Origin of the sequence: Kutzneria sp. NPDC052558 (genome assembly GCF_044547355.1) — a bacterium.
In the GTDB taxonomy this organism is placed as follows: domain Bacteria; phylum Actinomycetota; class Actinomycetes; order Mycobacteriales; family Pseudonocardiaceae; genus Kutzneria.
Genome location: NZ_JBIUAG010000005.1, coordinates 56,620 through 287,305, shown reverse-complemented (window position 1 = coordinate 287,305; position 230,686 = coordinate 56,620). Strand labels below are relative to the sequence as shown.

Sequence of the window (230,686 nt, the reverse complement as noted above, 5' to 3'; positions counted from 1 at the left end):
CCGGCGCGACGGTGGTGGTCGGCTGCCGCAAGGAGGACGACCGGATCCGGAAGCTGGTCGCCGACCTGCCCGGCCACGGGCACTGGGCGGCGCCGCTGCCGGTGGACGACACCGAGGCGATCGATCACGCCGCCTCCCTTGTTGGGCAACGGCATGGCGCGGTGCACGTGCTGGTCAACGCGGCCGGCACCACCCGCCGCATCGACCATGACGACCTGGACGCGCTGGACGACGACCTGTTCGACGAGATCCTCCGGGTCAACGTGCGCGGGGTCTACAGCACCATCCGGGCCTTCCGGCCGTTGCTGGTGTCCGGTGGGGACTCGGTCGTGGTCAACGTGTCCTCGCTTTCCTCGGAAACCGGTAAGGGAAGCAGCATCGCCTATTGCGCGTCCAAGGCCGCCCTGGACACCATGGGCAAGTCGCTGGCCCGGGTGCTGGCGCCCGAGGTCCGCGTGATCGGCGTGTCGCCGGCGGCGGTGGACACCGGGTTCGTGCCCGGCCGGAGCCGGGAAGCCGTGCTGGCCCAGGCGACCCGTTCGCCGCTGCGCACCGTCGTCGACGCCGACGACGTGGCCGTCTCCATCATGGGCGTGATCACCCAGCTACGGTTGACGACCGGGTCCGTCGTCCTGGTCGACGGCGGTTGGCATCTCTAGGAGGAATCTCCATGCCCGAGTACATGTCGGGATTCGGCAACAGCTTCGAGACCGAGGCGTTGCCCGACACGCTGCCGGTGGGGCGCAACTCGCCCCAGCGCGTGGCCCACGGGCTCTACGCCGAGCAGCTCAGCGGATCCCCGTTCACCGCGCCGCGGGCCAGCAACGAGCGGTCCTGGCTCTACCGGATCCGCCCGTCGGTGCTGCACTCCGGCCGTTTCGAGCGGGTCGACGCCGGCCTGTGGCGCAGCGCCCCGGAATCCGAGACGCACCTGCCGCTCGGCCAGCTGCGCTGGGACCCGGTGCCGCTGCCGGACACGGCACAGTCCTTTCTGGACGGTGTCGTGACCGTCACCACCGCCGGCGACGTGTCCACCCACAACGGCATGGCCAGCCATCTCTACCTGATCACCGAGTCCATGGTCGACGATTACTTCTACAACGCCGACGGCGAGCTGCTTTTTGTGCCGGAACAGGGTAATGTCCGGTTCTGGACGGAGTTCGGCGTCATCGACACGGAGCCGGGCGAGATCGCGGTGATCCCGCGGGGCGTCAAGTTCCGGGTCGAGCTGCTGGGCGGGCCGGCGCGCGGCTATCTCTGCGAGAACTACGGCGGCGCCTTCACCCTGCCCGAGCGGGGACCGATCGGGGCCAACTGCCTGGCCAATCCCCGTGACTTCCTCACCCCCGTCGCCGCCTACGAGGACCGCGACGGCATGGCGTCCCGGCTCACCGTCAAGTGGGGCGGCGCGCTGTGGCGCACCGAGCTGGCCCACTCGCCGCTGGATGTCGTGGCCTGGCACGGGAACTACGCCCCCTACAAGTACGACCTGCGCCGCTACTCCCCCGTCGGCCCGCTGCTGTTCGACCACGCCGACCCGTCGATCTTCACCGTGCTCACCTCGCCATCGGAGACCCCGGGCACGGCCAACGTCGACTTCGTGATCTTCCCCGACCGCTGGCTGGTCGCCGAGGACACGTTCCGGCCGCCCTGGTACCACATGAACGTCATGTCCGAGTTCATGGGCCTGGTCTACGGGGCCTACGACGCGAAGCCGCACGGCTTCGTGCCGGGCGGCTTCAGCCTGCACAACTCGATGACCCCGCACGGTCCCGACCTGGAGGCGTTCGAGGGCGCCAGCGCCGCAGACCTGACGCCGCAACGACTCCAGGGCACCTTGGCCTTCATGTTCGAGACCCGATACCCGCAACGGGTGTCGGCGCACGCCGCCGCCATGCCCGGACTGCAGCAGGACTACGCCGACTGCTGGAGCGGCCTGCGCCGACATTTCCGTTAGACGACAGGAGCGACAGTCCGATGAACAACGATGTTCACCCCGATGTCGAGTCCGTGTTCGCGGACGCCCCGATCCGGCCGTTCCACTTATCCGTGCTGGCGCTGAGCTTTCTCATCGTGCTCATCGACGGCTTCGACACGCAGGCGGTCGCGCTGGTCGCCCCGGACATCGCCCGGCAGTGGCACACGCCGCCGGCCGCCTTCGGCGTGGTGTTCTCCACCGCCCTGATCGGCGCGGTGATCGGGGCGGCGCTGTTCACCATCGCCGCGGACCGGTTCGGCCGCAAGATCCCGTTGATCATCGCGGTCGGGCTGTTCGGCCTGGTGTCGCTGCTGACGCCGCTGACCTGGTCGCTGGAATCGCTGACGGCGGCCCGGTTCGTGACCGGGCTCGGCCTCGGCGGCGCGTGGCCGATCCTGCTGGCCACCGTGTCCGACTACGGGCCCAGTCGCAGCCGGACGCTCACCACCGGCCTGGCCACCTGCGGCTTCCCGGTCGGGGCGACGTGCGCGGGCCTGTTCACCCCGCTGTTGCTCGGTCCCTTGGGCTGGCAGGGTGTTTTTGTCGTCGGCGGCATCCTGCCGCTGGTGCTGATCCCGGTCATCGCCTTGGTGCTGCCGGAGTCCGCGCGGTTCCTGATCGCCCGTGACCGCCGCGCCGCGCTGGACCGGGTCATGCGCCGCGTCGGCCGGGAGGACCTGGTCGGCCAGCCGCTGCGGGCCCGGCCGGTGCCGCGTCGGCTGCCGGTGTCCGGGCTGTTCACCGAGGGCCGCACCGCCGGCACGTTGCTGCTGTGGTTGACGCTGTTCTTCAGCCTGCTGCTGGCCTACTTCCTCAACAGCTGGATCACGACCGTGGCCCGGGCCAACGGTTTTGACGCCGGCACCGCGATTCTCGGCGCGGCCGCGCTCAACCTCGGCGGCGTGCTCGGCGTTGTCCTGTTGGGACCGTGGCTCGGTCGCCGGCGGCGGCCGGCCGCGACCATCGGCGTGTGCTACGTGCTCGGCGCGGTGTTCGTGACGCTGATCGGCCAGGTGCACGCCTCCGGACCGCTGCTGCTGGCCGTCATCCTGGTCGCCGGCGTGTTCACCATCGGGGCCCAGCTGTGCACCATGCCCATGATCGCCTCGTTCTACCGGGTGGAGGAACGGGCCACCGGATTCGGCTGGTCGATGGGCGTCGGCCGGGCGGGCGGCATCATCGGCCCGGCCCTGGGCGGCGTGCTGGTCGCGGCCGGGTTCACCATGTCCTCGCTGTTCTTCGTCGGCGGCCTGTTCGCGCTGGGCGCCTCGGTGGCGATCGTCCTGTTCGGACGGTTCGGCCTCCGCGAGTCGGCCGGTCAGCGCCTGGCCCCGTCCCTGTCCTGACAGGAAGGTGGCCGGGCCCGTCGGGCCCGGCCACCTTCTCGGTTACGCGGAGAACAGACCTGCTGGTGGGGACCAGATGAGCCGCGGGTCGGTCTGGGCGGCGCTGCCGAGCAGGTGCTCCACGCGGGTCAGCACGTCCAGGTCCAGCTTCACGCCGACGGCCTTGACGTTCTCGCTGACCTGGGCCGGCGTGCTGGCCCCGACCACCGCGGTGGCCACGTTGTCGTGTTGCAGCGTCCAGGCGATGGCCAGCTGGGCCAACGACATGCCGACGTCGTCGGCGACCCCGCGCAGCAGCTCCACCCGGTCGAGCAGGCCCGGCACCGTGAGCAGGCCCTGAATGGCCTCGCGCCACGGGCCGGCGGCCCGGGAGCCGGGCGGCACGCTGTCGCGGTACTTGCCGGTGAGAATGCCCTGGGCCAGCGGGACGGAGGCGAACTGGCCGATGCCCAGGCGCTCGCAGGCCGGCATGACCATGGCCTCGGCCACCCGCCACAGCATCGAGTAGTGCGGTTCGTTGACTATCAGCGGGACTGAGTATCGCTCGGCCAGGGCGGCGGCCCGCAGCAGCTGGTCGACCGTCCACTCCGAAGTGCCGACGTAGAGGATCTTGCCCTGGCGGACCAGGTCGGACAGCGCGAGGAAGGTCTCCTCCAGCGGTGTCTGGTAGTCGAACCGCAGCAGCAGGTAGACGTCGACGTAGTCGGTGCCGAGCCGGCGCAGCGACCCGTTGATCGAGCTGACCAGGTGTTTGCGGCTCAGCCCGGCCCGGTTCGCGCCCGCGCCCTCCGCCCAGTAGACCCCCGTGCACAGCACGAGATCCTCGCGCGGCACCCCGGACAGGGCGGCGGCCATGCTCTCCTCGGCCGCTCCCCCGGCCCAGGCCGCGGCGGTGCGGAAGGTGGTGATGCCGGCGTCCAGCGCCGCGGCGACGCAGGCCGCGTCGTCCGGGCCGGCCAGCCAGTTGCCGTAGGCGAGCTCGCTGACCGACAGTCCGCTCGTGCCCACCCTGCGGAATTCCATGCTCAGTGGCCTCCGGCGATCGTGCGGTCGATCCAGGCGTCGACGTCCCGCGCCTTGTCGGCGTGCGTGGCCCGGACCGACTCGTGCGGCAAGATGAGGAACTCTTCCTTGCGCAGGCCCTCGACCGCCGACTCGGCAACCTCTTCCGGCGTCAGCAGCGGGGCCAGCGCGGCGATGGCCAGCGCCGTCGGATGGCCGGCGGCGATCCCGGGTTCGAGCAGCGCCGTGCGCACCCCCAGTGGGCACAGCGCGCTCACCCCGATCCCCCGCCGCCGATAGGTCACGGCCAGCCATTCGGCCAAGCCCACCACCGCGTGCTTGGTGACCGTGTACGGCGCGTCCCCCGGGGCGCCGAGCAGGCCGGCCGCCGACGCGGTGATCAGCAGGTGGCCGCCGCCGGCGCGGACCATGTCCGGCACCACCGACTGCGCGACGTGCACATGCTGCATCACGTTGACCGCCCAGGACGTTTCCCATTGCTGTCCCGAGGCGTGAATACCGCTGCCGAACGCGACCCCGGCATTGGAGCAGAACAGGTCGACCGGGCCGAAATAGGCCCGGGTCGAGGCCACCAACGCCTGGATGTCATCCTTGCGGCTCACGTCGGCGTGCACGGCGATCGCCGCGCCGCCGGCCCCCGTGATTTCGGCGGCGACCACTCTGGCAAGATCCAGGTTCAGGTCGGAAACCACCACTCCGGCGGCTCCCTCGGCGGCGAACCGCCGGGCCAGCGCGGCGCCGATGCCCTGCGCCGCTCCCGTCACCACGACCACACGTCCTAGCAGGTCCACCGCGGCTCCAGTGCCGAGTTCCCGAATGACTGGTCGTTAGGTATACCCCCGTTCGCCGCATGGGGACATCTCCACATGGAGAGGGTGGTTTTTCCCGAGACGATTTGCTCTCCTTACGACCAATCACGCCGTTACTGGTGCACGAGGAGGTACGCCAGTGGGCATTGTCCTAGACTCGAGAACCCGGGTGCTGGCCCTGTGTCCTTCGGGACCGCACATGGTCGCCGCCGTCGCTCGCGGCGGCGGCTTGGGTGTGTTCGACGGTTGTCGGCCGCCCGAGCCGGAAATGGCCCGGGCGCCCTTCGGCATCCGCGTGCCCGCCGGCTCGCATGTCGACACGCGGGGCGCGGCAATTGTGTTGTTCGAGCCCGGCGCCCCGATCGTGCCATCGGGGGCGTTGGCGATCGCGCAGGTCCGGTCGCTGGACGAGGCCACGGCCGCCATCGACGCCGGGGCCGACGGCCTGGTGGCGATGGACGACGGGGACCTGTCCGCCTTCGTTCTCCTGCAACAGCTTCTCCAGGCCTGCGGCGGCGAGGTGCCGGTGTGGGCCTACGCGGTCGGGCCGCGCACGGCCGTCGGCGCGATGGCCGCCGGGGCGAGCGGCGTGTTCCTGGACGAGCAGTTGCGAATGCTGCCGGACGCCGACACTTCGGGGCCGGAGCGGGAACGCCTGCTCCGCGCGGATTCCTCGCTGGCCACGCTGTTCGCCCGCCGCTACCGGGACACCGAGCACGCCGTCCGGTCGCTGGCTGCGGCCGTCCGCGAACGGCCTGTTGTTGCGGGACAAGGGATCCCGCTGTGCCGGACGCTGGGCAGCGCGCTGCCGATCGCCCAGGGGCCGATGACCCGGGTCAGCGACCAGCCGGCGTTCGCCGCGGAAGTCGCCGACCAGGGCGGATTCCCGTTCATCGCGGTCGCGACCGCCAGCGGCGCGGGCACCGCGGACCTGTTGGACCGCACCCGTGACCGGCTCGGCGACCGGCCCTGGGGCGTCGGGTTGCTTGGCTTCATCGACCCCGACCTGCGGGACCAGCAGCTGGCCGCCGTCCGGGCCGCCCGGCCGCACTGCGCCCTGCTGGCCGGCGGAAAGCCGGCGCAGGCCAAGGTGTTGGAGGCCGACGGCATTCCGACCTACGTGCACGTGCCGTCGCCGGTGCTGCTCAAGCAGTTCCTCGACGCCGGCGTGCGCCGGTTCGTCTTCGAGGGCGCGGAATGCGGCGGCCACATCGGGCCGCGGCCGAGCTTTGCCCTGTGGGAACAGCAACTGGACGTGCTGCGCGGCTACGGGCCCGGCATCGAGGTGCTGTTCGCCGGCGGCGTGCACGACGCCCGTTCCGCCGCCGTGGTGGCCGGGGCCGCGGCCGAACTGGCCGCTTCGGGGGCCGGCATCGGCGTGCTGATGGGCACCGCGTACCTGTTCACCCGGGAGGCCGTGGCCACCGGCGCGATCACCGATCTGTTCCAGGATCTGGCGATCGACGCCGGCGAGACGACAATCCTGGAAACCGCGCCGGGACACCGCACCCGCTGCCTGCCGAGTCTCTACACCGCGCATTTCGAGATCGTCAAGAATGATCTGCGGTCGGTGCCGGAGTTGTCGGCGCAGCAGGTCTGGCAGCAGTTGGAGGAACTCAACACCGGCCGGCTGCGCATTGCCAGCAAGGGATTGCAACATTCGGCCGACGGGCCCGTGACCGTCGGTCCGGACACCCAGTTGAGTCAGGGTCTCTACATGGCCGGCCAGGTAGCGGTCTTACGCGACGCGAAGACGACAATCGCCGAATTGCACGATTCCGTGACCGAAGGCGTGCGGCGTCTTCTCGAGTCGTCGCCAGACGGGGAACCGGAGCCGGGCCGCGACATCGCGATTGTCGGCATGGCCTGTTCCTTCCCCGGCGCGCCCGACCTGCCGGCCTACTGGTCGCAGATCCTGCGCGGGACCGACGCGGTCACCGAGGTGCCGGCGGACCGTTGGGACACGAACGTCTACCCCGACCTGCCGGGCTGGGGCGGCTTCCTCCCGCCACTGGACTTCGATCCCCTGACCTACGGCATGCCGCCGTCCTCGATGGGCAGCATCGACCCCGCGCAGCTGGTGTCGCTGGAGCTGGCCCGCCGCGCGCTGGCCGACGCCGGCTACGCCGACCGGGACTTCGACCGCGACCGCACCAGCGTGATCTTCGGCGCGGAGTCCGGCAGCGACCTGGGCAACGCCAAGGTGATGCGGGGCCTGCTGCCGTCCTATGTGGACGAAGCGCCGCCGGAGCTGCTGGACCAGTTGCCGTCGCTGACCGAGGACTCGTTCCCGGGCACCCTGGCCAACGTCATCTCCGGGCGGATCGCCAACCGGCTCGACCTGCGCGGCGCGAACTTCACCGTGGACGCGGCCTGCGGCTCCTCGCTGGCGGCGCTGGACATCGCGGTCAAGGAGCTGCGCAGCGGCACCAGCTCGATGGTGCTGTGCGGGGCGGTGGACCTGCACAACGGCGTCAACGACTACCTGATGTTCACCTCGGCCGGCGCGCTCTCGCCGACCGGCCGCTGCCGCCCGTTCGACTCCGCCGCCGACGGCATCGCCCTCGGCGAGGGCGTGGCCTGCGTGGTGCTCAAGCGCCTTGCCGACGCCGAGCGGGACGGCGACCGGGTGTACGCCGTGGTCAAGGGGGTCGGCGCGGCCAGCGACGGCAAGGCGCTCGGGCTCACCGCGCCCCGCCCCGAGGGCCAGCGGCGCGCCCTGGAACGCGCTTACCAGGACGCCCGGTCCTCCCCCGGCGACGTCCGCCTGGTCGAGGCGCACGGCACCGGGACGGTCGTCGGCGACGCGACGGAACTGCGCACCCTGACCGAGTTCTTCGCCGACGCCGGTGTCGCGCCGGCCTCGATCGCGCTCGGCTCGGTGAAGAGCCAGATCGGGCACACCAAGTGCGCGGCCGGGCTGGCCGGGCTGATCAAGGCGACCCTGGCGCTGTGGCACGAGGTGGTGCCGCCGACGCTGCACCTGAGCAGCCCCAACTCGGCCTGGCAGGCCGACACCAGCCCGTTCACCTTCTCGACCGCGGCGCGGCCGGCGCCGGGCCTGACGGGTCTGGCCGGCGTGAGCGCCTTCGGCTTCGGCGGCACCAATTTCCACGCCGTGCTCGGCCCCGGCCCCGTTCCGCCCGACCGCCGGCACGGCCTGCGCGACTGGTCCCGGGAGCTGGTTCTCGTTCGCGGGTCCGATGTGGACAGTGCCCGGGAGTCGTTGCGGGCCTTGGCCGACGAGCAGCCGAACGCCAGCCTGCGTGAGCTGGCCGAGGACGTCGCCTCGGTCAACGCCGACGCCCCGGTGCGGCTGGCGTTCGTAGCCGCGGACCGGGAGTCGTTGACCGCCGGCGGAATCGCCGCCAAGGAGCCGGCCGGCAAGATCGCGTTCCTGTTCCCCGGCCAGGGCAGCCAGCAGCCCGGCATGCTCGCCGAACTGTTCGTGCACTTCCCGGAGCTCGCCGACGTGCTGCGGCACGCCCCGGCCGTCGTGCCGGCCGTGTACCCGCCGCACGCGTTCGACGAGGAGCGCCTGGCCGCGCAGCTGGCGGCCGTCACCGACACCGCCGTCGCGCAGCCGGCCCTCGGCCTGGTCGAGTCCGCGCTGTGCCGGCTGCTGGCCGAGCTCGGCGTGAAACCGGATTTCCTGGCCGGGCACAGTTACGGCGAACTCGTCGCCCTGTCCGAGGCCGGCGCGTTCACCCTCTCCACCTTGGTCGAACTCAGCGCGGCCCGGGCCCGGGCGATCGCCGACGCGTCGCGGGAGCGTCCGGGGGCGATGGCGGCCGTGCGGGCCACGCGGGAGGTCCTGGCCGCCGAGCTGGCGGGCATGGACATCTCGCTGGCCAACCACAACGCGCCCGAGCAGATCATCGTGTCCGGCAGCGTCGAGGAGATCGAGCGCTGCGTCCGTCACCTGCGGGCCAAGCGCATCGCCACCAAGCGGATCGCGGTCTCGGCCGCGTTCCACAGCCCCCTGGTCGCGCCGGCCGAGGGCGCGTTCGCGGCCTCCCTGGACGTCGCCGCGATCGAGGACCCGGTGCTGCCGGTGTGGTCGAACACCAGCGGCCGCCGCTACGCCCCCGGCGCCGTGCGGCAGGTGCTGGCCGCCCAGATCCCCGCCCCGGTCCGCTTCGTGGACCAGATCGAGGACATGTACGCCGCCGGGGCGCGGACGTTCGTCGAGGTCGGGCCGGGACAGACGCTGACGCGGCTGGTCCGGGAGATCCTCGGCGACCGCCCGCACGCCGCACTGCCCTGCGGGCCCGGGATCCGGGAGTTCCTGGGCGCCGTCGGCCGGCTCGCCGTCGCCGGTGTGCCCGTCGACACCGCCCGGCTGTTCCGCGGCCGGCCCCGACCCACCCCACGACCCGATAACGCCTGGACCGTTACCGGAAACCTTGTCCGCCGTCCCGACGGCCAACTCCCCCCGCACGGCCTCGCGCCCGCCCGTCGCATCCCGAGGATTGCCATGACCGAAGCCACCCCTGTCGGCCGCGACCAGGTAGTCGTCGAATTCCTGCGCAACAGCCGGGAACTGATCACCACCCAGCGGGAGGTGATGCTCGGCTACCTCGGCGCCGTGCCGGCCGTGCGCTACGCCCTGCCCGAGGTGGTCGACGCCGCCCACCTGACCGCCGTCAGCCCGGCCCCGGTCGTGCAGCCGGCGGTCAACGGCAAGGCCGTCGCGCCGGCCGTCATCGCCGCCCCGGCCGCCGAGCCCGCGCCGCCGGCCGACGTCCGGACCGCCGTCCTGGACGTGATCAGCGACCGCACCGGCTTCCCGCCGGACATGATCGAGGGCGACCTGGACCTGGAGGCCGACCTCTCCATCGACTCCATCAAGCGCACCGAGATCGCCGGCACCCTGCTGCGCCGCCTCGGCCTGACCGACGCCGCCGGCGACGACGGCCCCGACCTGTTGGTGCGCCAGCGCACCGCCAACGCCATCACCACCCAGCTCGAACAGTGGCTGACCCCCGCGCACGGCACTGCTGGCGCCCCGAACGACGGCGAACCCCACATCGCCATCCCCACGAGCTCTTCCCCGCTCCGACCGGGCGGGGAAGAGCCGACCATCGCGAGCGCTTCGCCCGCTGGGTCCGCCCCGCGGCGCTACGTGCTGCATCTCGTCGACAATCCGCTGCCGCCGCCCGATCCCGCCCGCCTGTCGGGCAAAACCCTGGCGGTGTTGTCCGCCCCTGGCCAGGACGAGCTCGCGGACTCGGTGCGACGGGCCTTCGGGCTGCCGACCGCCGCGCCGGCCGACGCCGACATCACCGTATCCCTGCACGGCATGGCCGACTCGGTCGAACCAGCCGCGCCGGAGCTGTTCACGCAGCTCAAGGCAGCCAAGGGCACCTTCATCGCGCTGGCCACACGCGACGCCCTTGGCCTGTCGGGGCTGTTCCGGGCGGCGGCGCTGGAGCGGGACGCCACGACCCGACTGGTCGTCGTCGACTCCCCGCGCGCCGACGTCCTGGTCGCCGAGGCCATGGTCGACGACGGGCACGCGGTCGTGCACCACACCGCCGAGGGCCGCATGACCCACACCGTCCGCGAGCAGTCGCTCGGCTCGCTGGCCCACTCCGGCGCCGGACCGGGCGGCGGCGAGCTGGCCGCGCTGGGCCTCGGCCCGGACTCGGTCGTCGCGGTGATCGGCGGGGCGCGCGGGATCACGGCCCGCGCGGCGGTGGCGCTGGCCGCGAGTGGCTGCCGGGTCGAGTTCACCGGCCGCACGCCCTGGCCGGGCGACGACGACCTGCCCGAGGACCCGCGGGCCCTGCGCGAGGCGTTGATCGCCCGTGGCGGCAGCATCGCCGACATCGAGCGGCAGGCGCGGACCGTACTGGCCCAGCGGGAGATCAGCCGCACGCTGGCCGAGGTCGGCAACGCCACGTACCACGTGCTGGACGTGCGTGACGGCGAAGCCGTGCGGCAGTTCGTCAAGCAGCTGGGCGGCCGGCTCGACGGCGTGCTCTACGCGGCCGGCGTCATCGACGACAAACTCATGTCCGACAAGGACGAGACCTCGTTCCGCACGGTCTTCGACACCAAGGTCGCCGGGGCCCGCACGCTCCTGTCGGCGCTGGCCGACGAGGGCCTGAACCCCGGTTTCCTGGCCTTCTTCGGCAGCATCTCGGCGGTGCTGGGCAATCGCGGCCAGACCGACTACGCGGCCGGCAACGACGCGCTGGAAACCCTGGCCGCGCAATGGCCCGGCCGCGCCGTGACCGTCCACTGGGGACCGTGGGCGCCGGCCGACGACCACAGCGGCATGGTCACGCCCGAGCTGGCCCGCGAGTACCAGCGGCGCGAGGTGGCGATGATCGACCCGACCGAGGGCACCGCCGCGCTGCTGCGTGAGCTGGCCTACGGCGACGTCCCGGCCGTCCTGTACACGGCGGCGCTATGGTGACCCAGGAGCCGGTGGCGATCATCGGCATGGGCGTGGTGCTGCCCGGCGCGGCGAACGTCGGGCAGTACTGGCAGAACCTCATGGCCGGGACCGACGCCATCACCGACATCCCGGAGCACCGCCGCGATCCGGAGTTCCACGGCGCGCCGGGCACGACCCCCGATCGGACTCACGGGCGGCGCGGCGGCTTCGTCGCCGACACGGTGGACTTCGATCCGCTGGCGTTCGGGATCCCACCGGCCGACATCGCCGAGATGGAGCCGGACCAGGTCACCGCGCTGGCCGCCGCCGCCGCGGCGATCGACGACGCCGGCGGGTCGGCGGCGCTGGGCGACCGAGCCAAGGTGGGCGTGATTCTCGGCCGTGGCGGCTACTTCTCGCCCGGTCTGGTGCGGTTCGACCAGCGGGTGCGCACCGTCCGGCAGATCACGCGGACCGTCCGCGAGCTGTTGCCGTCGGCCAGCTCGGCGATGCTCGACAAGATCCGTGACGCGCTGCTCGAACCGCTGGGCGAGTTCCACACCGAGTCGGCGACCGGCCTGGTGCCCAACCTTTCCGCCTCGCGGGTGGCCAACCGCCTCGACCTCGGCGGGCCGGCGTACACAGTGGACGCTGCCTGCGCGTCGTCGCTGATCGCGGTGGACCACGCGATCGCCGAGCTGGCGCGGGGCCGGTGCGACGTGGTGTTCGCCGGCGGCGTGCACCACTGCCACGACGACACCCTGTGGTCGATGTTCACGCAGATCGGGGCCCTGTCGCCGAGCCAGCGGATCAGCCCGCTGTCGCGGGACGCCGACGGGCTGCTCATCGGCGAGGGCACCGCGCTGCTGATGCTCAAGCGGCTGGCCGACGCCCGCCGGGACGGCAATCGGGTGTACGCCGTGCTGCGGGGATCGGGGATTTCCAGCGACGGGCGGAGCGGGAGCCTGCTCAGCCCGTCGATCAGCGGCCAGGTCCTGGCGCTGCGCCGGGCCTGGGACGCCGCCGGCATCGATCCGCGGCAGGCCGGCGCGATCGGCCTGCTGGAGGCGCACGGCACCGCGACGCGGGCCGGCGACGCGGCCGAGATCGCCACCATGACCGAGGTGTTCGGCGCGCCCGACGGCCGCACCGGCGTGGTCGGCTCGGTCAAGTCGATGATCGGCCACACCATGCCGGCGGCCGGCGCCGCCGGCCTGGTCAAGGTGGCTTTGGCGCTGTACCACAAGGTTCTGCCGCCGACCCTGCACTGCGACGACCCCAATCCGCTGCTGACCGGGACCCGGTTCCGCGTGATCGGCGAGGCCGAGCCCTGGGAGGGCTGCGACCTGCCGCGGCGGGCCGCCGTCAACGCCTTCGGCTTCGGCGGCGTGAACGCTCACGTGGTGCTGGAAGAGGGCGATGCCGCCGGGAAGCGGCGGGTCGAGGTGCGGGAGCCCGACCGGATCCTTCGGCTGTCGGCGGAATCCCCGGCCGAGTTGGTGACCCTGCTCGACCGTCCACAGCAGACGGATGTGCTCGGATCGGGCCGGGCCCGCATCGGGATCGTGAATCCGACGCCCGACACCCTGGCCGTCGCCCGGCGCGTGGCGGCCAAGGTCGCCAAGGACGGCCAGCCGCAGCGCGGGGTGAAGGGCATCTGGTGCACTGTCGACCCGCTGCTGCCCGATGCCCGCACGGCCTTCCTGTTCCCCGGCCTTGAGGCCGATGTCTCGCCGCGGTGCGACGACGTGGCAAGGCATTTCGGCCTGCCCACGCCGGCGTGGTCGACCGAGACCGTGCTCGACCACGCCGAAAGCGTGACCGCCGTCGGCCGGCTGGTGCACACGGCCCTGGGCCGGCTCGGCATCACTCCGGACGCCCTGGCCGGGCACAGCGTCGGCGAGTGGACCGCGATGCGGATCGCCGGCATGTTCACCCCGATGCCGACCGCCGACAACATCCAGCGCTACTGGCACGGCCACTTCACCGCCCCCGAGCTCGACTACCTCATGCTCGGCTGCTCGGTCGTCGAGGCCTCCGGACTGACGGCGGGCCTGGACGTGGTGATCTCCCACGACAACGCTCCACATCAGACGATCGCCTGCGGGCCGGCCGAGGAAGTCGTTCGCCTGGCTGAGGTCTGCCGCGAGCACGGCGTGATCGCTCGGACGCTGCCGTTCCGCTCCGGCTACCACACCCCTTACCTGCGGCCGTATCTGGCGCCGTACGCGGCGCTGGCCGACGACCTGGAGTTGCACGCGCCGTCGGTTCCGGTGTGGTCGGCCACCTCGGTCGCCCCCTTCCCCACCACGCACGAGGCGGTCCGGCGGCTCTATCTCGACCACCTGCTGCAACGGGTCCGCTTCCGCGAGCTCATCGAGACCATGCACGCCAACAGTTTCCGGGTTTTCCTCCAGCTCGGCGCCGGCCAGCTCGGGTCGTTCGTCACCGACACCCTCGGCGACGCCAACCACCTGGTCATCGGGGCGGCGTCCAACATCCACTCCGGTCTCGACCAGTTGCGTCGGGTCGCCACCGCCCTGTGGGTCGAGGGCGCGAACCCCAAGTTCGAGGCGCTGGCGCCGCGCCAGGTTCGCCTGAACAGCGCACGGCCGCTACTGTCACTGCCGTCCGCCAGCCGGGGAATCCTCGACGTGGCCCCGGAGATCCCCCCTGGGCTGTCGGACGACATCGCCGTCGCGTACCAGGAACTGCTGGACGAGACCCGTCGGAGCGCGGCCGCCGTGGTCGCCGCGCTGACCTCCGACACCGTAGAGTCCACTGTGGACGTCTCGCTCGCCTCGATGCCGTTCCTCCGGGACCACCGGTTCTTCCGGCAGCGTCCCGGCTGGCCCGACGAGGCCGACTTCTGGCCCGTGGTGCCGGCGACCACGCTCATCGACATCGCCTGCCGACAGGTGGAAAACGCTTGGGGCGTCACGGCGACGGGAGTGCGCGACGCCGCGTTCAACCGCTGGCTCATCGCCGAGCCGGCCAAGTCGGTGCCCATCACGATGCGCCGTGCCGGGGACCGGGTCGACGTGGCCATCGGCACGTACGCGAGCATGACCGTCTGCCTCGGCGAACGGCCGCCCGGCGCGCACATGCCGATACCGCACCAGGAACGGCCGATGCCGTTCACCGCCGCCGAGGTCTACTCCCGCCGGAAGATGTTCCACGGCCCCGCGTTCCACGGCGTCACCAAGTTGACCGGCATCGGCGACCACCACCTGCGCGGCGAGATCACCGTCACGACCGCGCCCGGCGCCCTGCTGGACAACGTCGGGCAGCTGCTCGGCTGCTGGCTCCAGGCCACCTACCAGGACTCCCTGGTGGCCTTTCCCCGCTCCATCGCCGAGGTCACCTGGCACGCCCCGGAGCCCGGGCCGGGCGCGGTCGTCGACTGCCAGATCGAGGTCACCACGCCCCAGCCCGACATCCTCCACATGGACGCGACCCTGTCGCTGGGCGGCCGGCCGCTGGCGACCATCGTGGGCTGGCAGGACATCCGTTTCCCCTGCGACAGCGCCATGCACGACGCGTACACCCACCCCGAATCCCACTATTTGTCCACAGTGGACCCCAATGGCCGGGCGATGGTCCGGGACCGTTGGCGAAGCGTTGCCGCGCGGGAGTTCTTCGCCGGCCTCTACCTCAACGGCGCCGAACGGGCCGCCTTCGCCTCCTGCCCGCCGCGGGAGCAGCGCGGCTGGCTGCTGCGGCGCATCGCCATCAAGGACGCGGTGCGGGCCCGGCTGGCCGCCGACGGCGTGACCGGGGTGTACCCCGCCGAGATCTTCGTGCACGAGGACGAGACCACGGTTTCCGGCGTGCACGGCCGGATCCTGCCCGAGCTCGCCGTCGGCGCGGCTCTCGACGGCGATGTGGCCGTCGGACTGATCCACCCTCTCCCCGCTGTGACCAGGAGTGCGACATGACCTTGCAGCCGTATCCCACGACGACAGTGTTCGACACCGTCAGCGAGCTGCTCGCGCCGCTCGTCGGCGACCTGGACCTGCTCGGCATCCGGATCACGCCGGACACCCGGTTCCATGACGACCTGGTGCTGGAGAGCATCGACCTAGTGACCTTCTCGGGCATTCTCGCCGAGCACTTCGGGCCCGACGTCAACCTGGCCGACTACCTGACCCAGAAGGACCTCGACGAGGTCATCGAGCTGCGGATCGGCGAGATCGCCGACTACGTGGCCGACCGCCTGGCCCGGCGGGGGTGACGCGATGCCGACCATGACCGTCAACGGGCTGAGCACCAACGTGCAGCTGGTGCCGGCCACCGGCGCCGGGCAGGAGACCGTGGTCTTCCTGCACGGCATGGGCACCGACAGCCTGGCCAGCTTCTACCTGACCATGGCCCCGCCGGTCGCCGCCGCCGGCATCAACGTGATCAGCTACGACCTGCGCGGGCACGGCAAGACCGACCGCCCGGCCCGGGGCTACACCATCGCCGACTTCGTGGCCGACCTGGAGGACCTGCTCGACCAGCTCGACGTGGACACCCCGGTGCACCTGGTGGGCAACAGCTTCGGCGGCACGCTGGCGTTCAGCTACGCCGCCAAGCATCCCGAGCGGGTGCGCAGCATCGTGTGCATCGAGTCCGAGCCAGCCACCGAGGCCTGGGCCAGCAAGATGACCGAGATCCTCGACCACACCGTGCGTTTCCTGGCCGTGGAGGAGAGTTACGACTGGATCGAGGCCAACTTCAGCGCCCACCACCGGCGGCTGGCCCGGATGGCCGCCGACCGGATCCTCACCACCAGCATCGCCGAGGAGGTGCCGCTGGGGCCGCTGCTGACCCTGGAGGACATCGCCGCCATCCGCTGCCCGGTGCTGTCCATTCTCGGCAGCAACGGCTACCAGGCCGACGACCTCACCGCGCTGACCTCCCTGCTGCCCAACGGCGAGGTGCACGTGTTCGACGGCCAGGGCCACTCGGTGCTGGTGGAGCAGCACAAAAACGTCCGCGAGCTGGTGCTGCGCTGGGTCGAGCGGCAGGCGGCATGAGGGTTCTGCTCGTCGTCCCGCCGCTGACCGGCCACGTCACCCCGCTCCGGGCGGTGGCGGTGTCGCTGACGGCCGCCGGCCACACGATCGCCTGGTGCGGTCCGCAGCCGGCGCTGTCCAAGCTGACCGGGGTGAGCCTTTTCCCGAGCCCGCACTCGGCGCCCATCCCGGTTTTCCCGGCCGGCTCATCGGATCCGTTCGACGTCGAGCAGCGCCCGTCCGAACTGCGTGGCTTCGCAGCGCTGCGATTCCTGTGGCAGAGCTACCTCATCCCGCTGGCCGACTCGATGGCCCCGGGCGTGCGGGCCGCCGTCGAGCGGTTCGCGCCGGATGTCATCCTCACCGATCAGCAGGCGCTGGCCGGGGCGTTGGCGGCGAAGGCGCTCGGCGTGCCGTGGGCGACATCCGCGACCACGCCCAGCGAGCTGACGGATCCGTTGCGGGGCTTGCCCAAGGTCGCCGACTGGGTTCTCCAGCTCCAGCACGATCTGTGCGACCGGCACGGGGTCGCCCCGAGCGACCTGCGTTTCTCGCCGCACCTGATCCTGGCCTTCACCACCCGCGAGCTCTCCGGGCCGCCGGCCGCCGATCTTCCCGTGCGCTATGTCGGCGCCACCACCTCCGCCGCGTCCACTGTGGACTTCGACGGCCGGCTCCTGGACGGGCGGCCGCTGGTGATCGTCACGCTCGGCACCTCCAACGCCCAGGCCGGCATTCGCTTCCTGTCCGAGTGCAACGACGCCCTGGCGGCGATGCCCGCGGTCCAGGGCCTGATCGTCGACCCGACCGGTCTGCTGCCCGGCGGCCCGGTGCTGACCGCGGAGCGGATCCCGCAGGTCGACCTGCTGGCCCGGACCTCGGTCCTGGTGTGCCACGGCGGCCACAACACCGTCTGCGAAAGCCTTTCCGCCGGTGTCCCCATGGTGCTGGCCCCGATCCGTGACGACCAGTCGGCGGTGGCCCAATGCGTTGTCGCCGCAGGGGCCGGCGTTCGGCTGCGGTTCGACCGCGCGCTGGCCGAACACGTGCGGCAGGCCGTCGACACCGTGCTGCACACCCCCGGATACACCGCCGCGGCAACCCGCCTCGGTCACGCCCTCGCGTCGGCCGGCGGCGCCGAGGCCGCGGTCCGTCTTCTCGAATCCCTGGCGCCGGCAACGGAAGGAGGACAGCCATGCCCACCGACACAGATCGGGATATGAGTCGCCTGGAACGGCTCATGTGGGAGGTCTACGACCATGTCAGAGTCAACGGCGCGCGGATCTACGAAGGTGGGGCCAGCGTCGCCGAGGCCGACTACCTGCAACGCCTGACCCAGCGGTCCGGGGCCCTGGCCATCGCCGAGGTCGGCTTCAACATCGGCTTCTCGGCCATCGCCTTCCTGGAGGCGGCCCCCGACACCACCGTGCTGTCGTTCGAGCTGGACCGCCGGCACGCCGTCATGATGGCCAAGGAGTTCGTGGACGCCCGCTATCCCGGCCGGCACGAGCTGATCATCGGCGATTCCCGCACGACCATGCCCGCGCACGCCGCCGTCGACGGCGGCCGGTTCGACCTGGTGTTCGTGGACGGCGGGCACGAGTACGAGATCGCCGCCGCCGACATCGCCAACGCCCGCGCCCTGGCCAAACCCGGCGGCCTGGTAGTCGTCGACGATCTCGTGCCGTGGTACCCGTGGGGCGAGGGCCCGCACCAGGCCTGGACGGAAGCCGTCGCCGACGGGCTGATCACCCCGGTCGAGTCCGTTGTGGACGGTGTCGTCGTCGAGGTCATCGCCGAGCCCGGCGACCGCGCTTGGGCCACCGGCCGTTTCGCGTGACCACTCTCCACATGGGGGTGTAGACCCCTTGCTTCGCCCAGCAGAATCTCCGCAGCCCCTGACGAACAAAGGAGTTCGGATGCGGAAACGCAGCTTGCGTCCTTTCGCGACTGTCGTCGCCCTAGTCCTGGTGGCGGCCGCCGCCCCCGCCGCCGCCGCGGTGCAGCCGAACTGGGTTCCCCAGCCTGTGCCCGCCAGCTACGGGTACAGCGCGGACGTCACGTCCACCGTCACCATGGATGACGGGGTGTCCATCGCCGTCCAGGTCTCCTATCCCACGAATCTGGGCACCAGCACCCGGGCCCCCGGCACTTTCCCCGTGCTGCTGACGCAGAATCCGTACGGCACCGCCCTGCTCGACCCCACCAGCTACGGCTCGTACTACGTTCAGCGAGGCTACATCTACGTGGCCGCTTCGGTTCGGGGCACCGGCACCTCGGGTGGGCAGACCGACTGGCTCGGCGCCCGTCAGGGTCAGGACGGGGCCAACCTCGTCAACTGGGCCGCCCACAGCCTGGACGGCTCCAACGGCGCTGTCGGTCTTGACGGCTGTTCCTATCTCGGCGTCGACCAGTGGGCCACCGCTGCCGCCGTCGGTCCGAACTCCGCGCTCAAGGCCATCGCCCCGTTCTGCACCGACTCGGACTCGTACAACGACATCGCCACCTCCGGCGGCGTTCCCGGCCAGTTCATCCCGGCCGTCGCGTCGGTCCTGCCCCGTGGTCCCCAGGACAACGCGCAGACCGATCCCATCTCCATCACGTCGAACGACCTGAAGAACGGCGGGCCTCGGTCGTACAACAGCTCCTACTGGGACGCCCTGAGCGTGCAGTCGGCGCTGATCCCCAAGATCGTCGCCAACGGCATTCCCGCGATCACCGAGGCCGGCTGGAACGACCTGTTCCCCGGCGGCAACCTCGGGGCCTATGTCGCCGCCCAGAACGCCTACTTCAAGCGGCCGCTCAACTCCCCCGTGACCGCCGGGCAGTCCGTGACCGGCCGTTACCAGGCCATCGTCGGTCCGTGGACGCATGGCGCGCACACCAATGAGGATGTGCTCAACAACATCAAGAAGGAGTGGTTCGACACCTGGTTGAAGGGCGCGCCCACGGGCATGGCCAACACCAGCACTCCGCTGCACCTGTTCCAGAACGGCGCCTCCCGCTGGGTCGACAGCGCCGCCTGGCCGCCGTCCCTGGGCACCTCCACCTACTACCTCAACGCCGGCGGCACCCTCACCTCCACGCCGCCCACCGCCGCTGGCACGGACACGATCTACTGGTCCATGCCGTGGTTCCCCGCCACCTACAATTCGCCGCCCGTCTCCCAGGACGCCGTCCTGGACGGCCCCATCAGCGCCAGCATCTACCTCAGCTCCACCACCCCCGAGGCCGAGGTCTCCGCCACCGTCAACCTGGTCGCCCCCACCGGCGTCGTCACCAAGCAGTCCGACGGCATCCTCCTGGGCAGCATGCGCAACCTGGACGCTTCGCACAGCTGGTACGGCTCCAGCGGCGCGCTCATCCAGCCCGCCCACACCTTCACCCAGGCCACCCAGCAGTTCCTCACCGCCAACTCCACCGTGAAGTTGGACATCGCCCTGATGCCCAACTTCTCCGTCATCCCCGCCGGCTACCGCATCCAGCTGGTGCTCACCACCCAGCCCCCCTCCTACCACGTTCCGCTCACCCTCACCCAGACCCAGACCAACAACCTCAACTTCGGCGTCTACACCATCAGCCGGGCTCCCCAGGCCGCCTCCTCGGTCACCCTGCCGCTGGCTTCCCCGTCGATGTTCACCACCAGCCCCGTCAACTGGGGCCCGTCCTCCTGATCCCTCTGCACGCCCAGCGCCCGGCCCGCCCTCCGCGAGCCGGGCGCTTCGGCGTGCGAGGAAGGGCACAGGAGGAGCTGAAGGCAGGTCTCAGAAGACACGAGCGTGAAAGGCCCCCACGGGAACCTGACTACCTAAGCGAGAAGGCCGACCGGGACGCAAGAAGTCCTTGCAAAACAACGCAACTGAAACCCCTCCCCAGCCACCCCCAAACCACCAAACGCCACCACCCAACCCAGCCACCCACCTAGGGTGACCACGGTCTCGGGTGGCAAGGCTGCGACGGCCCCTGCAATCTCTGACACAGATCCGGCCGTCGTAGCCGCGGCAGCGGCGTCCCCAACCCACCAGTCTTCACGACAACACGCCTGCGCCCCGCCGCCCCCAAACCAACCCCCACCCCACCTCAGAACGGCGGCTCCTCCACCGGCTCCGGCCTCGTCACATACCTCTGCCCCCACCGAGTCTCAATCGTCGTCGTCCCATCATCGGCGATGCCGATCTTCGCGTCAGTGGCGTGCTTATAGCGGTGATGCCGCCGATCCAACGGCCCCAGATTCGTCCCCGTGCTCGTCCCCTCCGGCCACGCCACCGCATGATCGATATCGCACGACCTAGACGGATGCGAACAACACGGCATCACACACGTCCGATGCCGGGCCCGGATGAACCGATCCACCTCCGCCGTCGGCCGATAGACCCCCGGGCTGTACTCCACCAACCGACCAGCAGGATCAGTCAACAACCGGTGAAACACCGTCCCCGGCTCCGCCATCAGATCCCGCACCACCTCCGCCGGAATCACCTGCCCCGTGTCCAACTGCCCCGGCCGCTCATCCACCCCCAACAACGCCGTGATCGGCACCGTCACCTGGATCAACGTCTTCGACCCAGCACTCTGGGGCTCCTGCAACACCAACGACGCCAACACATCCGCCCGCACCGCATCCATCGACCGGCCGTTCTTCGCCTCCCGACGAGCCAAGTGATCGATCTTGGCGTACATCGCCCTGGCAACCTCCACCGGCAGCTCCGACTTCAACACCGCCATGCCGTCCTCAGTGTCATAGACCACGACGTCCCGCCCCCGACGCCGCTGCGCGCACCGCCGGGCAAACCCGTCCGGATCGGCCCGCTGCAACCGCCCCTGCACCGACCGCCGAAGCTGCTGACAACACCGACCCTCCGCAGTCTCCAACGTCCGCGCAACAGCCTTCTGAGCGACCTCAAGACTGTAATGCTCAGTGGGATCGACCAGACCATGAGCCGACCACTCACTGATCACGCCCGCATCCATCGCATCCAGCACCCCAGGGAAGTCCCGAGCCACAAGGGTCGCGAAGTCGACGAGGCTGGAAGCGTTGGTGAACGACAGTTGCAGGGCCATGGCCATGTCATGGACGGCCCACTCGTCGACGTCGAGCTCGGAGATCAACCGCAACCGCTCGGCCTGGAGCCGACGAATGAGCCGCTCAAGTTCGATCAAACGAGCGAGTTTCTCTTCCATACCAGCGATTCTACCCGCCCCACAAGATCGAACTCGAACCACGAAAGAGTGAAAACTGTTGTGGTGCAAGGGAAATGGGGGTGACGAGGAAGGCAATGGAGGTGGGCGGCGGGGCGTGGGGAAGGAGATGAGGGAGGGAGGTGCGGAGCGGAGGACGAGGTGACGGTAGGCGGCAGGAGATGCAGAGACGAGGTGACGGCGGGCAGCAGGCGGGAGTGTAGGGAATGACTGGGAGGAGGGCGATGTGGAGTGAGGGAGGAGGTGAAGAGAAGTGTGAGGGACGGCAAAGGTGGGGTGGGAGCCCGGGCAAAGGAGGGGAGGCGTAGGAGCGGAGACAGACACGCGGAGACACGAAGCGGAGACAGACAGAGGCACAGGGACGGCAAAGAAGTAGGCGGAAGACGCAAAAGCAACAGACGCTAGAGCAGCCCGACCTCGCTCGCCCTACCGATGGCCTCCACGCGGTTGCGGGCCCCCAGCTTGTGGAGGGCGGACTGGAGGTAGGTCTTGACGGTGTTGCGGGTGAGACCCGTGGACTGGGCGATCTCCGGATTTGTCTTGCCCTGGGCGGCGAAGCGCAGGACCTCGTATTCCCGGCGGGTGAGGCCGGAGTGGGCGAGGGCGGTGGAGCGCTGGGACTCGTCGGGCATGATGCGGGGATCGACGACGCGTTCGCCGAGCAGGACACGGCGAAGGGTGGAGGAAAGATCGGTGCCGCCGACGTCCTTGAGCAGACCGCCGTCGGCGCCGGCGTCCATGGCGGCGACGAAGCCACCGTGGTCGGCATGGGCGGTGAAGATGACGATGCGGCCGGCGGGATGCAGCCGGCGGAGCTGGGTGATGACCTCGGGGGCGAGCATGTCGGGCAGCCGGAGGTCGAGCAGCACGATGTCGGGCCGGAGTTCCTGCACACGGGTGAGGGCGGCCCGGCCGGATTCGGCGGAGCCGATGACGCTCAGCGAGGGATCGGAGCGCAGCAGGAGGACCACACCGTCCCGAACAACAGGGTGATCGTCCACCACGAGAACGGTTTTCACGGCAACCACGCCCGTAGGGTGTGCCCGCCGTCGTCGTCGCGGACGAGGCTGACGCGGCCGCCGAGACGGGCGGCACGGTCCACAAGGGAGCGAACACCGACGCAGGTGCCGGGCCCGGCCACGACCTGGCCGGAGCCGTCGTCGGCGACCACCAGCTGCACGCCGCCGTCGCACATGCCAAGACTGACCACAACGGACAGTGGCCGGGCGTGCTTCTCGATGTTGAGCAATCCTTCCCTGGCGACGGCGACGAGCAGGCCGGTGCGTTCTGAGTCCATGGGTGGCACGCGGTCGAGTTGCACGAACCGGGCGGGCACGCCGGTGCGGGCCTCGAAGGAGCGGGTGTGCTCGGCCAGTTCCACCGCCAATGCCCGGTCGGGGTCGGTGTTGTTCAGCGCCAGCAGGGATTCCCGCAGCGCGCTGGAGGCGGCGGAAATGTCGGACCGAAGTTGACTAATCCTCAGATCGAGTTCGGGATTGTCCGTGACCACGTCACTCAGCGACCGAACCTGAGCCCCGATGGAGAACAGCAGGGCGCCGACGGTGTCGTGCAATGCGTTCTGCATACGGTTGCGCTCGGCGCAGACCGCGTCGGTTTTGGCGTCCTCGGCGGCGGCGGCGACCCGGATCGCGGCGGCGGCGTGATCGGCGATCTCCCGCATCCGGTTGACCGCGCAGTCACCGAACTGGGTCACGTTGCGCATGGCCGCATAGGCGATGGCGACCGTCTGCCCCCGGCTGATCACCGGCACGGCGATCATGGACTTGATGCCCTCGCATCGCACCTGGGCGTCGAACTGGTGGGTGATCATCGAGGACGTCAGGTAGTCGTTCACCCGCACCGCGCGGCCGAGGGCCATGGCCCGACCGCCGATGCCCTGGCCGACCGGCACCACAAGATTCTGCATCTGGTCGGTCCGCGTGCCGGCCATGCACCGCACGACGGCCCGGCCGGGCCTCTCCAGGTCGGCCACGAAGCCCGAGTCGACACCGACGGTCACGCGGATCAGCTGGGCCGTCGCCTGGAGGGCGACCACGCGGTCAAGCACGGCGATCAGGTCATCCCGCTCTTGCAGCAGCTGGTCCAGCGCATGGGAACAGTCGTGGACACGGTCGATGTGGACAACGCTCATCCAACCGGCTCCTCGCGGACAGGTGGAGACTCACCGCTGAGTACAGCTTTACGCAGCGTGAAACACAAGGTAAGCGGGCGTAACGGTTCATCACGGCCAGCATCAGCAGACCTGACGCTCATGCCTACGCCGAACGGTCCAGCCCATCCCCTCCCACGGTCACGCCGCCAGCCGAGCCAATCTCACATGAATTTCAGACGCCAGCGCGTCAGAAAGATCACATCAAACCACTCCATAGTGCGGGAAACCTGAAAGAAGGCTGGGAGTCGGGCCACGGCCGTCCGATCCCTCCCATTATCTCCCAGCCAACTTTCAGCGTGCCAACAGCGAACCGCCAGCTTGCCCGGGCTGCGCCTATTCCTGAAGAAACACTGAGAAGGGATTCAGGGTAAGTGTGGACGAGTAATCTTCTCTCGTCCATGGAGGAACAGTGAGCGAGACGCTCTGGGGGGCGAATCGGTCCATCGACACCGTGCATCGAGAAATCGGCGCGGTGTTTCACGGGGGAAGCGCGGCGTCACCAAGAAGGCTGACGGACATTCTCGACGCCACGGCCTCGGCGTGCCCGGACGCGACGGCCATCGACGACGGCTCCGAGGCGCTCACCTATCGGGACCTGCTGTTTCGGGTTGGCGAGTTCGCCGAACGGCTGCGGGCCGAAGGCGTCGACGCCGGTGACCGGGTGGGCGTGCGCATCGCCTCCGGCACCGCCGAGTTGTATATCGCCATCCTCGGGGTGCTGACGGCCGGCGCGGCCTATGTCCCGGTAGACGCCGACGATCCCGACGAGCGGGCCGAAACGGTGTGGGAACAGGCCGAGGTCTGCCTCGTGGCCACCGACAACGGTGTGCTGCGACACCGGGGCAAACCCGGCCGGCTGGGCCGGGAGGACGACGCGTGGATCATCTTCACCTCGGGCTCGACCGGCCTGCCCAAGGGCGTCGCGGTCACGCACCGCAACGCCGCCGCGTTCGTCGACGCCGAGGCCCGGCTGTTCTGCGCCCGCCGGCCCATCGGCCCCGGCGATCGGGTGTTGGCCGGCCTGTCGGTGGCCTTCGACGCCTCCTGCGAGGAGATGTGGCTGGCCTGGCGGCACGGCGCGTGCCTGGTGCCGGCCCCGCGCCAGATCGTCAAAGCGGGGGCCGAGCTGGGTGACTGGTTGACCGAACAGCGGATCACCGTGGTGTCCACGGTGCCGACGCTGGCCGCGATGTGGCCGGCCGAGGCGCTGGACGCGGTGCGGCTGCTGATCCTCGGTGGCGAGGCGTGCTCGCCGGAGCTGGCGGCCCGGCTGGCCGGCGACAACCGCGAGGTGTGGAACACCTACGGCCCCACCGAGGCGACCGTGGTGGCCTGTGCCGCGCCGCTGACCGGTGAGGGACCGGTGCGCATCGGCCTGCCGCTGGACGGCTGGGACCTGGCGGTGGTCGGGCCGGACGGCCGCCCGGTGGACTGGGGCGAGACCGGCGAGCTGGTCATCGGCGGGGTCGGGCTGGCCCGCTACCTCGACCCGGTCAAGGACGCCGAGAAGTACGCGCCGCTGCCGGCGCTGGGCTGGGATCGGGCCTATCGCAGCGGGGACGTGGTCCGGGCCGAGCCGGAGGGGCTGGTGTTCGTCGGGCGCGAGGACGACCAGGTCAAGATCGGCGGCAGGCGGATCGAGCTCGGCGAGGTCGACGCCGCGCTGCTGGCGGTGCCCGGCGTGGCGGCGGCGGTCACCGTGGTGCGCAGGACCGAGACCGGGCGGCCGGTGCTGGTCGGCTACGTGGTGCTGGCCGACGGGGTCACCACGCTGGACCGGGACCTGGTGAAGCGGCGGCTGCCGGCGGCGATGGTGCCGGTGATCGCGATCCTCGACGACTTCCCGACCAAGACCTCCGGCAAGGTCGACCGCACCGCGCTCCCCTGGCCGCTGGCCGACAACACCGACGAACTCGCCGGCACGCAAGGCGAACTGGCCACGTTGTGGACGCGGGTGCTGGGGGTGCCGGCCAAGGCGGACACCGACTTCTTCGACGCCGGCGGCGGCAGCCTGGCCGCCGCCCAGCTGGTCTCGTTGGCCCGTAAGGACTATCCCGACCTGTCGGTGGCCGACGTCTACGCCCACCCGGTGCTGGCCGACCAGGCGAAGCGGCTCGACGAACTCGGCGGACGCCAGGTCGTGCAGCGTACGGTGCGACCGGTGCCGAGGGCCACCGGCCTGGCCCAGCACCTGATTCTCGTGGCGCTGATGATGGTTCGCGGCCTGCGGTGGCTGACCCTGTTGGGGCTGTTCGACAATCTCACCGACCTGGTGTTCGGTGTGGACGCGTGGACGCCGAACGTGTCGTGGGTCGTGGTCATCGTGTGCTGGCTCGTGTTCATCTCCCTGCCGGGCCGGGTCGGCACCGCGGTGGTGGCGATCCGCTTGCTGACCAAGGGAATCAGGCCCGGAGAGTATCCACGCGGCGGCGGAGTCCACTTGCGACTGTGGACGGCCGAGCGGATCGTGCTGCTCAACGGCCTGGCCAGCCTCACCGGCACGCACTGGGCCCCGCGTTATGCCCGGCTGCTGGGCTGCGGGGTCGGCGATAACGTGGAGATGCAGGCGTTGCCGCCGGTCACCGGCCTGGCGACCTTCGGCGACGGGTGCGCCATCGAGTCCGAAGTGGACCTCGCCGGTTGGTGGCTGGACGGCGACGTGCTGCGGGTCGGCACGGTGGAAATCGGCGCCGGGGCAAGGGTTGGCGCGCGCACCACGCTGATGCCCGGCTCGGCCGTGGTGCCCGGGGCCGACGTGCTCGCCGGCAGCTGCGTCACCGGCGCGGACGCCACGCCGGTGCAGGACGAGTGGCCGGCGGCCCGCCCGACGCGGTCGCGCCGAATGCGGTGGGCGTGGTCGCTGGGCCTGCAACTGTTGTCGCTACTGCCAATTGTCGCCGCCCTGCCCGGTGTGCTTTTCACATGGCTGATGGTCGACAGCGAGGGCACGCTGAGCCAGGTCCTGCTGGGCATGCTCGTCACACTCGTGCCGGCCACGCTGCTGAGCCTGTTCTGCTACGCCGGATTGCTGGTGCTGGCGGCGCGGTTGGCCGGCCGGTTCGTGCGCCCGGGCACACATCCTTCCGACGGCGCGGTCGCGTGGTGCGCCTGGTTCACCATGCGGCTCACCGACACCGCCCGCGCCACGCTGTTCCCGATCTACGCCGGCATGCTGACTCCGTTGTGGCTGCGGCTGATGGGCGCGCGCATCGGTCGCAACGTCGAGGCGTCCACCCTGCATGCCCTGCCCAGCCTGCTTCGTGTCGAGGACGGCGCTTTCCTCGCCGACGACACGCTGTTGGCGCCGATCCAGCTGCGCGGCGGCTGGCTCAAGCTGGGCCCGGCGATGGTCGGCCGGCGCGCGTTCGTCGGCAACTCCGGGATCGTCGACGCGGACCGGGAAGTGCCCGACGAGGCGTTGATCGGCGTGCTGTCCACCGCCCCGGCGGGCGCGGCGGCCGGCTCGTCGTGGCTCGGGCGGCCGCAGATCAGCTTGCCCCGCAACGCCGACGGCGGCGATCCCGAGCACACCTTCGCCCCGCCGCGCCGGCTCAGGCTGGCCCGGGCCGCCGTGGAGACCGCTCGGCTGCTGCCCATCCTGGTCGCCGCCCTGCTGGCCGAGGTGGTGGCCGTCGGGCTGGAAGCTGTGTGGCAGCACTGGGGATTCACCGTCGCGGTGCTGATCTCCGGGCCGATCCTGCTGGGTGCGGGCATCGTCGCCTGCCTGATCGCCAGCGCGGTGAAATGGTTGCTGATGGGCCGGTTCCGCACCGCGCAGCACCCGCTGTGGAGCTCTTTCGTGTGGCGCAACGAACTCGCCGACACCTTCGTCGAGGAACTGGCCGTGCCGTGGCTCGGCCGCCTGGCCGAGGGCACTCCGCTGCTGTCCGCGTGGCTGCGCACCCTCGGCGCGAAAATCGGCCGCGGGGCCTGGCTGGAGACGCACTGGCTGCCCGAGGCCGATCTGATCAGCGTGGGCGCCGGCGCGAGCGTGAACCGGGGCTGTGTGTTGCAGACACACCTGTTCCACGACCGGCTGATGCGGCTGGACGAGGTGCGGGTGCTCGACGGTGCCACCCTCGGCCCGCACAGCATCGTGCTCCCCGGCTCGACGCTCGGCACATCGGCCACCGTCGGCGCGGCCTCGCTGGTGATGCGGGACGAGCAGGTGCCGGCCAACACGCGCTGGCTCGGCAACCCGGTCCGCGGCTGGCGGGACTGACCTGGACCGCCGGTGGGCCTCAGCGACGAGGCCCGCCGGCCTCAGTGCCAGTGGAAGTAAGCACCCTTGCCCAGCTTGCAGTCGTACTCGGTGGTGGCCAGGACCTTGTCGGTCCCGTCGAGGACCGTGTCGGTCAGCGTGACCGCCCCGGCCGGGGTCACGCGGTAGCGGAGGTACTCGGTGATGCGCGCGTTCTGCGCGGTCAGCGACTGGTGCACGTCGGAGAACGCGATGTACTTGCCCTGCACCACCTGGTACGTGGCGATGTGCAGGCCGCCCGTGACCGCCGGGCCGGCGACGCCCTCCGGCGTCGCGCACTGGGTGAGCTCCGTGGTGATCTCCACGTCCTTGCCCGCCGTCAGCGAGGCCACGATGTCGTCGTAGCCAAGGGAAGACGCGGTGTTGGCCACCTGGACCTCGGAAGCGGACGTGCCGCAGGCCGTGAGCACCCCGGCCGACAACAGGATCGCCATGACTGTTCGACGCACGCCGGAGATCGTAACCACGCCGGCCGGTCCGGTCGGTGGCCGCCCGGGCATCCCCGCCCGTCAGAAGGGCAATCGTGGTCAGTGCCGGGGAATGCCGGTGACCGGGTGCCGGGCGGCCGATGCCGAGGAGGCGATCAGCGCCCGCAGCGCCCGCTTGGCGCCGTTGTGCAGCGAATGCACCACCGAGGAGTCGAACTGCACGGAATCGCCGGGCTCCAAGGTGATCTCGTGCTCGCCAAGGCGCAGCAGAAGACTGCCGGTGACGGCGTGCAGCCACTCCTCGCCGGTGTGGTGGGCCTCGATGGTGCGCGCGCCGGCGGGCAGTTCGAGGGTGACGACGGAGATCGCGGCGTGGGGACCGCTGAGCACCTCGTAGCGGGCGTCGCCGCTGTCGTGCACGGTGGCCTCGCCAGCCCGGACGAGGTGGTAGTCACGCTCGGGCAGGTCCTCGACCAAGGCGCCGATGGACACGCCGTAGGAGCGGGCCAGCTGGAGCAGGCTTCCGATGGACGGCTGCCGCTCGCCCTTCTCGATCCGCGACAGGTGGGCAACGGAGATCCCGGTCTGCTGGGCGAGCTGGGTGAGCGTCAGACCACGGTCCAGCCGGACCTGCCGCAGCCGTCCGGCCACCAGCCGATCGATGTCTCCGTCACTCATGCCCGAATCCTAGCGGTTTTGCCTAATAGACAAAATCCATGTCTGTGAGGCAACATGACGGCATGCCAACCGAAGGGAGCGGGAGCATGTCGCTCAAGGGCAAGTCGGTCCTGGTCATCGGCCGATCCAGCGGGATCGCCCGGGCCATCGTGGACGCCGCGCTGGCCGAGGGAGCCCGGGTCACGGTGGCCGGCCGCGACGCGGCGAAGCTGCGGGAGGGCTACGGGGACACCACGGCCGCGGAGACGGTCGACGTCACCGACGACGCCAGCATCCAGGCCCTGGCCGAACGGGTGGGTTCGCTCGACCACCTCGTCACCACCGCCTCGGCCCGGGCCCGCGGGCAGCTCAAGGACCTGGACCGCGACTCGCTGCTGAAGTCGTTCGACACCAAGGTGATCGGCCCGGTGATGCTGGCCAAGCACTTCGCGCCGCGGATCAACGAGGGCGGCTCGTTCACGCTGTTCTCCGGCGTCGCCGCGTTCAAGCCGGCCGTCGGCTACCTCGGCGTGGCGATCACCAACGGGGCGGCCGACTTCCTGACCCGCTCGCTGGCCGTGGAGCTGGCCCCGATCCGGGTCAACGCGCTGTCCCCGGGCGTGATCGACACCGGCATCTGGGACGCGCTGGGCGAGCAGGGCAAGGCCGAGTACTTCGAGCACTTCCGCACGCACAACCCGGCGCGGCGGATCGGCGAAGTCGAGGACATCGCGCAGGCGGCGATCTTCGCGATGACCAACCGCTTCCTCACCGGGGTCACGCTCCGAGTGGACGGCGGAGAGCCGCTGACCTGACCATAATCGGGCGGATGAAGCGAGGACGACTCCTGATCGCCGCACTGGCGGCCGTGACCCTGACACCGGGCATTGCCGCCGCCCGGCCGAGCCTGACCTGGACGGACTGCGGAGGCGGGACCCGCTGCGCGACCATGGCCGTGCCGGTCGACTGGCGCCACCCCGACGGCCCCACCACCCGGGCCAACCTGGCGGAGATCCCGGCGAAGGACCCGGTCCGGCGACTGGGCGCGTTGATCGTCAACTGGGGCAGCGGCAGCAGCACCGGCACCACCCACATGCAGCCGCGCCCGCCCGTGTACGACGAGCTGAGCGCCCGCTTCGACGTGGTGGTCATCGATTCGCGGGGGGTGGGCCAGGCCGACAACCACACGCTGGTGCAGTGCCCGCACCAGCAGCCCTCGCCCTTCACTCTCCTGCTGGCCAGGACCGAGGCCGACTGGCAGGCCCAGGCCCGCGAGAACGCCGCCTACGACGCCAGTTGCCGTGCGGCGGCGGGAAGTCTGTTCGACGGCCTCACGTCCTGGCAGACGGCACACGACATCGAGGCGGTGCGGGTGGCGCTGGGCGAGCCGAAGCTGCGCTACATCGGCAATTCCTACGGGGCGACGTACGGCCAGGCCTACGCCGAGCTGTTCCCGGACCGGGTGGAGCGCATGTACCTGGACGGCGTGCCCGACCACACCCGGCCCCGGCTGGAGGACTGGCTGCGGGATCGGGCCGTGACCCAGGAACAGCAGCTGTTCCGGTTCCGTGACTGGTGCCGGACCCGCACCACCTGTGCCCTGCAGGGCCTCGACCCCGTGCAGGTCTGGGACGATCTCCTGGCCCACCCGACCACGGTCAGCCCCGAACAGCTGGAAGTGGGGCTGCTCAACAGCTTGCTCACGCCGCCGACCTGGCCCCGCCTGGCCACGGCGATGGCCAGGGCCCGGGCCGGCGACCCGAGCGACTTCGTCACCACCATCGCTCCCCTGCCGCCGGAGCAGCACGGCTATCTGCTGGGCGTGACTCTTTGCCACGACTACGTGCCCGATGTTCCCAGTTACCAGCAATTCCTCGGCATCGAGCGACGGCTCAAGGCGATCGCCCCGCACATCGGCTGGACCGAGGGCCGGCTGGAACTGGGCCGCTGCGTCGGCATTCCCGGCCAGCCGGCCTATCCCCCGGCCCCGCTGCGGGCAAAAGGCCTGGCCCCGGCCCTGGTGGCGATCGGCGAGCTGGACAGCAACGCGCCGAATCTGGGGGCCGCTCACGTGGTCACGCAGCTGCCCGGGGCGGCCGCGCTGTGGCACGGGGACGGCCACGCCGCCTACTTCCTGCACGGCAACACCTGCCTCAACGGCTACGTGATCCGGTACCTGACCGACGGCACACTGCCGCCGCCCGGCGTCACATGCCCGGCACAGATGACGAGCTAACCGAAAGACTGGTCCCACGCTCGCCCGACCGGTGAATACTCGACGCGCCCCTGTGAGTTGAAACGGTTGGGAGACAACGATGAGCGATGTGACCCGGCGGGAGTTCCTGGCCGGCACGGCGGGTGCGGTCGCCCTGGCGGCGGTCGGCTCCGGCGTGGCCAGGGCGGCGACACTACCCGCGCCCGACCAGTCGGGCATCGACCACATCGTCGTGGTGATGATGGAGAACCGCTCGTTCGACCACTACCTGGGCTGGCTGCCGGGCGCGGACGGCAAACAGGCCGGGTTGACGTTCACCGACAAAAACGGCGTCGCCCAGCAGACGCACCACCTGACCGCGCCGCACGGTTGCGGCTTCAGCGATCCCGACCACTCCTATGAGGGCGGCCGGACCGAGCTCAACAACGGCGCCTGTGACGGCTGGCTGCGGGCCGGCGACAACGACCTGCTGTCCATCGGCTACTTCGAGGCCGACGACCTCGGTTTCTACGGCAGCGCGGCCCGGGACTGGACGGTCTGCGACCGCTACTTCGCGGCGATGATGGCCCCCACCTTCCCCAACCGTTTCTTCCTGCACTCCGGCCAGACCGACCGCACCACCACCTCGGTGGACAAGCTGGCGACCATGCCGGCGATCTGGGACCGGCTCCAGGCCGCCGGCGTCAAGGGCCGCTACTACTTCACCGACGTGCCGTACACGGCGTTGTGGGGCACGCGGCACCTGGGGATCAGCCGTCTGATCGGGGAGTTCTACGCCGACGCCGCGGCCGGCACGCTGCCGGCGGTGTCGTTCGTGGAGCCGGGATTCCTCGGCGAGGCGATTCCCGGGCTGTCGCAGGACGAGCATCCGCTGGCCGACATCCGCATCGGCCAGCACTTCCTGGCCTCGGTCTACAACGCCGTGGTGTCCAGCCCGAACTGGGCCCGGACCGCGCTCGTCATCACCTACGACGAGTGGGGCGGCTTCTTCGACCACGTCGTGCCGCCGGTGGGCGAGGATCCCAATCCCGACCTGGGGGCCGGGCTGCGCGGCTTCCGCGTGCCGTGCCTGGTGATCTCGCCGCGGTCGCCGCGCGCCACCGTGGCCCACGGCCTGTACGACCACACCTCCATCCTGAAGATGATCGAGTGGCGGTTCGGGCTGGCCCCGCTGACCGTGCGGGACGCCGCCGCCAACAACCTGGCCGAGGTCCTCGACTTCGCCAACCCGCCGCAGCTGGCCGCGCCCCGGTATCACGTGCCGCTGCCGATCACCCTCGGCTGCCTGCTCCCCCATTCCGAGGAGCACGCCCACCACGGCGAGGACTGGACCGAGCTGGCGGCCAAGGCCCTGTCGCTGGGCTTCCCCCACTAAGCGGGGTATAGTCCGCTTAAGCGCACACGGATCGAGCGATGGGGACGACAGACATGCCTCTCACCGGTGAGTACGAGCCGAGCACGTTCGACTTCAGCCGCGACCAGGTCGAGCTCTACGAGCGCTCCGGCGGCACCGAGGGCACCGACAACCAGGGCCACCCGGTGATCGTCCTGACCTCGGTCGGGGCCAAGTCCGGCAAGATCCGCAAGACTCCGCTGATGCGGGTCGAGCACGACGGGCAGTACGCGGTCGTCGCCTCGCTGGGCGGCGCGCCCAAGCACCCGGTCTGGTACCACAACCTGGTCGCCAACCCGCACGTCGAACTCCAGGACGGCCCGGTCAAGAAGGACTACACCGCGGTCGAGGTGACCGACGGCGACGAGTACAAGGCCTGGTTCGAGCGGGCCGTGGCGGCGTGGCCGGACTACGCCGAGTACCAGAAGAAGACCACGCGGGTCATGCCGATCTTCGTGCTCACGCCGATCGAGGCGTGACGACCGCCCGATCGGCGGCGTCGCGAGGCGTCGCCGACCGGGTCGCGTAGCGTGCCGTCCGTGGAACCGATCTCCCTGGGCCCGCCGCGCGAGGAGCGGGCCGACGCCGCCCGCAACCGCGCCCACCTGCTCCAGGTGGCCCGCGCCATGGTCGACGAGCTCGGCGTCGACAAGGTGACCATGGACGGGCTGGCCGCGCGGGCCGGGCTGGGCAAGGGAACCGTGTTCCGGCGCTTCGGCACCCGCGCCGGCATCTTCTACGGGCTGCTGGACGAGGAGGAAACCCAGTTCCAGCAACGCCTCCTGACCGGGCCGCCGCCGCTGGGCCCGGGCGCGCCGCCGGCCAGGCGGCTGGTCGCCTTCGGCCGGGCCCGGCTGGAGTTCCTGGTCGCCAACAGCGCCCTGTGCCGGGCCGCCATCGACCCCGGGCAGCCCATCCCGATGGGACAGAGCCCGTCCCGGCTGCACGTGCACACCATGCTGCGCGAGGCCTGTCCGGACATCGCCGACCACCGCACGCTGACCCTCCAGCTGCTGGCCGCGCTGGAGGGGCCGATCCTGCTGTACGTCCACGCGCCGGACAAGATCGATCCCGGGCCGCTGGTGGACAGCCTCGCCACGGGCTGGCAGATCCTGATCGAACGGGTGTGCGGCTGCCCTTCGGGGCACTGACCCGGCGTCGACTCCGCTAGGGTCTCGGCTCATGGGGGACTTCGCGGACGCCACCGAACTCTCGCCCCGCGCCGACGGCGGCTTCGACGTCGACCTGCACCCGAAGTGGGCGTTGGAGGACAAGCCGAACGGCGGCTACCTGCTGGCGGTTCTGGCCCGCGCCGCCGGAACCCTGTCGTCGCATCCCCATCTGACCGCGCTGAGCGGCTCCTTCGTGCAGTCGCCGAAACCCGGGCCCGCGGTCGTGACCGCCGAGGTGCTGCGGGCCGGTCGCGGCGCGACCCAACTGCGGGCCCGGCTGAGCCAGGGCGACCGGCCGTGCGTCGAGGCGCTGGCCACCTTCGGGCAGCTCGACGAAGCCGAGCCGTGGTGGTCCGGGACCGTGCCGGTGGCGCTGCCGCCGATCGAGGACTGCCCACGTTCTGGTGTCGTCGGCCCCGGCGGGGCGTTCCGGATCCACATCCTCGACGTCGTCGAGCAGCGCCTCGACCCGTCGACCAGCGGATTCCTCCGTGGCGAGCCCACCGGCCGTGGCCTGATCGCCGGCTGGCTGCGGCTGGCCGACGGCACCGACTGGGATCCGGTCAGCCTGATGGTCGCCGTGGACGCGATGCCGCCGATCGGCTACGACCTGAGCGCCCCCGGCTGGACCCCGACCGTGCAGCTCAGCGCGTACGTGCGGCGGCTGCCGGCGGCCGGGCCGGTGCGGATCCGGGTCACCTGCACCGATGTCGGCGCCGGCCAGATCGACCACGCCGTGCACGTCTGGGACAGCAAGGACCGGCTCGTCGCCCAGGCCACCCAGATCTGCGCCCTCCGGCTGCCCTAGGCTCGCCGCCATGATTACCGCCGTGCACACGCTGGTGTACGCCGAGGACGCAGAGGCGGCCCGGGCCTTCTTCCGCGACGTGCTGGAGTGGCCGCACGTGGACGCCCACGACGGCTGGCTGATCTTCAAAACCGGGCCATCGGAGCTGGGCGTGCACCCGACCGACGGCCGGCCCAGCCACGAGATCTCCCTGCTGTGCGACGACATCGAGGCGACGATGGCGGAGCTGGCCGGCCGGGGCGCGGAGTTCGCCGGAGAGGTACAGACCCGAAGCTTCGGCCGGACCGCGCAGCTGAAGGTGCCCGGCGCCGGCGAGATCATGCTTTACCAGCCCCGGCATCCGCTCGCCCACGATCTGTAGTCCGGCGGAAGAACGTCTCGCCGAGGCGATCACGCAGCGGCCGCCGGTGCCGGTGAGCTGCGCGGTGGATGAGGTACGCCCCATCTTGCCCATCACCGATTTCATCCTTTGCCGCCTTCCGGCCACCAACTTCGCTCCTGCCGCGCCCTTCTCCTCCGCCCGACCATCAGCTCCATCTCCGCCGCGCCCTACTCCTCCGCTCGACCATCAGCTCCATCTCTGCCGCGTCCTACTCCTCCGCTCGACCAACAGCTCCATCTCCGCCGCGCCCTACTCCGCCACACCCCCTGCTTGGGCCAGCTGCCGCGAGTTAAGCGGGTGGATGGGGTCCGTCAGGCGGGTTGTCGCGGGTCGGGTGGTTGCTTGGGTGGCGGGCCGGCGGTTGCTCCTCACCGCATTCCTCCTCCCCTTCACCAACCCGCCCGTAGCCGCACTCTTCCCTTCCACACCATCACCAAGCCCTCACCTGGGTCGATTGTCGCGAGTCGGGTGGGTGGGTGCGGTTCGTAGCGCGGCGTGAGGTGGGTGGGTGGTGCGGTTTACAGAGGGCTTGGGACGTGGGAGGGGTCTGGCTTTTGTGGTGTGGTTGCCGTTTGAGGGGGTGGGCGAGCTTTCGGGGATGGAAAGCGCTTTCCTGAAGGGTTCTTCAGGTGGGGAACGAAGAGATAACCGTTTCCTGGCAACAGAAATCCGTACACATACTGTGCTAAGATGAGGGTATGTCAGTGAACCTGGATATGCCGGTCGACGCCGAATGGTGGCGACTGGGTGACGGGGCGCTGGGCGAGATCGGTGTGCTGATCGAGCAGCGACGCAAGAACGACTACCTGCGCGAGATCGCGGTGGTGCGAGAGCAATGGAACCGCACCAGCCGGACCAAGGACGACCGCAAGGCACTGGTCGCGTCGCTGACCGTCGCGTGGAAGATCACCCGGGGCGAGGCCCGGGACCTGGTGCGGTTCGCGGAGCTGTTCGGGCGCGACGCGGTTCGGGACGTGGCCAATGCGGCGGTGCTGAGCAAGCAGCACCTGAACATCATCGACACCACCCTGAGCGCGGCGCCGGAGGCGGATCGCGACGATGTCGAGGCGGCGCTGGTGGAGAACGCGCCACAGTTCGACACCGTCGACTTCAGCGACATCGCCAAGCGGATCCTGCTGCTGCTCGACCAAGACGGCACAGCCCCCGACGACCCAGAGTTGGCCCGGCCCACGCGGGAGCTCTACATCACCCGCCGACCCGACGGGTCCTTCGACATCCGAGGCCACCTGGACCTGGAGACCGGGGCCATGCTGGAAGCGGCCATCGCCGCCAAGTCCAAGCCCACCTCGGCCAACGACACCCGCACCACCCCTCAGCGCCAAGGCGACGCCTTCGCCGAGATCGTCGAGATCGCCCTGGGCAGCGACGCCCTGCCCGAGGAAGGCGGGGAGAAGCCGCACCTCGCCCTCACCATGTCGTGGAAGGACTTTCAGGAGCAGCGCGGCACCGCCGACCTGGAGGGCATGGGGCCGCTCAACGCCGCCTCAGTGCGCAGGATCGCCTGTGACAGCACGATCCTGCGGGTGGTGCTGGGGGCCAAGTCCGAAGTCCTCGACATCGGACGGGCCAGCCGGACAATCCCCAACGCGATACGCAGAGCACTGATCATCCGAGACAAGGGGTGCGCGTTTCCGGGATGTGGAAGGAAACCCCGGCAATGCCACGCGCATCACGTGGTGGAATGGGCTGACGGGGGGCCGACCAGTCTGGACAATCTGGTGTTGTTGTGCAGTTCCTGTCACAGGCTGATTCATCACAGCGACTGGAAGGTGAAGATCAACGAGGGGCTGCCGGAGTTCAGGGACGGGCGTGAGCAGCGCTAGCACCGGACCTGGAGCTTGCCGCAACGGCCGCTGTCCCGGTACAGGCCGGCGATGACGGCTGGGAGGTGCTCGAAACCGTCCACTGTGGTCCGAACCTTGGGCCAGCAAGCGGTTCAGGGACGGCCTGCCTGGCACCCGCCCGACGCGCCAGGCGGGGCTAGGCGTTGGCGCGGCGCAGGCGTTCGGGTGCCTGGTCACGGAGGGCGTTGCCGGACAAGGGTTTGTCGCCGTGCAGGGCCTCCCAGCGGGCGTTGTGGGCCGGGGTCCAGAGGCTGGCGGCCCAGGCGACCTCCAGCTCGGTGGCGGTGAAGGCGCGGCCGCGAAAGTCCTGGTAGGTGGCGAGAAACGCCTCGGAGGCGGCGATCGGGGCCAGGGTCGGCTGCCCGGAGTTGGCGAAGGCCCCGCTGGCCGCGCCGACCAGGGCGGCCTCGGGTTGCCAGGCGAGGCTGTCCCAGTCGTGCACAATCCACACGTCCCGGCCGCGCCAGCGGAGGTTCTGGGCCTCGTAGTCGCCGTGCCCCAGCACACACGGCAGGTCGGCGGCCAGCAGCCGGCGGCGGACCCGTCGGGCGGTGTCGACGACGAAGTCGGGGACGGCGCTCTGATCACGCCGGTCGAGGAAGTCGATCGCCGGCCACAGCCCGAGACCCATGTGGTCCCAACAGATCCAGCGCGGATTGGGCAGCGGCGGCGGGATGTCGGCGCAGGCCAGCTCGGCCATCAGGCGGGCGAACACCTCGGCGTAGCGCACGGCCACGTCCGGGGAATCGCCGGCCAGCACGTCGCCGCCGGGCCAGAACTGCTCGGCGTGCACGGCCAGCCCGTCAACGGCGATCACCGGAGTGATCGGCCGGGCGCAAGGGAATCCCCGCTGCGCCAACAGCTCCTGGGCGGCCACACACGACCCGGCCCGGCCGTCGTCGGGACGGGCCTTGACCACGACCTCGGCGCCATCGGCCAGCCGCAGGCCGAACACCGTCGAGATCGATTCCCGCTCGAACAGCACCTCGACCGGCCCGGCGCCCAGGTGCTCCCGACACCAGGCCGAAATCAGCTCACCAGGGCGTGCCACGAGGACAAGATACAGGTGCCGGCCCGAGCGCCGGCGACGCGCTCAACGCCCGATCACCGATGGCACCAGTCAGCCACGGGCGGGCGGACCGATGCATCACCGAAACACGTGATCCCCACGCGGCAGCGTGACCGTGACGGTCAGGCCGCCGGCCGGGTTGGCGGTGATCGACAGCCGGCCGCCGTGCCCGTCGGCGATGGTGGCGGCCAGCGCCAGCCCCAGGCCGTGACCACCGGCGGTACGGCCGTTGGCCCGGTAGAACGGCTCGGTCAGCATCGGCACGGTCTCGGCCGGCACGACCGGCCCGGTGTTGGTGATCTGCAACGACACCGCCGGGCCGTCCAGGGCGGCGGTCAGGCGGACCGAGCCGCCGGAGTGGTTGTGCCGCAAGGCGTTCTGCACGAGGTTGGTCAGCAGCTGCCGCAACAGGACCGGGTCGCCGGCCAGCTGAACGTCCACAAGGGACACACTCACCCCGATGCCCTCGGCCTCCGGGGCGACCGCGGTCAGCACCTGGCCGACCAGTTCCCGCAGGTCCACGGGCTCCCGGCGGGGCTCGGTCTCGGCCGCGTCGGCCAGGTCGAACAGCGCGTCGACGGTCTCGATGTTGCGGGAGTTGATGGTGCGAAGCCGGGTGGCCAGCGCGCGCACGTCCTGCTCCGGCGGCCCGGTGATGGCCAGGTCGAGCAGCGCCTGCGTGGTGGCCAGCGGGGTCCGCAGCTCGTGCGAGGCGTTGGCGGCGAACCGGCGGTAGGTGTGCATCGACACCTCCAGCCGGGCCAGCATCACGTCGAAGGTGTCGGCGAGCTCCTTGAGCTCGTCGGGCGGCCCCGGCCGGTCGATCCGGTGGTCCAGGTGGCCGGCCCCGGCCCGCCGGGCGGCGTCGGCGATCTCGTGCAGCGGCCGCAGCAGCCGGCCGGTGACCAGCCAGCCGAACCCGGCGGCCAGGCCCGAGATCAGCACCAGCGCCCCCGCCGAGGCGATCAGCAGCGTGGTCAGGATGTCCTGTTTGGACCGCACCGGGAACAGGCTGGTCACCGGGGTGGCCGTCCCTTCGGTCACGCTCGACGTCGTCGGGTGCGGATTGCCGGGCACCGGGGTGACGGTGGTGGGGATGTCGTACGCGGGCACGTAGGTCATGAACAGGAACACCCCCAGCGCGAGCAGGGCGGCGACCACGATCATGAGCACGGTGTAGGTCAGGGTGAGGCGGGCCCGGATGGTCACGCCGCCGCCATCCGGTAGCCGACGCCGGTGACGGTGTGGATCACCGGCGGCGGGCCGAGCTTGGCCCGCAGCGTGGAGATGGTGATCCGCACGGCGTTGGTGAACGGATCGGCGTTGACGTCCCAGGCCTTCTCCAGCAGCTCCTCGGCGCTGACCACCCCGCCGCCGGCCCGCATCAGCAGCTCCAGCACCGCGAACTCCTTACGGGTCAACAACAACGGCCGGCCATCGCGGACGATCTCGCGGCGGAACGGGTCGAGCGTCACGCCGGCCAGCTCCAGCACCGGCGGCAGCGCGGCCGGACTGCGCCGGCCCACCGCCCGGATCCGGGCCACCAACTCGGGGAACTCGAAGGGCTTGGTCAGGTAGTCGTCGGCCCCCAGACCCAGGCCTGCGACCTTGTCGTCCAACCGGCGGGCGGCGGTCAGCATGAGCACGCGGCACTGCGGGTGCTGGGCGATGATCGCCCGGCACAGGTCGTCGCCGTGCATGCCGGGCAGGTCCCGGTCCAGCACCGCCACGTCGTAGCCGTTGACCGCCAGCTGGTCGAGCGCGCTCAGGCCGTCGTGAACGACGTCCACGGCCATCGCCTCCCGGCGCAGCCCGCTCTGCACGGCCTCGGCCAGCAACACCTCGTCCTCGACCACCAACACCCGCATGCCGTTGTCTGCCTTCCCGATGTGATTCCCCCGGGGCCGGCGGCCCCGGGGGAACGAGCTCACTTGGCCTGCGTGACCTGGTCGGGGGCGCCCCCGACGACGCCCCCGATCGGGCCGACCGGGACCGCCACGCCCTCCTTGACCTTGGACACGTCCGGCTTGCCGGCCACCGGCGTCAGCGTCACCGGGGTCGCCCCGGTGTCGGCGGCCAGCGCGAAGCCGGCGCCGCCGAGGCCGATGGCCAGCACAGCCACCCCGACCAGCAGAACCTTGCGCCTCATGAGGTACTCCTTCCGCTCGCCCCGCCCGGTTCGGCGGAGCTGCGGACAGCAAATCAACCGGGACTTATCGCCATCGTATTGGCTCGCCGTGAAGTGCGGACCTGGTAGCGGCGCCACCCTGCGGGCGCGGTTCGGCGACGTCGTCGGCACCACCCCGACCGCCTACCGGCGCGCGTTCACCCGTTGATGCGCTGGAAGGTGCCGTCGTTGAGGGCGATATTGAGCCACTGGTCCACCCACTGCTGGAACACCACGTCGCCGCGCGGGGTCAGATAAGCCTTCTGCGCGAAGGTGAACGGCTGGTCCGGGTGCACCGCGCACAGCTGCCCGGGATGCTGCCCGGCCTGGTAGCGGGTCTCGGTCGCGTCGGTGATCATCAGGTCGGCCTGGCCGGCCAGCAGCGCGTCGAAGATGGTGTTGTTGTCCGGATACCGCACGATGGTGGCCTGGTGCAGGGTGGCCGTGTCGAACTGCTCGTTGGTGCCGCCCGGGTTGACGATCACCCGCACGCCGGGGTGGTCGATCTGCTCCAGCGTCTGGTACTTGTCGACGTTCTCGCAGCGGGTGATCGGCGTCTTGCCGTCCCGCAGGTACGGCTGGCTGTAGAACGCCGTTCTCGCACGGGCCAACGTGATCGAGACGCCGCCCATGCCGATGTCGCACCGGGGCCCGACATCCGTGCCGATCGTGGCCCAAGTGGAGTGGTAGAACCGGAGTTTCACGCCCAACTGGCGGGCCAACTCCCCCGCCATGTCGATGTCGACACCGCTCCAGTTGCCGCTGGAATCCCGGTAGGTGAACGGTTTGTAGTCCCCGGTGCTGCACACCGTCAGCACCCCGTGCGCCGCGATCGCGTCCAGCCGGCTGTCGAACCTGTCTCCGGCGGCGGCATCGGTCGCGGTCACCGTCGCGACCACCGCCAGCACCGCCGCCACCCAGCCGGCCCTGCGACTCCCCAGCCAATCAAAACCCATGCCCGCCAGCTTGTCACGCCAGCGTCGCGTGCATCTCCCAGACCAGCACCTCGGCCGGCTCGATCGCCGTGACCCGGTGCCCGGAGATCCCGGTCAGCCGCACCGCGTCGCCGGTGCCGACCGTGCCCACGCCCTCGAAGTCGACGGCCCCGCGCGCGGCGAAGACGTGCAGGAACGGCGCGTCCATGAGCTCCACCTGCTGGCCCGGTTCGAGCCGGGCCACGTGCAGCGCCGCGTACTTGTTGGCGATGCGGATCGCCGCGTTGTCCCGGTGCCGGGGCATTCCCGAGGCCACGGTGGCGAACCGGCCGGCCAGCTCCGCCTCGGGCAGGTCCAGCTGCTGGTAGCCCGGCGTCAGGCCGGGCTCGTCCGGCACCACCCACATCTGCACGAAGTGCACGGTCTCGTCCCGGCCGGCGTCGTTCTTCTCCGAGTGCAGGATGCCGGTGCCGGCGGTCATCCGCTGGGCCAGGTTCGGGTAGACGATTCCCGAGTGCCCCTCGGAATCCTGGTGGACCAGCGCCCCGGACAGCACCCAGGTGACGATCTCCATGTCCTGATGGGGATGCGTGTCGAAGCCGGTGCCCGGACGCACCGAGTCCTCGTTGTTGACGATCAGCACCCCGTGATGCGTGTCCGCGCCGAAGGGGTCGACTCCGGTGTCGAAGGACTGCCGTCCGTGCAGCCAGTCGATCCGCGTCTCGTGCCGCTGCCCCGCCCGGCGCAGCTGCACCGCCTGTCCAGCCATGGCCAACTCCTCCGTCGTCATCGGGAAATCTGCACGTACGTCTTGGCTTCGCCGAACGCCGCGGTGGCCAGCGGGCCGCGCAGCCGGCCGATGCCGCTGCTCTTGAAGCCGCCCTCGGCGAACCCGTCGTCGAGCACGAACCAGGTGTTGGTCCAGACCGTCCCGGCCCGCAGCGCCCGGCCGACCCGGCGGGCCCGGTCCACGTCCCGGGTGAACACCGCCGCGGCCAGGCCGAACTCCGTGGCGTTGGCCCGGCGCACCGCGTCGTCCTCGTCGTCGAAGACCTCGAAGGTCGCCACCGGGGCGAACAGTTCCTCCTGCACCAGCGGGGAGTTCACGTCCTCGACGGCCAGCAGCGACGGCCGATAGAACGCGCCCGCGGCGAACGGCGCCGTGGTGATCGGCCCGCCGCGCACGATCGGCTTGGCGTAGGCCAGGGAGCGTTCGACGGCCTCGTCCACGCGGCGCACGGCCGCCTTGTCGATCAGCGGGCCCATCTGGGTCGTGGCCAGCCGGCCCGGCCCGACGACTATCGACTCCAGCGCATCGCGCAGGCCGTCGCGGACCGCGTCGGCGACCGCACGGTGCACGAGGAACCTGGTGCCGGCCATGCAGAACTGGCCCGCGAAGGCGGTCATGCTGGCCGCCAGCACCGGGATCGCCGCCGCCACGTCGGCGTCGTCGAAGACGATCAGCGGCGTCTTGCCGCCGAGTTCGAGGTTGATCCGCTTGAGGGTGGCCGCGCCGGCGGCCGCGACCGCCTTGCCCACCGCGACGCTGCCGGTGAAGCTGACCACGTCCACGTCCGGCGACTCGACCAGGAACGGCGCCCCGGTGTTGCCCGACTCGGTGAAGATGTTGACCACGCCGCGGGGCAGGTCCTGCACCTCCGAGATGATCTCCGCCATGAGGGCGTTGGTCAGCGCGGTCTGGCCGGGCAGCTTCGCCACGACGGTGTTGCCGGCCGCCAGCGCCGGGGCCAGGGCCCGGACGAACAGGGCGACCGGCGCGTTCCAGGGGATGATCAGCGCGGCGACGCCGGCCGGCTCGGTCAGGGTGCTGAAGTAGACGCCGTTCGCGACCTCGGCCGCGATGCCGGTCTCGGTGAGCGCCTGCGCGGCCGTGTGTCTGAAGGCCGGGCCGGCGCTGGCCACCTCCATCCCGGACTCGACCAGCGTCTTGCCGTTCTCCGTGGTCAGCGTGAGCGCCAGTTCCCCGGCACGGGCCCCGAAGGCGTCGGCCATCGCCGACAGCACCTTGTGGCGCAGCGCCCGGTCCCGTGACCACTCCGTCTGCTCGAACGCCCGGCGGGCCGCCCGCACCGACTGCTCGGCCTCCGCCCGGCCGCCGTCCGCGTACCGGCCCACCACCTCGCCCGTCGCCGGATCGGTCGACTCCGCGACCCGGTCCGATTCCCGCCACTGCCCGTCGATCCAGTGCCGCGCGATGAAGGTCATGACTGCCCTCTCCATTTGGTTGAGGGTTAAAGTAAAGCTCGCCCGGGGTTGAACCGTCAAGTTCTCTTGTACGATCACCGCATGACCAGCGCCGAGTCCGACGACGCCCCCTGGCTCACCCCCGGCGAGCTGCGGGCCTGGCTGTCCGTGGTGGATCTGTTGGTCCGACTGCCCGGCGCCATCGACGCCCAGTTGCAGCGGGATTCCCAGCTCAGCATGGCCGAGTACATGTCGCTGGCCATGCTGTCGCACAGCCCCCAGCGGACCCTGCGGATGAGCGAGCTGGCCAAGCACGTCAACGCCTCCCTGTCCCGGCTGTCCCATCTGGTCAAGCGGCTGGAGCAGCGGGGCTGGATCCGCCGGGAGACCGATTCCGTCGACGCCCGCGTCACCAACGCCGTGCTCACCGACGCCGGCATGGACGCCCTCGCCGCCGCCGCCCCCGGCCATGTCCGCACCGTGCGGCGGCTCGTGCTCGACGCCCTGCCCGCCGGCCACCTGCGCCGGATGGGCCAGGACGCCTCGGCCATCGTCGCCGCCATCGACGCCACGCCTAAAGCCGCAGGCTGAGCACACCCTCCTTCGGCCGGATTCTGGACCGACGCCCCCTACGTTCTCCCCTAGCCCTTGACTTGAACGCTCAACCAATCCACCATGGTTTACGGTTCACGTTTTTTCGAGTCGAGGGAGCGTCATGGCCATCAGGCAACTGCCCGTCGTCGGGGGTCCGACCGAGGCGCCGGTCCGGCAACGCAAGATCGCCATCGAGGAGCACTTCGTGGACCCGCAGCAGGTCCGGCCGAACTTCGGGGACAGCTTCGGCGGCGAGTTCGCGCAGGACGGGTCCAGCTACGCGGGCTTCAACCCGGAGTTCGCGGAGGTGGTCGAGGCCCGCATGCGGGACCTGCGCGAGGGCCGCATCGAGGAGATGGACGCGGCGGGGATCGACGTGGCGATCCTGTCGCACACCATCGGCGGCGTGGAGGGCATCGCGGATCCGGCCGCCGCGGTGAGCGCGGCCCGGCGGGTCAACACCTTCCTGGCCGAGGAGGTGGCCGGCAGCGGCGGCCGGTTCGAGGGCCTCGCGTCGATGCCGTTGCAGGACCCGGACGAGGCGACGCGGGAGCTCAAGCGCGCGATCACCGAACTGGGCCTGCGGGGCGTGATGGTCAACGGGTACAGCAACCTCGGCGACGACAAGGTGTACCTCGACGACGAGCGGTTCGAGCCGTTCTGGACGACGTTGGAGGAACTCCAGGTTCCGCTGTACCTGCACCCGAGGCTCCCGGCGCGGGCGGTGCAGGACGCGATCTACCACGGCCATCCGGAACTCGTCGGGGCGGCGTGGGGATTCGCGCCGGAGACCGCGACCCACGTGCTGCGCATGGTGTACGGCGGGGTGTTCGACCGCCACCCCGGCGCGAACCTGATCATCGGCCATCTCGGGGAGACGCTGCCGTTCTTCGCCGGGCGCATCCAGCGGGCCTTCGAGTACAACCCGTACTCGCGACGCACCCGCAAGCGCCTACAGGACTACCTCTCGGACAACATCTGGCTCACCACCAGCGGCAACTTCAACGACCAGGCCCTGATCACGGCCTTGCTCACGGTCGGCGCGGACCACATCATGTTCGCCAGCGACTACCCGTACGACATGGCCACCGACGCCGCCCGCTGGATCGAGGCCGCGCCGATCAGCGAGAACGACCGCCGCAAGATCTGCTACGGCAACGCGGCGGCGCTGTTCGGGTTGGCCGGAAAGTGACGAAGCCTCGCGGCTGAGCTGCGCCACGGGCAGGACCTGACGTCACAAGCCGGGTGGGGTGGGGTCGCCGCGGAGGGCGCCGGCCAGGACGGGCAGCAGTTGCCGTTCGATCTGCTCGGCCGACCGGCCGGCGAGTTCGGCGCCGATGGGGGCCAGGGCCAGCCAGTTGATCATGCCGGCGGCGCAGCGCAGGCGGAAGACCAGGTCCGGCTCCTCGATCCCGGGCAGGTGCCTCGCCAGCACCCGCATGGCGTCCGCGCGGGTCTCGTCGAACTTGTCGTCCAGACGGTTCCAGCCCTCCGGCGGGTCGGCCCCGAACCGCGCCACGGTCCGCATGACGGCCAGGTCGTGGCCGCCCGCCGACAGCGCGTCCACCATCGGCCGGGCGAACGCCGCGGCCAGTTCCAGCAGCGTCGAGCCGGGGGCCAGGGCGCTCATCGCCTGCTGCTGGGCGTCCAGGTACCGCTCCAGCGCGTGTTCGGCGGCCGTCTCGCACAGGACCTTGAGCGAGCCGAAGTGGTAGCTCACCGCGGCCACGTTGGCCCCGGCCGCCTCGGTGATCTCGCGCAGCGTGACGCCCTCCGGCCCCCGCTCCGCCAGCAGGTCCATGGCGACCGTCAGCAGCTGGTCCCGGGTTCGCCGGCCGGCTTCCCGGCGCAGGTCCACATTCTTCGCCGCCACGAATAAAACTGAAGCATTTGCTTGAATTCTTGTCAAGCCCGACGCCCGGCCCGCGAGATCGAATTCGACGCCCACCACTGGTCGCTGGCACCGAATCAGCACAATCGTGCCGTTCACACCAGGCGCAGCAGCAGCTGGATCGCCGCGCCGAGCTCCCGCTGCTCCTTGACGCTCAACCGCTCCCCCAGCACGCCGACCAGCCAGCTCTGCTTGACCGCCCGGGCCGCACCCAGGGCCGAAACCCCTTGCCCGGTCAGCGAAACGATGGACTGCCGGCCGTCGCGAGGATCCGGCTCCCGGCCCACCAGGCCCAGTTCCTCCAGGCTGGCCACCGTCGCTCCCATGGACTGCGAGCGCACGCCCTCGATGCGCGCCAGCTCGGTGACGGTGGTCGGACCCAGGCGGTCCAGCAGCGACACCACGCTCTCCTGCGACCACGACAGCTCCCCGGGCCGCGCCTCGGCGCGCAGGCGCTGGGCCAGCAGCTTCACCGCCAGCCGCAGGTCGGCCGCGGTGGCGGACAGATCGGCCTCCACCCCCGTGACCCTAGCAGGTGCTAAGGTCACCTACGAAGTTTACCTTCGTACTTCGGGAGCCACGATGTCCCCAGAGGAAGCAACCGACCGGCTGGCCATCCGGGAACTGGTCGACGCCTACGCGCACTGCGCGGACCGCCGTGACGCCCAGGGCCAGATGGCGCTGTTCACCAAGGACACCCGGTTCCTGGTCTACATGGACCGCACCTCCGAGCAGCCCAGCCAGGAGCTGCACGGCCGCGAGTCGCTGGCCCCGGTGTTCGACAACCTCAACACCTACGACGTGACCACGCATTTCAACGGCCAGAGCACGATCACGCTGGACGGCGACCGGGCCACCGGCGAGTCCTACTGCATCGCCCACCACCTCTACGACGTGGACGGGCAGCGGACGCTGATGAAGGCGGCCATCCGCTATCTGGACGAGTTCGCCAGGCAGCCGGACGGCTCGTGGCTGTTCGCCGAGCGCCGGCTGATGGTCGACTGGACCGAGACCCGCCCGTCACACCCGTAGTTCCTGCTGCCGCTGGGCGAGGAAATCCGACAGCGCGCTGGTGATGAGCGCAGTGGCGGCAATGGCGTGGCCGCCCGGATGCGTGACGATCACCGGTGAGGTGAATTCCGCCGCGAGGCGACGGGAATCCTCGGGATTCACCACCGTGTCGGTTTCCCCGATCATGTGGAACGAGGGAATGTCGTACGCCTCGCGGCGGGCATACAGTTCCCGGTGTTCCGGGGCCTCGCTGCGGAAACCGCCGACCATGATGGCGAACCGCAGGTCGATCGCCGGCTCGTCGGCGAACAGGCCGGGCAGCAGGCCGGCCAGGGCCGCTCCCTGGCTGAAGCCCAGCACCCCGTCGAACGGGCCGTTCATCTGGAGCGTCCAGGACAGCGAATCCCTGGTGCGCGGCCAGCCCTGGAACTCCTCGCGATATCCGGGAATATCCCCGTGCCACCAGCCGAAATCGCCCTCGGCCAGCGACGGAGCGTCCACGGTGACGAAGTCGACCAGCACGGAAAGGCCGAACTTCAGCGGCATCAGCTGCTTGCGGAGAATGGTCGAGTTGCCGTGATAGCCGTGCAGACAGAGCACGCGTAATGCCTTGACCGACATGAGGCTCTCCATGCGTTTGCGGGATGCCCCCATCTTCGGGTCCGACCCGATCCCTGTCCAACAAGTAGTCATTCTGGCGCTGATAGAATCTGTTCATGGCAGTGTCGCTGCGCCAGCTGGAGTACTTCGTCGCCGTGGTCGACCAGGGCTCCTTCACGCGCGCCGCCGAGGTTCTCCATGTCACGCAGCCGGGTTTGTCGCACCAGATCCAGGCGCTGGAACGGGAACTGGGCGGCCCGCTGCTGGAACGCCTGCCCCGCAAGGTGCGCCTCACGCCGGCCGGCCGCACCGTCCTGCCGCACGCGCGGGCCAGCCTCGCCCACGCCGAGCGGGTCAGCAGCACCGCCCGGCGGGCCTCCGGCATGAACGCCGTGGAGCTGCACATCGGGACCCTGTTCTCGCTCAGCATCGGCGTCATGCCGGCCGCGTTCCGGGCCTGGCGCCGGGACTATCCCGATGTGCAGGCCCACCTGGTCGAGTTCCGGCACGCCGACGACCTGGCCGCCGCCATGGACGCCGGCCGCGCCGACCTCGCCGTCGGGCCCGTCCCCGCCGACTGGACCGGGCCGTCCCGCCCGCTCGGGGCCGAGGAGTTCGTCATCGTCGGCCACCCCGACGCCGGCCTGCCGGCCGAGCCAGGGCCGGTGCGCCTCGCCGATCTCGCCGAGCACCACTGGGTGCACTTCACCCACCACAGTGGACTGTCCGAGTACGTCGACCGCGCCTGCGCCGACGCCGGTTTCCGGCCCCGCGTGGCCATCCGCACCGAACAGGGACCGGCCGCCCTGGCCATGGTCCAGGCCGGCCTGGGCATCTCCCTCGTGCCGTGCAACATCATCCCGCCCGCCTTCGACGGTGTGGTGCTCCGCCCCGAGCGGTCCGTCAACCGCTTGCTCAGCGTCTACGCCCGCGACCGCCCCGACCCCATCACCGAGGCCTTCGTCACGGCCATCGCCGACGCCCCCGTGACACCCCCGCACATCGCGAAACGCTTGGGCTAGAGCAGTTCCAGCTGGCGGGCGCGGGCGACGGCCTCGGTGCGGTTGCGGGCCTGGAGGCGGCCGAAGATCTGGTTGAGGTGCCATTTGGTGGTGCCGACGGTGATGAACAGCTTGTCGGCGACCTGCTGGTTGGACATGCCGGTGGCGATGAGGCCGAGGATGCGGCGCTGGGTCTCGGTGAGGGGCTCGATGACGCCGATGCCGTCGACGGTGCGGAGATCGGCGACGGGTTTGGGGGTGGTGCGGGTGCGGGACAGGAGTTCGGCGACGAAGGCGGGGGCGACGGGGCGAACCTCCTTGAGCAGCGGGAAGATCGCGGCGCCTTCGTCGAGGAAGGTGCGGCGGTAGCCGTCGGGCGCGGCGAGTTCGACGGCGCGGGCCAAGGGGTCGAAGGCGGGCTCGCCGGCGGCCTGACGGGCGAGGGCGGTGACGGCGAGGATGGCGACGAGGCTGCCGTCCCGGCCCTCCTCGACGGCCCGGGCTTCGATGGCGGCCAGGGCGTCCAGGGCCCGGCGGGGTTCGCCGCGAGCGAGCCAGAGGCGGGCCCGGGTCAGCTGCTCATAGTCCGAAGAGGACGGTCGGTCGTCGCCGATCTCCCGCATGGCCTGCTCGGCGGCGGCCGGGCTGCCGGAGCGCAGGTGCAGTTCGGCGATGGTGGCCAGCACCAGCCGGGCCCGGCGGTAGTCCTCGGCGGCGTCGGCCTGCCGGCGGGCGGCCAGCAACGCCCGGAAGCCGTCGTCGACGCGGCCGGCGGCGTGCTGGAGACGGGCCAGCGTGCGCAGGCCGAGCAGGGTGTACGAGGTCGTGCCGAGCTGCTCGCAGCGGGCGATGCCGTCGACCAGATGCCGCTCCGCGTCCACAAGCTCGTCCCGCTCGTACAGCAAAGTGCCCAGCGGCACCTCGACCAGCCCGGCCATCGGCAGCCCGGCGTGGCTGCGCAGCGCGTCCTGGCACAGCAGCACCGCCTCCCGCAGCCGACCTTGCACGTACAGCAGCGGCGCGAGATAACCACTGGCCTCCAAGGTGCTCAGCGCATTGTCGCTGCGCTCCCCCAGCGCCACGGCCTCGCGCAGCACGTCGATGGCCCCGCGCCGGTCGCCGGTCAGCCGCCGGGCCTGGCCCAGCACGCCCATCGCGGCGGCGCGGAAGAAGGAAGTGCTGTCCCGCAACAACTCCAGCGCCTCGGTGGCCAGCAGGGCGGCGTCGGCCGGATTGCCGTGGGTCAGCGCGAGGTACGCCTGGAACGTGCGGAGCATCGCCCGGTCGACGATCGGTGCGTCCGGGGTCATCCGTCGGTCGGCCAACGCGGCGTACGACTCGGCCTCGTCGACCCGCCCGCCGAGATAGAGCAGCCAGCCCTTGAACCCGGCGAGGTCGGCCTGCGCCCGCACTTCCTCGTCCGGCAACCGGTTCAGCCACGACAGCAGGGTCGCCAGCTCGCCCCGCCGCACCTGCTCGTCGGCCTGCCCGCGCACGGTGTCCACCGCCAGCCCGATCTCCCGCCCGGCGACCGCGTGCCGGATCGTCTCGGCCGGCATGCCGTGCGCCGCATACCAGCGAGCCGCCCGGCGGTGGCACTCCAGGGCGAGCGTGGGATCCAGCTCCGTGCGCAGGTAGTCGGCGAACAGGCCGTGATAGCGGTGCCATTGGCCGCGATCGTCCAGCGGCGACAGGAACAGGTTGGCCCGTTCGAGCTCCCGGATCACCCGTTCGCTGTCGGCACGCCCGGTCACGGCGTCGCACAGCGATGACGACAGGGCGTCCAGGACGCAGGTGCGGAGCATGAATTCCCGCAGCTCGGCCGGCTGCCCGCGCAGGACCTCCTCGGCCAGGTAGTCGAGCACGTAGCGGTTGCCGGGCGCGTGCCGGACCGCCCCCGACCCGGTCGACGTGCCGTCCCGCAGCCCGATCCCCAGCATCTGCAACGCCGCCGCCCAGCCCTCGGACCGCTCGGTCAGCGCCCCCACGGTCTCGGCATCGACGGCCCGCCCGGTGACGGCCGCGAGCAGCTCGCCGGCCTCGGCCGGGGAGAACCGCAGCTGCGCCGCCCCGATCTCCACCAGCAGCCCCCGGCCCCGCCAGCGAGCCAGCGGCAGCTCAGGCTCGGTCCGTCCGAGCAGCACGAGGTGCAGGCGCGGCGGGCAGTGCTCGACCAGGAACGCCAGCGCGTCGATGATCTCCGGCTCGGCCAGCACCTCGATGTCGTCCAGCACCAGCACCCGGTCGGCGTCGGCCCCGGCCAACTCGTTGACCAGCGCCGTCATCACGGCCGGCGTGGACGCGGCGCCGGAGTCGAGCAGGGTCCGGTCCGCCGCCAGGGCCGTGACCAGGTAGTCGAGGAACCGGCCCGGGGTGTCGTCGTCCTCGTCCAGCGTCAGCCAGGCCGACCGGCCCCGGAAGGCGGCCAGCCAGGTCGCGACCAGGGTGGTCTTGCCGAAGCCGGCCGGCGCGGTGATCAGCGTCAGCGGATGGGTGGCGGCCCCGTCGAGCAGGCGCAGCAGCCGGGGCCGCGCCACCGCGCCCGGGCGGGCCGGTGGGGCCAGCAGCTTCGTCGCCACCACCTGCATAACCACCGACCCTAACTTTGGCCCATAACTTTGGATAGGGCCGCCGACCAGCGCGCGAACCTAGCGTCATCCACATGGACTTCTACCGACTGGCCGACGACCTCCCCGAACCCGACCTGGAACTGCTGGACCGGCTGCGGACCTTTCTCGACGCCGAGGTGGCCCCGGTGGCCAACTGGCACTGGGCCCGCGAGCGCTTCCCGCACCACCTGATCGAACCGCTGGGCAAGCTCGACCTCGGCGGGCTGTCCTACTCCGGGCACGGGCTGCCCGGCCGCACCAGCCTGCTGGACGGCTTCGTCACGCTGGAGCTGGCCAGCACCGACCCGTCCTTCGCCACCTTCTTCGGCGTGCACACCGGCCTGGCGATGGGGTCGATCCACCTGTGCGGCTCCGAGGAGCAGAAGGCCGAGTGGCTGCCGCCGATGCACCGGTTCGAGAAGATCGGCGCGTTCGGGCTGACCGAGCCGAACGTCGGCTCCGCCGCCGCCCGGGGCCTGACCACCACGGCTCGCCGCGAGGGCGACGAGTGGGTGCTCAACGGCGAGAAGAAGTGGATCGGCAACGCCACCTTCGCCGACGTGACCGTGATCTGGGCCAAGGACGAGGCCGACGGCCAGGTCAAGGGCTTCCTGGTGGAGAAGGGCACGCCCGGCTTCACCGCCACCAAGATCGAGGGCAAGATCGCCCTGCGCACGGTGCAGAACGCCCACATCGAGCTGGTCGACTGCCGGGTTTCCGAGGCCAGCCGCCTCCAGCGCGCCCGGACCTTCGCCGACACCGCCGCCGTGCTGCGGATGACCCGCACCTCGGTCGCCTGGCAGGCCGTCGGCTGCTCCATCGGCGCCTACCGCCGGGCCCTGGCCTACGCCAAGGAGCGCGAGCAGTTCGGCCGGCCCATCGGCGGCTTCCAGCTCGTGCAGGACCTGCTGGTCCGGATGCTCGGCAACATCACCTCGTCGCTGTGCCTGGTCGCGCAGCTGTCCCGCCTCCAGGACGCCGGCAGGATGACCGAGGAGCAGGCCTCGCTGGCCAAGGCGTTCTGCACCACCAAGATGCGCGAGACCGTCGGCATGGCCCGGGAACTCATGGGCGGCAACGGGATTCTGCTGGAGCACGAGGTCGGGCGGTTCGTCGCCGACGCCGAGGCCATCCACTCCTACGAGGGCACTCGCGAGATGAACACCCTGATCGTCGGCCGCGCCCTGACCGGCCAGTCCGCCTTCGTCTAGAACGTAGAGGAGAGAAGCGATGTCCACCCCCGAGATCGCCGCCGACGCGATCGGCGGCCCCAATCCGATCATCGGCTTCCGGCGCAAGGATCTGCTCGATTCGCTGCGCACGGTGGTGGTGGAGGCGGTCCGCAATCCCGGTCACACCGCGGGCAGCCTGCGCCATCTGGCCCGGACCGCGGTCGACGCCGCCCGCGGTCGCGGCGAGCTGGCGCCCGGCCCGAAGGACCGGCGCTTCGCCGACACGGCGTGGAGCACGAACTTCCTGTACCGGCGGCTGCTCGGCGTGTACCTGGCGGCGGACGCCGAGCTGGACAGCTGGCTGGAGGGTTCCGGCATGTCCACTGTGGACAAGGAACGGGCGCGGTTCGTGCTGACGCTGGGCCTGGACGCGCTGGCCCCGAGCAACCTGCCGTTGAATCCGGCGGCGGTCAAGCAGTTCCTCGACACCGGCGGCGAGAGCGCGGTCGAGGGCGTGCGCCACCTGCTCGGCGACGTCCGCCGCAACGGGGCGTTCCCGAGCCAGGTCGACGGCGAGAAGTTCAGCGTGGGCGGCAATCTGGCCACCACCGAGGGATCGGTGGTGTTCCGCAACGAGGTCCTGGAGCTGATCCAGTACGCGCCGAGCACCGACGAGGTCCGCGAGCGGCCGCTGGTCATCGCGCCGCCGCAGATCAACAAGTACTACGTGTTCGACCTGTCGCCGGAGAAGAGCATCGTCCGGCACGCCCGGGACAACGGCTTCCAGGTGTTCGTGGTGAGCTGGCGCAACCCGACGGCCGAGCAGCGCGAGTGGGATCTGGCCACTTACCTGACGGCGATGGAGGAGGCGCTGGAAGCGGTCTGCGCCATCACCGGCAGCCCCGACGTCAACCTGACCGGCGCGTGTTCGGGTGGCATCACCTCGGTGGCGCTGGCCGCCTACCTGGCCGCCCGGGGCAAGCCGCTGATCAACGCCCTGACCCTGTTCGTGAGCGTGTTCGACATGGCCGAGGACAAGACCCTGCTCGGCGTGTTCGCCAGCGACGAGACCCTGGCCGCGGCCAAGCGGCACTCGCACGTCAAGGGCGTGCTGGACGGCCGCGAGCTGGCCAAGGTGTTCAACCTGTTGCGCCCCAACGACCTGATCTGGACCTACTGGGTGAACAACTACCTGCTGGGCAAGCGGCCGCCGGCCTTCGACGTGCTGTACTGGAACAACGACACCACCCGGCTGCCGGCCGCCTTCCACGGCCAGCTGATCGACATCTACCGGGACAACCTGCTGGCCGAGCCCGGCCAGGTGGTGGTCAACGGCACGCCGCTGGACCTGGGCAGGATCACCGCGGACGCGTTCGTGATGGCCGGCGCCACCGACCACATCACGCCGTGGGACGCCTGCTACCGGTCGGCCCGGCGGCTGGGCGGCAAGGTCGAGTTCACGCTGAGCAGCTCCGGCCACATCCAGAGCATTCTCAACCCGCCCGGCAACCCGAAGTCCAAGTACTACAGCAATCCCGAGCTGCCGGACTCGGCCGAGGACTGGAAGGCCGGCGCGACAGCGGTTGCCGGCAGCTGGTGGCCGCGCTGGATGGAGTGGCTGGGCCAGCGGTCGGGCGAACTCGTGACCGCGCCCAAGGATCTGGGCGACGACCAGCACGCGCCGATCGAGGCCGCGCCCGGCAGCTACGTGCTCGCGTGAACACCGAACGTCGGGTGCGCGGGGTCCGGCTGCACGTGGACGTGCAGCCCGGCGAGGGCACGCCGCTGTTGCTGTGCAACGGGATCGGGGCCAACCTGGAGCTGTTGCAGCCGCTGGTCGACGCACTGGCCGCGCAGCCGGGCCGGCGGATGCCGGTGATCCGGTTCGACATGCCGGGCGCCGGCGGCTCGCCGACCACCAAGCTGCCGCGGTGGATGCCGCAGGTGGCCGGTCTGGTGGCCGACCTCGTCACCGATCTCGGCTACGACCGGGTGGACGTGCTGGGCATCTCCTGGGGCGGCGCGCTGGCCCAGGAGATGGCCCACCGGCGGCCTCGGCTGGTGCGCCGGGTCGTGCTCTGCGCCACCAGCATGGGCATGGTGATGGTGCCGGCGAAGCCGTCGGTGCTGCTCACCCTGACCAGCCCGCTGCGCTACTTCGGGGCCAACCGGATGCGGGCCACCGGGGCCCGCATCTACGGCGGCGGCTTCGGCGAAAACCCCGAGGTGGCACGGCATTACGCCGCCGCCACCCGGGCCCCGGACCCGGTCGGCTACCTCTGGCAGATCCTGGCCGGGGCCGGCTGGACCAGCGCCCACTACCTGCCGCTGCTGCCCCAGCCCGTGCTGGTGGTGGCCGGCGACGACGACCCGATCATCCCCACCGTCAACGCCCGCGTGATGGCCATGCTGCTGCGGCACGGCCGCCTGCACATCGTGCCCGGTGGCGGCCATCTCGCCCTGCTCACCCATGCCGACGACATCGTCCCGCTCGTGCACGCCTTTCTCACCGAAGGAGAAGACCATGCTGAACCTGGCCATGCTGCTCGACCACAGCGCGGCGTCCCTGCCCGAGCGCGACGCGCTCGTCGCCGGTGACACCCGGCTGACCTACCGGCAGGTCGACGAGGCCGCCAACCGGGTGGCCAACCTGTTGGCCGGCAACGGGATCGGCCGTGGCGACACCGTCGCGCTGGCCTCGGTCAACATCCCCCAGTTCCCGATCGTCTACTATGGAATCCTCAAGGCCGGCGCGGCCGTGGTGCCGTTCAACGTGCTGCTCAAGGGCCGGGAGATCGCCTACCACCTGGCCGACTCCGGGGCCAAGGCCTTCTTCTGCTTCGCCGGCGGCCCCGGCCTGCCGCTGGCCGAGGAGGGCCGGGCCGGCTTCGACGCGACCCCGGGCTGCGAGCACTTCTTCCTCATCGACGAGTCGTTCGAGCAGCTGCTGGCCGAGCAGCCGACCACGTTCGAGACCGTCGACACCGAGCCGACCGACACCGCCGTCGTGCTCTACACCAGCGGCACCACCGGGCGGCCCAAGGGCGCGGAGCTCACCCACGCCAACATGGTGATGAACGCCCTGACGTGCCACCGGGTCTTCGGCGCCGCCGAGCACGACGTGCACCTGGTGACGCTGCCGCTGTTCCACTCGTTCGGGCAGAGCGTGCAGCTGAACTCCGGCTTCGCCGCCGGGGCGACGCTGGTGCTGATGCCGCGGTTCGAGCCCGACCGGGCGCTGGCCCTGATGCAGCGCGAGGGCGTCACCTTCTTCGCCGGCGTGCCCACGATGTACTGGGGCCTGCTCGGCGCCGACTTCGGCCAGCACGACATCGAGACGATCGCCGGCACGCTGCGGGTGGCCGTCTCGGGCGGGGCCGCGCTGCCGGTGGAGATCCTGGAGCAGGTGGACAAGGTGTACGGCGTGCAGATCCGGGAGGGCTACGGGCTGTCCGAGACCAGCCCGGTCGCCACCTTCAACCACCCGGGCCGGGTGGCCAAGCCCGGCTCGATCGGGACGCCGGTGTGGGGCGTGCAGGTCAAGCTGGTCGACGCCGACTGGCGGGAGGTGCCCGACGGCGAGGCCGGCGAGATCGCCATCCGCGGCCACAACGTGATGAAGGGCTACCTGGGCCGGCCCGAGGCGACCGCCGCCGCCGTCCGCGACGGCTGGTTCCGCACCGGCGACATCGGCACCCGCGACGCCGACGGCTACTACTTCATCGTCGACCGGGCCAAGGACATGATCGTGCGCGGCGGGTTCAACGTCTACCCGCGCGAGCTGGAAGAAGTGATCATGGCCCACCCCGATGTCAGCCTGGTGGCCGTGGTCGGGGTGCCGCACCCCAGCCACGGCGAGGAGGTCAAGGCGTTTGTCATCCGCAAGCCCGACGCCACCGTCTCCGAGGCCGAGCTCATCGCCTGGTGCAAGCAGAACATGGCCGGCTACAAGTACCCCCGGCAGGTCGAGTTCCGGGAGTCGTTCCCGATGACCGCCACCGGCAAGGTCCTCAAGCGCGAGCTGAAGGGAATCACGTCATGAACTTCACTTCTCCCCAGGACCTGCTCGACCACGTCGGCGAGACCCTCGGCACGACGCAGTGGCACGAGATCGACCAGCCCCAGGTCAACCAGTTCGCCGACGCCACCCGGGACCACCAGTGGATCCACACCGATCCCGAGCGGGCCCGCACCGGCCCCTTCGGCGGCGCCATCGCCCACGGCTACCTGACTTTGGCGCTGGCCCCGATGTTCCTGTACGAGACCGTGACCATCGACAACCTCACCGCCGGCGTCAACTACGGCCTCAACAAGGTCCGCTTCCCCGCCCCGGTCCCGGTCGGAAGTTCCGTGCGGGCAACGGTTGTGCTGGCCGGGGCCAAGCCGCGGGGCGAGGGGGTCGAGGCCACCTTCGGCATCACCGTCGAGGTGACCGGCGCGGACCGGCCGGCCTGCGTGGCCGAGGCGATCGTGCTCTATCAGTGAGCGGCGGCCACGTTCTCCAGGAGGTGCTCGACGCTGCCGGTGCCGGGGATCGGCACCACGACCGGCGACTGGTCGAGCAGCCAGGAGATCATCACCTGGGCCGGCGTGACGCCGCGGCGCCGGGCCTCGACCAGCAGGGGCTCGGTGTCGACCGGGCCGCCGAAGTCCAGCGGCCCGTACGGCAGGAACGCAATCCCTTTGGCAGTGCAGAAATCCAGCACATCCTGGTCCCGCCGATTGTTGTAACTGTACACATTGGACACGCTGGCGACCGGGTGCCGGGCGTGGGTGCGGCGGAGCTGGTCGAGGGTGATGTTGGACAGGCCGAGGTGCTCGATCCGGCCCTCGTCGCGCAGGGCGATCATGGTGTCGAACGCCTCGTCGAAGCCGACACCGTCGACGGTTTCGCCGCCGGGCCAGCGGAGATGGGTCAGCGGCACGGTGTCCAGCCCGAGAACGCTGCGGTCCCGGTCGTTGCCGGCGCGCAGCTGCTCGGGGCGGACGGCGGCCTCGGGCCGGTTGCCGGTGGTCAGCTGCGCGCCGAGCTTGGTCGCCAGCACCAGATCGTCCGGATAGGGTCGCAGCGCCTCGGCGATGAGGCGGTTGGACACGTCATGGCCGTAGTACCAGGCGGTGTCGATGATCCGGATGCCCAGCTCGACGGCCCGCCGCAGCACCAGGTGCGCGGTGGCGCGGTCGGTCGGCTCGGTCAGCCCCGGGCCGACCAGCCGCATGGCCCCGAAGCCCATCCGCGGCACGGCGCGACCGGCGTAGGTGATCATGGCATTTCCTTCTGGAGTCGGGGAAGCAGGGCCAGCGCGGTGGCCCCCAACACGGTCTGGTCCAGGACGGCCGAGACCCGGCGCACCGAGTCGACGGCCAGATCCCGGCGCAGGTAGGGATAGTCCGAGCCGTAGACGACACGGTCGGGGCCGGCGACCTTGAGCAGCGTGGTCAGCACCGGCTCGGCCCAGGACAGCGCGGTGTCCCAGTGCAGGCGGCGGAACAGGTCGGCCGCGGCGCCGCGGACCTCGATCCCGTCGACCACGCCCATCTCGTCCACGATCGCGAACCGGTTGGCCAGATAGGGAATCGTGCCGCCGGCGTGGGAGATCACGTAGTCCACGTCGGGCGTCCGGGCGAACGTGCCGGCGTAGTGCATCCGCGTGATCGCCCGGGAGGTGTCGGTGACGAAGTCGAGCAGCGTGTCCGGCACACCCGGCATGTGCGCGCTCGGATCCGGCGACACGGTCGGATGCACGAACACCAGGCTCCGACGCCGTTGCAGCTCGGCGAAGACCGGCTCGAACCGGTCATCGCCGAGATAGACACCGCGGGCGTTGGACAGCAGCACCACGCCGTCCATGCCCAGCGTGTCCAGGGCGAAGGCCAACTCGTCGAGCGCACCGTCGACATCGGGCAGCGGCAGCACCGCGAGCGCGGCGAACCGGTCCGGGCGATCCCGAACCATGTCCGCCGCCAACTCGTTGCTGCGCCGGGCGAGTTCACGCGCCCGGGCATCGTCGCCGAAGTGCACACCGGGGGCGCTGATCGACGTCACCGCGACGTCGATGCCGGCGTCGTCGAGGAAACCCAGCGCAGCGGCCGGGCTCCACCGAGCCGGCAGCACTCCCCCGACCGACACACCGCCGATCTCACTGGCCCTGCGGTAGAAATCCGGCAGGACGTGATGATGGAAGTCCACTGTGGGGGACATGGCTCAGAACGGGAACTGCGGGATGTCGGTGCGGGAGTTGATCCAGATCACGTCGCTGAAGTCATTGAGGCTGTCCGGGCCGGTGCGCCCCCAGCCGCTGTCGCGCACCCCGCCCATCGGCGCGTGGATCTCGTCGTTGACCGTGGGCGAGTTGACGTTCACGATGCCGGCCTGCACGCGCGGCGCCAGCTCGAACGCCCGGTAGGTGTCGCCGGCCAGGATCGAGGAGGTCAGCCCGTACTGCACGCGGTTGACCACCGCGATCGCCTCGTCGTCGGTGTCCACCGGCTCGACGATCACCACCGGGCCGAAGGTCTCCTCGTTGGACATCGTCGCGTCGTAGGGAACATCGGTGAGGATGGTGGGCAGGTAGGTCTGTCCCTCGTAGGCGCCGCCGATATGCACGGTGGCCCCCTTGGCCACGGCCTCGCGCACCCGCTCGTCGACCGCGCGCACGGCCTGCGGGGTGATCAGCGGGCCGATGACCGTGGCCGGGTCCTGCGGGTCGCCGACGGTCAGAGTCTTGGTGCGGGCCACGAACTTGGCCAGGAACTCGTCGTAGATCTCGCGCCGCACCACGATCTTGCGGGTGTTCATGCAGATCTGGCCCTGGTGGAAGAAGGAGCCGAAGGTCGCGGCGCGCACGGCCTCGTCCACGTCCACGTCGTCCAGCACGATCATCGGGTTGTAGCCGCCCAGCTCCAGCACCGTGCGCTTGAGCGTGCGGCCGGCCCGCTCGGCCAACGCCCGGGCCGTCTTCACGCCGCCGATCAGGTTGACGCAGCGGACATCGTTGCTGGCGAAGAACTCGTCGGCGATGGCCGGCGCCGCCCCGGGCGCGTGCGTGACGACGTTGATCACGCCCGGCGGGAAGCCGGCCTCCTCGGCGATCTCCGCCACCATCAGCCCGGCCGACACCGGCGCGAACTCCGACGGCTTGACCACCACGGTGTTGCCGGCGGCCAGCGGCGACAGCACCGCCCGCCAGGACAGGATGTTCGCCCCGTTCCACGGCGTGAAGCACGCGACCACGCCCAGCGGCCGGCGCACGCCGATCGAGTGCGTGCCGGGGATGTTGCTCTGCAGCACCTCGCCCTTGGGCAGGTACACCCAGCCCGCCGCCTGCCGCAGCGTCTGGATCACCAGGTCCTGCTGGAAAGTGGCGAACAGCCGGGTGCTGCCGGTCTCGCGGGCCAGCATGTCGGCGATCTCCGCCTTGCGCCGCTCGACGATGTCGGCGGCCCGGAAGAACAGGCGGGCCTTCTCCGCCGGCGGCGTCTGCGACCAGGACTCGAAGGCCCGCGCCGCCGCCCGCACCGCCCGCTTGGCCTCGGCCGGGCCGGTGGCCGCGACGTCGGCCAGCACCTTGCCGGTGTACGGCTCGATGTCCTCGAACACCTCGCCGCTGTCGGCGCTCACCCATTCGCCGTCGATGTAGGACCGATACGTGGTCACGGTCGTCAGCCCCGGGCCTGCTGCGTCGCCGTGGTGCGTCCGGTGTCGCGGTCCGAGGCCACGGCCGTGATGTCGAAGACCAGGGCCAACCGGCGGCCGGCCATGCCCTTCATGGCGGTCACGCCGTGGGCGTACCGGTCGATCGTCGCCGTCGCCCTGGCGGTCAGCTCGCCGTCGCGCTCGTCGACCTCGTGCACCAGGAACTCCGCCCGGTTGCCCTGGCCGCGCACGGTCAGCACGCCGCCGACCAGCCAGCCGTCCTCCGTCCGGCGGACGCTGTCGGACACGAAGTCCATGGTCGGGTGCTCCTCGGTGTGCAGGAACGCCTTGCTGCGGACGTGGTCGTCCCGGCGCTGCTGGTCGGTCTTGACGCTGGCGGCGTCGATCACCGCCTCCACCGTGGCGTCCTCCCCCGCCACGGTGATCAGCGCCGTGTGCACCGCGAAGGCGCCGACCACAGTGCCCAGGCCGAACATGTGCTTGGTGGTGAAGGTGATCGTCGACCGGCTCGGGTCGACCGTGTAGACCCCGGACGCTGGCGTGCCCATCTCTGCTCCTCGGTGAGATTTACTTGCTTAGGTCAGCAAGTGTCGACTGAGACAACGGACTTGTCAAGCAATTGATTGAGTGATCTCGAGGCCGCGGGGTCACCCGGGCGATGTCAGCTCTGTGCTGGCGCGCCAGGAGACCGCGGCCGTCATCGTGGTGCGGACGCGGCGGGGCTGGTCAGCCGCGCGTGACGTCCGGGTCGAGCTGCTCGGCCACCTTGACCAGCACGTCGGCCAGCCGCTTGGTCGTGCGCGGGTCGAGGTGGCCGATCACGTGCCGGCGCGCGCTGGCGAGGTGGCTGGGATAGGCGGCCTCGAGCCGGCGGAAGCCCTCGTCGGTGAGGCTGGCGATGTTGCTGCGCCCGTCGTCCTCGCACTTGCGCTTGCGCACCAGGCCCCGGGACTGCAACTGGTCGACAACCCGGGTGATGCGGCTGGCCGACAGCGCGGTGGCCGAAGCCAGCTCGGCCATCCGCAGCTCACGGTCGGTCGCCTCGGAGAGGTTCATCAGCACGGCGTACTCGGTCAGCGAAAGCCCCGTGCCGCGCAGCAGATCGTCCTCGAGCACCCGCGGCAGGGCGATCGTCACCCGTTGCAGGGCGCGCCAGAGGCGCTCCTCTTCAGCGTCCAAGGGCTTCTCCACTCCGTGATGGTAGCTTGCTTGACGAAGCAACGCCAAGCTCAGAGCGCGGCCACGGCGGGAATCACGTGCCGCCCCAACAGTTCCAGCGGAGTGATCTCGTGCGCGGCCGGGACCGGACCGTGGACGGTGTCCACGCCCAGACCGGCCAGCCAGGTCAGATCGGCCAGCAGGCGCGGGATGTTGCGGCCCTCCGCGCCCGGGTCGAGCGGGTACAGCACGGTCTTGGCGATCTCGTCGTAGTCCCGGCCGACCTGGTCGCAGTGCCGGCGCAGCGTGTTCAGCTTGCGTTCCAGATCGGGCCCGACGAACAGGTTGCAGGCGTCGCCGTACTCCGCGACCAGGCGCAGCGTCCGCTCCCCCGACCCGCCGATCAGGATCGGCGGCCGGCGGACCGGCTGCGGCGAGTTCAGGGTCCGGCCGAGCGTGTAGTGCTTGCCGTGGAAGGGTTCCTCGTTCTCGCTCCACATGCGACGGCAGATCTCCAGCGTCTCGGCCAGCCGCTCGAACCGCTCCCCCAGCTCCGGGAACGGCAGCCCCAGGCCAGCGGCCTCGGCCGCGTTGATCGGCGAGCCGACCCCGATGCCCAGCCAGGACCGGCCGCCGGAGAGCACGTCCACTGTGGTCAGCGCCTTGGCCAGCAGGGCCGGCGCACGGTAGATCGCCGCCGTCACCAGCGTCAGCAGCTCGATCCGGGACGTGCACGCGGCCAGAAAGCCCAGCGTGGCATAGGCTTCCAGCATCTCCTGCTCCGGCCGGCCCACCACCGGGATCTGCCACAGGTGGTCCATCACGGCGATCGACGCGAACCCGCCGTCCTCCGCGGCCGCCGCCACCTCGCGCAGCGTGTCCGCCGTCCCGCCAGGCCAGGCGTAGTCGGCCACGGCCAGCCCGATTCTCACGCCTGATCCACCTTCCCGGCCAGGTGCTCGGCCACGCCGATCACCGTGAGATTCGGGGCGGCGGAAGGAACCCGCGGCAGGATGGAGGCGTCGATCACCCGCAGGTTGGCGACCCCCAGCACCGCGCCGGACGGGTCGACGACCGGGCCCATCGGGGCCGTGGCCACCGGGTGCCCGTAGGAGTTGATGGTGGTGTCGATGGCGTCGAGCAACTCGTCGTTCTCGACGCGATCGCGGCCGGGCGCGATCTCCCCGGCCAGCAACGGCTTGAGCACCGCGCCGTCGGCCAGCTCCCGGCTGAGCCGGAACACCTCCAGCATGCGGCTCCGATCGCGCGGCTCGGTCAGGAAGGCGCAGTCGATGATCGGCGGGTCGAGCGGGTCACGGCTGCGGAGTCGCAGCGTGCCACGGGAATCCGGCCGCGTGACCGACATCGCCAGCACCAGCGCCCCGCCCTCGCCGTCCACCACCTGCGTCGCGGTGAGGTGCAGATCGAGCTCGCCCTCCACCGCCTCGCTGGACGCCGTCCACAGCAGCGCGCCGGCGGCCGGCGACTTCTCGTCCGCGTGCGGGGCCAGGGCGTGCACGCTGTAGTAGAAGGGGTGGTCCTGCAAGGACTGTCCCACCGGCAGGTCCGCGACCACGTCGATGCCCAGCCGCTGGAGATCCTCGGCCGGGCCGATGCCCGACCGCAGCAGGATCGCCGGGCTGCCGTAGGCCCCGGCCGACAGAATCACCTGCCGGGCAAGGTATTCGACGCCGTCCGCCGCGAGCACGCCCGTGGCCGTCGCCCCGTCCATCAACACCCGGTCCACCGTCACCCCGCCGACGATCCGCAGGTTCGGCCGGGCCCGCACCTCGTCGGTCAGATAGACCATGCCGGTGTTCTGCCGGACCCCGTCGACGATGTTCACCGGCACGCTGCCGACCCCGGCGCGGTCGGCGACACCGAGGTCCACTTCCGGGTACCCCAACTGCTTCACCCCGTCGACGAAGGCCTGCATCAACGGCGTCAGCTCCACCTCGGCGACGGGGAACTCCTTGCCCACGGCCAGATCCTCGACCGTCCACCCGGGCCAGTCGACAAGGTCGGCCGCCCGGGCCCTGATCGCGATGCCCGCGTTCACGGCCGAGGTGCCGCCCAGCACCTTGCCCCGGAAACTGACGATCTCCGGCGCCTTCGCCCCGCCCCGGACCTTGTAGCCCCAGTCGTGCGCCGCGTCGCCGCCCAGCCGGTTCGGGTCGCGCAGCGCCTCCGGGTACTCGCCGGCCCGGTAGGCCGGCCCCGCCTCCAGCAGCAGCACCTGCCGGTCCGGGTCCTCGCTCAACCGCGCCGCCAGCACCGCCCCCGCCGACCCGCCGCCCACGATCACGACATCCGCCCGACCCCGCCCGTCCACCACGCCTCCCGATTTACTTGCCTGCTTCAGCAAATGAAACCTAGGAGCCCACCCCCAACTTGTCAAGCAACTGTTTGACAACCCCCTCTTGCCAGGAAAGGCTCGATCCTGGCGCTGGGCGCAGTGAAAGGCCCGTTACTGGCGTCTGGTGCAGTGAACGGGCCTTTCCTGGCGTTTCGAAGGCGGCGAAGGGACTCTTTCGGGCGTTGGATGGCAGGAAGGGCCCCTTCATGACACCGAACGTTGTGAAGGGGCCCTTCCTGGCGTTGGGCGAGAGGAATGGAGCGTTGATCTTGGAGGGGCGGGTCGCTAGGCGCGGGCGTCCAGGCGGTCCAGACCGCGCTCCCGGGCGTAGGCGATGAGCTGGCAGGGGGCGCGTTCGATGTGCTGGACCAGGACCTCGACGGCGGCGTCGGCGTCCCGGGCCAGGGCGAGGTCCTTGAGCCGGCGGTGCTCGGCGGCGATGTCGCGACGATGGTCGTCGGTCAGCACCCAGTACCAGCGGCGATAGAGCTCGGAGCTGTCCCGCAGCGAGGCGGCGACGGCCTCCAGGCGCGGATTGGCGCAGCCGGCGAGCAGGGCGGCGTGGAACTCGGCGTGCCGGACGGCCCAGTCCTCGTTGACGGACTCGTCGGCCAGGAACGAGGGGGTCTTCTCCATCAGGTGATGGGCGGCGAGCACGGCGGTCTCCCACGACAGGTCGCCACGGGCGATGGACCAGCGCAGGGCCTGGGACTCGACGAGCACCCGGGTCTCGGTGAGCGCGGCGACGTCGTCGATGGACAGGTCCCGCACGCGCACGCCCCGCTGCGGCTCGGCCACCGCGAGTCCCTGCTCGGTCAGCCGGAGCAGGGCCTCGCGGATCACCGACTGGCTGGCCCCGAACCGCTCCCCCAGCTCGACGACCCGCAGCTTCTGCCCCGGGGCGAACGCGCCCTTGAGCAGCTCGGCCCGCAGGACGGCGTAGACCTCTTCGGTACGGGAAGTTGCCATCGCACAAGCATATCGATATCCCAAGGTCAACGGCCTACATTGAGAAAATATCGATATTTAGTTGAACTCTCGACATCCTCGGTGCATGCTGGGGGCCATGCGAGTACTGGTCACCGGGGGTGGAATCGGGGGTCTGGCGACGGCGGTCGCGCTCCGGCAAGCCGGAGCAGACGTGCATGTCGTCGAGAAGGCCAAGGCGTTCGGGGAGGTCGGCGCGGGGGTGCAGCTCGGGCCGAACGCGACCGGCGTGCTGCGCCGGCTGGGGCTCGGCGACGAGTTGGACGAGGTGGGGTTCGCCCCCGAGCACCTGTACCTGCTGCGCTGGCAGGACGGCGCGCACCTGGCCGAGTTCGAGCTGGCGAACCGCATGCTGGCCGAGTACGGCTCCCCGTACTACACGCTCTACCGTCCGGACCTTATCGACATCCTGTCCTCCGCGCTGCCGGACGAGGTCACCAGCTTCGGCGTCCCGGTGACGGGCGTGCACCCGGACAAGCCGGCGATCACCCTGGCCGACGGCCGGACCCTGGACGCCGACCTGGTGGTCGGCGCGGACGGCACGCACTCGATCGTGCGCGGCGCGACCGTCGGCGACGCGCCGGCCCGGTTCTCCGGCATGTGCGGCTACCGGGCGATGATGCCGATCGAGCCGGGCGAGGACCTGAACGTCCAGCTCTGGCTGGGCCCGGACCGGCACGTGGTGGCCTACCCGGTCGGCCGCGGCCCGAACTGGATCAACATGCTCTGCGTGGTGCCGGAACCGGACTGGCACGAGGAAAGCTGGACCGCCCCCGGCACCGCCGAGGACCTGCGCGCGCATTTCGACGGCTGGTCCTCGAAGCTCACCGGACTGCTGGACCGGGTAACGGAGCCCGTGTACCGGTGGGCCCTGTACGACCGTGAGCCGCTGACCCACTGGTCCACCGCGACCACGACGCTGCTCGGCGACGCCGCGCACCCGATGCTGCCGTTCCTGGCCCAGGGCGCCGCTCAGTCCATTGAGGACGCGGCCGCGCTGGCCAGCGTCCTGGACGACGATCTGCCGGCGATGCTCAAGGCGTACGAGGACAAGCGCCGGGTGCACACCGCCCGGGTGCAGCGGATGTCGTGGGACAACAACGTCGTCTATCACTTGGCCGACGGTGCGGAGCAGCGCAAGCGGGACGCCGATCTCGCCGCCGGCGACGGCTTCCACCCGTACCGGATGACTTGGCTCTACGGCAGCAACCCGTTCTAGCACTCAACGTCGAGGGCTTGGAGGTCCCATGTCCACCACCGAGCTGACCGTGCCGGTGCTCGTCGTCGGCGCCGGCCCCGCCGGGCTGACCGCGTCCCTGGCCCTGCGCCGCTACGGGATCGAGCACCTGCTGGTCGAGCAGTACCCGGGCACGGCGCACACTCCCCGCGCGCACATCGTCAACCAGCGCACGGTGGAGATCCTGCGGCACCTGGGCATCGAGGACCGGTTCCACGCGGTTGCGACCCCGCAACACCTGATGGCCAACAACCTCTGGGTCACCAGCCTGGCCGGCCGCGAGGTCGCCCGATCGGAGACGTGGGGCACCTCCCGCGAGCGGGCCGGCGAATACGCGGCGACCAGCCCGGCGCCGATGGCCAACTGCCCGCAGACGGTCTTCGAGCCGATGCTGGTGCAGGCGGCCAGGGACGCCGGCGCGGACATCCGCTTCGACCACGCCTTCGAGTCCGCGGAGTCCGATGAGGACGGTGTCACCAGCACGATCCTCAACCGTGTCACCGGTGATCGGCTCGTCGTCCGCTCGCAGTACGTGCTCGGCGCGGACGGGGCCCGCAGCAAGGTGCTGGCCAACGCCGGACTTGCCGTCGAGGGGCCGGCGGGTCTGGCCCAGGCCGCCAACATCTGGTTCCGCGCCGACCTGACCAGGTATCTGGCCCACCGGCCCGGGGTGCTGACGTGGAACGTGATGCCGGGCCCGCTGCCGCCGCTGCGCCTGGGCACCCTGATCTGCCACAAGCCGTTCACGGAGTTCGTGCTGGCCATCATGTACGACCCGGCCACCCAGAAGCTGACCGACCTGACCGAGGCCGACCAGATCGCCCGGGTCCGCGCGGCCGTCGGCGACGACCAGCTGGAGGTGGAGCTCAAGGGCCTGGCCGGCTGGCAGGTCAACGCCCAGGTCGCGCCCCGGTACTCGGCCGGCCGGTTCTTCTGCCTCGGCGACGCCGTGCACCGGCATCCGCCGACCAACGGCCTCGGGCTCAACATGTCCGTCGCCGACGCCTTCAACCTGTCCTGGAAGCTGGCCCTGGTGCTGGCCGGCCGGGCCGATCCGACGCTGCTGGACACCTACTCGGCCGAACGCCAACCCGTTGGCGCGCAAGGCGTCGAGCGGGCGATCACCAGCCTCGGCGAGATGGCCGCCGTCGAGCAGGCGCTCGGCTTCGAGCCTGGACAGTCCACTGAGGACGGTTGGGCGGCGTTGCGGGGGCTGGACGAGCCGGGCCCGGCCGGCGAGGCCCGTCGCGCGGCCCTGCGCGACGCCGTCGCGCTGACCGACTACCAGTTCAACGCGCACGGGGTCGAACTGGGCTATCGCTATCACAGCACGGCTATCGTCGAGGACGACTCCCCGGAGCCGCCGAGCGAGCGCGACGCCCAGCTGTACCACACGCCGACCACCCGCCCCGGCGCCCGGCTCCCCCACGCCCGGCTGGAACGCGACGGCGTGCCACTGTCCACATTGGACCTAGTCGACGGTCTCGACTTCGCGCTGATCACCGGCCCCGGCGGCCAAGCCTGGGCCGAGGCCGCGCGGCGGGCCGGCGCCGCCGCCGGCGTGACCGTCGCCGTGCACGTCATCGGGCCGGACGGCCTGCTCGATCCCTACGGGGAGTGGGCCGCCGTGCGCGAGATCGACACGACCGGCTGCGTGCTGGTCCGCCCCGACCGCCACATCGCCTGGCGGGCAAAGACTCTCGAACCGGACTCACTGACCGACGTGGTCCAGCAAGTCCTCGGCCGACGCGCCTTGGCCGCGACAACCGCACAGTAGGAGCAGAGAACATGGGCTTGCACCGCCTGACCTCGATCACTCTCGGCGTGCCGAACGTCAAGGAGACCGCCGAGTACTACACCAGCTTCGGCCTGACGCCGGTCGGCGACGGGACCCGGTTCGCCACCCAGGACGGCGGCGAGCAGCTCAAGATCGTGCACTCCCCGCTGCGCCGGCTGGTGGAGCTGGGCGTGGGCGTGGACGACCCGGACGACCTCGACCGCGTGACCGCCGCCCTGGCCCGGCTGGACGTCACCGGCAAGCGGGACGACACCTCGCTGCGCGTGCTGGACCCCAACTCCAACATCGAGGTGGTCCTGGAGATCGCCGGCCACGTGGAGCAGACGCCGGCCGCGCAGGAGCCCTACAACGGGCCGGGCCGCGCGTCCCGCCCCAACGGCCGCGCGCCGGGCGTGGAGCGGGAGAACAAGGTGCGGCCGCGCAAGCTCGGCCACGTGGTGATCGGCTCCCGGGACCAGGAGGCCAGCCAGAAGTTCTTCACCGAGGGCCTCGGCTTCAAGACCAGCGACCACGTGCCCAGCCTGGCCAGCTTCCTGCGCTGCTCCACCGACCACCACAACATCCTCATCCAGCGGGCCCCGGTGGACTTCCTGCACCACACCGCATGGGAGGTGGACGACGTCGACGAGGTCGGCCGCGGCGCGACCGCGATGCTGGAGGACCACCCGGAGCGGCACGTGTGGGGCCTGGGCCGCCACCACATCGGCTCCAACTTCTTCTGGTACCTCAAGGATCCGGCCGGCAACTTCTCCGAGTACTACAGCGACCTGGACTGCATCGTGGACGACGCGCTGTGGAAGCCGTCCGTCGTGGAGGGCGCCCGCGGCATCTACAACTGGGGACCGCCGCTGCCGCCCTCGTTCATCACCCCCGAGGATCTCGCCGCCCTCATGACCGGCTCGCACAGCGCGCGCTGACAAGGAGAAACCATGCGTATCGGCAGGATCGACGGCCGGCTGAAGCTGGTCTCCGGCGAGCTCGCGCTCGACGTCGAGGCGGCCAGCGACGGCCGCTTCGGCGCCGACCCCGACCAGATCTTCCCGCGCTGGGCGGAGTTCGCCGCCTGGGCCGGCCGGCAGTCGCCCGGCGACGGCGAGCCGTTCACCGAGACCCAGGTCGGGCCGCCGGTGCTGGGGCCGGCCCAGGTGTTCGGCATCGGCCTGAACTACCGCGCCCACAGCGAGGAGGCCGGCGTGGCCAAGCCGCCGACCTCGCCCGCGGTGTTCACCAAGTTCGTCAGCAGCATCACCGGGCCGTACGACACGGTCACGCTGCCCAGCGACAAGGTCGACTGGGAGGTGGAGCTGGTCGCGGTGATCGGCGAACCGGCCTACCAGGTGTCCGAAAAGGACGGTTGGCGGCACGTGGCCGGCCTGACCGTCGGGCAGGACCTGTCCGAGCGGGCCGTGCAGCTGTCCGGTCCGGTGCCGCAGTTCTCGCTGGGCAAGTCCTATCCGGGCTTCAGCCCGATCGGCCCGGTCCTGGTCACGCCGGACGAGTTCAGCGACCCGGACGACCTGGCCCTTGGCTGCGCGCTGGACGGCGAGACCCTCCAGGACGGCCGGACCAAGGACCTGATCTTCTCGGTGCCGGAGCTGGTGGCCCGGCTGTCGGCGGTGCTGCCGCTGCGGCCAGGCGACCTGATCTTCACCGGCACCCCGTCCGGGGTCGGCATGGCCCGCGATCCCCAGCGGTACCTGACCCCGGGCTCGACCCTGGTCAGCACCATCGAGGGCATCGGCCACCTGCGCAACCCGCTCGTCGGGCCATGACCGCCATCGCCGCCTTCGCCCGCTGGTGCGCCGACCGCGGCGCGCCGGTGGGCGAGGACTACTGGTCGCTGTGGTCGTGGTCGGTGGCTGACCTGGACGGATTCTGGTCCGCTGTCTGGGACTACTTCGGCGTCGGCGGGGAGCACGGACCGGCGCTGGCCGACGACCGCATGCCCGGGGCCAGCTGGTTCCCGGGCTCCACCGTGAACTACGTCCGGCACATCTGGAAGGCGGCCCGGGCCGACCGCCCGGCGGTGATCGACGTCGACGAGACCGGCGCGGTCCGCACGGTGTCGTGGGACGAGCTGCGCCGCCAGGTCGAGGGCCTGGCCGGGACCCTGGTCGAACTCGGGGTGCAGCCGGGCGACCGGGTGGTCGGCTACCTGCCCAACACCGTCGAGTCGGTCGTCGGGCTGCTGGCCACGGCCAGCATCGGCGCGGTGTGGTCGTGCTGCGGCCCGGACTACGCCGCCACGGCCGCGGCCGACCGCTTCGGCCAGCTCGAACCGGTCGTGCTCATCACGGCCGACGGGTACCGCTTCGGCGGCAAGGCCCATGACCGGCGCGAAGCCGTGTCCCAACTCCGGCAGCTCCTGCCCGGGCTGCGCGCCACCATCGCCTACCACCGCATCGGCCGGCCCATGGACGACGTGCTGCCTTGGGACGAGGCGGTCGCCGGAAAGCCGACGGAGGCGGTCGACCTGCCGTTCGACCATCCACTGTGGATCCTGTTCTCCTCGGGAACCACCGGCGTGCCCAAGGGAATCGTGCACGGGCACGGCGGCGTGCTGCTGGAACACCTCAAGGCCCTGAACCTGCACCTGGAACTCGGGCCGTCGCAAACCTACCTGTGGTACACCTCGCCGAGCTGGATGGTGTGGAACTACCAGGTCTCCGGGCTGCTCACCGGGACGGCGATCGTCTGCTACGACGGCAGCCCGTCGCCGGCGACGCTGTGGCGGATCGCCGCCGAACAGCGGGTCACGCTGCTCGGGGTGAGCCCGGGATTCCTGTTGGCCAGCGCCAAATCCGGCCTCGAACCGGCGGCTGAGCACGACCTGTCCGCCCTGACCGCGGTCGGCTCCTCCGGCTCCGCCCTGCCGGCCGAGGCGTATCACTGGGTGGCCGAGCACGTCGGCCCGGACGTCCGGGTGGTGTCGACCTCCGGCGGCACCGACATCGTGAGCGCCTTCGTCGGCGTCGCGGCGAACGTGCCGATCGTGCCGGGCGAGCTTTCCGTGCCCTGCCTCGGAGTTGCTTTGGACGCGTGGGACGAGCAGGGCCGCAGCGTCCGCGACACCGTGGGCGAACTCGTTGTCACCAAACCGATGCCGTCCATGCCGCTGCGCTTCTGGCGCGATCCCGGCGATGTGCGCTACCGGGAGTCCTATTTCTCCACCTATCCCGGGGTGTGGCGGCACGGCGACTGGATCACCATCACCGGGCGGGGCTCGGTGATCGTGCACGGCCGGTCCGACTCCACGCTCAACCGCAACGGCGTCCGCATGGGCAGCGCCGACATCTACCGGGCCGTCGAGCAGCTGCCGGAGATCACCGAGGCACTGGTGATCGGGGCCGAGCAACCGGACGGCGACTACTGGATGCCGCTGTTCGTCGTGTTGGCGGACAACGTGATCCTCGGCGACGAGCTGGTCGGGCGGATCAAGGCCGCCATCCGGGACGAGGCCTCGCCTCGGCACGTGCCGGACGAGATCCTTGCCGTGGCGGCCATTCCGCACACCCGAACCGGGAAGAAGCTGGAGGTCCCGGTCAAGCGGATCCTCCAGGGCGCCCGGCCCGAGACCGTCGCCGACCACCGGGCCGTGGACGTTCCCGCGGCGCTGGCCTGGTTCGTCGACTACCACGCCCGAAGGAGCGCCTCGCATGCTGCTCAGCTGTCAGATCCCCACCACCGTGCCGTTTCCGGAGATGGCCGCGCTGGCACGGCTGGCCGATGAGCTCGGCTACGACACCGTCACCTGCTCCCACATCGCCGCCCGGGACTCGTTCACCGCGCTGTCCGGCCTGGCGATGGTGACCGAACGCGTGCACCTGGCCACCGCCGTCGCCCCGATCTACCACCGCTCCCCCGCCTCCATGGCCCAGACCGCGGCCACCGTGGACGATCTGTCCGGCGGGCGGTTCCGGCTCGGGCTCGGCGTCGGGCACCGGGTCACCATGGGCGGCTGGCACGGCCAGGAGATCGGCCGCCCGGTGCCGGAGATGCGCGAATACGTCGAGCTGGTGCGGGCTCTGCTCACCGGATCCCCGGCGCCGCAAGGGAAACGCTGGAACTCCACGTTCCGCTTCACCGCATTCGAGCCCCGCCCCGACATTCCCGTGCTGCTGGCCGGGCTGTCCCCGGCGATGCTCCGGCTGGCCGGCGAGATCGCCGACGGCGTCGTGCTCTGGGCCTGCCCGTCGGACTACGTGCGCGACGTCATCGTGCCCGAGGTGGCCAAGGGCCGGGCCGCCGTCGGCAAGACCCTGGACGGTTTCGCCATCATGCCGGCGATCCCCGTCGCCGTCGGCCCCGACCACGCCGCGGCACTGGCCGGCATCCGCGCCGAGCTGCACCGCTACTTCGGGCTTCCCTTCTACCGCAGCATGTTCGCCGCCGCCGGCTACGCAGAGGACCTGCGGGCCTACGACGACGCGGCCGGCGACCAGGCCCGGCAGGAACAGACGATCAGCGAGGGCCTCATCGACGCCCTGTGCGCCATCGGCGACGACGCCCAGGTCCGGGCCGGCATCGCCCGCTTCCGCGCCGCCGGCGCCACGAACCCGATCCTCACCGGAATCCGTGGCGCCGACTTCGCGGCCTCGCTGCGGGCGGCTACTCCCAGCCCAGCACCGTGAAGTCACTGCTGACGAAGACGTGGTGCGGCCAGTTGGTGCCGATGTTGTGCACCTCGTACTCGCCGTCGCTCAGCAGCACCACCCGGTCGGCGATGCCGCCGGGCACGACCTTCTGGGCGGCTTCCGTGGCCTTGTAGGCGGTTGTGCCGCTGACGATCGTGCCGTCGCCCTCGGTGTAGTCCGAGGGCACGTCGCCGACCGACTTCGGCGGCGAGGGCTGGCCCTGCTGGAACGGGATCACCCCGGCCGCGGCGGCGGCCGCCGCGCCGCCGTCGCCGTTGGGCTGCACGGTCACCTGGGTCGCGGCGATGTCGTCGCTGGTGACCAGGCCGACCACGAACACGCTCTCGCCGGTCTTGACCGCCTTGGCCGAGGCCGGGCGCTGGCCCACCTCGTACCTGGTCGACGACTGCTCGGTCACCGTCACCTCGACACCCGCCGCCGTCGTGAAGGTGAAGCCGGTCGCGGAGGTGGAGTCGACGATGCCGGTCGCGCCGCCGTCGGCCGGGTCGGCCACCGGGCCGCCGCCGGCCGGCGGGGTCGGCGTGGTGTCGGCGACCGCTGTGCCGGCGCCGAGTAGGCCGACGGTCGCGACCGCCGCGACCAGGACACCGCTCTTCTTGGTCAGGTTCACAACATCCTCCAGTGTGGGTGGCCGCTCGTCATCGAGCCGCTATCCCGAGTCTGCACTACCTACTTAGTAGGCGGCTGAGGTGAACCTGTGAGGAGTATGTGGGCTCGCGGTCAGCCGCCCACGCCGACGTTGCCGGCCAGCCACGCCGCCAGCGCGGTGGTCAGGTTCGGGTCGCTGTCCCGCCGCTGCTGGGCCCCGGGCGAGGACTGGATGCGCTTCATCGCCTTGCGGTGGTAGTCGCGCACGAGCGCGGCCGCCGTGGCCGCGTCCCGGCCGGCGATGGCGTCCACGATCTCCAGGCGCGCCTTGGCCAGCGAGCGCGGGACCCGGCCCCACTCCTGGTCCGAGCTCTTGGACAGCTCCAGCGCCAACCCGATCTGGACCTGCGAGATGAACCGGCACAGCGCGAACAGCAGCGGGTTGCCGGAGATCTCGGCCAGCGTCGCGAAGTAGCCCAGCAGCGCCGCCGCCGAGGTCTCGGCGTCCCCCGGCTCGGCCGCGGCCTGCGCCGCCGCCCGCAGCCGCTCGACGTCCTCGTCCGACGCGCGCTCGGCCGCCAGCTCGGCGGCGTGCGAGAACAGCACGCTCAGCAGTCCGAACACGTCGCCGGCGGTGGCCTTCTCGAACTGCACGACCGAGGCGATGGACATGGCCAGCAGCGTGTCGCTGCGCGCGGTGACCGTGGTCCGGCTGCCGTTGCGGGTGCTGAGCAGGCCCATCGCCGTCAGCACCCGGACCGCCTCGCGGACGGTCGGCGCGCTCACGTCGTACTGCGCGGCCAGCTCCCGCTCGGACGGCAGCCGCGCGCCGTCGGCCAGCTCACCACTGAGGATCTGCCGGCGCAGGTCCTCCACGATCTGATCGGCGACACGGCCCCGGTACAGCCGCGCGGACGGTTGGGTCATCGTGAGCTCCTCCCTGGCTAACAGACATCTTACCTACCAGGTACACACCCCGCTCACAGCCACTTCCCAGCCTCCGCCCGACCGAACCGTCTTGCCGCACAACCTACCAAGTAGGTAGCGTGGAGAGGACACCGAGACGAGGAGGACGCCCGATGAAGATCGAGCCCTACGACGAGAACGCGTACAAGATGGACCACCCGCGGGGCACCGTGGCCTTCAACTACCTGCTGATGGGCGGCGAGCCCGAGAAGCTGGAGAACTTCCGCTACATCCTGGGCCGCCAGGAGGGCGACTTCCACATGCCCCGCCACCGCCACACCTTCGAGCAGATCCGACTCCCGCTGGTCGGCGACATGAACCTCGGCGAGCAGGGCATCCTGCGCGAAGGGGAGATCGGCTACTTCCCCGAGGGCCAGACCTACGGCCCCCAGGACGACCCGCTCACCGACCCCAAGCAACTCCAGCTGGTGCTCCAGTTCGGCGGCGCGTCGGGCCTGGGCATGCGCGCCGGCCGAGGTCGCGGGCCCGAGGCCAGGCGCGACGGCGTGGCGGTGAAGCAGCCGGCGCGCGACGTGATCTTCCCCCGGCCCCGCTACCAGAGCGTGCTGATCATGGATCCGGAGCGCTTCAACTACCTGCCGCTGCCCGGGGCGCCCGGCGTGCAGCGCAAGTACTTCGGCTCCTTCACCGAGCGCGCCTTCTGGATCGAGTTCATCAAGGTCGACGCCGGCGTCTGCTGGACGTCCACGGTGCACGAGGGCCGGCGGCTGATGGTCGTGCTGTCGGGCGGGGGCTCGGTCGGCGAGACGAAGATCGGCCCGCTGGCCGCGCTGCAGGTGGAGCCGGGCGAGACCCTGCACCTGGCCGCCACCGAGGAAACCGTGCTGTACGACGTCGGCCTGCCGCCCGTGCTGCTGCCGGACGTGCCCTCGGACCAGTTCGACACCGTCACCAGCGACGGCGCGATCGAGTTCGAACGCCCCCGCCGGGCGGGAGCGTCCCGGTGAGCCAGCCCCGTCTCCAGATCATCGTCGGCAGCACGCGGCCCGGCCGCCGGGGCTCGCCGGTCGGCCGCTGGTTCCACGACCTGGCCGTCCGGCACGACCGCTTCGACGTGGAGCTGATCGAGCTGGCCGAGGTCGGCCTCCCGCTGCTGGACGAGCCGCACCCGGCCAGCAGCGGGCAGTACGTCCACGAGCACACCCGGCGGTGGAGCGAGACGATCGCCGCCGGGGACGCCTACGTGTTCGTCGTGCCCGAGCACAACCACAGCTACAACGCGGCCACCAAGAACGCGCTGGACTTCCTCAGCGCGGAATGGCAGCGCAAGCCCATCGGCTTTGTCAGCTACGGCGCGGTCTCCGGCGGCGCCCGCGCCACCCAGGCGCTCACGCCAGTGGTCGTCGCCCTCGGCCTGCGGCCGCTGTCCCGGGCCGTGCACATCCCGCTGGTCAACCGTTTGGTGGCCGAGGACGGCACGCTGCGCGCGGACCAGCGGCTCACCGGCGGCGCGCTCACCCTGCTCGACGACCTGGTCCAGGTGACCAGCAGCCCGGCGGTGGTCTGAGACGCAGCCGACCAACGGAAGGACCGTCATGACCCAGATGCTTTCCCGCCGCGGCGTGCTCCAGGGCGCCGCGGCGCTGTTCGGCCTGGCGGCGGTGGGTTCCGCCGCCCCCGCCCAGGCCGCCGGGACCACGCTCAAGGTGCTGGTCAACACGCCGCACCTGCCGGCGTTCACCACCGTGCTGGCCCCGGCCTGGGCGCAGCTGACCGGCGGCACGCTGGAGGCGACCGCCACCGACTACACCCAGCTGACCGACGCGATGATCGACGACGTGCGCGGCGACGGCGAGTACGACCTGTTCGACTACTTCTACTACGGGCTGGGCGAACTGGTGCAAGCCGGGGCGCTGGTCGACCTGACCGACTGGATCGGCGGTCAGCCCGACCTCGACACCCATGACTTCCTGCCGTCCATCTACGACGCCTACACCCTCTACAATGGACGGCGCTACGGCCTGCCCTACGACGGCGACCAGCATCTCGTCTTCTACAACACGAAGATCCTCGACGCCTACGGCCTACGCCCGCCGACCACGTGGGACGAGTACGACGCCGCCGCCAGGACGATCGCCGCCGGCGGCGTCTACTACGGCGCGATCGTGCAGGGCCAGCCCGATCCGCTGGTGCTGGGCCCGGCCTTCGTCAACCGGCTCGTCGGCTACGGCGGCACGCTCGTGGACGGCGCCGGCCGGCCGACGCTGACCAGCGACGCGGCGATCGCCGCGGCCCAGCACCTCGTCGACATCGCCCCGTACGCGATGCCCACGCCCACCCAGGTCGGTTTCGACACCGGGACCGCCGCGTTCCTGAGCGGCCAAGGGGCGCTGATCGAGACCTGGACCGGCATGGCCCAGCGGGCCGCCGACCCGACGCTGTCGAAGATCGTCGGCAACTGGGGCGCCGCCGCGCTGCCGCTGGGCGGCGGCAACCGGGTCCGCCGCACCCCGCTCAACTCCGGCTACGGACTGGGCGTGTCGACGGCGTCCAAGAACAAGGCGGCCGCGCTGTCGTTCGTCAAGTGGGCCACCAGTTCCGCCGAAATGCTGGTGGAGACGACCTCGCCGGACAGCGCCATCGACCCGAACCGGTCGAGCGTGCTGCATTCCGCCGCCTACGCCGCCGCGACGCCGGCGGCGGTCGACCTGATCCGGGCCGGTCTCGACGGCACTCCCCTGGTCTGGCCCAAGGGCCCCGACACGACCAGCAACCTCCAAGCCCTGGTCGACCAGCTCGCCCTGGCCATCGAGGGCCAGCAGGACGTCCGGACGGCGTTGCGCAACGCCCAGGCCGCCTGGCGGCCGTAGCCGGTTGGAGCGCCGGGAAGCGGTTCGCTTCCCGGCGCCCGGCTCAGATCCGGAACTTGCCGCCGACATGGCGGCTGGCGACGGTGATCCACCGGGTGTCGGAAAACGACTCCAGCGACCAGCGACCGCCGAACCGCCCGTAGCCCGAGGCCTTGACGCCGCCGAACGGCGCCTGCGGCTCGTCGCCGAGGGTCTGGTCGTTGACGTGCACGATGCCGGTCCGCAGCCGCTGCGCGATGTGCAGCCCGTGCGTGGCGTTCTCGGTGATGACGCCGGCGGTCAGGCCGTACTCGGTGTCGTTGGCCTTGGCCACGGCCTCGTCGTCGGTGGCGAAGGTGTCGATGGCGCACACCGGCCCGAAGGTCTCGCCGTGGAAGAGCTGGGCCGGCCGGGGCAGGTCGGCGAGCACGGTGACCGGGTGGATGGACCCGTCGGGCTCGCCGCCGCCGGCCAGCACGGTCGCCCCGGCGGCCACGGCGTCGGCGACCAGGCGGGAAACCCGTTGCGCGGCCGCGGGATTCACCATCGGCCCGACCTTGACGCCGGGGTCCTCCGGCGTGCCGGTGGTCAGCGTGGCCACCTTGGCCAGGAACTTCTCGGTGAACTCCCGCGCCCGCGACTCGTGCACCAGGATCCGGTCGCAGGACATGCAGACCTGGCCGGAGTTGGAGAAGGCGGCGAAGGCGGTCGCGGCCACGGCGTAGTCCAGGTCGGCGTCGGCCAGCACGATGACCGAGTTCTTGCCGCCCAGCTCCAGCACCGCCGGCTTCAGGTGGCGCCCGGCCGACGCCGCGATGACCCGGCCGACCTGGGACGAGCCGGTGAAGTTCACCGCCCGCACCCGCTCGTCGGCGATCAGCGACTCGACGATCGCCGGGGCGTCGGCCGGATCGTTGGTGATCACGTTGAGCACGCCGTCGGGCAGGCCGGCGTCGCGCAGCACGTCGGCGACGAACAGCCCCGACATCAGCGGCGCCTCCTCGCTCGGCTTGAGCACCACGGTGTTTCCCGCCGCCAGCGGCGCGGCCGCCGCCCGCACGCCCAGGATCAGCGGCGCGTTCCACGGCGCGAGCGCGGCCACCACGCCCATCGGGGTCCGCACCGCCATGCTGAGCGTCCCGGCCTCCGAGCTGGTCAGCACCTCTCCCCGCGGGGCCGTGACGCCGGCGGCCAGCTCCCGCAGGATGTCCGCCGCCATGGCCACGTTGAACCGCGCATTCGCTTTCAGCGCACCGGTTTCGGCCGCCATCAGGGCCACGGCCTCGTCGCCGCGCCGCTGGAGCTCGTCGGCCGCCGTGGTGAGGATCAGCCGGCGGGCCCGTGGATCCAGCTCGGCCCACGCCTCGAACTGCGCCTGGGCCGCGTCCACCGCCGAGGTCACGTCCCGCACCTCGGCGGCCGCCACGGTGGCGACGACCTCGCCGGTCCAGGGGCTGGTGTCGGGGGTGGTGCGGCCCCCGGCCGCGGGGGTGCTCTTGCCGCCGATCAGCAGTTCCCGAGCGATGGTCATGAGATCTCCTTGTCGGTTGGCCGGCTCACAGGAAGTTGTTCGGCCAGATCATGGTTCGCCACATGTGCGCGACCGGGGAGCCGTCGAAGCCCAGCCCCTCGGGTGGCTGCTTAAAGTTGCGGCCGATGACGTCCTCGAACTCCTCCAGCTCCACGTGGACGTTCGGGTCGAAGGAGTAGACGTCGTTGACCGTGAGCAGCCGGGCGGTCATGTACCAGCGGTGCTTGCGCGCCTGCTCGTGCTCACGCCGGATGTACCCGGGCGGCCGGTAGTCCTCGCCGAAGATCCGGATGTAGGCCTCGGGATAGGTGTAGCCGACCGACTCGTCGGCGTAGAACCGCAGCGCCTCGTGCTTCTCGATCGCCCAGGCCACTTCCTCGCTGACGTAGGGCCGGACCAGCTGCGCGCCCCAGTAGCCGTGGTCGGCGCGGATCAGGCCGCCGACGGCGATGTCGTGCAGCAGCGCCGCCATGATCACGTTCTCGTCCATGCCGTTGAGCCGGGCCAGCCGCGCGCTCTGCAACAGGTGCATGATGTCCTTGCGGTGCAGGCGAAGCCGGAAGAAGTCGGCGAGCGTGGGCTTGTCCGGCATCTTGGGCAGGTCGGGGTTGTCCCCCATCATCGCCAGCGCGCCGGGGGTCCGGGCCAGGTCGGACAGGGCATCGCGCTGGCCGGCCGCCGGCGTGCCCATCAGGGCGATGCTGGGCGGCATCATGATCCGACGCCGCTGGTCGACGGCGTCGTCGAGCGGCTCCCGGATCCAGTTGGTCAGGCCGGCTTCGCGCAGCGCGGAGGGCAGCTCGTGCACGGGCACCTGCTGCGAGGGCGCCTGCGCCGGAACGGATTCTGTCATGGCTCGCCATCCCATCGACGCGTGGTAACACTCCGCCAACCAGGCTACCTACTTGGTAGGTTCTGTCAATCGAGGTCGGCGGCTCACAGCGTCCTCCCAGGCCGCTCCACCTTGTCTCTCAACCTACTAAGTAGGTAACGTGGTGAAGCAGAGCACACCACACAGGGAGGCCGGCGATGACAAACGCGGACACGATGCAGACCCCGCGCCTGAACCCGCGCACGCGGGCCACCGGCTGACCGGCGGTCGCGGTGAAGATCGCCGTGCGGCGGACCTATCTCGGCGACCGGCTGTGCTTTCCCGAGATCGTCCCCGGCCTGCTCGTCGACATCCAGGCCATCCACGCCCACCAGCTGACCGCGGGCGGGGCGCACCGGGAGGACGCGATCGCCCGGTCCCAGCGGGAGATCGCCCCCGACCTGCCCGCCCTGTTGCAGGCCGACCCCGGCCTCACCACGGTCCGCAAGGCGCACGAGCACGCGATGGCCGCCGCCGAGCTCGGCGACCTGCCGGTGGACTGCCTGTGGTCGGCCGAACCCGGCGCGCTGGGCCCGCCGATCGGCCGGCCGGGCACGGTGTGGGGCATGACCGGGAACTACCCCCGCACCCGGTCCGGGCCGGTCGAGAAACCGCCCAACCCCACCGGCTTCCTGAAGGCGGCGGGCTCGCTGGCCGGCCCGCACGACGACGTCCGCTATCCCTCGGTCAGCCGGCGGGTCGACCCGGAGCTGGAGCTGGGCGTGGTGATCGGCCGCCGCGCCCGGCGGCTGAGCCCGGACAGCGCGATGCGCGCGGTGGCCGGCTACGTCGCCTTCGTCGACATCTCCGCCCGGGACATCGCCGAGCTGGACAACCGGAAGATGGACCGGGGCAAGGGATTCGACACCTTCGGCGTGGTCGGCCCCTGGTTCGTCACCGCCGACGAGATCCCCGACCCGCACCGGCTGCGCATCCGGTTCTCGGTCAACGGCGAGCTGCGCCAGGACGGCTCGACGGCCGAGATGTTCCACTCCGTGCCCGCGCAGCTGGCCTGGCTGACCTCCGCGCTCACCCTCGCCCCCGGGGACGTGCTGTCCACCGGCACCCCGCCCGGCGTCAGCAGCATCCGGCCGGGCGACACGCTGCGGGGCGAGATCGAGGGCCTCGGTGTCATCGCCAGTTCCGTGATCGCCGACTGAGTCATCCCACCCAGAAGGGAAACCACCACCATGTTGTCGTTGAACCAGGCCACCGAGATCGTCGACGCCGCGCTGAGCAAGGCGCGGGAGCTCGACCTGCGGCCGCTGACCGTCACCGTGCTCGACCCGGGCGGCCACCCCGTCGTGGTCAAGCGCGAGGACGGCGCCGGGATCCTGCGCCCGCAGATCGCCCACGCCAAGGCCTGGGGCTGCCTCGGCACCGGCCAGGGCGGCGCGGCCGGGGCCCGGCACGCCACCCGCGACCCGGCGTTCTTCGCCGCGCTGGCCGCGATCTCCGAGGGCCGCATCGCCTCGTCCCGCGGCGGCCTGCTGATCCGGGACGCCGACGGGGCCCTGCTGGGCGCGATCGGGGTCAGCGGCGACCGCCCTGAGCACGACGAGACGGTCGCCGTCGCCGGGGTGGAGAAGGCGGGGCTCGTCGCCGACGCGGGCTGACCAGAGGCATTCCGTCACGAATCCGACGCCGCATTCGATGTGAGGAATCCTGTGAGCGACACCGCCCCCGCCCGGCGCCGGCCGTCCCTGGTGATCTGCCTGGCCGCCAGCTTCATGACGCTGTTCGACGTGAGCGCGGTGACCATCGCGCTGCCCTCGATGGAACCCGCCCTCCGGCTCACCCCGGCCGAGGTCACCTGGGCGGTCGCCGGCTACGCGCTGGCCTTCGGCCTGACCCTGGTGCCGGCCGGCCGGCTGGGCGACGAGCACGGCCGCCGCCGGCTGTTCCTGATCGGCCTGGCGCTGTTCGCGGCGACCGGGGTGATCTGTGGCGCGGCGCCGAACGCGCTGGTCCTGATCATCGGCCGGCTGCTGCGTGGCGTCTCGGCCGGCATCCTCGCCCCGCAGGTGATCGGCCTGCTGCAACAGATGTATCCCCGCCGCACGCGGGGCCGGGCGTTCGGCTACTACGGCGCGACGACCGGCCTGTCCACCGCCGCCGGCCCGCTGCTGGGCGGGGTGATCCTCCAGGCCTTCGGACCGGCCGACGGCTGGCGCTGGGTCTTCTACCTCACGATCCCGGTCGTGCTGGCGGCACTGGTGATCGGCCTCAGGGTGCTGCCGGCCGACCGGCCCGGGCGGGCGCACCGACTCGACCTGGTCGGCGTGCTGCTGCTCGGCCTGGGCGTGCTGGCCGTCATGCTGCCGATGTTGCAGGCGACCGGCCCGAACTCCCGGCCGCAGTTCTGGCTGCTCGGCGTGGGGGCCGTGCTGGTGGCGCTGTTCGTGCTCTGGGAACGCAGACTCGGGTCGCGTGACGTGAAACCGTTGGTGCACCTGAAGGTCCTGCGCATCCGCAGCTACGCCGTCGGCACCGCCACCGCCACCGCGTTCTATACCGGCTTCACCAGCATCTTCCTGGTGCTCAGCCTGTTTCTCCAGCAGGGCCTGGAGTACACGCCGCTGCGGGCCGCACTGTCCACAATGGTCTTCACCCTGGTCTCCGCCGTCGCCGCCGTGGTCAGCGGCCGGCTGGTGCACCGGGTCGGCCGGCCGCTGGTGGTGGCGGGTAGCGGGCTGGCGACAGTCGGTCTGGTCTGGACGGCGCTGGTGGCGGACAATTCCACCGCGGCGGACGCCCCGCTGGTCCTGGCCGTGCCGCTGGCCGTCGCCGGCGTGGGCTGCGGCCTGGTCATCTCGGCCAACCAGACGCTCACCCTCGTCGACATCACCCAGGCCACCGCCGGGGTCGCGGCCGGCGTGTACGAGACGGGCGTGCGCATCGGCACCGCGCTAGGCACCGCTATCGCCAGCGCGCTGTTCTTCGGCACCCTGGCCGGCGCGCCCGGCGACTACCACGCCGCGATCGCCGTCGGCCTGACCAGCCCCGCTGTCATGGTCGGCGTCGCTTTCCTGATCGGGCTGGTGGACCTGCTGCGCCCGGCGCCGGCCGCGTCCACTGTGGAGCATGTGGAGGTTGCCGGCTAACGGTGATCACACGAGGACCGGCGCCTGCCGCGTCGAGCGGACGGCCAGGGCGATCATCACGGCCGGGAAGAGCAGGTCGCAGACCAGGACGCCGCCGGTGTTGCCGGGGGCGTGGTCACCGGCGGCGAACCACTGGTAGACGTGGCCGATGAACGCGCCCCACAGGAACATGCCGGCGCCGAGGCCGACGGTGATGCGCTCACGGGCGGTGGCCTTGGCCGAGGCGGCACGGAAGCCCATGACCGCGAGTCCGAGGTTGGCGAAGGCGATCTCGAACTCGAACGGGCTGCGGGTGAAGCCGATGGTCTCGGCCATCACCTCCGGTGCGCCGAGGAAGGCGAAGACCATCCACAGGCTGCCGCAGCCCAGGGCGGCCACGGCCCACCAGCGCTGCCAGGTCTCCAGCGCCGCCGCGCGGGACGGGCTGCGCCGGGTGCGGATGGCGGCGCCGATGACCGCGATCAGGATCCAGACCAGCGGAAAGGAGGTCTCGAGAAGGTACGTCGTCGTGTCCATGGACCGAATCTTGCATGGTTAATATTAACTAGTCAACACTCTGATACGATCGACCCGTGGACGACGGGCTTCCTGACTTGTTGCATCGTGTGGTGTTCCTGCTCGCCGAGGCCGCGCGGCGGCGCGGCGCCGACCCCGGCGGCCTCACCTACAGCCAGATGAGGCTGCTGGGCACGCTGGAGGACATCGAGCCGACGACCCAGCACCGGCTGGCCGAGGCGATGTCGGTGTCCGACCCGGCGATCAGCCGCGCGCTGCGCCCGCTGGAGGCCGAGGGTTTGGTGGAGGTCCGCCAGGATCCCGAGCACGCCCGGCGGCGGCTGGTCACCCTCACCGAGGCCGGACGCAAAGCGTTCCACAGCAACGGGAAACCGCTCTACGAGCAGCTGCGGACCCACCTCGTCGACGCCGGCTTCCCGTACGACCAGTACCTGCGCGACACCGAACGGCTGGCCCAACTCCTGGAACCGTCCTGACGCACGCCGGGGCGGCGCGCGTCAGGACTCGGTGTCACCGCAGGGAATTCGTCTTGCTGATGAAGTCCTGCGCCCGGTCGCGCAGCGCCGACGGGGCGGCCTGCGGGGCGAAGGAGCGGGCGCCGGACGGCGGCGTCTTCACCGGACCCGGGACCGGGAAGACCTGGGACTCGCCGATCAGCGGCACGCCCGGGCAGACACTGCTGCCGGGGCGTGAGTTCTGCAACAGGAAGACGTTCACCATGCCGTCGACGCAGGGGTTGGCCGTGAGGGCGTACTGCCCGTGGTACGGCGAGTCGTCGACGGAGACCAGGCTGACGCCGGGCGCGGCGGCGACGGCCGCGTGGGCCTGGTCGTAGCCGGTCTGCGGGTCGAACTCCCCTTGCACGACAAGGATGTTCTTGGCCACCGAGGCCGGCAGGTTGGGCAGGGTCTGGCGCGGCGCGTCCGACCACGGGCCGCACACCTCGCCGAGGCCGTAGGCCCAGCCGTACAACGGGTTCTTCGGCCCCTGCTGGTCGCTGAGCGACTTGTACCAGGCGACGGACTTGGTCGGCTGGTCGCCGCAGGCCACGGCGAACCGCACGTCCTCCACGGCGGCGTAGTCGGGCGTGACGGCCGCCTTCACGTCGGCCGCGGTCAGCGTGGCCACCGGCTTGCCGAACCGGGTGTCCAATTGGGACTGAAGGTCGGCCGGCGCGGTGGCGTTGCCGCCCAAGGCCTTCACCCCGGCCTCGAAGATCGCGGTGGCGTTGAGCCACCCGAACTTGCTGCCCATGCCGACCCAGACGCCGTTGTAGCGGTCCGGGGCGATGCCCTGCGACTTGTAGTAGTCGCGGACCTGCTCCCACTTCTGCTTGACCGCGGCCGGCGTGGCCCCGAAGACGTCCGGCGCGGTGCGGGTCAGCCACGGCACGTACACGTCGTCGAACTGCCGCTGGTCGATGATCGGGAAGTCCTCGAAGTCGGCTTGCAGCCGGCCCTGCCAGTTCACGCTGGAGTCCAGCACGATCTTGCCGGCGCTGCCCGGGAACAGCGAGGCGTACTTCGCGCCCAGCCACGAGCCGTAGGAGTAGCCGAGGTAGTTCAGCTTGGCCTGCCCCAGCAGCTGCCGGATCAGCTCCATGTCGTGGGCTGTCTGCCAGGTGGTCAGGAACGGCGACTCGGCCACGCTCTGGCACGCCTCGGCGATCGCCCGCGGCGTCTTCTGGTGGTCGGCGATGCTGGCGGCCGAGCGGTCACGGGCGTCCAGCAGGCCCTGCGGGATCCGGCCGAGCGGCACCTGGCACAGCACCGGGTCGCCGCCGTCGGCCGTGCTCACACCCTCGTGGCCGGTGCCGCGAGGGTCCATGCCGACGAAGTCGTAGCGGGCGCTGACGGTCGGCTCCAGCCCGGCCAGCGCGCCGGCGATCGAGGAGCCCTGGCCGCCGGGACCGCCCGGGTTGACCAGGATCGCCCCCAGCGACTGGCCGCCGGCCGGCACCCGGCTGATCGACACCTTCAGGTCCACGCCGCCGTCCGGCGCCGCCCAGTCGCGCGGGACCGTCACCATCGCGCACTGCATCGGGCGCGGCGCGCCGGAGTCGGGGAAGGGGCACGCCCCCCAGGTGAGCTGCTGGTTCTCGTAGCCGGCGAACGGATCCGGGGTCCCGGACGCGGCGGCCGGCAGCCCGATCGCGATCAGCGACGCACAGGTCAGCGACAAGGTCGCGGTTCGTAAGTTCACCGTTTCATGCTGGTTCGCGGCCCTGCCCCGGCACACCAGCCGACCGTCGGTCACCGGCCGGCAATTTGTCCGACCACGGTCTGAGACGCATCAGCCATAAGTAGGACGGCTGGCTCGGGAGCGCGCCCGGGATGGCGCTATCGTCGGCGGGGAAAGATCGGAGGACTGGGGACATGGCCGTGACGCTGAGGGACGTGGCCCGGTTGGCGGGCGTGTCGGTGAAAACGGCGTCCAACGTGGTCAACGGCTATTCGTTCGTGAAGCCGGAGAACCGCAGGCGGGTCGAGGAGGCGCTGGCCGCCACCGGGTACCGGCCGAACATCGGGGCCCGCAACCTGCGCCGGGGCCGCACCGGCTTCATCGCCCTGGTCGTGCCCGAGCTGGGCATCCCGTATTTCGGGGAGCTGGCCGGGCTGGTCATCACCGCCGGCCGCGAGCAGGGCTGGAACGTGCTGATCGAGCAGACCCAGGCCACCCGGGACGGGGAGCGCACGGTGCTGGAGGCGCTCGGCCCGCACCTGATCGACGCGGCGGTGATCAGCCCGGAGGCGCTGCACGCCCAGGACTTCGCCGACCTGGACCCGGGAGTGCCGCTGGTGATGATCGGCGAGCACTCGGTGGACGTGCGCATCGACCACGTGGCCATCGACAACGTGCTGGCGGCCCGGACCGCGGTCGGGCACCTGGTGGAGATCGGCCGTCGGCGCATCGCGGCCATCGGCGCGCACCCCTACCGCGGCACGGCGGCGTTGCGGCTGGCCGGATACCGCGAGGCGCTCGAAGAGGCCGGCTTGCCGGAGCTGGTCCGGCCGGCCCTGCACTACCACCGCCAGGACGGCGCGGCGGCCATGGCCGAGCTGCTGGACCTGCCGGAACCGCCGGACGCGGTGTTCTGCTTCAACGACCTGCTGGCGGTCGGTGCGCTGCGGGCCATCGCCGAGCGCGGCCTGCGGGTGCCGCAGGACATCGCGGTGGTGGGCTTCGACAACACCGAGGAGGGCGCGTACAGCCGGCCCTCGCTGACCAGCGTCGCCCCGGACAAGCTGGCCATCGCCCGGACCGCGATCGACCTGGTCCGGCAGCGGATCACCGAGCCGTCCGACGAGTTCGTGCCGCAGGACATCCAGACGCCGTTCACCCTGGCGATTCGGGAAAGCACCGCGGGCTGAGTTCACCGTCCCCTGTCCTGAACCGGACAGGCGCGTTTACAACGTTGTGCCAACGATGTAAAACCAGAGAGCCACGTGGTGTCCCTTCCCCTGCGAGTACGGGAGACCCCTGTGCCCATCGACCGACGCGACCTGTTCCGCTTCTCCGGCGCCGCCGGCCTCACCATGGCGGCGTCGTCCCTGCTGCCGGCCGCCGCCGAGGCCTCCCCCGCCAACCCTGGATTCCGCCCGCCGGCCACGCCGCTCGCGGTGCGGTCCCCCTATCTGAGCACCTGGCTGACCGGCGACTACCTGGCCGGCGAGTGGGCCGGGTTCTGGACCGGGCGGACGACCGCCATGACCGGCATCGCCCGGATCGACGGCGTGCCGCACCTGTTCCTGGGCGCGCCCGGCCTGTCCCGGGGCATGACCCAGACCGGCCTGACCGTCACGCCGACCCAGTCCCGATTCGTGTTGCGCGGCGGCGGCATCGAGCTCACCGTGATCTTCATGTCCCCCGTCGAGCCCGGCGACCTGCGGCGACAGTCGATGCCACTGTCGTACATCTCGATGCAGGCCCGCAGCCTCGACGGCAATGCGCACAAGGTCAGCCTGTACGTCGACATCAGCGCCGAGTGGGCCCACGGCGACTCCAACGCCATGGTGGGCTGGGACTCGTTGTCGGTCGGCGGCGTGCGGATGTTGTCGTTCACACCGTCGAACCCGGGCGTGCTGGCGGAGAACGGGGACATGGCGTCCTGGGGCACCGTCACCTGGAGCACCGCCGAGCGGCCCGGTCTGACCTGGCAGATCGGCCAGGACACCGCGGTCCGCGCGGCCGCTCCCCTGGCCGGGACCGCCGACACCGCCCAGCCACGGCGGATCAACGACCGGTGGCCGGTGCTGGGCCTCAACCTCGACCTCGGGTCCGTTCGCGGGGCCACGCAACCGTTTGTCGTCTCCGTCGGGCACGTCCGCACGCCGGCGGTGAGCTACCTCGGGACCCCATTGAGTCCATTGTGGACGTCGTACTGGCCGTCCTGGCCGGGCATGGTGGCCGAATTCCACGCCGACGCCGCCAAGGCGTTCACCCGGTCCGAGCGCTTGGACGACAAGGTGCTCGGGGACGCTCGGGCCGCCGGCGGCGAGAAGTACGCGGCCCTGTGCGCCCTGGCGCTGCGCCAGGCCTACGGCGGCACGGAACTGGTGGTCCGCGACGGCAAGCCGTGGGCGTTCCTCAAGGAGATCTCCAGCGACGGCAACGTCTCCACCATCGACGTGCTGTATCCGGCCATGCCGGTGTTCGCCTACCTCGACCCCCAGTACCTGCGGCTGCTGCTGGAACCGGTGCTGGACTACGCCGAGACCGGCGGCTGGCCCAATTCCTTCGCCGAGCACGACCTGGGTTCCAGCTATCCCAACGCCTCCGGGCACAACGACGGCAACGAGGAGGACATGCCGGTCGAGGAGTCGGCCAACATGCTCATCATGGCCGCGGCCGCCGGCGTCACCGGCCACCACGCGATCCTCAAGCAGTGGGCCGACTATCTCGTCGACAACGCCCTGGATCCCGGTTACCAGAACCAGACCGACGACTTCACCGGCTTCATCGCGCACAGCTCCAACCTGGCGCTGAAGGGCATCATCGCCATCGGAGCGATGGCCAGGCTGGCCCCGAACGCCGCCGATGCCGCCCACTACCAGGCCGTGGCTTCCGACTACATAGGACAGTGGCGGGTGAAGGCGACCGACACCACCGGCCAGCTCAAGCTCGCCTACGACCTGCCGGGATCGTGGAGCCTGAAGTACAACGGCTACGCCGACGCGCTGCTGGGCCTGAACCTCGTGCCGGCGGCGGTGACCGCCGAGGAGGGAGCCTGGTATCTGGCCAACCGCAACCAGTTCGGCTCCCCGCTCGACCTGCGGCACTCCTACACCAAGGCCGACTGGGCCCTGTGGACGGCGGCCTGGCAGCACGACCACCCCGCGGTCCGGGACGCGTTCATCAGCGATGTCTACGACTTCGTCACCACCAGCGCCAGTCGGGTCCCGTTCACCGACCTCTACGACACGATCTCCGCCCGACAGTCGGGTTTCCAGGCCCGTCCGGTGGTCGGCGGCATCTTCTCGCTGCTGGCCCTGCGAGCCGGGAGGCACTGACATGCGGCGGAGGTGGTGGGCCGCGGCGATGTCCGCGGCATTGCTGGCCGTCGCCGCGCCGACCGCCTCCGCCGTCGGCGGTCCGGCTGCGGCGACTTCCTTCCTCAACCACAGCGCCCTGCTCGGGCCGGTCGAGGACCCGGGCTGGTACGAGGCCAACATCCCGTTCCTGGACGTGCCCGACCAGCAGATCCAGTCCGTGTACTACTACCGGTGGCAGACCTACAAGGAGCATTTGGTCTACACCGGGCCGGAGTACGGCTGGCTGTCCAACGAGTTCCTCCAGCCGGTCAGCTACGGCGCCCCGTACGGCGGCGTGGTGGCGGCCGCCGGGCACCAGATCACCGAGGGCCGCTGGCTGCGGGACCAACAGTACACAAAGGACGATATCGACTACTGGCTCAACGGCCCGGGGCAGTTCCCCAAGCCCCGCACCGACGCCGTCAACCCGGACACCGGCGACTGGGCCCACGAGTACAGCTTCTGGGCCGCCAGCGCGGTGTGGCAGCAGTACCTCGCCGCCGGGGACGCCGGCTTCACCGCCGCCGAGAAGCAGGCGCTGATCCGGCAGTACGACGGCTGGGCCAACCACTTCGACAGCAGCCTGGGCCTGTACTGGCAGGTGCCGGTGTGGGACGCCACCGAGTTCTCGCCGTCCTCGTACGAGTCCAGCGACCCGTACCACGGCGGGGCCGGGTTCCGGCCGACGATCAACGCCTACCAGTACGGCGACGCCATGGCCATCGCCCAGATCGCCGCCCTGACCGGGGACACCGCCACAGCCTCGGACTTCACCGGCCGAGCCTCGGCGTTGAAGACCGCCATGCAGGCCCACCTGTGGGATCCCGCGCGGCAGTTCTTCTACGACATGCCCCGCGACAACAACCCTTCGCACGCGCTGCTCGACACGCGTGAGGAGATGGGCTTCGTGCCGTGGATGTTCGACATGCCGTCCACTTCGGACGCCTCGGCCTTCGCCCAGCTGAAGGACCCCAACGGTTTCGCGGCGCCCTACGGGCCGACGACCACCGAGCGGCGCAGCCAGTGGTTCATGCACGAGGCCGCCCAGTGCTGCCGCTGGGACGGGCCGCCGTGGCCGTACGAGACGTCGCAGACGCTGACCGGCGTGGCCAATCTGCTCGACGACTACCCGCCGCAGAACGTGCTGTCCGCCGCCGACTACGTGTCGATGCTGCACACCTACGCCGCCACGCAATACCGCAACGGGCAGCCGTACGTCGCCGAGGCCCACGATCCCGACCAGCCGACGTGGATCTACGACTCGTACAACCACAGCGAGGACTACAACCACTCCACCTTCAACGACAACGTGATCTCCGGCCTCATCGGCCTGCGCGGCCAGGCCGGCTCCACGCTGACGGTCAAGCCCCTCACACCGTCCACTTGGGACTACTTCGCGCTGGAGAACACCCCGTACCACGGGCACAACGTCACCGTCCTGTGGGACCGCACCGGTTCCCGCTACGGCCAGGGCGCCGGCCTGCACGTCTACGTCGACGGCCGCCTGACCGCGTCCTCGCCCGTGTTGGCCGCGGTGACCGTGCCGGTCGGGCCGGCGATCACCCAGTCCCCCGGCCCGACCGACCTCACCGCCAACGGCCAGCGCTTCTCCTATGGCCCGCAACCGTTTGCGTCCTACACCTCGCCGTACGACGACCCGTGGCGGGCCATCGACGGCATCGTCTACCGCACCGCCGTTCCCGAGAACAGCCGCTGGACCAGCTACGCCTCCCCCAACGCCAGCGACTACTTCGGCGTCGACTTCCAACGCAAGATATCGGTCAGCGACGTCCGCCTGTACCTCTACGACGACGGCGGCGGGGTCCGACTACCCACTTCCTACGATCTCCAATACGACACCGGCAATGGCTGGGTCACCGTCGCCGGGCAGACCAGGGTCGGCGATGAGATCACCTTTCCTTCGGTGAGCACCACGGGGTTGCGGGTGGTCGCGCCCAACCGGGGCGGCGGGGTCGGTTGGGGCCTCCAGGAGTTCGAGGTGCTGGGCCAACCCGTGTTCCACTTCGAGAACGTCAACAGCGGGCTCCTGATGGGCGTGTCAAGTATGTCCACATCAGACGGTGCCTCGGTGGTTCAGTTCCACGACAACGGCACCCGCGACCACCTCTGGCAACTCGTACCGACCGGCGGCGGCCAGTACAAGATCCAGAACCTCAACAGCGGCCTGCTGCTGGGCGTCGCCGGCATGTCCACGGCGGACAGTGCCCCGATCGTCCAGTTCCACGACAACGGGACCACCGACCACCTGTGGAGCCTGATCGACACCGGCGGCGGCCAGTTCCAGATCCGCAACGCCCACAGCGGCCTGCTGCTCGGCGTCGCGGGAATGTCCACATCAGACAGCGCAGCAGTGGTCCAGTTCCACAACAACGGGGCCGCCGACCATCTCTGGCGGCTGGCGCCGGCGAGCTGAACAGGAGACACCGCCCATGAAACGCTTGCGAACGATTTTCCTGTCCATCGGCGCGGTGCTGGCCGGCCTGTTCGTCGCCGTGGTCCCCGCGCAGGCCGCCACCTCGCAACCGTGCGACATCTACGGCTCGGCCGGCACCCCGTGCGTCGCCGCGCACAGCACCATCCGGGCCCTCTACGCCTCGTACAACGGCCCGCTGTACCAGGTGAAACGGGCCGACGGGGCGCTGCTCGACATCGGGCTGCTCAGCCCCGGCGGTATCGCCAACGCCGCCGCCCAGGATTCCTTCTGCCTCAACTCGACGTGCATCATCAACGAGATCTTCGACCAGTCGCCCCGGCACAACGACCTCACCATCGAAGGCGCGGGCGGGGCCGGCTCCGCCGATGTCGGCGCCCCGGCCAACGCCCTGCCGGTCAGCGTCGGCGGCCACACCGCGTACGGCGTCGAGATCTCCGCCGGCATGGGCTACCGCGACAACACCACCAGCGGCGTCGCCGTCAACGGCCAGCCCGAGGGCATGTACATGGTCGCCTCGGCCACGCACGTCAACGGTGGCTGCTGCTTCGACTACGGCAACGCCGAGACCAACAACCAGGACACCGGCAACGGCCACATGGACGCCGTCTACCTCGGGCTGCGCTGCGAGTTCGGCGGCTGCAACAGCTCCGGCGGGCCGTGGGTCGCCGCCGACCTGGAGAACGGGCTCTACCAGTCCAACACCGGCACCCAGGCCTCCGACCCCGGGCCCGGCATCATTCCCTTCGTCACCGCCATGCTGAACAACAACGGACAGAACCACTTCGCCCTGAAGCGCGGCAACTCCCAGACCGGCGGGCTCACCACCACCTACTCCGGCTCCGAGCCCACCGTGAAGAGCGGCTACTCCCCCATGCACCAGGAGGGCGCCATCGTCCTCGGCACCGGCGGCGATAACAGCAACGCCGACGTCGGCTCCTTCTTCGAGGGCGTCATGACCGCCGGCGTGCCCACCGACGCCGCCGACAACGCCGTGCAGGCCAACATCGTCGCCGCCGGCTACGGCGGCCCCAACGGCGTGCCCGGCGGCACCCTCACCCCCGGCTCCTCGATCTCCCTGCGCGCCACCACCGCCTGCTGCACCACCCGCTACATCCGCCACTCCGCCGGCGACGCCGTCACCTCTGTCATCACATCCACCAGCTCGGCGCTGGACAAGAATGACGCCACCTGGATCATCCGCCCCGGCCTGGCCAACAGCTCCTGCGTCTCCTTCGAGTCCAAGAACTACCCCGGCGACTACCTCCGGCACGCCAACTACCAGCTGCACCGCCAGCCCTTCGACGGCAGCTCCCTGATGGCCCAGGACGCCACCTTCTGCCCCGCCACCGGCAACATCGGCCAGTACACCTCTTTCCAGTCCTACAACTACCCCGGCTACTACCTGCGGCACTACAACGCCATCGTCTACATAGCACACAACGGCGGCAGCAACCCGTGGGACAACCCGGCCTTATGGGCCGACGACACCACCTGGCAGGTCAGCTCCCCCTGGGCATAGGACTCTCTCGGCAGCGGGACCGGCGGCGCGCCGAGCCTCGGTGCGCCGCCGGCGCCGTGCTCACGGGGCCTTGGGACCGACCTCGGCCGGGGTCAGAGGGTGGGCCGGGGTGGCCGAGTTGTACTGGTCCGCGCCGACATCCTTGGCCGACGGCCGGGTCTGCTGGTCGATGTCGAGGGTGACCTGGGGGAAGGAGCCGGTGGCGGCGCCGATGGCGGGGCTGGAAGCGCTGGGGCGCAGGAGGTTGTGGGCGTCGCGGACCAGCTTGGGGTCGGCGGTGCGGTAGGAGCCGGCGGGCAGGGAACCGGCGGCCGAGCCGGAGAGGATGTTGCCGGTGAAGTGCAGGGTCGCGCCGGTGCCCGTCGCCGCCGCGGTGCCGTGGCCGAGCAGGATGTTGTCGGCGAGGGTGTCGTCGGAGGGCGGGAACTTCTTGCTGCTCTCGTACCAGACGAGATTGTCGCTGCCGGACAGGGTGTTGAAGGCGACGACGCAGTGGTCGGACGCCTCGTGGTCGGTGCCGCTGGTGGTGTCGTCCCGGACCTCGCCGCCGCCGAACTCCATGGCCGGGCCGGAGGTGTCCTCGACCAGGTTGTTGACGATGACGTGGTTGTTGCCGAAGAAGCGGATCCCGGTGCTGCCGCCGATGAGGATGTTGCCCTCGACGCGGGTGTTCCAGCCGTGGCGCAGCGAAAGGGTGCCGCGGCTGTTGACGATGGTGTTGTAGCGCACGACGTTGTTGCTGGACTTGATGGAGATGGCCTCGGAGTCGCCGTCGGCCTTGTCGAACAGGTTGTTCTCGATCAGGCCGTCGGCCACGGCGTGCTGACGGCCGGAGAGGCCGAAGCGGATGGACTCGCCGCCGTTCGCCCCCTTGTACTGGTGGTTGTAGAAGTAGTTCTGGTGCACATGGACCCGTTGGGCCATGTCATGCGCGCCGGGACCGACAACCTGGAGGTAGACGCCCTGGGCGGTGCGGTTCTGAAAGGTGTTGTGGTCGACCTCGGTGTCATCGGCCTTCACGGAGAGGTCGGCGCCGCCGGTGTTGCCCTGGAACGTGTTGCGAGTGATCCGGTTGGCCTTGGCGTCGCCGGGCACGGTCAGGCCGCCGCCATCGGCGAAAGTGAAGCCCTGCACCACGATGTGCGAGGCGCCCGAGAGGTCGAAGCCGCCGGAGCCGGTGAAGGTCACGGGTCCGGCGGCGACGATGGTGATCGGGGCGGCCGCGGTGCCGGACCGTCCGATGTGGATGAGGCCGGCGGTGTGGACGCCGGAGGTGACCAGGACCCGGTCGCCGGGGTGAGCCTGGGCAAGGGCGGTGGAAAGCTGGGCTGGCGAAGCCACGAGGGTGCGGGGTGTGGCGGCGTCGGCGGCGACGCCGGGAAGGGCGAGCGCCCCGGCCAGGCCGGTGGCGATCAGTGCGTGAGCAAGCCTCATATCGGCGCTCCTGGTTGGGTTGCAGGGGTCCCAACGCGGCGGCGGATGTCAGACAACCATCGGAGGTCGGAGGAGTCAAGACGCGATCGGCAGCGGCGATCGGGCCATCACTCGTGCTGCTCACGCACCCAGGTCACCAGCGCGGCCCGGGAGGTGATGCCCAGCCGCCGATACCCGTTGCGCAGATGGGTTTCCACGGTCCGCTCGCTCAGGAACAGGCGGGCGGCGATGCCGGCGTTGGACAGGCCCTCGCCGACCAGCAGCGCGATCTCGGCCTCGCGCTTGGTCAGCGCGCCGAGTCCGGTCGAGCGGGCCAGCCGGCGGGCGCGGTCCAGCCACGGCGTGACGCCGGCCTGCTCGAAGACCGGCAGGCAGTCGGCGACGGAACCGCCGTGCCGCTCGGCGTGTTCCAGACGTGCCTGCGCGGCAAGGAGAGGAGCGCCCATGGCGGCCAGCCGGTCGGCGGCGGTGTCGAGTCCGTCGACCCGGTCGGCGCAGGCGTCGACGAGTTGGGCGGTCTGGCCGCCGGCCCGCAGCAGCCAGGTGATCTGCGCGGTCGTCTCGGTGTCGCCGGCGGCCACCGAGGCCAGGCCGGCGAACAGCACGCGGGCGCAGCCCAGCAACGGGTCCTCGAAAGCTCCGAGGTCTTCCAGCGGCGGGGCGTCCTGCGGTCGACCCCGGTGCAGGGCGATGGCCGTCGCCGCGAGGCCGGTCGCCTCGTCGAAGGCGAACTCCGGCTCGGCCAGCTCGGCCCGCGCCTCGCGCAGGGTCTGCTCGGCCTCGTCCAGCCGCCCCAGCTCGGCCAGGAGGAAAGCGGCAAACGTGAGCTGACGGGCAATCAGCCGGTGCAGTTCGACGACCCGGGCGTCGGCGATGGCGGCCCTGATCTCCGCCAGCGCACCCACCGGATCGCCGGCGAAGTACTGGACCATGGCCAGCGCGAACCGGGTCGAGGCCCGGGCCGCCGGGAACCGAGAGTCCTTGGCGGCGGCGAACTTCAGTCCGGCCGGCACGTCGCCGGTGAGCACACAGACCCCGGACAGGATCCGGCGCGCGCCGAAGTCGAGTTCGGGGGCGTCGAGCCCGCACCGCATGGCGTGCTCATGCGCGGCCTCCAACTCCTCGCGGGCCCGCGCGAAGTCCGCGTCCAGCACGGCGAGGTAGCCAAGTGACTGGCGGGCAACGGCCTGCGCCGCGTCGGAGGGATCCCGGCCGCACACGGCGGCCAGCTGCGAGGTGAGCTCCCGCATGTGCGCGAGATCGCGGTGCCGCACCGCCAACGCCCACTGAAGCAGCCCGACATAGTCGCCCTGGGTCGCCGCCAGCCGCATCCCGTCCGCGGCATGGCTTTCCGCCAGCGTGAAGTCGCCACGCTCGGATTCCAACGCCGCTAACAACATCAGGAACCGGGGCCGCCACTCGTCGTCGCCGCGCATGAGTCCCTCCGACCACGCCGCGGCGGCCCGCGCCGGCTGGCCGGCTTGTTGCTGGGCCAGGCCGAGATCACGCAGGATCGGCGGCCGCTGACCATCGTCGGCCCGCCGCAGCGCCACCTCCAGGTACTCCACCGCCTCGGCCGCGGCGAACACGTGCAACGCCCGCCGCCCCGCCGCCGCGAGCGCCTCAACTGCCCGACGGGCCGGGGCATGTTCGCCCGCACGCAGAAAATGCGGCGCTGCCACCAACACGTCATCCGGCGTCGCGAGGGCCACCGTGGCGTGCAGTCGGGCGCGCTCGTTCGCCGTCAGCTCCGCGTAGGCGACCTCGGCGTACAGCGGATGCGCGATCCGGTACCGCACCGAGGTCTCGGTCGCGATCTCCACCACCAGCGCCTGGCCGAGCAGCCGTCGCAGCACCGCGTCGAGATCGGCGTCCTCCCACCACGCCCGGCGCAGCATGCCCAGCCACCCGTCGTCGCCGGCCACCGCGATCAGCTCCAGCAGCCGCCGCTCCGGATCCCCCAGATGCAGCAACCGTTCCAGCACCACGTCCCGCACGATGTGCCACTGCGTCCGGGTTCCGCCCAGCGCGCTGATGAACAGCGGCACGCCCCGGGTCCTGGCCGTCACCTCCCCGACCTGCTCCGACGTGGGCCGCCGGCCCAGCAGATCGCCGAGCATCTCCGCCACCTCGCCGGCCGAGAGCGCCTCCAACGGCAGCTCGAGCCCGCCCGGCTGCCGCCGCACCCCGGCCGTCAGCTCCGCCACCGGGCTCCCCGGAATCGCCGTCCGGTGCGCGCCGAGCACCAGCAGCCGATGCCCCGCGGTGTCCCTACCCAGGTAGTGCAGCAACTCGATCGTGCCGCGATCCGCCCAGTGCAGGTCGTCCACGAACAACAGCGTCGGCGCCAGCCGTTCCATCAACCGGTGCACCGACTCGAACATCCGGGTCCGGGCCAACGCCGGGTCCACCGACGGCGACGGCTCCGGCAGCCCCGGATGCGGCACCAACCGCCCCAGGTCCGGCAATCCCGCCAATTCGGGCTCCGGCAGCGTGTCCAGGTGCCGCCGCAACGCCGACACGATCGGCGCGTACGCCAGCCCCGTCAGCAGCGGATCGGCCTGCCCCGCCAGCACCGTGAAGCCGCGCCCCCGCGCCACCGCCACCGTGTGCTCGCCCAACCGCGACTTCCCGATCCCCGCCTCGCCCGAGATCAGCACCATGCCCCCGCGACCGCGAGCCGCCGCGTCGACCGCGCTGGTCAGCACCGCGATCTCGGGCCGCCGCCCGACCAACGCCCCACCCATCAGCCGTCCCTCCCCGGTCTCCCCACAGACCAGTCTGCCCGAACGGCGCGACCTTTTTGTTCCCTTCGCTCACCCTGTCCGGGGTGTGGACGCCTCTTGTCAGGTGAATGCCGATCCGGTTGTCCGCTAACGGAACAGCCGACGATTCCACGGCCGCTTGTCGCGCGGTTCGTCCACAAAGGACGCATAGACGCCGGCGCCGCGCTTCTTGCCCGTCTCGGACATACTCGAAGGCATGACCGAGACCCCGTATGCCGGTCCGCCCCGCCCGCGGTGGACGCACGTCGCGCTGCCGGCGGCCGATGTCGACGTTTCCCTGGCCTGGTACACCGAGTTCACGCCGCTGGTGAAGGTGGCGGAGTTCGCCGACGACACCGGCCGGTCGCTGTGGCTGTCCAACGACGGCCAGGTGGTGGACCCGTTCGTGCTGGTGCTGGTGACCTTCCACGCCGAGGTGGGCAAGCGGCAGCCGCACCTGGCCCCGTTCGCCCACCTGGGCATCGAGGTGCCGCGGCGGGAGGACGTGGACGCGATCGCGGCCAAGGCGGAGGCGGCCGGCTGCCTGCGCATGCCGCCGGCCGACATCCCGTTTCCGGTCGGCTACGTCTGCATGATCACCGACCCGGACGGCAACAACCTGGAGTTCTCGCACCAGCAACAGGTGTACGACCGGGTGCGCCGCCGCTGGGGCGAATGATCAGCACAGGGCCCGCGGGTCGACCCCGTCCCAGGCAGCGCGGCGCACGGCCGGGATGCGGTCGGCCTTGATGGCCGGGGTGACGTCGAACGACAGCGTGGCCCGGTTCTCGCGGGTGACGGCCGGCCAGTGGGGCAGCGCGGAGGTCGACGGATCGCCGCTGCGGGCGAACGCCCCGAACGCGCCGACCATCTGGTCGGAGATGGCCTGGGCCACGGAATCCGACCGTGGCGAGCCGAAGGTGAAGGCAACGTCGGTGCTGTGCAGGGCGCCGTTGGGGCCGGCCCCGGCGTAGTCGAAGGTGTACTGCCAGACCCGTGATCCCACGCGGAGCAGCGCTTCGGCCAGCCAGATGGACGGCAGCTGCACGAAACCGCCGCCGAGCAGGTCGTACTTCGGGTCGCGGCCGGCGCTGGAAGTGTTGGTGTAGATGGAGAGCAGCCGATCCCAGTCGGCGACCTGCCGGATGTCGTACTCCAGCTGCGAAGGCCACTGCCCGACCCGCAGGTAGTCCCGGTCGCAGGTGCCGATCAGCACGTCCACGCCGTGGTTGAGCCGGTCGAGCGGGTGCCGGTCGAGCACCACGCCGTCGATCACCGGGTGGAACGGCTCCGACTTGACGTCGCTGGGCGCGTTCCCGATCGCGGCGGCGACGGCCAGCAGGTCCTTGGCCGGCACGTCGGTGAGCTGCGCGGAATCGTCGATTCCCAAGGCCTTCATGACCGTCGTGGTGGTGAAGCCGATGCCCTGCGGGCTGGCGGTCGGCCGCGCGCCTCCACTTTGGACAATCGCCCGGCGGAACAGGCCGCGCGCGGCCGGCGTGCCGAGCAGGATGCCGATGGACATGCCGCCGGCCGACTCCCCCATCACCGTGACGTTGCCGGGATCGCCGCCGAAGGCCGTGATGTTGTCCCGGACCCAGCGCAGCGCCTCGATCTGGTCGAGCAGCCCGGCGTTGCCGGAGCCGGGCCGGGCGGCCTGGTGCAGGTAGCCGAAGGCGTTGAGCCGGTAGTTGATCGTGACGAAGACGATGTCCTCGCGCCGCGCGTACACGCTGCCGTCGTACTGGCTGCCCGCGCCGGCGATGAAACCGCCGCCGGTGATCCAGACGATCACCGGCCGCCGGCCGGCCGCCGACGGCGACCAGATGTTCAGGAACAGGCAGTCCTCGTCCTGGACGCCCGTGGCCGACTGGCCCGAGAAGCCGACCTGCAACGGCTCGTCCGCGAAGGCGGTCGCGTCCCTGATGCCGGTCCACGGCCGGACCGGCCGCGGCGGCGCGAACCGGTGCGGGCCGGTCGGGGCCTCGGCGAAGCGGACGCCCTTGAAGATGTCGATGTCGCCGTCGCGGACGCCGCGCAGGCGCCCCTGCCTGGTGCAGACCACGGTCGTCGAGCCCCCCGACGGCTTGACCAGCACCCCGCCGGCCATGGCCACGCTGCCGAGCCGGAGGGCGCGCCTGCGGTTCACCTGCATGAATTCGACCGTAGCACAAAAACCGAGTTTCCACTCGGTTTTGGCGGCGAGGGTAAAATCCGCTGGTCCCGACCGTGAGGAGCCCCGTGGCCGACGATCAGGCGCGGCGCCCCCGGGGCCCGCGCGGCAACTACGCCAAGACCGCCGCCCGGCGACAGGCGATCATCGACGCGGCCACCGAGGTGTTCGGCGAGTCCGGCTACCGGGCCGGTTCGATGCGGGAGATCGCCGACCGCTGCGGGCTGAGCGAGGCCGGCCTGCTGCACCACTTCCCCACCAAGGCGGTGCTGCTGGAGAACGTGCTCAGCCTGGGCGGCGAGCTCGACGCGCACATCCGCGACCACCCGCCGGAGAGCGGCATCTTGCTGCTGCGGGGAATGGTCGCGCTGGCCCGGCGCAACGTCGCCGTGCCGGGCCGGATGGAGATGATCACCACCTTGATCGCGGAGGCGCAGCGCCCGGATCATCCGGCGCACCAGTACTTCCGGGACCGGCTGCGCATGATCGCCGACCACTTCGGCATCGCGTTCGCGCGGATCGCCGCCGACGGCCTGCTGCGTGACGACCTGACGGCCGAGCAGGCGGCCCGCATCGCGATGAGCGCGATGCTCGGCCTGGAACGGCTGGCCACGGCCGAGTGGGCCGACTTCGACCACGCCGACGAGCTGCGCCGGACGTTCGGGCTGTTACTGAAATCCGGCACGCTGCCGGACTGACGGCCTCAGCCGCCGACGCGGCCCCGGGCCCGCTCGATGTCCCAGCGGGCGCCGAAGCTCCCATACACGGCAACGGCATCGTCGAGCGCGGCCCGGGATTCCGTGTGCTGGCCGCGAACGGCGTGCAGCACGGCCAGATCCTCCAGCGCCTGGCCGAGTTCGACGGCGCGGCCGATGAGCCGGTAGTGCTCGACGGCCTCGCGCGCGGGCTCGGGGTCGCCGGTGACCAGGGCCCGGCAGCGCAGCGCGGCGGTGTGGGCGCGGGCCGGGTGCTGTTCGCGACTGGCCTCGTCGCGGCACTGCTCAAGGGCTTCCTCGGCCAACGCGAGGTCGCCGCTCTGCACGGCCAGCCGGGCCAGGTCCGGCAACCACTGGTGGCGCAGGGTCATCTGCGAGTAGTCGGCCTTCAGATTCGGCTTCAGCAGCGAGACGGCCTCGTCGAGCCGACCCTCCCGTTCGGCCGCAACCGCTTGCGCGGCAACGAGGAAGTCGCAGTTCTCCCGCTCGGCCGGGCTGGACACCGGCAGCTCGGCGGCGGCCAGCAGGCGCGCGTCCGCGGCGTCGTCGTCGGCCCGGCGCAGGGCGATGAGCGCGGCCGCGCCGTGCAGCAGTAGCAGGGTGACGGTGCTTTCCCGCAGGCCGTAGAACGTCATCTCGGGGCTGTCCTGCACGGCGCTGTCAAGATCGACCAGGGCCTCGTCCCACCGGCCGGTCCAGTAGTGGTGCACGGCCGCCGGAACGTGCATTTCCGTTGGCACGGCGTACTTCCGGCCGAGTTCCCGGGCGAACCGGATGGCGTCGTCGACCTCGGCCAGCCGGTCCAGGTTCTGCAACGTGAACAGTCGGTTGTCCAACAGGCTCAGCCGCAGGCCGACCAGTTCCGGCACGCCGGCGACGGCGGCGATGGCCTCGTCCACGACCTCGACGGCCGCCGCGTGCTCGCGGCGCACCGAGTGCACCACCCACAGCTCCTGAAGCCCGTGTCCCACCGCGAACTTGTCGCCGCACTCCTGGGCCCGTTTGACCGCGCGCCGGGCGCTGACCTCGTCGGCGGTCAGGTCCTGGTTGCCGGTGCGCTCGCAGATCGCGGTGAGCACCTCGTGCCGCGCCTTCCAGAACTCGGGCACATCCGGGCTTTCCAGGGAATCCCGCAGCATTTCCACCGCCGCCGCGCCCTCGCCGCGCCGGCTGTGGATGTGGGCGAGGATGGACCGCATCTCCGACAGGCGGTTGACGTCCTTGGTGCGGCCGATCACGTACCGCACCTCGGATTCCGGCGCGCCGCCGAGGACGAACGAGAGCAGGGCCAGCTGCGCGGTCAACTCCTCGCGGGCCGGGGCGTCGAGCGACGGCGTGGCCAGCGCCCGGCCGATCAGCTCCATGGTGATCTGCGGCGCCAGCTGGCCGAGCGTGGGTGCGTTGTCCCGCAACCAGTTCACGACCCAACCGTCGACCGCGCCTGGCACGGCCAGCAGTTGCTCGGCGACCTGTTGCAACGGCGCACCGGCCTTGGCCAGGGCCTGGGCCGCGTGGCCGTGCAGGGCGAGGCGGACGGCGCTCGGGGTGCCCTCGTACAGCGCCTGCCGGATCAGGCCGTGCCGGAAGGCGGCATACGGCCCGTTGTCGATCAGCACGGCGGCGGCCACGGCTTCGTCCAGGCGGCCCTGCAGATCGGACCGCCCGGTGATCGCGGCGAGGTCCTGGACGGCGAACTCGGCCCCGAGCAGCGAGGCCCACTGGAGGACCTCCTTCGTCTCCGCCGAAAGGAAACTGAGCCGGCTGGTCAGGGCGGCGACCAGCGAGCCCGGGGCCGTGGCGTCGCGCTCGACCTCGGCGCTGCCGCCGTCGACGGTGATCGCGTTCTCCCGGGCCAGCGCGTCGAGGAGTTCCCTGACATACAACGGGTTTCCGCCGGCGCGGGCGGTCAGGCCGAGCAGCCGCGGGCCGGGCGGAGCGCCGGCCGACAGGCGCACGATGTCGCCGACATCGTTGGCGGACAACGGTTCCAGCGCGACGATGTAGCCGTTCTCGGCCTCGGCCGCGAGCCGCACCTGCTCCACGTGCGGCCGCCTCGGCACCGTGCGCGCGCCGGCGGCCAGCAGCAGCGGCAGCCGGCTGGTGGCGCGGCAAAGCCGGTGCCACACCAGCAAACTCGTCTCATCGGCCCATTGCAGGTCGTCGATCACGAGCAGCAGCGGCCCGTCCTCGCACAGCGTCTCCACGAACGCCAGCAGCCGGTCGACCGCCGACGTCACCGGGTCGACCCCGGGCAGCAGCGCGTTCGACGGGCTGTGCAGGACGTCGGCCAGCTCGGCCCGGCGCGAGTCGGCGGAGCGGCCGTCCACGCCCAGGCAGTCCAGCACCGTCCGCAGCGGAAAGCGCTGTCCGAGCTCGTCGGCCACCGCCCAGCCGAGCTGGCAGCCGGCCGGCTCGGCCCCGGCCAGACCGGCCGCGAGCAGCGCGGACTTGCCGATGCCGGGCTCGCCCTCCAGCCAGACGACGCCGCCCCGACCGGCCACCACCTCGGCCACCATGGCCTGCATCCGGGCCACCTCCATGGCCCGGCTGACGAAGCCCTCCGGAACCCGGCTGCGGTTGCTCACCCGGGCCGGCGGGCGCAGGTTGCCGGCCAGAACCTGGTGGTAGAGCTTGGTCAGCGGCGGACTCGGCTCGATGCCGAGCTCGTCGGACAGCAGCCGCTCCGCGTCCCGGTACACCTCGACGGCCTCGGCCCGCCGGCCGCACCGGTGCAGCGCGGTCATCAGCAGGGCCCGCACCCGCTCGCGCAGCGGGTAGGTCCGGACCAGTTCGGTCAGCTCGTCGAGCACGTTCTCGGCCGAGCCCAGGCTGATCAGCGCCTCGGCCCGCTGTTCCCGGGTGGCCAGCCGGAGCTCGGCCAGGCTGGCGCGGCGGCGTTGCGCGTACGGGCCGGGGATCTCGTCGAACGCCTCGCCGCGCCACAGCGCCAACGCCGCGTCCAGCGCCCGCACCGCCTCGGCCGGCGGCAGCGTGGCGGCCTGCCGGCGCAGGAACTCGAACCGGGTCAGGTCCACGTTCTCGTCCGGCACGCGCAGCACGTAGCCCGCGCCGGAGGACTCCAGCAGCCGGCTCGGCGCCCGGTTCGCCCGGCCCGGCTCCAAGGCGCGGCGCAGCTCGGAGACGTAGGTGTAGAGACTGCCCTCGGCGCTGGCCGGCGGGTCCTCGCCCCAGATGCCGTCGATCAGCTCGCCCCGCGACACCACCGTGTTGACGCTCGCGGCCAGGATCGCGAACAGCGCCCGCTGCCGTGGCGGCCCGAGCGGGATCTCCCCACGGTCCGACCAGGCGCGGAGCGCGCCCAGGAGTTCCACCTTGATCGATGCGGCTGCCGGCACGCGCGGGAGCATACCCAGGCCCGGACTTGAGCTCCGCTCCTTGGACGACTCACACCGCCGTCGGCCGCCGGTCGGCCCATGGCTGGTGCGCCTCCAGTTGGCTCGCGAGGGCCAGCAGGGTCGGCTCGGCGCCCAGGCCGCCGACGAACTGCACGCCGAGCGGCAGGCCCCGCGCGGTCTGGTGCAGCGGCACCGACATGGCCGGGCGGCCGGTGATGTTGGCCAGCTGCGTGTACGGCACCGGCGCGAGGTTGGCGACGACCTGGTCGCGCCACGCCTTCGTGCGACTGAAGACGCCAACCATCTTCAGGCGCAACAGGATCTCGCCGAGGGCGCGCACAGCCGGCGGCGTGTCGAGCTCGCCGACCCGCACCGGCGGCCGGGCGAGCGTGGGCGTGAGCAACAGGTCGTAGCGCTCGTGGAAGGCGGCCAGGGCCCGGGCGTGGACGTGCCACCGGGCGAGGGTCGCGACCTGCTCGGGGGCGCGCCGGCCCCACGCGGCCGCGGCGAGCAGGTGGGTGTCGAGCTCGTAGCCCGACTTCGGGCCGCCGATCTGCGCCATGATGAAGGCGGCGTTGGCGCACCAGGCCGCGAGGAAGTCCTCGGCGAGCTGGTTGCCGTTGATGCCCGGCTCGGCCGGCTCGACCTCGTGGCCCAGCTCGGCCAGCACCTTGGCGGCGTGCTCGACCGCGGCCACCGCCTCGGCGTCCACCGGGCCGTCGATCGGCGACCTGGTGGTGAAGCCGATGCGGAGCTTGCCGGGCTCGCGGGCGGCCAGGTTCAGGTAGGAGTCCTCGGGCCGGGCCGACAGGTAGGGGCCGGCGAGGTCCGGCTTGGCGGTCAGGACGTCCAGCATCGCCGCGCTGTCGCGGACCGTACGGGAGATCACGCCGTCGGTGGCCGCGCCGTGGAAGGACTCCGCGCGCAGCGGGCCGGCCGGCACCACGCCCCGTCCGGGTTTGAGACCGAACAGGCCGCAGCAGGCGGCCGGGATGCGGATCGAGCCGCCGCCGTCGCTGGCCCCCGCGACCGGCACGACGCCGGCCGCCACCGCCGCGGCCGTGCCGCCAGAGGAGCCGCCCGGCGTGTGGTCGAGGTTCCAGGGGTTTCGGGTGGGGCCGGTGGCCAGCGATTCCGTCACCGCCTTGGTGCCGAACTCCGGCGTCGTCGTCTTGCCGAAGATCACCAGCCCGGCGTCCAGCCAGCGCTGCACCACCACCGCGTGCTCGGCCGCCCGGTGCCCGCGCAGCGACCGCGAGCCGCTGCCCGTCGGCAGGCCCTGGTAGTCCTGCCCGAGGTCCTTGATCAGGAACGGCACCCCGGCGAACGGCCCGGACAGCTCGGCCGCCGCCCGCTTCCGGGCGATGTCGTGCATCGGCAGCGCGTACAGGTTGAGCCGGGGGTGGACCGCCTCGGCCCGGGCGATCGCCAGCTCCAGCAGCTCGGACGCCGACACCTCACCCCGGGCCACCAGCTCGGCCAGGCCCACCGCGTCAAAGCGCCGGTACTCCTCGTAGTCCACCGCGCCGCCTTAAACTAGAGGTTATAGTTTCGGGCTACGATAGGGGCCCGGCGGCGACGCCACAAGACAGGAACGAGCCCATGCCACGGCCGAAGAGCCCGCTGCTGACCAGGGACGCGATCATCCGCACCGCGCTGCGCCTCGTCGACGAGCACGGCGCCGAGGCCCTCTCCACCAACCGCATCGCCGCCGCCCTCGGCGTGCGGGGGCCCTCCCTCTACAACCACGTCAGCGGCCGCGCCGAGATCATCGACGGCGTGCGCGAACTCCTCGCCGCCGACATCGACCTCTCCGCCACCGCCGTCCGCCCGTGGACCGAGGCCCTCACCCGCCTGGCCCGCTCCTACCGGGCCGTGTTCCTCGCCCACCCCAACGTCTTCCCGCTCATCTCGGCCCAGCCCATCCACTCCCCGGTCGTCCTCGCCGTGTACGAGCGGATCTTCGCCATCCTCCGGGCCGAGGGCTGCCCCGAGCCCGACCTGCTCCCCATGGTCCGCGCCGTCGAGTACCTCGTCTCCGGCTCCGTCCTCGACCACTCCGTCGGCACCCCCGAGGCCGAACGCGTCTTCGAACTCGGCCTGGCCGCCATCATCGACGGCTACGCCCGCCGCCTCGCCCGCTCCTCTAGCCCTCGGCCCTGAACCGGTCCGCCACCCGCAGCAACAACCCCCGAGCCTCGTCCCCGGTGACCGCGACCGCACGCATCGCGTCCGCCATCTTCACGTACAGCGCCACGTCGCCCGGCTCGGTGCGCGTCAGCTCCGTGTCGACCAGCTCGATCAGGACCTCACCGTCAAGGATCCAGAAGGCACTCATCGGCACCACCGGCAACCTGACGCCGAGCGGGATGATGCCGAGTGTCATCGACGGCAAGCCGAGCACCGCCAGCAGGCGGTCGACCTGCGCGGCCATCACTTCCGGCGGGCACACGGGATACAGCAGCGCCGCCTCCGTCATCACCAACTCGATCGTCTTCGACCGGTCGTACAACACCTGCTGACGCTCCATCCGGGCCCGAACCGACTCGTCGACGTCGGCCGGCGACTGATGGAACGCCGCGTTGGTGGCGAACACGTGCGCCGCGTATTCCGCGGTCTGCACCAAACCCGGCACCACCATGATCTCGAATGCCCGGATGTGCGTGGCCGCCGACTCGATGGAGGCGGCGTGCTCCTGGCGGGGCTTGTTCCCGGCGCGCAACTGCCGTTTCCAACTGGCCGCCGCCAACCGCAACTCCAGCGCCTCTTCCCGGATCTGCGCGGCGACCGGCTCCGGCGCGTCGACCGCGCCGAGCCACACGAGCAGGTCCGAGTCGGTGGCCGGTTGAGCACCGGTCTCGATGCGCGACACGCGCCACTGCTGCCAACCCAGATGCGTGGCAAACGCCGTGCCGGTCGGGAAACCGGCTCGCTCACGGAGTTGACGAAGGCGTTCGCCGAACTGCGCTCGCCGCTTGTCCAGGTCGCTGCTGCTCACGGGCTCCTCGGACCGGGTGTGTCTCGCGGTACTGCCAGTACGGCACCGCGTGCGTCCACGCGATGTCCCGCCAGGCTCGGTGCTGGGCCACCGTACCCGGTTCGGTGATCATCTCGCCGCCGACGAACCCGGACGCGTCGAAGTGCATCCGGACGAGGTGGTCGTCGTCGAACAGCCAGAAATCATGCCCGGGAAGCTCCAGCTCCGCAGCCTGGTCCGCCGTGACGATCCGAATGTCCTCACCGGCCTCGACGTTGGCCGGAGTGATGTTCTCCTGCCAACGCAGATACTCCGTCGGCGGCTCGGTGTAGAGCCGGACCCGCTGGAACAGACGTCCGGCATCGGTCGCGGCGCGGATGCCCCCCAGCCAGTCCGCCATCCACGCCAGGTCGTCGGGTTCGCCGCGCCGCCATCGTTCCAATGGCCCCAGTTCGTACGGTTCGTGGTAGCTGGCCTGGGCTTCCCACCGCCACGCGGTGCGCCGGAACGCGGCGAAGAGCGCGTCGAACTCCTCGCCCGTGATCAAGTCAGTCACTCGGCGGCCTTAGGCGCGAACCGGAACAGGCCGGCCGGGATCTCCACGACGGTCTCGTCGTCGGCAAGGCCGGCGTAGGTCTCACGGATGGCGACCATCGCCTCCGGGTCGCTGACGATCTTGCCCTGGACGAGGTAGGTGCCTCGATCGGTGGCGTACAGGGTGGGGCACTGGCCCTTGCTGGACGTGGTGCCGAGGAACGTGATCTTCACGGTGGCCTCCCGAGTCAATGAACCTCATACGCATGCTCCGCGCATACCCGGCGCATGTCAACCAGACGATCGGGGGTAGAACCAGGGCAAACGGGTATGGTGCGCCAGAACATCCACCCATCCGAGTGGCCATGCGCAAATCATGCTTGTTATGCATCACGAACATCCCCCATGCTGGCTGCACGCGCACCGCTGATGGTTGACGGCGACGCGCCCCCAACCCCACCGCCGCAGAATGGAGGCAACCCGGCATGACAACGCCGGAAAGGATCTTCACGGCCTGGTTGACCAGCGCCGATCGAGTCGACCACGCGGTCACGGACGAGCAGTTCCACGACAACCGCCCGGAGCCGGAGGCGGTGTGCGGCGACGTGATCCTGCTGGCGGCGATGGAGACGCCGCCAGGACCGGTCTGTCCGCGGTGCGCCGCGGTGTTGCAGGCACGCACGCCCACCACCACATGAACGTGCTGGACGTGGCGGTCCTGCGGTGGCCGGAGCTGGCCGAACTGCGACACCTCGACGGCTGGACCTGGCAACGCGGCGGGCAGGGGGACCTCGCCGAGGTCGGACTGTGCGGCTACCAACGGATCGCGCCGTCGTGGATGAACGTGATCTGGATCTTCGGACCGAACGAGGCGCACGCCGTTCGCGCCATGATCGACGGACCGGCGACATGGACGAGGGAGGGAACGGTGGCCGAGGTGCTGGGCGCACTCGCGACGGTCCCCCGACCCGGCCGACCCGGAGCACCGCTGACCGCGATCGACCCATGACAACAGGGACGCGCTTCTCGCCACAATCGCCGTCCGCTGATCGCATCGGACGGCCCGGGTCCAGTATCTTTCTCCCTCGGCCCGGAGTGCTGACTAGAGCGGTCGTGAATCCGGAACCCTGTTGCCCCACCGTCCCGGAGGTTCACATGACCGAAGTCGTCGCGCACGCGGTTCCCCCTTCCACCGAGAGCAAAGGGCTGCGCCGGGGCGCCCTGAGCATGGTGTCCTCGGTGGTGATCGGGACGGCGTCGACGGCCCCGGCCTACTCCATCGCGGCCACACTGGGCCTGCTGGTGATCGCCGGCACGGGCTTCCAGGCGGCCTGGTTCGTGCTGTTCGCCTTCGTGCCGGTGCTGTTCGTGGCGCTGGCCTTCCGCGAGCTGAACTCGGCGGAACCGGACTGCGGCACGAACTTCACCTGGGCGACCCGGGCGTTCGGCAGCAAGGCGGGCTGGATGTCGGGCTGGGTGGTGACCATCGCGCAGCTGCTGGCGATGACGAGCCAGTCGGCCATCTCGGGCAAGTACACGCTGCTGCTGTTCGACCTGGACTCGTTGGCCGACAACAAGTTCGCGGTGATGACGGTCGGCCTGGCCTGGCTGGTGCTGCTGTGCTGGATCTGCTTCCGGGGCATCGAGGTCTCGGCCCGCATGCAGTGGGCGCTGCTGGCGATCGAGCTGGCGGTGCTGGTGATCTTCTCGGTGGTCGCGCTGTGGCGGGTGTTCAACGGCACGGCCGGCCCGCAGGCGTCCACTCCGGACTGGAGCTGGCTGTGGCCGTCGGGCATCGGCCTTGGCGCGTTCGTCGCGGCGACGCTGCCGGCGGTGTTCCTGTACTGGGGCTGGGACAGCTCGGTGTCGGTGAACGAGGAGTCGGCCGATCCGCGGCGCGGCCCGGGCAAGGCGGCGGTGCTGTCCACCGTGTTGCTGGTGCTCAACTACGTCGTCGTCACGATCGCGGCGCTGGCCTTCGCCGGCATCGGCCAGGACGGCATCGGGCTGGGCAATTCCGACAACTCCGACGACGTGCTGGCCGGGCTGGGCGCGGCGGTATTCGGCGACGGGTCGTTCGGCAAGATCATGGGGATTCTGCTGATCGTCTCGGTGCTGACCAGCGCGGCCGCCAGCAGCCAGGCCACGATCATGCCGTGCGCCCGCACCACGCTGTCGATGGCCGTGCACGGCGCGCTGCCCTCGGTGTTCGGCAAGGTGCATCCCCGCTACCTCACGCCGACGGTGTCCACCTGGGCGTTCGGCGTCGTGTCCTTCCTGATCTACGTGGTGCTGTCGCTGGTCAGCGAGGACGTGCTGTCCGACTCGGTGAGCGCGGTCGGGCTGACCATCGGCGTCGAGTACGCCATGACCTCGCTGGCCTGCGTGTGGATCTTCCGCAGGACCCTGCTGTCCAGCGCCCGCAACTTCGTCATGCGTGGCCTGCTGCCCCTGCTCGGCGGCCTGTTCTTCGCCCTGGTCCTGGTGGCCGCGGTGATCTACTACGCGCAGCCGGACAGCGGCGAGACCACCGTGTTCGGCATCGGCGGCGTCGCGGTGATCGGCGTGCTGGCCATCGCCGTCGGCGTGCCGCTGATGGCCCTGGTCTACCGCGGCTGCCGCGCCTTCTTCACCGGCTGCAGCCTGCCCCGCGGCTCGGTCCCGGCCGGCGGCGACTCGATCGTGCCCGACGCGGCAGTGTTGCGCGGTCTCGGCGCACAAGTGGCGGACTGATCACGGCGTCGACCGCTTAGGCTGCGTCGGTGGCTTTCGAACTCGCGTTTCGCGGCAGCGCCGGCGCCGGCCGGCCCGTGGTGCTGGTGCACGGCAACTCGTCGTCGTCGGCGGTCTGGCAGGGCCTGCTCGACGGGCCGTTCGGCGAGCGTTTCCATTGCCTGGCCGTGGATCTGCCCGGCCACGGGGCGTCACCCCGAGCCGCCGACTACTCGCTGCCGGTCTACGCCTCGGCGCTGGCCGACTTCGTTCCGGCCGGCGCCGTGGTGGTCGGCTGGAGCCTCGGCGGGCACGCGGCGCTGCACGCGGCCCGGTCGCTGCCCGACGCCGCCGGGTTCGTGATCTTCGGCACGCCGCCGATCGCCACCGCCGCCTCGCTGGCCGAGGCCTTCCTGCCCAACCCGGCCTTCGCCGTCGGCTTCCAGGGCGAGGTCAGCACCGCCGACGCGATCTCCTACGCCAACGCGATGCTGGCGCCCGAGTCGACGGTGTCGCCCGACCTGTTCGTGCCGGACATCCTCGCCACCGACCCGGCCGCCCGCACCGGGCTGGCGGCCAGCATCGGCGATGGCCGGTTCGTCAACGAGGTCGAGGTGGTGTCCGAGCTGACCAAGCCGCTGCTGGTGTTGCACGGCGGCGAGGACCAGTTGGTGTCGCTGGACTATCTGCGGTCGCTGGGCCGGCCGGTCGAGGTCTTCGAGGGCGTCGGGCACGCCGTCCCGGTCGAGGCCCCTTCGCTGCTGGCCGAGCGACTGACGGAGTTCCTGGCTACGCTGTGAGCTTCAGCTTGGCGAAATCGTCCAATGTGGACAGTGTCTTGTCCCGGGGCCGGGTCGGCAGCATCAGGGTCAGGTGGTCGACCCCGGCCTCGCGGTAGCCGGCGATCGCCTCGGCCGTGGGCGGGGCGCCGAAGAACGCGATCTTGGCGTCGGCCCGCCCCTGATCGGCGAAGTGCCGCTTGGTCCTGGCGACCTGCTCCGGCGGCACGCCGAGCGCCAGCCAGCCGTCGCCGTGCTCGATCACCCGGCGCAGCGCCGCCCTGCTCCCGCCGCCGATGTAGATCGGCGGCCGCCGGACCGGCTTGGGCCAGGCGAACATCGGGTCGAAGTCGACGTGCTCGCCGTGGAACTCGGCCTTCTCCTCGGACCAGATCCGCTTGAGCGCGGCCAGGTTCTCGTCCAGACGACGGCCACGGGTGGCCGGATCCGTGCCGTGGTTCCGCATTTCCTCGAGGTTCCAGCCCGCGCCGACTCCGAACAGGAACCGCCCGCCGGACACCAGGTCGAGGCTGGCGACCTCCTTGGCGGTGTGGATCACGTCCCGCTGGATCACCAGCGCGACGCCGGTGGCCACCTGGAGCCGGGTCGTGACCACCGCCGCCGCGGTCAGCGCGACGAACGGGTCCAGCGTGCGGTAGTAGATCCGGGGCAGCTCACCGCCGGCCGGGTACGGCGACTCGCGGCTGGCCGGGATGTGCGAGTGCTCGGTGACGACCAGCGAGTCGAAGTCCCGTTCCTCCAGGGCCCGGCCCAGGTCGGCCGGGCCGATGCCCTCGTCGGTGATGAATGTGGCAACCCCGATCTGCATGCGATCGACGGTAGACCCCCTGAGTCTACTTCTGCAACCCAGTTGCTCGGTAGGGGCAGAAGAACTCGCGCAGCTCGGCCGCGTACAGCTCCGGCTCCTCGAACGGCGCGAAGTGCCCGCCACGCGGGAGTTCGTTGAGGTAGGCCAGGTTGGTCGTGCGCTCCAGCCAGGCCTTCGGCGGGGTGATCAGGTCGGCCGGGAACAGCGAGAAGCCCGACGGCGCCTCGACCCTGCGCATGAGCTGGGCCGGCGGGATCCTGCCGTTGGCGTGGTACATCCGCATCGAGGAGCCGATGGTGCCGGTCAGCCAGTAGATCATCACGTTGGTGAGGACCTCGTCCCTGGTGTAGCTCCGGTCGAAGTCGTCGCTCCAGGACCGCAGCTTCTCCACGATCCACGCGGCCAGGCCGGCCGGCGAGTCGGTCAGGCCGACCGCCGCCGTCTGCGGCTTGGTCCGGTGCATCGCCGCGTACGCGCCCTCGGTCGCACCCCAGGCCGCCGCCCCCTGCACCCAGTCCCGCTCTTCCTGGGTCAGGTCGGCCGGATCGCCCGTATAGACCGGAATGCCGCCGTCCGTCCGGTGCACGCCGACCACCCGGTCCGGGTGGTCCAGACCCAGGTACCGGCTCACGTGGCTGCCGATGTCCCCGCCGGCCGCGCCGAACCGCTCGTAGCCCAACTCCGCCATCAGGCGCGCCCACATGCCCGCCACGTCGATGGAGTTCAGCGGCTGCGCCGGGCGGTCGGAGTAGCCGTAGCCCGGCATGTCCGGCACCACCACATGGAAGGCGTCGGCCGGGTCCTCCGGGTTCGTCAGCAGGTCGATGACCTTCTCGTACCGCCAGAAGGAGTCCGGCCAGCCGTGGCTGAGCACCAGCGGCAGCGCCGGCCCGTCGGCCTTGGCGTGCACGAAATGCACGCCACCGGAACGGAAGTGCGGAAAACGAGCGAGCCTCGCTTCCTGGGCCCGCCAGTCGAATCCGTCGGCCCAGTACTCCACCAGGTCGCGGAGGTAGTCGACATCCACGCCCAGGGACCAGCCCGCGTCGCCCTGCGCGTCCGGCCACCGGGTGGCCCGCAGCCGGGCCCGGAGATCGGCCAGTTCCCCATCGGCGGCACGCAACACGAAGGGTTCCACGCCCTCCACCCTACGACTTGCCCTTCGAGGCGACCCATCGCGCAGCGTCGCTACGAGCCGAAAGCGTCGGATTCCGTAACGCCCGCGTCATGAGCAGGGCTCACAATGGGGCCGGAGATTACCATCTGCCAGCAAATGACCACAATGAGTCGCGGCTCACAGTTGCGCCGAGTAGACCAATCGGCCCCCAAGGTAGATAGTTAGAGAATGCAACTAACTGGGGAAAGCCGGTCTTCCTCGACCGGTTCGCAGAGTGACAGGGATCGGCGGCTGGCCCACCTGCTGGCCACCGACCATCAGCTACGGGACGCGATGCCGGACCCGGCCGTCACGGCGGCGATCCGCGATCCGGACACTGCCCTCCACCAGCAGATCGACCTGGTGCTGACCGCCTACGCGGACCGGCCGGCGCTGGCCGAGCGGGCCACCGAGCCGGTCGTCGACCCGGCGACCGGCCGCACCACGCTGCGTCTGCTGCCGCGCTTCGACAGCATCACCTACCGCGAGGTGCGGGGCCGCACCGCGGCCATCGCCGCCGACTGGCGTCAGCACGGCGAGCACCCGCTCCAGCCGGGTGAGATGGTCTGCACGCTGGGCTTCACCAGCAGCGACTACACCGTCGTCGACCTGGCCTGCGTCCACAGCGGCGCGGTGGCGGTGCCGCTGCAGAACAGCGCCACCGCCGGCCACCTCGCGCCGATCGTCGCCGAGACCGAGCCGGTGATCGTCGCCACCAGCGTCGCCCTGCTCGACCTGGCCATCGACGCCACCGCCGAGGTCCCTTCGGTGCGCCGGATCGTCGTGTTCGAATACCACCCCGAGGTGGACGACGAGCGCGAGGCCTTCGAGGCGGCCCGGCGGCGGCTGGCCGAGTCCGGCCGGGCGATCGAGCTCGACTCGCTGGCCGACGTGATCGCCCGCGGCCGCGCGCTGCCGGCCCAGCCGGCGCACGAGTGGGCCCCGGACGAGCTCACGCTGCTGATCTACACCTCCGGCAGCACCGGCGCGCCCAAGGGGGCGATGTACCCGTCCCGCATCGTCGCCGGCATGTGGCGCGGTTGGTTCCCGGAGGAGCTCGCGTTTCCCACGATCGGCGTGAACTTCATGCCGCTCAGCCACGCCGCCGGCCGCGCCATGCTGACCCGGGTGCTGGCCAGCGGCGGCCACGGCCACTTCACCGCCCGCAGCGACCAGTCCACGCTGTTCGAGGACATCGAGCTGGTCCGCCCCACCGACATGATGCTGGTGCCGCGCGTCTGCGACATGATCTACCAGCAGCACAAGGGCGAGGACCCCGCCACGCTGCGCGACACGTTCCTCGGCGGCCGCCTGGTCGCGGCCGTCACCGGCTCGGCGCCGCTGTCGGCCGAGACCGCCGAGTTCATCACCGCGTGCCTCGGTTTCCCGCTGCGCGACGGATTCGGCTCCACCGAGGCCGGCGCGATCACGGTCGACGGCGTCGTGGCCCGGCCGCCGGTGATCGACTACAAGCTGGACGACGTGCCGGAGCTGGGCTACTTCACCACCGACACCCCGCACCCGCGCGGCGAGCTGCTGCTGCGGACCGCGTCGATCATCCCCGGCTACTACAAGCGGCCCGACGTGACCGCCGAGCTGTTCGACGCCGACGGCTACTACCACACCGGCGACATCATGGCCGAGCTCGAGCCGGACCACCTGGTGTACGTGGACCGCCGCAAGAACGTGCTCAAGCTGTCGCAGGGCGAGTTCGTGGCCGTGTCCAAGCTGGAGGCCCTGTACGCGGCCAGCCCGCTGATCAACCAGATCTACGTCTACGGCAGCAGCGAGCGCGCCTACCTGCTGGCGGTGATCGTGCCGGCCGAGGGCGCGACCAAGGCGGACATCGCCGCGTCGATGGCCAAGATCGCCAAGGAGGCCGGGCTCAACTCGTACGAGATCCCGCGCGACTTCCTGGTCGAGACCGAGCCGTTCAGCACCGAGAACGGCCTGCTGTCGGACATCCGCAAGCTGCTGCGGCCCCGGCTGCGCGACCGCTACGCCCCGCGGCTGGAGCAGATCTACACCGAGCTGGCCGAGCGGGAGGCCGGCGAGCTCGACGAGCTGCGCCGGACGGGCCGGCAGCAGCCGGTGCTGGACGCCGTGCTGCGGGCCGCGCAGGCCGTGCTGGGCCAGTCGACCGGCGCCCCGTCGCCCGACTCGCACTTCACCGATCTCGGCGGCGACTCGCTGTCCGCGCTCACGTTCTCGAATCTGCTCAAGGACATCTTCGAGGTCGACGTGCCGGTCGGCATGGTGATCAGCGCCGCCAACACGCTGCGCCGCCTGGCCGAGATCATCGAGTCCGACGTGGAGTCCGGCTCCAAGCGACCGACCTTCGCCTCGGTGCACGGTGTCGGCAGCACCCAGGCCCGGGCCTCGGACCTGAAGCTGGACAAGTTCATCGACGCCGCCACCCTGGCCGGCGCCGCATCGTTGCCGCGGGCCGAAGGTCCAATAAGGACTGTCCTGCTCACCGGGGCCAACGGCTACCTGGGCCGGTTCATCTGCCTGGAGTGGCTGGAACGGCTGGCCCCCGTGGGTGGCAAGCTGATCTGCGTCGTCCGCGGCCGGGACGCCGAGGCCGCCCGGGCCCGCCTTGAGGAGGCGTTCGACAGCGGCGATCCCGAGCTGTTGGCGCACTTCCGGGAGCTCGCGGCCGAGCACCTGGAGGTGCTGGCCGGCGACATCGGCGAGCCCGACCTGGGTCTGGACGCCGAGACCTGGCAGCGGCTGGCCGACACCGTCGACTTCATCAGCCACCCGGCGGCGCTGGTCAACCACGTTCTCCCGTACGACCAGTTGTTCGGGCCGAACGTCGTCGGCACCGCCGAACTGATCCGGATGGCCCTGACCAGCCGGATGAAGCCGATCACCTATCTGTCCACAGTGGCCGTGGTGTTCGGGGACGACGCGATCGGCGACGAGGACGCCGACATCCGGGTCACCAGCCCGGTCCGGGAGCTGAACGACGGCTACGCCAACGGGTACGCCATCAGCAAGTGGGGCGGCGAGGTCCTGCTGCGGGAGGCCCACGACCTGTGCGGGCTGCCGGTGTCGGTGTTCCGCTCCGACATGATCCTCGCGCACAGCCGCTACCACGGGCAGCTCAACGTGCCCGACATGTTCACCCGGCTGCTGCTCAGCGTGATCGCCACCGGCGTCGCGCCGAAGTCCTTCTACCGCCCCGGTTCCGGGCCCACGCACTACGACGGCCTGCCCGCCGACTTCACCGCCGAGGCCATCACCACCATCGGCTCCGAGGCCGGCGGCGGGTACCGGACGTTCAATGTGCTCAACCCGCACGCCGACGGCGTCTCACTGGACGTCATCGTCGACTGGCTCGTCGAGGACGGCAACACCATCACCCGCATCGACGACTACGGCCAGTGGTTCGAGCGGTTCTCCCAGGGCATCCGCGCCCTGCCCGAGAAGCAGCGGCAGAGCTCCCTGCTGCCGCTGCTGCACGCCTACACCGAGCCGGCCGAGGCCGTCAACGGCGCCGGCGTCCCCGCCGACCGCTTCCAGGCCGCCGTCCAGGCCGCCAAGATCGGTCCCGACAAGGACATCCCGCACATCACCGCCGACCTGATCCGCAAGTACGCCGCCGATCTCCGGCTGCTCAACCTGGTCTGAGCCCCACCGACCGTCCCGGCCTGGCGTGATCCAGGCCGGGACGGTCGTCTTGTCGGGGGTGCGGATGGTCAGCTGGACCCCGACTACTGGAAGTCGCAGCCGGGGTTCGGCGCGTCGACCGCCAGCGGCTGGCCCACCGGGCTCACATACAGCACCTCGAGCACCACCGGGGTGTCGCCCAGGTTCCGTCCGATGTGGACGTAGCCGGGGCCCGACTCCTCGGCGATGAAGTCGCCCTGCTTGTCGACGCCGTCGACCGAGCAGTCGAACTTGTTGTGGGTCAGCGTGCCCTGCTTGACGATCGCGTACACGTGACCGGGGTGGTAGTGCCAGCCGGTGCTGCCGATGTGCGGCGCGAGGGTGATCTCCTTGTACACGTACTCGGTGTCGCCCACGGTCTTGTCGAAGATCGTGACGGCGCTCACCCCCGTGCCCGGGGTGGCGTTCGCGGTGGCCGGCAGCAGCACCGCGGACGCACCGACGACGGCAGCGGTGGCGATGGCCGCGCGGAAGGCTCTGCGCATCGGATCGGACTCCTTGCTCGGAAGCTGAACGGCGACAGTGAACCAGCCCCGGCCACCGGGCGCAGCCTTTCTCCCCATTCGCTGACCCTTCGGGCGGAATCCCTGGTCAACCCGTACAAGGAAGGGACCTTGGGAAGGAAGTCGAGCGGCGAGAAAGCTCTTGAAAAAGAAAACTACGCGACTGACACCCCACCCCAACCCCCCCCCAACCGCCACCGGACCACGAAACACCACCACCCAACCCAGCCACCCACCTAGGGTGACCACGGTCTCGGGTGGCAAGGCTGCGACGGCCCCTGCAACCTCTGACACAGATCCGGCCGTCGTAGCCGCGGCAGCGGCGTCCCCAACCCACCAGCCTTCACCGCAACACGTCTGCGCCCCGCCGCCCCCAAATCAAACCCCCACCCCCCACGTCAGAACGGCGGCTCCTCCACCGGCTCCGGCCGCGTCACATACCTCTGCCCCCACCGAGTCTCAATCGTCGTCGTCCCATCATCGGCGATGCCGATCTTCGCGTCAGTGGCGTGCTTGTACCGGTGATGCCGCCGATCCAACGGCCCCAGATTCGTCCCCGTGCTCGTCCCCTCCGGCCACGCCACCGCATGATCGATATCGCACGACCGCGACGGATGCGAACAACACGGCATCACACACGTCCGATGCCTGGTCCGGATGAACCGATCCACCTCCGCCGTCGGCCGATAGACCCCCGGGCTGTACTCCACCAACCGACCAGCAGGATCAGTCAACAACCGGTGGAAGAGAGTCCCCGGCTCCGCCATCAAATCCCGCACCACCTCCGCCGGAATCACCTGCCCGGTATCGAGCTGCCCCGGCCGCTCATCGACACCGAGTAGCGCCGTGATCGGCACCGTCACCTGGATCAACGTCTTCGACCCGGCGCTCTGGGGCTCCTGCAACACCAACGACGCCAACACATCCGCCCGCACCGCATCCATCGACCGACCGTTCTTCGCCTCCCGACGAGCCAAGTGATCGATCTTGGCGTACATCGCCCTGGCAACCTCCACCGGCAACTCCGACTTCAACACCGCCATACCATCCTCAGTGTCATACACCACGACATCACGCCCCCGACGCCGCTGCGCGCACCGCCGCGCAAACCCAGCCGGATCCGCCCGCTGCAACCGCCCCTGCACCGACCGCCGAAGCTGCTGACAACACCGCCCCTCCGCAGTCTCCAACGTCCGCGCAACAGCCTTCTGAGCGACCTCAAGACTGTAATGCTCAGTGGGATCGACCAGACCATGAGCGGACCACTCACTGATCACCCCAGCCTCCATCGCATCCAGCACCCCAGGAAAGTCCCTCGCCACAAGGGTCGCGAAGTCGACGAGGCTGGAAGCGTTGGTGAACGACAGTTGCAGGGCCATGGCCATGTCATGGACGGCCCACTCGTCGACGTCGAGCTCGGAGATCAACCGCAACCGCTCGGCCTGGAGCCGACGAATGATCCGTTCCAGTTCGATCAAACGAGCGAGTTTCTCTTCCATACCAGCGACTCTACCCGACCCACAAGATCGAACTCGTGCCACGAAAGAGTGAAAACCCTTGCCACACAACAGATCTGAGCACTGGTAAGGGTTGCTTACCACTATGAACGGAGGCCCGACACCGGGCGCGGCGACCATCAAGTGCGGGGCCGCCGCCGAGCAGACACCGCTGCCGTAGTTGTGCGGAGACACCGCGACCCCGCTGAGCGCGCTGCCGTAGAACACCTTGCGCCGGATGCCCTCGACGTTGAACGGGTCCTCGCCGAGCAGCAGCGGCCACAGCTTGCCCAACAGCAGCGCGGAGGCGACCCTCGGATCGCACCAAGCCTCGCCGAGGCCGTCCACACCCTCGTCGGTGGTGATCCGGACCACCGAGACGAAGCGGCGGCTGCGCGACTGTTTGGCGTTGCAGTGCGGGTGGGCGTGGATCTTGACCAGCTGGATCAGCTCGACGTCGACGATCTTCACGCTGCCCCACCCGACCATAACGGGCTGCCCGTTACCACTGCGGATCCGAGAACGCCGCGTTCACGGTCCGTGCGGTGAATCAGACTTATCGTCACGGGTCTTGCGCTCGAACCAAGATGGTTCATACTCATCGGCATATGAGTCTGGTTCATCGGAGAACGAGGGGGCCATGGACAGCGCCGAGCGTGCCGCCGAGGGCGGGGGTGACCGGTACCGGCCGGGCTATGAGCTGGTCGCGGAGCGGTTGCTGCAGCACATCGCCGAGCAGGGCCTGCATCCGGGCGATCGGCTGCCGACCGAGCAGGGCCTGGCCGAGCTGCTGGGCACCACCCGCAACCAGATGCGCGAAGCGGTCAAGGTGCTGGCGGCGATCGGCCGGCTGAGCGTGCGGCGCGGCGCCGGCATCTTCGTGGCGGCGGCCGACCGGACGCTGGCGGACGAGGAGCTGGCGCACTTCCAGCCGACGGACATGGCGCACGTGTCGATGCTGCTGGACTTCCGCCGGCTCATCGAGGCGGAGACGGCCCGCCGGGCGGCCTCGCTGGCCACGCCGATCCAGGTGCGCAAGATCCGGGAGAGCGCGCAGGAGTCGCTGCGGCTGGGCACGGCCCACGAGGTGCAGGGGTTCGCCCGCGCCGACCAACAGTTCCACGACGCGGTGGCGATCGCCGCCGACAACATCTTCCTGCAATCCAATGTGGCCAACATCCGCCGCTTCGCCGCGCAGACGGACACGCTGCTGTTCCACGGCGACGTGCCGGGCTCGCTGGAGGTGGCCGGCCGGCAGCACGTGGCGGTGGCCGAGGCGATCGCCGATGGCGACCCGGACCGGGCGGCGCAGCTGATGACCGCGCACATCGAGACCACGCAGCGCCAGTTCGAACGCAAGATCCGCAACCGCATGTTCACCCAGGGACCTCAGCAGTGAAGATCACGCACGTTGAGTCGCACCGCATCGAGGTGCCGCCGACCGATCCGCCTTTCCATTGGCGCGACGGGCTTTCCGGCAGTCCGTCGAAGGGCGATGGAGCGGTCTTACGCATCGGCACCGACGCCGGGGTCGAGGGGGTCGCGGTGTTCGCCCGCCCGGGAGCGGCGGTGTTGCTCGACGACCTCGTCGACCGGGTGTTCCGTGACGAGCTGATCGGCCAGGATCCCTTGCGGCGCGAGTGGATCTGGCATCGGATGTGGGAGCTGGACCGGATCCAGGAGCTGCCGCTGCCCACCCTGGGGCTGGTGGACATCGCGCTGTGGGACCTGGCCGGCCGGCTCTACGACCAACCGGTGTGGCAAGTGCTCGGGGGCTACCGGGACAAGATCCCGGCCTACGCCTCGACGTCCACTTTCGACAGCACCGAGGAGTTCCTGGACGTCGCCGACCAGTGCCTGAAGCTCGGCTATCACGGTATCAAGCTGCACGCCTGGGGTGACGCCCGCCGCGATGCCGCGCTGTGCCTGGCCTTACGCGAGCATGTGGGGCCGGACGTGCCGCTGATGTACGACGGCTCGGCCGGCTTCGACCTGCCCGACGCCGTCTACTTAGGACACGCGCTGAGCGAGGCCGACTACCTCTGGTACGAGGAGCCGATGCGCGAGTTCAGCGTGACGGCGTACCAGAAGCTGGCCCAACAGGCGCGGATCCCGTTGCTGGTGGCGGAAACCTCCGACGGGGCCCACATGAACTCCGGCGACTTCATCGCCGCCGGGGCCGCCACGTTCGGCGTCCGCGCCGGGACGACGCTGCGTGGCGGCATCACCGGGGCCATGCGGACCGCCCACCTCGCCGACGCCTACCGGCTGCGGGCCGAGGTGCACGGCTCGGACATCCCGAACCACCACCTGTGCATGGCCATCACCAACACCACGTACTACGAGTCGCTGGTGACGTCGACGTCCGTGCGGCGGGAACGCCACGTGGACGCCGAGGGGTTCGTCCACGCCCCGACCGCGCCCGGCATCGCCCTGCCCGCCGAGTTCGGCTACGGCGCCGTCCTCGCGCCGTACGTGGAGCGCGCCGCCTGATCGTTTCCACCCCGCCCCGAAGGACCGACAATGATGTCACACCAGCGTAGAACCGCGTCCGCGATCGCCGCCCTGCTGGCCGTCGGCGTGCTCACCGCCGCCTGCGCCAGCGCGGATCCCAACGCCGGCACCGAAACCACGGCCGCCAGCTTCACGCCGCAGCCCCAGGACGACCACGCCAAGATCACCGTCTGGGCCGACTCGACCCGCCTGCCCTCGGTGCAGGCCTACCAGAAGGCCAATCCGGGCGTGCAGATGGACGTCGTCACCTACGACGGCTCCGCCGACGGCTCGACCTATCTCCAGACCAAGGTCCAGCTGTTCGACCGGACCGGCAGCGGCTGGCCGGACGTGGTGTTCGCGGCCCCGACCGACGTGACCTGGGCGTCGCAGCCGACCGGCCCGAGCGCGCAGGCCTTCGCCGCGCCGGTGGACGAGGGCCTGGTGCCCGCCGACACGCTGAAGAGCTTCGCAACGGGATCGCTCGCGCCGTGCCAGTTCAGCGGCCACACCTACTGCCTGCGCAACGATATCGCCCAGGTCGTGCTCTGGTACAACAAGTCCCTTCTGGACCAGTTCGGCTACTCGGCGCCCACGACCTGGGAGGAATACCAGGCGCTGGGCGAGAAGGTGGCCAAGGAGCACCCCGGCTACCTGGTCGGCGCGATCGGCGACACCAACTCGCACGAGTCGTACTTCTGGTCCGCGCAGTGCCCGGCCCAGCAGCTGACCGGCGCGAACGCGCTGCGCTCCAACCTCCAGGACCCGCACTGCACCAAGATGGCCGGGCTGCTCGACGACCTGATCAAGGCTGGTTCGGTGACCACGCAAGGGTTCTTCGGCCAGGGCTTCGCCAAGGACAACGGCGGCAAGGTGCTGATGGCGGTCGGGCCGTCCTGGTACGGCAAGTACCTGTTCGACTCGGCGTTCAAGACGCCGGCCGGGCAGCTCGCGGCCGCGGCCCCGCTGAAGTGGCAGGGCGAGTCGCAGGCCTACACCGGCAATGTCGGCGGCGGCGTGTGGATGATCTCCTCACACAGCAAGAATCTCAAGGCCGCCACCGCGTTGGCGTCCTGGCTCACCACCTCCGACGACAACCTCGCCGGCGCGCCGACCTACCCGGCCTACTCCCCCGGCGCCAAGGCCTGGCTGGCCAACCCGGCCAACAAGGACTACTTCGCCACCGATGTGTCCACCGTGTTCCAGCAGGCGGCCAACGAGGTGTGGACCGGTTGGGGCAACACGAAGTTCAGCGACGCCACGGCGTGGTCGAGCGTGGTCTTGCCGGCGGTGACCGCTGGCAAGACGCTCACCGAGACGCTTCCGGCGTGGCAGAACGAGATCGCCAGCGAGGCCAAGTCCGTCGGATACACGGTGACCACGCAGTGACTGCCCTCGAAACAACGATCGCCACCCCGGCCCGCCGCGCCGCCGTGCGGCGGGCCCGGGAGGGCGGCCTCTCCGGCCCGCTGTTCGTGAGCGGATACGTCGTGCTCCTGCTCGCTTTCGGTGTGCTGCCGACGTTGTACGCGGTGTACCTGGCGTTCACCAACGCGCGCGGGCAGTTCACCGGCCTGAACCAGTTCCTGCGGGTGTTCCAGGACTTCCGGTTCTGGCCCTCGTTCGGCAACATCGTGGTGTACCTGGTGTTCTGGCTGCTGCTCATCGTGGTCCTCACCGTGGGGGTGGCGGTGGTGCTGCGCGGCCGGATGCCGGCCCCGCTGTCGGCGGCGATCCGGTTCCTGTACTACATCCCGGGCGCGCTGGCCGGCGTGGCCAGCGTGCTGGTGTGGCTGTTCATGCTGGACCCGTCGGTGAGCCCGGTGAACTGGGTGCTCAGGGCGCTGGGCTTCGACACCTTCGCCCAGGTGTTGGCCCCGGGCCACCTGTCGCTGATCTTCGCGCTGATCGCCTTCTGGACCGGGGCCGGCGGCTGGATCGTGGTGATGCACGGGGCGCTGAACAACATTCCGCAGGAAGTGCTGGAGGCGGCCAGGATGGACGGGGCCGGGCCGTGGCGCACGGCGCTGCACATCCAGATCCCGATGATCCGCAAGTGGATCGTCTACATGGCCATCCTGGCCTTCGCCGCCGGCACGCAGCTGTTCGTGGAGCCGCAGCTGTTGCAGACGGCCTCGCTGGGCCGGGTCAGCCCGACCTGGTCGCCCAACCAGCTGGCCTACGTGTACGCGTTCCAGCACGGCGACTTCAACGGGGCCGCCGCGATCTCCCTGGCGCTGTTGGCGATCGGGCTGTTCGGGGCCGGGCTGCTGGTCACCCGGTCGGGACTGTTCAAGGTGGACGAGCAATGAAGCGGATCATCGGCATCGCCGCAATCATCGTCGTTCTCCTTGTCCTGCTGGCGTTTTTCGTGCTGCCGGCGGTCTGGTTGCTGCTGGCCCCCACCAAGACCGCCGCCGAGCTGGCGAGTGACTCGCCGCTGTCGTTCGGCTCGCTGGCCAACATCGGCCTGGCCTGGCAGCATCTGACCGGCTTCGAGGACGGCGTGCTGTTCACGTGGCTGCGCAACTCGGCCGTGTACTCGGTTGGCGCGCTCATCGTCACGCTGCTCACCAGCATCCCCGCCGGCTATGCCTTGGCGCTGAGCAGGTTCCGGGGCCGCAAGCTGCTGCTGAGCGTCACGCTGATCGTGATGATCATGCCGTCGGCCGCGCTGGTGCTGCCGGTGTTCCTGGAGCTCAATCTGGTGCACCTGATCGGCACCGCCTGGTCGATCATCCTGCCGTTCTCGTTCTACCCGTTCGGCGTGTACCTGGTGTACATCTACTTCGCCACCAGCCTGCCGCGCGAGCTGCTGTCGGCGGCCCGGCTGGACGGGGCCACGGAGTGGCAGATCTTCACCCGGATCGCCCTGCCGCTGGCCACGCCGGTGGTCGGCCTGGTGGCGTTCTTCAGCTTCGTCGGCAACTGGAACAACTTCTTCCTGCCCTACCTGGTGTTGCCGGCCAGCGACCAGTTCCCGATCCAGGTCGGGCTCAACCAGCTGCTGTCGTCGACGCCGTCGTTCAACCCGGTCGCCGGCGCCGGCCTGAACATCACCAGCCCCGAGCTGGCGCTGGCGATCATCGTCGCCATCCTGCCGGTGCTGGTGCTGTTCCTGTTCTCCCAGCGCACCCTCGTGTCGGGGATGCTCGCCGGGTCCACCAAGGAATGATCCTCCATTCTCGACAACGACGTCTCGGGAGTGCCCATGCGCCACCGTCCCCTCGGCGCGGCGTTAGCCGTGCTCATGGCGGCCGCCGCCGTCACAGTGTCCACTTCGGACGCTTCGGCGGCCACGACCACCACGTACACCGTCTCCCCGACCGGCCAGGGCTCCGCCTGCACCGCAAGCAATCCCTGCGCGCTGCTCACCGCCCAGGGCAAGGTCCGCAAGGCCACCGGCTCGACGTCCACAGACATCGCGGTGGTGCTCAAGGACGGGACCTACCGACTGGACAAGACGTTCACGCTCGACGCCGCACAGGGCGACTCCGCGACCAACGGCCACACCGTCACCTACGAAGCCGCCGCCGGCGCGCACCCGGTGATCAGCGGCGGCCAGCAGGTCGGCGGCTGGCAGCAGGGGGCCAACGGCGTCTGGTCGGCCACGGTGCCGGCCGGCACCGACACCCGGCAGCTGTACGTTGACGGCGTGCGGGCCAACCGGGCGGCGGGGCCTGACCCGACCGGATTCACCCGCACCGCCACCGGATACACCACCTCCGACGCCACTTTAGCCGGCTGGCACAACATCTCCGACGTCGAGTTCCTCTACAACGTCGGCTGGACGCAGATGCGCTGCGGCATCGCCTCGGTGTCCGGCACGACCGTGACGATGAAGCAGCCGTGCTTCGACAACTCGACCAAAAAGCCGTACGGCGTCAACGCCGACCGGCCGGACTGGGTGGAGAACGCCAAGGAGCTGCTGGACAGTCCGGGTGAGTTCTACCTGGACAAGCCGGCCCACACGCTGTACTACATCCCACGCCAGGGCCAGGACCTGCGCAGCGCCGACGTGGAGATCCCCCGCCTGCAGACGGTGATCCAGGGCACCGGTGCCGTCGCCAAGCCGCTCAAGGGCGTGGGCCTGAAGGGCATCACCGTCCAGTATGGAGGATGGACCGAGCCCAACGGCGGTGACGGCTTCTCCGAGGTTCAGGCCAACATGCGGCTCACCGGCAACGACGCGTGGGAGAAGCAGGGCTCCTGCGACCGGTTCTCCAAGACCGATCCCGGCACCTGCCCGTACGGCAACTGGACCATGACGCCCGGCAACGTGGTCTTCGACCACACCGACGGTCTCAGCCTCCAGGGTGACACCTTCCAGCACCTGGGCGCGGCCGGGCTGCAACTGGGCCAGTACGTGCACAACTCCTCGGTCACCGGCAACGTGTTCACCGACATCTCGGCCAACGGCCTGGAGATCGGCAACGGCGCCGACGCCAGTCCCGCCGACCTCGACGTGATCCCGGCCGACAACACGATCGCCGACAACTGGGTGCACCACGTGGCCGTGGACTACTCCGGCGGCGTGGGCATCTTCCAGGGCTACGCCCGCTACGACACGATCACCCACAACCAGGTCAACGACGTGCCCTACAGCGGCATCAGCTCCAACTGGGGCTGGGGCTGGAACCCGAACACCCGGTCCGAGGGCAACAAGATCACCGACAACCTGGTCTTCGACCACATGCAGCAGCACTTCGACGGCGGCGGCATCTACGTGCTCGGCCAGGAGGGCACGACGCTGGCCAACGGCCTGCTGATCAGCGGCAACGTCATCCACGACGGCGTGGGCGGCGGGCACGCGATCTACAGCGACGGCGGCAGCCAGTTCGTCACCGAGACCGACAACGCGGTGTTCGGCAACGACGAGTACTCCTTCGGCGGCTGCAAGGAACAGAACAACCCTTACGGCGACTTCAACTTCACCGGCAACTACTACGAGAACACCACGCCCGACTGGCCGTGCGGCGAGCCGGCCAACGCCGTCATCGCCAACAACACGCAGGTGGCCTACGACGGCGCCGGCGTGCCGGCGAGCCTGCTGGCCAACGCCGGCCTTGAGGCGCAGTACAAGGGCCTGCTGGCCCCGCCGGCCGGCGTCGCGTCCAAGAACCTGGCCACCGGCAAGCCGGTGCAGGCCCAGTTCCTGGACGGCAGCACCGCGCAGCTCCAGCCCGAGTCGCAGCTTTCCTATGCCACGGATGGAAATCCCGGCACCTATGTGCAGGCCAGCGGGCAGTTCAAGTGGCAGCTGGTGGTCGACCTCCAGCAGGCCCAGACCCTCGGCTATGTCACGGTCGGCATGCCGCGGCCGCATTTCGCCACCGACTTCCACGTCGACGCCTCCACCGACGGCAGCGCGTGGGCGACGGTCGGCACCGTGCACGGCAGCGGCTGGGGCACGGTCCCGGTCGACTTCGCCAGCCCGATCTCCGCCCGGTATCTGCGGATCGTCGCCGACAAGCCGGACGACTGGGGCCAGCGTGGGGACCAGATGGCGATCAGCGAGGTCGGCGCGTTCGCCCCGACCAACCTGGCCGCCGGGGTGAAGATCCAGGACGGCGCCGCCGATCTCGGCTCGGTCAGGCGCCTGACCTCCGTCGCCGCCAGCGAGTGCGACGGAAAGCCGTACAGCGTCGCCGCTTCCACCGACGGCAAGACGTGGACGACGGTGATCGCCGACTCGCGGACCGGCGAGCTCCAGGCCCCGGTCTCCGCCCGGTACCTGAAGTTCAGCGCCATCAAGGGTTCCGTCACCATCACCGGTGTCACCGCGTTCGGCCCGAACGACACGGCGCTGAACAAGCCGGCGACGGCGCTGTTCATCGACGGGACCCAGGCCCAGTTGCAGCCCAACTCCACGTCCGCGCTGGGCGATGACGGCGACCCGAACACCTGGACCCAGGCCACCAACCGGTACCGGTGGGCCTACCAGGTGGATCTCCAGCAGGCGCAGTCGATCGACGTGGTGTCGCTGCTCATGCCGAACGACAAGTTCGCCACCCGGTTCCACATCGACGTGTCCGTGGACGGCTCCACCTTCTACACGGTGGCACGGCGGGTGGACAGCGCCGGCGGCATCACCGGCGTCCAGCTGGACCAGACCGTGAAGGCCCGCTACATCAAGGTGGTGGCCGACCGGCCCGACGACGGCGGCCAGACCGGTGGCCAGATGGCGGTCAGCGAACTGGCGGTTTACGGCTCCAAGTAAGGGAAGCGAGGCCGCGCCGGCACCCCCGGCGCGGCCTCACCGATCCGCTGGTCGAGGCCAGGGACGAGGCGGTGATCGCCCGGGTTCTGGATAACGGGTACGCCGTTACCACGGTGGCGATGATCCCGGGCTGCGGGAGTTCCGGCTCTGGCTGACGCCTTCCCGGACACCCGGGAAATCTTCCCGGTTTCCTGGGTGCGTAATCCCTGTCGTGCGGGAACTTGGCCGGCACAGGATACCCCGGCTGCTCCGAACGGCGTTGGGGGATGCGCGCTATGACCGACGGCACCGAGAGCCCATTCTGGCGACGGCCGATCAGCCGACGACTGCTGCTGGTCGCGGGCGGAAGCGGACTGCTCGCGGCGGCACTGCCGCCGGGGTCCGCCCTGCCGATGCTGCTGGCCGCCGACGCGACACCCTCGCTGACGCTGGATCTGCTGCGGCCGCAGGACATGCTCAAGCTGCGGTACGAGTTCTACAACCTCCAGGTGGCCAACGGCCTGCTGGTGCCGGTGGACCCGGCCCAGCAGTCGCTGATCGCGGTGAACTTCGACTCGCAGCACGTCATGGAGCAGACGACGTTTGTCTCCAACTGGGGCGAGACGAACCAGCAGCCGGGCACGATGCCGGCCCCGGGCACGGTGCACGCCCAGGCGGTGGCCGGCAGCCGGCTGGTGTTCCTGGTGCCGACCACCGTGAAGCAACTGCCGTTCACCGAGGACGGCCTGCTGAACTGGACCAGCTGGGTCATGCAGGTGGTGCCGAAGACGCTCCAGGCCCCGCCGCAGCACACCGATCTGCTGCTGGTGGACTGGCTGCACCTGACGCCGGAGGCCAGCTCTTCGTGGCTGCACCTGGCCACGCCGCTGACCTCGCAGGGCCGCACCGAGCTGTGGCACACGCGGTTGGCGCTGCGGGACGGGCTGGGGCGTCCGGACGGGACGCTCGGCCCGGCCCCGATCCGGGCGATCGCGGCCGATCCGGTGCCGGCCGACACGCCGTTCAAGGCGCTGGTCGGTTATCCGTACGACACGACGGTGCCGGCCAAGCTGGTCGACCAGAGCAACCGGATCGAGCCGGTCACCGCCGATCTGCTGCTGCTCAGCGCCCAGGGCTCGTCGGTGGAGCTGGCGGCGGACTGGGGTGGCAGCGCGCCGATCGCCCAGTGGCGGCACCGGTCCTCGATCGGCCGGGACAACTACGTCCGGGTCGAACAGCGCGGATTCCTGTTCCCGTACGGACATCGCGCGACCGTGGTGACCGAGACCGAGCGGTTCATCGTCGACGGGGTGGCGCAGTTCCTCCAGCGGGCCTACATCCGGATCCGCCAGCAGGTCAACAACTACGAGGACAACTCGCTGCCGTTCACCAGCGTCGAGATCGGCATGTCGACGACGCCGAACCTGGCCCCGAACCCGGAAGTGGTGTCCGGCAACACTTTCTGGGTGCAGTACGCCACCGGGACGGGCGCCGGCAAGGCCGACATCCCGTTCCCGATGATCGGCACCGACCACGCCGGCAACCGGGTCGAGTTCACCGCTTTCATGGCGTTCGTGCACATCGAGGACGCGTACGACAGCGACGGCCTCAGCCAGCTGCGGGCCAAGTTCCACAATGGACAGTACACGCCCGGCGCGTTCACCGACGGCCGGCGGGTGCACGACTTCGGCGGCCAGCACGTGGCCTACGCTCCCCCGGCGGCCAGCACGCTCGGCGCGGCCGACGACGCGCCGACCGACGCCGGCACCACCGCCTTCCCCACCACGGCGATGTTCATGAGCAGCGGCGACGGCGACCCGGCCGGCCAGTGGCGGGTGCACGAGCAGCCCAACTTCACGCCGTCCATGCTGGCCGCGCAGGTGTCGCTGCCGGCGGTGGGCAAGCTGGTGCAGCAGGAGATCACCGCCACCATCGGCTACGACCCGCAGTACCTGCTCAACGGCATCGACGGGGTGGCGGCGCAGACCTTCGCCCGGGTGCAGACCTCGGTCGAGGCGATCGGCCAGGTGCTGGAGAACCTGCCGCTGCCCAACGGGAAGTTCCCCGACGCCGAGGTGCGGGCGACCTTCGCCGCGGTGGTCAGCAACGTCGGCGGCGTGACCGTGCCGGACCTGAACATCGGCGCGCTGTCCCGGGAACTGGGGCCGCTCAGCGGCAAGGCCCGCGACATCGAGGGCATCATCCGGGACGGCAAGTTCAATCCCAGCAAGTACTTCGCCCTCTCGGCCAAGCTGCTGGGCGGCATCAGCCTCGGCGACCTGATCGGCGCCGACCTGCCGGACACGCCGACCCTGCCCGACCTGCCCAGCATCGCCGACGGCCCGAAGATCGTCACCACCCCGGTGTACCCGGGCAACGACACCAGCCGGCCGCCGACGTCGATCACCACGACCATCGACTGGCAGCCGAAGATGCCGACGAAGCTGGCGCTGCGGGTGTTCCAGCCCAGCATCGGCGACGACAAGGCGACCCTGACCCTGCACGGCGAGTTCCACACCAGCGTCAGCGACAATCCCACGACCACGTACAGCATTCACGGCGATCTGCGGAACTTCACGCTGATCCTGGTCGACGGCACGCCGAGCAGCCCGCTGGGCTTCATCTCGCTGGCCTTCCGGCAGTTCACCTTCGACGTCACCGACAACGCCAAGCCCAAGCTGCACGTCGACATCTCCGACGTGGGTTTCCTGGGGCCGCTGGACTTCATCAACACGCTGCGGCAGTACCTGGTCAGCAACGGCGACGGGGTCAGCATCGACGTGCAGCCGACCGGTGTCACCGCCGGCTACACGCTGGCCATCCCGGACGTCGGCGTCGGAGTGTTCGCCTTGCAGCACCTGGCTTTCAGCGCCGGCCTGAACCTGCCGTTCGACGGCAGCGCGGCCCGGGCCCGGTTCGCGTTCTGCAGCCGCGAGCATCCGTTCACGCTGTCGGTGTCGCTGTTCGGCGGCGGCGGCTTCCTGGCGCTGGCCCTGGGCACCGACGGCTTCGAGATGCTGGAGGCGTCGATCGAGTTCGGCGGCTGCGTCGCCTTCAACCTGGGCGTGGCCAGCGGCTCGGTGTCGGTGATGGCCGGCATCTACTTCAAGCTGGAGCAGGACGGCGACGACGACATCGTCACGCTCAGCGGCTACCTGCGGGCCAGCGGGCAGCTCAACGTGCTCGGGCTGATCACCATCTCGGCCGAGTTCTACCTGAGCCTTGGCTACACCAACGAAAACCACACCAACACCGTCGAGGGCGACGCCTCGCTGACCGTGTCGATCGACATCCTGTTCTTCCACAAGTCGGTCACGCTGCACGTGCACAAGAGCTTCGCCGGGCCGTCCAGCCAGCGGTCCGCGCTGGCCGCTGCCGCCGGCGCGCCGCCGAAGTTCGGCGACCAGCTGAGCCAGGACGACTGGAACACCTACTGCGACGCTTTTGCCGGCTGAGGGGAAAACCATGCCGACCCAGACCATGGTGTGCACCGCCCTGCCCAACGGCGTCGGTGTGGACAGCCACGGCGCGCCCGCGCTCAAGCTGTCGGTGCACATCTCGCCGCGGCTGAGCGGCGGCGCCGACCTGTCGTCCTTTCCGGACTGGCAGAACTGGCCGACCACACCGCTGACCTTGCAGGTCAAGGTGGGCGGCGTGGTGCTGGCCGCCACCCCGGCCGGGCCGGCGCCCAGCACCACGTTGTGGCCCAAGCTGTTCCCGACCACGACGAAGGTCGGCGACCACACCGGGCCGGAGATCGTGCTCAACGACACGTACGTGCGGACCTATCCGGCGCGGGGCGTGCGGAACTTCGTGCGCGACCAGTACGCGTACATGGCGGCCAACAACCCGACCTCGCACCCGAACCTGGGCGACTACTTCGACCAGGGCGGCTCCCTGACCGCCCAGGACGGCCGGTCCTACAAGCAGTACCAGCTGCACCAGGTGTGGCTTTCGCCGCTGACCAAGGCGTTTGCCATCGACGCGTTGCGCCACCAGTTGGAGGACCAGCACTACATCGACGTTGAAGCCACGAGCTTCAGGCAGGCCCTCGGCGGTGTCGGGCTGACCGACTACCAGACGAACTTCCTGCTGGCCGAACTGTTCCACGGCCGCGACCCGTCGTCCAACCCCGGCGGCAGCAGCGGAACGCTCAAGCGGGCGGCGATCGAGCAGGAGCCGCTGGAGTTCCACGGTGTGGTCGGCGCGCTCGGCCAGTACCCGGCGCTGCTGCGCCAGCTCGGCCTGGTCCGGGACGTGACCGTGCCGCTGCCGAACCCCTTGCCCAGCGGGGAAATCGACGTGCAGGTGGTGGTGCCGGGCCGGGCCGCGGTCACGCCGGTGACCAAGTCGGTGATCACCGCGACCTCGTTCGCCGCGGCCCCGGCCAACCCGGATCTGGTGTCCGGCGGACTGTTGCGTTTGGACGGTCCCGACTTCGACGTGCACGAGATCGACCCGGACGGCGCGGCGGTGAAGATGCTCGGCTTCGCCGAGACGATGTCCCGCACCCACCGCGGCTACAACGACAACAAGAAGCCCGGCAGCGACGCCCCGGACGAGCAGCCGCCGCCCTCGCTGACCAGCGGCGGCCTGTCGATCAACGATTCGGGACGGGGCCGGCGGATCTTCGAGGCGATCTCCGCCCAGGTGGGCCTGGTCGACACGCCGACCGTGCGTGCCGAGGAGATCACCCGAGGGGTGCGGATCGACGTCTGGGACGACGTTTCCCAGTCGTGGCACAGCCTTTGCCAGCGGCAGGGCACCTACACGTTCGCCGGCGCCACCGTGAAGGCCGGCGACGAGGGCACCGTCACCACAGCCCACACCACCCAGGCGTCAGACAACAAGAACGTGCTCTACCTGCACGAGACCATGGCCACCTGGACCGGTTACAGCCTGGTCGCGCCCCGGCCCGGCAAGGCGATCGCCGACGACGGCGGCCTGGTCGACGGCGGCAGCACCGCGCCCGGCAGCGACTTCAACCTCCAGGCCACCTTCACCGCGACGCCGGGCACGCTGCCCAAGCTGCGCTTCGGCCGCGGCTACCGGTTCCGGGCCCGGCTGGCCGACCTGGCCGGCAACGGCGTCCAGCTCGGCGACGTCAAGGACTTCACCGGGGCCACGAATCCCGTTGTGTACTACCGGTTCGAGCCGGTGCAGGCGCCGACCGTGCTGTTCCGCAAGCCGCGCACCGAGGGCGAGTCCCAGGAGCGCATGGTGATCCGCAGCAACTTCGACACGCCGGCCACCGGCAGCAACGAGCGGCACCTGGCCCCGGTGCGGGTGGCCGAGCTGATGGCCGAGCAGCACGGGCTGTTCGACGTGCCCAAGACCATCCTCAGCCCCGGCGGCATGGACAAGCTGGCCTACGCCAAGATCAAGCAGCGGGACACCGGCTCGTTCGCCACCGGCGGCACGCCGGACGGAAACTCCTACGACGTCCCGTATTTCGACACCCCGCAGCTGTCCGTGCCTTATCTGCCGGACGTGCTCAGCCGGGGCGCGGCCTTCGCCGGGCTGCCGGGCGCCGCCGACGGCGAGGTCGTGACCAACGACTTCGCGCCGGGTTTGCTGGGCTGGCCGGACATTCTGCCGTTCCGGCTGCGCATCAGCGAAGGAACCGACGCGCCGAAGCCCGGCGTGGGCGTGCTGGACGTGCAGGTGCCGAAGGGCCGCACCTTCCAGGTTCGCTACAGCAGCCGGGTCAACGCCTCGGACCTGGCCGTGCTCGGACAGTGGAACTGGCTGGCCGACGCGGTGGCCGACGGCAGTGTCCTGCTGCCGCCCGGCGCCACCATGGCCTCCATGCGGGATCTCGCGGTCAAGGGCCAGCTGTGGCTGCTCACGCCGTTCCGCACGCTGACCCTGGTGCACGCCATCCGGCAGCCGTTGACCACGGCCGAGTTCAGCAAGCCGATCGCCGTGCGCCGGCCGGGCCAGACCACCGCGAACATCGTGGACCGCATCACCTTCGACCGGCCCAGCACCAGCAAGATCGACGTGCTGGCGTCGTGGCAGGAGCCCGTGGACGTGCCGGCCGAGCCGGCCCCTCAGCACCTCAAGGGCGCGACGCAGGCGTTCGAACTGGTGGCGGTCGAGGACGACGAGACCGGCAACGTCATGCCGGTCAACAACCCACACGAGTTCCACGACACCAAGCACCGCATGGTCACCTACACCCCAGTCGGCACCACCCGGTTCGCGGAGTACTTCGTCCAGCGCAGCACAGTGAAGCTGACCGGAACGGCGACCGTGTCCTCGGCCGGCATCGTGCCGGCGACCGATGTCGTGCGGGACAGCGGCACCCGAGCGACCTACGTTCGCGACACCGACTACTCCGTCGACTATCTACACGGGACAGTCACCGCGATCACCATCCCGGCCGGGACTTCGGTCGAGATCGCCTATGTGGCCCCGCCGATCACCCGCAACGGCGCGGGCGTCACAGTGAACGTGCCCAGCTCAGCCCGACCGGCCGCGCCGCAGATCGCTTACGTGGTGCCGACCTTCGGCTGGACCCGGGAAACCACCACCGGCGGCGTGACGAGCACCAGGCGGGGCAACGGTTTGCGGGTCTTCCTGGAGCGGCCGTGGTATTCCTCGGGCGACGGCGAGCAGCTGGCCGTGTTGACCCTGAACCAGGCCGGGCCGGTGCCCGACGACCTCAACCGCTACGTCACGAACTGGGCGCAGGACCCGGTGTGGCGCTCCACCGCCTTCGCCCGGCCGCCGCTGGTCACCGACTTTTCCCTCGCCGCACATACGAAAACCGCGCTCAAGCTGGCCGAGAGCGACAAGGACCCGGCGGTGAAGGACACCGTGTCGGTCGCCCCGCACGACGTGTTCTACGACGCGCAGCGCAAGCTGTGGTACTGCGACATCACGGTCGCGCCGCCCGACCCCAGCCCGTACCAGCCGTTCATCCGGCTCGCACTGGCCCGCTACCAGCCGAGCTCGGTGGCCAACGTGGAGCTGTCCCCGGTGGCGCAGGCCCAGTTCATCCAGCTCAACCCGGACCGGGCGCTAAGCGTGTCCTATGTGGACTCCACGCGGGTGAGCCTGATGGTGACCGGTTTGGCTGCCGGCAACGGCAACGCGAAGCTGTCGGCGACGGTGCAGGTGGCCGATCCGGCGCTGAGCGGGGACGTGGCCTGGCACGACGCCGGGCCGGCGGTCGACCTGGGCTCGGCGGGCGCCGGCCAGTGGCGCGGCCAGGTCGTGCTGCCGGCGGCCCGGGGCAGCCAGCCGTTCCGGCTGGTGATCCAGGAGTACGAGGCGTTCCCCGACGGCGGCAGCCGTCTCGTCTACGCCGACGCGGTCCAGATCTGACTCTGTTCACCCGGGAGGAACTCGATGCACCGTCACCGCTTCTGGGTGGCAGCCGCGGCGGCGCTGGCCGCCGTCGCCGTGACCGCGCCGGCATCCGCCGCCACGCCGGTGAAACCGGGCCTGACCGCCAAGGCCGCGGCGGCCCTGCCGACCGCCGGCAACGGCGTGTTCCAGATCCGCATGCAGAACCAGCCCGGTCTGGGTTTCGGCACGTTCACCGTCACCTCCGGCGGCCGGGACGTGCTCTACAGCGGCGGCGGCCCCGGCACCAGCTTCATGATCCTGCGGCACAACACCGCCGACGGGCCGCAGGACTTCGTGCAGGGCCAGTACCTGACGCAGCCCAACGAGGAGTCCCTCGACGACCTCGCCTGGACCATCAACCCGTTGGGCGCCATCGGTCTTGAGGCCAAGTGGTTCCTGAACGGCGCCATCCTCACCGAGCACGTCGAGGTGCACGGCAGCACCGCCGCCGACTCCAGCGTCGAGGTCACCACCACCATCGACGGCACCGGCTCCGACCAGTACCAGATCCAGTACCTGTGGGATCTGGCCGTGGGCAAGGACGACGGCCCGGTGCTCCAGAGCGAGCCCGCCGGCGGCACCTTCCGGCCGTTCGCGCAGTCGGCCACCACCGAGACCACCCTGACCGGCTTCGACAGCCTATTCGCGTCCGACAACGACGGCAACCCGGCCACCCCGACCGCCGCCATCGGGCTCACCGGCTCCGGCCCGTCGCGGATCACGCCTCCGCCGACCGTGCCGCTGTCAGCCAAGTTCGTGTGCTGGCCCCAGGCCGTCGGCTCGCCGATCGGTTACTATCAAACGGATCCGTCCGTCGACATCAGCACATCGGCATCGACCTGCACCGGCCCGTCGGGCAACGACTCCGCCGTCGCCTACCTGTTCGCGCCCGGGCAGTCGCGGGTGTCGGCCTCCCTGTTCTCCATCGCCCCCGACGCCACCTCCCTGAAGGTCGCCCCGGCGCGGCTGGTCAGCCCCGCCCTGAGCGCCACCCTCACCGACACCGTCTACAACCACCCGGTGCCCGGCCGCACGGTGTCGTTCAGCGTCAACGGAAACACGTTGTGCACAGCCACCACCGACGCCAACGGCGTCGCCGCGTGCGGCGGCACCACCGAGGGCTTGGCGGCCGCGCTGGGCTATTCGGGAAGCTACGGCGGCAACGCCGTCTGGGCCGCGACGACAGGACACAGCTGATGCGCAAGAAGATCCTCGCCGTGGTGGCAGCCGCGATGCTGGTGGTCACCGCCCACCCGGCGGCCGCGGTGCCACCGCCGAAGATGCCGATCTGGTCCGGCTGGGTGGGTTCCCCCTCGGGCACAGCACCTTTCCGCGGCATCAGCGCGAAGTGGGTCCAGCCGGCAGCCACGTGCAACAAGCCGAACAGCCGCGGCGTGCACGACGAGTACGCCAGCTGGATCGGCCTCGGCCAGGGCGACAACAACATCAATGACTGGCTGGTGCAGATCGGCGTGATCACCGACTGCGGCGGCATCGGCGAGGCGAACACACCGACCTACGAGATCTTCTGGGAGGCGGTCGACGGCAGCGTGGACACCAGCGCCGTCATGCCGCCCCAGCACACATCGGACTACGTGCACGCGGGCGACCAGATCTCGGCCAAGGTCACCACGGACGCCAAGGGCGTCTGGTGGGTGTCGATCGACGTGAACGGCACGAACCGCGAGCAGGTCCAGTTCACCCCGAGCCCCGCGCAGAAGGCGCAGTCCCACGCGATGCTGGAGTCCTACTTCGCCGAGGTGATCAGCGAGTCCCGGCAGTTTCTCCAGCAGTGGCCCAACTTCGGCTCGGTGACCTTCACCGACATCCAGGTGAACTTCGACCCGAACCAGCCTTGGGTGGGCTTCGGCACACTGACCGGCCCCCTGCCCACCGAGGCCCTCACTCTCAGTGGAAAGCCGGCGACCAGCACGGGTCCGATCAACACGGCCGCCAACAGCTTCACCACGACCTACCTCAAGCCGTGAGTCGCTGCCAGTCGCCGATGCCGTCCCACGCGAGGTCGAGTTCGCGCGACCGGTGACGTGCTCGGGCCGACACGGCGGCGTGCACCCTGCGCATGAACGCCAGGCCGCCGCGGGCATTCAGCAGGCGGCCGATGCGCACGGCGTCACCATCGCGGGCGGTCGCCACCAACTGCTCGACCAGCGCGGCCTCGGTGCGGGACCGGTCGATCGTCCCCGGCCTCGGCGGGCAGAGGCACCGGCCCGGCCGCGCCGGTCGGGCACCAGTCCCGCCGGCATCGATGCGGACGGCTTCGACGAGGCCGTCGGCGATGGCGACGTGGGTGGTGCCGCCGGGCGGAATGTCCCGGTACAGCAACGTGCCCGGCCGCGCGGCGGTGGGCGGGCCGAGCAGCCCGGCGAGCACGCGCTCGGGCATGCCGGCCTTGATCGTGTAGACCAGGTGCGCGGTGGGGTCGACCTGCTCGTTGGCCGCCCTGGTCAGCGCGGCGATCGCGGCCCGGTCCCCCAGGTCCCGCACGGCGGCCGGGACGGCGATCGGGAAGCGGCAGTGCTCGTTGGCGCACAACACGGTCACGCCGGCCACGACGTCGACGGCCGCCGGGGAGACCCGGCAGCAGCCCCCGCACCGCGGGCACCGCACCGTCATAACAACGCCACCGTGCCGCCGCTGTGCCGGGCCTGCTCGGCGGCCCACACCACTCGGTGGCTGTCCAGCGACTCGCGCGGCCCGGACCGGATGCGGCTGGTGTCACCGGTGTCCACGGCGTGCAGGAACGCGGCGACCGCGGCGCTGTCGCCGTCTCCGTGATCGATGATGCCGCGGTCGGCCAGCGCCCGGTCGGCCACGTCCACCACGGTGATCCGCGCGGCGGGATGAGCCCGGAACTCGTGCAGCACCACCCGCTGGCCGTCGGACTCCAGGTAGCCGTGGGCGCCGAAGATCCGGGTCTGTCGGTGATCCATCTCGGTGAACGCGGTGACGGTGTGGGTCGCGGTGACACCGTTGGCGTAGTCCAGGGCCACCACCTGGTGATCGACGACGTCGTTGTCGCAGGCGTAGACGCAGCGGCCGTAGGGGCCGTCGGCCAGCGCCTGCCGCAGCGACTGCTCGGTCCTGGCCGGCGTGACCACGCCCAGCGGCCAGTGCTCCCGCTCCCGATCTCCCAGGCAGGCCCCGTAGATCCGCACCGCCGAGAACGGGCAGTCGGCTTCGACCGCGCAGTCCAGGCACCGGTCGGCGGCCCCGGCCGGGCGGTTGGCCGGCGTGAAGTGGGTGAGCCGGCCGAAGGAGGCGACCCGGGCCGGCCGGGACTCGATCAGGTACGACAGCCAGTCCAGGTCGTGGCAGCACTTGGCCATCAGCAGCGAGCTGGACCGGTCCTCACGCCGCCAGTTGCCGCGCACGTACGAGTGCGCGAAGTGCCAGGCCCCGACCGGTTCCAGGTTCTGCACGCTGACGATGTCGCCGATTCGGCCGTCCCGCACCAGATCCTTGATGACGTCGGTGTACGGCATGTACCGCAGCGGGTGCAGCACCGCGAAGACCACACCGGCGCGGCTCACGGCCTCGACCATGCGGGCCGCGTCCGGCTCGGTCGGGGCCATCGGCTTCTCGCACAGGATGTGCCGGCCCAGCCCGGCGAACCGCACGCACGGCTCGGCGTGGTCCGCGTCCTGGGTGGTGATCAGCACCGCGTCGAAGAGATCGGTGCGGGACAACAGGTCCCGCCAGTGGCCGACGCAGTTGTCCGCCGGCACGCCGTGGTCTGCGGCGAGCCGTTCCCGGCGTTCGGCGACCGGCTCCGCGATCGCCGTGACCACTCCGCCGGCCCGGCGGATTCGCCCGCCGTGTTCCCACCCCCGCACGCCGGCCCCGAGGACCGCGACACGAACCGTCATGAGCGTCTCCTTGGCGTCGCATTCGGCAGTAACGGTCGTACGTCGTCGAGCAGGTGGTCGAAGGCCCGCCGCCGGGCGTGTTCGGCCGCGCCCAGCAGCACCGCCCGGGAACCGAGCGTGGACAGCAGCAGCGACGGCTCCTCCATGCCGCGGCAGGCCAGCCCGAACCGTTCGGCCAGCGGGGCCAGGATCACCTCCCCGGCAAGGGAGATCGCGCCGCCCAGGACGATCAGCCGCGGGTCGATGGTGTGCACGATCTCCGCGAACGCCCGGCCCAGCAGCTCGGCCAGCTCGCCCACCTCGGCCACGGCGTCAGCGTCCCCGGCTCCGGCCGCCTCGAACAGCTTGGGCGCACGGTCCTGGTGCCGGCGGAGCCAGTCGTTGGCCTGCCCCCACCGGGAATCGCGGATGTTCGCCGACTCGCCGGCCTGGTTGTGCGCGCCCCGGTGCAGCACGCCGCCGTGCACGATGCCGAAGCCGACCCGGCGGCCGGCGAGCACCACCACCACGTCCTCGGTGTCGCCGGCCACGCCGTACCGCTGCTCGGCCAACACCCCGAGGTTGGCGTCGTTGTCCACGCTGACCACTGCTGTCGGGAAGCGGTCGCGCACCCGCACCAGCAGCCGGTCCCCCACCCAGTCACCGGCCCGGACCACCCAGCACAGGGTGATGCGGCCGTCCCGGTCCACGATGCCCGGCGTGCCGACGGTCACCGCACGCACCTGCTCCCGGGTGATGCCGGCCCCGGCCAGTGCCCGGTCCGCCACCCGCTCCATGGCCGCCAGCCGAGCGTCGGCCGAATCAGTTGGGTCGACCGTCTCCGGCTCCGCCTCGCCCGGGCCGGGACCGAGGTCCGACGGTCCGGCGAGATCGTCCACGCGAGCTCGGATCGTGTGCGCGCCGACGTCGATCGCCAGCTGGTAGCCGTACTCGGCGTGCAGCTGGTAGAGCACCGCCGGGCGGCCGCTGGCCAGCGCCACGGGCTCCGACCGGCGCACAACTCCCTGCGCCACCACCAGGTCCAGGGCCCGTTCGACGGTCGAGCGGGACAGCCCGGTCTCCCGCACCAGCTCCGTGTTGGTCCGCGCCTCGCGGTCGTAGAGCCGCTCCAGCACCGTTTCCGCGTTCCACCGGCCCAGGTCGGTGGTGTTGGCCGGACGACGAAGCACGACCGCTCCCCTCATTATGCCCAGACATACGATAGGTCCGAACATAAATGTCGTCAACGGGGCGGCGACACCATCAGCGGTTCAGCTCAGCCCCGGACCCGCCGGCGCGGCAACGCCTTGGCCACCGTGGCGAACGGCAGCTCCTCGACCAGCTCCTCGGGGGCGCTCAGCCGCCACGCCTCGTAGACCAGCTCGGCCAGCTCGTCGGCCTCGACGCCGGCCAACTGGACGACGACCCAGCCGAAGCCGCCCATGGTGAACTGCTCCTCGAACACCTCGGGCCGCTCGGCCACCAGGGCCTGCTGCTCGGCGATGGTCTGCTTCAGGCCGACGGTCTCGGTCCGCGGCCAGTAGTAGCCGAACCGCTTGCCCCGCACGCCGAACGACGTCCAGTCGCGGGCGGCCGAGCGCTCCACGTCGGCGAGCGCGTCCACGACGCGATGGAAGACGGCGCTGCTGACACCCATTCGCCAGAGTCTAGGGAGTGAGGTCCTCCATGGCGATCAGGCCGTCCTGGATGGCCCGCTCCACCAGGGCCGCCTTGGTGCGGGCCGGACGGCCGGTGTTGGCGTACTTGATCCGCACCCGGTCGATGTAGGTCTCCACGGTCTTGATCGACACGCCGAGCTTGCCGGCGACCAGGCGCTTGGAGTCGGACTCGAACCAGGCGACCAGCGTCTCCATCTCCCGCTCGGACAGCTGCGGCCGGCTGGGGCGGCGGTCGGTGCTGATCGCGCCGCCCAGCGACGGCGAGGTGTAGGGCAGGTCGGCGGCCGCGGCCCGGATCGCCGGGATGAGGTGGTCGGGGCCCTCGGCCTTCGTGAGATAGGTGAACACGCCGAGGTCCAGGCAGGTCAGCACGGTGTCGCGGTCGCTGCGCTGGGAGTAGACGATCACCTGCCGGCCGGCGTCGACCAGCCGCTCCAGCTCCCGGAACGCCGGCGGCCCGCCCAGTTGCAGGTCGAAGATCACCACTTGGGCCGACGCGCCGGGCTCGGTCCAGGCCCGGCCGATCTTGCCGTCGGCGTCGACCAGCTCCACCGGCGGCACGGCGGCGGCGCACCAGGCCCGCACGCCGGCGGTGATCGCCGGATGGTCGTCGACGATCACCGCGGTGATCACACCCTCCGGCCGGGTCACGTCGTCTGCCACGTCGCCTTCACCCACAAGCGGTCCTCGTCCTCAACGGTGGTGATCGTCACGGCGCCGTCGGCCTCGGCCGGGATGCCGGCGGCGTCGCCGTCGGCGACCACGCTGACCGATACGCCCGAATCCGTGCCGAGCACGGTAACGCGTGCCCAGTTACGCGCGGTGCTCAGCACCCGCACCGGGGCCTCGGTCAGGCCGCGCCGCACGTCCAGTGGCAGGCCGGGCCAGCTGCCCTGGGTGGCCAGGTCGACCAGCACCCCGCGGCGCTCGGCCACGTCCACACAGGCCTGGAGTTCGTGCAGCAGCCGGTCGTCCACGTCGTCACCCTCGGCGAACAGCCGCCGCATCCGGGCGGCGGCGATGGCCGACTCGCGGCGGGTCTGCTCGGCGGCCGGGTCGAGGCGGCCGTCGGCCAAGCCGACCAGCAGCGGCCGGACCTCGGCGTCCAACCGCTCCGACCGTCGGCGGCGGTCCTCGTGCACGCGGGCGGCGATCATCTCCAGCGCCCGCACGCCCTCCTCGGCCTCGGCGGCGCGGGCGGCGGAGGCGGCCGCGCGCCGCAGCATGCCGGTGGCGACGCCGGCCATCACCTGGAACGCGCCGATGGTCACGACGTCGGTGCCCAGGTTGATCGCCGCGGCCGGGGCCAGTTCACCGGCGATCGCCAGATGCGCGAAGTTGGTGGCGAAGTGCGCGGCCAGCACCGCCAACAGGACCGTCAGGTCCAGATCGAACAGCAGCACCACGGCGATCCAACCGATCCCGTCCAGCGGCCAGTTCGCATAGCCGGGCACCTCTTCGGCCGGGATCAGGGCGTTGACCAGCACCGAGATCGCCAGCGTGAGGCCAAGCGCCGGCCACCGCCACCAGCCCCACGACCGGCCGCGCGTGATCAGCACGCCTTCCACGGCCAGCAGGACCAGCAGCGTCAGATAGCCGGCGACCACCGGCCACGCCAGGACGTAGACGTCCAGATGCGTGAGCAGCGCCGGCAGGTCGAGAACGATCAGGTCGGCCAGGGAGACGATGAGGATGGCGACCCGGAGCCGGCCGCGCAGGCGCGCCATCGTGGCGCGGGCGTCAGCCACGGTCCCACTCCAGCCGCACGATCGTGCCCTCGCCCGGCGCGGACGTGATCACGGCCCGGCCGCCGGCCGCCTCGATCCGGTCGACGATCGAGTTGGCCACGCCGCGCCGCCGCTCCGGCACCGCATCGAGCCGGAATCCCCGGCCACGGTCGGAGATCACCACGGATTCGGCGGCGATGACCACCGTCGCCGAGGTCTCCCCCGAGTGCCGGGCCACATTGTTCAGCGCCTCCCGCAGCGCGCCCCGGACCGCATTGGCGATCACCGGCGGCAGCGGCAGGGTGTCCGGCGCGTCGAGCTCGACGACCACCCGGCTGGCCTTGATCACTTCGAGCAGCGCGGGCAGGGCGTCTCCCTCGCTCGTCTCGGCCTCACCGGACAGGGCGATCAGGTCGCGGGCCGCCTGCGCCCGCACCCAGGCGTGATTCGAGCCGACCTCACCCAGCCCGACCATGAGCAACGTCGTCGCCGCCGTGTCGTGCAGCATCGCGCTGTAGGCCCGCTCGTCGGCGCGGACCGCCTCCGCCACCACGGCGTCCCGCCGCGCCGCCTCGGCCCTGGCCTCCTGGGCGTCGGCGATCTTCGCGCCCTGCACCAGCAACGTCGCGAGCACCCGGGACAGCACCGCCTGCACCGGCGTCCACAGGCCGATGGCCAGCGCACCGGCCCACAGCTCCGGCGTCGTCCACCAGGCGCCGGCCAGGAACGCCACCGTCACCGCCAGCGCCGTCGCCAGGCCCGGGACCGTCCGGGTGTGCCACTGGTGCACGACCACCGAGACCGACACCAGCGTGATCACCCAGCCCTGGCCGTTGCCGATCGACTCCGCCGGCACCGTCCACGGCTGGCTCAGGCCCGCCACCGCCAGCACCGCCACATCGGCCCACACCAGGCTCGGCGGCGGCCCTCGCCACAGCGAACGCGCGTACAGCAGGCTCCACGCCGACACCGTGATCACGATCACCGCGGTCCGCAGCTCGTGGCCGGCCGGGGCCGACATCACCCCCAGCAGGCCGCCGACCAGGGCCACGACCGCGCGCGCCACGGCCAGGATGCGCTGCGCCGCCCGCGTCAGCTGCTGCTCGACCGCTCCCCTTGTGGGGTGTTCACCCGACACCATCGGCAGCGAGTATGGCGCATCGTTGTCCTTGGACGGGGAACTGTCCGCGGGGGAGAGTTAAACCGAAGAGGGGAAGACGGGCTCGGCGGCTGTGCGCCGAGCCTGTCTGTATGCCCGGCCCAGCCCGGCCCGCGCCGCCCGCCCAGCCGCCGCTGCCGCCCCCTCACTTTTCTGCGTTGGCGAAAATCGGTGCGGTGGCGGGCCGCGCCGAGGCCCCCGGTGTCCCTCGGCGCGGCCCGTCGTCACCTTTCGACCAGCCCGGTCAGGGCCGACGGCAGCGGGCCCTGGTGCAGGACGCCGAGCCGTTGGGTGGCTCGGGTGAGGGCGACGTAGAGCTCGGCCGCCCCGCGGGGGCCGTCGGCCAGGATGCGGTCGGGGTCGACCACCAGGACGGCGTCGAACTCCAGGCCCTTGGTCTCCGAGGCCGGCACGGCGCCGGGCACGCCGGGCGGACCGATGACGATGCTGGTGCCTTCGCGGCCGGCCTCGTCCCGGACGAACTCCTCGATGGCGGCGGGGAGTTCCTCGGCGGTGACCTTCCGCGACCACGGCTGGACGCCGCAGGCGCGAACGGACTCCGGCGGCTGCACCGACGGCGCGAACTCGGCCAGCAGCGCGGCGGCGACGGCCATGATCTCCGCCGGCGTGCGGTAGTTGACGGTCAGCGACCGGTAGACCCAGCGGTCGGCGACGTAGGGCGACAGCATGGCGTCCCAGGACAGCGCCCCGGCTTCGGACCGGCGTTGGGCCAGGTCCCCGACGACCGTGAACGATCGGTTGGGGCAGCGCCGCATCAGCACCCGCCAGTCCATTTCGGACAGTTCCTGGGCCTCGTCCACCACGACGTGCCGGTACGTCCACTCGCGGTCGGCGGCGGCCCGCTCGGCCAGGTCCCTGGTGTCCACCTCGCCCTGGCGCTCGGCCAGCTCGATGGCGTTGACCACGTCCTTGGCCAGCAGCGAGTACTCGTTGTCGATCTCCTCGCGGTCCAGCTCCAGCATGCTCATGACGCCCTCGGCGTACTCGGCCGCGGCCCGCCGCTCCCGTTCCGCCGCGAGCTGTTCGGCCCGGTCCAGGGCCTTGTCCCGGCCCAGCATGTCGATCAGCTCGTCGATCAACGGCACGTCCGACACCGTCCACGCCTCGGGCTCGGCGCGGTGCAGCTCGGGGTGTTTCGGCGACCGGTAGAGCTCGGCCAGCACGGCCTGCGGCGTCAGGATCGGCCACAGCTCGTCGAGCGCGGCGGCGAACCGGTCGTCGGCGTCGAGCTGCTTGACCAGGTGCGCCCGCTGGCTCTCCCACTCCTTCTTGTCGTTGCGGTTGAGCCAGCCCTTGCCGATCCGGCCCAGGGTCCGCTCGGTCAGCACGTAGGTGACGATGTCGGTGAACACCGACCGCGCCTCGTTGTGCGGCAGCCCGCTCTGCCGGGCCTCGTCCCGGGCCCACTCGGCGGTCGCGGGGTCGATCCTGGCCGTGACGCTGCCCAGGTCGATCGGGATCGACTCCTCGGGCAGCCGCTGCCGGTCGGCGATGGCCTCCCTGAGCACGTCGAGGATCTTCAGCGAGCCCTTCAGCCGGGCCACCTCGGGCGGGTCCTCGGCCGTGGCCCGCAGGCCGGGCACGAAGTCGCCGGTGGTCATGAACACCACGTCGGACTCGCCCAGCGAGGGCAGCACCCGGCTGATGTGGTTGAGGAACGACGGGTTCGGCCCGACGACCAGCGCGCCGTGCCGCTCCATCCGCTCCCGCTGCGTGTACATCAGGTACGCGACGCGGTGCAGCGCCACCACCGTCTTGCCGGTGCCGGGGCCGCCCTCGATCACCAGCACGCCCGGGTGGTCCAGGCGGATGATGTCGTCCTGCTCCCCCTGGATGGTGGCGACGATGTCACGCATGCCCTCGCCGCGCGGCGCGTTGACCGCCGCCAGCAGGGCGGCGTCGCCTCGGTCCCCGGCCTGCGGCCGGCCCAGCACCTCGTCGGTGAACTCCAGCACCTGCCGGCCGCGGGTGTGGAACTGCCGCCGGCTGCGCATGCCCTTCGGCGTCGCCCCGGTGGCGGTGTAGAAGGCGCTGGACGCGGGGGCCCGCCAGTCCAGCAGCACCGGCTCGTAGTCGCGGTCCTCGTCGAACAGGCCGATCCGGCCGATGTACAGGCGCTCCCCGGACACGGCGTCCAGCCGGCCGAAGCACAGCCCGTTGTCGGCGATGTTGAGCCGGCGGATCTCCCGGGTCAGCGCCCGCACCTCGTCGTCCCGCTCCAGGGGCGTCCCGCCGTTCCCCCGCAGCGCGGCCGTGTGCTTCTGCTTGACCCGCACCCGCTCGGCATCCAGCCGTGTGTACAGCCCGGCGACGTAGTCGCGCTCGGACCGCAATTCGTCCTCGTACCCCTGAGTTGACACAGGCCCCTCACACTGCTTAAACTGAAACTACGAACGGCGGTCGACCACGTCCTCAGTGGAAGGCACGCCGATTTTTTATTGTCCGCCTCGTGTCAAGCCCGAGCAATTTTCACGGCTCGAGCAGCAGATTCGCGGCCTTGGACGCCCCATCGCCCCGAATCGTGCCAGCAACCACGGCCGCCCGCGCGCGGCGCGCCGGGCGCAACGCCACCGCGAGCGCCGCCGACGGCTCGACGCCGCCACGCGAGTCGAATCCCGACAGCACCACACGCACGCGTTGTCCCCCCTGTTTCCGCAGAATTCCGCTACGGCGCGCAATTCTGCGGCACACCCCGGGCCTTGCCACAAGACCCGGGGTGTGCTATAGAGTTGTAGTGGCGGAAAAGTGATTTCCGCCTTTTCCGCGGTCGGGGGCCGGCGAATTCACTCCGCCGGGGCGTTGCGGCCCAGGGCCAGGCCGATCACCGTGATCACCGCCGTCGCCGCGATGTAGACGGCCAGCGCCGGCCAGGTTCCGGTCCACGCCAGCAGGGCGGTGAACAGCAGCGGGGCCGGGGCGCCGCCGATGACGCCGGCCAGGGTGTAGGCCAGGGAGCTGCCGGTGTAGCGCAGGCGGACGGAGAACTGCTCGGCGACGAAGGCCCCCTGGGGGCCGTACATCGCGGAGTGGATCAGCAGCGCGACGATGACGCCGATGAACACGGCGGCGACGGATTTCCCTGATACGGCGGGGAAGAACACCAGGGGCCAGAGCGCGGCGGCGATGGCGGCGATCAGGTACACCTTGCGCCGGTTGACCCGGTCGGACAGGGCGCCGAAGGCGGGGATGGCCACCACCTGCACGGCCGAGCCGGCCAGCACGGCGGCCATGCCCACGGCCCGGGGCATCCCGAGTTGTTGGATGTAGGTCAGCACGAACACGGTGAACAGGGCGTAGTGCACGTCCGGGCATACGCGGGAGAACACCGCCGCCAGCAGGCCGCGACGCTCGTGCCGGAACAGCTCGCGGACCGGCGCGCTCGGCCTGGCGTTGCGAGCGGCCAACTCCTGGAAGATCGGGGTCTCCTCCAGCCGCACCCGGATCCACAGCCCGAACGCGATCAGCAAGGCGGACAACAGGAACGCCACCCGCCAGCCCCACGACTGGAACTGCTGCTCGGTCAGCACGGCGCCGAGGATCGCCAGCACGCCGTTGGCCAGCAGGTTGCCGACCGGCGGACCCACCTGGGCGGCCGAGGCCCAGAAGCCCCGTCGCTCCGGCTCGCCGAACTCGCTGGACAGCAGCACCGCGCCGCCCCACTCGCCGCCGATGCCCACGCCCTGCACAAAACGCAGGCACACCAACAGGATCGCCGCCGTGCCGCCGATGTCGTGGTAGGTCGGCAACACTCCGATGAGGACGGTCGCGAAGCCGGTCAGCAGCAAAGTGCTGACCAGGACCCGTTTCCGACCGATGACGTCGCCGAGGCGGCCGAACACCAGGCCGCCGACCGGGCGGGCCACGTAGCCCACGGCGTAGGTGGAGAAGGCCAGCATGGTGGCGGTCAGCGGATCGCCGCCGGGGAAGAACAGCTGGCCGAAGATGGTCGCCGCGGCCACCGAGTAGGCGGCGAAGTCGTACCACTCCAGCGAGGTCCCGGACAGGCTCGCCGCGAACGCCCGCCACAGCGCCCTCCGGTCGATCACCGCGCCGCTGGTCCCGGCCTGGGTCATGTCACCACCGCCCCGCTCACGTCACACTGCCACTCCGCCGCCCCCCAGCGTGTGGCATATTCTATGTATACAACGTGCATGCGCAAGGGAGCAGTGGTGAACGAGCTGACATTCGAGCTGGTCGACGGCCAGAAACTGACGGTCGAGGTGCGGTCGGCGCTCAACGGCGGCTACGCCGGGCGCAGCCAGCAGGACGTGGCCGCGCACGTCGCCGAGCTGGCCGCGCTGGGCGTGCCCGCGCCGAGCACCACCCCGTGCCTCTACCCCGTCGCGCCCTACCTGGTCAGCCAGGCCGCCACCGTGCCGGCCCAGCACGGCCACACCTCCGGCGAGGCCGAGTGGGCCATGATCGTCACCGATGACGACGTGCTGCTCACCGTGGCCTGCGACCACACCGACCGCGACCTCGAGGTGCACGGCGTGGCCTGGAGCAAGCAGGCCGGCCCCGACGTCGTCGGACGGCAGGCGTGGCGGCTGTCCGATGTCGCCGACCGCCTCGACTCGCTGACCCTGACCGCCTGGGTCGGCGACGGCGCGTCGTGGACCGAGATCCAGCGCGGCACTCTCGGCGAGCTGCTCACCCCCGCGTACTGGCTGGACCTGCTGCGGCGGCGGGACCTGCTCGCCCCCGGCACCGTGCTGCTTTCGGGCACCATTCCCATGCATGAAGGGGTAGACCAGTTCGCCTCGGCCTGGCGGGTCGAGCTCGGCGACCCGGCGACCGGCGCGGTCATCCACTGCGAATACGCCGTCCGCCAACTGCCGCAACCGATCGCGTAACCTTTCGGGCATCCGGCGTATCGCGCGGCCGGCGGGAGGATCATCATCGTCGTCGACCCGACGATTCCGAGGGGACTCCCGCCGCGATGGATCTCAAGCGCTTCTTCTCCCGCGAGGCCCGCCAAGCCGAGATCGGCGTCTTCCACGCCGTGGAGACCAAGGTCAAGGCGGCCAGCACCACCGCGCTGGTCACCAGCTTCGTGATGGACCTGGTGGCCAAGTACGTCTTCCCCAACGGCGTGCCGGGCTGGGCGACGGCCCTGATCAGCGGGGCCGTCGTGGGCGGGCTGACCTTCGTCGCCGGCTGGCTGGCCAAGCACACGCCGCGCCCGGAGACGGACACGCCGACGCCGGCCCCGCCGGCCGCTTAGCCCATCGCGTCCAGCACCCGGCGGAGGGCATGCCGCCCCAGGTCCCGTTCGGGGCCGCCGACGCGGCGTTACGTTCCCCGGCTCTTGGCCCGCCCGCTAACCTCTGGGCGCGAAGTTGACGGAGGGAAACGGTGTGAGGCCCTTAGGGACGTCCGACCCGGTGGCGGTGGCGCAGTTCCGGACCATCGCCCTGCTGGGGCGGGGCAGAGCCGGGCGCGTGCTGCTGGGCGTCGGCCCGGACGGACGGCTGGTGGCGTTGCGGCTGCTGCCGCCGCAGCTGGTGCGCGACGAGGGGTTCCGCCGCGAGCTGTCGGCCGCGCGGCAGGTGGTCGGACCGTGCACGGCGCCGCTGGTGGACGGCGACCTGACCGCGCCGGTGCCGTGGGTGGCGACGGCGTTCGTGACCGGGCCGTCGCTGCGGCAGGCCGGGCGGCTGCCGGCGGATTCGGTGCTGGTGCTGGCGGCCGGCATGGCCCAGGCGCTGGCCGACATCCACGGCGCGGGCCTGCTGCACCGCAACCTCAACCCGGCCAACGTGCTGCTGGCCGACGACGGCCCCAAGATCATCGACTTCGGCCTCACGCACGCCCCCGGGCTGGCCGGTTCGGCCGGCTTCCTGGCCCCCGAGCAGGCCGCCGGCCAGCCGTTCACGTGGGCCGGCGACGTGTTCGCGTACGGCACGATCCTCTACACGGCGGTGACCGGCCGCAATCCGTTCGCCGCGCCCTCGCCGCAGCAGACGCTGGCCAACGCCCTGCACGTGGAGCCCGACCTGGGGCCGGTGCCGGACACGCTGCGCTGGATCATCGGCCCCTGCCTGGCCAAGGACCCGTCCCGGCGGCCGCCGCCGGCGCAGATCCTGGAGGCCATCGGCCGGCCGGTCCACCCGTGGCCGCCGGCCGTGCAGGACATGATCGCCCGGCGGCGGGCCGACGTGTCCCGCACGGTCAGCGAGCCGCCCGAGCCGGGTTCGCCGCCGCCCAACGTCGAGACGCCCGAGACCCGACGCAAGACCGCCATCTTCGTCGGGGCCGGCGTCGTGTTCACCGTGTTCATCACCGCCCTGGCCGGCGTGCTGCTGGCGTTCGGCGGCGGCTCGCAGGCCGCGCAGGCCCCGTCCACCACGCGTCCTCCGGCGACGACCGCGGCCACGACGACCACCACTGCCACCACCACGACGACCACCAACACCGTGCCGGCCCCGGCCACCAGCATCGACGCCGGCGTCTGGTACACGATCAGCAACACCAGCACCGGCAAGTGCGTGGACGCCGCCGGCGGCGGCAAGGACAACGGCACCCCGGTCGTGCAGTGGACCTGCGGCGACGGCAAGACCAACCAGGAGTGGCAGTTTGTCCCCACTGCCAACGGTTTCTACAAGGTCATCAACCGCAACGCCCCCGCGCTCGGCCTGGACGTCACCGGCGGGCCCGGGGCGGTCGCCAACGGCACGCCCGTGCAGCTGTGGACCTTCGGCGGCGGCGCGAACCAGCAGTGGAAGCCCGTGGACCAGGGCAGCGGCGCGTTCGCCTTCATGGCCCAGCACAGCAATGCCTGCCTGGACGTCACCAACGCCGCGGCCGACGACGGCACCCGTCTCCAGCAGTGGCAGTGCGGGGCCGGGGCCAGCCAGGTCTTCGCCCTCACCGCGGTGCAGCCGCAGTGACCTTCGTTTTCGGCGTTCCCGACCCGCTCCGGCCGAGCTGACGACCGCCGCTCGCTCCCTTGACACCGGCCCATGCGCTGACGTTACATACATCCATGAAACATGCCGACGCCATCGCGGAGCTGAGTCGGCAGCTGGCGCACCCGTTGCGGGTGACATTGCTGGGCTACGTCGCGGAGCACGGGCCGTGCGCGTTCAGCGAGCTGGTCGAGGCGGCCGGGGCGGCGCAGGCTCAGGTGGGAAACCATCTGAGCCTGCTGCGCAAGGCGGGGCTGCTGGTCACCGAACGGCAGGGCCGGCAGAGCCTGTACCGGCTGCCCAACGCGCACCTGGCGGAGGCGCTGGCCAATCTGGCCGCGGCAGCGGGCGTCCCGACCGAGGCCGAGGCGGCCGTCGCCCGGACGGAGGTCGCGCGCGCCTGCTACGACCATATCGGCGGCAAGCTGGGGGTCGCGGTGCTCGCCGCGCTGCGCCGGCAGGAGATCCTCGTCGGCGAGACCGACCTGGTCGAAGGACCGGCGGCCGAGCTGCTCGCCGGGTTCGCCGCCCCGGTTGAGGAAAGCCGCCGGCGGTTCGCCTACGGGTGTCCCGATTGGACGGAGCACGCGCCGCACCTCGGCGGGGCGCTCGGGGCGGCGATCGCCGACAACTTCACGCGGCGGCAGTGGATTCGCCGCCGGGCGGGAAGCCGGGTTCTGGACGTGACCGGCAAGGGCCGCACGGCACTGCGCGAGCTGGGAGTGGAGATCTGATGTCGCCCACCGTCCACATGACACACGTGTTCACCGCGGGGCCGAACGGCGGCAACCCGGCGCCGATCGTGATCGACGCGGACGGCATGTCCGACGACCAGATGCGGCAGGTCGCCCGCGATCACGGGCACGAGGCCGGCTTCGTGCTGACGGCCCCGGAGCAGTTCGACCACGCCCTGCGATTCTGGGTGCCCAACCACGAGATGCCGATGTGCGGGCACGCGACGGTCGGCGCACTCTGGGTGCTGCGCGAACTGGGCCGCGTCACCAAGGACCGTCTCACGCTCACCACCCCGGGAGGCGTGGTCCATGCCCGGCTGCGCGACACCATCGAGATCAGCCAGCCGGAGGGTGTCGTCGAGACCGTGCCGGAGATCCAGGACATCCTCGAGGTCCTGGGCATCACGGCCGCCGAGCTCGCGCCGTTCCCGGTCCAGAACGCCAGGACCGCCCGGGTCAAGACCTTGATCCCCATCGCCGACGTGGCCACGCTCGACGCGTTGACGCCGGATTTCGGCCGGGTGCAGGAGGTCTGCGAGCGGATCGGCTCCACCGGCCTGTATCCCTACGCCCCCTCGGGCGACCGGAGGTTCGACGCGCGGCAGTTCCCGCGCTCCTCCGGCTACCCCGAAGACGCGGCGACGGGCATCGCCGCCGCCGCGCTCGCGTTCGGGTTGCTGGACAACGGACTCGTCGACCGCAGTGACCGTCCACTGAGGATCCGACAGGGCCGCGCGATGGGCCACCCCTCGGAGATCACCCTGCGGTTCGCCCCCGAAGGCCTCTGGCTCGGCGGCCCGGTCCGCTAGGCGCAGGTCCGGTCGGCAGTCGGCAGCGGACCGCCGGTGAGGTAGGCAACCACGGCGGCGTCGACGCAGTCGTCGCCGAGGAACACGCCGTGGTGGTAGGCCCCGAGCTGGGTCACCATCCGCGAGCCGGTCAGGTCCTTGTGCATCACCAACTGCCCGGCATACGGCGTGATCGGGTCGTGTTCGGCGCTGACGATCAGCACCGGGGATCCGTTGTGGACTTTGGTCGGCGGCTCGACCGGCGCGGTGGGCCAGAACGCGCACGGCGTGATGTTCCGGCCGATCGGGCCGAACAGCGGCTCGTCGCCCCGATGGGCCTGGATGTCACGGTAGTAGACGGCCGGATCACGGGGCACCGCGCGGTCGGCGCACAGGATGGAAGTTCCGGCCTGGTCGGGGGAATCGGCGCTGCCGTTGAAGAGCCCGTCGAGCTCGCCGGCCAGCTTCGCGGTCGGGGTCGGGCTGCTGTCGCGCAGTTGCCGGATCTCGGTGGCGAGCTCGGTGTACGAGGCGTCGTCGTCGCTGACCAGGCCGGCGTAGATCACCAGCGGCAGCACATGATCGTCCAATGTGTACTTTCCGACGTGCGCGGGCGCGGACCGCACCAGGCGGTTCACGGTGTCGAGCACGGCCTGGGCGGTGGCGCCGATGCCCTGCTTGCCGGCCGCCCACTGCGCGAAGTGGTTGAGCGCCAAGGCCATCGGCGCGCTCTGGTTGGCGAACAGATCGGGCCCGTACTTGTCGGGATCGACCGCGCTGTCGAGCACGACCCGGTCCGCCCGGTCGCCGAACATCTGGAGGTACACAGCGCCCAGATAGGTGCCGTACGAGTCGCCGTAGTAGGAGATCCGCTGCTCACCGAGCGCCTGTCGGATGACGTCCATGTCCCGGGCAGTGTTGCGGGTGCTGGCATACGGCAACAGATCCCGGTTACGACTGACGCAGCCGGCGGCCAGTTTCGCTTGCAGGGCAACGTTCTCGGTGTAGCTACGGCGATCCGGGCCGGCCGAGCGCTGGAAGGTGGAGGTGGTCCAGCCGCACGTCAGCCCCGCGCTGCGGCCGACGAAACGTGGATCGAAGCCGATCAGGTCGTAGGCCGCGCCCAGCGGCGCGGAGAACGCGCCCAGCATCGCCATCTCCAGGCCGCTGCCGCCGGGGCCGCCCGGGTTGAGCAGCATGACGCCCCGACGGCGGGCCGGATCGGTGGCCCGGATCCGTGAGATGGCAATGGAAATCCTGCGCCCGTCGAGTCTGGTGTAGTCCACCGGCACGGTGATCTCGGCGCACTGGCCGCCGTGATCGTCGAGTTCCCTGCCGATGGCGTCGTCGGGCCCGGTGGCACAGGCGTGCCAGTCCACGACCGGATGTGGTGCGGCGGTCAGCGACGCGACGGTCGCGACCGCGATGGCCAAGGCTGATATCCCCATGATCGGCAGCCTGGCCGTGAGAACGGCACGCCCGCGTCCGACCGGGAGACGACCGAGGGTGTCCGCCTCAGGGATGACGCGGACCGCGAGCCGACGTGTTATCCGGACCGCCGGCCGTCAACCGGTCTCGTCCAAGGGCACGTCGCCCGAGCGGATCAGGCCCAACTGCACCGTTTGGCGGCCGAACACCGCGTCCACCAGCCAGTCGATCAACGTCCGCGCCCGGTTGCCGGGCATCGCCGCCAGGTGGTAGCCCCGGGTCACGACCGCCGCCGGCAACCCGGACAGCGGAATGCCCAGTGGATTGGCCGCCGCCTGCAACCCGCCGAGGTCGACGACAAAACCCAGGTCGTGGTGCTTGTACTCGGCGATCTGGCCGTTGCCGAGCGTGGCGGCGACGTTGAGGCCGGCCCGCTTGCCCTGCCGCATAGCGTGCTGCGCGGTCATCGCCGTCAACTCCCCGGGCCGGGTCAGGTCCGGCACCGCCGCGCAGTCCCCGCACGCGAAGATCTCCGGATGCCCGGGCACGGCGAGGGTCGCGTCGACCACGATCCGGCCGCGCTCGGTCGGCAGCCCGGTCGCCTCCGTGAGCGAATCCGGCCGCACGCCGACACACCAGGCCAATGTGCGGGTCGCCACGTTGTCCCCGTTGGTCAGCAGCACGCCCTCGGCGGTCGCTTCCTTCACCGACGTGCCCGTCATCACCTCGACGCCACGCTTGAGCAGCAACCGATCGGCCGCCCGCGACAGCCGAGGATCCAGTTCCGGCAACACCTTCGGCGCCACGTCCAGCAGCAGCCAACGAATCCGCTGCCCGCGCAGCGCGGCATAGCGGCGCGCGACCGCCGCGGTGAACGGCGGCCCCTGAGCCGCCACTTCGGTGCCGGTGTACCCGGCCCCCACCACGACAAACGTGCAACGGGCGTCCCGTTCGGCCTGATCGTCGGTCGCCCCGGCCAGCTCGATCTGCCGGATCACGTGATCCCGCAGGTACAGCGCCTCGGCGATGCCACGGAATCCGTGCGCATGCGCGCCGATCCCGGGAATCGGCAACAGCTTGTTCACACTGCCGGCGGTCAGGATCAATCGGTCATAGCCCACGACATGTGAGGCACCCTCGGGATCGGTGTAGCTCACCTCGCGCCGGTCGACCGCCACCTTGTCGGCAGTGCCCAGCGCCAACCGCACCCCGGGCAGCGTCTTGGTCAGCGACACCGCGATCCGGCGCGGGTCCAGCGAGGCCGCCGACACCTGGGGCAACAGCGGCAGGTACAGGAAATAGTCGGTCTTGTTGATCAGCACCAGCTCCGTGCCCGGCGGCGCGGCCCTGGTCAGCGCGCGGGCCGCGTGGAATCCGGCGAAGCCGCCGCCGACGATCACGATCCGGTTGGCCGTGCCCACATCTCTCACCGACTTCGGGTCGACTGCGTCTGGGCCCCGCCCCCAGCATCGCAACCCCTCAGCCGAGCGGCAACCGCAGGCGCAGGCGGAAGCCGCCGTCCTCGGTCGGACCGGCGCTGACCGTTCCACCGAGCAGGGCAGCCCGCTCCTGCAAGCCGATCAGACCGTGCCGGGCGCTGGGCAACGCCAGCACCGGCTTGCACGGCGGCGTGTTGGCCACCGTGACGGTCAATTCCCCGTCCGCGCGCTCGAACTCCACGGTCGCGACACTGCCCGGGGCGTGCTTGCGGACGTTGGTCAGCGCCTCCTGGATGGTGCGGTAGATGGTGCGCTGCACCGGCGGATCGACCGCCGGGACCGTGCCGACGACACGGGTCTCGATGCCGCTGGCGGCCAGCAGCTTCGACAGGTCGGACAGGGTCGGCTGCGGCGACAGCTCGGTGTCCGCGCTGCCGGCCGCCCGCAGCAGGTTGACCATGTGCCGCAGCTCGTCCAGGGTGTCGACCGACAGCCGGCGGATGTTCTCGGCCACGTCCCTTGCCGCCTGATCACCGGTGCTGACCTGCAACGCCCCGGCCTGCACGGCGATCAGGGACACCTGGTGCGACACGACGTCGTGCATCTCGCGGGCCAGCTGGTTGCGTTCCCGGGCCAGCACCGCCTGGGCGTCCATCTCCCGTTCGTGCTCGCGGGCCAGCCGGATGTCGCGGAGGCTGCGCACCAGCTGCCCGAGGAACAGCGGCGCGGCGGCGGTCATCGTGCTGTAGATGACGTTGAGCGTCCAGTCCGAGGCGAGCAGGTCGAAGTCCAGGCCCGGGAACATGTAGGCGATCGCCGCCAACAGCCCACAAGAGACCAGCAGCGGCTTGCTGGTGTGCCGCACCGCCACCGCGTACAGGGCGATCAGCGTGGCCACCAGCGAACCGGACACGACCAGCGCCGGCAGCGTCAGCACGAACGCGGCCACCGCCCAGCGGCGGCGGAAAACCAGCGCCAGCACGGCGATCGCCGCGTAGGCGATGGCGTCCCAGGTGTTGTCGGCGTACAGCCACGCGTCGACCGCGGCGACCGCGAGCAGGCCGATCTCGGCGAGCGCCTTCACGATTCGAGCAGCCCGGCCCGCTGGGCCACCAGCGCCGCCTGCACCCGGCTGCCCACGCCGAGCTTGGTCAGGATGGCGCTGACGTGGTCCTTCACCGTGCCCACGCTGACGTGGATGCGGGCCCCGATGTCCGCATTGGACAGTCCGTCGGCGATCAGCACCAGCACCGCCCGTTCCCGCTCGGTCAGCTTCTCCACCTGGGCCACCGCCGCCGAACCGGCGCCGGACAGGTAGCCGTCCACCACCGTCTTGGTGACCTTCGGCGACAGCACCACCCCGCCGGCGGCCAGCGTCCGCACCACCTGGGCCAACTGGTCGGGGCCGGTGTCCTTGAGGATGAAGCCGGCCGCCCCCGAGCGCAGCGCGGTGGCGATGTACTCGTCGGAGTCGAACGTGGTCAGCATCGCCACCACCGGCGGCTGGGCCAGGCCCCGCAGCTCGCGCAGGATGCTGAGGCCGTCCACGTCCGGCATGCGGATGTCCAGCAGCACCACGTCCGGCCGGTGCAGGCCGATCTCCTTGACCGCCTGCCCGCCGGTCGCGGTGGCCACCACCTCGATGTCGCCCGCCGCCTCCAGGATGAGGCGGAACCCTGAGCGCACCAGTTCCTCGTCGTCCACCACGACCACCCGAATCATGCTCGGTATTGTCACCGGAACCGGCCGATTCGCGACATCCGACCCCCGACCGCCGACCGGCTGGCCGGATCCAGCCGGTCGGCGGGGTGTTCGGGCCGGTCCACCGATGCGGCCGGGCGGCCGCCGAGCCGAGCATGGACGCCATGGAGAGCCCCACCGTCCCGGCTGACGTGGCCGACCACGCCCGGGAGACGGGGCCGCTGGAGTCGCCATGGATCTGGATCACCTTCCTGGCGCTGGCCGTGCTCGCGCTGGTCGTGGTGGTCCGCCGACGGCGCAAGACCGGCATCGTCGCCGTGGTGGTGTTCCTGCTGCTGGCCGGGATCACCGGCCTCAACAGCTACGTGGGCTACGTCCGCACCCAGCACGACCTCGCCATGCTGTTACAGCGGGGCGGCTGGCCGTTACGCGACCTCGGCAAGTCCATCGACAGCGGCCCCACCGACACCTCGCGCGCCGCCTTCGACCCCCGGTCGACCGCGCCGAACTCACCGACCGTCGACAAGATCGACCTGCCCGATCCGATCAACAACGTGCCCTCCGGCCGAACCTATGTGCTGCTGCCGCCCGGCTACACCGACCCCGCCAACTCCGACCGCCGCTACCCCGTCGTGTACCTCGTGCACGGTTATCCCTACGGCGGTCCCGAGGACTGGCTCGCCGCCGGTGACGCCCCCGGCACGCTGCGTCTGCTGTACGAGCACAAGACCATCGCCCCGGCGATCGTCGTCAGCGTCGACCTCACCGCCGGCGACGCCAGCAAATCCTGGGACGGCCTCGACGTCCCGGGCGGGCCGCGGTTGGAGACCTACCTCGCGAAAACGGTGGTCTCCGCCGTCGACCAGCGCTATCGCACCCTCTCCGACCGCGGCCACCGCTCACTCGGCGGCATGTCCGGCGGGGCCTTCGCCGCCCTCAACATCGGCCTGCACCACCTGGACACCTTCGGCTCGCTGCTCATCACCCTGCCCTACGACACCCTGGACGGCAACGAGCACTTCCTCGGCGGCGACCGGAAACTGGTGTCCGCCAACACTCCCCGGGACTACATCCCCACCATGCCCTTCCCCCAGCCCGTTTCCGTCATCCTCACCGCCGGCTCCGGCGCCCCCACCGACAACGCCACCGCCACCCGCATCGCCACCGCGCTGCGCGCCCGGGGCCAGCACGTCGTCGTCCGCACCGAACAGGGCTTCAACCACACCTGGCACACCGCCCGCGCCACCCTGCCCTACCTGCTCGCCTTCGCCGACAACGAGTTCCGCCGCTGATCAGTCTCCGCGGTCCGGCACCTCCCCGGCCAGCGGCCCCCTTGCTGAACGCCGAACCGCCGGCCGGACCTTGCCCGCCCTGCCTAGAACTGCTCGCCGGCCGGCTGCTTGACCGTCACGTTGATGCGGTTGAAGAAGTTGGTCGTGGCGATCATCAGGACCAGCGCGGACAGGCCCTTCTCGTCGAAGTGGTCGGCGGCCTCGTCCCACACGGCGTCGGAGACCGGCTCGGTCTGGTCGGCCATGCGGGTGGCGGCCTCGGTCAGGGCCAGGGCGGCCCGCTCGGCGTCGGTGAACAGGTCGCTCTCCCGCCACGCCGCCACCCGCAGCAGCCGGTCGACGGTCTCGCCGGTCTGCTGGGCGTGGGTGACGCCGGAGTCGACGCAGTAGCCGCAGCCGTTGATCTGGCTGGCCCGCAGGTGCACCAGGTCGAGCGTGGTCTTGGGCACGCCGCCCTGGTAGATCGCCTTGAACAGGCCCTGCACCGCGGTCACGGTGTCGGGCAGGACCTTGGCCGGGTTGGTCATGCGTGCAGCCATCGTGCTTGCTCCTTCGGTTCGTGTTCCGACATCTCCCTGACGAGTGGCGCGGCGAGAACATGACAGGCCCCTTCGTGACGGCGGTCACACCGAAGTCCGTTCGCGGCGGCAAACGGGTGAAACCGGTTCACCGAAGTCCATTGTGGAAACTTCCGGGACCAGCGGGAAAGCCCTTTCCGCAACCGGTTCCGAATGGGCAGTCTCTTGCCGGACGGGATCACCTCCCCCGACACTGAAGGAGACAACGATGAACGCTCTGCACCGTCGTATCGCCGCCGCTGTCGTCACCGCCGCGGCCGCAGGCGCCCTGCTCGGCAGCACCGCGATGGCCTCGGCCGCGCCCGCCCCGGCCGCGTCGGCGTCGGCCGAGGTGTCGGTCTCCGGCACGCTGACGGCGATCGCCGGCAAGGTGCTCACGGTGAAGACCGCCGCGAACGCCGACCTCAAGGTCCAGATCACCGACAGCACCAGGATCGAGGGCAGCCTGACCGTGCAGGGCCTGGTCACGGTGAAGGGCCACCAGGTCGGCGGCACGCTCGTCGCCGACGTCGTGACGGCGGCCTGATCGCTGAAGGCGTTGGCCCGCGCCGAGTCGGCGCGGGTCAAGGCCCTCAGGCGATCCGAGGCGCGGCGGCTCCGTTGTGCAGGAACCGGGCGCGGCCCTGTTCGTCGGAACCGACCAGGGACAGCACCTGATGGCCCTCGAACGTCGGTTCGGCGGTGATGATCGTGCTGTCACCGAGCCGGACGACCTCGACACGGTCCGCGGAGCCGATGCTCGGGTCACGGGGACTGCGAACAAGGAACCCGCGGCCGTTCTCGACCGCGAGCCGGGTGTCGTAGAGGGTCGTGCGATAGACGCCGCACATACGACGCACGTCGATCGGGGCGGGATTCGCCGGCGGCACGGGCAATGGCGCGGTCTCGACGCCGGCGAGATCGCCGAGCACCGCGCTGAAGATCTCGTGCGCCATCGGTTCGCCGCCCGCGCTGTTGGTCAGCACGGCCACCGCCACCCCGGCCGACGGGGCCACGCGAAGGAAAGCCTTCTGCCCCTTGGAAACACCGGTGTGGCCGACAACCCCGTCCCGGTGCCGCATCCACCCGAGCCCCCAGCCCACGATGCCGCCACCGAAGTCGGGCACCGAATCGAGTTGGGGCTCGCGCAACGCCGCGAGCGCTGGATCCGTGAGGTGCAGGCGAACGAACGCCAACAGATCACGTGCGCTCATCGCCAGATGCGAGCCACTGGGGGCGCAGAAGTATCGGACCGCCCACGTCTTCGTGGGCACGATGCTCCCGTCGGCCTCGACATGCCCCACCGCCGCACGGTGCAGGATCGCCTCGTACGTGGTGGTGGCGACGGTGTCCAGACCCAGCGGCGTCACCAGACGTTCCCGGAGCACATCGTGAAAACGCTTGCCCCGCAACACCTCCACCAGCCGGCCCAGCACGACGAAGCCGCTGTTGGAGTAGGAGAACACGGAGCCCGGCGCAAACACGTGTTCCGCGTCGGCGAGGGTGGCGACGAACTTCTCGATCGCGTCGTCGTTGCAACCGGGGTCGACGTAGTGGTTGCTGTCCAGGCCACTGGTGTGGGTGAGCAGGTGCCGAGCGGTCAGGCACTCGGTCACGGCCGGGTCGTTCAGCCGGAAACCGGGCAGATAGTCGCGAACAGGGCGATCCAGCTCCAGCAGGCCCTCGGTCACCAGCTGCTGGATCAGCGTGGCCGTCCAGATCTTGGTGATCGACCCGATCTTGAACACCGAGTCGGCGGTGACCTCGACCCGGGTGCGCAGGCTCAGCACGCCCGCGGCCTCGTCCTCGATCTTCCCGTTGGCCAGCACCGCGACCTGCGCGCCCGGCACGTCGTGTTCGGCGATGAGCTCGCTCAGACTCCACCCCATCGCGCCAGCTTAGGGGGTCAGGAACTCCCGGACGATCTCGGCGACGGCGGCCGGCTGCGTGGCGACCATGCCGTGGGTTCCGTCGACCTTCTTGACGGTGAGGTTCGGATTCGCCGCCGCCGCGGCGCTCAGATCGCGTTCGACGCCACGGCGACCGGCCTCCAGCAGCTCCTCGAAATCCCTGCCCTGCTGGAGGTTCCTCGTCGCCAACAACACCAGCGTCGGGCATAACACCTTGGCGAAGGCGTCGATGGTGTCGTCCACGAGGAAGGCGTCGAACACCGTTGTCAGGAAGGGAGTCTGCGCCTGCGCCTCGAACACCTCCCGCAGTGCGGCCAACTCCGTGTCGACGCGGGCGGGCTCCATGCCGGGGTAGTTGGCCGGCGCGGTGAGGGCGCCGCGATGACCGTCGATGCTGACCGCGGCCGGGCATTCGGGGTGACGCGCCGCCCACCGGCCGGCGATCATGCCGCCGAAGGACATGCCGACCACGGTCGGGTTGTCCAGGCCGAGCGCCTCGATGTCGGCCAGCGCGATGTCCCACGACCACGGCAGTTCCGCACGCAGGTCGACGGCGAACACGTGGTAAGTGTCGGTGAGATGGCCGGCGAACCCGCGCCAGTCCTCCGCGCTGCCGCCCAAGCCGTGCAGCAGAAGCAGGTGCGGTCCCGATCCGCCGAAGTCGATCATTCCAAACTCCTCATCCGGTTGCTGACAGATTCCGTGGTGACGCCGCCGTCGGCGTGACGGGCGAGTTTTCCCCTGGTCGCCAGGTCATGCACGCCCTGCCGGGTGACGCCGAGCATCGCGCCGGCGACGCCGTAGGAGACGTGGTCCACGCCCGGATAGCCGGCCTGGCGCGCGACGGCCCGCCCCAACGGCGTGCCCCACCAGTCCGCCGGCGGCTCGAAGCGATCACCCGGGTAGAGCGCGGCGATCAGGCGCGCGGCGCACATCACCGCCGCCGGCCGATCCTCCCCGAGCAGTTGCGTCGCCCACTCCTCGGCCGCCGCCCGAACCCGATCCGCCGGCTGTTCGACATTCAGCAATATCTCCAACGGATCGAGCAGCCGCTGCCGCACCACCGCGACCAACTGCCCGACCAGCGCCTCCCTCGAGACCGACACCGGATCACCTCCTTGACAGCAAGTGTCAAGTACTTGACAGCCGGCGTCAAGGAGCCGGTCGGTCCCCCGGCCCGAGCGCGCCCCGCAGCTCGCGCCGGCCGGCCAGGCCGAGCTTGCGGTACACGCTGGTCAGCGCGAACTCGACGGTCCGCGTGGTGACGTACAGTTCCGCGGCGATCTGCCGGTTAGTCCGGCCGGCGGCGGCCCGCCGCGCGACGAACGACTCCCGCTCGGTCAGCACGGCCGGGTCCGCCACGGCGAACCGGCGGCGTCCCCCGGCCTGCCGCAGTTCCCGCCCGGCGCGTTCCATCAACGCCACCGAGCCGCACCGCATCGCCATGCTGTGGGCCATCCGCAGCACGGACCGCGCCGGCAACTCCTCGCCCGACTCGCGCAGGAACTGGCCCCAGTCCGCCAACGCTCGCCCGTACTCCAGCCGCGCGGGCGATTCCCTCAGCACGTCAACGGCTTCGGCGAGCAGCACGGCGTCACCGGTGACCATGCCGGCCCCGCGCAACGCGACACCGACCGCCGACGCCGAGCCCCAGCGGCGCGCGAGCAGCAATTCCTGCTCCACCAACGCCATCGCTCGCCGACGATCTCCGAGTTGGCCCAACAGCAACGCCGCCGACGACCGCCACGGGCACACGGCCGGGTTCAGCACGCCGCGTTCGTCCATCCTGCGACCGCATTCGAGCAGGTCATGCAGCGCCCGCTCGGTGTCGCCGTCGGCGGCGCGGAGTCGTCCCCGTTGGAACAGCACGGAATCGAGCCGCGCCGACCCCGGAATCTCGCCGTCCAGCCCCTGCGCGCTCAACAGCACAGCCGCCGCCTGCGGCTCGTTCACGTCAATCAGGGCGCCAATCATCGGCGCCAGGGCCGTGGCGTGCGGGTCGTGCTGCGCCAACGTCAGCCGGCGGGCCTCGCGCAGATCACCGCGCCGCAGCGCGGAATCGGTGCGCAGCCCCAGGGCCAGCCGCTCCAGCGCGGGCCGCTGCTGGCCCGATATCGCCGTGAGCGCGTTGTCGCACAACCGGTCCGCCTCGTCGAGCTCGTCCATCATGGACAGTGCCGTCACGAGGTGGTGGAACACCCGCCGGTCGACCAGGTCGAACCCCGCCGTCACGGCCAGGTTCCGGCCCTTCACCCGGGCCAACGCGGCCAGAGTCGACCCGCGATCGCCCTTGAGCGCGCCGGACAGAGCCGCGATCGCGTGCCACAACCTTTGCCGGCGGGGGTTTTCCGGTTTCACCGGCATCACCTCGAGCACGCCGGCGTGCTCGATCTCGATCGACAACGGCGCCAGGTCGTCGTCGACGTCGGCCAGCACCCGGGCCGACTCGACCAGCCGGCCGCGCTCGGCGAGCTCGTAGGCCAGCGCCACGCTGCCGCCGGCCTGGGTCAAGTGCTCCAACGCCGCCGACGGATCGGTGTGCACCTCGGCCTCCCCCAAGGAGGTCAGCAGCCGCCTACGGTCCTCTTCGGACAGTGACTCGGCGAGCAGCCGCCGCAGGCACGCCGCCGCCCGCTCCGGATCACCGTCGGCCAGGGCGGTCGCCGCGTGCTCCCGCAGCATCCGCACCACCCACTCGTCGCCGGGCGGATCGGTCGCCAGCAGATGGTCGATCACCTCCTCGTCGCCGGCCCGCCGCTGGTAGAGGGCCTGCGCCGCCCGCAGGCGCAGCTCCGAGGGCACCCCGGCGACCAGCACGGACGTCACCAGGGGCATGCCGACGCCGCTGAACTCGACCAGTGCCCGGCTCGCCGTCTGGTGGTCGACGCCCGCGACCGCCGCGACCAGGGTCGGATCGGTGCTGCCCAGGATCTCCGCCGCCCGTCCGACCGCGGTCAGGTCCGACCCGAGCCCAGCGACGATCTTCGACGCCAGCGTCGGGGACGGCCGCCGGCACAGCTCACCGATCGGCGAGCCGCCGGCCTCGTGCCGCAACTCGGCCAGCAGCCAGGGATGCCCGCCGGTGGCGCGGAAGACCACGCCGGCGTCCGCCGGCGCCAGCGTTCGCACCACGTCCTCGCTGAAGCAGCCCAACGTCCAACGCCGGGCGTCCCGGGCGAACTCCGCCAGCCCACCCGGCAGCGTGGTCACGATCATCGCCACCGGCAGGTCGGTCAGCCGCCGGCGCAGGTAGTGCAGCAGCCGCAACGAGTCCGCGTCGGCCAGGTCGAGGTCGTCCACCGCGACCAGCACCGGTGTGCGGGCCGCCAGCTCGCGTAACTCGCGGTAGAGCTGCCGGAGCGCGGCCTGATGCATCCTCGGATCCGGGTCCCGCCGCCCGGCGATCCGGTCCACCACCGCGCCCGCGACCGGCTCGAACAGCTGCGCGGCCAGCTCGTACGGGAAATCCCGCTCGGTCGCCGAGCCCTGCGCCCGCAGGACCGTGAACCCGCGCTCGCCGGCGACCTCGGCGCACGCGCGCAGCAGCGTGGTCCGCCCCATCCTCGGCCCGGCCTCGACGCACACGACCGACGGCGTCTCGGAAAGCGCTTGCCGCCAGGCTGCCAGTTCCGCGTCGCGTCCGACGCACGCCTCTCGCACCCGCACCCCCAGCTCCCTCCACTGTCCCGCCGGGGGTCGTACGGGAAGCGCTCCACCCGCAAAAGAGAAGAAGCGCGAGTTCAGGGGTCATTCGAGAGCGCCGGCCGTGTTAGCTTCCCCACCGATCAAGGAGGGCCATGACACTCGACGAGTACGGCGCCGTCCGCGCCCACGCGGTGCGGCTGTGCCTGGCCGCCGGGGCCACCGTCGAAGAGGCCGAGGACTGCGTGCACGAGGCCCTGGTCGAGCTGCTGGAGGTGGCCGATCCCGAATCCGTGCGCACCCCGGCCGGCTGGGTCGCCACGGTATCCCGGCGGCGGTTCATCGACCAGGTCCGCCGTCGCTGCCGCGAACGCGTCGCCAGCCGCCGGGAGCACGCCGCCGCCCTCGCCCCGGTCGACCCCGCCGACCTCGTCGCCGACCGCGACCTCGCGCGCTACCTGGTCCGATCCATGGCCGACCTGCCGCCCACCACCCAGGAAGTCTGTGCCGCGATCGGTGCGGGAAAGTCCGAGGCCGACGTCGCCGAGTCCCTCGGTCTCACCGCCCGAGCCGTCGAGTCGCACCTCACGCGGGCCCGTCGTCGCCTGCGCAAGCTGCGCATCGCCATCGTGCTGCCGGTCGGCGTCGTCTGCGCCCGGCTCGTGCAGCGGCTGGCCGTTCCCCTGACCTGCGCCGCCGTCGCCACTCCCGTCGCCGCCGTCATGCTGCTGCCCGCCTCGCCGACGCCTCGGCAACCGCTCTCCGACCCGGAAACCCCGGCCGCCCTGACGACAACCGTGGCTCCGACCGCCGTGACCACCACCCGTAGCCCGGCCGTTGGCATCGCAACCCCGCCCACCACCACGACGCCCGCCCCGACCAGCTCGGAGAGCGCTCTCCCAAGCGCCACACTGCCGCTGCCGGTCTCCGACGTGGCCGTGCCGCCGGTGGAGGCCGTCGTCTCCACCGTTCTGGGGGCGCTCCCCACCTCCCTGCCGCCACTCCCGGAGCTGCCGCTCAAGCCGCCGCTGGACCGCTGACCAGCTCAAGATCATGGGACCGAACCTCACGTTCACCGTCAGGAAGGGCCCCTTCATGACGTTCGTCCCGTCCGAGCAGGACGGCGTCGATCACTGGGTACAGTGCGGGAATGGCTAACCTCAGGGAGCGGATCGCCGCGGAACTCGGTGTCAAGGCGACCATCGTGCCGAAGGTCGAGGTACGGCGGCGGGTCGATTTCCTCAAGGACTTCCTGCGATCCACCCCGGCCAAGGGTTTTGTGCTGGGCATCAGCGGCGGCCAGGACAGCACGCTGACCGGCCGGCTGTGCCAGCAGGCCGCCGAGGAGCTGCGGGCCGAGGGACGCGACGCCAGCTTCGTCGCGGTGCGGCTGCCCTACGGCGTGCAGGCCGACGAGGAGGACGCCCAGATCGCGCTGCGCTTCATCCAGCCCGACCGGTCGATCACGGTGAACATCAAGCCGGGGGCCGACGCCGTGTCGGCCGAGGTCGCCAAGAGCGTGGACGAGTCGCAGCTTCGGGACTTCGTGCGCGGCAACATCAAGGCCCGTGAGCGCATGGTCGCCCAGTACGCCGTCGCCGGGCAGCTGAACATGCTGGTCGTCGGCACCGACCACGCCGCCGAGGCGGTGACCGGGTTCTTCACCAAGTACGGCGACGGCGGCGTCGACGTCACCCCGCTGACCGGCCTAACCAAGCGCCAGGGCGCGGCCCTGCTCCAGGAGCTGGGCGCCCCGCCGAGCGTGTGGCAGAAGGTCCCGACCGCCGACCTCGAGGACGACCGCCCGGCGCTGCCCGACGAAGTCGCCCTGGGCATGACGTACAGCCAGATCGACGATTACCTGGAGGGCGCGGACGTCCCGGCCGAGATCGCCGAGAAGCTGGAGTCGGTGTTCCTCGCGACCCGCCACAAGCGGACCGTTCCGGTCACCCCGCTCGACGACTGGTGGCGCTGAGCCGTCACGCCGGCCCGCCGTCGGCGAACAACTCCTTGCAGTAGGCCGAGAAGACCTCGGCCCGGCGGGTAGGGCGGCCGCCGGCGGCCCGGCCGAGGACCAGCGGCGTGGTGGGCACGGTGTCGCTCAGCGGCACCGTGCGGAACGGCATGCCCTCGATGGACCGGTCCACGGCCGGGTGTTGCACGGAGAGCGTGTACCCGAGGCCACGGGCGACCATCGCGCGCGCCAGTTCGAAGCTGCCGGCGCGATGGGCGACGGCCATCGGCACGCCGGCGGCGTCGAACACCGAGCGGAAGTAGCGCTCGCTCGGCGGGACGTCGAGCAGGATGAAGGGCTCGGCGGCGAGCTCCCGGAGGGCGACCGAACGCCGGCGGCGGAAGCGGTGGTCGGCCGGCAGCAGGGCGTGGGGCTGCTGGTCGCGAAGCACCTCGACCTCGATGCCGGGCAGAACGTCCTGGCGGTAGAGGAAAGCGAGTTCGCACCGGCCGTCGAGCAGCTGTCGTTGCAGGTCGGGTAGCGAGCCCTCGACGAACTCGATGGTGACCTCCGGGCGCTGCTCGCGGAACCCGGCGATGGCGGCCGGCAGGCACAGCGCGGCGACCGGGCCGTAGCAGCCGATCCGGAGCGTGCCGGCGATCTCCTGACCGAGCCGCCGGGCGTCGGCGCCCAGTTCCGACACGGCCGTCAGCACGGCGCGGGCCTCCCCCACGACTTGCCGCCCGGCGTCGGTGAGCACGGCACTGCGGCCTGGTCCCCGGATGAGCAACCGCAGTCGGAGAGCGCTCTCCAACTCCGACAACCCCAGCGAGACGGCCGACTGGGAGACATGGCAGCGCTCGGCCGCGGCGGTCAGACCCCCGGTGTCGGCGACGGCGACGAGGTACTCCAACTGCCGCAGATTCATCGGGTCAGCTTATGTCCTTGGTAAGAATTTTGAGCTGTTCAGATGAATGCGGGCCGTGCAAAGGTCGAAGCGTGACCCGCAGCCATTCGTATCCCTTCGTGCCGTACCGCCGGCCGCGACTGTCCGCGGCGGAGTCGCTGCGACGCGGCGAGGAGTTCCACCGACGTCTGGACGAGCGCCGCTCGGTGCGCTGGTTCTCGTCGGATCCCGTGCCACTACGGGCAATCGAGCTCGCCGTGCAGGCGGCCAACACCGCGCCGAGCGGGGCTCACTTCCAGCCGTGGACGTTCGTCGCGACCGAAGATCCCGACCTCAAGCGCCAGGTCCGAACCGCCGCCGAGGAGGAAGAACGCCGCTTCTACCGAGAGCGCGACGCCCCCGACTGGCACGCCGCACTGGCCCGACTGGAGACCGACGAACACAAGGAGTTCCTGGAGAGCGCCCCCTGGCTCGTCGTGGCGTTCGCCCAGAAGTCGACCCCACTGCCCGACGGCTCCCTGCGCAAGAACTACTACGTCAACGAGAGCGTCGGCATCGCCTGCGGGCTGTTCATCGCCGCCCTGCACGAGATGGGGCTGGCCACCCTGACCCACACCCCCAACCCCATGGCCTTCCTCACCGAACTGTTCGACCGGCCGACCACCGAGCGGCCGTACATCCTGTTCCCGGTCGGCTACCCGGCAGACGACTGCGAAGTGCCCGATCTACGCCGGAAACCGCTCTCCGAAGCATTGGTGATCGCCCACAGTTGACTGTGGTTTGGAGAGCGCTCTCCGGGGTGGCGGGGTCTGCTTGAGGGGTGGGGACCGTTATCCAGCTGACTCCGGGTGGATTTTGCGCGGAGACCTCTGGGCGATGGCGTATCAAGGCGCTATCGGGCAGGCTCCGCCTGCCTCGATACGCAAGAAGCTTATGCCATCGCCCCCCTCCGCGCAAAATCCACCCTCCGGAGCCTGGAGGTGAAGATGATTGTCACCATGGTGCTTTGGGTGGGGCCGTGATGCTGGTTGTGGGGTCGTGACGCTGTTTAGGGGGTCGTCGCGATTATGCATGAAACGGGAATTTCACCCGTTAGTGGTTCGATTTGGATCTTGATGGGGAGTATTCTTGGGGTATGGAAGAAATCACCCAGGAGCTGGAGTCTGCTGAGCCTTCGGGAGCGATGTTGGACCTGCTCCTTGGCGCGGATCTCTCCACTCTGACCGCTGAGCAACAGGTCACGGCGTTCGTCATGGCCCGCAAGATCACGGCGGTTGCCGACCACGCCCGGCTGTGCATTCTCCGGAATTTCGACGACCTGGCCGAGATGTCCATGGCCACCCACGAGTCCGAACAGTCCCTGTTCCGCCAACAGGAACGCGCCGAAGTCCTGGACCGGCTGCCTCGGCTGTGTGAGCAACTGCGACGCGGCGAGATCGACCTACGCCGGTTGGAGACTGTGGACGAGCGGGTGGTCCACCTCGACCCCGCCACGATCCCCCAGATCGAAGACCAACTGGTCGAGGTCGCCGCCGAGCTCACCCGCACCCAACTCGCGCGCCGCACCACCAAACTGGTCGCCGAGGCCGACCCCCTGGGCTACGAGCAACGCCGCCAGAAGGCCCGTGACAAGGAGCGGCGGATCGAGTTCTATCCACTGCCCAACGGCATGGCCGAACTCCGCATCCGGATGTCCGCGATCGACGCCCGGCAGTGCTACGACATCGCCACCGCCGACGCCCGCGCCCTGTGCAAGGACTGCCGCACCACCGACCAGAAGCGGGTGGACGCGTTCCTGGACCGGTTCCTGGGCTACGGCATCGACCGGAAGGTCCAGGTCCACGTCACCCTGTCCATGGAAACGCTGATGGGTCTGACCGAGGACCCGGGCCTGCTCGACGGCTACGGCCCGATCAGCGCCGACTCCGCCCGCGAACTGGCCATGCTCGGCCCCTGGCGCGGCGTCCTGCTCGATGAGTACCAGCGGGCCGCCGCGATGGCCACCCACCTCTACAAGCCCCCAGCCCGGTGTCGGGAGTTCACCAAACTCCGCGACGGCGGCACCTGCTGCGCCCCCGGCTGTGTCAACCCCATCCAGGAAATCGACCACACCGTGCCCTGGCCCCAGGGAAAGACGAACCCGGACCAGCTCAAGGGCTACTGCCAACACCACCACCACATCAAGCACGGCAACCACACCGTCACCCTCGACGAGGACGGCACCCTGCACTGGGTCACTCCCCAGGGCCGGCACTACACCACCCAGCCCCACCAGTACTGACCACCACGCAGTCCCGCCCTACCGCCCCCGCCGCACTCGTTCTTTGACAATTTCACAGCGAACCGAAACTCCCCCTCCAACGACACAAAGCTGGCGACCCGGGAAAGCGACTGGCAACACAGACTTTCCGCTTTGACAATCGGAGGGTGGATTTTGTGTGGAGGGGGGCGATGGCATAAGCTTCTTGCGTATCGAGGCAGGCGGAGCCTGCCCGATAGCGCCTTGATACGCCATCGCCCAGAGGGGTGAGTCGGCAGCGGGAACTTCCCCCGCTGCCGCTCTCAGAACCGTGCGTGAACCTCTCAGCTCACACGGCTCCCATCGTCCAACCTGCCGGCTTCGCGCCAAAGCGCCAGTGAGCAAAGAATCCAGGATACACCCGGCAGATCTCCGCCAGCTTCTCCCGCGCCCGCCGGTAACTCCGCCGCAACCGTTTATACTTCCGAACCAGCCATCGCACCAAACACTCGTTGATGCGACGAAGGAGACGAACCAACTCGGACTTGTAGAAGACACCGTAATAGTTGATCCACCCTTGCACGATCTGGTTGACCATCCGCGCGAGGGCCTTCATGTCACGGTCGGTGTGCCGCCCGATCCGCCAGGACTTGATCTCATACCCCATGTCCTTCCTCGCCGCCGCGCTGACCGCAGGCAGGAAGCTGGTGAACACCACCCCGCCCCTGCCCTTGGCCCCACGGGCCCGGAACGTGTACCCCAGAAACGTGAACTCCGCGCACGGGAACGTCCCGCCCCGTCGCCCGTCCCTGCAGTACACGATCGTCGTCTTGGCCGGATGCAGCTCCATGCCAAGACCGGCGAGTCGGGACGCCACCGCGTCCCGGACCTGACGAGCCTGCCCCTCGGTGCGGCAGTGCACGACCACGTCATCGCAATACCGCTCGAACCTGACCGCCGGGAACTCCCGGGCCAGCCACACGTCCAGCGCGTAGTGCAGGAAAAGATTCGCCAACAACGGCGAGATCGCCGACCCCTGCGGGGTGCCGCGATCCCGGGCCGCCAGCGTCCCGTCGCGCTGTCGCAGCGGCGCGACCAGCCACCGCCGCACACACAACAGAACCCACCGCGCCTCGGTGTGCTTCTCCACAGCCGTGACCACCAGGTCATGGGGAACGGTGTCGAAGAACGCCGCGATGTCCAGATCGACCACCCAGTCGTACTCCCAACACCGCCGCCGGCACACCGCGATCGCATCCAACTGCGACCGCCCCGGACGATAGCCATAGGAGTCCGGATGGAACACCTTCTCCACCTCGGGCTCCAGGAACATCGCCACCGCCGTCTGCGCGACCCGGTCGGCCACCGTGGGCACACCCAGCGTTCTCACGCCCACGCCACCGGGCTTAGGGATCTCCACCGCACGCACCGGGGGCGGAAAATACGTCCCCGACGACATCCGATTCCAGATCTTGTACAGGTTGTTCTTCAGATCCTTCTCGAACGCCTCGATGGACACCCCGTCCACTCCGGCAGCACCCTTGTTGCCGCGAACCTTCTCGAACGCCTCCCACACCAACTGCTTCGAAATCGTAAACGGCTTACCTTCAGGCTGCGATTCGCCCATTCGACTCCTCCCAGGAACTCTGGTTGATCGCTGACCGAACCCGGACGACCCGACCCCTTCGCTCCACCCCCGTTACAGGAGCTTCCTCACTACTACGGGCCAGTCCGCCTCCCCGCCTCGCACCCGGTACTCAGTTCCTTGTAGTGGTAGCTACTTGAAACGCTCCCTCTCGCCGGCCGCGTCAACCCGCGACCGGCAGTGTCGAGGCGAGGGATTCCCATCTTCCGCGCCGGCGCCCAGACCACGCTCACGCCATCTCTGTGCCGGACACCGCCAGGCCAATAAACAGGCACCCGCCTGACTCATCCCGGAACATGGAGACCTGCCCCGGTTTCGATGTCACTTTATTTGTTAACGACACGTTCCCGATGGTTCACACGCGTTCGTCTTCGTGGTCCACACCTGCCGCCTTCAACGACGACTTTTCTGCGACGCTCACCACCACGACTCATTCACCGCAGCAGCTCGCAGTGGTTTGAGACCTCCTCCTGCAAGGCGATCCCGGAGGGCCTACCTCCATCACCGGCACAGCACCGCTCTCAGCGTCCTTCGGCTTCTACCCGACAGCACCTCCGAAAACGTCAATGGCACACTCTCCACACAAAATCCACCCGGAGCCCCCAACCCGCCGCCCCACCCCACCCCCAACCGAACAACGCCCCCACCCCTCAACGCAAACCCCCACAACCCCCAACAACCCCCGAATCCCCACCGCCAAGCGCCATGACCCACCCCCACGGCAACCGCGCGGCGCGGGCACCCAAATCACAACTACAGCCGTACCAAGCCACAGCCACACCACCCCCACCGTCCACCACTCCACCGGGAACACAGCCAGGCCCGGCGCATGCCGAACTACCCCAGATCCCCACCCAATCCGGCCAGGCCTCCGGCAATTCCCCGCCCAATCCGGACAGGGACAGGCTTCGAAACTTGCCGGCCGTGAAGCTGGGCAATGCCGATGGGGTCGGCGTAGTCAGAGGACGGTCGGCGTAGTCAGCGGACGGGCTGGGGAAGGCTGGAGGCCCGGGAAACCGCTCTCCGAAGCCTCGGTGATCACCCACGACCGACCGCAACCTCGGAGAGCGCTCTCCGACACCGGTCACCGGGACTGGCGGTCGGTGTGCGCGGAGTGGGCTTGGGAATCGGCTACATCGAGATGTTCAAGGGGCTCGGCCCGCACATCGCGGTCGAGCTCGACGGCATCGACCTCGTCGAGCCGGACGTGGTGTACGACGGCGAGGCCGAGATCGACCTCGGCGGCCGGCTGGTGCGGCTGACGGCCCAGGGCCCCGCGCACACCGTCGGCGACCAGACCGTCCTGATCGACGACCGGGTCCTGTTCACCGGCGACATGGCCGAGACCCGCATGTTCCCCATCGCCCCGCACTTCCCGCCGCACGACGCCGACGTCGACATCACCGGCTGGATCGCCGTCATGGACCGCCTGATCACCCTCGACCCAGCGGTTGTGGTGCCGGGCCACGGCGAAGTCACCGACGTCTCGCTGCTCCGCGACATCCGCGACTACCTGCGGTTCGTGCAGGCACAGGCCAACAACCACATGACGCCGGGACGGACGTCGCCGCAGCCGCCGAGACCATCGCGGCCGAGGCCAGGAAGCGTTGGGACGCTTGGGAGAACCCGGAATGGATCGACTTCGCGGTGCGGGTCTGCTACGGATGATCCCGTGCTTGTGACGTCCCGGTCGGCTGCGGAGTACCGCGCGATGTTCGACCTCTCCCCCGATGATCTCGCCGGCGTGACGCTGGACTGTTGTGCGGGCGGGGCGAGCTTCGCGGCGGAGACGCCGGACGTGGTGGCGGTGGATCCGGCCTATGCGATGGGAATCGACGAGCTGGGGCGGCTGGTGCGTGCCGGGCTGCACGACGGGGATCGGATGATCCTGGACCACCGGGATCGCTTCGAGTGGAGCTGGTACGGCAGCGTCGAGCGGCGCCGGGCGATGCGGATGGCGGCGGCGGAGGCGTTTCTGGCGGATCTTCGGGAGCGGCCGGGGCGGTACGTGGCGGCGGCGTTGCCGGCGCTGCCGTTGGCGTCGAAGAGCGTGGATCTGGCGCTGTGTTCCCATTTGCTGTTCACGTGGGCGAATCGGCTCGACGAGAAGTGGCACCGGCAGGCCATCGAGGAACTGGTGCGGGTGGCCCGACAAGAGGTGCGGATCTTCCCGCTTGTCCTCCAGGGCACAGCGGAGCCGGTGGGGTTCCTCGACCGGCTCCGCTCGACACTGCCGCCCAGCCAGCTGCGGGAAGTGCCCTACCGGTTCCAGCGCGGAGCCCGGCACATGCTGGTGGTGGACGCGACCGGCCGCGCCGCATGGACATCGCGACGTTGACCACAACCGCGACCACCCTGGCCGGCCGCCCGCTCGGCGCAGAATGATCTCCATGGGGTATCAGCACCGGCCGGCCACGCCGGCCGATCTACCGGCGATCGTCGACATCTACAACGCGGCGGTCGCCGCCCGGACCAGCACCTGCGACCTCGACCCGGTCACCGTCGAGTCGCGGCGGCCGTGGCTGGAGCAGGCCCGGCACCCGATCTGGGTGGCCCACCCGGCCGAGGATCCCGGCACGGTCACCGGCTACCTCTCGTTCGAGCCGTTCCTCAACGGCCGCCCGGGCTACGACGTCACCGTCGACCTGGCGATCTACCTGCATCCCGAACACCTCGGCCGCGGGCAGGGCCGCTACCTGCTGGGCGAGGCCGTCGCCCACGCCCCAAGGCTGGGCGCGCGGACCATCGCCACCACGATCTTCGCCAGCAACGAGCCGAGCCTGCGGCTGTTCCGCTCCTACGGATTCGAGGAGTGGGGCCGGCTGCCGGGCGTGGCCGAGCTGGACGGCGTGGCCAAGGACGTGGTGGTCGTCGGCAAACGGCTCTAAATGCCGATGGTGTCGGGGATCTCGGCCGAGTCGGTGAGCCGCAGCTTGCGCCGGGCCCGCTGGTAGAAGGTGGTGCGGCCCAACCGAACGACGCGCGCCGCGCCGGGGCGGGCCAGCAGCTCGATCCGGTCCCCCGGGCCCACGTAGCCGGCGACCTCGCCGTCCACCTCGACGGCCAGGCGCCCGCTGGTCGGCAGCAGCTCCAGCTCCACGGTGTCGTGCACGGACAGCACGACACCCCGGCTCCAGGCCGAGTGCGGGGCGGCCGGGGTGACCAGCAACGCCTCCACCGAGGGACTGGTGATCGGGCCGCCGGCGGAGAAGCTGTAGGCGGTGGAACCGGTCGGCGTCGCGACGATCACGGCGTCGGCGGCGTAGCTGACGAACCGCTGCCCGGCGACCCTGACGGCGACCACGGCGCTGCCGTCGCCGGGCACCCGCACCACGGCGACGTCGTTGAACGCCGTCACGGTCCGGTCGCCGAGCATGGCGTCCACGGCCAGCCGCGGCTCGATGGTGAACTCGTGGTCGTCGATGGCGGTCAGGGCCTCGGGCAGGTCGGGCACGTCGACCTCGGCCAGGAAGCCGAGTTTGCCCAGGTTGACGCCCAGGACCGGGGCCCGCTGACCGTCGGCGATGCGCATCGCCCGCAGCATGGTGCCGTCGCCGCCGAGGCTGACCACCAGGTCGGCCCGCCGGCCCAGCTCGTCGGCGGTCACCGGCACGGCGGCGCAGTCCAGCCGGCCGACCTCGCCGGCGATGCCGAGGATCTCGATGTCCCGCTTGGCCGCCCAACCGAGCACGGCTTCGACGGCGGCCATCGAATCACGCTGGGGATGCAGCACAAGGCCCGCGGAATGCATGGGGGAAGTCTGCCGCGTCCCGGCCGTTCCGGCGAGCGCCTGCGCTCCGCAGAATTTTTTCGACACTATGCAGATTTTTCTCTGCGCCGTGTCATAGTGGACGGGTGGCGGCGAAGCGTCGGGACGCACCGAGCAAGGGTGACCAGCGGGTTCAGGCGATCCTGGACGCCGCCGAGGTGCTGCTCGAACGGGAGCGCGCCGAGCCGATGACGGTCGAGTCGATCGCCAAGGGCGCGGGCATCCTGCGCGGCTCCCTGTACTTCTACTTCGGGTCGAAGCAGGAGGTGCTCACGGCGCTGGTGGCACGCACGGTCGCCCGGTTGCACATGGCCGACCCGCCGGACGCCCCGGCCCGCGACATCGTGCGCTGGGCCGTGGAGAACACGGCCCGCACGTGGCGTGAGCACGGCACCGTGATGCGGGCGGCCGTCGAGTTCGGTCCCGAGGTGCCGGCGATCAACCAGCTGTGGCAGGACATCATCGCCAACAACACCAAGGTGATGGCCCGGGTCCTGGTCGCGGCCGGAGTGTCCGAACAGGACGGTCCGACCGGCGCCGATGCGCTCGCGCAGGCCCTGTGCTGGATGACCGAGCGCAACTTCTACCACGCGTCAACCCAACCCGGCGGCCTGGAGCGGATGACCGAGACACTGGTCGAGCTCTGGTGCCGCGTGCTCCCTGGCGGACAGTCGTGCTCTTCCTGATCACTGCGGCTGGTCGGGGCCGGCCGCGCCGCCGTCGACAAGGACCTGGCCGAGTGGGAGCAGCTGTCCCACTCCACCGACTTCCCCGACGGACACCAGATCGCCTCGAACGGAACCCCGCGGTGGTTCAGTTGAGTTGCCAGTAGATTTCGGTCCAGACGTTGGCGGGGTTGTCGTCGTGGGGGCCGTAGACCTCCCAGCGGACGCCGGTTCGGGTCAGGCCCTGCTCGGCGCACCACGAGACGACGGCATCGTGGGCGGCGCCCAGCTCCGCGTACGATCCATAGTGGACGGTCTTGGCGGCCCGGCCGGCCGGCAGTGTCGATGCGACGACCCGGCCGGTCAGCTCGCACGGCGCCAGTAGCTCAACGCCGACCTCGACCCGGGGCGAATCGTCCAGGTACAGCATGATGTTGCGGCAGCCGCGGGTGACGCCGCCGGCCCGCAGGCAGGCCCACACCTCGTCCAGCAGCCGCTTCCACACCGCCGGATACTCCGGCCAGGTCGTGGTGGCCGCGACCACCGCCGTCGGCCGGGCCTCGACGTCCACCACGGTCACCGAATGCCGCACAGGCCCATGCTAAGGGCCTACCGTGGGGTAATGATGGTTGTGGTGTGGATCGTCGTGGCGCTGTGGGCGCTGGGTGAGGTCGGGCTGCAACTGACGCAGCTGCTGCGCAGCGGGCGCACCAAGACCCGCGAATGGGCCAGCTACGGCGGGATCATGGTCACGGCGGTGCTGGCGGTCGTGCTGGCGGCGCTGATCCGCCGGGCGCTGCCGGCCCTGGACTTCCCGTCGCGGGACACCGGCTGGCAGGTCGCGATCACGCTGCTGATCGTGCTGGGCGGCGGCTTCCGGCTGTGGTCGATCGCCATGCTGGGCCGCTACTTCCGCGCCGTGGTGCACATCCAGGAGGACCACCACGTGGTGCGCTCGGGCCCGTATCGCGTGCTGCGCCACCCCTCGTACACCGGTCTGTTGGTGGCCCTGCTCGGGATCGCCCTGCTGTACGGGAACTGGCTGTCGGTGGTGGTGTTCGAGGCGCTGGTGATCGTCGGCGTGCTGAACCGGATCCGGATCGAGGAGCGGGTCCTGCTCGACGGCCTCGGCGCGGACTACGCCGCGTACATGCGCGAGACGAACCGGCTCATCCCCGGGGTGTGGTGAAACCCCGGCTTGAGGGTTCTGGCCAGAATCGCACGTCATTCGAGGAAAAGCCTCAAATAGCAGTTCAATGACACACTTGAAGGGTGGAAATCGACGAACTGAGCCGGCACATCACCGACACCTACGCCGGGGTGCGCGTCGCGGAGCACGCGGGCGACCTCTTCTTCCTCTACGACCCGGACGGCGACCTGCCGCCGCAGCGGCAGATGCCGTTCGTCACGATCGTCACCGGCGACCACTACGACACTGCCTCCCAGCTCGACCGGGACGGCGCGTACCGGGTCAACATCGGCCTGACCAAGGCCGGTTACGCCGAACTCATCGGACAGTCCACAGTGGACGATCACACGCCGAGGGATCGGATCATGCCCCACCCCGAGTACGCCGGCCAGCACTGGGTCTGCGTGGTCGCCCCCGGCGAGCGGACCGCCGACACGGTCCGGAAGCTGATCGCCGACGCCTACGAGTTCGCCGCCCGCAAGCACACCAACCGCCGCTGACGGGCGAGGCGGCGCCGGCTCGCACCGGCGCCGCCGATGCTCACCACGTGACGGGCAGCGTCCGCAGGCCGTAGATGATGGCCGAACTCTTGAACTCCGACAGCGGGAGCGGCTCGACCAGCCGCAGCCCCGGCGCCCGGCGCAGCAGCGTCGTCAACGCGACCTGGAGCTCGATCCGGGCCAACTGCTGCCCCAGGCATTGGTGCGCGCCGAACCCGAACCCGAGATGGGTGCGGGCTTGCCGGCCCAGGTCAACGGTGTCCGGATCGGCGTACACCTCGCCGTCCCGGTTGCCGGACTGGATGGCCGCGACCAGCCACTCCCCGGCCTTGACCGTCGAGCCGCCGACCGTGACGTCCTCGGTGGCCTGCCGCAGCAGGCCGAACTGGATCACCGTCAGATAGCGCATCAGCTCCTCGACGGCGGCCTCCGGCGAGGCCTGCAACGCGGCCAGCTGCGCGGGATTCTCCAGCAGCGCCACCGTGCTCAGCGCGATCATGTTCGCGGTCGTCTCGTGCCCGGCGATCAGCAGCGTCCCTCCCAGCGTGACCAACTCCTCCATGGCCAGCGGGCGGTCGGTCTCCTCGCCACGGGCGATCAGCCGGCTCAACAGGTCGTCCCGCGGCTCGGCCTGCCGCTGCCGGACCAGTCCGCCGATGTAGTCGCAGGTGCGCTGCCAGGCCGCGCCGCGGGTCTCCCAGTCGGTTTCGGTGTCCAGCAGCAGCACGCTGTCGTCCTGGAACGCCGCGCGGTCGGCGTAGGGCACGCCCAGCATCTCGCAGATCACCAGCGACGGGATCGGCAGCGCGAAGTCGGCCACCAGGTCGGCTTCGGGCTTGGCCACCATGGCGTCGATGTGCTCGTCGGTGATGCGCTGGATATAGGGCCGCAGCGCCTCCATCCGCCGCACGGTGAACTCCCCGATCAACATACGCCGCAGCCGCGAGTGCTCCTCGCCGTCCAGCTGGATGATCTGACCCGGGTTCGGCGACCGCTCGAAATCGTAGCCCGGCACCATGTGCTGCGAGCTGGCAGCCCGTGAGCTCAGCCGCGGATCGGCCAGCACCGCCCGGATGTCCTCGTACCGGCTGACCAGCCACGCGTCCATGCCGGCCGGGCAGCGCACCGGCGAGACCGGCTCCTCGGCCCGTAACCGGGTAAAGGCCGAGTCGGGGTCGAATGGGCAGGAATCGGGCCGGGCCACCGGGAATTCGGGCGTATCGACGGAGCGCGTTGAAGTCACATGGGATAGTTTGCCAGCCATGAAGTCACGCTGGGTGGTTCTGCTGGTTCTCTGCGCGATCGCGGTGCTGGGCGTGGGAGCCCCGGCCGCCTCGGCCACCCCGTTCCCGATCACCCGCTGCGTGTTCACCCCGACGCCGGACAACCCCGCCGCCCGGCCGGTGCTGCGGCCGCTGCCGATCGCCCCGACCGTCGGCTCCGTGGACGTGACCTTCCGGTTCAACTACGGCCCGGTGACCGTGCGGCTCAACCGGGCCGGCGCCGCCCCGTGCGCCGTGCAGAACCTGGTCAGCCTGGTGGCGCAGCGGTTCTACGACCACAGCCAGTGCTGGCGGCTGACCAACAGCGAGCGGCTGGGCGTGCTCCAGTGCGGGGACATCTACGAGGTGGAGAAGGGCGGCCCCGGCTACAAGTTCCCCGACGAGACCGACGGCGCCGAGACCTACGGGCGGGGCACCATCGCCATGGGCAACCAGGGCCCCGGCACCAACGGCAGCGAGTGGTTCATCGTGCACTCGTTCGCGCACATCCCGACCAACTACTCGGTGATGGGCACGGTGGTGCGGGGCATGGACGTGCTGGACCGGATCGTGGCCGCCGGCATCATCCCCAGCGACCGCGGCCCGCTGGACGGCGCGCCGGCCCAGCCCGTCAAGATCCTGCGGGGCAGCCTGGGCTAATTAGCGGTGGTCGGCCTCGCCGGTCTCCAGCAGCGTCGAGGCCGCGCCGATCACGTTCGGGTCCGGCTTGCCGATGACCTCGTGGTCCTTGTCCTCGTAGTCGATCAGGGACAGCACGTGGCGCATCGCCTCGACCCGGGCCCGCTTCTTGTCGTTGCTCTTCACCACGGTCCACGGCGCGTGCTCGGTGTCGGTGGCGCGGAACATCGCCACCTTCGCCGCCGTGTAGGCGTCCCAGCGGTCCAGTGACTCCACGTCGTTCGGGCTGAGCTTCCACTGCCGCACCGGGTCCACCTGGCGGATCAGGAAGCGGGTGCGCTGCTCGGCCTGGGAGACGGAGAACCACAGCTTCACCAGCAGCACGCCGTCGTCGACCAGCATCTTCTCGAACGTCGGCACCTGGCGCAGGAAGCGGTCGTACTGCTCGTCGGTGCAGTAGCCCATCACCCGCTCCACGCCGGCGCGGTTGTACCAGGAGCGGTCGAACAGCACGATCTCGCCGGCCGTGGGCAGGTGGTTGACGTAGCGCTGGAAGTACCACTGGCCCTGCTCGCGCTCGGTCGGCTTGTCCAGCGCCACCACCCGCGCCCCGCGTGGGTTGAGGTGCTCGGTGAAGCGCTTGATGGTGCCGCCCTTGCCGGCCGCGTCCCGGCCCTCGCACACCACGACCATGCGCCGGCCGGTGTCCTTGATCCAGTACTGCATCTTGAGCAGCTCGATCTGGAGCAGCCGCTTGACCAGGTCGTACTCCTCGCGGGCCATCCGGTCGGGGTACGGGTAGTTCTCGCGCCAGGTGTCGACCACCGAGCCGTCGGCCCGCAGCAGGATCGGCTCGTCGCCGTCCTCGTACTCCACCACCATGTCGTCGTGCTGGAGCTCCGGGAACCGGGCGAGGACCTCAGGGGATTGCTGGATCACGGCCCCAGGCTTACCTGTGGGTCACGGCCGGGACAAGGAACTCCGGGTTACCAGCGGATTGACTTCAGTTGTCACTGAAGCAATAGTGCTTTTATTCACACGCGATGCCGTCGTTGTCGCGGTCGAGGGCGGGCCGGTAGCCGGGCTGACCACGGTAGATCGGCGCGGCGCCGGCGGCCCGGGCGGCGGCGCAGTTCTTGTAGTAGACCTCGGTCGGCGCGGGCGGCGTGTAGGCCGGCGGCGGGGGCGTGTAGGCCTGCTCGGTGGTGTGCGGCGGGGCAACCGTGGTTGTCTCGTTCCGGGCAACCCGGACGGTGACCCGCGAGGTGGTCGGGGCGTTCACTCCGATCCCGTCGACCGACACCACGTGCCAGCCATCGGTGAGAACGACCGCATTGCCGTCCGGCCCGTACACCTCCACATCCCAGAAACCGAGGCTGTGCAATTCGGTTTGCACATCACTGGCGGACTTGCCGACCACGTCGTCCGGGATCGTCGCCATCAGAACCGTTGTCGTGGTTGTGGTGGTGGTGGTGGTCGTCGTCGTAGTCGTCGTGGCGGTTGTGGTCGGTGCGGGCACCGCGACATTTCCGGCCGCGCCGCAGGCCGACGCGAGGCCGATGAGCGCCACCGCGGCCGCGGTTCTGGCGCAGGTTCGCAATTCCACGGTGATCCCCTTCCGGATGCGCTACGGCCGGAACTATCGGGGTCCTTCTCGGTCCGTTACACCCGTAATGCCCGGTCGGCGTCGGGCGATGCACTGGCATAGCCTGCGGGTGTGGCGTTGTGTGAGCGGGAGTCGGAACGCGCGCGGCTGGCGGAGTTGGTGGCGGGTGTCCGGGAGCGCGGCGGGGCGCTGGTGGTGCGCGGCGAGGCCGGCATGGGCAAGTCGGCGTTGCTGGCGGAGATCGAGACGCCGGGCCTGCGAAGGTTGACGGCGGTGGGTGTGGAGGCCGAGCACCACCTGCCGTACGCGGGCCTGCATCAGCTGTTGTTCCCGCTGCGCAAGGGCATTGCCGGCCTGCCGGCCGTTCAGCAGGAGGCGCTGGGCACGGCGCTGGGACTGGCCGACGGGCCACGGCCGGAGATCTTCCTGGTCGGCATGGCGGTGCTGACCCTGCTGGCCGAAACCGGCGAGCCGCTGCTGCTGATCGTGGACGACGCGCACTGGCTGGACGCGAACAGCCAGGAGGTCCTGGCGTTTGTCGCCCGCCGCCTGGAATCGGAGCCGATCGTGCTGGTGGCGGCCGTTCGGGACGGTGAGCCTTCCCGAATGGATACACTTCCGGCGCTGCGTCTCAAGCCGCTGAGCAGTGCCGGGGCGACCGGATTGCTGGCCCGAACCGCGCCGGAGTTGACGGCGTCGCAGCGACAAGACGTGGTGTCCGCGGCGGCGGGAAATCCGTTGGCGTTGCGGGAACTGACGCGTGGCGACGTGACCAGCCTGGAGCGGACTTTCGCGGCGCGGATGCGCAAGCTGCCGCCGGAGACGTGGACCGTGCTGTTGGTCGCGGCGGTGAATGACACCACCGCGTTGCCCGAAGCGTTGTGCGCCGCGAAGGCGGACTTGGTGGCGCTCACCCCGGCCGTGGAAGCGGGGATGATCACTGTCGCTGACGACGCCCTCGCCTTCCGGCATCCGTTGATGCGGTCGGCGATCGTCAAGGACGCGGATCCGCGCCAACGGCAGGCGGCCCACCAGGCCCTGGCTTCCGCGCTGGCCGACGAGGACCGACGCGTGTGGCACCGGGCAGCGGCAGCGACCGGCCCGGACGAGGCGCTGGCCGCCGAGTTGCAGCGATCGGCCGAACGCCTGGAGCGCCGCGGCGGCGTCGACGCCACCGTGACCGCATTGGAGCGGTCGGCCCGCCTGAGCCAATCGTTGCCCTTGAAGGCCGGGCGGTTGTTGAAGGCCGCCGCCCTCGCGGTCGAGACCGGGCGGCGGGAGCTGGTCGATCGGCTGCTGGCCGAGGCATCGAAGCTCGACCTGACCGACACCCAGCGGGCCGTGGTCCGCTGGCTGCCGACCGCCTTCGACGACGGCCTGCGCGACGACGTCGCCGGCGCCGGTGAGCTGGCCGACCTGGCGATCAAGGTCCTCGACGACGGCGACCTGAACCAGGCCGTACAGATCCTGTGGGGCGCGGCCATGCGGTGCTTCTGGGTCGAGCCCGGCCCGGCCGACCGCCGCCGCCTGACCCGCGCCGCCGACCGGATGCCGCTCGACCGGCACGACCCGAGGCTGGTGGCGATCAACGCCTACGTCACGCCGTTCGACCGGGGCGAGGGGGTGCTGGCCGACCTGGCCGAGCTGGCCCGGCACGGCGAGCGGGACGCCTCGGTGGACCGGTTCCTGGGCAGCGCCTCGATGTTGGTCGGCGCGTTCGACCTGTCGGCCCGGTTCTCCGCCAGCGCCCAACCGGGTCTGCGGGCACAGGGCCGGCTGGCGTTGCTGGCCCGGGCCCTGGGCGTGCAGGCGTGGAGTTGCGTCCGGCTGGGCGATCTGGCCACCGCCCTGTCCGCGGCCGAGGAGGGGCAGCGTCTGGCGGTCGAGACCTCGCAGCCGTACATCCACGGCCTCACCCTGGCCACCCAGGCGGAAATCGCCGCACTGCGCGGAAACTACGGCCACTGCGAGGAATTGGCCGCCCAGGCCGAGCGAATCGGGCTCGCCGCCGGCGCGCGGCCGGTGCTGGCCACCGTGCAACTGGCGCGGGGCATCGCCGCGCTGGGTGAGGGCCGGCACGCCGACGCGTTCGCGAACCTGATGCGGCTCAACGATCCTGCCGATCCCGCGTGCCAGATGGCCTTGCGCTGCTACCAGATCCCCGAACTGACCGAGGCCGCGGTGCGCTGCGACCAACTCGGCGTCGTCAGGGAACTGTTGCAGGAGTTCGAGATGCACGCCATGTCGTCACCGTCACCGGCGCTCCACAATGGACTCCGGCATGCCCGCGCGGTGCTGGCCCCGAATCATGAGGCGGAGAAACTGTTCCGGGCCGCGCTCGACGCCGAGGCCTGGCCGTTGGAACGCGGCCGCACACAGCTCGCCTACGGGGAATGGTTGCGGCGGCAACGACGTCCGGTCGACTCACGGCCGCAGCTGCGCGCCGCCCGCGAGACGTTCGAGGCGCTGGGCGTCACGGCCTGGGCCGAGCGCGCCCGCAACGAGCTGCGCGCCGCCGGCGAAGCCAGCCCCGAGGTGCACACCGGCGCGCTCGGCGAGCTGACGGCCCACGAACTGCACATCGCCCGACTGGCGGCCGAGGGCTTGACGAACCGGGAGATCGGGCAGCAGCTTTATCTCTCGCACCGGACCGTCAGCACCCACCTGCACCGGATCTTCCCCAAACTGGGCGTCAGCTCGCGCACCGAGCTGCGAGAGGTGCTCGGGCGATGACGTACGCCCGCTACGTCACCTGACGGTCGCCCCTGGTCGGAGGCCGGAACTAGCGTCGCTGACGCAGTGACCGCCCGTCCCGTCAGGAGTGTGCCCGATGATCAGCAGGAGACTTTTCGCGCAGGGTTTCGCCGGCGTCCTCGCGGCCGGCACGCTGGCCGCCTGCTCATCGGACACCGCCGCCGCGCCCGCCGCCAGCGCCGCCGGTCACACCACTTTCCCGTCGCTCAAGCAGATCCAGGCCGGTCCGCTCGATGTCGGCTACGCCGAAGCCGGCCCCGCCGACGGCCAGCCGGTGTTCCTGCTGCACGGCTGGCCGTACGACATCCACGCCTATGTGGATGTCGCCCCCATCCTCGCCGCCGCCGGCTACCGCGTCATCGTGCCGTTCCTGCGCGGCTACGGCGCCACGACGTTCCTGTACCCCGACACCGTCCGCAACGGGCAACAGGCCGCCACCGCGAGCGATCTGATCGCGCTGATGGACGCCCTGCACGTCGACAAGGCCGTGCTCGCCGGCTACGACTGGGGCGGCCGCACCGCCACCTGCGTCGCCGCCATCTGGCCCGAACGCGTCAAGGCTGCCACCCTGGTCAGCGGATATCTCATCAACAACCTCGCCGCCAACCGCGCACCGCTGGCCCCCGCCGCCGAACGCGGCTGGTGGTACCAGTTCTACTTCGCCACCGACCGCGGCGTCGCCGGCTACACGCACAACCGCCACGACTTCAACAAACTCATCTGGACCCAGGCCTCCCCCGACTGGAAGTTCACCGACGACACCTACAACCGCAGCGCCAAGGCCTTCGACAACCCCGACCACGTCGCCGTCGTCATCCACAACTACCGGTGGCGGCTGGGCCTTGCCGACGGCGAGCAGCAGTACGCGGAGGTCGAGCAGAAGCTCCAGGCATCGCCGGTGATCACCGTTCCCACGATCACCGTCGGCAGCGACTTCGACGGAGCGGCCATCGACGGCAAGGGATACCGCGACAAGTTCACCGGCAAGTACGAGCACCGGGTGTTCAAGGGGATCGGGCACAACGTGCCGCAGGAGACGCCGCAGGACTTCGCCAAGGCCGTGATGGACGCGGATCGCTTGTAGTGCTGCTCTAGAGTCGAGCCACAACGGGCGATCCGAAGGGGCGAGGCGGGATGGAACGGCAGGACGTGCTGGGGTACTTCGACACGCTGTCGAACTGGGGGCGGTGGGGGGACGAGGACGAGCGCGGGACGCTGAACCACATCACGGACGAGGTGCGGGTGGGGGCGGCGCAGGCGGTGCGGCACGGGAAGAGCGTCTCGTGCGCCTGGGAGGTGTCCGTGCCGGCGGAGATGGAGCGGGCGACGAACACGTGCCCGTGCGCGGCCGAGATGCCGGGTGCGGAGAACATGCCGGTGGAGGCGTTCCACCGGGACCGTCGGTGGGGTTTCTCCCACGAGCGGCTGGGTTTCATGTTCCACGGCAACACGATCACGCACATCGACTCGCCGTGCCATCTCTTCTGGGATGGCCGGATGTACAACGGGCGGCCGCACACGATGGTCGACGCCGAGGCGGGATCGGCGTGGGCGGCGGTGACCGCGGCGGCCGACGGGATCGTCACGCGAGGGGTGCTGTTGGACGTCGCCAAGGTGCGGGACGTGCCGTGGCTGGAGCCGGGAGAAGGGGTGTATCCCGAGGACCTCGAGGAAGCCGAGCGGCGGCAAGGGGTGCGGGTGCGGCCGGGCGACGCGGTGCTGCTGCGGACGGGATACGGGCGGGCCCGGCACGAGGGCCGGGAGAACACCGGGTTCACCCAGGCGGGGTGGCACGCGTCCTGCCTGCCGTGGCTGCACGAGCGGGCAGTGGCGCTGATCGGCGCGGACACGCCGCAGGACGTGCAGCCTTCGGGATACGAGGACGTGCTGATGCCGGTGCACGCGGTCGGCCTCGTGGCGATGGGCCTGTGGCTGCTCGACAACTGCGACCTGGAGGCCTGCGCGGCGACCGCGGCCGAGTTGGGCCAGTGGGACTTCCACCTCGCGGTCGCGCCGGTCCGCTTCGCCGGCACGTCCGGCAGCCCGGTCAACCCGATCGCGACCTTCTGACCCGGCCGCCCGTTCGAGCACGGTCCGGCAACTGCTGGGCATCGGCCAGACCGATCTGGGCTACGCCGAGGAATGGCTCAACGCCGACTGTCGCCGCAAGCGGCCGGTGCACCTGGAGCTGGACACCGGCCAGTGGTGCGACCCCGAGCGGCCCACCACCGTGCTGCCGCTCGGCCGCCGGCACCGCCGCTTCGAGTGGCGCCTGCTGCCCGGGGAGACCGCCGAGGCGATGTCCGACCCGGCGGTGGCGTGGAAGCTGTTGGCCCGCCTGGGCTTGACCTCCGACGACCTGTCCATCGTGCGGCAGCACGTGTGGGAGTTCTCGGCCCGGATCGCCACGCGGTGGCGGCAGGGCCGGGTGTTCCTGGCCGGCGACGCCGCCCACACCATGCCACCGTTCCAGGGACGCGCTGAACCTGGCCTGGAAGCTGGACCTGGTCCTGCGCGGTGTCAGCGATCCGTCCCTTTTGGACGCCTATCAGGCGGAGCGCGAGCCGAACCTCCTGGCGTGGACCGAGCTCTCCATTGAGACCGGCCGGGTCACGTCCGTGCTCGACCCCGAGCAGGCCGCGCGCCGCGACGAGGCCTTCCGCACCGGCGCCGCCCTGCCCATGCCCCCGGCCATCGTCGACGACCTGGCCCGACACCTCACGCGACGGTGATCACCACACCCTGGCTCGGCGCGGAGTGGTTGCCCGCCGCGTCGACCGCCTCGATCTGCAACGTGTAGCTGTGTCCGGGCAACGCGTGGCAGTACAGGTAGAGGTCATAGACCCGAACCTGCCTGGTCAGCTTGGTGTCCCGGCGCACCTGGCTGCCGTCGAGCTTGATGCTGTACCACGACACGCCAACGTTGTCGGTCGACGCGTCCCAGCCGTAGACCGCCTGTCCCTGCTCCGTCCCGATCTGATGCACCCCCAACGGTGTCGTCGGCGCCACCGTGTCCCCCGTGACCATCGCCGCCGCCAACGCCCCGACGGCGATCACCTGTCCGAGCATCACTCATGTCCCCTTCCTCCACCCGCCGAGCGGCGGGCCCGGCACCAGGCTCCCACCGCCCCGCGCCCGGCCGCCGCCGAATGCGGCAAAAGGCCCGGGGCAACATTCGCCCCCGGCCCCAGATGCGGCCGAACGGCCGCTTGGCAGCCCGGCAACGCCCTGGTGCTGCGCCGTTCGATTGACAGGGTCGGCCGATCTTGTTTGAGTGACGGTCATGTCCTCCGGCGCACGCGCACTGGGCATCCCGTTCGACGGGGTGCCGGGCCCACACAACGCGATCACCGACGTCTCCGGGCTGGAGGTCGGCTACGTCACCCTGATCGAGGGGCACGGAGCGTTGCGGCTCGGGCACGGACCGGTGCGCACCGGCGTCACCGCGATCGTGCCCAGGGGCCGGGAACACGTCGGCAGCTCGTGCGCCGCCGGCATGCATTCCTTCAACGGCAACGGGGAACTCACCGGCGCGCACTGGCTGGCCGAGACCGGCCTGCTCAGCACGCCGGTGCTGATCACCAACACCTACGGGGTCGGGGCCTGCCACCGGGGTGTGGTGGACTGGATGAACCTGCGGCAATCGCACCGCACACCCTGGGATTTCCCGGTGGTCGGCGAGACCTACGACGGTTATCTCAACGATGTCAACGGATCGCACGTCACCGCCGAGCACGCCGTGCGGGCCATCGACAACGCCGTGGGCGGTCCGGTGGCCGAGGGCTCGGTCGGCGGCGGGACCGGCATGAACTGCTACGGCTTCAAGGGCGGCAGCGGCACGGCGTCCCGGCTGGTCGAGTTCGGCGGCCGGACCTACACGCTCGGCGCGTTCATCCAGGCCAACTTCGGGCGGCGGCGGGACCTGACCATCGCCGGCCGGCCGGTGGGCAAGCGGCTGCTCGACGACAATCCGTTGGAGGACTGGCACTTGCCGCCGGGGGCCGGCTCGGCGATCGTCGTCGTGGCCACCGACGCCCCGCTGCTGCCGCAGCAGTGCGCCGCGCTGGCCCGGCGGGTCACGATCGGCCTGGGCCGGACCGGGACCTACGGCACGCACTCCTCCGGCGACGTGTTCCTCGCCCTGTCCACGGCCAACCACGGCGCGCTGGACAGCACCGAGCTGTCCCGGCTGGAATTCCTGCCGTGGAGCGGGATCGACGGTTTCTTCGAGGCCACCGTGCAGGCCGTCGAGGAGGCGACCGTCAACTCGATGGCGGTCAACGAGACCATGATCGGCCGGGACGGCCACCGCTCACCCGCGCTGCCCCACGCCGCCCTGCTCGATCTGCTCTGACAGCCGGGCCCGCACCTGGCCGGCGCGGGGGTCGTCGACCTCGTCCAGGATCCGCACGGCCTGCCGCCACTGGTCGAGGGCCTCGGCTCCCCGGCCGGCCCCGTTCAGCGCCTCGGCCAGCTCGTGCCGGGACCAGCCCTCCCCGACCCGGCCGCCGAGCTGCCCGAACAGGTCGACAGCGGTGCGGAAGCAGTCCACGGCCTCGTCGTGATGCCCGAACTTCAGGTGGCTGCGGCCGAGTTCACGGCAGGCCTTGAGCAGCGACACCCGGTCGGACAGCTGCTCGAACAGGCCAAGCGCGTGCTCGTAGTGCCGCACCGATTCCTCGTACTGGCCGAGTTGGCGGGCGCAGCCGCCGAGGTTGCACGACGCCCAGCCCTCGCCCCAACGGTCCTTGCGCGCCCGGTAGCCGGCCAGCGCGCGATTGGTGTGCGCCAACGCTTCCTCGACCCGGCCGACCGCGAAGTAGGCCGCGCCCAGCGCCCCGTCCATGATGTCCGCGGCCGGGCGGCCGGGTATCCGGTCGTGTGCCTGCTTGGCCTTCTCCAGACAGGACAACGCGACCTCGGGCCGACTCAGCTCCTGGTAGGCGTAGCCGAGGCCGATCAGCAGCGACGTCTGGCCGTAGTCGTTGCCGGCGGCCTCAGCGGCCGCCAGACCGACGCGGTGGCTGCCCAGCCATTCCGTCCACGGCAGCCGGGCGGCCAGGAACGCCCACATCGACGCGGGAATCCCGGCCGCGTGCACGACATCGCCGACCCGGGCCGCCTGCTCGGTGGCCGCGACCAGGTTCGCCAGCTCCGTCTCGCCCCAGGCCAGCGCCGGCGCGGGGCCGGCGAAGGTGATCGGCTCGCCGCCGGGCACGGGCGGCCGCAGCGGCGGCCGGCGACGGAACGGGGCCAGCGCGCGGTCCATCGCGTCCGCGGTGTGCAGGTAGAAGTCCAGCATCCGGCCCACGGCCTCGGCGCGCACCGGTTCCTCGTCCTGCTCCAGGGTTTGCTCCACCGCGTAGACCTTGAGCAGGTCGTGCAGGCGATACCGGTCGGCCCGCACCTCCTCGATCAGGTGCCCGCCGGCCAGCTCGGTCAGCAGCCGGCGCGTGGCCGGCGCCTCGATGCCGGCCAGCGCGGCCGCCGCCGGCAGCGAGAACTCGGCCCCCGCGTGCAGTCCGAGCAGCCGGAACAGCCGGGCCACCGGCGGACGCAGGCGGCAGTAGGAGGACGCGAACACCGCCCGGACCGCCGTGTCCTCGCCGTCGACGGCCAACGCGTCCAGGCGGGCCCGCTCGTCGGCCAGTTCGTCCCGTAGATCCACGATGTCCAGATGGGGCCGGTCGACCAGCTGCGCGGCGGCGATGCGCAGCGCCAGCGGCAGCCGCCCGCACAGCTCGGCCACCTCGGCCACCACGGTCGCCCATCCGGTCATCCGGCCGGGTCCGATCGCGTCGCTCAGCAGCCGCACGGCTTCCTCCGGCGCCAACACGTCCAGCGGCACCCGGTACGCGCCGTCGCGCGCGGCCAGCCCGTGCAGTTTGCTGCGGCTGGTCACGATCACCGAGCAGGTAGGGCTGCCGGGCAGCAGCGGGCGGACCTGCTCCGCGCTGGCCGCGTTGTCCAGCAGCACCAGCATTCGCCGGCCGGCGAGCTGGCTGCGGTAGTAGGCGGCCTGGGCCTCGACCTCGCCCGGCACGGCCGCGGCGTCGACGCCGAGCCCGCGCAACAGCCGGCTGAGGGCGGCCGAGGGCTCCAGCGGATCCTGGCCGGGGTCGAAGCCGCGCAGGTCCACGTAGAGCTGGCCGTCGGGATAGCGGTCGGCGACGCGGTGGGCCACGTGCACCGCCAACGCCGTCTTGCCGACGCCGCCGACACCGTCGATGGTCGAGATCGCCATGGCCGGGCCGGCGGGCATCAGGCGGTCCGTGAGCTCGGTGATCTCGCGCGTCCGCCCGGTGAAGGAGGCCATGGCGTGCGGAAGCTGCGCCGGCACCAGCGGCCGGCGCTCGGTCACCGTTTTCGGGCCTTCCAGCTCCGCCCGCAAAGCCCGCAGCTGCGGGCCGGGTTCGATGCCGAGCTTGTCGACCACGGCTTGCCGGGCCTGTTCGTACTGCGCCAAGGCCTCCGCCGTGCGCCCGGAGCGGTGCAGGGCCGTGATCAGCAGGGCTCGGGGCCGCTCGCGCAGCGGGTGTTGCCGCACGACCGGGATCAACTCGGCCACCACGCGGTCATGGTGCTTGCCGGCCAGCAGGGCCTCGGCCAGCGACTCCACGACCGTCAGTTGCAGGTCTTCGAGGCGGGTTCGCGTGGTGGTCGCGAACGGGCCGGCGATGCCGTCCAGCGGCCGGCCTCGCCACAGCGCCAGCGCCTCCCGGCACCAGGCGGCCGCGGTGTCGGAATCGCCGGCGAGCAGGGCCTTTCGCGCGCTCTCCCGGCACGCCTCGACCCGGTGCAGGTCGATCGCCTGCTCGTCCAGGCGCAGCACGTAGCCCGAACCGGCCGAGACCAGGTAGGAGCTCGGCGCGCGGCTCCCGAGCTCCGGCTCCAGCACGCGGCGCAGTGCCGAGACGTAAGTGGACAGACTGCCCTGGGCCGCGGCCGGCGGGGCGTCGCCCCAGAGGGCGTCGACGAGGTCGGTTCTGGACACCACGTTGTTGACCCGCAACGCCAACAACGCCAGCACGACCCGTTGCAGCGGCGGGCCCAGCGCGGGCTCCTGGTCCCCCAGCCGCACCCGCACCGGTCCGAGTATCTCGATCTGAAGCGGGACTCCCATGTCAACCCCCCAGACGGCCGCAGCGCTGGCGGGAGCATACAGCCCGCTGAACATGAAATCCCTTCACGTCAACGGTTTCCTCGCCCCCCGACCTCCGTCATGAAGGGCCCCTTCCTGACGTTGGGCGAGAGGATCGGTCCCTTGATCTTGAACGGCCCGGATGCGGAAACTTGCCGGGGCGCACCGGAAGGGTGGAGCGCGGGGCCGCCCGCGGTGGGACGGCCCCGACACTCCCCTACACGCCGGGCGTGGTCGGGGTCTTGGACAGACCCTTGCCGCCGGTGCTCTTGTTGGACGCGCCGATGATGTTCGGCGACTTCTGCGACACGCACTGGCTCTGGTCGGTGGCGTTGATGCCGTAGCCGTTGGCGTTGGTCACGGTGAACGTGTTGTTGCTGAACGTGGTGCCGCAGCCGGTCTTGCCCCAGACGTTGTGCAGCTGGATGCCGTCCAGGTACCCGTTGCGCACCGTGTTGCCGGTGATGGTGTACTTGTCGCCCTTGACGTCGATCGTGGAGTCGCCGGAGTTCTCGTTCTTCTCCCCGGTCCCGTCGAGGGTGTTGCCGGAGATGACACCGTCGTGTGTGCCCTCCTTGACGTCGATGCCCTCGGCCGCGACGTTCGGCCCGATCTTGTTGTTCAGGACCTGGATGTAGTTGCCGGCGTCGGGCGTGCTCGGGGTTGCCCCGTAGCATTCCCAGTTGCTGTTGGCGGAGCCGAGATAGACACCCTCGCCGTAGCCGGGCTGCTCAAGGCCGGTGTTGTAGATGGTGGAGTTCTTGATCACGCCGTAGGCGCTGCTCTTGCGGAAGTGCACGGCCTCGTAGCCGATGTCGTGCACGCTGACGCCGTCGATGGTCACGTGGGTGGCGCCGTCGAGGACAATGCCCTTTTTGGACGTTGTCACCGTGAACCCCTTGAGGTTCCAGTAACTCGCGCCCTGCAACCACAATCCGTAGCCGGTCTGCCCGGACGGGCAGTCGGTGTCGCCGGGAGTGAACTTCGGGTCGTGCAACACCGCCTTCGGGCCGCCGACCAGGGTGATCGGCGCGGAGGCGGCGCCGGGGGTGGTGGCCACGAACTGGTCGCCGTAGTCACCGTCGGCCAACTGGATGGTGTCGCCCGGCTTGGCCGCCTTCAGGGCGGCGATCAGCTGGGCGGAGTTGCTGACGTTGATCGTGGCGGCGGTCGGGTGCACGGCGAAGCCGGCCACCAGCGCCGCCGCGGTGAGGGTTTTGATCATTTTGTCACCGTCTTCAGGAACAACGACGGACCGCTGTCGGTCCTGGTGTCGTCGACGCCGTGGCCGTGGGTGTAGTCGGCCTGCTCGTTGTGGGCCCAGTCCACGATCGGCTTGCCGCCGATGTCGAGGTGGTGGAAGGCCTTGCCGTCCCAGCCGAACTGGTAGATCGTGCTGTGGTCCGGGTAGTACGGCGTGAAGGCCGCGCCCGCGGTGACCTGCTTGGTCATGGTGTTGTTGAAGAAGACGTTGCGGGGACCGGAGGATCCCGACCACTTCACCGCCTTCTGCCCGGTGGACCAGTAGATCGGGAACCACGTCGAGTCGTCCGGCGGTTGGTTGCCCTCGTCGCCGCAGTGCGCGGTGCAGTTGCCGGACCGGTGGGCGAAGGACACCGCGTTCGTGTTGTTCTCGAACAGGTTGTTGCGCTCGTAGCCGCCGTGGATGTTGAAGTCCGAGTCGATGTCGTTGCCGATCACCACGTTGCCCGACGCCGACCACTGGAAGGTGAAGTGGCGCAGGTCGCGGGTGGTGTTGCCGGCGTAGAGCGAGTCCCAGACCCGGGAGCCGCGGAAGTAGCCGTTGCCGCCCTTGCCCTTGTTCCACGAGCCGTCCAGCTCGTTGTCGACGATCTGGAGGTTCTTGGCCTCCTCGGTCACGATCGGGTGCGAGCCGGTCATGATCGCGTGGATGCCGGTCACCCAGTCGTTGGCCGCCCACTTGAACACGATGCCCTGCATGGCCAGCGACGGCGCCAGGTTGCCGTAGTTGTCCTTGGCCTGGGCCTGGGTCACGCCCGGCGGGGCGACCTGGGTGTAGGAGAAGTTCTCGAACCCGACGCCGACGATCGGGTCCACGATCGGCGAGGCCTTGGACGCGTACACGGTGCCGTCGATCGGGGCCGAACCGTCCGAAGTGGAGTCGACCGGCACGTCGTACTCCAGCGGCTTGTCGATGGACACCGTGTGGTTCTTGGTGTCGATCGCCGTGATGGTGAACCACTGCTGGCGCATGTGCAGGTTCTCCAGCGGCCAGGTGGTCGGGTAGGCGTTCATCGACTTGTAGAAGTTGATCGAGTTCGCGGCCCGGATGTTGATGAAGCCGCCGACCTTCATGGCACTGGTCTTGGCGCTGGTGTCCAGGTACACCACCTTGTCGCCGGTGCGGGCGGCGAAGCCGGTGTCACCGGGCTTGGCCCGCAGCTTGGCGCCGGCCTTCCAGTGCACGTTGATCGTGCCCTCGAACTCGTCCTTGCGGTTGGCCGGGGCCGACTTGTACTCGCTGGCGTAGCTGGGATCCACCTGCCGCGACTGCACCCGGAACAACCCGCGGCCCGGCCACAGCCAGCCGCCGCTGGCGTCGTCGTAGCCCATGTTGCCCTGGTCCCACTGGTCGCCGTCCGGCGTGAGCACGTCGTACTGGGTGTTCTTGTCCGGCGCGTAGACGAACTTCGTCCTGTCGGCGCCGGCGCCGCGCAGCACCAGGTAGTTGGCGTCGACGTGGATCTCGTGCGTGACGTCGAGCTGACCAGCAGGGAAGGTGATCAGGCTCAACTTGGTGTAGCTGCCCGACGGCGAGCAGTCCTTGTGCAGCTTGTCGATGGCGGCCTGGATGCCGTTGGTGTCGTCGACACCGTCGTCCGGCTTGACCTTGTAGGTGCTGGCCAGCTGGGCAGGGGCGATCTGACAGCTGGCGCTGGGGTTGATGTCGCCGGCGCCGGGCAGGTTCTGCCCGCCGCGGAAACCGGCCTTGCTCCAGTCGTACAGGCCGGCGATCGGGGCCCGGCGATTGGCCGCCGAAGTGTCCAATGTGGTCAGTGCGTGGCTGCCGGCGGCGCCGATGGCCGCCTGGCCCGAGGCCATGAGGCCGCCGGCGACGCACAGGGTGGCCGTCACGAGTGCGACGGCCCGCGTTCGGTTCACTTGGGGTGCCTCCACGGAAATGAGGGATGGAACAGCGAAACGGCAGTGTCGGCGGCAAGATCTCCCGGCGGCGGACCGCCCAGTCCGCCGCCGGCCCCGCACGCGCCCTGACGCGCGATGGGGGCCGGCGACGTCCCGCCCCTGCCTGGGCTATCGGGTCGACCTCAGCGCTTGGCCGTGGTCGTGGGGAAGGTCCACTGCGCCGCCGCGCCCGAGCAGCTGCCCGCGGTGACCGCGTTCTGCGTGGCACGGAAGCACTTCTTGCCGGTCTGGATGTCCGAGATGGTCCCGTTGGGGTTCGCGGACCACTGCTGTGTCGGTCCACCCGTGCACTTCTTGAACAGGATGTCCCCGCCCTTGGAGTCCGCGCACAGGTTGTGGATGCTCAGGAACGTGCCGTCGAAGCTGAAGCTCTGCTCCGCCGAGCCGTCACACGCCTTCATCGCGGCCTTGACGCCGTCCTTGGCGCTGTCGCTCGGGTCGTCCAGGCACTGCGAGGTCGACTTGTTCTTGTACGGCCCCACGGTGATGGTCGGCGTCGCGCCGCCGTAGCACTCGCCGGTCCTGGTGTTGAAGATCGGGTCCGAGCTGACCTTCTCGGTGGACGGCGGGTCGACGATCACCGGCTCCATGGTCGGCGTGTTGTCGCTGTTGTAGTGGGTCAGCGCCACCTCGCACTGGATGGCCTTGAACGGGTCCCCGCCCTTGCCGCCCAGCCACAGGTCGAAGTGCGCGAGCTTGGGGCCGCCGTTGGGGCCCTTGCCGTTCCAGTCGGAACTGCACTCGTCGCAGTCGTCCTCCATGATGAAGTACTTGCCCACCCGCGGCACATAGATCCTGCCGCCCGCCTTCACCTCCTTGGTGGAGGTGGCGAAGGTGATCGGGTCGTCGTACGTGCCGGCGCCGCCGGCCGTCTGGTGCTTGACCGGGTGGGCGATGTCGCCGCCCGGCGGCGTGTTGTCCCACCAGCCGTAGAAGGTCAGGAACGTCTGCTGGGAGCCGTGCGGCTGGGCCGACGCCGGCTGGCTCGACGCCGATCGGGCCGCGGCGGGCCCGACCCCGGTCAGCACCATGGTGATCACGGCGAGCGCCGCGAGCAGACCGGACGTCAGGACGGGGACGATCGCTCGTCTCCTCATGGTTGCCTCCGTAGCCTCCCGGCTCCCGCCGGGACAACGAAGGCGGCGGTGTCGCCGAGCTTACGGCCCGTCGCCCGCTTTAGTAAAGAACCCTTCCTAACAATTTCCCCCCGACCGGCTGATCCGGTCACCGTACCGGCCGAATCCGGTCAACCCCGGTCCACAGTGGACGATCGGCGATGACGGAGTCCGCCACACGAAACGCCGTTCCACACACCGGACCGCACGAGGTCAGCGCCGACATGACGGATCCGGACACACGAGAAGCCGGCCCGAGCGGGTCTCGGACCGGCTTCGTCTGTGTCACGCGAATCGTCAGCGGCGCTGATCGTCGGTCGGGCGATCGGTTTCGGAACCGGGTCAGGGCCACCCGCGCGGCAGGCCGATGATGCCGGCGGCCCCTGATCCAGTACCGGATCGAGGGCCTGAGCAAGGGTTCGCTACTGGGGCTCGCTACTGGGCGAGCAACGCCTCCACCTTGGCCCGGTGCGCGGCCTCCCACTCGTCCAGGGTCTGCGCGGCCTCCTTGGCCAGCTTCCGCTCGGCCTCGGCCAGCACCTCGTCGGCGCGGGCGGCTGGCACCACGACCACGCCGTCCTCGTCGCCGACCACGACATCGCCCGCGTGCACGGTGACGCCGCCGCAGACCACCGGCTCGTTCAGCGGCGAGACGACCTTCTTCACCCCGGGAATCGGCACCACTCCCCTGGCGTGCACCGGGAATCCGTCCTCGCGGACCTCGCCGATGTCCCGGAGCACGCCGTCAAGCACGAACGCCTCGACGCCACGGCGGTGTGCGATGGCGCAGACATTGCCGCCGGCCAGGGCGTACTCGGTGTCCCCGCACTCGACGACGATCACCGATCCCGGCTCGGCCCGGTAGATCGCCGCGTGCAGCATGAGGTTGTCGCCGGGCGGGCAGCGGACCGTGAACGCCGGGCCGGCGATCCGCCCCGACTCCCACAGCGGCCGGATGCCGAGATCCATGATCTGGCCGCGGCCCAGGATCTCGGCGAGCGTTGTGGTCGCAATGCCGTGGAAGTCACCCATGCCGACGACCCTAACCGGCCCCCACCGCCCCGTCGCCCCGGATCTGCTGAGGGTGGGCAACGGGATAACTGGCGCTGGCCGTCGCTCAGAGCGCGGCGACGATCTCCGCCCGTTGCTCGTCGGTCAGCGCCATCTCGGCCGCCGCCACCAGCGGTCGCAACTGCTCGGGCGAGCGCGGGCCGACGACCGCCGCTGTCACGGCAGGATCGGTCAACACCCAGGCCAGCGCCAGCGTGGTCAGCGAAACCCCATGGCCGGCGGCGATTTCGGCCAGGCGCGGCAAGGACTCGAACGCCCGCTCCACGGTCAGGTCGGTCAACTCGGGCGGCCGCAGCGCCATCCGCGACCCGGCCTGGTACGGCTCGCCGCCACGGTGTTTGCCGGTCAGCAGGCCGCCGGCCAGCGGACTGTAGGCGCTGAAGCCCACCCCTCGGTCGACGCAGGCCTTGAGCACCTCGTTCTGCCCCAACCGATCGAACAGGTTGTATCCATTTTGGACATTCACCGGCGCGCCGGCGGCGGTCGTCGCCGCGAGCTGGCCGGCGTCGACGTTGCTCACGCCGTAGGCGCCGATCTTGCCGGCCCGGACCAGTTCCTCGAAGGCGCCGACCGTCTCCTCGATGGGCACCGAGTCGTCGGGCCCGTGGGCCAGGTACAGCGCGATCCGCTCCACGCCCAGCCGACCGAGGCTGGCGTCGACCTGATGGCGGATATGATCATGGGAGAGCCCTCTCCCATGATCGACCGGGCCGCCGACCTTGGTCGTCAGGGCGATGTCGTCGTAGGCCCGCCGGTCGGCCAGCCACTCGCCGATCCACTGCTCGGAGTCCCCGCCGGCGTAGGCGTCGGCGGTGTCGAACATCGAGACACCGCTCTCCCGCGCCGCGTCCATGACCTCGAACGCCGTGTCCCGGCTGTCGCCCTTGCCCCGGAACTGCGCGGGCGACCCGATCCCGCCGAAGTTCCCGCAGCCCAGGATCAGCGCGGACACCCGCGGCCCGGCCGCCCCCAACGTCTCGTAGCGCATGCCGCCACCGTACTCAGGGGCTCTTGACGTGAAATTGAGCAAGTGATTTAGTCAATCGCGATCGAAGGGAGTGCCGCATGTCACAGGCGCCACAGGTGGGCGGCTTGTCCGACCGGCTGGTCGACGGCCTGCTCGACCTGATCAGCGAGGGTCGGCTGGGCCCGGGCGACAGCCTGCCCACCGTCCGCGAGCTGGCGCAGCGGTTCGCCGTCACCACGCCGACCATCCGGGAGGCGCTGCGGCGGTTGCAGACCACGGACGCGGTGCGGATGCGGCACGGTTCGGGCATCTACGTCGGCGACGGCATCAACCGCATGCTGATGCCCAACCCGAACTCCACCCCGTTGAAGGACGAGCACATCATCCAGCTGGTCGAGGCCAGGCTGACCATCGAGCCCGGCATCGCCGCGCTGGCCGCGGCCAACCGCACGGTCGACGATCTCGAACGGCTGGCCCGCGCGACGGACACCGCCAAGCGGGACACCGACGACGACCGGCCCAAGCTGTACTTCCACCGGGAACTGGCCGCCGCGTCCGGCAACCAGGTGCTGTTCGAGGTCGTGGACTCGCTGCTTTCCGCGCGCAGCCGGGAACAGCGGGCCCTGCGGGCGCAGATCGAGAACCGCACCCGCGACTACGACCAGCACGTGGCCATCTTCCTGGCCGTCGAGGCCGGGGACGCGGAACTGGCCCGGCAGCTCACCGAGCAGCACCTGCAAGAGCTGCGCACCACTGTCACACGTCACCTGGGCGGCATCGAATGACGTACACCCCACGCACCCACCGGCTCGCCGACCTGACCTGGCCGGAGATCGACGAGCTCCGGCCGCACGCGCCGGTCGCGATCGTGCCGCTGGGCGCGACCGAGCAGCACGGCCTCGGCATGGCCCAGCGCACCGACACCACCCGCGCCGAGGTCGTCGCCGACATGGTGGCCCGCCGCCTGTCGCCGCAAGTCGTTGTGACGCCGACGATCCCGGTCGGCATGTCCGAGCACCACATGGCCTTTCCCGGCACGCTCACGCTGTCCCCGGTGACGTTGCAGCAGGTCGTGGTGGAGCTGGTGACCAGCCTGCACCGGCACGGCTGGCGGCGGATCTTCGTGCTGACCGGCCACGGCGGCAACAACTCCGCGGTGGACGTGGCGGTGTCCCGGCTGCGGGCCGAGCTCGCCGACACGCACATCGCCTGGAGCGGCATCACTCCCGTGGTCGCCGACATCGTCAAGGAGCAGGGGGCCAGCCAGGTCCGCGGCCACTCCTGCGAGATCGAGACCTCCCAAGCGCTCTACGTCGACCCCGACCTAGTGCTGCCCGAGCGACTGGTCCCGGGAAGCTCCACACTGGACGATCTGGACCCGGCCGGCCGGCTCGGCCGCTCCTGGCCGGGCATCCAGTTCCCGCAGGGATACGACGCGCTCAGCCCGACCGGCAACCTCGGCAACCCGCGCCTGGCCACAACCGAGCTCGGCGCCCTCCTGGTCGACACCGTCGTCGACCGCGTCTGCGGCTTCCTGACCGGCCTGATCGGCCTGCCGGACCGCAGCCCGGCCCCGCCCCCCGCCCGCATCGCACTGGAGACACAATGACCGCCGCCCCGACCCGACGCCGTATCGGAGTGGCCGCCGTCGCACTCGCCGCCGGGATGTCCCTGGCCGCGTGCGGCGGCGCCGACGCCGGCTCTTCCGACAACACGCTCAACACCATCACGCCGGGCACGATCTCGTTCGCCTTCCGCTCCGACGACAAGCCGGTGTCCTTTGTGGACAACGGCAAGCCGGCGGGCTTCCTGATCGAGCTGACCCAGGCGATGGCGGCCAGGATGAAGGTGACGCCGCAGTACACCGCCACCGACTTCGCGTCCATGCTGCCCAACATCCGCAACCACAAGTACGACTCGGCCGCCTTCGGCACGCTGGCCACCGACGCCCGCAAACAGGTCACCGACTTCAGCACCCCGGTGTCCTTCGGCGAGGCGAAGATGGTCAGCCGCAAGGACGCCGCGCTGTCCACTGTGGACGCCTCGGCCGGCAAGACGGTGGCGATCACCCGCGGCAGCGAGCTGATCCCGCTGCTCAAGCAGAAGGTGCCGACGGTCACCGTCAAGGAGTTCCCCAACATCGCGGCCAGCGCCAACGCCCTGACCGCCGGCCAGGTCGACGGGCTGTTCACCGGGGACACCACGGCGCTGGACCTGGTCACCAAGCACCCGGACTACACCGCGTCGCCGTCGATCACCAGCGGCCCGACCGCGCTGCCGGTGGCCAAGGACCGGCCGGAGCTGAAGAAGGCCCTTGACGACGCGCTGAAGTCGGTCATCGCCGACGGCACGTACACCACGTTGTTCGACAAGTGGAACCCCAAGGGCGTGCCGATCCCGCCGGACATGCTGACCACCTACCCGGGCATGCGGCAGCGTCCCGGCGCCGGGTCGTAAGGAGTCCACAGTGGACGGCATCCGTCACGTTCTCGACACGTTCTTCGACCTGCCGCTGATCCTGAGCACGCTGCCCAGCCTGCTGCGGGAGGGTCTGCTCAACACGCTGCTGCTGACCGTGCTGGCCAGCGTCATCGGCCTGGTCGTCGGCATTCTGCTGGCCAGCGGGCTGATGTCGCGGCACCGGATCCTGCGCTACCCGTGCCGCTGGTACGTGGACGTGCTGCGCGGCCTGCCGCACATCCTGTCCATCTACCTGATCGGCCAGGGCCTGCCGCTGGCCGGGCTGACCGTGTTCGGCAACTGGACCTACGGCTACGCCGCGCTGGCCATCGGGCTGATGGAGGGCGCGTACATGGCCGAGATCTTCCGGTCCGGCTTCCAGAGCGTGGAACGCGGCATCGTGGAGGCGGCCCGCAGCCTGGGCCTGTCGCGGGCCCGGACCATGCGGCTGATCGTGATCCCGATCGGGTTCCGGCGGGTGCTGCCCGCGCTGACCGGCCAGTTCATCCTGGTCATCAAGAGCACCGCCCTGGTGTACCTGCTGGGCCTGGCCACCGGCCAGCGCGAGATGTTCGCCATCGCCCAGGACACCTCCAGCAACAACGCGTCGCTGTCCCCGCTGGTCGCCGCCGGCCTGTTCTACCTGGTGATCACCGTGCCGCTGACCTACGCCGTGAACGCGTGGGACCGGCGGATGCGGGAAGGCCGCCCGGTCGCCGCACTGCCGCCCGTGGAGGCCGTCGCATGACCACAACGACCCCGACCCGCGCCGGCACCACGGTCCGGTTCGAGCACATCGACAAGAGCTTCGGCGCCAACCAGGTGCTGCACGACATCGTGCTCGAGGCGCCCGGCGGCGCCACCACCTGCGTCGTCGGGCCGTCCGGCTCCGGGAAGTCGACCCTGCTCAGATGCGCGAACCTGTTGGAGGTGCCCAGTTCCGGCCGGATCCTGATCGGCGAGGAGGCCATCACCGACCCGGGCGCGGACGTGGACCGCATCCGCACCCGGGTGGGCATGGTGTTCCAGAACTTCCACCTGTTCCCGCACCACACCGTGCTCGACAACGTCACCCTGGCCCAGCAACGGGTGTTGGGCCGCACGCGGGAGGAGGCCGTCACCGTCGCCCGGACCCACCTGGCCTCGGTCGGTCTGTCCCGTTTGGAGGATCGGCGGCCCGAGCAGCTGTCCGGCGGCCAGCAGCAGCGGGTGGCCATCGCCCGGGCGCTGGCCATGGAGCCCGAGGTGATGCTGTTCGACGAGGCCACCTCGGCCCTGGACCCCGAGCTGGTCAAGGGAGTTCTGGCCGTGATGCGGGACCTGGCCGAGCGCGGCATGACGATGATCGTGGTCACGCACGAGATGCGCTTCGCGCGTGAGGTGGCCCAGCAGGTGGTGTTCCTGGACCAAGGGCGCCTGCTGGAGGCCGCCCATCCCGCCGAGTTCTTCGACTCCCCCCGATCCGACCGGCTCCGGTCCTTCCTGAAGCAGGTGCTGTGAGAAGACTACTCGCCGCCGCGGTCGTCTCCCTGACCGCACTTTCCGTGCCCGCAAGCGCTTTCGCCGCCGAGTCCGCGCCGTCCGCGGTGCGCGACCACCCCATCCTGTCGCTCGGCTGCCTGTCGTGGCAGGCCCCGCCCACCGGCGTGACCACCCACGAGACCATCACGTCCGGCGGCCAGCAACGGGAATACCTGATCCACCTGCCCGCCGGCTACCGGCCGTTCCACCCGACGCCGCTGGTGATGGCCTTCCACGGCCGCAAGGGCAACGGCGCCGACATCGAGGCCTTCTCCGGCATCGACAGTCTCAAGGCCATCGCCGTGTATCCGGTCGGGGCCAAGGGCCAGGACGACCAGCGGGCCTGGGAGAGCGCTCCCTACGCCGCCCCGGTCGACGACGTCCGCTTCGTCAGCGACCTGCTAGACCATCTTCAGGCCACGCTGTGCGTCGACCCCAACCGGATCTTCGCCACCGGCAAGTCCAACGGGGCCGGCTTCGTCGCCATGCTGGCCTGCCAGCTGCCGCTGCGGATCGCCGCCTTCGGCACCATCGCCGGGGCGTTCTATCCCGGCACCGCCGCCGGCTGCGCCACCAGCCCGCCGGCCCCCATCGTCGACTTCCACGGCACCGCCGACCCGACCATCAAGTACGACGGCGATGTCAGTCACGGGGTCGGGACCCCGCCGCTCATGCAGTGGGCCCAGGATCGCGCCACCCACAACCGCTGCGCCGCCGGGCCGTCGCAGACCCCCATCGGCGGCGACGTGATCCGCTTCTCGTGGACCAGTTGCGCCCAGCACACCAACGTCACCCACTACCGGATCATCGGCGCCGGCCACACCTGGCCCGGCGAGCTGGTGGACAGCGGCCCCGGCACCGCCACCCAGACCATCAAGGCCACCCAGGTGATCTGGGACTTCTTCAACGCCCACCCCCTGACCGCCCACCTGTGACCGCCCGGAATGCTCGTTTGTCATGCCAGGAGAGGCCCGACACTGGCGCGGTGAAAGGGCCTTTCCTGGCGTTTGTTCGGGGCCGAACGCCGGTCGGGTGGGTGCTGGCGGCGTTTGTCTGGTCCGGCGGGCCGATAGCCGCGACTGCGCCGCACCTGCCCGATAGGGCGGGCGATTCCGCTCGATCGGGCCGCCGGCCCCCGGCCCCGGTTCGGCCCGGCCACGATGGAGGACCGGCCCCCGGACGGAAGGCAACGCCATGGCGGACAGGACACTTCAGGTCGTCTCCGTGGAGACCACCACCTCGGCCGACACCCAGATCGCCGCGCCGCGCACGCACATCCACGGCTTCGGCCCGGAGTTGGAGCTCCGCGAGCACCACGGCGTGATCTGGGGCGGTCCCGGCAAGCACCACGGCAAGATCTGGGAAGGAAACGCCTGAGATGTCCGACAAGACCTTGCGGGTCGTCTCGGTGGAGACGGCCGCCGCGTCCGCCCCGCGCGGCGACGTGATCCACATCGTCACCGTGGGGCGCGACGAGAAGCCCCGGTCCAACGTCCACCATGGACAGATCACCAAAGGCGAGGACTGAGTGACCGCGCTCGGCATGGAGGGCTGGTTCGCGCCGGTCGGCGTGCCCGAGTTCGGCCCGGCGACCGTGGGGCGGCGGCCGCTCTACGTGCCGCCGCGGCCGGAACTCGCGGACAATGCGATGGCGGCGCTCGGCGTCGCGTCGGCCGACGACGCGCTGGCCCTGACCAACTGCGTGATGTTCGCCTGGTTCCAGCGGCTCGACGGCCGGCACACCGCCGCCCAGGTCCCGGCCGGCAGCGCGCGGCGGCTGTTCGACGCGGGCATGACCATCTATCTCAGCCAGATCCAGGGGTTCGCCGGGCACGAGCGGGAATTGGCCGAGCTGTTCGGCGTTTCCGCCGACGCGGCCAAGGTCGAGCTGTTCTGCAACCGGCCGAGCGCCGTCACCCGGGCCCACTTCGACCCGATCGACCTGGTCACGGTCCAGCTGCGCGGCCGCAAGACCTGGCGGATCGCGCCCAACACGTTCGCTCCTGACCCGTACGAGCCGTGGGCGACCCTCGAACGCGTGCCGCCCACCGTGCGGCAGTACGCCGACGGCGAGCCGCCGGCGCGCATTCCGGACGATGCCGTCGAATTCACCCTCGACCCCGGGGCCGTCCTGCACGTGCCGCGCGGCTACTGGCACGAGACGGTCTCGGACCGGGACTCGATGTCCCTGCATCTGCTGCTCACCCCGCCGACCCGGCTCGACGCCGCGCTCGCGGCCGTGAAGAACGAGCTGGTCAGGGACCCGTTCTGGCGGGCGTCGGCCTACGATCCGCGGCTGAGCGACGGCGACCTGGCCACGTTGCGGGACGCGGTGTCGCGCCTCGACTTCCACGACCTCGACCCGACCGTGCGCGACGAGCACCCGGTCGAGCCCGGGGACCGCTTCGCCCGCGCCGGCCAGGTTTCCTTCGGCATCGAGGAAGTCGGCGCGGACACCACCCGTGTCGCCGTGACCTTCCACGGCGGCAAGGAGAACCGGACCACCACCGTCGACATGAACGGCGACTACCTGCCGGCCTGCGGCTGGATCGACCGGCTGCCCAGCGGCACGGTCTTCGATCTCGCCGATCTCCTACGCCAGGCGCCCGACCTGGCCAAGGACGAGGCCCGGCAGCTGATCCGCCTGCTCCTCGACGCCCGGCTGGTCCGCCGGGAGCCGACCCGGTAGCCAACCGTCCTTTGTAGACATGGGGCGCCGCCGGTTGACACCACGGCAACGTGTCCGACATGCCCGACCTTGAGCTCGAGCTCAAGGTAACCACAAGGTTTCTCCCAGTGGCTGCCCCGAATCTGGTTCCAGCGACCCCCGGACCGGGGGCGACACGAGGGGACCAGACAAGATGAGCAAGGTAATGCGCGTGACGGGGACGCTCGCGGCCACCGCGGCGGTCGCGCTGACAGTGGTCGGCCCGGCCAGCGCCGACGCGACGTCGGCGCCGGACAACGTGACCGTGGCCACCGCGGTCGACGCTCTCGGCAACCAGGTCGTGGACACCATTCAGACCAACGGCTTCATCTACGACCGCACGCGGCCGGCCGGCGGCGGCATCAGCGGCCCGGGCCTGCGGGTCGGGGCCCCGACCACCGCGGTCAGCCTGACCTCCCGCCCGTACGACGCGTTCGTGCTCCAGTTCGCCGAGAACGGCAACGTCTACCAGGTGACCAGCACCGCGCCGTACGTCTGGACCGACAACCGGACGCTGGGCACCGGCCTCGGCACCGTCAACGCGCTGGCCTCGACCTCACGGTCGGACGGCAGCGTGGTCGTGAACATCGTGGCCGACAAGGGCATCTACACGGTGAGCGAGATGGCCAACGGCGACACCGTGGCCCCGTTCCTGCTCGACACCACCCCGACCACCGCCGTCGCGCTGACCACGCTGCCCAACGGCGACATCCGCCAGGAGAGCATCCAGGGCGGCCAACTGGTCGAGCGGACCCTGACCAGCGACGGCTGGGGCGCCAAGACGGTGATCAGCACGCCGCTGGCCGGCCTGACCAGCGTGGCCACCACCACCCAGACCAACGGCGACCAGCTGATCGACGTGATCGACCAGAACGGCCGGGTGTACGAGCTGAACCACACGGCGGCCGGCGCCACCACCGGTCCGTACCTGCTCAACGAGAACACCGGCGCCACCTCGGTCGCGCTGTCCGCGCGGCCGAACGGCGACGCCGTGCAGGAGGTCGTCAACAACCACCAGCTGACGGAGCGCGTGCGGCACAACGGCCTCTGGGGCCCCGGGACCGTGATCAGCTGACCAGGCAAGAGATTCACGGCGGGGCGCCCATCGGCGCCCCGCTTTCCTACGTCTGCGTGGGGAACGAGATCAGGCTCAGCAGGCGTGGCCGGCGGCCCTCACCGGGGCCGTTGGCCGCGCGCCGGCGCAGCGACGCGACGATCTCCTCGGCCAGCTCCAGCGCCTCGTCGTCGTTCAGCCACACCACGCCCTGTTTGTAGCCGACGGCGTCGGCCGGCGGGTTCGCGCCGTCGCGGTCGAGGTAGGCGTTGAACTCCGCCAACAGCGACGCCATCGCACCGGTGAAGCCGCGCCGGTGATCGTCCAGCGTCATGGCCAGCGCGGTCTCCCGGTCGACCACCGCGCCGTCGGCCCGCAGCCGGTAGTGCCGCTCCACCGCGCCGTGCACCCGCTGCTCGTCGACGACCTCCAGGATGCCGCCGTCGGCCAGCAGGCCGACATGGCGGTACAGGCTGGTCTTGGGCACGTCGGGCAGCTGTCGGCAGAGGTCGGAGGTGGTTCGGACCCGGTTGCCGGACAGGGCGTGCACGATGCGCAGCCGGATCGGGTGCAGGAGGAGGTCGAGCTGGTCCACGGGTGACATGTTCCCACATCTGGTACCGTTACCAAAGTTGGGAATGCAGACCTGAGGGGGACGACGATGGGCAGGCTCGACTCCGCGGCGACGTTCGCGCTGGACGACCTCGACCGGCTGGACGCGGCGCTCGCCGGCGCGCGGGTGGTCGCGATCGGCGAGAGCTCGCACTACAACCGCGAGCAATACCTGCTGCGACACCGACTGTTCCGCCATCTGGCGCAACGGCACGGCTTCCGCGTGTATGCGATGGAGTCCGGCTTCATCGAGGGCTGGGACGTCGACAACTGGGTCCAGGGCGACGATTCCCGCGCGCTCGGCGACGTGCTGGCCAACGGCGTGACCGGCCTGATGGGGCTGTGGACGGAGATGCGGACACACCTGGAGTGGCTGCGCGAGCACCGCATTCGCTTCTACGGCACCGATCTGCCCGGCTCGAACGCCTCCACACTGCCCGGCCTGGATCCCGTGCTGGCCTACCTCGCCGAGGCCGACCCCGAACTCAAGGTCGATCCCCGGGTCCGGGAGGTCGCCGTCTCGCTGTCGGCCCCCTCGGCCTTCTCACAGCTGGTGACGCTCAACGCCTACGCCACCAGCACCGACAAGGACACCCTGAGCGCCGGCCTCGCCGACCTGCGCGCGCGGCTGGCCTCGGGCCGAATCGACTACGTGCGAAGGACTTCCGTCGAATCGTACGAACGCGCGCTGCGGACCCTGGACCTCACCATCGCACTGGACGGCACCGCCCGCGGCATGGCCCGCGGCGAGCAGGCCAACGGCATGGAGGTTCGCGAGGTCGCCATCGCCGACAGTGTGGAATGGATCCTGCGCCGCGAGGAGCGGATCGTGCTCGTCGAGCACAATGCCCACGTGCAACGCGTTCCCGCGGCGCTGCCGGGTGTCCGTCCAATGGCGACGATGGGCGTACACCTGGCTGATCGGCTCGGCGATGACTACCGCGTGGTCGGCACCACCACCGGCGGCGAGCAGACCCTCAACTACACTCCGACGTTCTACGACGGCGTCATGTTCGCCGACCTTGACGAGCCCAAGCCGGACAGCCTCGACGGCGTCCTGGCCGCCAGCCGCCCCGGCGACGCGCCCTTCGCCGTGGACCTCCGCCGCCTCTCCCCCGCCGACGAGGCCGTTGTGCGCGCGGCAAAAGAGCAGCGATACGGCGTCTTCTACACCGAGGTCGACGCCATCGCCGCCTATGACGTGCTGGTGCACCTCCCGCACGTCACCGGCGCCACCCTCGACCACGACACCCTCAGCCACGCCGTGCCCGATGTCCGGGACCGCCTGAGCTAGTCAGACCGCCAGCATCTTCTGGATGGCCTGGCGGGTGACGCCGAGCTCGCGGGCGATGTCGGACTGGGTGACGCCCTGGCTGATCAGGCCCTGCATCAGCTCGCGGCGTTGCTTGGCGAACTCCTGGGCCAGGCGGGCGTGATGGATGGCCTGGGCCCGGACTTCCTTGATGCGCTCATAGGTCTCACGATGGGGATCAGTCATGGCATCAGCATGACAACCCCCCGTTGTCGATGTCAACCCCCGGTTGTCATCGTCCGGAGCACGGTCCCGTCGGGGCGGACGACCGCGGCGCGGGCCCGGCCCCGGCGGAGCCAGTCGGCGAGCTCGGGGTTCGACTCGGCGGTGACGGTGGTGATCCGGTCGGGATTCCCGGCCGGACACAGCGTGCCGGCCAGACTCCGGCGCAATCGCGGCCGCAGCACGAGCTCGGACCGGCGCAGCGCCGGGGTCTCGCTGCTGAGGACTCGATTCCTCAAGCCCGGGAGCAGATGCAGGCGCGGCATCAGGACCTTGCGCAGCAGGTCGCCGATCTCGCCGCCCTCGGTCATGGCCACGCCGAGCAGCTTGGCCAGCCGGATCATCGTCCGAACATGGGGTTGCCGCTCGACCTGGTACGTGTCGAGGATCGAGGCCGGCAACTGTCCACTGTGTACCGAGGCGAGCTTCCACGCGAGATTCGCCGCGTCGCGCAGACCGGCCCCGAGGCCCTGGCCGATGAACGGCGGCGTCAGGTGGGCGGCGTCGCCGAGCAGGAAAACCCTGTTGTCACGCCACTTGTCGGCGACCTGGGCCCGGAAGGTGTACTCGGCGACCCGACGCAACCTGAGCTCCTCGACCGTGGTCCAGGCTGCGAGCAGCGGGCGGATCCGCGCCAGATCCTGGTAGTCGGCGGCGGACTCGTGGCGTTGGAGCCGGAACTCCCAGCGGTAGCGGGTTTCCCCGACCCGCATGAACGTGGCCGCGCGCCGGGTGTCGCAGACCTGGTGCACACCGTCCCACCGCCCCAGGTCCTCATCGGTGTCGATGTCCACGACCAGCCACCGCTGGGCGAAGCCGAGATCGCGCATGCTGGCCCCGATCGCGTCGCGCACGAAGCTGTTCGCGCCATCGCAGCCGAGGGCGTAGTCGAAGCGCTCGCCGTTCACGCGGACGTGATCACCGTGTTGGGTCAGCTCGGTGACCTCGACGCCGTCGGCCACGGTCACCTTACGACGCAGGATCCGCTCCAGGTCGGGCTGGTCGAACATGTTGGCCTCGGGCCAGCCGTGCCGGCCGGCGGCCGCGTCCCGGCGGAACTCGGCCAGCACCCGCAGATCGGCGTCGAGCAGCCGCAGACCGCGACCGGGCCGGGAGATCGCCGCGAACTCGTCGGCCAGGCCGATGCTGGCCAGGATCCGGCACACCTCGTCGTCCAGGTGCACGGCCCGGGGCTGTGGATGCGGCGCCGGGCGGCGGTCCACCACCACGCAGTCGAGGCCGTGCCGGGCCAGCAGCGCCGCGGCCGTCAGGCCCGTCGGCCCCGCCCCGACGACGATCACCGCCGCCACGTCAGAGGTCCGGCCAGCCGCGGGTGAGGTGCTCGAACGCGATCTCCAGCGCCGCCGGGGCGTCCGGCGCGGTGCCGGCGATGTCGGGGATCTCCAGCACGTACCGGGCCAACAGCCGTAGCGACAGGTCGCCGGCGTCGCGGCCGGTCTCCGCCGCGATCACCCCGGCCAGCGACTCCTCGTTGTCCGTCCAGGTCGACCGGGCGTAGGCGCGCAGGGCCGGCGTGGTCACCACCAGGTCGGTCACCCGGCGCGTGTACGGGTCCGGTTCGGCCTCGAACGGGCCCCGGGTGGCGAGAAAGTCCTTGAGCGCCTGGAGGATCGAGGTCCCTTGTGGACGGTCCAGGACCGCGGCGGCCAGCGCCCGGCCGCGCTCCGCGCCGTCGCCGAGGATCAGCGCCTCCTTGCCCGCCGGGAAGTGCGCGAACAGGGTCGACACCGCCGTGTCGGCGGCCTCGGCGATCTCCGCCACCGTGACCTTGTCGAAGCCGCGTTCCAGGAACAGCCCCAGCGCCGCCTCGGAGAGCGCTCTCCGAGTGGCGGCCTTCTTCCGCTCGCGGCGGCCCGGTGCGGTCATGCCGCCTACCGTACCCATGCTCGAAGCGATTGCAAACTCAGAACGACTCTGATTACGGTATGGCTATGACTTCCTGGGACGTGCACCGCCCGCCGCCGGCCGCCGGCCGGACCGTGCTGGTCACCGGCGGCAACGCCGGCATCGGCTACTTCGTCGCCGAACAGCTCGCGGCCGCCGGCGCGACCGTGATCCTCGGCTGCCGCTCCGCCGACCGGGCCGCCGACGCGATGACCGCCATCCGATCCCGGCATCCGCTGGCCAAGCTGAGCCACCTCCCCCTCGACCTGGCCGACCTACCCTCCCTCCCCGCCTCCGTCTCCCGCCTCGCCCCCCAACGTCATGAAGGGCCCCTTACTGACGCTGAACGAGAGGATCCGTCCCTTGATCTTGAGTCGGCCGAGAACCGATGTTGTGAAGGGGCCCTTCCTGACGCTGAACGAGAGGTTCGGTCCCTTGATCTTGGGGCGGCCGAGGCGCTCGCGCCCCGTGGGCTCGACGCCGTGGTGCTCAACGCCGGCATGGTGCTGGACGGCCCGGATCCGGAGGAGCGGACGTTCGCCGTCAACCACCTGGGGCACTTCGCCCTCACCGCCCTGCTCGCACCCCACCTGGCCCGTAACGCCCGAGTCGTTACCACCGGCAGCTTCGTCGCCAAGTCAGCCGACTTTCCCGAGCACGAGCACCACGGCAAGCGGGCCTACGCCCGGTCCAAGCTCGCGCAGATGCTGTTCGGCTTCGAACTGGCCCGGCGCGGCGGGTTCAGCGTCGTCAACCACCCCGGCGGCGCGCTCGACTCCCTCACCCCGTCCCGCCCGCCCGTGCACACCCGACCCGCCGGCTTCCGCCTACCTCTGTTGCAGGGCAAGGATTCCGGCGCATGGCCGGCCGTCCGCTGCGTGCTGGACCCCGCCGTGCGCAGCGGTCAGCTCTGGGGCCCGCGCCTGTTCGGGCTGCGGGGCCGCCCCCGGCTCGAACCCGTCCGCGGCATCCTCGCCGACACCGCCCTGGCCGCCCGGGTCTGGGACCTCAGCGTCGAGCTGACCGGCCTCGACCCCTCAGCGACCCTTCTTCGCCGGCAGTGACCGGGCGTACCCCACGCCGCGCCGCACCCATTCGGCCAGCGCCTCGTCCGTCTCCACCGCCGGGCCCGCCACCGTCAGCCAGCCGTCCCTCTCCCGCCCCGCCAACGCCGCCGGCGCCACCAGCTCGTCGTCGATCAGCGGCCTCGCCTCATCGGGATCCACCCGCACCAGCAGCCCACCCCGCCGGCTCGCCGCCACCGACATGTTGCCGTTGACCAGAAACGCCAATCCCCCGAACATCGCCTGCTCGACAACGCCCCGCTCGGCCGCCACCAGCTCGCGGATCCGATCGGCCAGCTCCCGGTCGTAGGCCATGCCGGCAGTATGCCGGCCGAACCGGGACGGCCGCGAGCGCACCGCCACACCGATGCGGGCGGGCGGAGGTGCGCCTACAGCCAGTGCTCGAACCAGGCCCGCATCCGCTGGAGCAGGTCGATCTGGTGGCCGCGCCCCTGGATCGAATGCCCCTCACCCGGATAGATCACGAATTCGTGCTCGGCGCCGTAGTGCCGCAGTGCGCGGTGGAAGTACTCGGACTGGGCGAGGGGCACGTTGGTGTCGTCGGCGCCGTGCAGGATGAGGACGGGGGTGCGGACGTTGGCGGCGTAGGAGATGGGGCTGAGTTCGTCGTGCCGGTGCGGGCCAACGCCCTCCCAGCCGGTGCTGCCGCCCAGCGAGGCCTCGAAGACGCCCCATTCGCCGCTGCCGACGAGCCCGCCCCAGTCGGTGACGCCGGCCCCCATGACGGCAGCGGCGAAACGGTCGGTGTGCCCGATGGCCCACGCGGTCATGAACCCGCCGTGGCTCCACCCGCAGATGCCGAGCCGGGCGGGATCGGCGACGCCGTCGGCGATGAGGAGGTCGATGCCGGTGAGGATGTCGGTCCACTCCTCCTGCCCGACGGCGCCGCTGACGGAGGTGGCGAAGTCGTGCCCACGGCCCAGGCTGCCCCGGGGATTGGGCAGGAAGACGGCGTGGCCGGCGAGGGCGAACCACTGCCCGGACGGGGCCCAGTTGAGCGCGAACTGGTCGGCATAGCGGTCGTAAGGCCCACCGTGCACGATGGTGACCAGCGGAAACGGCCCCTCCCCCGACGGCGGCAGGATGAGCAGGCCGTCCAGCTCCACGCCGTCCGAGGCCTGGTAGGACAGCCGGCTCTGGGTGCCCCACTCGACGTCCCGGCTCCAGGGTCGGAGGTCGGTGACCCGCACCCCGTCGAAATGAACGTTCGGCTGATCATCAGCCGTGCTGACGATCAGCGCCATCGATCGTCCGCCGAAGCTGACGGCCCGGGCCAGGCCGACGTGCTGGGACACCTCCGCCCCGGACAATCGCCGCACCACGGTGTCCAGCCCCTCGGCCACCACGACCAGCGGATCCCCGTCGCCCATCGGCACGAGCTCGACCGGGCAGGCCGGCATCCCCTCGGTGAGGTTGCCGTCGACCATGTCGTACACGGCAACGCCGGACTGGAGACTCGGCGGGGTCAGTGCGAGGTAGGCGACCCGCCAGTCCCCCACCCGCCGCCACACCGGCGAATGCGCGCCGACCACCGCCGGTCCCAGGTCACGCACCTCCCCCGACAACGAGACGACATGCAACTGCGGCGAGAGCAACCCGGGATCGATCTCGTGGCTGGACCAGGTCAGCACGGCCAGCGGCCCGCCGCCCGGCTGCTGCGTGATCTCGGCGACGTGCCGATCCCCGTACAGGACACGGATTCCCGACGAGTCCAGCAGCCGGAGCCGAGATGGCCGGGGAACACCCCGCACCTCGATCTCCGGCGCCGGCGAGTCGGCCGCGATGAAGAGCACGGCGTCGGCCACCGGCAGGTGACCGTCGATGCCGGCCGGCCACGTGACCAGCGTGGAGTCCGTGCCGGACAAGGTGATCCGGTGCAACGAGACACCGTCGACCAGGTAGCACAGCGACTGCGAGTCGGGCTCCCACCGAGGATCGCTGCCCACGGCCAGCCGGCGGGGCGGCGTGTCGACCCCGGCCACCCACACCTCTGTGTCCCGCCGCGCGATCTGCCGTCGTGTGTAGGCGACCCAGCGGCCGTCCGGCGACACCGCCGTGCTCGTCGGGGTCCAGGCGTCCGCGATCATCTCGGCAGTCAGCACGATCGAGCACTGTATCGGGAGAACAAGGCGACCATCGGCCCCTTGTGGCGGCACAACCGGGTTCCTAGCGTCGGCCGGGTGTTGAGACGAATCCTCATCGCCGGCGTGGCGTCGGCCCTGGCCCTCCTGCCGTTACCCGTGACCGCCCAGGCGGACACCCCGACCGGGACCGTGGTGCCGATCCGGATCACCGGCGACCCGGCGCAGCGCTTCAACCTGGTCATCCTCGGCGACGGCTACACCACCGCGGACATACCCAAGTTCCGCGCGGACGTGGACAAGCACATGAACGTGCTGTTCACCTTCGAGCCGTTCAAGTCCTACCGCAACTACATCAACGTCTACTCGGTGGAGATCCCGTCGCCGGAGTCCGGGGTGAGCTGCGACCCGGACATCACCTCGCCCAAGCGGAACACCCCGCTGCACATGGAGTTCTGGTCGGGCTGCGACCCGCAGGGCGTGCAGCGCGGCCTCTACATGGACGAGGACGCGGCCACGGCCTACGCCAACCTGGTGCCCGGCACGACCCCGGCCAACCGGCAGATTCTGGGCGTCGCCAACAGCACCACGTACGGCGGCATCGGCGGCACCTACGCCACCGCCTCCGGCGGCAACGCGATGTCCTCCCTGATCACCCCGCACGAGCTGGGGCACTCGCTGGGCGGGCTCCAGGACGAGTACGACTACTACGCCCGGGGCGTGCGCGGCGACGCGTACACCGGCCCCGAGCCGGACTCGGTGCACCACACGCTGCTGACCGAGCAGCAGATGGTCCAGCAGCAGAAGAAGTGGTGGCGCTGGCTGGGCGAGCCGAGCGAGGCCGGCGGCACGATCGGCCGCTACGAGTCGGGCATCTACAGCAGCAGCGGCGTGTGGCGGCCCAGCGCGCACTCCATCATGAAGACCCTGGGCTACTACTACGACCAGGTCGGCCGCGAGGACATGGTCAAGTCGATCTCGGCCAAGACCAGCATCGTGCAGGACGCCACGCCCACCGCGAAGCCGATCGGCGCGGACCGGGTGGTGTTCGCGGAACCCATGCACCCCAACAGCCACCAGCTCACGATCGCCTGGAGCCTGGACGGCAGGCCGCTGTCGGCCACCGGCCAGCAGCTGGACCTGCGGTCGCTGAACCTCAAGGCGGGCAAGCACAAGCTCACCGCGACCGTCACCGACCCGACCGACTTCGTGCGGGATCCGGTGATCAAGCAGGCGCTGACCGGCACGCGCACCTGGACCGTGGACACGACGGTCAAGACGCCGCCGTCGACCACGGCGGTGGACTTCGCCGACACCACGGAGACCGACCGTCCGATCAACGCGGACGAGGTCGTGTTCGCCGACACCACGCACCCCGCCAACCAGGTCGTGCCGGTGAAGTGGGCACTGGACGGCAAGGCGCTGGCCACCACGGCCAACGACGTGGACCTCAAGCCCCTCAAGCTGACCGGGGCGCACACGCTGACCGCCACGGTCGGCGGCAAGTCCCGCAGCTGGACGGTGGACGCCACGGATCCGTCCACCTCGTACCAGCTGTCGTCAGCGCTGCTGACGGTCAAGAAGGCGGACGGCACCGCCGAGTACGTCTACAATGGACCGTTCGACATGCTGCTGACCGCCGCCGACGACAAGACCGGCTCGCTGGTCAGCGAGTTCCGCACCGACGGCGACGGCTGGTTCAACTACTTCGGCTGGCCCACCGACTCGGCCAAACCGTGGCACTTCACGCCCAGCGGCACCGAGATCGACCATCTGGTCTACGGCAAGCTGGGCAGGCCACGACTGTCCCCTTGGGACGATCCGACGCCCAGCTACGGCCAGCACACCATCGAGTACCGCACCACGGACGCGGCCGGCAACACCGGGGCGGCCAAGAGCTTCCAGGTGAACCTGCTGCCGGCCCCGCCGGCCTGCACCACCACGATCACCGGCCGGCACAACGGATCGCTGGCCGTCACCGACGGCGTCACCTGCCTTGACCACGCCGACGTCACCGGCGCGATCGTGGTGTCGCCGGGGGCCTCGCTGGTGGCCACGAGCTCGACGATCACCGGCGGGGTCAGCGCATCCGGCGCGAACGCGGTGGAACTGCTCGACACCACCGTGCACGGGGCGGCCAGCATCGCCGGTGTCACGCAGGACGTGACGATCGTCGGCGGCCGCGTGGACGGCGCGCTTGTGTTGTCCGGCAACCACACCGGCGCGCGGCAGCCGGTGGTGGCCGGCGTCGCGGTCATCGGCGCGTTGAGCTGCACCGCGAACACGCCCGCGCCGAGCGACATCGCCGCCCCGAACACCGTGCGCGGCGGCGCGATCGGGCAGTGCTCGGGCCTGTGAGCCCAGCCTCGTCCATGCGGGCATAATCGCCCGCATGGACGAGGCGCTGCACGAGCGGATGCGGGAAGCGATCAAGGACGTGCCGCCCGGCCGGGTGTCGACCTACGGCGACATCGCGGCCATGGTCGGCGCGCCCAGCCCGCGCATGGTGGGGGCGCTGCTGTCCGAGGACGGCCACGACCTGCCGTGGCACCGGATCCTGCGGGCCAACGGCACGCCGTCCCCGCACATCGCCCACGAGCAGCTGGCCCGGCTGCGGGCCGAGGGCGTGCTGGCCGACGGCCAGCGCGTCAACCTGCGGAAATACCGCTGGCAGCCGGAAGACTGAGTCGGCCCCCGCGAGCGCGGCCAACCGGGATCCGGCCGTGTTCCCGGATCCCGATCGGTTCGGCCCCGGACCGACTACCCGTTGTTGCCGACGAGATCGTTCACGACCCGCTTGCGGCGCAACAACCGCGGCAGCATGCCGTGATCCATCTGCTGACTCAGCGGTGACGGCGGCACCACCAGCATCGCGCACCGCGCGTGGGCCGCGCAGTACCTCGGCACCGAGGGGATGAAGGCCCGGCGCCACACGCTGCGCCGGCCCGCGCCGATCACCATCAGGTCGTTCTCGTTGTTCGCGACACACACCAACGCCTTGCCCGCGTCGGCGCGCACCGCCACCTGCCGCACGTCCACGTCCTCGGGAATGCCGCCAAGCGCCTCGTCCCACGCTCTGGCCAGCCGCTCCCAGGCTCCTTGCTCCCACAACTGCTTGAGCTGCACGTCGAACGTCCGCCGGTAGGCGGCCTCGCCGCCCGGCGCGCTCCACGCGATGACCGCGACGAGCGGCACCGAGCGCATCCGCGCCTCGGTCACCGCCCGCCGCAAAGCCTGCAAGCTGCCGACCGAGCCGTCGACACCGACGACGACCCGTCCAACACCATCCATCACCGGAACATGGTAGTTCTCGGCGCAAGTGCACACCGTCACCCGAACGCGTTCTTGATGACTCCTGTGCTCAGCGGCACAGCGCTTGTGCCGCGCGGGGCTCGGCCCCCGGGTAGCCGATGCCCTCTCCTTTCAGAAATCTTCGTCGAAGCTGACCGTTCCCGTAACAGCGACCTGGTACGCGGAGACCCGGCGCTCGAAGAAGTTGGACAGCTCCTGCACGTCCTGCAACTCCATGAACCCGAAGGGGTTCTTGGCGTTGAACTCCGGGGCCAGGCCCAGCGCGGCCAGCCGACGGTCGGCCACGTGCTCAAGATAGGCGCGCATGTCCGCCAACGACATGCCGGCAACCCCTTGTCCCAGCAGGTCTTCGGCGAACTTGGTCTCCGCGTCCACCGCCTCGCGCAGCATCTGCCGGACCTGGTCGTGCAGCGCGTCGTCGAACAGCTCCGGCTCCTCGCGGCGAACCGTGTCCACCACGTCGAAGGCGAACGCCATGTGCATGGACTCGTCGCGGAACACCCAGTTGGTGCCCGAGGCCAGCCCGTTGAGCAGGCCGCGCGAGCGCAGGAAGTACACGTAGGCGAAGGCGCCGTAGAAGAACAGGCCCTCGATGCAGGCGGCGAAGCAGATCAGGTTGAGCAGGAAGGCCTTGCGGTCCTCCTTGCTGTGCAAGCGGTTCAGGTGCTCGATGGAGTCGATCCACTTGTAGCAGAACTCGGCCTTGTCCCGGATGGACGGGATGTTGTCCACCGCCGCGAACGCCTCGGCCCGCTCGTTCTCGTCGGGCAGGTAGGTGTCCAGCAGCGTCAGGTAGAACTGGACGTGCACGGCCTCCTCGAACAGCTGGCGCGACAGGTAGAGCCGGGCCTCGGGCGCGTTGACGTGCTCGTACAGGTTGAGCACCAGGTTGTTGGCGACGATGGTGTCGCCGGTGGCGAAGAAGGCGACCAGCCGGTTGATCAGGTGCTGCTCGGCCGGCGTCAGCTTCTTCAGGTCGGCGAGGTCGGAGTGCAGGTCGACCTCCTCCACCGTCCACGTGTTCTTGATGGCGTCGCGGAAACGCTCGTAGAACAGGGGATAGCGCATCGGCCGCAGGGTCAGGTCCATGCCCGGGTCGAGCAGGGACTGCTTGCGCGCGGTGTTGTCGAGGGTGGTCACTGGCAGGCCTCACACGATTCGGGGTTCTCGAGGGAGCAGGCGATCACATCGGCCGGGGCCGCGGGCACCGTCGCCTGCTGGATGCGCGTCGCCGGACGGGACCGCAGGTAGTAGGTGGTCTTCAGCCCGGACTGCCAGGCGTAGCGGTACATCGAGGACAGCTTGCCGATCGTCGGCGAGGCCAGGAACAGGTTCAGCGACTGGCTCTGGTCGATGTACGGGCCGCGGGCGGCGGCCAGCTCGATCAGCGACTTCTGCGGAAGTTCCCACGCCGTGCGGAACAGCGAGCGGCTGGCCTCGGGCAGGCCGGCCAGGCCCTGCGCCGAGCCGTCGTCCCGCTTGAGCTGGTCGCGGGTCTGCGCGGTCCACAGGCCGTGCTGCTTGAGCTCCGCGACGAGATAGGTGTTGACCTGCAAGAACTCCCCGGACAGGGTCTCCCGCTTGAACACGTTGGACACCTGCGGCTCGATGCACTCGTAGCAGCCGGCGATCGAGGCGATCGTCGCCGTCGGCGCGACGGCGATCAGCAGCGAGTTGCGCAGGCCGCTCTCGGCGACCCGCTCGCGCAGCGCGGCCCAGCGCTCGGTCTGCGTCGGCGTCACGCCCCACAGGTCGGGCTGGAGATCGCCCTGGGCCGCCCGGGTCTGGTTGTAGGCCGGGTGCGCGCCGGCCGACGCGGCCAGGTCGGCCGAGGTCTCCAGGGCCGTGAGGTAGATCTCCTCGGCGATGCGGGTGGACAGCTGCTTGGCCGCGGCCGAGTCGAAGTCCAGGCGGTGCTTGAAGAACACGTCCTGCAAGCCCATCACGCCCAGGCCAACCGGCCGCCAGCGCGGGTTGGACCGGCCGGCCGGCGCGGTCGGGTAGTAGTTGATGTCGATCACGCGGTCCAGGAACGTGACCGCGGTGCGCACGGTCTCGCGCAGCTTGTCCCAGTCCATGGAATCGCCGAGCACGTGCGCGCCCAGGTTGACCGAGCCGAGGTTGCACACCGCGGTCTCGGTGTCGCTGGTGACCTCCAGGATCTCCGTGCAGAGATTGGACAGGTGCACCACGTTGCCCGGTTCGGCGGTCTGGTTGCAGGTGCGGTTGGCGGTGTCCTTGAAGGTCATCCAGCCGTTGCCGGTCTGGGCCAGCGTGCGCATCATCTTGGCGTACAGGTCGCGGGCCTTGACCGTGCGCACGGCCCGGCCGGCCTGCTCGGCCGCGCGGTAGGCGCGGTCGAACTCCTCGCCCCACAGGTCCGGCAGCTCCGGCGTCTCGTCCGGGTCGAACAGCGACCAGTCGGCGTCGGCCTCGACCCGGCGCATGAACTCGTCCGGGATCCAGTTGGCGATGTTCAGGTTGTGCGTGCGCCGCGCGTCCTCGCCGGTGTTGTCGCGCAGCTCGAGGAACTCCTCGATGTCCGGGTGCCACGTCTCCAGGTAGACGCAGGCCGCGCCCTTGCGCCGGCCGCCCTGGTTGACCGCCGCCACCGACGCGTCCAGCGTGCGCAGCCACGGCACGATGCCGTTGGAGTGGCCGTTGGTGCCGCGGATCAACGCGCCCCGGGAGCGAACCCGGGACCACTGCACGCCGATGCCGCCCGCGAACTTGGACAGCTGCGCCACCTGCGCGTACCGCTCGTAGATCGACTCGAGTTCGTCGCGCGGCGAGTCGAGCAGGTAGCACGAGGACATCTGGGTGTGCCGGGTGCCCGAGTTGAACAGCGTCGGCGAGCTCGGCAGGTACGCCAGCGAGGACATCAGGCGGTAGAAGCGGATCGCCTCGCCCGCGGTGTGCGACAGGCCGCAGGCCACGCGCAGCAGCCAGTACTGCGGGCGCTCCACCACCGTGCGCTTGTCGGGGTGGCGCAACAGGTAGCGGTCGTACACCGTGCGCAGGCCGAAGTACTCGAACCGCCGGTCGGCGTCCGCGTCGATCGCGTCGTCCAGCTTGCGGGCGTGGGTGGCCACGAACTTGGCCGTCTCGTCGCCGATCAGGCCCTCGCGGTGGCCCAGCGCGATGCTCTGGCTGAAGGAGTGGACGCCCTGGAGGCGGACCTCCTTGTCGATGTACGCCGCCAGCAGCTGGGCCGCCAGCTTGGAGTACTCGGGCTCCTCCGACACCAGCTCGGCCGCCGTCTGGATGGACAGCCGGTCCAGCTCCTCGGTGGTCGCGCCGTCGTACAGGCCGTTGATCGTCTTGGTGGCCACCCGCAGCGGGTCCACCTCGGCCAGCCCGACCGCGCAGCGCCCGACCGCCTTGACGATCTTGTTCACGTCGACGGCCTCGAACTCGCCGCTTCGTTTCCTGACCCGCATCGTCGGGTGGGGATCGGTGTCTACCCGCACCACTGTCTGCGTCACAGCCTGAGCTCCTCGCACGCTGTCGGCCTTTGCGGGCGGCGCGCGAGGACCCACCGGCAGGCGCCGGCCGGCGATCCCCCACGCCCTCCCTCGGGGCCTGGACACGAGCCCGTTCACGGTGCGAACGGGCGAGCGGGCAGGTCTTCGGACTCACGGGCATGCCGGCAGGCACCTACTGGCCGTCGCTTCCCAGGCCACCGCGGCCCAGTGCTTCGTTACGGCGGTCGTTCCCGTTCACCGCTGCGGGGCAGTCCCGGATTCGCACCGGGTTCCCTCTTACGACGACCGCCCTGGCGGGACGGCCGAACCAGCTCGGTGAGCACAATACATGGGCGGCGATCAGTCGCAAGCACCCACATGTTGTGCCGGCGTGTCCCACCGACTGCACGATCGGGCACCGTGAGCGACGATGTCGCGACTCTGCGTGGCTATCCCGGTAGACAGGATCCAGAGGTCTGCCGAGGAGGGGCTGTGCCACGACCCGAACGACCGCTGGACCCGACGCACGGCGCGGTGGGCGCGTTCGCCGCCGACTTGCGCCGACTGCGGGAGCGGGCCGGCCGCCCGACATACCGGGAGCTCAGCCAGGCCGCGCACTACTCGCCGACGGTGCTGTCACAGGCCGCCGCCGGACGGAAGCCGCCCACGCTGGCGGTCACGCTGGCCTACGTCACGGCCTGCGGCGGCGACCCCGAGCACTGGCGGGCCCGCTGGCACGAGCTCACCGCCCAGATCGGCGGCGATATCGACAACCGCGACCCCGGTTGCGCGCCCTATCTGGGGCTGGCACCGTTCGAACCCGATGACGCCGACCGGTTCTTCGGCCGGGACGAGTTGCTCGACGACCTCGTGACCCGGGTGAGCCAGCGACGGCTGGTCGGCGTGTTCGGCGCGTCGGGCTCCGGGAAGTCCTCGCTCGTGCGGGCCGGACTGGTGGCCATGGCCCGCAAGCAGGGACTGATCGCGACCGGGCCGACGCTGTTGCTCACCCCGGGACCACATCCGATCGAGGAGTTGGCCGTCCACCTGGCCGCGGCGAGCGGACTGTCCTCAGTGGAGTTACGGGCGGAACTCGCCGCCGCACCGGACAACCTGCGGCTGCGGGTGCGCCAAGCCCTGCACGACGAACCGGACGACGTCGACCTGTTGGTGGTGGTCGACCAGTTCGAGGAGGTCTTCACCCTCTGCCACGACCCGGACGAGCGAGCGGGGTTCATCGCCGCGTTGGTGGCGGCCACCAGCGCGCCGGGCAGCCGGGTCCGAGTGGTGCTCGGGGTGCGGGCCGACTTCTACGGCCATTGCCTGCGACACCCCGAGTTGGTGGCGGCGTTGCGGGACGCCCAGGTCCCCGTCGGCCCGCTGAGCCCGGAGCAGTTGCGGGAAGCCATCATCCAGCCCGCGGTGCATGCCGGGCTGACTGTCGAATCCGCGCTCGTGTCCCGGCTGATCGCCGACGCCGCCGGCCAGCCGGCGGTGCTGCCGCTGGTGTCGCACGCGCTGATGGAGACCTGGCGTCGGCGACGCGGCACCCGGCTGACGGTCGCGGGCTACGAGGAGACCGGCGGCCTGCACCAGGCCATCGCCCACACCGCGGAGCAGGTCCACACCGCACTCGACGCCACGCAGCGCGAGATCGTCCGCGGCCTGTTCCTGCGGTTGACCGCCTTCGGCGAGGGCACCGAGGACACCAAGCGCCGCGTCGCCCGGACGGAACTGGACGCCGATCCCGACACCGCCGTGGTGCTGGAGAAGCTGACCAGCGCCCGGCTGCTGACCGCCGACCGCGACAGCGTGCAGATCACCCACGAGGCGTTGATCCGCTGCTGGCCCCGGCTGCGCGGATGGCTTGCCTGCGACCGGGACCGGCTGCGCGCCCACCGGGAACTCACCGAGGCCACCAACGCCTGGGAGCTGGTCCACCGCGACCCAGGGGCGCTCTACCGCGGCGCCCGGCTGGCGGTCGCCCGCGATCGGCTCGGCGCCCACGACACGACGCTGACCGCACGAGAACGGGAATTCCTCGAGACCAGTCTCGCGGCGGAGGCCGCCGAGCAGGCCAGCGAGCGCCGCCGCAGCCGCCGGAGCCGCCAACTCACGGCGCTGCTGGCGGTTCTTCTCGTGCTGGCCGTGATCGCCACCGGGATCGCCGTGCGGTCCCAGTACGCGATCGCGCAGGAGCGCAACGCGGCCATCGCCGGCAAGGCCGCCCTCGACGCCGCCGCGCTGCGCGAGTCGAACCCGGCGCTGTCGATCCAGCTCAGCCTCGCCGCCTACCGGCTCTCCCCCACGCCGGGGACCCGTGACGGCCTGCTCAGTGCGTTGGCCACGCCCTACGCCGCCAGGATCACCGTGCACACCGACACCGTCGAGGCGGTGTCCTATAGCGATGACGGCCGGCTGCTGGCGTCCGCGAGCGCGGACAAGACCGTGCGGATCTGGGACGTGTCAACGCCTCTGCGCCCGTCCGCGGTGGCCACGATCAGCGGCGACGCCGCCGTGCGCGGAGTGCGGTTCGCTCCCGGCGGCCGGATCATGGCGACGGCCGACGCCGGAAGCACTCCGCGGGTGCGGTTGTGGGACATGAGCAAACCTCAGCAGCCACGCCAGCTGGCCACTCTCCCCGTCGACGCCGGCATGGCGGCCTTCAGCGGCGACGGGCGCCTGCTGGCCACCGGATCCGCCGACTCGGTGCGCCTGTGGGATCTGACCGACCCCAGCACCCCTCGGGCAGTCGGCGCCGTCCCGATCACCTCGGGCCGCGTCCGCGCGATCGATCTCAGCCCGCACGGCCCCCTCCTCGCGGTCGCCGGCCCCGGGGACGGCTCCGGCCTGTGGAACATCGCCGACCCGGCACACCCCGTGTCACTGTCCACGGTGCACGGCAGAGTGCGGGCGGTGTTCAGCCCGGACGGCCGTGTGCTGGCGACCACCGACGACCGCGACAGCACGCCGAGGCTATGGGACATCAGCGATCCCGGAGCGCCGCAGCGGGCGGCCGTGCTGGTCGGGCACACCGCCAGCGTCAACACTCTCCGGTTCGCGCCCGACGGGCACGGCCTGGCCACCAGCGGCGACGACAACACGATTCGCCTGTGGGACACCACCGATCCGCGCCAGCCCCACCTCGCCGCCAGCCTGACCGGCCACACCAACACCGTGTACGCGCTGGCGTTCAGCCCCGACGGGCGGACCCTGGCCTCCGGGGCGGGCGACACCACGGTGCGGCTGGCCGATCTGTCCGGACTGTTCCTGGCCGATCACGCCGACACCGTCGTCGCGGCGGCGTTCAGCGCCGACGGCCGGATGAGCGCCACCGCGAGCATGGACCACACGGTTCGGCTGGCCGACACCACCGATCCGCGCGATCCGCGCCCGCTGGCCATCATCGACCACCCCGATGCCGTGTTCACCGCGGCGTTCAGCCCGGACGGACACCTGCTCGCCGTCTCCGGCCGCGACCACACCGTGCGCCTGTGGGACATCACCGAGCCTCGCCGGCCCCGGCCGGCGGGCGTGGTCACCGGGCACGCCGACGCGGTCTGCCAGGCGGTGTTCAGCCCCGACGGGCGCCTGCTGGCCACCGCGAGCTGGGATCACACCGCGCGGCTGTGGGACATCACCACTGCGGCGTCGCCACGTCTCGTCGGCATCCTGACCGGCCAGACCGACGTGATCTCCGACGTGGCCTTCACCCCGGACGGACATCGGCTGGCCACCGCCAGCCAGGACGTGCGGCTGTGGGACATCACCGATCCGGTGCGGCCACAGCTGTTGGCGGCCGTCGGCGGCGACAACATCACACGGGTGGCCATCGGCGCGGGCGGCCACCTGCTGGCCACCGCCAGCCAGGACCACACCGTGCGGCTGTGGGACATCAGCGATCCGCGACACACCCGCGGCGTCGCGGTCATCACCGCGCACACCGACTCCGTCGACGCGGTGGCCTTCAGCCCGGACGGTCGGCGGCTGGCCACCGCGGGAGAGGACCGTGCGATCCGGCTGTTCGACATCACCGATCCCACGCGGCCGCAGGACGCCGGCGTGTTAGCCGGCCACACCGCCACTGTCGCGCGAGCGGTGTTCAGCCCGGACGGGCACACCCTGCTGACCGCCGGCGCCGATCACTCCGCGCGGCTGTGGGAGACCGACATCGACGCGCTCGCCGCCCGCGTCTGCGCCCTCGCCCGGCCCGCGATCACCCCGGCCGAATGGGACCGACACTTTCCCGAACTGCCCTACCAGCCGCCGTGCTGACAAGCCCGATGGGGCGCCCCCAGGGCGCCCCATCGGAACTCATGCTCAGTACGGGACCACGACGAGCGCGAAGTAGCCCGCGAGGTAACGGTTGTCGCAGACGTAGCCTTGCCAGTTCCCCTGGTAGACCCCGAGCGCGCCGATCGAGTCGCAGTCGAGATACAGCTTGTAGTAGCCGTAGATGTACGGGGTTCCCGTCACGGCCTTCGCCGTCGCCGGCGCCGGGGCGGCCGAGGCCGTCGTGGCGCCCATGAGACCCACCCCGAACAACGCCGTCGCGGCGGCGCACGCCGCGACCGTCCGCTGAAGCCAAACGCGCATGGTCAATCGTCCTTCCTGTTGGTGTACTTGGTGATCACCCGATGGGTCCGACGGTCACCAGCGGCCGCATCTGCGTGGTGGACACTGGTTCGTCCACCGGCCGGTTGTCCGCCTCGACCCAGGCGTGGGCCCGGAACGGGATGGTGCGCACCCCGGCGTGCCAGGTGGGCCACGATCCCCTTGCCCGGCACAGCAAGGCGGTCGCGATCGACCGCGGCAGGCAGCCTTCGCCCGCGCACCGCACGCTGACCGCGGTGACGGTCCGCCGAGCCCGGCTCGCCTCCGCGTAGCTGGCCGGCCGGGCGCCCCGGGCGGCCACGGTCAGCACCCGGCGGATCCTGGCCGGCGGAAGTCGCCCGATCAGATGGCCGGCGCCGACCGCGAGCAGCGCCAGCACCCGCCGGTGCGCCGCGACCCGCAGCGGCCCGGTCGGCGCGCTCATGGCGTCACCAAACCGGTGGCGCGCAGCCGATCGATGATCGTGCCCGCATCGCTGAGCGCGCGTTCCCGGTCGACGGCGTACCGCTCGACGAGCGCCGTCGCGGCCTCCTGCTGCCCACCGCCGCCGATCAGAGTGCTCAGCACGAGGGCCCCGCTGCCGTTGACCTGGTAGTAGCGGCCGGTGCGCTCGTCCAGCAGCACCATGCCGTCCTCGACGGTGACCGTGGACACTTCCGCCCGCAGGGTCGCCATCGCCGATCACCTCGCTTTCACTGGGGTCGTCGCCCGCGCGCGGAGCCATGTCTCCACCGCGAAGGTCATCTCCAGGTAGTAGACGGGCAGCTGCGGCGGATACAGCACGAGCGCCGCCTGCCGCAGCGCGTCGCCGTCGACCAGCCCGAGCCGGGCCATGTGGGAGTCCGCCAGCAACTCGGCCAGCTCGGCCCGCTGGGCCGCCAGGCCGCTGTGGATCTCCCGCGAGAACTCGCTCTTGCCGCGCCGGGCCAGCACCTCGTCGGGCACGACGCCGCGCATCGCCGCCAAAGTGAGGGGTTTGAAGGTGAACGGCGTGGTCCGCTCGTGCAGACGCACCGCAAGGCAGGCCTGCACAACCTGGTCGTCCAGGAAGGGATAGTGGAACGGCACCCCTGCCTGTGCGGTGAACCGGCCGATCTGCCGGCACATCCGCGTGGACGCGATGATCTGCGCCAACGCCATGTGCCGACCTCGGGTGGGGGCCAGCGGGCTCGCCTGGCCGGCTTCCGCGCGGATCAGCTGCCGCAGGCGTTCCCGCGCGTCGGCGGTGATCCACGGGGGCAGCGTCGGGGGCGCGTCCCAGCCCATCAGCGTGGGGGTGCGGTCGCTCATCCGCACTGGACTCAGATCCGCGGCCACATCGGTCAGCCACCGCCGGTACGGGCGCCGGTCGGCGGCGGCCCGGACCGTCGCCGGCAGCGACCAGCGGCACTCCGCCGACAGCGCCCGCAGATGCCGCAACCCGGTGCGGGGATGCGTGCGCAGCGTGTCGTGCACGTAGGAGTCCAGGGCCTGCACGACCTGGTCGCCGCCCTCACCGGTCAGGTGCAGCCGGGAGCTCTTGGCCCCCATCAGGCGCGCCAGCTCGGTGTTCATGCCCCGAATCCGCCCGCCCAGGGCCGGCTCGTCGAATCCCTCGCCGGCGGTGGACAGTCCGGTGTAGAAGCTCGGCAGGGTCCCCGGCCGCATCTCCAGGTGTTCGGCGTCCGGCAGGTGGGTCGCGGCCCGGCGGGCCCACATCGCGTCCTCATGGCCGCCGTCGATCCCGGCCTGCGTGAACAGGACCAGGTCGGCGGGGCCGCGGGCGGCCAGGAAGCAGATCGAGGTCGAGTCCAGCCCGCCGGACAGGTCGGCGCTGACCACACCCCCGGCATCCGTGCGCACCGCCACGGCGTCGGCCAGGGCCTGGGCGACCCTCGGCGCTCCCTCGGCCAGGGACAGGCTCGGCTCCGGCGGCGACCACCATCGCCGGACCCACCGGTCGCCCCGCGAGTCCAGGTGCAGGTAGTGGCCTTCGGGCACGGCACTGACGTTTCGCCACATCGGGCGCCCGCCGAGGGGATGGGGCACCGACGGCTCCAGCAGCCGCAGCAGGACCGCGTCCTCGTCGACGTCGTCGCCGATGGCCTCGGCCAGAACGTCCGCGCGGTCGCAGCCGATCGTGACGCCGCCGACCCGCGCGTGGTAGAGCCGCCGCAGCCCCGTCGCGGTGCCCTGAGCCCGCACCTGACCGTCCAATGTGGACACGAGGTGGAAACTGCCGGGGATCTCCAGCGCGACGTCGTCCAGTTCGACGGCCGACCGGATCCGTCCCAGGGTCCGCGCCCAGCGCTCGGGCGGCGGGTAGTCACCGATCAGCGCCACCCGCCCGCGGTCGGCCTCGACCACGGTCATCTCCCGCGGGCTCCACCGGCCCATCAACCATGGGCGACCGGAGTTGTGCGTCTCGAGCTGAAGGTCCGTCCACGCGCCGAGCACCTCGACCGCCGACGCGGCGTCGGCGCTGTCGGGAAGCACGACGAACCAGCCCTGACCCCGATTCATAGCCACACCTGTTTCGTCCGGGTCCACTGTCGGGAAAGGGAAATCCTGTGGGCACGGTGGCGCCCCGGGCTCATCCGCGCCGGGGCGCCACCGAGGCTCGATTACTGGTTGAAGTCGTTACGCTTGATGAACTGAGCGCCGCCGTCCGGGAAAATACCCAGGAAGCCGGTGGTCAGCTCGCCGAACTCGCCGACCTCGACGAGCGCCGGCGCCTGGTAGATGTCCTTCTCCATGGCTTGTCTCCTCTCATCTCCCCGCCCCCATGTCGGTGCGGAGACCCGATGTGGGTGACGTGACCACTCGAATCAGCGGGCATTCGTGGTGATCGCGGCTCCCACCACATTTCTAGGCGGTTCCGCTTGATTTGCGCCGGCGGCTGCGGGCGAACAACCAACGCCCACACAGGGGCGAGAGGCTGACAACCGCCAGGTGGCGGCCTCACCAGCGCCGCAGCACGCCGCGTGACGTCGCCGGTCCCGCGTCGACAGCGTTCGGGAATTCACCAGCCGCGCCGCGCACGGACGGAAGCCATCAGTGAAAGAACAGGAGCGCGCCGCGAGCGTTTGCGCACGAGTTTGAACGACCAGTCGTTATGGGTCAGCGAATCGAATCTGACGCCGGCTCAGGTCAGCGGCCGAGGACCTGACGGATCGCGGCGGCGGCCTTGTCCGCCAATTCGGCCACCTGCGTCTCGGTGATCACCAGGGGCGGGCCGAACAGCAGCAGGTCGCCGTCGCGGCCGTCGGCGCAGCCGGTGGAGTGGTAGACGAGCAGGCCGTTTTCCTTTGCCTGGGCGACAACCTGTTCGGCAATACGCTCGGCGCGGGCGAACGGCTTTTTCGACTCGATGTCGGCGACCAGCTCGACCGCCTGGAGCAGGCCGAGGCCGCGGATGTCGCCCACCGCCGGGTGGTCGGCCAGGCGGTCACGCAGGGCGTGGGCCAGATCCCGGCCGCGGTGCTCGGCGGCGGCAACCAGGTCCCGGTCCCGCAACACCTTCAGCACCGCGTGCCCGGCCGCCGCGCCCACCGGGTGGTGCGAGTAGGTGAAGCCGTGCACGAAGGCCCCGATGGTGTCCCGCACCTCGGCCGTGCAGACCGCCAGCCCCAGCGGCCAGTAGCCCGAGGCCGCGCCCTTGGCTGTGACGAGGATGTCGGGCCGGATTCCCCAGTGCTCGCAGGCGAACCAGCGGCCGGTGCGGCCGAAGCCGGTCATCACCTCGTCGACGATCAGCAGCACGCCCCGCCGCCGGCAGACCTCGGCGACCGCCGGCCAGTAGTCGTCCGGCGGCACGCACGCCCCGAGGGCCGCGCCGGCCACCGGCTCGGCGATGAACGCGGCGACCTCCTCGGTGATCATCCGGTCCAGCTTGGCCGCGTGCCAGGCGCCGCAGGCGTTCGGATGATTCGGTGCCGGGCAACGGTATTCGTACGGCGCGGAGGTGTGCCAGGCCGGGCCGAGCCAGGGCCGGTACGGGTTGCGGAGCCCGGCCCGGCCGGAAACGTCCAGCGCCCCACGGGAATTGCCGTGGTAGGCCCCCTGCCGGCCGATGATCACGTGCCGGTCCTGGTCGCCGCGGGCCAGGTGATGGGCCCGGGCCATCTTCAGCGCCGTCTCCACCGCCTCGCTGCCGCCGGACACCGGGTAGATCCGCGGGTCGTCGAACGGCAGCAGCGGCGCCAGCGCGTCGGCGTAGTCGTCCAATGCCTTGGAGGCGAAGGCGGTTCCGTGCGCGTAGGCGATCTGCCGGGCCTGCTCGGCGATGGCGTCGACGACCTCGGTCACCCCGTGGCCGATGGAGGTGACCACCGCGCCGCCGGACCCGTCCAGGTACCGGCGACCGTCCACATCGAACACTTCGGCTCCCGTTCCCCCGGCCGCGCGCGGCAGGCCGGGGGAACGGGTGAACACGTGCCGACTCATCCCGCGACAGCCCGGCCGAACAGCTCCAACGCCGTCCGCGCCTCCTCGGCCGTCACGACCAGCGGCGGCGACATGCGAATGCTGCTCTCGCCGCATTCCAGCACCAGCAGCCCCAGTTCGAACGCGCGCTGCTGCACCTGCCCGGCCAGCTCGGCGGTGGCGAACTCGACGCCGATCATCAGGCCAACACCGCGAACGTCGGTGATCGACTCCGGGAACCGTTGCCGTAGCGCACGAAGCCCGGCCAACAGCTGCTCGCCGACCGCGGAAGCGTTGGCCAGCAGGCCTTCCTCCTCGATCACGGCCAGCGTGGCCAGCCCGGCCGCGCACGGCACCGGGCTGCCGCCGTAGGTGGAGCCGTGCGCGCCGGCTGACCACTTCTCCATCAGGTCGGCGCGGGCGATGAACGCGCCCAGCGGCAGCCCCGAGGCCAAGCCCTTGGCGCTGATCAGGATGTCCGGCCGCACACCGCTGTGCTCGATGGCCCACAGCTTGCCGGTGCGGCCCACGCCGGACTGCACCTCGTCGGCGACGAGCAGGATGCCGTGCCGGTCGCACAGTTCCCGCAGCCGCCGCAGCCAGCCCGCCGGCGGCACGATGTAGCCGCCCTCGCCCTGGATCGGCTCGACGAAGACCGCCGCCACCTCGTCCGGCGACACCTGGTGCCGGAAGATCAGGTTCTCCAGGTGCTCGAAGGTCTCGTCGCTGCCGTAGGGGGCGTGCAGCACGCCGGGCAGCAGCGGGCCGAATCCCTTGTGGTACTTGGCTTTCGACGCGGTCAGGCTGACCGCGCCGTAGCTGCGGCCGTGGAACGCGCCGTAGAAGCTGATCACGTACGGCCGCCCGGTGCAGTACCGGGCCAGCTTCAGCGCGCCCTCGACCGCCTCCGCGCCGGAGTTGCTCAGGAACACCCGCACCGGGCCGTCGATCGGCGCGGTCTCGGCCAGCGCCTGGCACATCCGGGAGTAGATCGGCAGGTAGAAGTCGCTGGCCGAGTAGTGCAGCAGGTCCTCGCTCTGCCGCCGCACCGCCTCGACGACCTTGGGGTGGGCGTGGCCGGTGGAGTTGACGGCGATGCCGGCGTTGAAGTCCAGGAACCGGTTGCCGTCAACGTCCTCGATCACGCAGCCACGGCCCCGTTGCGGGACAAGGGGATACGCCCGCGGCAGCGAGCGGCTGGTGACGGCGTCGTCCAGGGCCAGCACCGCACGGGCCTTGGGGCCGGGCAGTTCCGTGCGGATGTCCGGCGCGGTGATCATGGTAGTCATCGGGCGACCTCCGTCCGGGACTGCTCACGCAGGTACTGCTGCACGTAGTAGAGGCCACCGCCGGCCTTGCCGGTGCTGCCCGATCCCTTCCAGCCGCCGAACGGCTGCACGCCCGGCCACGCGCCGGTGGTCGCGCCGGCGGCGCGGTTCACGTACACCACGCCGGCCTCGACGCGGTCAAGGAAGGTGTCGATCTCCGCCCGCGAGCCGGCGAAAATCCCGGCGGTCAAGCCGAAATCGGTGTCGTTGACCCGGGTGATGGCCTCGTCCAGGCAGTCAACCGGCACGACCGCCACCAGCGGCACGAACAACTCGTCCCGCAGCAACCGGTCCTCGGGCGGCAGATCCGTGACCACCGTCGGCGTCACGTAGTGGCCGTCGGCCCGGCCTTCGCTGCGCCGCAACACTTCTCCCCCGGCCGCGACCTTGCCGACCGTCCGGGCGTGCTCGACGGCCGCCTCGAATCGGCCGACCGCCGCCTCGTCGATCACCGGCCCCATGAACACCGACCGCTGCGTCGGGTCGCCGACCACAGTCTCGCCGGCCTTGGCCACGAGCCGTTGCACCAGGCCGTCGTAGGCCGCGCGCTCGACGTAGACCCGGGAGCAGGCCGAGCATTTCTGCCCGGAGAAGCCGAAGGCCGAGCGGGCGATGCCGGCGGCGGCGACGTCCAGGTCGGCGCCGGCCGTGACCACCGCCGCGTTCTTGCCGCCCATCTCACAGATCGCCGGCTTCGGGTATCGGGTGACAAACCGTTGGCACACCGCCATACCCGCTTGGTACGAGCCGGTGAAGGTCAGCCCGGCGACGCGCGGGTGCGCCACCACGGCCTTGCCGACCTCGTCCCCGCCGAGCAGCAGGTGCAGCGCGTCGGCCGGGATTCCGGCGTCCCGCAGGCATTCCAGCAGCTTCACCGCGGTGAACGTGCCCTGCTCACTCGGCTTGAGCACCACGGTGTTGCCGGCGACCAGGGCCGCCCCGGCCGGGCCGGCGGCCAGGGCCATCGGGAAGTTGAACGGGCTGATCACCGCCCACACCCCGTGCGGGCGCAGCACACTGCGGGTGTGCTCGGTGGCCGACAGCCGTTCCATGTCCCGCTCGAAGCCGTTGTTGTCCTCGAACTGCCGGCAGTAGTACCGGATCAGGTCGGCCGACTCCTCGACGTCGCCGAGGGCTTCGAGGCGGTTCTTGCCGACCTCCATGCTCATCAGCGCGGACAGCTCGGCCGACCGCTCGCTGATCAGGTCGGCCGCCCGCCGGAGCAGGGAAACCCTTTCCGGCCAAGGCTTAGACGCCCAGCCCGAGGCGGCGGCCGCGGTCACTGCCGCGTCCACATCGGACTCGGTGGCGGCGCGGGCGGTGCACAGCACCACGGACCGGTCGCACGGGCTGGTCACCGTGAACGCGGGCCCGTTGCCGGCGAACTCCGCGCCCAGCCAGGACTTGGCGGTGCGCAGGCCGGCCTCGTAGGCGGCGTGCAGGTCTTCGTTGTCGGACGTCAGGGTCGCATAAGTCACGCGATGGCGCGCGGTGGTCACTGAATCCCCTTCAGGGCACGGCGAAGCACACCTTGCCGGGATGACAAGGCGTGGGACGAACCGGCAGTGACGTCAGAGAGAGGTCCAGCCGCCGAGCGCGCGCGGCATCAGCAGCTGGAGGACGCGGAAGGCACCCATGTGTCAGCTCCATCCTCGTGGGCCTCACCCGATACGCCCGCGGGCGGCGATCTGGCTCCCCACACCCCGCAGGGCGTCGGACACAGTGGCGGGACCGCTCCGGATTCGCACCGGCTTCCCCGCGCCGCGGGCCTTACGCGTCGTTTATAGCAGGGCAAACGGCGTCGCGGGACCCCCCGCCCGTCGTGTGGCCCCAGTCACCCGGCGGCTTATTGCACCGTTCGTTCTCAACAGACTATCGTCATCGGCATGGACTTCACCAGGACCGTTGCCGTAGTGACCGGGGCGAACCGCGGGCTGGGCCGCCGCTTCGCCGAAGAGCTCGTCGCCCGTGGCGCCAAGGTGTACGCCACCGCGCGCCGCCCGGAGACCGTCGACATCGAGGGCGTCACCCCGCTGCGCCTCGACGTCACCGACCACGCCAGCATCGAGGCCGCGGCCAAGGTCGCCGCCGACGCCACGCTGCTGATCAACAACGCCGGCATCGGCAGTGCCCCCGGCCTGCTGGAGCCCGACCTCGACGAGGTCCGCGAGCAGCTGGAGGTGCACTACATCGGCCCGCTGGCCGCCATCCGCGCCTTCGCGCCGGTGATCGAGGCCAACGGCGGCGGCGCGATCCTCAACGTCGCCTCGGTGCTGTCGTTCGCCCACCCGGCCTGGTCCGGCGCGTACTCGGCGGCCAAGGCGGCCGAGTGGGCGATGACCGACATCGTCCGCGAGGAGCTGGCCCCCAAGGGCATCACCGTGACCGGCCTGCACGTCGGCTTCATGGACACCGACATGGCCTCGCACGTGACCGACGACAAGTCGGACCCGGCCGAGGTCGCGGCGACCACGCTGGACGCGGTGGCCAAGGGCGAGCCCGAGGTGCTCTTCGACGAGTTCACCCGCAAGGTCAAGGCCTCCCTGAGCGCGGCCGGGTAGCGGGTGTGAGAGGTTGTCCCCATGGTGCGGCACAAGGAGTTCGACCCGGACACGGCCGTCGCGGACGCGATGACACTGTTCTGGGAGCGCGGTTACGAGGCGACCTCGGTGCAGGACCTGGTCGAGCGCACCGGGGTCGGCCGGCGCAGCATGTACGACACCTTCGGGGACAAGCACTCCCTGTTCCTCCGGGCGCTGGAGACCTACATCGGCTCGATCGAGGACGGCTACCGGAAGCTGGACGAGACCACCGCCGACGGCCTGGCCGCCGTGCGCGCCCTGTTCGCCATGCTGTTGAAGTCGGAGCCGGACGACTTCCGCGGTTGTCTGGTGGTGAACACCGCGACCGAGCTCGGGCCGTCCGACGACGAGGCGGACGAGCGGCTGCGGCGGCATCTGGACGTGGGCCGCGAAGTGCTGGCGGCCCAGATCCGGCGGGGCCGACGGGACGGCTCGGTGACCGACGGGATCGACGCGGAGACGCTCACCGCCGTCGCCTACAACGTCTGGCTCGGGGTCCGGGTCGGGGTGCGGGCCCGCACCCCCCGAGCCCAGATCGTCCACGATGTGGAAGAACTGATGAACCTGCTTTCCGGTTCATCAGCGTGAATGGTTCACGTCTATGAATGCTGTTCAGAAGTGTTGACGCCGCTGGCGCGGGTATCTCAGACTGATGGCCCCTGTTCTCTTCGATGTCGGTATGGCACCGCCGCCAGACCGGAGGAGATTTTCGCCATGCGTTGTACCCCTGCCAGCGCTGCGTTTTCTCGCTGGGCCGGGGCGGCCCTCACACCGTGACTCCTGCCTGAACTCACGGTTTCGCTCTCCGCCGCCACGGATCCCTGCCGAGGAGAAAAATTGAACAAGAAGCTCACGGCGGGCGCCCTGACGCTCGCCGCGGTCGGAGCCCTGTTCACCAGCCAGACCGCGACGGCCGCGCCGGCCGCGCTGAATCCGTCGGTCGCGCCCGGCGGCAACTTCAATCTGACCGTCTGGGAATTGCAGGAACCGGTCGGATCGCCCGGCGCGCCGACCACGATCACCCCGAGTCGGCTCACCGGGGCGTCCGGTTACCAGGACGCCTACTTCTACACCGACAAGACCGACGGGTCCATGACGTTCTGGGACCCGGAGAACGGCGTGCACACGCCCAACTCGAGCTATTCCCGATCCGAACTGCGGGAGATGAACGCCAGCGGCTCGGCCGCGAGCTGGGGCCTGCCCGGAACGCACAGGCTGAGCGCCACGGTGAAGGTGACCAAGGTGCCGTCCAGCGTCTGCGTCGGGCAGATCCACGCCAGCGAGAGCAGCGGCACCACCAAGCCGCTGCTGGAGCTCTACTAC

196 protein-coding genes, 1 pseudogene and 2 riboswitches (2 of these 199 running past the window's edge) are annotated in these 230,686 nt (G+C 70.7%); of the genes and pseudogenes, 103 read left to right on the top strand and 94 right to left on the bottom strand.

What is annotated here, in order from left to right; all coding sequences use genetic code 11:
• The 3 genes in view from ACIG5F_RS12190 to ACIG5F_RS12180 are tightly spaced (at most 20 nt apart) and all read left to right on the top strand, a layout consistent with a single transcriptional unit that may run on beyond the window.
• Positions 1-659: the 3' portion of an SDR family NAD(P)-dependent oxidoreductase gene (locus tag ACIG5F_RS12190; protein ID WP_396517655.1), read on the top strand. Its footprint begins 115 nt before the window's first position; only the last 659 of its 774 coding nucleotides appear in the window; its start codon lies off the left edge, out of view; it ends in the stop codon at positions 657-659.
• Positions 660-670: 11 nt separating this feature from the next.
• The gene (gene hmgA, locus ACIG5F_RS12185) at positions 671-1,957 is read left to right on the top strand and encodes a homogentisate 1,2-dioxygenase (RefSeq protein ID WP_396517654.1); all 1,287 of its coding nucleotides are present in this window, start codon (positions 671-673) and stop codon (positions 1,955-1,957) included.
• Positions 1,958-1,977: 20 nt separating this feature from the next.
• Positions 1,978-3,324: an MFS transporter gene (locus tag ACIG5F_RS12180; RefSeq protein ID WP_396517653.1), complete on the top strand. Its 1,347-nt coding sequence runs from the start codon at positions 1,978-1,980 to the stop codon at positions 3,322-3,324.
• 42 nt (positions 3,325-3,366) lie between these two features.
• On the opposite strand, the gene ACIG5F_RS12175 is transcribed toward ACIG5F_RS12180, so the two are convergent.
• Both ACIG5F_RS12175 and ACIG5F_RS12170 read right to left on the bottom strand, forming a co-directional pair.
• Positions 3,367-4,347, bottom strand: coding sequence for an aldo/keto reductase (locus ACIG5F_RS12175; protein WP_396517652.1), 981 nt, complete (start codon positions 4,345-4,347; stop codon positions 3,367-3,369).
• A gap of 2 nt (positions 4,348-4,349) precedes the next feature.
• Positions 4,350-5,138 (bottom strand): SDR family oxidoreductase, encoded by a 789-nt coding sequence (locus tag ACIG5F_RS12170; RefSeq protein WP_396517651.1) that lies wholly within the window; start codon positions 5,136-5,138, stop codon positions 4,350-4,352.
• 217 nt (positions 5,139-5,355) lie between these two features.
• Between ACIG5F_RS12170 and ACIG5F_RS12165 the strand changes: the two genes are divergently transcribed.
• The 7 genes from ACIG5F_RS12165 (at position 5,356) to ACIG5F_RS12135 (ending at position 20,215) form a co-directional block, all read left to right on the top strand.
• Entirely contained in the window at positions 5,356-11,580 is a 6,225-nt protein-coding gene (locus tag ACIG5F_RS12165; RefSeq protein ID WP_396517650.1) for an SDR family NAD(P)-dependent oxidoreductase, read from the top strand.
• Entirely contained in the window at positions 11,574-15,479 is a 3,906-nt protein-coding gene (locus ACIG5F_RS12160; protein WP_396517649.1) for a beta-ketoacyl synthase N-terminal-like domain-containing protein, read from the top strand. The genes ACIG5F_RS12165 and ACIG5F_RS12160 overlap by 7 nt, the downstream gene beginning before the upstream one ends.
• Positions 15,476-15,775 carry an acyl carrier protein gene (locus tag ACIG5F_RS12155; protein WP_396517647.1) on the top strand — a complete coding sequence of 100 codons (300 nt, stop codon included), beginning with the start codon at positions 15,476-15,478 and terminating at the stop codon, positions 15,773-15,775. Before ACIG5F_RS12160 ends, ACIG5F_RS12155 begins: the two co-directional genes overlap by 4 nt.
• Positions 15,776-15,779: 4 nt before the next feature.
• The gene (locus ACIG5F_RS12150) at positions 15,780-16,562 is read left to right on the top strand and encodes an alpha/beta fold hydrolase (protein WP_396517646.1); all 783 of its coding nucleotides are present in this window, start codon (positions 15,780-15,782) and stop codon (positions 16,560-16,562) included.
• The gene (locus ACIG5F_RS12145) at positions 16,559-17,764 is read left to right on the top strand and encodes a glycosyltransferase (RefSeq protein WP_396517645.1); all 1,206 of its coding nucleotides are present in this window, start codon (positions 16,559-16,561) and stop codon (positions 17,762-17,764) included. The genes ACIG5F_RS12150 and ACIG5F_RS12145 overlap by 4 nt, the downstream gene beginning before the upstream one ends.
• The gene (locus ACIG5F_RS12140; protein ID WP_396517644.1) at positions 17,761-18,381 is read left to right on the top strand and encodes an O-methyltransferase; all 621 of its coding nucleotides are present in this window, start codon (positions 17,761-17,763) and stop codon (positions 18,379-18,381) included. Before ACIG5F_RS12145 ends, ACIG5F_RS12140 begins: the two co-directional genes overlap by 4 nt.
• Positions 18,382-18,460: 79 nt before the next feature.
• The gene (locus tag ACIG5F_RS12135) at positions 18,461-20,215 is read left to right on the top strand and encodes a CocE/NonD family hydrolase (RefSeq protein ID WP_396517643.1); all 1,755 of its coding nucleotides are present in this window, start codon (positions 18,461-18,463) and stop codon (positions 20,213-20,215) included.
• 406 nt (positions 20,216-20,621) lie between these two features.
• Here ACIG5F_RS12135 and ACIG5F_RS12130 read toward each other — a convergent pair whose 3' ends face one another.
• The 3 genes from ACIG5F_RS12130 to ACIG5F_RS12120 all read right to left on the bottom strand — a co-directional run bounded on the left by ACIG5F_RS12130 (position 20,622) and on the right by ACIG5F_RS12120 (position 23,892).
• Positions 20,622-21,722, bottom strand: coding sequence for a DUF222 domain-containing protein (locus ACIG5F_RS12130; protein ID WP_396517642.1), 1,101 nt, complete (start codon positions 21,720-21,722; stop codon positions 20,622-20,624).
• 419 nt (positions 21,723-22,141) lie between these two features.
• Positions 22,142-22,768: a response regulator gene (locus tag ACIG5F_RS12125; RefSeq protein WP_396517641.1), complete on the bottom strand. Its 627-nt coding sequence runs from the start codon at positions 22,766-22,768 to the stop codon at positions 22,142-22,144.
• Complete coding sequence (locus ACIG5F_RS12120; RefSeq protein ID WP_396517640.1) at positions 22,756-23,892, bottom strand: GAF domain-containing protein; 1,137 nt, start codon at positions 23,890-23,892, stop codon at positions 22,756-22,758. The genes ACIG5F_RS12125 and ACIG5F_RS12120 overlap by 13 nt, the downstream gene beginning before the upstream one ends.
• A gap of 430 nt (positions 23,893-24,322) precedes the next feature.
• Here ACIG5F_RS12120 and ACIG5F_RS12115 point away from each other — a divergent pair, with 430 nt between their 5' ends.
• Positions 24,323-28,135 carry a Pls/PosA family non-ribosomal peptide synthetase gene (locus ACIG5F_RS12115; RefSeq protein WP_396517639.1) on the top strand — a complete coding sequence of 1,271 codons (3,813 nt, stop codon included), beginning with the start codon at positions 24,323-24,325 and terminating at the stop codon, positions 28,133-28,135.
• A gap of 41 nt (positions 28,136-28,176) precedes the next feature.
• Here ACIG5F_RS12115 and ACIG5F_RS12110 read toward each other — a convergent pair whose 3' ends face one another.
• Positions 28,177-28,623 (bottom strand): VirK family protein, encoded by a 447-nt coding sequence (locus ACIG5F_RS12110; RefSeq protein WP_396517638.1) that lies wholly within the window; start codon positions 28,621-28,623, stop codon positions 28,177-28,179.
• Between the two features lie 78 nt (positions 28,624-28,701).
• The gene (locus tag ACIG5F_RS12105) at positions 28,702-29,280 is read right to left on the bottom strand and encodes a helix-turn-helix domain-containing protein (protein ID WP_396517637.1); all 579 of its coding nucleotides are present in this window, start codon (positions 29,278-29,280) and stop codon (positions 28,702-28,704) included.
• A gap of 86 nt (positions 29,281-29,366) precedes the next feature.
• Between ACIG5F_RS12105 and ACIG5F_RS12100 the strand changes: the two genes are divergently transcribed.
• The 8 genes from ACIG5F_RS12100 to ACIG5F_RS12065 all read left to right on the top strand — a co-directional run bounded on the left by ACIG5F_RS12100 (position 29,367) and on the right by ACIG5F_RS12065 (position 37,073).
• Complete coding sequence (locus ACIG5F_RS12100) at positions 29,367-30,074, top strand: SDR family oxidoreductase (protein ID WP_396517636.1); 708 nt, start codon at positions 29,367-29,369, stop codon at positions 30,072-30,074.
• 14 nt (positions 30,075-30,088) lie between these two features.
• The gene (locus ACIG5F_RS12095) at positions 30,089-31,495 is read left to right on the top strand and encodes an alpha/beta fold hydrolase (protein WP_396517635.1); all 1,407 of its coding nucleotides are present in this window, start codon (positions 30,089-30,091) and stop codon (positions 31,493-31,495) included.
• Between the two features lie 79 nt (positions 31,496-31,574).
• The gene (locus ACIG5F_RS12090; protein WP_396517634.1) at positions 31,575-32,849 is read left to right on the top strand and encodes an alkaline phosphatase family protein; all 1,275 of its coding nucleotides are present in this window, start codon (positions 31,575-31,577) and stop codon (positions 32,847-32,849) included.
• 53 nt (positions 32,850-32,902) lie between these two features.
• On the top strand, positions 32,903-33,346 hold the full coding sequence (locus ACIG5F_RS12085) for a nitroreductase family deazaflavin-dependent oxidoreductase (RefSeq protein WP_396517633.1): 444 nt from the start codon (positions 32,903-32,905) through the stop codon (positions 33,344-33,346).
• A gap of 60 nt (positions 33,347-33,406) precedes the next feature.
• Positions 33,407-34,018: a TetR/AcrR family transcriptional regulator gene (locus ACIG5F_RS12080; protein WP_396517632.1), complete on the top strand. Its 612-nt coding sequence runs from the start codon at positions 33,407-33,409 to the stop codon at positions 34,016-34,018.
• 31 nt (positions 34,019-34,049) lie between these two features.
• Positions 34,050-34,847: a thioesterase family protein gene (locus tag ACIG5F_RS12075; RefSeq protein ID WP_396517631.1), complete on the top strand. Its 798-nt coding sequence runs from the start codon at positions 34,050-34,052 to the stop codon at positions 34,845-34,847.
• A gap of 10 nt (positions 34,848-34,857) precedes the next feature.
• Positions 34,858-35,208 carry a VOC family protein gene (locus tag ACIG5F_RS12070; protein ID WP_396517630.1) on the top strand — a complete coding sequence of 117 codons (351 nt, stop codon included), beginning with the start codon at positions 34,858-34,860 and terminating at the stop codon, positions 35,206-35,208.
• Between the two features lie 719 nt (positions 35,209-35,927).
• Positions 35,928-37,073: a DUF222 domain-containing protein gene (locus tag ACIG5F_RS12065; protein WP_396517629.1), complete on the top strand. Its 1,146-nt coding sequence runs from the start codon at positions 35,928-35,930 to the stop codon at positions 37,071-37,073.
• Positions 37,074-37,230: 157 nt separating this feature from the next.
• Here ACIG5F_RS12065 and ACIG5F_RS12060 read toward each other — a convergent pair whose 3' ends face one another.
• The 7 genes from ACIG5F_RS12060 to ACIG5F_RS12030 form a co-directional block, all read right to left on the bottom strand.
• A complete protein-coding gene (locus ACIG5F_RS12060) occupies positions 37,231-38,145 on the bottom strand; it encodes a hypothetical protein (protein WP_396517628.1) in 915 nt (304 codons plus the stop codon).
• Between the two features lie 96 nt (positions 38,146-38,241).
• Positions 38,242-39,372 carry a sensor histidine kinase gene (locus ACIG5F_RS12055; RefSeq protein ID WP_396517627.1) on the bottom strand — a complete coding sequence of 377 codons (1,131 nt, stop codon included), beginning with the start codon at positions 39,370-39,372 and terminating at the stop codon, positions 38,242-38,244.
• The gene (locus ACIG5F_RS12050) at positions 39,369-40,031 is read right to left on the bottom strand and encodes a response regulator transcription factor (protein ID WP_396517626.1); all 663 of its coding nucleotides are present in this window, start codon (positions 40,029-40,031) and stop codon (positions 39,369-39,371) included. Before ACIG5F_RS12050 ends, ACIG5F_RS12055 begins: the two co-directional genes overlap by 4 nt.
• Positions 40,032-40,090: 59 nt before the next feature.
• A complete protein-coding gene (locus ACIG5F_RS12045; protein ID WP_396517625.1) occupies positions 40,091-40,312 on the bottom strand; it encodes a hypothetical protein in 222 nt (73 codons plus the stop codon).
• A 176-nt stretch (positions 40,313-40,488) separates the two neighbouring features.
• Complete coding sequence (locus tag ACIG5F_RS12040) at positions 40,489-41,286, bottom strand: transporter substrate-binding domain-containing protein (protein ID WP_396517624.1); 798 nt, start codon at positions 41,284-41,286, stop codon at positions 40,489-40,491.
• Between the two features lie 13 nt (positions 41,287-41,299).
• The gene (locus tag ACIG5F_RS12035) at positions 41,300-42,034 is read right to left on the bottom strand and encodes a pirin family protein (protein WP_396517623.1); all 735 of its coding nucleotides are present in this window, start codon (positions 42,032-42,034) and stop codon (positions 41,300-41,302) included.
• A gap of 17 nt (positions 42,035-42,051) precedes the next feature.
• Positions 42,052-43,491, bottom strand: coding sequence for an aldehyde dehydrogenase family protein (locus tag ACIG5F_RS12030; RefSeq protein ID WP_396517622.1), 1,440 nt, complete (start codon positions 43,489-43,491; stop codon positions 42,052-42,054).
• Positions 43,492-43,572: 81 nt separating this feature from the next.
• Between ACIG5F_RS12030 and ACIG5F_RS12025 the strand changes: the two genes are divergently transcribed.
• Positions 43,573-44,061, top strand: coding sequence for a MarR family winged helix-turn-helix transcriptional regulator (locus tag ACIG5F_RS12025; protein WP_396517621.1), 489 nt, complete (start codon positions 43,573-43,575; stop codon positions 44,059-44,061).
• A gap of 124 nt (positions 44,062-44,185) precedes the next feature.
• Complete coding sequence (locus ACIG5F_RS12020) at positions 44,186-45,256, top strand: amidohydrolase family protein (protein WP_396517620.1); 1,071 nt, start codon at positions 44,186-44,188, stop codon at positions 45,254-45,256.
• 42 nt (positions 45,257-45,298) lie between these two features.
• Here the strand turns inward: ACIG5F_RS12020 and ACIG5F_RS12015 are convergent, their stop codons facing one another.
• Positions 45,299-45,937: a TetR/AcrR family transcriptional regulator gene (locus tag ACIG5F_RS12015; RefSeq protein WP_396517619.1), complete on the bottom strand. Its 639-nt coding sequence runs from the start codon at positions 45,935-45,937 to the stop codon at positions 45,299-45,301.
• Between the two features lie 113 nt (positions 45,938-46,050).
• Positions 46,051-46,473: a MarR family winged helix-turn-helix transcriptional regulator gene (locus ACIG5F_RS12010; protein ID WP_396517618.1), complete on the bottom strand. Its 423-nt coding sequence runs from the start codon at positions 46,471-46,473 to the stop codon at positions 46,051-46,053.
• Between the two features lie 64 nt (positions 46,474-46,537).
• Between ACIG5F_RS12010 and ACIG5F_RS12005 the strand changes: the two genes are divergently transcribed.
• On the top strand, positions 46,538-46,987 hold the full coding sequence (locus tag ACIG5F_RS12005; RefSeq protein ID WP_396517617.1) for a nuclear transport factor 2 family protein: 450 nt from the start codon (positions 46,538-46,540) through the stop codon (positions 46,985-46,987).
• Here the strand turns inward: ACIG5F_RS12005 and ACIG5F_RS12000 are convergent.
• The gene (locus ACIG5F_RS12000) at positions 46,976-47,587 is read right to left on the bottom strand and encodes a hypothetical protein (protein WP_396517616.1); all 612 of its coding nucleotides are present in this window, start codon (positions 47,585-47,587) and stop codon (positions 46,976-46,978) included. The genes ACIG5F_RS12005 and ACIG5F_RS12000 overlap by 12 nt on opposite strands.
• Before the next feature lie 95 nt (positions 47,588-47,682).
• Here ACIG5F_RS12000 and ACIG5F_RS11995 point away from each other — a divergent pair, with 95 nt between their 5' ends.
• Positions 47,683-48,588 (top strand): LysR family transcriptional regulator, encoded by a 906-nt coding sequence (locus ACIG5F_RS11995; protein WP_396517615.1) that lies wholly within the window; start codon positions 47,683-47,685, stop codon positions 48,586-48,588.
• Here ACIG5F_RS11995 and ACIG5F_RS11990 read toward each other — a convergent pair.
• A complete protein-coding gene (locus ACIG5F_RS11990) occupies positions 48,585-51,155 on the bottom strand; it encodes a LuxR C-terminal-related transcriptional regulator (protein WP_396517614.1) in 2,571 nt (856 codons plus the stop codon). The two genes, ACIG5F_RS11995 and ACIG5F_RS11990, sit on opposite strands and share 4 nt — an antisense overlap.
• A 74-nt stretch (positions 51,156-51,229) precedes the next feature.
• Between ACIG5F_RS11990 and ACIG5F_RS11985 the strand changes: the two genes are divergently transcribed.
• From ACIG5F_RS11985 to ACIG5F_RS11965, 5 genes are read left to right on the top strand one after another with little or no spacing between them, the layout of a single operon-like run.
• Entirely contained in the window at positions 51,230-52,387 is a 1,158-nt protein-coding gene (locus ACIG5F_RS11985; RefSeq protein WP_396517613.1) for an acyl-CoA dehydrogenase family protein, read from the top strand.
• A gap of 19 nt (positions 52,388-52,406) precedes the next feature.
• Complete coding sequence (locus ACIG5F_RS11980) at positions 52,407-54,068, top strand: alpha/beta fold hydrolase (RefSeq protein ID WP_396517612.1); 1,662 nt, start codon at positions 52,407-52,409, stop codon at positions 54,066-54,068.
• On the top strand, positions 54,065-54,946 hold the full coding sequence (locus tag ACIG5F_RS11975) for an alpha/beta fold hydrolase (RefSeq protein WP_396517611.1): 882 nt from the start codon (positions 54,065-54,067) through the stop codon (positions 54,944-54,946). Before ACIG5F_RS11980 ends, ACIG5F_RS11975 begins: the two co-directional genes overlap by 4 nt.
• On the top strand, positions 54,873-56,390 hold the full coding sequence (locus ACIG5F_RS11970; protein WP_396517610.1) for a long-chain fatty acid--CoA ligase: 1,518 nt from the start codon (positions 54,873-54,875) through the stop codon (positions 56,388-56,390). The genes ACIG5F_RS11975 and ACIG5F_RS11970 overlap by 74 nt, the downstream gene beginning before the upstream one ends.
• The gene (locus ACIG5F_RS11965) at positions 56,387-56,833 is read left to right on the top strand and encodes a MaoC family dehydratase (RefSeq protein WP_396517609.1); all 447 of its coding nucleotides are present in this window, start codon (positions 56,387-56,389) and stop codon (positions 56,831-56,833) included. Before ACIG5F_RS11970 ends, ACIG5F_RS11965 begins: the two co-directional genes overlap by 4 nt.
• Here the strand turns inward: ACIG5F_RS11965 and ACIG5F_RS11960 are convergent.
• From ACIG5F_RS11960 to ACIG5F_RS11925, 8 genes are all read right to left on the bottom strand, one after another.
• Positions 56,827-57,615, bottom strand: a complete 789-nt coding sequence (locus ACIG5F_RS11960) for an aldo/keto reductase (RefSeq protein ID WP_396517608.1) — start codon at positions 57,613-57,615, stop codon at positions 56,827-56,829. The two genes, ACIG5F_RS11965 and ACIG5F_RS11960, sit on opposite strands and share 7 nt — an antisense overlap.
• On the bottom strand, positions 57,612-58,550 hold the full coding sequence (locus ACIG5F_RS11955) for an amidohydrolase family protein (protein WP_396517607.1): 939 nt from the start codon (positions 58,548-58,550) through the stop codon (positions 57,612-57,614). Before ACIG5F_RS11955 ends, ACIG5F_RS11960 begins: the two co-directional genes overlap by 4 nt.
• 3 nt (positions 58,551-58,553) lie before the next feature.
• A complete protein-coding gene (locus tag ACIG5F_RS11950; RefSeq protein WP_396517606.1) occupies positions 58,554-60,005 on the bottom strand; it encodes an aldehyde dehydrogenase family protein in 1,452 nt (483 codons plus the stop codon).
• A 5-nt stretch (positions 60,006-60,010) separates the two neighbouring features.
• Complete coding sequence (locus tag ACIG5F_RS11945) at positions 60,011-60,553, bottom strand: YceI family protein (protein WP_396517605.1); 543 nt, start codon at positions 60,551-60,553, stop codon at positions 60,011-60,013.
• Positions 60,554-60,731: 178 nt separating this feature from the next.
• Positions 60,732-61,196 (bottom strand): MarR family winged helix-turn-helix transcriptional regulator, encoded by a 465-nt coding sequence (locus ACIG5F_RS11940; protein WP_396517604.1) that lies wholly within the window; start codon positions 61,194-61,196, stop codon positions 60,732-60,734.
• 38 nt (positions 61,197-61,234) lie between these two features.
• On the bottom strand, positions 61,235-62,095 hold the full coding sequence (locus ACIG5F_RS11935; RefSeq protein WP_396517603.1) for an LLM class F420-dependent oxidoreductase: 861 nt from the start codon (positions 62,093-62,095) through the stop codon (positions 61,235-61,237).
• The gene (locus ACIG5F_RS11930) at positions 62,092-63,495 is read right to left on the bottom strand and encodes a GMC family oxidoreductase (RefSeq protein WP_396517602.1); all 1,404 of its coding nucleotides are present in this window, start codon (positions 63,493-63,495) and stop codon (positions 62,092-62,094) included. The genes ACIG5F_RS11935 and ACIG5F_RS11930 overlap by 4 nt, the downstream gene beginning before the upstream one ends.
• A gap of 309 nt (positions 63,496-63,804) precedes the next feature.
• The gene (locus ACIG5F_RS11925; protein WP_396517601.1) at positions 63,805-64,488 is read right to left on the bottom strand and encodes a GntR family transcriptional regulator; all 684 of its coding nucleotides are present in this window, start codon (positions 64,486-64,488) and stop codon (positions 63,805-63,807) included.
• A 97-nt stretch (positions 64,489-64,585) separates the two neighbouring features.
• Here ACIG5F_RS11925 and ACIG5F_RS11920 point away from each other — a divergent pair, with 97 nt between their 5' ends.
• Genes ACIG5F_RS11920 through ACIG5F_RS11895 form a run of 6 tightly spaced genes read left to right on the top strand, consistent with a single transcriptional unit; the run spans position 64,586 to position 72,172 of the window.
• Positions 64,586-65,725 (top strand): FAD-dependent monooxygenase, encoded by a 1,140-nt coding sequence (locus tag ACIG5F_RS11920; RefSeq protein WP_396517600.1) that lies wholly within the window; start codon positions 64,586-64,588, stop codon positions 65,723-65,725.
• A gap of 28 nt (positions 65,726-65,753) precedes the next feature.
• Complete coding sequence (locus ACIG5F_RS11915) at positions 65,754-67,520, top strand: FAD-dependent monooxygenase (protein WP_396517599.1); 1,767 nt, start codon at positions 65,754-65,756, stop codon at positions 67,518-67,520.
• 11 nt (positions 67,521-67,531) lie between these two features.
• Positions 67,532-68,458, top strand: coding sequence for a VOC family protein (locus ACIG5F_RS11910; RefSeq protein WP_396517598.1), 927 nt, complete (start codon positions 67,532-67,534; stop codon positions 68,456-68,458).
• A gap of 12 nt (positions 68,459-68,470) precedes the next feature.
• Positions 68,471-69,313: a fumarylacetoacetate hydrolase family protein gene (locus ACIG5F_RS11905; protein WP_396517597.1), complete on the top strand. Its 843-nt coding sequence runs from the start codon at positions 68,471-68,473 to the stop codon at positions 69,311-69,313.
• Complete coding sequence (locus ACIG5F_RS11900; RefSeq protein WP_396517596.1) at positions 69,310-71,271, top strand: acetoacetate--CoA ligase; 1,962 nt, start codon at positions 69,310-69,312, stop codon at positions 71,269-71,271. The genes ACIG5F_RS11905 and ACIG5F_RS11900 overlap by 4 nt, the downstream gene beginning before the upstream one ends.
• The gene (locus tag ACIG5F_RS11895) at positions 71,198-72,172 is read left to right on the top strand and encodes an LLM class flavin-dependent oxidoreductase (RefSeq protein WP_396517595.1); all 975 of its coding nucleotides are present in this window, start codon (positions 71,198-71,200) and stop codon (positions 72,170-72,172) included. The genes ACIG5F_RS11900 and ACIG5F_RS11895 overlap by 74 nt, the downstream gene beginning before the upstream one ends.
• On the opposite strand, the gene ACIG5F_RS11890 is transcribed toward ACIG5F_RS11895, so the two are convergent.
• Together ACIG5F_RS11890 and ACIG5F_RS11885 are read right to left on the bottom strand one after the other, a co-directional pair.
• A complete protein-coding gene (locus tag ACIG5F_RS11890) occupies positions 72,150-72,806 on the bottom strand; it encodes a hypothetical protein (RefSeq protein ID WP_396517594.1) in 657 nt (218 codons plus the stop codon). The two genes, ACIG5F_RS11895 and ACIG5F_RS11890, sit on opposite strands and share 23 nt — an antisense overlap.
• A 110-nt stretch (positions 72,807-72,916) precedes the next feature.
• The gene (locus tag ACIG5F_RS11885; RefSeq protein ID WP_396517593.1) at positions 72,917-73,711 is read right to left on the bottom strand and encodes a FadR/GntR family transcriptional regulator; all 795 of its coding nucleotides are present in this window, start codon (positions 73,709-73,711) and stop codon (positions 72,917-72,919) included.
• A 152-nt stretch (positions 73,712-73,863) separates the two neighbouring features.
• Between ACIG5F_RS11885 and ACIG5F_RS11880 the strand changes: the two genes are divergently transcribed.
• Genes ACIG5F_RS11880 through ACIG5F_RS11870 form a run of 3 tightly spaced genes read left to right on the top strand, consistent with a single transcriptional unit; the run spans position 73,864 to position 76,581 of the window.
• The gene (locus ACIG5F_RS11880; RefSeq protein ID WP_396517592.1) at positions 73,864-74,718 is read left to right on the top strand and encodes a hypothetical protein; all 855 of its coding nucleotides are present in this window, start codon (positions 73,864-73,866) and stop codon (positions 74,716-74,718) included.
• Positions 74,715-75,278: an NADPH-dependent FMN reductase gene (locus ACIG5F_RS11875; RefSeq protein WP_396517591.1), complete on the top strand. Its 564-nt coding sequence runs from the start codon at positions 74,715-74,717 to the stop codon at positions 75,276-75,278. The genes ACIG5F_RS11880 and ACIG5F_RS11875 overlap by 4 nt, the downstream gene beginning before the upstream one ends.
• A 28-nt stretch (positions 75,279-75,306) precedes the next feature.
• On the top strand, positions 75,307-76,581 hold the full coding sequence (locus ACIG5F_RS11870; RefSeq protein ID WP_396517589.1) for an ABC transporter substrate-binding protein: 1,275 nt from the start codon (positions 75,307-75,309) through the stop codon (positions 76,579-76,581).
• A gap of 43 nt (positions 76,582-76,624) precedes the next feature.
• On the opposite strand, the gene ACIG5F_RS11865 is transcribed toward ACIG5F_RS11870, so the two are convergent.
• Together ACIG5F_RS11865 and ACIG5F_RS11860 are read right to left on the bottom strand one after the other, a co-directional pair.
• A complete protein-coding gene (locus tag ACIG5F_RS11865; protein WP_396517588.1) occupies positions 76,625-78,091 on the bottom strand; it encodes an aldehyde dehydrogenase family protein in 1,467 nt (488 codons plus the stop codon).
• Positions 78,092-78,116: 25 nt separating this feature from the next.
• Entirely contained in the window at positions 78,117-78,944 is an 828-nt protein-coding gene (locus ACIG5F_RS11860) for an HD domain-containing protein (protein WP_396517587.1), read from the bottom strand.
• A 251-nt stretch (positions 78,945-79,195) separates the two neighbouring features.
• Here ACIG5F_RS11860 and ACIG5F_RS11855 point away from each other — a divergent pair, with 251 nt between their 5' ends.
• Genes ACIG5F_RS11855 through ACIG5F_RS11845 form a run of 3 tightly spaced genes read left to right on the top strand, consistent with a single transcriptional unit; the run spans position 79,196 to position 82,066 of the window.
• Positions 79,196-80,122, top strand: a complete 927-nt coding sequence (locus tag ACIG5F_RS11855; RefSeq protein ID WP_396517586.1) for a fumarylacetoacetate hydrolase family protein — start codon at positions 79,196-79,198, stop codon at positions 80,120-80,122.
• Between the two features lie 30 nt (positions 80,123-80,152).
• Positions 80,153-80,578: a heme-binding protein gene (locus ACIG5F_RS11850; RefSeq protein WP_396517585.1), complete on the top strand. Its 426-nt coding sequence runs from the start codon at positions 80,153-80,155 to the stop codon at positions 80,576-80,578.
• A 51-nt stretch (positions 80,579-80,629) separates the two neighbouring features.
• Positions 80,630-82,066, top strand: a complete 1,437-nt coding sequence (locus ACIG5F_RS11845; RefSeq protein WP_396517584.1) for an MFS transporter — start codon at positions 80,630-80,632, stop codon at positions 82,064-82,066.
• A 6-nt stretch (positions 82,067-82,072) separates the two neighbouring features.
• Here ACIG5F_RS11845 and ACIG5F_RS11840 read toward each other — a convergent pair whose 3' ends face one another.
• A complete protein-coding gene (locus ACIG5F_RS11840; RefSeq protein WP_396517583.1) occupies positions 82,073-82,582 on the bottom strand; it encodes a DUF6790 family protein in 510 nt (169 codons plus the stop codon).
• A gap of 56 nt (positions 82,583-82,638) precedes the next feature.
• Here ACIG5F_RS11840 and ACIG5F_RS11835 point away from each other — a divergent pair, with 56 nt between their 5' ends.
• Positions 82,639-83,058: a MarR family winged helix-turn-helix transcriptional regulator gene (locus tag ACIG5F_RS11835; RefSeq protein WP_396517582.1), complete on the top strand. Its 420-nt coding sequence runs from the start codon at positions 82,639-82,641 to the stop codon at positions 83,056-83,058.
• Positions 83,059-83,092: 34 nt separating this feature from the next.
• Here the strand turns inward: ACIG5F_RS11835 and ACIG5F_RS11830 are convergent, their stop codons facing one another.
• On the bottom strand, positions 83,093-84,784 hold the full coding sequence (locus ACIG5F_RS11830; protein ID WP_396517581.1) for an alpha/beta fold hydrolase: 1,692 nt from the start codon (positions 84,782-84,784) through the stop codon (positions 83,093-83,095).
• A gap of 173 nt (positions 84,785-84,957) precedes the next feature.
• Between ACIG5F_RS11830 and ACIG5F_RS11825 the strand changes: the two genes are divergently transcribed.
• The 4 genes from ACIG5F_RS11825 to ACIG5F_RS11810 all read left to right on the top strand — a co-directional run bounded on the left by ACIG5F_RS11825 (position 84,958) and on the right by ACIG5F_RS11810 (position 92,087).
• On the top strand, positions 84,958-85,953 hold the full coding sequence (locus tag ACIG5F_RS11825; protein ID WP_396517580.1) for a LacI family DNA-binding transcriptional regulator: 996 nt from the start codon (positions 84,958-84,960) through the stop codon (positions 85,951-85,953).
• A 111-nt stretch (positions 85,954-86,064) separates the two neighbouring features.
• Entirely contained in the window at positions 86,065-88,092 is a 2,028-nt protein-coding gene (locus tag ACIG5F_RS11820) for a glutaminase domain-containing protein (protein ID WP_396517578.1), read from the top strand.
• A 1-nt stretch (position 88,093) separates the two neighbouring features.
• The gene (locus ACIG5F_RS11815; RefSeq protein ID WP_396517577.1) at positions 88,094-90,547 is read left to right on the top strand and encodes an MGH1-like glycoside hydrolase domain-containing protein; all 2,454 of its coding nucleotides are present in this window, start codon (positions 88,094-88,096) and stop codon (positions 90,545-90,547) included.
• Positions 90,548-90,563: 16 nt separating this feature from the next.
• A complete protein-coding gene (locus tag ACIG5F_RS11810; protein ID WP_396517576.1) occupies positions 90,564-92,087 on the top strand; it encodes an alpha-L-arabinofuranosidase B in 1,524 nt (507 codons plus the stop codon).
• A gap of 60 nt (positions 92,088-92,147) precedes the next feature.
• Here the strand turns inward: ACIG5F_RS11810 and ACIG5F_RS11805 are convergent, their stop codons facing one another.
• Together ACIG5F_RS11805 and ACIG5F_RS11800 are read right to left on the bottom strand one after the other, a co-directional pair.
• On the bottom strand, positions 92,148-93,521 hold the full coding sequence (locus tag ACIG5F_RS11805) for a polysaccharide lyase 6 family protein (RefSeq protein ID WP_396517575.1): 1,374 nt from the start codon (positions 93,519-93,521) through the stop codon (positions 92,148-92,150).
• 107 nt (positions 93,522-93,628) lie between these two features.
• A complete protein-coding gene (locus tag ACIG5F_RS11800) occupies positions 93,629-96,268 on the bottom strand; it encodes an ATP-binding protein (RefSeq protein WP_396517574.1) in 2,640 nt (879 codons plus the stop codon).
• Between the two features lie 235 nt (positions 96,269-96,503).
• Here ACIG5F_RS11800 and ACIG5F_RS11795 point away from each other — a divergent pair, with 235 nt between their 5' ends.
• On the top strand, positions 96,504-96,965 hold the full coding sequence (locus ACIG5F_RS11795; RefSeq protein ID WP_396517573.1) for a VOC family protein: 462 nt from the start codon (positions 96,504-96,506) through the stop codon (positions 96,963-96,965).
• On the opposite strand, the gene ACIG5F_RS11790 is transcribed toward ACIG5F_RS11795, so the two are convergent.
• Entirely contained in the window at positions 96,966-98,441 is a 1,476-nt protein-coding gene (locus ACIG5F_RS11790; RefSeq protein ID WP_396517572.1) for a carboxylesterase/lipase family protein, read from the bottom strand.
• A gap of 86 nt (positions 98,442-98,527) precedes the next feature.
• Here ACIG5F_RS11790 and ACIG5F_RS11785 point away from each other — a divergent pair, with 86 nt between their 5' ends.
• Positions 98,528-99,157: a TetR/AcrR family transcriptional regulator gene (locus ACIG5F_RS11785; protein WP_396517571.1), complete on the top strand. Its 630-nt coding sequence runs from the start codon at positions 98,528-98,530 to the stop codon at positions 99,155-99,157.
• 5 nt (positions 99,158-99,162) lie between these two features.
• Here ACIG5F_RS11785 and ACIG5F_RS11780 read toward each other — a convergent pair whose 3' ends face one another.
• Together ACIG5F_RS11780 and ACIG5F_RS11775 are read right to left on the bottom strand one after the other, a co-directional pair.
• Entirely contained in the window at positions 99,163-102,531 is a 3,369-nt protein-coding gene (locus tag ACIG5F_RS11780; RefSeq protein ID WP_396517569.1) for a BTAD domain-containing putative transcriptional regulator, read from the bottom strand.
• A gap of 49 nt (positions 102,532-102,580) precedes the next feature.
• On the bottom strand, positions 102,581-104,053 hold the full coding sequence (locus tag ACIG5F_RS11775) for an amidase (RefSeq protein WP_396517568.1): 1,473 nt from the start codon (positions 104,051-104,053) through the stop codon (positions 102,581-102,583).
• Positions 104,054-104,133: 80 nt separating this feature from the next.
• On the opposite strand from ACIG5F_RS11775, the gene ACIG5F_RS11770 reads away from it, so the two are divergent.
• Positions 104,134-104,694, top strand: coding sequence for a TetR/AcrR family transcriptional regulator (locus ACIG5F_RS11770; RefSeq protein ID WP_396517567.1), 561 nt, complete (start codon positions 104,134-104,136; stop codon positions 104,692-104,694).
• Here the strand turns inward: ACIG5F_RS11770 and ACIG5F_RS11765 are convergent.
• From ACIG5F_RS11765 to ACIG5F_RS11755, 3 genes are read right to left on the bottom strand one after another with little or no spacing between them, the layout of a single operon-like run.
• Positions 104,678-105,529, bottom strand: a complete 852-nt coding sequence (locus ACIG5F_RS11765) for a helix-turn-helix domain-containing protein (RefSeq protein WP_396517566.1) — start codon at positions 105,527-105,529, stop codon at positions 104,678-104,680. The genes ACIG5F_RS11770 and ACIG5F_RS11765 overlap by 17 nt on opposite strands.
• On the bottom strand, positions 105,465-106,064 hold the full coding sequence (locus ACIG5F_RS11760; protein WP_396517565.1) for a DUF6879 family protein: 600 nt from the start codon (positions 106,062-106,064) through the stop codon (positions 105,465-105,467). The genes ACIG5F_RS11765 and ACIG5F_RS11760 overlap by 65 nt, the downstream gene beginning before the upstream one ends.
• On the bottom strand, positions 106,061-106,276 hold the full coding sequence (locus ACIG5F_RS11755) for a hypothetical protein (RefSeq protein ID WP_396517564.1): 216 nt from the start codon (positions 106,274-106,276) through the stop codon (positions 106,061-106,063). Before ACIG5F_RS11755 ends, ACIG5F_RS11760 begins: the two co-directional genes overlap by 4 nt.
• Positions 106,277-106,527: 251 nt before the next feature.
• Here ACIG5F_RS11755 and ACIG5F_RS11750 point away from each other — a divergent pair, with 251 nt between their 5' ends.
• The 4 genes from ACIG5F_RS11750 (at position 106,528) to ACIG5F_RS11735 (ending at position 109,554) form a co-directional block, all read left to right on the top strand.
• Positions 106,528-106,740: a hypothetical protein gene (locus ACIG5F_RS11750; protein ID WP_396517563.1), complete on the top strand. Its 213-nt coding sequence runs from the start codon at positions 106,528-106,530 to the stop codon at positions 106,738-106,740.
• On the top strand, positions 106,737-107,051 hold the full coding sequence (locus tag ACIG5F_RS11745; RefSeq protein ID WP_396517562.1) for a hypothetical protein: 315 nt from the start codon (positions 106,737-106,739) through the stop codon (positions 107,049-107,051). Before ACIG5F_RS11750 ends, ACIG5F_RS11745 begins: the two co-directional genes overlap by 4 nt.
• Positions 107,052-107,197: 146 nt before the next feature.
• Positions 107,198-108,775: an APC family permease gene (locus tag ACIG5F_RS11740; RefSeq protein ID WP_396517561.1), complete on the top strand. Its 1,578-nt coding sequence runs from the start codon at positions 107,198-107,200 to the stop codon at positions 108,773-108,775.
• Positions 108,776-108,804: 29 nt separating this feature from the next.
• On the top strand, positions 108,805-109,554 hold the full coding sequence (locus tag ACIG5F_RS11735) for an alpha/beta fold hydrolase (protein WP_396517560.1): 750 nt from the start codon (positions 108,805-108,807) through the stop codon (positions 109,552-109,554).
• Here the strand turns inward: ACIG5F_RS11735 and ACIG5F_RS11730 are convergent.
• Together ACIG5F_RS11730 and ACIG5F_RS11725 are read right to left on the bottom strand one after the other, a co-directional pair.
• Entirely contained in the window at positions 109,544-110,362 is an 819-nt protein-coding gene (locus ACIG5F_RS11730; RefSeq protein WP_396517558.1) for an LLM class F420-dependent oxidoreductase, read from the bottom strand. The two genes, ACIG5F_RS11735 and ACIG5F_RS11730, sit on opposite strands and share 11 nt — an antisense overlap.
• A gap of 25 nt (positions 110,363-110,387) precedes the next feature.
• The gene (locus tag ACIG5F_RS11725; protein ID WP_396517556.1) at positions 110,388-111,500 is read right to left on the bottom strand and encodes an epoxide hydrolase family protein; all 1,113 of its coding nucleotides are present in this window, start codon (positions 111,498-111,500) and stop codon (positions 110,388-110,390) included.
• Positions 111,501-111,707: 207 nt separating this feature from the next.
• On the opposite strand from ACIG5F_RS11725, the gene car reads away from it, so the two are divergent.
• Positions 111,708-115,154, top strand: a complete 3,447-nt coding sequence (car, locus tag ACIG5F_RS11720) for a carboxylic acid reductase (protein ID WP_396517555.1) — start codon at positions 111,708-111,710, stop codon at positions 115,152-115,154.
• A gap of 83 nt (positions 115,155-115,237) precedes the next feature.
• On the opposite strand, the gene ACIG5F_RS11715 is transcribed toward car, so the two are convergent.
• The gene (locus ACIG5F_RS11715) at positions 115,238-115,678 is read right to left on the bottom strand and encodes a cupin (protein ID WP_396517554.1); all 441 of its coding nucleotides are present in this window, start codon (positions 115,676-115,678) and stop codon (positions 115,238-115,240) included.
• Between the two features lie 416 nt (positions 115,679-116,094).
• A complete protein-coding gene (locus tag ACIG5F_RS11710; RefSeq protein WP_396517553.1) occupies positions 116,095-117,663 on the bottom strand; it encodes a DUF222 domain-containing protein in 1,569 nt (522 codons plus the stop codon).
• Between the two features lie 169 nt (positions 117,664-117,832).
• Between ACIG5F_RS11710 and ACIG5F_RS11705 the strand changes: the two genes are divergently transcribed.
• The 10 genes from ACIG5F_RS11705 to ACIG5F_RS11660 all read left to right on the top strand — a co-directional run bounded on the left by ACIG5F_RS11705 (position 117,833) and on the right by ACIG5F_RS11660 (position 135,228).
• Complete coding sequence (locus ACIG5F_RS11705) at positions 117,833-118,591, top strand: FadR/GntR family transcriptional regulator (RefSeq protein ID WP_396517552.1); 759 nt, start codon at positions 117,833-117,835, stop codon at positions 118,589-118,591.
• Complete coding sequence (locus ACIG5F_RS11700; protein ID WP_396517551.1) at positions 118,588-119,685, top strand: enolase C-terminal domain-like protein; 1,098 nt, start codon at positions 118,588-118,590, stop codon at positions 119,683-119,685. The genes ACIG5F_RS11705 and ACIG5F_RS11700 overlap by 4 nt, the downstream gene beginning before the upstream one ends.
• A 30-nt stretch (positions 119,686-119,715) precedes the next feature.
• On the top strand, positions 119,716-121,074 hold the full coding sequence (locus ACIG5F_RS11695) for an ABC transporter substrate-binding protein (RefSeq protein ID WP_396517550.1): 1,359 nt from the start codon (positions 119,716-119,718) through the stop codon (positions 121,072-121,074).
• Positions 121,071-121,997, top strand: coding sequence for a carbohydrate ABC transporter permease (locus tag ACIG5F_RS11690; RefSeq protein ID WP_396517549.1), 927 nt, complete (start codon positions 121,071-121,073; stop codon positions 121,995-121,997). The genes ACIG5F_RS11695 and ACIG5F_RS11690 overlap by 4 nt, the downstream gene beginning before the upstream one ends.
• Complete coding sequence (locus ACIG5F_RS11685; RefSeq protein WP_396517548.1) at positions 121,994-122,860, top strand: carbohydrate ABC transporter permease; 867 nt, start codon at positions 121,994-121,996, stop codon at positions 122,858-122,860. The genes ACIG5F_RS11690 and ACIG5F_RS11685 overlap by 4 nt, the downstream gene beginning before the upstream one ends.
• 36 nt (positions 122,861-122,896) lie before the next feature.
• Positions 122,897-125,905, top strand: a complete 3,009-nt coding sequence (locus ACIG5F_RS11680) for a discoidin domain-containing protein (protein ID WP_396517547.1) — start codon at positions 122,897-122,899, stop codon at positions 125,903-125,905.
• 275 nt (positions 125,906-126,180) lie between these two features.
• Positions 126,181-129,339 carry a hypothetical protein gene (locus tag ACIG5F_RS11675; RefSeq protein WP_396517546.1) on the top strand — a complete coding sequence of 1,053 codons (3,159 nt, stop codon included), beginning with the start codon at positions 126,181-126,183 and terminating at the stop codon, positions 129,337-129,339.
• 10 nt (positions 129,340-129,349) lie between these two features.
• Entirely contained in the window at positions 129,350-133,216 is a 3,867-nt protein-coding gene (locus ACIG5F_RS11670) for a hypothetical protein (RefSeq protein ID WP_396517545.1), read from the top strand.
• A gap of 24 nt (positions 133,217-133,240) precedes the next feature.
• Positions 133,241-134,437, top strand: coding sequence for an Ig-like domain-containing protein (locus tag ACIG5F_RS11665; protein WP_396517544.1), 1,197 nt, complete (start codon positions 133,241-133,243; stop codon positions 134,435-134,437).
• Complete coding sequence (locus tag ACIG5F_RS11660; protein WP_396517543.1) at positions 134,437-135,228, top strand: G1 family glutamic endopeptidase; 792 nt, start codon at positions 134,437-134,439, stop codon at positions 135,226-135,228. The genes ACIG5F_RS11665 and ACIG5F_RS11660 overlap by 1 nt, the downstream gene beginning before the upstream one ends.
• On the opposite strand, the gene ACIG5F_RS11655 is transcribed toward ACIG5F_RS11660, so the two are convergent.
• The 10 genes from ACIG5F_RS11655 to ACIG5F_RS11610 all read right to left on the bottom strand — a co-directional run bounded on the left by ACIG5F_RS11655 (position 135,218) and on the right by ACIG5F_RS11610 (position 145,765).
• Positions 135,218-135,874, bottom strand: a complete 657-nt coding sequence (locus tag ACIG5F_RS11655; protein ID WP_396517542.1) for a hypothetical protein — start codon at positions 135,872-135,874, stop codon at positions 135,218-135,220. The genes ACIG5F_RS11660 and ACIG5F_RS11655 overlap by 11 nt on opposite strands.
• The gene (locus tag ACIG5F_RS11650) at positions 135,871-137,127 is read right to left on the bottom strand and encodes a Gfo/Idh/MocA family protein (RefSeq protein ID WP_396517541.1); all 1,257 of its coding nucleotides are present in this window, start codon (positions 137,125-137,127) and stop codon (positions 135,871-135,873) included. The genes ACIG5F_RS11655 and ACIG5F_RS11650 overlap by 4 nt, the downstream gene beginning before the upstream one ends.
• Positions 137,124-138,296, bottom strand: a complete 1,173-nt coding sequence (locus ACIG5F_RS11645; RefSeq protein ID WP_396517540.1) for an ROK family protein — start codon at positions 138,294-138,296, stop codon at positions 137,124-137,126. The genes ACIG5F_RS11650 and ACIG5F_RS11645 overlap by 4 nt, the downstream gene beginning before the upstream one ends.
• A gap of 86 nt (positions 138,297-138,382) precedes the next feature.
• Complete coding sequence (locus ACIG5F_RS11640; protein ID WP_396517539.1) at positions 138,383-138,763, bottom strand: MmcQ/YjbR family DNA-binding protein; 381 nt, start codon at positions 138,761-138,763, stop codon at positions 138,383-138,385.
• Positions 138,764-138,773: 10 nt separating this feature from the next.
• Positions 138,774-139,448, bottom strand: coding sequence for a DNA-binding response regulator (locus ACIG5F_RS11635; RefSeq protein WP_396517537.1), 675 nt, complete (start codon positions 139,446-139,448; stop codon positions 138,774-138,776).
• Positions 139,433-140,533 (bottom strand): hypothetical protein, encoded by a 1,101-nt coding sequence (locus tag ACIG5F_RS11630; RefSeq protein WP_396517536.1) that lies wholly within the window; start codon positions 140,531-140,533, stop codon positions 139,433-139,435. Before ACIG5F_RS11630 ends, ACIG5F_RS11635 begins: the two co-directional genes overlap by 16 nt.
• The gene (locus ACIG5F_RS11625; protein WP_396517535.1) at positions 140,526-141,653 is read right to left on the bottom strand and encodes a sensor histidine kinase; all 1,128 of its coding nucleotides are present in this window, start codon (positions 141,651-141,653) and stop codon (positions 140,526-140,528) included. Before ACIG5F_RS11625 ends, ACIG5F_RS11630 begins: the two co-directional genes overlap by 8 nt.
• A gap of 242 nt (positions 141,654-141,895) precedes the next feature.
• On the bottom strand, positions 141,896-144,052 hold the full coding sequence (gene helR, locus ACIG5F_RS11620; protein WP_396517534.1) for an RNA polymerase recycling motor ATPase HelR: 2,157 nt from the start codon (positions 144,050-144,052) through the stop codon (positions 141,896-141,898).
• Positions 144,053-144,161: 109 nt separating this feature from the next.
• Complete coding sequence (locus ACIG5F_RS11615) at positions 144,162-144,326, bottom strand: hypothetical protein (protein ID WP_396517533.1); 165 nt, start codon at positions 144,324-144,326, stop codon at positions 144,162-144,164.
• A gap of 149 nt (positions 144,327-144,475) precedes the next feature.
• On the bottom strand, positions 144,476-145,765 hold the full coding sequence (locus tag ACIG5F_RS11610; protein ID WP_396517532.1) for an MFS transporter: 1,290 nt from the start codon (positions 145,763-145,765) through the stop codon (positions 144,476-144,478).
• Positions 145,766-145,861: 96 nt separating this feature from the next.
• Between ACIG5F_RS11610 and ACIG5F_RS11605 the strand changes: the two genes are divergently transcribed.
• The 5 genes from ACIG5F_RS11605 (at position 145,862) to ACIG5F_RS11585 (ending at position 150,143) form a co-directional block, all read left to right on the top strand.
• Complete coding sequence (locus ACIG5F_RS11605; RefSeq protein WP_396517531.1) at positions 145,862-146,545, top strand: DUF2848 domain-containing protein; 684 nt, start codon at positions 145,862-145,864, stop codon at positions 146,543-146,545.
• Between the two features lie 86 nt (positions 146,546-146,631).
• The gene (locus ACIG5F_RS11600; protein ID WP_396517530.1) at positions 146,632-146,916 is read left to right on the top strand and encodes a hypothetical protein; all 285 of its coding nucleotides are present in this window, start codon (positions 146,632-146,634) and stop codon (positions 146,914-146,916) included.
• 133 nt (positions 146,917-147,049) lie between these two features.
• Entirely contained in the window at positions 147,050-148,582 is a 1,533-nt protein-coding gene (locus ACIG5F_RS11595) for a serine/threonine protein kinase (protein ID WP_396517529.1), read from the top strand.
• A 95-nt stretch (positions 148,583-148,677) separates the two neighbouring features.
• Positions 148,678-149,334 carry an ArsR/SmtB family transcription factor gene (locus ACIG5F_RS11590; RefSeq protein ID WP_396517528.1) on the top strand — a complete coding sequence of 219 codons (657 nt, stop codon included), beginning with the start codon at positions 148,678-148,680 and terminating at the stop codon, positions 149,332-149,334.
• Positions 149,334-150,143: a PhzF family phenazine biosynthesis protein gene (locus ACIG5F_RS11585; protein WP_396517527.1), complete on the top strand. Its 810-nt coding sequence runs from the start codon at positions 149,334-149,336 to the stop codon at positions 150,141-150,143. Before ACIG5F_RS11590 ends, ACIG5F_RS11585 begins: the two co-directional genes overlap by 1 nt.
• Here the strand turns inward: ACIG5F_RS11585 and ACIG5F_RS11580 are convergent.
• From ACIG5F_RS11580 to ACIG5F_RS11565, 4 genes are all read right to left on the bottom strand, one after another.
• Complete coding sequence (locus tag ACIG5F_RS11580; RefSeq protein WP_396517526.1) at positions 150,140-151,570, bottom strand: alpha/beta hydrolase; 1,431 nt, start codon at positions 151,568-151,570, stop codon at positions 150,140-150,142. The two genes, ACIG5F_RS11585 and ACIG5F_RS11580, sit on opposite strands and share 4 nt — an antisense overlap.
• A 117-nt stretch (positions 151,571-151,687) precedes the next feature.
• Entirely contained in the window at positions 151,688-152,980 is a 1,293-nt protein-coding gene (locus ACIG5F_RS11575) for an NAD(P)/FAD-dependent oxidoreductase (protein ID WP_396517525.1), read from the bottom strand.
• Positions 152,981-153,029: 49 nt separating this feature from the next.
• A complete protein-coding gene (locus ACIG5F_RS11570; protein ID WP_396517524.1) occupies positions 153,030-154,073 on the bottom strand; it encodes a sensor histidine kinase in 1,044 nt (347 codons plus the stop codon).
• The gene (locus ACIG5F_RS11565; RefSeq protein WP_396517523.1) at positions 154,070-154,711 is read right to left on the bottom strand and encodes a response regulator; all 642 of its coding nucleotides are present in this window, start codon (positions 154,709-154,711) and stop codon (positions 154,070-154,072) included. Before ACIG5F_RS11565 ends, ACIG5F_RS11570 begins: the two co-directional genes overlap by 4 nt.
• Positions 154,712-154,854: 143 nt before the next feature.
• Here ACIG5F_RS11565 and ACIG5F_RS11560 point away from each other — a divergent pair, with 143 nt between their 5' ends.
• Complete coding sequence (locus ACIG5F_RS11560) at positions 154,855-155,982, top strand: alpha/beta hydrolase (RefSeq protein ID WP_396517522.1); 1,128 nt, start codon at positions 154,855-154,857, stop codon at positions 155,980-155,982.
• Between the two features lie 83 nt (positions 155,983-156,065).
• Here ACIG5F_RS11560 and ACIG5F_RS11555 read toward each other — a convergent pair whose 3' ends face one another.
• Entirely contained in the window at positions 156,066-156,521 is a 456-nt protein-coding gene (locus ACIG5F_RS11555; RefSeq protein WP_396517521.1) for a carboxymuconolactone decarboxylase family protein, read from the bottom strand.
• A gap of 247 nt (positions 156,522-156,768) precedes the next feature.
• Here ACIG5F_RS11555 and ACIG5F_RS11550 point away from each other — a divergent pair, with 247 nt between their 5' ends.
• Positions 156,769-157,086 carry a hypothetical protein gene (locus tag ACIG5F_RS11550; RefSeq protein ID WP_396517520.1) on the top strand — a complete coding sequence of 106 codons (318 nt, stop codon included), beginning with the start codon at positions 156,769-156,771 and terminating at the stop codon, positions 157,084-157,086.
• A gap of 46 nt (positions 157,087-157,132) precedes the next feature.
• On the opposite strand, the gene ACIG5F_RS11545 is transcribed toward ACIG5F_RS11550, so the two are convergent.
• Genes ACIG5F_RS11545 through ACIG5F_RS11530 form a run of 4 tightly spaced genes read right to left on the bottom strand, consistent with a single transcriptional unit; the run spans position 157,133 to position 162,115 of the window.
• A complete protein-coding gene (locus tag ACIG5F_RS11545) occupies positions 157,133-158,428 on the bottom strand; it encodes a serine hydrolase domain-containing protein (protein ID WP_396517519.1) in 1,296 nt (431 codons plus the stop codon).
• Between the two features lie 9 nt (positions 158,429-158,437).
• Positions 158,438-159,118, bottom strand: coding sequence for an alpha/beta fold hydrolase (locus ACIG5F_RS11540; protein ID WP_396517518.1), 681 nt, complete (start codon positions 159,116-159,118; stop codon positions 158,438-158,440).
• Positions 159,115-159,555, bottom strand: coding sequence for a hypothetical protein (locus ACIG5F_RS11535; protein WP_396517517.1), 441 nt, complete (start codon positions 159,553-159,555; stop codon positions 159,115-159,117). The genes ACIG5F_RS11540 and ACIG5F_RS11535 overlap by 4 nt, the downstream gene beginning before the upstream one ends.
• A gap of 46 nt (positions 159,556-159,601) precedes the next feature.
• Entirely contained in the window at positions 159,602-162,115 is a 2,514-nt protein-coding gene (locus ACIG5F_RS11530; protein ID WP_396517516.1) for a LuxR C-terminal-related transcriptional regulator, read from the bottom strand.
• 131 nt (positions 162,116-162,246) lie between these two features.
• Between ACIG5F_RS11530 and ACIG5F_RS11525 the strand changes: the two genes are divergently transcribed.
• On the top strand, positions 162,247-163,131 hold the full coding sequence (locus ACIG5F_RS11525; RefSeq protein ID WP_396517515.1) for an RNA polymerase sigma factor: 885 nt from the start codon (positions 162,247-162,249) through the stop codon (positions 163,129-163,131).
• Between the two features lie 110 nt (positions 163,132-163,241).
• Positions 163,242-164,066, top strand: coding sequence for an ammonia-dependent NAD(+) synthetase (gene nadE / locus ACIG5F_RS11520; RefSeq protein WP_396517514.1), 825 nt, complete (start codon positions 163,242-163,244; stop codon positions 164,064-164,066).
• Positions 164,067-164,070: 4 nt separating this feature from the next.
• On the opposite strand, the gene ACIG5F_RS11515 is transcribed toward nadE, so the two are convergent.
• Positions 164,071-164,973: a LysR family transcriptional regulator gene (locus ACIG5F_RS11515; RefSeq protein WP_396517513.1), complete on the bottom strand. Its 903-nt coding sequence runs from the start codon at positions 164,971-164,973 to the stop codon at positions 164,071-164,073.
• Between the two features lie 71 nt (positions 164,974-165,044).
• Here ACIG5F_RS11515 and ACIG5F_RS11510 point away from each other — a divergent pair, with 71 nt between their 5' ends.
• Positions 165,045-165,725, top strand: a complete 681-nt coding sequence (locus tag ACIG5F_RS11510; protein ID WP_396517512.1) for a nitroreductase family protein — start codon at positions 165,045-165,047, stop codon at positions 165,723-165,725.
• A 362-nt stretch (positions 165,726-166,087) separates the two neighbouring features.
• Complete coding sequence (locus ACIG5F_RS11505; RefSeq protein WP_396517511.1) at positions 166,088-167,233, top strand: DUF222 domain-containing protein; 1,146 nt, start codon at positions 166,088-166,090, stop codon at positions 167,231-167,233.
• A 307-nt stretch (positions 167,234-167,540) separates the two neighbouring features.
• On the opposite strand, the gene ltrA is transcribed toward ACIG5F_RS11505, so the two are convergent.
• Complete coding sequence (gene ltrA, locus ACIG5F_RS11500; RefSeq protein ID WP_396517510.1) at positions 167,541-168,818, bottom strand: group II intron reverse transcriptase/maturase; 1,278 nt, start codon at positions 168,816-168,818, stop codon at positions 167,541-167,543.
• A 1,138-nt stretch (positions 168,819-169,956) separates the two neighbouring features.
• Here ltrA and ACIG5F_RS11495 point away from each other — a divergent pair.
• Positions 169,957-171,174, top strand: coding sequence for an MBL fold metallo-hydrolase (locus ACIG5F_RS11495; RefSeq protein WP_396517509.1), 1,218 nt, complete (start codon positions 169,957-169,959; stop codon positions 171,172-171,174).
• A 52-nt stretch (positions 171,175-171,226) separates the two neighbouring features.
• The gene (locus ACIG5F_RS11490; protein ID WP_396517508.1) at positions 171,227-171,724 is read left to right on the top strand and encodes a GNAT family N-acetyltransferase; all 498 of its coding nucleotides are present in this window, start codon (positions 171,227-171,229) and stop codon (positions 171,722-171,724) included.
• On the opposite strand, the gene ACIG5F_RS11485 is transcribed toward ACIG5F_RS11490, so the two are convergent.
• Positions 171,721-172,587: an NAD(+)/NADH kinase gene (locus ACIG5F_RS11485; protein WP_396517507.1), complete on the bottom strand. Its 867-nt coding sequence runs from the start codon at positions 172,585-172,587 to the stop codon at positions 171,721-171,723. The genes ACIG5F_RS11490 and ACIG5F_RS11485 overlap by 4 nt on opposite strands.
• Positions 172,588-172,691: 104 nt before the next feature.
• Here ACIG5F_RS11485 and ACIG5F_RS11480 point away from each other — a divergent pair, with 104 nt between their 5' ends.
• Positions 172,692-173,291, top strand: a complete 600-nt coding sequence (locus ACIG5F_RS11480; RefSeq protein ID WP_396517506.1) for a TetR/AcrR family transcriptional regulator — start codon at positions 172,692-172,694, stop codon at positions 173,289-173,291.
• A gap of 127 nt (positions 173,292-173,418) precedes the next feature.
• Here the strand turns inward: ACIG5F_RS11480 and ACIG5F_RS11475 are convergent, their stop codons facing one another.
• A complete protein-coding gene (locus tag ACIG5F_RS11475) occupies positions 173,419-173,862 on the bottom strand; it encodes a GyrI-like domain-containing protein (protein WP_396517505.1) in 444 nt (147 codons plus the stop codon).
• 30 nt (positions 173,863-173,892) lie between these two features.
• Between ACIG5F_RS11475 and ACIG5F_RS11470 the strand changes: the two genes are divergently transcribed.
• Together ACIG5F_RS11470 and ACIG5F_RS11465 are read left to right on the top strand one after the other, a co-directional pair.
• Positions 173,893-174,459 carry a methyltransferase family protein gene (locus ACIG5F_RS11470; protein WP_396517504.1) on the top strand — a complete coding sequence of 189 codons (567 nt, stop codon included), beginning with the start codon at positions 173,893-173,895 and terminating at the stop codon, positions 174,457-174,459.
• Between the two features lie 83 nt (positions 174,460-174,542).
• Positions 174,543-174,959, top strand: coding sequence for a DUF6194 family protein (locus ACIG5F_RS11465; protein ID WP_396517503.1), 417 nt, complete (start codon positions 174,543-174,545; stop codon positions 174,957-174,959).
• 40 nt (positions 174,960-174,999) lie between these two features.
• Here the strand turns inward: ACIG5F_RS11465 and ACIG5F_RS11460 are convergent, their stop codons facing one another.
• On the bottom strand, positions 175,000-176,202 hold the full coding sequence (locus ACIG5F_RS11460; RefSeq protein ID WP_396517502.1) for a cytochrome P450: 1,203 nt from the start codon (positions 176,200-176,202) through the stop codon (positions 175,000-175,002).
• A gap of 19 nt (positions 176,203-176,221) precedes the next feature.
• Between ACIG5F_RS11460 and ACIG5F_RS11455 the strand changes: the two genes are divergently transcribed.
• The gene (locus ACIG5F_RS11455) at positions 176,222-176,881 is read left to right on the top strand and encodes a peptidylprolyl isomerase (RefSeq protein ID WP_396517501.1); all 660 of its coding nucleotides are present in this window, start codon (positions 176,222-176,224) and stop codon (positions 176,879-176,881) included.
• Here the strand turns inward: ACIG5F_RS11455 and ppk2 are convergent, their stop codons facing one another.
• Together ppk2 and ACIG5F_RS11445 are read right to left on the bottom strand one after the other, a co-directional pair.
• Complete coding sequence (gene ppk2, locus ACIG5F_RS11450) at positions 176,882-177,742, bottom strand: polyphosphate kinase 2 (RefSeq protein WP_396517786.1); 861 nt, start codon at positions 177,740-177,742, stop codon at positions 176,882-176,884.
• Positions 177,743-177,890: 148 nt separating this feature from the next.
• Complete coding sequence (locus ACIG5F_RS11445; RefSeq protein ID WP_396517500.1) at positions 177,891-178,466, bottom strand: excalibur calcium-binding domain-containing protein; 576 nt, start codon at positions 178,464-178,466, stop codon at positions 177,891-177,893.
• Between the two features lie 111 nt (positions 178,467-178,577).
• Here ACIG5F_RS11445 and ACIG5F_RS11440 point away from each other — a divergent pair, with 111 nt between their 5' ends.
• The 4 genes and pseudogenes from ACIG5F_RS11440 to ACIG5F_RS11425 all read left to right on the top strand — a co-directional run.
• On the top strand, positions 178,578-181,199 hold the full coding sequence (locus ACIG5F_RS11440) for an ATP-binding protein (RefSeq protein ID WP_396517499.1): 2,622 nt from the start codon (positions 178,578-178,580) through the stop codon (positions 181,197-181,199).
• A 97-nt stretch (positions 181,200-181,296) separates the two neighbouring features.
• On the top strand, positions 181,297-182,304 hold the full coding sequence (locus ACIG5F_RS11435) for an alpha/beta hydrolase (RefSeq protein WP_396517498.1): 1,008 nt from the start codon (positions 181,297-181,299) through the stop codon (positions 182,302-182,304).
• A gap of 50 nt (positions 182,305-182,354) precedes the next feature.
• Positions 182,355-183,290: a cyclase family protein gene (locus ACIG5F_RS11430; RefSeq protein ID WP_396517497.1), complete on the top strand. Its 936-nt coding sequence runs from the start codon at positions 182,355-182,357 to the stop codon at positions 183,288-183,290.
• A 31-nt stretch (positions 183,291-183,321) separates the two neighbouring features.
• A pseudogene (locus ACIG5F_RS11425) lies at positions 183,322-183,730 on the top strand (FAD-dependent monooxygenase); the annotation flags it as partial.
• A 208-nt stretch (positions 183,731-183,938) separates the two neighbouring features.
• On the opposite strand, the gene ACIG5F_RS11420 reads toward ACIG5F_RS11425, so the two are convergent.
• Positions 183,939-184,292, bottom strand: coding sequence for a hypothetical protein (locus tag ACIG5F_RS11420; RefSeq protein ID WP_396517496.1), 354 nt, complete (start codon positions 184,290-184,292; stop codon positions 183,939-183,941).
• Between the two features lie 211 nt (positions 184,293-184,503).
• Between ACIG5F_RS11420 and ACIG5F_RS11415 the strand changes: the two genes are divergently transcribed.
• On the top strand, positions 184,504-185,574 hold the full coding sequence (locus ACIG5F_RS11415) for a P1 family peptidase (protein ID WP_396517495.1): 1,071 nt from the start codon (positions 184,504-184,506) through the stop codon (positions 185,572-185,574).
• Here ACIG5F_RS11415 and ACIG5F_RS11410 read toward each other — a convergent pair.
• The 6 genes from ACIG5F_RS11410 to ACIG5F_RS11385 all read right to left on the bottom strand — a co-directional run bounded on the left by ACIG5F_RS11410 (position 185,533) and on the right by ACIG5F_RS11385 (position 194,721).
• Positions 185,533-188,343 carry a BTAD domain-containing putative transcriptional regulator gene (locus ACIG5F_RS11410; RefSeq protein WP_396517494.1) on the bottom strand — a complete coding sequence of 937 codons (2,811 nt, stop codon included), beginning with the start codon at positions 188,341-188,343 and terminating at the stop codon, positions 185,533-185,535. The genes ACIG5F_RS11415 and ACIG5F_RS11410 overlap by 42 nt on opposite strands.
• Before the next feature lie 235 nt (positions 188,344-188,578).
• A complete protein-coding gene (locus tag ACIG5F_RS11405; protein ID WP_396517493.1) occupies positions 188,579-189,586 on the bottom strand; it encodes a right-handed parallel beta-helix repeat-containing protein in 1,008 nt (335 codons plus the stop codon).
• Positions 189,583-191,505: a hypothetical protein gene (locus tag ACIG5F_RS11400; protein WP_396517492.1), complete on the bottom strand. Its 1,923-nt coding sequence runs from the start codon at positions 191,503-191,505 to the stop codon at positions 189,583-189,585. The genes ACIG5F_RS11405 and ACIG5F_RS11400 overlap by 4 nt, the downstream gene beginning before the upstream one ends.
• A 164-nt stretch (positions 191,506-191,669) precedes the next feature.
• Positions 191,670-192,644: a ricin-type beta-trefoil lectin domain protein gene (locus ACIG5F_RS11395; RefSeq protein ID WP_396517491.1), complete on the bottom strand. Its 975-nt coding sequence runs from the start codon at positions 192,642-192,644 to the stop codon at positions 191,670-191,672.
• A 453-nt stretch (positions 192,645-193,097) separates the two neighbouring features.
• Entirely contained in the window at positions 193,098-193,694 is a 597-nt protein-coding gene (locus ACIG5F_RS11390; RefSeq protein WP_396517490.1) for an RraA family protein, read from the bottom strand.
• Between the two features lie 85 nt (positions 193,695-193,779).
• A complete protein-coding gene (locus ACIG5F_RS11385) occupies positions 193,780-194,721 on the bottom strand; it encodes an aldo/keto reductase (RefSeq protein ID WP_396517489.1) in 942 nt (313 codons plus the stop codon).
• A gap of 77 nt (positions 194,722-194,798) precedes the next feature.
• On the opposite strand from ACIG5F_RS11385, the gene ACIG5F_RS11380 reads away from it, so the two are divergent.
• The 10 genes from ACIG5F_RS11380 to ACIG5F_RS11335 all read left to right on the top strand — a co-directional run bounded on the left by ACIG5F_RS11380 (position 194,799) and on the right by ACIG5F_RS11335 (position 202,463).
• Positions 194,799-195,485: a FadR/GntR family transcriptional regulator gene (locus ACIG5F_RS11380; RefSeq protein WP_396517488.1), complete on the top strand. Its 687-nt coding sequence runs from the start codon at positions 194,799-194,801 to the stop codon at positions 195,483-195,485.
• Entirely contained in the window at positions 195,482-196,309 is an 828-nt protein-coding gene (locus tag ACIG5F_RS11375; protein WP_396517487.1) for a creatininase family protein, read from the top strand. Before ACIG5F_RS11380 ends, ACIG5F_RS11375 begins: the two co-directional genes overlap by 4 nt.
• Positions 196,306-197,157, top strand: coding sequence for a transporter substrate-binding domain-containing protein (locus ACIG5F_RS11370; protein ID WP_396517486.1), 852 nt, complete (start codon positions 196,306-196,308; stop codon positions 197,155-197,157). Before ACIG5F_RS11375 ends, ACIG5F_RS11370 begins: the two co-directional genes overlap by 4 nt.
• 10 nt (positions 197,158-197,167) lie before the next feature.
• Positions 197,168-197,908 carry an amino acid ABC transporter permease gene (locus ACIG5F_RS11365; protein WP_396517485.1) on the top strand — a complete coding sequence of 247 codons (741 nt, stop codon included), beginning with the start codon at positions 197,168-197,170 and terminating at the stop codon, positions 197,906-197,908.
• Entirely contained in the window at positions 197,905-198,660 is a 756-nt protein-coding gene (locus ACIG5F_RS11360) for an amino acid ABC transporter ATP-binding protein (protein ID WP_396517484.1), read from the top strand. Before ACIG5F_RS11365 ends, ACIG5F_RS11360 begins: the two co-directional genes overlap by 4 nt.
• Positions 198,657-199,616, top strand: a complete 960-nt coding sequence (locus ACIG5F_RS11355) for an alpha/beta hydrolase family esterase (protein ID WP_396517483.1) — start codon at positions 198,657-198,659, stop codon at positions 199,614-199,616. Before ACIG5F_RS11360 ends, ACIG5F_RS11355 begins: the two co-directional genes overlap by 4 nt.
• A 259-nt stretch (positions 199,617-199,875) precedes the next feature.
• Positions 199,876-200,058 carry a hypothetical protein gene (locus tag ACIG5F_RS11350; RefSeq protein WP_396517482.1) on the top strand — a complete coding sequence of 61 codons (183 nt, stop codon included), beginning with the start codon at positions 199,876-199,878 and terminating at the stop codon, positions 200,056-200,058.
• 1 nt (position 200,059) lies between these two features.
• Positions 200,060-200,209 (top strand): hypothetical protein, encoded by a 150-nt coding sequence (locus tag ACIG5F_RS11345; RefSeq protein ID WP_396517481.1) that lies wholly within the window; start codon positions 200,060-200,062, stop codon positions 200,207-200,209.
• Positions 200,210-201,370, top strand: coding sequence for a JmjC domain-containing protein (locus ACIG5F_RS11340; RefSeq protein WP_396517480.1), 1,161 nt, complete (start codon positions 200,210-200,212; stop codon positions 201,368-201,370).
• A gap of 190 nt (positions 201,371-201,560) precedes the next feature.
• Complete coding sequence (locus ACIG5F_RS11335) at positions 201,561-202,463, top strand: hypothetical protein (protein WP_396517479.1); 903 nt, start codon at positions 201,561-201,563, stop codon at positions 202,461-202,463.
• A gap of 46 nt (positions 202,464-202,509) precedes the next feature.
• Here ACIG5F_RS11335 and ACIG5F_RS11330 read toward each other — a convergent pair whose 3' ends face one another.
• Positions 202,510-203,046 carry a helix-turn-helix domain-containing protein gene (locus ACIG5F_RS11330; RefSeq protein WP_396517478.1) on the bottom strand — a complete coding sequence of 179 codons (537 nt, stop codon included), beginning with the start codon at positions 203,044-203,046 and terminating at the stop codon, positions 202,510-202,512.
• A 57-nt stretch (positions 203,047-203,103) separates the two neighbouring features.
• Here ACIG5F_RS11330 and ACIG5F_RS11325 point away from each other — a divergent pair, with 57 nt between their 5' ends.
• Positions 203,104-204,348, top strand: coding sequence for an erythromycin esterase family protein (locus ACIG5F_RS11325; RefSeq protein WP_396517477.1), 1,245 nt, complete (start codon positions 203,104-203,106; stop codon positions 204,346-204,348).
• On the opposite strand, the gene ACIG5F_RS11320 is transcribed toward ACIG5F_RS11325, so the two are convergent.
• Genes ACIG5F_RS11320 through ACIG5F_RS11310 form a run of 3 tightly spaced genes read right to left on the bottom strand, consistent with a single transcriptional unit; the run spans position 204,349 to position 206,475 of the window.
• Positions 204,349-204,552: a TrfB-related DNA-binding protein gene (locus tag ACIG5F_RS11320; protein WP_396517476.1), complete on the bottom strand. Its 204-nt coding sequence runs from the start codon at positions 204,550-204,552 to the stop codon at positions 204,349-204,351. It lies immediately after the preceding gene.
• A gap of 32 nt (positions 204,553-204,584) precedes the next feature.
• The gene (locus ACIG5F_RS11315) at positions 204,585-205,898 is read right to left on the bottom strand and encodes a bifunctional 3-(3-hydroxy-phenyl)propionate/3-hydroxycinnamic acid hydroxylase (RefSeq protein WP_396517475.1); all 1,314 of its coding nucleotides are present in this window, start codon (positions 205,896-205,898) and stop codon (positions 204,585-204,587) included.
• A 1-nt stretch (position 205,899) separates the two neighbouring features.
• Positions 205,900-206,475, bottom strand: a complete 576-nt coding sequence (locus tag ACIG5F_RS11310; protein ID WP_396517474.1) for a TetR/AcrR family transcriptional regulator — start codon at positions 206,473-206,475, stop codon at positions 205,900-205,902.
• Between the two features lie 65 nt (positions 206,476-206,540).
• Here ACIG5F_RS11310 and ACIG5F_RS11305 point away from each other — a divergent pair, with 65 nt between their 5' ends.
• The gene (locus tag ACIG5F_RS11305) at positions 206,541-207,557 is read left to right on the top strand and encodes an SDR family NAD(P)-dependent oxidoreductase (RefSeq protein WP_396517473.1); all 1,017 of its coding nucleotides are present in this window, start codon (positions 206,541-206,543) and stop codon (positions 207,555-207,557) included.
• On the opposite strand, the gene ACIG5F_RS11300 is transcribed toward ACIG5F_RS11305, so the two are convergent.
• Both ACIG5F_RS11300 and ACIG5F_RS11295 read right to left on the bottom strand, forming a co-directional pair.
• A complete protein-coding gene (locus tag ACIG5F_RS11300) occupies positions 207,531-207,872 on the bottom strand; it encodes a TfoX/Sxy family protein (protein WP_396517472.1) in 342 nt (113 codons plus the stop codon). The genes ACIG5F_RS11305 and ACIG5F_RS11300 overlap by 27 nt on opposite strands.
• A 74-nt stretch (positions 207,873-207,946) precedes the next feature.
• Positions 207,947-209,680 (bottom strand): prolyl oligopeptidase family serine peptidase, encoded by a 1,734-nt coding sequence (locus ACIG5F_RS11295; RefSeq protein WP_396517471.1) that lies wholly within the window; start codon positions 209,678-209,680, stop codon positions 207,947-207,949.
• A gap of 78 nt (positions 209,681-209,758) precedes the next feature.
• Between ACIG5F_RS11295 and ACIG5F_RS11290 the strand changes: the two genes are divergently transcribed.
• Both ACIG5F_RS11290 and ACIG5F_RS11285 read left to right on the top strand, forming a co-directional pair.
• Positions 209,759-212,017 (top strand): M64 family metallopeptidase, encoded by a 2,259-nt coding sequence (locus tag ACIG5F_RS11290; protein ID WP_396517470.1) that lies wholly within the window; start codon positions 209,759-209,761, stop codon positions 212,015-212,017.
• A 34-nt stretch (positions 212,018-212,051) separates the two neighbouring features.
• Entirely contained in the window at positions 212,052-212,345 is a 294-nt protein-coding gene (locus ACIG5F_RS11285; RefSeq protein ID WP_396517469.1) for an MGMT family protein, read from the top strand.
• Between the two features lie 74 nt (positions 212,346-212,419).
• On the opposite strand, the gene ACIG5F_RS11280 is transcribed toward ACIG5F_RS11285, so the two are convergent.
• The 3 genes from ACIG5F_RS11280 to ACIG5F_RS11270 all read right to left on the bottom strand — a co-directional run bounded on the left by ACIG5F_RS11280 (position 212,420) and on the right by ACIG5F_RS11270 (position 216,456).
• The gene (locus ACIG5F_RS11280; protein WP_396517785.1) at positions 212,420-212,950 is read right to left on the bottom strand and encodes a universal stress protein; all 531 of its coding nucleotides are present in this window, start codon (positions 212,948-212,950) and stop codon (positions 212,420-212,422) included.
• A gap of 132 nt (positions 212,951-213,082) precedes the next feature.
• Positions 213,083-214,111 carry a ribonucleotide-diphosphate reductase subunit beta gene (locus tag ACIG5F_RS11275; protein ID WP_396517468.1) on the bottom strand — a complete coding sequence of 343 codons (1,029 nt, stop codon included), beginning with the start codon at positions 214,109-214,111 and terminating at the stop codon, positions 213,083-213,085.
• Positions 214,108-216,456 (bottom strand): ribonucleoside-diphosphate reductase subunit alpha, encoded by a 2,349-nt coding sequence (locus ACIG5F_RS11270; RefSeq protein ID WP_396517467.1) that lies wholly within the window; start codon positions 216,454-216,456, stop codon positions 214,108-214,110. The genes ACIG5F_RS11275 and ACIG5F_RS11270 overlap by 4 nt, the downstream gene beginning before the upstream one ends.
• A 117-nt stretch (positions 216,457-216,573) precedes the next feature.
• Positions 216,574-216,783, bottom strand: a riboswitch (cobalamin riboswitch).
• 144 nt (positions 216,784-216,927) lie between these two features.
• Between ACIG5F_RS11270 and ACIG5F_RS11265 the strand changes: the two genes are divergently transcribed.
• Positions 216,928-220,710 (top strand): hypothetical protein, encoded by a 3,783-nt coding sequence (locus ACIG5F_RS11265; protein ID WP_396517466.1) that lies wholly within the window; start codon positions 216,928-216,930, stop codon positions 220,708-220,710.
• Positions 220,711-220,755: 45 nt separating this feature from the next.
• On the opposite strand, the gene ACIG5F_RS11260 is transcribed toward ACIG5F_RS11265, so the two are convergent.
• The 8 genes from ACIG5F_RS11260 to ACIG5F_RS11225 form a co-directional block, all read right to left on the bottom strand.
• Positions 220,756-221,031: a hypothetical protein gene (locus ACIG5F_RS11260; protein WP_396517465.1), complete on the bottom strand. Its 276-nt coding sequence runs from the start codon at positions 221,029-221,031 to the stop codon at positions 220,756-220,758.
• Between the two features lie 34 nt (positions 221,032-221,065).
• Positions 221,066-221,473: a lasso peptide biosynthesis B2 protein gene (locus ACIG5F_RS11255; RefSeq protein ID WP_396517464.1), complete on the bottom strand. Its 408-nt coding sequence runs from the start codon at positions 221,471-221,473 to the stop codon at positions 221,066-221,068.
• Complete coding sequence (locus ACIG5F_RS11250; protein WP_396517463.1) at positions 221,470-221,724, bottom strand: lasso peptide biosynthesis PqqD family chaperone; 255 nt, start codon at positions 221,722-221,724, stop codon at positions 221,470-221,472. Before ACIG5F_RS11250 ends, ACIG5F_RS11255 begins: the two co-directional genes overlap by 4 nt.
• Before the next feature lie 6 nt (positions 221,725-221,730).
• Positions 221,731-223,551, bottom strand: coding sequence for an asparagine synthase-related protein (locus ACIG5F_RS11245; protein ID WP_396517462.1), 1,821 nt, complete (start codon positions 223,549-223,551; stop codon positions 221,731-221,733).
• 101 nt (positions 223,552-223,652) lie between these two features.
• A complete protein-coding gene (locus ACIG5F_RS11240) occupies positions 223,653-223,784 on the bottom strand; it encodes a lasso RiPP family leader peptide-containing protein (protein WP_396517461.1) in 132 nt (43 codons plus the stop codon).
• Positions 223,785-224,178: 394 nt separating this feature from the next.
• Positions 224,179-225,462, bottom strand: a complete 1,284-nt coding sequence (locus tag ACIG5F_RS11235; protein ID WP_396517460.1) for an aspartate aminotransferase family protein — start codon at positions 225,460-225,462, stop codon at positions 224,179-224,181.
• An 8-nt stretch (positions 225,463-225,470) separates the two neighbouring features.
• Positions 225,471-226,742, bottom strand: coding sequence for an aminotransferase class III-fold pyridoxal phosphate-dependent enzyme (locus tag ACIG5F_RS11230; protein WP_396517459.1), 1,272 nt, complete (start codon positions 226,740-226,742; stop codon positions 225,471-225,473).
• Positions 226,739-228,280 carry an aldehyde dehydrogenase family protein gene (locus ACIG5F_RS11225; RefSeq protein WP_396517458.1) on the bottom strand — a complete coding sequence of 514 codons (1,542 nt, stop codon included), beginning with the start codon at positions 228,278-228,280 and terminating at the stop codon, positions 226,739-226,741. The genes ACIG5F_RS11230 and ACIG5F_RS11225 overlap by 4 nt, the downstream gene beginning before the upstream one ends.
• 183 nt (positions 228,281-228,463) lie before the next feature.
• Positions 228,464-228,538: riboswitch (cobalamin riboswitch) on the bottom strand.
• A gap of 129 nt (positions 228,539-228,667) precedes the next feature.
• Here ACIG5F_RS11225 and ACIG5F_RS11220 point away from each other — a divergent pair.
• The 3 genes from ACIG5F_RS11220 to ACIG5F_RS11210 form a co-directional block, all read left to right on the top strand.
• On the top strand, positions 228,668-229,342 hold the full coding sequence (locus ACIG5F_RS11220; protein WP_396517457.1) for an SDR family oxidoreductase: 675 nt from the start codon (positions 228,668-228,670) through the stop codon (positions 229,340-229,342).
• Between the two features lie 21 nt (positions 229,343-229,363).
• On the top strand, positions 229,364-229,951 hold the full coding sequence (locus ACIG5F_RS11215; protein ID WP_396517456.1) for a TetR/AcrR family transcriptional regulator: 588 nt from the start codon (positions 229,364-229,366) through the stop codon (positions 229,949-229,951).
• A gap of 249 nt (positions 229,952-230,200) precedes the next feature.
• A protein-coding gene (locus ACIG5F_RS11210) for a polysaccharide lyase family 7 protein (protein ID WP_396517455.1) crosses the window boundary here: on the top strand, positions 230,201-230,686 show its 5' portion. It continues 297 nt past the right edge of the window; the window shows 486 of its 783 coding nt (coding positions 1-486); the start codon lies at positions 230,201-230,203; its stop codon lies beyond the right edge, outside the window.

Bases quoted from the DNA above. Each gene is read 5' to 3' on its own strand.
- hmgA (WP_396517654.1), top strand. From the start codon at position 671: ATGCCCGAGTACATGTCGGGATTCGGCAACAGCTTCGAGACCGAGGCG.
- ACIG5F_RS12180 (WP_396517653.1), top strand. From the start codon at position 1,978: ATGAACAACGATGTTCACCCCGATGTCGAGTCCGTGTTCGCGGACGCC.
- ACIG5F_RS12175 (WP_396517652.1), bottom strand. From the start codon at position 4,347: ATGGAATTCCGCAGGGTGGGCACGAGCGGACTGTCGGTCAGCGAGCTC.
- ACIG5F_RS12165 (WP_396517650.1), top strand. From the start codon at position 5,356: ATGGTCGCCGCCGTCGCTCGCGGCGGCGGCTTGGGTGTGTTCGACGGT.
- ACIG5F_RS12160 (WP_396517649.1), top strand. From the start codon at position 11,574: ATGGTGACCCAGGAGCCGGTGGCGATCATCGGCATGGGCGTGGTGCTG.
- ACIG5F_RS12155 (WP_396517647.1), top strand. From the start codon at position 15,476: ATGACCTTGCAGCCGTATCCCACGACGACAGTGTTCGACACCGTCAGC.
- ACIG5F_RS12150 (WP_396517646.1), top strand. From the start codon at position 15,780: ATGCCGACCATGACCGTCAACGGGCTGAGCACCAACGTGCAGCTGGTG.
- ACIG5F_RS12145 (WP_396517645.1), top strand. From the start codon at position 16,559: ATGAGGGTTCTGCTCGTCGTCCCGCCGCTGACCGGCCACGTCACCCCG.
- ACIG5F_RS12140 (WP_396517644.1), top strand. From the start codon at position 17,761: ATGAGTCGCCTGGAACGGCTCATGTGGGAGGTCTACGACCATGTCAGA.
- ACIG5F_RS12135 (WP_396517643.1), top strand. From the start codon at position 18,461: ATGCGGAAACGCAGCTTGCGTCCTTTCGCGACTGTCGTCGCCCTAGTC.
- ACIG5F_RS12130 (WP_396517642.1), bottom strand. From the start codon at position 21,722: ATGGAAGAGAAACTCGCTCGTTTGATCGAACTTGAGCGGCTCATTCGT.
- ACIG5F_RS12120 (WP_396517640.1), bottom strand. From the start codon at position 23,892: ATGAGCGTTGTCCACATCGACCGTGTCCACGACTGTTCCCATGCGCTG.
- ACIG5F_RS12105 (WP_396517637.1), bottom strand. From the start codon at position 29,280: ATGAGTGACGGAGACATCGATCGGCTGGTGGCCGGACGGCTGCGGCAG.
- ACIG5F_RS12100 (WP_396517636.1), top strand. From the start codon at position 29,367: ATGTCGCTCAAGGGCAAGTCGGTCCTGGTCATCGGCCGATCCAGCGGG.
- ACIG5F_RS12095 (WP_396517635.1), top strand. From the start codon at position 30,089: ATGAAGCGAGGACGACTCCTGATCGCCGCACTGGCGGCCGTGACCCTG.
- ACIG5F_RS12090 (WP_396517634.1), top strand. From the start codon at position 31,575: ATGAGCGATGTGACCCGGCGGGAGTTCCTGGCCGGCACGGCGGGTGCG.
- ACIG5F_RS12085 (WP_396517633.1), top strand. From the start codon at position 32,903: ATGCCTCTCACCGGTGAGTACGAGCCGAGCACGTTCGACTTCAGCCGC.
- ACIG5F_RS12075 (WP_396517631.1), top strand. From the start codon at position 34,050: ATGGGGGACTTCGCGGACGCCACCGAACTCTCGCCCCGCGCCGACGGC.
- ACIG5F_RS12070 (WP_396517630.1), top strand. From the start codon at position 34,858: ATGATTACCGCCGTGCACACGCTGGTGTACGCCGAGGACGCAGAGGCG.
- ACIG5F_RS12065 (WP_396517629.1), top strand. From the start codon at position 35,928: ATGTCAGTGAACCTGGATATGCCGGTCGACGCCGAATGGTGGCGACTG.
- ACIG5F_RS12050 (WP_396517626.1), bottom strand. From the start codon at position 40,031: ATGCGGGTGTTGGTGGTCGAGGACGAGGTGTTGCTGGCCGAGGCCGTG.
- ACIG5F_RS12045 (WP_396517625.1), bottom strand. From the start codon at position 40,312: ATGAGGCGCAAGGTTCTGCTGGTCGGGGTGGCTGTGCTGGCCATCGGC.
- ACIG5F_RS12040 (WP_396517624.1), bottom strand. From the start codon at position 41,286: ATGGGTTTTGATTGGCTGGGGAGTCGCAGGGCCGGCTGGGTGGCGGCG.
- ACIG5F_RS12035 (WP_396517623.1), bottom strand. From the start codon at position 42,034: ATGGCTGGACAGGCGGTGCAGCTGCGCCGGGCGGGGCAGCGGCACGAG.
- ACIG5F_RS12030 (WP_396517622.1), bottom strand. From the start codon at position 43,491: ATGACCTTCATCGCGCGGCACTGGATCGACGGGCAGTGGCGGGAATCG.
- ACIG5F_RS12025 (WP_396517621.1), top strand. From the start codon at position 43,573: ATGACCAGCGCCGAGTCCGACGACGCCCCCTGGCTCACCCCCGGCGAG.
- ACIG5F_RS12020 (WP_396517620.1), top strand. From the start codon at position 44,186: ATGGCCATCAGGCAACTGCCCGTCGTCGGGGGTCCGACCGAGGCGCCG.
- ACIG5F_RS12005 (WP_396517617.1), top strand. From the start codon at position 46,538: ATGTCCCCAGAGGAAGCAACCGACCGGCTGGCCATCCGGGAACTGGTC.
- ACIG5F_RS12000 (WP_396517616.1), bottom strand. From the start codon at position 47,587: ATGTCGGTCAAGGCATTACGCGTGCTCTGTCTGCACGGCTATCACGGC.
- ACIG5F_RS11995 (WP_396517615.1), top strand. From the start codon at position 47,683: ATGGCAGTGTCGCTGCGCCAGCTGGAGTACTTCGTCGCCGTGGTCGAC.
- ACIG5F_RS11990 (WP_396517614.1), bottom strand. From the start codon at position 51,155: ATGCAGGTGGTGGCGACGAAGCTGCTGGCCCCACCGGCCCGCCCGGGC.
- ACIG5F_RS11985 (WP_396517613.1), top strand. From the start codon at position 51,230: ATGGACTTCTACCGACTGGCCGACGACCTCCCCGAACCCGACCTGGAA.
- ACIG5F_RS11980 (WP_396517612.1), top strand. From the start codon at position 52,407: ATGTCCACCCCCGAGATCGCCGCCGACGCGATCGGCGGCCCCAATCCG.
- ACIG5F_RS11970 (WP_396517610.1), top strand. From the start codon at position 54,873: ATGCTGAACCTGGCCATGCTGCTCGACCACAGCGCGGCGTCCCTGCCC.
- ACIG5F_RS11965 (WP_396517609.1), top strand. From the start codon at position 56,387: ATGAACTTCACTTCTCCCCAGGACCTGCTCGACCACGTCGGCGAGACC.
- ACIG5F_RS11960 (WP_396517608.1), bottom strand. From the start codon at position 57,615: ATGATCACCTACGCCGGTCGCGCCGTGCCGCGGATGGGCTTCGGGGCC.
- ACIG5F_RS11955 (WP_396517607.1), bottom strand. From the start codon at position 58,550: ATGTCCCCCACAGTGGACTTCCATCATCACGTCCTGCCGGATTTCTAC.
- ACIG5F_RS11945 (WP_396517605.1), bottom strand. From the start codon at position 60,553: ATGGGCACGCCAGCGTCCGGGGTCTACACGGTCGACCCGAGCCGGTCG.
- ACIG5F_RS11925 (WP_396517601.1), bottom strand. From the start codon at position 64,488: ATGGCAACTTCCCGTACCGAAGAGGTCTACGCCGTCCTGCGGGCCGAG.
- ACIG5F_RS11920 (WP_396517600.1), top strand. From the start codon at position 64,586: ATGCGAGTACTGGTCACCGGGGGTGGAATCGGGGGTCTGGCGACGGCG.
- ACIG5F_RS11915 (WP_396517599.1), top strand. From the start codon at position 65,754: ATGTCCACCACCGAGCTGACCGTGCCGGTGCTCGTCGTCGGCGCCGGC.
- ACIG5F_RS11910 (WP_396517598.1), top strand. From the start codon at position 67,532: ATGGGCTTGCACCGCCTGACCTCGATCACTCTCGGCGTGCCGAACGTC.
- ACIG5F_RS11905 (WP_396517597.1), top strand. From the start codon at position 68,471: ATGCGTATCGGCAGGATCGACGGCCGGCTGAAGCTGGTCTCCGGCGAG.
- ACIG5F_RS11900 (WP_396517596.1), top strand. From the start codon at position 69,310: ATGACCGCCATCGCCGCCTTCGCCCGCTGGTGCGCCGACCGCGGCGCG.
- ACIG5F_RS11895 (WP_396517595.1), top strand. From the start codon at position 71,198: ATGCTGCTCAGCTGTCAGATCCCCACCACCGTGCCGTTTCCGGAGATG.
- ACIG5F_RS11885 (WP_396517593.1), bottom strand. From the start codon at position 73,711: ATGACCCAACCGTCCGCGCGGCTGTACCGGGGCCGTGTCGCCGATCAG.
- ACIG5F_RS11880 (WP_396517592.1), top strand. From the start codon at position 73,864: ATGAAGATCGAGCCCTACGACGAGAACGCGTACAAGATGGACCACCCG.
- ACIG5F_RS11870 (WP_396517589.1), top strand. From the start codon at position 75,307: ATGACCCAGATGCTTTCCCGCCGCGGCGTGCTCCAGGGCGCCGCGGCG.
- ACIG5F_RS11865 (WP_396517588.1), bottom strand. From the start codon at position 78,091: ATGACCATCGCTCGGGAACTGCTGATCGGCGGCAAGAGCACCCCCGCG.
- ACIG5F_RS11860 (WP_396517587.1), bottom strand. From the start codon at position 78,944: ATGACAGAATCCGTTCCGGCGCAGGCGCCCTCGCAGCAGGTGCCCGTG.
- ACIG5F_RS11850 (WP_396517585.1), top strand. From the start codon at position 80,153: ATGTTGTCGTTGAACCAGGCCACCGAGATCGTCGACGCCGCGCTGAGC.
- ACIG5F_RS11840 (WP_396517583.1), bottom strand. From the start codon at position 82,582: ATGGACACGACGACGTACCTTCTCGAGACCTCCTTTCCGCTGGTCTGG.
- ACIG5F_RS11825 (WP_396517580.1), top strand. From the start codon at position 84,958: ATGGCCGTGACGCTGAGGGACGTGGCCCGGTTGGCGGGCGTGTCGGTG.
- ACIG5F_RS11815 (WP_396517577.1), top strand. From the start codon at position 88,094: ATGCGGCGGAGGTGGTGGGCCGCGGCGATGTCCGCGGCATTGCTGGCC.
- ACIG5F_RS11810 (WP_396517576.1), top strand. From the start codon at position 90,564: ATGAAACGCTTGCGAACGATTTTCCTGTCCATCGGCGCGGTGCTGGCC.
- ACIG5F_RS11805 (WP_396517575.1), bottom strand. From the start codon at position 93,521: ATGAGGCTTGCTCACGCACTGATCGCCACCGGCCTGGCCGGGGCGCTC.
- ACIG5F_RS11800 (WP_396517574.1), bottom strand. From the start codon at position 96,268: ATGGGTGGGGCGTTGGTCGGGCGGCGGCCCGAGATCGCGGTGCTGACC.
- ACIG5F_RS11795 (WP_396517573.1), top strand. From the start codon at position 96,504: ATGACCGAGACCCCGTATGCCGGTCCGCCCCGCCCGCGGTGGACGCAC.
- ACIG5F_RS11790 (WP_396517572.1), bottom strand. From the start codon at position 98,441: ATGCAGGTGAACCGCAGGCGCGCCCTCCGGCTCGGCAGCGTGGCCATG.
- ACIG5F_RS11770 (WP_396517567.1), top strand. From the start codon at position 104,134: ATGCCACGGCCGAAGAGCCCGCTGCTGACCAGGGACGCGATCATCCGC.
- ACIG5F_RS11750 (WP_396517563.1), top strand. From the start codon at position 106,528: ATGACAACGCCGGAAAGGATCTTCACGGCCTGGTTGACCAGCGCCGAT.
- ACIG5F_RS11745 (WP_396517562.1), top strand. From the start codon at position 106,737: ATGAACGTGCTGGACGTGGCGGTCCTGCGGTGGCCGGAGCTGGCCGAA.
- ACIG5F_RS11740 (WP_396517561.1), top strand. From the start codon at position 107,198: ATGACCGAAGTCGTCGCGCACGCGGTTCCCCCTTCCACCGAGAGCAAA.
- ACIG5F_RS11730 (WP_396517558.1), bottom strand. From the start codon at position 110,362: ATGCAGATCGGGGTTGCCACATTCATCACCGACGAGGGCATCGGCCCG.
- car (WP_396517555.1), top strand. From the start codon at position 111,708: ATGCAACTAACTGGGGAAAGCCGGTCTTCCTCGACCGGTTCGCAGAGT.
- ACIG5F_RS11715 (WP_396517554.1), bottom strand. From the start codon at position 115,678: ATGCGCAGAGCCTTCCGCGCGGCCATCGCCACCGCTGCCGTCGTCGGT.
- ACIG5F_RS11705 (WP_396517552.1), top strand. From the start codon at position 117,833: ATGGACAGCGCCGAGCGTGCCGCCGAGGGCGGGGGTGACCGGTACCGG.
- ACIG5F_RS11695 (WP_396517550.1), top strand. From the start codon at position 119,716: ATGATGTCACACCAGCGTAGAACCGCGTCCGCGATCGCCGCCCTGCTG.
- ACIG5F_RS11685 (WP_396517548.1), top strand. From the start codon at position 121,994: ATGAAGCGGATCATCGGCATCGCCGCAATCATCGTCGTTCTCCTTGTC.
- ACIG5F_RS11680 (WP_396517547.1), top strand. From the start codon at position 122,897: ATGCGCCACCGTCCCCTCGGCGCGGCGTTAGCCGTGCTCATGGCGGCC.
- ACIG5F_RS11675 (WP_396517546.1), top strand. From the start codon at position 126,181: ATGACCGACGGCACCGAGAGCCCATTCTGGCGACGGCCGATCAGCCGA.
- ACIG5F_RS11670 (WP_396517545.1), top strand. From the start codon at position 129,350: ATGCCGACCCAGACCATGGTGTGCACCGCCCTGCCCAACGGCGTCGGT.
- ACIG5F_RS11665 (WP_396517544.1), top strand. From the start codon at position 133,241: ATGCACCGTCACCGCTTCTGGGTGGCAGCCGCGGCGGCGCTGGCCGCC.
- ACIG5F_RS11660 (WP_396517543.1), top strand. From the start codon at position 134,437: ATGCGCAAGAAGATCCTCGCCGTGGTGGCAGCCGCGATGCTGGTGGTC.
- ACIG5F_RS11655 (WP_396517542.1), bottom strand. From the start codon at position 135,874: ATGACGGTGCGGTGCCCGCGGTGCGGGGGCTGCTGCCGGGTCTCCCCG.
- ACIG5F_RS11650 (WP_396517541.1), bottom strand. From the start codon at position 137,127: ATGACGGTTCGTGTCGCGGTCCTCGGGGCCGGCGTGCGGGGGTGGGAA.
- ACIG5F_RS11640 (WP_396517539.1), bottom strand. From the start codon at position 138,763: ATGGGTGTCAGCAGCGCCGTCTTCCATCGCGTCGTGGACGCGCTCGCC.
- ACIG5F_RS11625 (WP_396517535.1), bottom strand. From the start codon at position 141,653: ATGGTGTCGGGTGAACACCCCACAAGGGGAGCGGTCGAGCAGCAGCTG.
- ACIG5F_RS11610 (WP_396517532.1), bottom strand. From the start codon at position 145,765: ATGACCCAGGCCGGGACCAGCGGCGCGGTGATCGACCGGAGGGCGCTG.
- ACIG5F_RS11600 (WP_396517530.1), top strand. From the start codon at position 146,632: ATGGATCTCAAGCGCTTCTTCTCCCGCGAGGCCCGCCAAGCCGAGATC.
- ACIG5F_RS11590 (WP_396517528.1), top strand. From the start codon at position 148,678: ATGAAACATGCCGACGCCATCGCGGAGCTGAGTCGGCAGCTGGCGCAC.
- ACIG5F_RS11585 (WP_396517527.1), top strand. From the start codon at position 149,334: ATGTCGCCCACCGTCCACATGACACACGTGTTCACCGCGGGGCCGAAC.
- ACIG5F_RS11580 (WP_396517526.1), bottom strand. From the start codon at position 151,570: ATGGGGATATCAGCCTTGGCCATCGCGGTCGCGACCGTCGCGTCGCTG.
- ACIG5F_RS11565 (WP_396517523.1), bottom strand. From the start codon at position 154,711: ATGATTCGGGTGGTCGTGGTGGACGACGAGGAACTGGTGCGCTCAGGG.
- ACIG5F_RS11560 (WP_396517522.1), top strand. From the start codon at position 154,855: ATGGAGAGCCCCACCGTCCCGGCTGACGTGGCCGACCACGCCCGGGAG.
- ACIG5F_RS11555 (WP_396517521.1), bottom strand. From the start codon at position 156,521: ATGGCTGCACGCATGACCAACCCGGCCAAGGTCCTGCCCGACACCGTG.
- ACIG5F_RS11550 (WP_396517520.1), top strand. From the start codon at position 156,769: ATGAACGCTCTGCACCGTCGTATCGCCGCCGCTGTCGTCACCGCCGCG.
- ACIG5F_RS11545 (WP_396517519.1), bottom strand. From the start codon at position 158,428: ATGGGGTGGAGTCTGAGCGAGCTCATCGCCGAACACGACGTGCCGGGC.
- ACIG5F_RS11540 (WP_396517518.1), bottom strand. From the start codon at position 159,118: ATGATCGACTTCGGCGGATCGGGACCGCACCTGCTTCTGCTGCACGGC.
- ACIG5F_RS11525 (WP_396517515.1), top strand. From the start codon at position 162,247: ATGACACTCGACGAGTACGGCGCCGTCCGCGCCCACGCGGTGCGGCTG.
- nadE (WP_396517514.1), top strand. From the start codon at position 163,242: ATGGCTAACCTCAGGGAGCGGATCGCCGCGGAACTCGGTGTCAAGGCG.
- ACIG5F_RS11515 (WP_396517513.1), bottom strand. From the start codon at position 164,973: ATGAATCTGCGGCAGTTGGAGTACCTCGTCGCCGTCGCCGACACCGGG.
- ACIG5F_RS11505 (WP_396517511.1), top strand. From the start codon at position 166,088: ATGGAAGAAATCACCCAGGAGCTGGAGTCTGCTGAGCCTTCGGGAGCG.
- ltrA (WP_396517510.1), bottom strand. From the start codon at position 168,818: ATGGGCGAATCGCAGCCTGAAGGTAAGCCGTTTACGATTTCGAAGCAG.
- ACIG5F_RS11490 (WP_396517508.1), top strand. From the start codon at position 171,227: ATGGGGTATCAGCACCGGCCGGCCACGCCGGCCGATCTACCGGCGATC.
- ACIG5F_RS11485 (WP_396517507.1), bottom strand. From the start codon at position 172,587: ATGCATTCCGCGGGCCTTGTGCTGCATCCCCAGCGTGATTCGATGGCC.
- ACIG5F_RS11470 (WP_396517504.1), top strand. From the start codon at position 173,893: ATGATGGTTGTGGTGTGGATCGTCGTGGCGCTGTGGGCGCTGGGTGAG.
- ACIG5F_RS11455 (WP_396517501.1), top strand. From the start codon at position 176,222: ATGAAGTCACGCTGGGTGGTTCTGCTGGTTCTCTGCGCGATCGCGGTG.
- ppk2 (WP_396517786.1), bottom strand. From the start codon at position 177,742: ATGGTGGTGGAGTACGAGGACGGCGACGAGCCGATCCTGCTGCGGGCC.
- ACIG5F_RS11435 (WP_396517498.1), top strand. From the start codon at position 181,297: ATGATCAGCAGGAGACTTTTCGCGCAGGGTTTCGCCGGCGTCCTCGCG.
- ACIG5F_RS11430 (WP_396517497.1), top strand. From the start codon at position 182,355: ATGGAACGGCAGGACGTGCTGGGGTACTTCGACACGCTGTCGAACTGG.
- ACIG5F_RS11415 (WP_396517495.1), top strand. From the start codon at position 184,504: ATGTCCTCCGGCGCACGCGCACTGGGCATCCCGTTCGACGGGGTGCCG.
- ACIG5F_RS11410 (WP_396517494.1), bottom strand. From the start codon at position 188,343: ATGGGAGTCCCGCTTCAGATCGAGATACTCGGACCGGTGCGGGTGCGG.
- ACIG5F_RS11405 (WP_396517493.1), bottom strand. From the start codon at position 189,586: ATGATCAAAACCCTCACCGCGGCGGCGCTGGTGGCCGGCTTCGCCGTG.
- ACIG5F_RS11395 (WP_396517491.1), bottom strand. From the start codon at position 192,644: ATGAGGAGACGAGCGATCGTCCCCGTCCTGACGTCCGGTCTGCTCGCG.
- ACIG5F_RS11390 (WP_396517490.1), bottom strand. From the start codon at position 193,694: ATGGGTGACTTCCACGGCATTGCGACCACAACGCTCGCCGAGATCCTG.
- ACIG5F_RS11385 (WP_396517489.1), bottom strand. From the start codon at position 194,721: ATGCGCTACGAGACGTTGGGGGCGGCCGGGCCGCGGGTGTCCGCGCTG.
- ACIG5F_RS11380 (WP_396517488.1), top strand. From the start codon at position 194,799: ATGTCACAGGCGCCACAGGTGGGCGGCTTGTCCGACCGGCTGGTCGAC.
- ACIG5F_RS11375 (WP_396517487.1), top strand. From the start codon at position 195,482: ATGACGTACACCCCACGCACCCACCGGCTCGCCGACCTGACCTGGCCG.
- ACIG5F_RS11370 (WP_396517486.1), top strand. From the start codon at position 196,306: ATGACCGCCGCCCCGACCCGACGCCGTATCGGAGTGGCCGCCGTCGCA.
- ACIG5F_RS11360 (WP_396517484.1), top strand. From the start codon at position 197,905: ATGACCACAACGACCCCGACCCGCGCCGGCACCACGGTCCGGTTCGAG.
- ACIG5F_RS11350 (WP_396517482.1), top strand. From the start codon at position 199,876: ATGGCGGACAGGACACTTCAGGTCGTCTCCGTGGAGACCACCACCTCG.
- ACIG5F_RS11345 (WP_396517481.1), top strand. From the start codon at position 200,060: ATGTCCGACAAGACCTTGCGGGTCGTCTCGGTGGAGACGGCCGCCGCG.
- ACIG5F_RS11330 (WP_396517478.1), bottom strand. From the start codon at position 203,046: ATGTCACCCGTGGACCAGCTCGACCTCCTCCTGCACCCGATCCGGCTG.
- ACIG5F_RS11325 (WP_396517477.1), top strand. From the start codon at position 203,104: ATGGGCAGGCTCGACTCCGCGGCGACGTTCGCGCTGGACGACCTCGAC.
- ACIG5F_RS11320 (WP_396517476.1), bottom strand. From the start codon at position 204,552: ATGACTGATCCCCATCGTGAGACCTATGAGCGCATCAAGGAAGTCCGG.
- ACIG5F_RS11310 (WP_396517474.1), bottom strand. From the start codon at position 206,475: ATGACCGCACCGGGCCGCCGCGAGCGGAAGAAGGCCGCCACTCGGAGA.
- ACIG5F_RS11305 (WP_396517473.1), top strand. From the start codon at position 206,541: ATGACTTCCTGGGACGTGCACCGCCCGCCGCCGGCCGCCGGCCGGACC.
- ACIG5F_RS11300 (WP_396517472.1), bottom strand. From the start codon at position 207,872: ATGGCCTACGACCGGGAGCTGGCCGATCGGATCCGCGAGCTGGTGGCG.
- ACIG5F_RS11285 (WP_396517469.1), top strand. From the start codon at position 212,052: ATGGACGAGGCGCTGCACGAGCGGATGCGGGAAGCGATCAAGGACGTG.
- ACIG5F_RS11280 (WP_396517785.1), bottom strand. From the start codon at position 212,950: ATGGATGGTGTTGGACGGGTCGTCGTCGGTGTCGACGGCTCGGTCGGC.
- ACIG5F_RS11260 (WP_396517465.1), bottom strand. From the start codon at position 221,031: ATGCGCGTTTGGCTTCAGCGGACGGTCGCGGCGTGCGCCGCCGCGACG.
- ACIG5F_RS11255 (WP_396517464.1), bottom strand. From the start codon at position 221,473: ATGAGCGCGCCGACCGGGCCGCTGCGGGTCGCGGCGCACCGGCGGGTG.
- ACIG5F_RS11250 (WP_396517463.1), bottom strand. From the start codon at position 221,724: ATGGCGACCCTGCGGGCGGAAGTGTCCACGGTCACCGTCGAGGACGGC.
- ACIG5F_RS11245 (WP_396517462.1), bottom strand. From the start codon at position 223,551: ATGAATCGGGGTCAGGGCTGGTTCGTCGTGCTTCCCGACAGCGCCGAC.
- ACIG5F_RS11240 (WP_396517461.1), bottom strand. From the start codon at position 223,784: ATGGAGAAGGACATCTACCAGGCGCCGGCGCTCGTCGAGGTCGGCGAG.
- ACIG5F_RS11230 (WP_396517459.1), bottom strand. From the start codon at position 226,742: ATGACTACCATGATCACCGCGCCGGACATCCGCACGGAACTGCCCGGC.
- ACIG5F_RS11220 (WP_396517457.1), top strand. From the start codon at position 228,668: ATGGACTTCACCAGGACCGTTGCCGTAGTGACCGGGGCGAACCGCGGG.
- ACIG5F_RS11215 (WP_396517456.1), top strand. From the start codon at position 229,364: ATGGTGCGGCACAAGGAGTTCGACCCGGACACGGCCGTCGCGGACGCG.